Annotated in this window: 150 protein-coding genes and 6 pseudogenes (2 of these 156 cut by a window edge); 101 read left to right on the top strand and 55 right to left on the bottom strand. The window is 42.9% G+C overall.

Annotated features, from left to right (window positions below; translation table 11 throughout):
* The 6 genes from Bovatus_RS12960 to Bovatus_RS12935 all read right to left on the bottom strand — a co-directional run.
* Positions 1-678, bottom strand: partial view of an alpha-galactosidase gene (locus Bovatus_RS12960; RefSeq protein ID WP_004296227.1) — the beginning only. The gene continues 720 nt to the left of window position 1, outside the view; the window shows 678 of its 1,398 coding nt (coding positions 1-678); the start codon lies at positions 676-678; its stop codon lies off the left edge, out of view.
* Between the two features lies 1 nt (position 679).
* Positions 680-2,242: a BT_3987 domain-containing protein gene (locus tag Bovatus_RS12955; protein ID WP_004296226.1), complete on the bottom strand. Its 1,563-nt coding sequence runs from the start codon at positions 2,240-2,242 to the stop codon at positions 680-682.
* 18 nt (positions 2,243-2,260) lie between these two features.
* Positions 2,261-4,120, bottom strand: a complete 1,860-nt coding sequence (locus Bovatus_RS12950; protein WP_004296225.1) for a RagB/SusD family nutrient uptake outer membrane protein — start codon at positions 4,118-4,120, stop codon at positions 2,261-2,263.
* Between the two features lie 75 nt (positions 4,121-4,195).
* Positions 4,196-7,585: a TonB-dependent receptor gene (locus Bovatus_RS12945; RefSeq protein WP_004323272.1), complete on the bottom strand. Its 3,390-nt coding sequence runs from the start codon at positions 7,583-7,585 to the stop codon at positions 4,196-4,198.
* 149 nt (positions 7,586-7,734) lie between these two features.
* The gene (locus Bovatus_RS12940) at positions 7,735-8,817 is read right to left on the bottom strand and encodes a FecR family protein (protein WP_004296223.1); all 1,083 of its coding nucleotides are present in this window, start codon (positions 8,815-8,817) and stop codon (positions 7,735-7,737) included.
* Positions 8,818-8,937: 120 nt separating this feature from the next.
* Complete coding sequence (locus Bovatus_RS12935) at positions 8,938-9,510, bottom strand: RNA polymerase sigma factor (protein ID WP_004296222.1); 573 nt, start codon at positions 9,508-9,510, stop codon at positions 8,938-8,940.
* A gap of 2,044 nt (positions 9,511-11,554) precedes the next feature.
* On the opposite strand from Bovatus_RS12935, the gene Bovatus_RS12930 reads away from it, so the two are divergent.
* From Bovatus_RS12930 to Bovatus_RS12920, 3 genes are all read left to right on the top strand, one after another.
* Positions 11,555-12,190: a porin family protein gene (locus Bovatus_RS12930; RefSeq protein ID WP_004296220.1), complete on the top strand. Its 636-nt coding sequence runs from the start codon at positions 11,555-11,557 to the stop codon at positions 12,188-12,190.
* A 66-nt stretch (positions 12,191-12,256) separates the two neighbouring features.
* The gene (locus tag Bovatus_RS12925) at positions 12,257-14,203 is read left to right on the top strand and encodes a heavy metal translocating P-type ATPase (RefSeq protein WP_004311956.1); all 1,947 of its coding nucleotides are present in this window, start codon (positions 12,257-12,259) and stop codon (positions 14,201-14,203) included.
* Between the two features lie 7 nt (positions 14,204-14,210).
* Positions 14,211-14,633, top strand: coding sequence for a Fur family transcriptional regulator (locus Bovatus_RS12920; RefSeq protein WP_004296218.1), 423 nt, complete (start codon positions 14,211-14,213; stop codon positions 14,631-14,633).
* A gap of 289 nt (positions 14,634-14,922) precedes the next feature.
* On the opposite strand, the gene Bovatus_RS12915 is transcribed toward Bovatus_RS12920, so the two are convergent.
* Positions 14,923-15,924, bottom strand: coding sequence for a malate dehydrogenase (locus tag Bovatus_RS12915; RefSeq protein WP_004296217.1), 1,002 nt, complete (start codon positions 15,922-15,924; stop codon positions 14,923-14,925).
* Between the two features lie 185 nt (positions 15,925-16,109).
* On the opposite strand from Bovatus_RS12915, the gene Bovatus_RS12910 reads away from it, so the two are divergent.
* From Bovatus_RS12910 to Bovatus_RS12895, 4 genes are all read left to right on the top strand, one after another.
* Entirely contained in the window at positions 16,110-16,949 is an 840-nt protein-coding gene (locus Bovatus_RS12910; RefSeq protein WP_004296216.1) for a CvfB family protein, read from the top strand.
* Positions 16,950-17,065: 116 nt separating this feature from the next.
* Complete coding sequence (locus Bovatus_RS12905) at positions 17,066-17,737, top strand: DUF4476 domain-containing protein (RefSeq protein WP_004296215.1); 672 nt, start codon at positions 17,066-17,068, stop codon at positions 17,735-17,737.
* A 26-nt stretch (positions 17,738-17,763) separates the two neighbouring features.
* A complete protein-coding gene (locus tag Bovatus_RS12900; RefSeq protein WP_004306992.1) occupies positions 17,764-18,447 on the top strand; it encodes a DUF4476 domain-containing protein in 684 nt (227 codons plus the stop codon).
* A 14-nt stretch (positions 18,448-18,461) separates the two neighbouring features.
* Positions 18,462-19,808: a hypothetical protein gene (locus Bovatus_RS12895; RefSeq protein ID WP_004323269.1), complete on the top strand. Its 1,347-nt coding sequence runs from the start codon at positions 18,462-18,464 to the stop codon at positions 19,806-19,808.
* 30 nt (positions 19,809-19,838) lie between these two features.
* On the opposite strand, the gene Bovatus_RS12890 is transcribed toward Bovatus_RS12895, so the two are convergent.
* Positions 19,839-21,788 (bottom strand): transglycosylase domain-containing protein, encoded by a 1,950-nt coding sequence (locus Bovatus_RS12890; protein WP_004296211.1) that lies wholly within the window; start codon positions 21,786-21,788, stop codon positions 19,839-19,841.
* A gap of 360 nt (positions 21,789-22,148) precedes the next feature.
* Here Bovatus_RS12890 and Bovatus_RS12885 point away from each other — a divergent pair, with 360 nt between their 5' ends.
* Positions 22,149-22,664 (top strand): DUF3836 domain-containing protein, encoded by a 516-nt coding sequence (locus Bovatus_RS12885; protein ID WP_004296208.1) that lies wholly within the window; start codon positions 22,149-22,151, stop codon positions 22,662-22,664.
* A gap of 138 nt (positions 22,665-22,802) precedes the next feature.
* Here the strand turns inward: Bovatus_RS12885 and msrB are convergent, their stop codons facing one another.
* From msrB to Bovatus_RS12855, 6 genes are all read right to left on the bottom strand, one after another.
* On the bottom strand, positions 22,803-23,831 hold the full coding sequence (gene msrB, locus Bovatus_RS12880; RefSeq protein ID WP_004296207.1) for a peptide-methionine (R)-S-oxide reductase MsrB: 1,029 nt from the start codon (positions 23,829-23,831) through the stop codon (positions 22,803-22,805).
* Positions 23,832-23,916: 85 nt separating this feature from the next.
* Positions 23,917-25,254, bottom strand: a complete 1,338-nt coding sequence (locus tag Bovatus_RS12875) for a TolC family protein (RefSeq protein WP_004296206.1) — start codon at positions 25,252-25,254, stop codon at positions 23,917-23,919.
* Positions 25,255-25,263: 9 nt separating this feature from the next.
* Entirely contained in the window at positions 25,264-26,364 is a 1,101-nt protein-coding gene (locus tag Bovatus_RS12870; RefSeq protein ID WP_004296205.1) for an efflux RND transporter periplasmic adaptor subunit, read from the bottom strand.
* Between the two features lie 80 nt (positions 26,365-26,444).
* Complete coding sequence (locus Bovatus_RS12865) at positions 26,445-27,686, bottom strand: ABC transporter permease (RefSeq protein WP_004296204.1); 1,242 nt, start codon at positions 27,684-27,686, stop codon at positions 26,445-26,447.
* A gap of 4 nt (positions 27,687-27,690) precedes the next feature.
* Entirely contained in the window at positions 27,691-28,950 is a 1,260-nt protein-coding gene (locus Bovatus_RS12860) for an ABC transporter permease (RefSeq protein ID WP_004296203.1), read from the bottom strand.
* A 30-nt stretch (positions 28,951-28,980) separates the two neighbouring features.
* Positions 28,981-29,697: an ABC transporter ATP-binding protein gene (locus Bovatus_RS12855; RefSeq protein WP_004296202.1), complete on the bottom strand. Its 717-nt coding sequence runs from the start codon at positions 29,695-29,697 to the stop codon at positions 28,981-28,983.
* 179 nt (positions 29,698-29,876) lie between these two features.
* Here Bovatus_RS12855 and Bovatus_RS12850 point away from each other — a divergent pair, with 179 nt between their 5' ends.
* A complete protein-coding gene (locus Bovatus_RS12850; RefSeq protein WP_004307000.1) occupies positions 29,877-30,857 on the top strand; it encodes an ROK family protein in 981 nt (326 codons plus the stop codon).
* 229 nt (positions 30,858-31,086) lie between these two features.
* On the opposite strand, the gene rplS is transcribed toward Bovatus_RS12850, so the two are convergent.
* Positions 31,087-31,437 (bottom strand): 50S ribosomal protein L19, encoded by a 351-nt coding sequence (gene rplS, locus Bovatus_RS12845; RefSeq protein WP_004296199.1) that lies wholly within the window; start codon positions 31,435-31,437, stop codon positions 31,087-31,089.
* Positions 31,438-31,592: 155 nt separating this feature from the next.
* Between rplS and Bovatus_RS12840 the strand changes: the two genes are divergently transcribed.
* Genes Bovatus_RS12840 through Bovatus_RS12830 form a run of 3 tightly spaced genes read left to right on the top strand, consistent with a single transcriptional unit; the run spans position 31,593 to position 36,251 of the window.
* Entirely contained in the window at positions 31,593-32,378 is a 786-nt protein-coding gene (locus Bovatus_RS12840; protein ID WP_004296197.1) for a 5'-nucleotidase C-terminal domain-containing protein, read from the top strand.
* Between the two features lie 25 nt (positions 32,379-32,403).
* Complete coding sequence (locus Bovatus_RS12835) at positions 32,404-33,243, top strand: bifunctional metallophosphatase/5'-nucleotidase (protein ID WP_004296196.1); 840 nt, start codon at positions 32,404-32,406, stop codon at positions 33,241-33,243.
* Positions 33,240-36,251 carry a glycoside hydrolase family 3 N-terminal domain-containing protein gene (locus Bovatus_RS12830; RefSeq protein WP_004296195.1) on the top strand — a complete coding sequence of 1,004 codons (3,012 nt, stop codon included), beginning with the start codon at positions 33,240-33,242 and terminating at the stop codon, positions 36,249-36,251. The genes Bovatus_RS12835 and Bovatus_RS12830 overlap by 4 nt, the downstream gene beginning before the upstream one ends.
* Positions 36,252-36,338: 87 nt before the next feature.
* Here the strand turns inward: Bovatus_RS12830 and Bovatus_RS12825 are convergent, their stop codons facing one another.
* The 5 genes and pseudogenes from Bovatus_RS12825 to Bovatus_RS12810 all read right to left on the bottom strand — a co-directional run.
* Positions 36,339-36,965 (bottom strand): porin family protein, encoded by a 627-nt coding sequence (locus Bovatus_RS12825; RefSeq protein WP_004296194.1) that lies wholly within the window; start codon positions 36,963-36,965, stop codon positions 36,339-36,341.
* Positions 36,966-36,980: 15 nt separating this feature from the next.
* The gene (locus tag Bovatus_RS12820; RefSeq protein WP_004307006.1) at positions 36,981-37,616 is read right to left on the bottom strand and encodes a DUF4136 domain-containing protein; all 636 of its coding nucleotides are present in this window, start codon (positions 37,614-37,616) and stop codon (positions 36,981-36,983) included.
* A 223-nt stretch (positions 37,617-37,839) separates the two neighbouring features.
* Entirely contained in the window at positions 37,840-38,193 is a 354-nt protein-coding gene (locus tag Bovatus_RS12815; protein ID WP_004296191.1) for a MarR family winged helix-turn-helix transcriptional regulator, read from the bottom strand.
* 31 nt (positions 38,194-38,224) lie between these two features.
* Positions 38,225-38,953 (bottom strand): annotated as a pseudogene (locus tag Bovatus_RS25890) (DsrE/DsrF/DrsH-like family protein); the annotation flags it as partial.
* A 117-nt stretch (positions 38,954-39,070) separates the two neighbouring features.
* Positions 39,071-40,729, bottom strand: a pseudogene (locus Bovatus_RS12810) (FAD-dependent oxidoreductase); the annotation flags it as partial.
* A 129-nt stretch (positions 40,730-40,858) separates the two neighbouring features.
* On the opposite strand from Bovatus_RS12810, the gene Bovatus_RS12805 reads away from it, so the two are divergent.
* Positions 40,859-42,199: a sigma-54-dependent transcriptional regulator gene (locus Bovatus_RS12805; RefSeq protein ID WP_004296189.1), complete on the top strand. Its 1,341-nt coding sequence runs from the start codon at positions 40,859-40,861 to the stop codon at positions 42,197-42,199.
* Between the two features lie 92 nt (positions 42,200-42,291).
* Here Bovatus_RS12805 and proC read toward each other — a convergent pair whose 3' ends face one another.
* Together proC and Bovatus_RS12795 are read right to left on the bottom strand one after the other, a co-directional pair.
* Positions 42,292-43,107 carry a pyrroline-5-carboxylate reductase gene (proC, locus tag Bovatus_RS12800; protein WP_004296188.1) on the bottom strand — a complete coding sequence of 272 codons (816 nt, stop codon included), beginning with the start codon at positions 43,105-43,107 and terminating at the stop codon, positions 42,292-42,294.
* 53 nt (positions 43,108-43,160) lie between these two features.
* A complete protein-coding gene (locus tag Bovatus_RS12795) occupies positions 43,161-44,474 on the bottom strand; it encodes an amino acid kinase family protein (RefSeq protein ID WP_004296187.1) in 1,314 nt (437 codons plus the stop codon).
* Between the two features lie 439 nt (positions 44,475-44,913).
* Here Bovatus_RS12795 and Bovatus_RS12790 point away from each other — a divergent pair, with 439 nt between their 5' ends.
* Together Bovatus_RS12790 and Bovatus_RS12785 are read left to right on the top strand one after the other, a co-directional pair.
* Positions 44,914-46,206: an MATE family efflux transporter gene (locus Bovatus_RS12790; RefSeq protein WP_004296185.1), complete on the top strand. Its 1,293-nt coding sequence runs from the start codon at positions 44,914-44,916 to the stop codon at positions 46,204-46,206.
* Positions 46,207-46,248: 42 nt separating this feature from the next.
* Entirely contained in the window at positions 46,249-46,956 is a 708-nt protein-coding gene (locus Bovatus_RS12785; RefSeq protein WP_004296184.1) for a TIGR02757 family protein, read from the top strand.
* A 135-nt stretch (positions 46,957-47,091) separates the two neighbouring features.
* Here the strand turns inward: Bovatus_RS12785 and Bovatus_RS12780 are convergent, their stop codons facing one another.
* The 3 genes from Bovatus_RS12780 to Bovatus_RS12770 form a co-directional block, all read right to left on the bottom strand.
* Positions 47,092-48,378, bottom strand: coding sequence for a leucine-rich repeat protein (locus Bovatus_RS12780; protein WP_004296183.1), 1,287 nt, complete (start codon positions 48,376-48,378; stop codon positions 47,092-47,094).
* Positions 48,379-48,389: 11 nt separating this feature from the next.
* Entirely contained in the window at positions 48,390-48,794 is a 405-nt protein-coding gene (locus Bovatus_RS12775) for a hypothetical protein (RefSeq protein WP_004296182.1), read from the bottom strand.
* Between the two features lie 162 nt (positions 48,795-48,956).
* Entirely contained in the window at positions 48,957-50,612 is a 1,656-nt protein-coding gene (locus tag Bovatus_RS12770) for a tetratricopeptide repeat protein (RefSeq protein ID WP_004296181.1), read from the bottom strand.
* Between the two features lie 233 nt (positions 50,613-50,845).
* Here Bovatus_RS12770 and Bovatus_RS12765 point away from each other — a divergent pair, with 233 nt between their 5' ends.
* The 3 genes from Bovatus_RS12765 (at position 50,846) to Bovatus_RS12755 (ending at position 53,173) form a co-directional block, all read left to right on the top strand.
* Positions 50,846-51,199, top strand: a complete 354-nt coding sequence (locus Bovatus_RS12765) for a type II toxin-antitoxin system MqsR family toxin (protein ID WP_004296180.1) — start codon at positions 50,846-50,848, stop codon at positions 51,197-51,199.
* A 5-nt stretch (positions 51,200-51,204) separates the two neighbouring features.
* Positions 51,205-52,200: a type II toxin-antitoxin system antitoxin SocA domain-containing protein gene (locus Bovatus_RS12760; protein WP_004296179.1), complete on the top strand. Its 996-nt coding sequence runs from the start codon at positions 51,205-51,207 to the stop codon at positions 52,198-52,200.
* Positions 52,201-52,660: 460 nt separating this feature from the next.
* On the top strand, positions 52,661-53,173 hold the full coding sequence (locus tag Bovatus_RS12755; RefSeq protein WP_004296177.1) for a very short patch repair endonuclease: 513 nt from the start codon (positions 52,661-52,663) through the stop codon (positions 53,171-53,173).
* A 51-nt stretch (positions 53,174-53,224) separates the two neighbouring features.
* Here Bovatus_RS12755 and Bovatus_RS12750 read toward each other — a convergent pair whose 3' ends face one another.
* The 5 genes from Bovatus_RS12750 to Bovatus_RS12730 form a co-directional block, all read right to left on the bottom strand.
* Positions 53,225-53,947, bottom strand: coding sequence for a hypothetical protein (locus tag Bovatus_RS12750; RefSeq protein ID WP_004296176.1), 723 nt, complete (start codon positions 53,945-53,947; stop codon positions 53,225-53,227).
* On the bottom strand, positions 53,940-54,632 hold the full coding sequence (locus tag Bovatus_RS12745; RefSeq protein WP_004296175.1) for a hypothetical protein: 693 nt from the start codon (positions 54,630-54,632) through the stop codon (positions 53,940-53,942). The genes Bovatus_RS12750 and Bovatus_RS12745 overlap by 8 nt, the downstream gene beginning before the upstream one ends.
* Positions 54,633-57,206 carry a sensor histidine kinase gene (locus tag Bovatus_RS12740; protein ID WP_004296174.1) on the bottom strand — a complete coding sequence of 858 codons (2,574 nt, stop codon included), beginning with the start codon at positions 57,204-57,206 and terminating at the stop codon, positions 54,633-54,635.
* Positions 57,203-58,456 (bottom strand): DNA cytosine methyltransferase, encoded by a 1,254-nt coding sequence (locus tag Bovatus_RS12735; RefSeq protein ID WP_004296173.1) that lies wholly within the window; start codon positions 58,454-58,456, stop codon positions 57,203-57,205. Before Bovatus_RS12735 ends, Bovatus_RS12740 begins: the two co-directional genes overlap by 4 nt.
* Positions 58,457-58,772: 316 nt before the next feature.
* Positions 58,773-59,258, bottom strand: a complete 486-nt coding sequence (locus Bovatus_RS12730) for a hypothetical protein (protein ID WP_004296172.1) — start codon at positions 59,256-59,258, stop codon at positions 58,773-58,775.
* Between the two features lie 563 nt (positions 59,259-59,821).
* Here Bovatus_RS12730 and Bovatus_RS12725 point away from each other — a divergent pair.
* Positions 59,822-61,042: a site-specific integrase gene (locus tag Bovatus_RS12725; RefSeq protein WP_052587847.1), complete on the top strand. Its 1,221-nt coding sequence runs from the start codon at positions 59,822-59,824 to the stop codon at positions 61,040-61,042.
* A 187-nt stretch (positions 61,043-61,229) separates the two neighbouring features.
* On the opposite strand, the gene Bovatus_RS12720 is transcribed toward Bovatus_RS12725, so the two are convergent.
* Complete coding sequence (locus Bovatus_RS12720; protein ID WP_004296170.1) at positions 61,230-62,144, bottom strand: helix-turn-helix domain-containing protein; 915 nt, start codon at positions 62,142-62,144, stop codon at positions 61,230-61,232.
* Positions 62,145-62,411: 267 nt separating this feature from the next.
* Between Bovatus_RS12720 and Bovatus_RS12715 the strand changes: the two genes are divergently transcribed.
* The 11 genes from Bovatus_RS12715 (at position 62,412) to Bovatus_RS12665 (ending at position 77,651) form a co-directional block, all read left to right on the top strand.
* The gene (locus tag Bovatus_RS12715) at positions 62,412-62,981 is read left to right on the top strand and encodes a DUF3575 domain-containing protein (protein WP_004296168.1); all 570 of its coding nucleotides are present in this window, start codon (positions 62,412-62,414) and stop codon (positions 62,979-62,981) included.
* 4 nt (positions 62,982-62,985) lie between these two features.
* Complete coding sequence (locus tag Bovatus_RS12710) at positions 62,986-64,302, top strand: DUF3868 domain-containing protein (protein WP_004296167.1); 1,317 nt, start codon at positions 62,986-62,988, stop codon at positions 64,300-64,302.
* Positions 64,303-64,389: 87 nt separating this feature from the next.
* Positions 64,390-65,964, top strand: a complete 1,575-nt coding sequence (locus Bovatus_RS12705) for an Mfa1 family fimbria major subunit (RefSeq protein ID WP_004296166.1) — start codon at positions 64,390-64,392, stop codon at positions 65,962-65,964.
* A 297-nt stretch (positions 65,965-66,261) separates the two neighbouring features.
* Positions 66,262-67,236, top strand: coding sequence for a FimB/Mfa2 family fimbrial subunit (locus Bovatus_RS12700; RefSeq protein ID WP_052587832.1), 975 nt, complete (start codon positions 66,262-66,264; stop codon positions 67,234-67,236).
* 17 nt (positions 67,237-67,253) lie between these two features.
* On the top strand, positions 67,254-69,305 hold the full coding sequence (locus tag Bovatus_RS12695; RefSeq protein ID WP_004296162.1) for a fimbrial protein: 2,052 nt from the start codon (positions 67,254-67,256) through the stop codon (positions 69,303-69,305).
* Between the two features lie 13 nt (positions 69,306-69,318).
* Complete coding sequence (locus Bovatus_RS12690) at positions 69,319-71,874, top strand: hypothetical protein (RefSeq protein ID WP_052587846.1); 2,556 nt, start codon at positions 69,319-69,321, stop codon at positions 71,872-71,874.
* Positions 71,875-71,903: 29 nt separating this feature from the next.
* Entirely contained in the window at positions 71,904-74,774 is a 2,871-nt protein-coding gene (locus Bovatus_RS12685) for a hypothetical protein (protein ID WP_004296160.1), read from the top strand.
* A 31-nt stretch (positions 74,775-74,805) separates the two neighbouring features.
* Positions 74,806-75,072, top strand: a complete 267-nt coding sequence (locus tag Bovatus_RS12680; protein ID WP_004296158.1) for an HU family DNA-binding protein — start codon at positions 74,806-74,808, stop codon at positions 75,070-75,072.
* A 41-nt stretch (positions 75,073-75,113) separates the two neighbouring features.
* Entirely contained in the window at positions 75,114-76,283 is a 1,170-nt protein-coding gene (locus Bovatus_RS12675) for an OmpA family protein (RefSeq protein WP_004296157.1), read from the top strand.
* A gap of 159 nt (positions 76,284-76,442) precedes the next feature.
* The gene (locus Bovatus_RS12670) at positions 76,443-76,847 is read left to right on the top strand and encodes a hypothetical protein (protein ID WP_052587845.1); all 405 of its coding nucleotides are present in this window, start codon (positions 76,443-76,445) and stop codon (positions 76,845-76,847) included.
* Positions 76,848-76,991: 144 nt separating this feature from the next.
* Positions 76,992-77,651: an MIP family channel protein gene (locus tag Bovatus_RS12665; RefSeq protein WP_004296155.1), complete on the top strand. Its 660-nt coding sequence runs from the start codon at positions 76,992-76,994 to the stop codon at positions 77,649-77,651.
* Positions 77,652-77,953: 302 nt separating this feature from the next.
* On the opposite strand, the gene Bovatus_RS12660 is transcribed toward Bovatus_RS12665, so the two are convergent.
* Positions 77,954-78,823: a nucleotidyl transferase AbiEii/AbiGii toxin family protein gene (locus Bovatus_RS12660; protein WP_004296154.1), complete on the bottom strand. Its 870-nt coding sequence runs from the start codon at positions 78,821-78,823 to the stop codon at positions 77,954-77,956.
* The gene (locus Bovatus_RS12655) at positions 78,820-79,392 is read right to left on the bottom strand and encodes a type IV toxin-antitoxin system AbiEi family antitoxin domain-containing protein (protein WP_004327180.1); all 573 of its coding nucleotides are present in this window, start codon (positions 79,390-79,392) and stop codon (positions 78,820-78,822) included. The genes Bovatus_RS12660 and Bovatus_RS12655 overlap by 4 nt, the downstream gene beginning before the upstream one ends.
* Before the next feature lie 522 nt (positions 79,393-79,914).
* On the opposite strand from Bovatus_RS12655, the gene Bovatus_RS12650 reads away from it, so the two are divergent.
* The 4 genes from Bovatus_RS12650 to Bovatus_RS12635 all read left to right on the top strand — a co-directional run bounded on the left by Bovatus_RS12650 (position 79,915) and on the right by Bovatus_RS12635 (position 83,525).
* A complete protein-coding gene (locus Bovatus_RS12650; protein ID WP_004296149.1) occupies positions 79,915-80,433 on the top strand; it encodes an HU family DNA-binding protein in 519 nt (172 codons plus the stop codon).
* Positions 80,434-80,518: 85 nt separating this feature from the next.
* Positions 80,519-80,869 carry a hypothetical protein gene (locus Bovatus_RS12645; protein ID WP_004296148.1) on the top strand — a complete coding sequence of 117 codons (351 nt, stop codon included), beginning with the start codon at positions 80,519-80,521 and terminating at the stop codon, positions 80,867-80,869.
* A 30-nt stretch (positions 80,870-80,899) separates the two neighbouring features.
* Positions 80,900-81,820, top strand: coding sequence for an N-acetylmuramoyl-L-alanine amidase (locus Bovatus_RS12640; protein WP_004296147.1), 921 nt, complete (start codon positions 80,900-80,902; stop codon positions 81,818-81,820).
* Positions 81,821-81,968: 148 nt separating this feature from the next.
* Positions 81,969-83,525, top strand: coding sequence for an ATP-binding protein (locus Bovatus_RS12635; protein ID WP_052587844.1), 1,557 nt, complete (start codon positions 81,969-81,971; stop codon positions 83,523-83,525).
* Positions 83,526-83,626: 101 nt separating this feature from the next.
* On the opposite strand, the gene Bovatus_RS12630 is transcribed toward Bovatus_RS12635, so the two are convergent.
* Complete coding sequence (locus Bovatus_RS12630; protein ID WP_004296145.1) at positions 83,627-85,690, bottom strand: HelD family protein; 2,064 nt, start codon at positions 85,688-85,690, stop codon at positions 83,627-83,629.
* 138 nt (positions 85,691-85,828) lie between these two features.
* Between Bovatus_RS12630 and Bovatus_RS12625 the strand changes: the two genes are divergently transcribed.
* The gene (locus Bovatus_RS12625; RefSeq protein WP_004296144.1) at positions 85,829-86,413 is read left to right on the top strand and encodes a hypothetical protein; all 585 of its coding nucleotides are present in this window, start codon (positions 85,829-85,831) and stop codon (positions 86,411-86,413) included.
* A gap of 37 nt (positions 86,414-86,450) precedes the next feature.
* On the opposite strand, the gene Bovatus_RS12620 is transcribed toward Bovatus_RS12625, so the two are convergent.
* Positions 86,451-87,224, bottom strand: a complete 774-nt coding sequence (locus Bovatus_RS12620) for a LuxR C-terminal-related transcriptional regulator (protein ID WP_052587843.1) — start codon at positions 87,222-87,224, stop codon at positions 86,451-86,453.
* Between the two features lie 47 nt (positions 87,225-87,271).
* A complete protein-coding gene (gene ung, locus Bovatus_RS12615) occupies positions 87,272-87,934 on the bottom strand; it encodes a uracil-DNA glycosylase (protein ID WP_004296142.1) in 663 nt (220 codons plus the stop codon).
* Between the two features lie 314 nt (positions 87,935-88,248).
* On the opposite strand from ung, the gene Bovatus_RS12610 reads away from it, so the two are divergent.
* The 5 genes from Bovatus_RS12610 to Bovatus_RS12590 all read left to right on the top strand — a co-directional run bounded on the left by Bovatus_RS12610 (position 88,249) and on the right by Bovatus_RS12590 (position 92,005).
* Entirely contained in the window at positions 88,249-88,548 is a 300-nt protein-coding gene (locus tag Bovatus_RS12610; RefSeq protein WP_004296140.1) for an RNA recognition motif domain-containing protein, read from the top strand.
* 371 nt (positions 88,549-88,919) lie between these two features.
* A complete protein-coding gene (locus tag Bovatus_RS12605) occupies positions 88,920-89,993 on the top strand; it encodes an NAD(P)H-dependent flavin oxidoreductase (protein ID WP_004296139.1) in 1,074 nt (357 codons plus the stop codon).
* Between the two features lie 89 nt (positions 89,994-90,082).
* Complete coding sequence (locus tag Bovatus_RS12600; protein WP_004296138.1) at positions 90,083-91,207, top strand: DEAD/DEAH box helicase; 1,125 nt, start codon at positions 90,083-90,085, stop codon at positions 91,205-91,207.
* Between the two features lie 53 nt (positions 91,208-91,260).
* Positions 91,261-91,746 carry a cold shock domain-containing protein gene (locus tag Bovatus_RS12595; RefSeq protein WP_004307024.1) on the top strand — a complete coding sequence of 162 codons (486 nt, stop codon included), beginning with the start codon at positions 91,261-91,263 and terminating at the stop codon, positions 91,744-91,746.
* 52 nt (positions 91,747-91,798) lie between these two features.
* A complete protein-coding gene (locus tag Bovatus_RS12590; RefSeq protein ID WP_004307025.1) occupies positions 91,799-92,005 on the top strand; it encodes a hypothetical protein in 207 nt (68 codons plus the stop codon).
* A 339-nt stretch (positions 92,006-92,344) separates the two neighbouring features.
* Here Bovatus_RS12590 and Bovatus_RS12585 read toward each other — a convergent pair whose 3' ends face one another.
* Complete coding sequence (locus tag Bovatus_RS12585; protein WP_004296135.1) at positions 92,345-92,644, bottom strand: helix-turn-helix domain-containing protein; 300 nt, start codon at positions 92,642-92,644, stop codon at positions 92,345-92,347.
* 10 nt (positions 92,645-92,654) lie between these two features.
* Positions 92,655-92,942 (bottom strand): helix-turn-helix domain-containing protein, encoded by a 288-nt coding sequence (locus Bovatus_RS12580; RefSeq protein WP_052587831.1) that lies wholly within the window; start codon positions 92,940-92,942, stop codon positions 92,655-92,657.
* Positions 92,943-93,282: 340 nt separating this feature from the next.
* Between Bovatus_RS12580 and Bovatus_RS12575 the strand changes: the two genes are divergently transcribed.
* Positions 93,283-93,579 carry a helix-turn-helix domain-containing protein gene (locus Bovatus_RS12575; RefSeq protein WP_004296132.1) on the top strand — a complete coding sequence of 99 codons (297 nt, stop codon included), beginning with the start codon at positions 93,283-93,285 and terminating at the stop codon, positions 93,577-93,579.
* Positions 93,580-93,665: 86 nt separating this feature from the next.
* On the opposite strand, the gene Bovatus_RS12570 is transcribed toward Bovatus_RS12575, so the two are convergent.
* The 7 genes from Bovatus_RS12570 to Bovatus_RS24805 form a co-directional block, all read right to left on the bottom strand.
* Positions 93,666-94,463 carry a PRTRC system ThiF family protein gene (locus Bovatus_RS12570; RefSeq protein ID WP_004296131.1) on the bottom strand — a complete coding sequence of 266 codons (798 nt, stop codon included), beginning with the start codon at positions 94,461-94,463 and terminating at the stop codon, positions 93,666-93,668.
* A complete protein-coding gene (locus Bovatus_RS12565; RefSeq protein WP_004296130.1) occupies positions 94,460-95,161 on the bottom strand; it encodes a prokaryotic E2 ligase family D protein in 702 nt (233 codons plus the stop codon). The genes Bovatus_RS12570 and Bovatus_RS12565 overlap by 4 nt, the downstream gene beginning before the upstream one ends.
* Before the next feature lie 172 nt (positions 95,162-95,333).
* Positions 95,334-96,371, bottom strand: coding sequence for a hypothetical protein (locus Bovatus_RS12560; protein WP_004296128.1), 1,038 nt, complete (start codon positions 96,369-96,371; stop codon positions 95,334-95,336).
* Complete coding sequence (locus tag Bovatus_RS25680) at positions 96,293-96,475, bottom strand: hypothetical protein (protein ID WP_004296127.1); 183 nt, start codon at positions 96,473-96,475, stop codon at positions 96,293-96,295. The genes Bovatus_RS12560 and Bovatus_RS25680 overlap by 79 nt, the downstream gene beginning before the upstream one ends.
* 3 nt (positions 96,476-96,478) lie before the next feature.
* Positions 96,479-96,700, bottom strand: a complete 222-nt coding sequence (locus Bovatus_RS12555) for a PRTRC system protein C (protein ID WP_004296126.1) — start codon at positions 96,698-96,700, stop codon at positions 96,479-96,481.
* Positions 96,701-96,720: 20 nt separating this feature from the next.
* Positions 96,721-97,794: a PRTRC system protein E gene (locus Bovatus_RS12550; protein ID WP_004296125.1), complete on the bottom strand. Its 1,074-nt coding sequence runs from the start codon at positions 97,792-97,794 to the stop codon at positions 96,721-96,723.
* A gap of 18 nt (positions 97,795-97,812) precedes the next feature.
* Positions 97,813-98,022 (bottom strand): hypothetical protein, encoded by a 210-nt coding sequence (locus Bovatus_RS24805; RefSeq protein WP_004296124.1) that lies wholly within the window; start codon positions 98,020-98,022, stop codon positions 97,813-97,815.
* Between the two features lie 36 nt (positions 98,023-98,058).
* On the opposite strand from Bovatus_RS24805, the gene Bovatus_RS25510 reads away from it, so the two are divergent.
* Positions 98,059-98,280, top strand: coding sequence for a hypothetical protein (locus tag Bovatus_RS25510; RefSeq protein WP_004296122.1), 222 nt, complete (start codon positions 98,059-98,061; stop codon positions 98,278-98,280).
* Positions 98,281-98,541: 261 nt separating this feature from the next.
* Here Bovatus_RS25510 and Bovatus_RS12540 read toward each other — a convergent pair whose 3' ends face one another.
* The 3 genes from Bovatus_RS12540 to Bovatus_RS12530 all read right to left on the bottom strand — a co-directional run bounded on the left by Bovatus_RS12540 (position 98,542) and on the right by Bovatus_RS12530 (position 102,515).
* The gene (locus Bovatus_RS12540) at positions 98,542-100,302 is read right to left on the bottom strand and encodes a DNA topoisomerase (RefSeq protein ID WP_004296118.1); all 1,761 of its coding nucleotides are present in this window, start codon (positions 100,300-100,302) and stop codon (positions 98,542-98,544) included.
* A 96-nt stretch (positions 100,303-100,398) separates the two neighbouring features.
* Positions 100,399-100,674 (bottom strand): DUF4099 domain-containing protein, encoded by a 276-nt coding sequence (locus Bovatus_RS12535; protein ID WP_004296117.1) that lies wholly within the window; start codon positions 100,672-100,674, stop codon positions 100,399-100,401.
* Positions 100,675-100,721: 47 nt separating this feature from the next.
* Positions 100,722-102,515 carry a DUF3945 domain-containing protein gene (locus Bovatus_RS12530; protein ID WP_004296116.1) on the bottom strand — a complete coding sequence of 598 codons (1,794 nt, stop codon included), beginning with the start codon at positions 102,513-102,515 and terminating at the stop codon, positions 100,722-100,724.
* A 1,703-nt stretch (positions 102,516-104,218) separates the two neighbouring features.
* On the opposite strand from Bovatus_RS12530, the pseudogene Bovatus_RS12525 reads away from it, so the two are divergent.
* From Bovatus_RS12525 to Bovatus_RS12480, 10 genes and pseudogenes are all read left to right on the top strand, one after another.
* Positions 104,219-105,603 (top strand): annotated as a pseudogene (locus Bovatus_RS12525) (glycoside hydrolase family 43 protein).
* Positions 105,604-105,750: 147 nt separating this feature from the next.
* Positions 105,751-107,724, top strand: a complete 1,974-nt coding sequence (locus tag Bovatus_RS12520; protein WP_224440846.1) for an alpha-L-fucosidase — start codon at positions 105,751-105,753, stop codon at positions 107,722-107,724.
* A 93-nt stretch (positions 107,725-107,817) separates the two neighbouring features.
* Positions 107,818-108,522, top strand: a complete 705-nt coding sequence (locus Bovatus_RS12515) for a sugar-binding domain-containing protein (RefSeq protein ID WP_004296110.1) — start codon at positions 107,818-107,820, stop codon at positions 108,520-108,522.
* A gap of 19 nt (positions 108,523-108,541) precedes the next feature.
* Positions 108,542-108,955, top strand: coding sequence for a PDZ domain-containing protein (locus Bovatus_RS12510; protein ID WP_004296109.1), 414 nt, complete (start codon positions 108,542-108,544; stop codon positions 108,953-108,955).
* Positions 108,956-108,976: 21 nt separating this feature from the next.
* Complete coding sequence (locus Bovatus_RS12505) at positions 108,977-111,403, top strand: glycosyl hydrolase family 95 catalytic domain-containing protein (protein WP_052587827.1); 2,427 nt, start codon at positions 108,977-108,979, stop codon at positions 111,401-111,403.
* An 11-nt stretch (positions 111,404-111,414) separates the two neighbouring features.
* Positions 111,415-114,036 carry a glycoside hydrolase family 31 protein gene (locus tag Bovatus_RS12500; protein WP_080974056.1) on the top strand — a complete coding sequence of 874 codons (2,622 nt, stop codon included), beginning with the start codon at positions 111,415-111,417 and terminating at the stop codon, positions 114,034-114,036.
* Positions 114,037-114,093: 57 nt separating this feature from the next.
* On the top strand, positions 114,094-115,137 hold the full coding sequence (locus Bovatus_RS12495) for a glycoside hydrolase family 43 protein (RefSeq protein ID WP_224440847.1): 1,044 nt from the start codon (positions 114,094-114,096) through the stop codon (positions 115,135-115,137).
* A 6-nt stretch (positions 115,138-115,143) separates the two neighbouring features.
* Complete coding sequence (locus Bovatus_RS12490; RefSeq protein WP_004297690.1) at positions 115,144-116,901, top strand: glycoside hydrolase family 2; 1,758 nt, start codon at positions 115,144-115,146, stop codon at positions 116,899-116,901.
* Entirely contained in the window at positions 116,898-118,241 is a 1,344-nt protein-coding gene (locus Bovatus_RS25760; protein ID WP_004297691.1) for a beta-galactosidase small subunit family protein, read from the top strand. Before Bovatus_RS12490 ends, Bovatus_RS25760 begins: the two co-directional genes overlap by 4 nt.
* 33 nt (positions 118,242-118,274) lie before the next feature.
* A pseudogene (locus Bovatus_RS12480) lies at positions 118,275-119,819 on the top strand (glycoside hydrolase family protein); the annotation flags it as partial.
* Between the two features lie 378 nt (positions 119,820-120,197).
* Here Bovatus_RS12480 and Bovatus_RS12475 read toward each other — a convergent pair.
* The 4 genes and pseudogenes from Bovatus_RS12475 to Bovatus_RS12455 all read right to left on the bottom strand — a co-directional run bounded on the left by Bovatus_RS12475 (position 120,198) and on the right by Bovatus_RS12455 (position 124,827).
* Positions 120,198-121,628: a Gfo/Idh/MocA family oxidoreductase gene (locus tag Bovatus_RS12475; RefSeq protein ID WP_004297695.1), complete on the bottom strand. Its 1,431-nt coding sequence runs from the start codon at positions 121,626-121,628 to the stop codon at positions 120,198-120,200.
* 17 nt (positions 121,629-121,645) lie between these two features.
* Positions 121,646-122,473, bottom strand: a complete 828-nt coding sequence (locus Bovatus_RS12470; protein WP_004297696.1) for an FAD:protein FMN transferase — start codon at positions 122,471-122,473, stop codon at positions 121,646-121,648.
* A gap of 16 nt (positions 122,474-122,489) precedes the next feature.
* Positions 122,490-123,134: pseudogene (locus Bovatus_RS12465) on the bottom strand (3-keto-disaccharide hydrolase); the annotation flags it as partial.
* Positions 123,135-123,543: 409 nt separating this feature from the next.
* Positions 123,544-124,827 carry a Gfo/Idh/MocA family protein gene (locus Bovatus_RS12455; protein ID WP_004297699.1) on the bottom strand — a complete coding sequence of 428 codons (1,284 nt, stop codon included), beginning with the start codon at positions 124,825-124,827 and terminating at the stop codon, positions 123,544-123,546.
* A 291-nt stretch (positions 124,828-125,118) separates the two neighbouring features.
* Between Bovatus_RS12455 and Bovatus_RS12450 the strand changes: the two genes are divergently transcribed.
* The 13 genes from Bovatus_RS12450 (at position 125,119) to Bovatus_RS12390 (ending at position 150,612) form a co-directional block, all read left to right on the top strand.
* Positions 125,119-129,243 (top strand): hybrid sensor histidine kinase/response regulator transcription factor, encoded by a 4,125-nt coding sequence (locus Bovatus_RS12450; protein ID WP_224440848.1) that lies wholly within the window; start codon positions 125,119-125,121, stop codon positions 129,241-129,243.
* Between the two features lie 591 nt (positions 129,244-129,834).
* Positions 129,835-132,945, top strand: coding sequence for a SusC/RagA family TonB-linked outer membrane protein (locus Bovatus_RS12445; RefSeq protein WP_052587896.1), 3,111 nt, complete (start codon positions 129,835-129,837; stop codon positions 132,943-132,945).
* 18 nt (positions 132,946-132,963) lie between these two features.
* Positions 132,964-134,838 (top strand): RagB/SusD family nutrient uptake outer membrane protein, encoded by a 1,875-nt coding sequence (locus Bovatus_RS12440; protein ID WP_004297708.1) that lies wholly within the window; start codon positions 132,964-132,966, stop codon positions 134,836-134,838.
* Positions 134,839-134,864: 26 nt separating this feature from the next.
* Positions 134,865-137,684, top strand: coding sequence for a SusC/RagA family TonB-linked outer membrane protein (locus Bovatus_RS12435; protein ID WP_004297709.1), 2,820 nt, complete (start codon positions 134,865-134,867; stop codon positions 137,682-137,684).
* 24 nt (positions 137,685-137,708) lie between these two features.
* Positions 137,709-139,463, top strand: a complete 1,755-nt coding sequence (locus Bovatus_RS12430; protein ID WP_049942685.1) for a RagB/SusD family nutrient uptake outer membrane protein — start codon at positions 137,709-137,711, stop codon at positions 139,461-139,463.
* A 47-nt stretch (positions 139,464-139,510) separates the two neighbouring features.
* A complete protein-coding gene (locus Bovatus_RS12425; RefSeq protein ID WP_004297711.1) occupies positions 139,511-140,548 on the top strand; it encodes a DUF5627 domain-containing protein in 1,038 nt (345 codons plus the stop codon).
* A gap of 30 nt (positions 140,549-140,578) precedes the next feature.
* Positions 140,579-142,333, top strand: a complete 1,755-nt coding sequence (locus tag Bovatus_RS12420; RefSeq protein ID WP_004297712.1) for an endo-1,4-beta-xylanase — start codon at positions 140,579-140,581, stop codon at positions 142,331-142,333.
* Positions 142,334-142,363: 30 nt separating this feature from the next.
* Entirely contained in the window at positions 142,364-144,382 is a 2,019-nt protein-coding gene (locus Bovatus_RS12415; RefSeq protein ID WP_004297713.1) for a hypothetical protein, read from the top strand.
* 67 nt (positions 144,383-144,449) lie between these two features.
* Positions 144,450-147,005, top strand: a complete 2,556-nt coding sequence (locus Bovatus_RS12410) for a glycosyl hydrolase 115 family protein (protein ID WP_004297715.1) — start codon at positions 144,450-144,452, stop codon at positions 147,003-147,005.
* Positions 147,006-147,020: 15 nt separating this feature from the next.
* Entirely contained in the window at positions 147,021-149,381 is a 2,361-nt protein-coding gene (locus Bovatus_RS12405; protein WP_004297716.1) for a glycoside hydrolase family 2 TIM barrel-domain containing protein, read from the top strand.
* A 362-nt stretch (positions 149,382-149,743) separates the two neighbouring features.
* On the top strand, positions 149,744-149,944 hold the full coding sequence (locus Bovatus_RS25245; protein ID WP_004297719.1) for a hypothetical protein: 201 nt from the start codon (positions 149,744-149,746) through the stop codon (positions 149,942-149,944).
* 134 nt (positions 149,945-150,078) lie between these two features.
* Positions 150,079-150,261 (top strand): hypothetical protein, encoded by a 183-nt coding sequence (locus Bovatus_RS12395; protein WP_138274533.1) that lies wholly within the window; start codon positions 150,079-150,081, stop codon positions 150,259-150,261.
* A 9-nt stretch (positions 150,262-150,270) separates the two neighbouring features.
* Positions 150,271-150,612 (top strand): hypothetical protein, encoded by a 342-nt coding sequence (locus Bovatus_RS12390; RefSeq protein ID WP_004297722.1) that lies wholly within the window; start codon positions 150,271-150,273, stop codon positions 150,610-150,612.
* A gap of 127 nt (positions 150,613-150,739) precedes the next feature.
* Here the strand turns inward: Bovatus_RS12390 and Bovatus_RS12385 are convergent.
* A pseudogene (locus Bovatus_RS12385) lies at positions 150,740-151,903 on the bottom strand (IS4 family transposase).
* Positions 151,904-152,054: 151 nt separating this feature from the next.
* Here Bovatus_RS12385 and Bovatus_RS12380 point away from each other — a divergent pair.
* From Bovatus_RS12380 to Bovatus_RS12250, 28 genes are all read left to right on the top strand, one after another.
* Positions 152,055-154,040, top strand: a complete 1,986-nt coding sequence (locus Bovatus_RS12380) for a glycoside hydrolase family 97 protein (RefSeq protein WP_004297724.1) — start codon at positions 152,055-152,057, stop codon at positions 154,038-154,040.
* A gap of 16 nt (positions 154,041-154,056) precedes the next feature.
* On the top strand, positions 154,057-155,433 hold the full coding sequence (locus Bovatus_RS12375; RefSeq protein ID WP_004297725.1) for a glycoside hydrolase family 43 protein: 1,377 nt from the start codon (positions 154,057-154,059) through the stop codon (positions 155,431-155,433).
* A 48-nt stretch (positions 155,434-155,481) separates the two neighbouring features.
* Entirely contained in the window at positions 155,482-158,784 is a 3,303-nt protein-coding gene (locus Bovatus_RS12370; protein ID WP_004297727.1) for a glycosyl hydrolase family 95 catalytic domain-containing protein, read from the top strand.
* Between the two features lie 20 nt (positions 158,785-158,804).
* Positions 158,805-160,403, top strand: a complete 1,599-nt coding sequence (locus Bovatus_RS12365) for a glycoside hydrolase family 43 protein (RefSeq protein ID WP_004297728.1) — start codon at positions 158,805-158,807, stop codon at positions 160,401-160,403.
* Positions 160,404-160,546: 143 nt separating this feature from the next.
* Positions 160,547-163,075 (top strand): beta-glucosidase, encoded by a 2,529-nt coding sequence (locus tag Bovatus_RS12360; protein WP_004297730.1) that lies wholly within the window; start codon positions 160,547-160,549, stop codon positions 163,073-163,075.
* A 20-nt stretch (positions 163,076-163,095) separates the two neighbouring features.
* Positions 163,096-165,207: an alpha-glucuronidase gene (locus Bovatus_RS12355; protein ID WP_004297732.1), complete on the top strand. Its 2,112-nt coding sequence runs from the start codon at positions 163,096-163,098 to the stop codon at positions 165,205-165,207.
* A gap of 656 nt (positions 165,208-165,863) precedes the next feature.
* Positions 165,864-167,261, top strand: coding sequence for an IPT/TIG domain-containing protein (locus tag Bovatus_RS12350; protein ID WP_004297735.1), 1,398 nt, complete (start codon positions 165,864-165,866; stop codon positions 167,259-167,261).
* 27 nt (positions 167,262-167,288) lie between these two features.
* Positions 167,289-170,384 carry a SusC/RagA family TonB-linked outer membrane protein gene (locus tag Bovatus_RS12345; RefSeq protein WP_052587898.1) on the top strand — a complete coding sequence of 1,032 codons (3,096 nt, stop codon included), beginning with the start codon at positions 167,289-167,291 and terminating at the stop codon, positions 170,382-170,384.
* Positions 170,384-172,453 (top strand): RagB/SusD family nutrient uptake outer membrane protein, encoded by a 2,070-nt coding sequence (locus Bovatus_RS12340; protein WP_004297738.1) that lies wholly within the window; start codon positions 170,384-170,386, stop codon positions 172,451-172,453. The genes Bovatus_RS12345 and Bovatus_RS12340 overlap by 1 nt, the downstream gene beginning before the upstream one ends.
* Positions 172,454-172,531: 78 nt before the next feature.
* Complete coding sequence (locus tag Bovatus_RS12335) at positions 172,532-173,548, top strand: DUF4973 domain-containing protein (protein WP_004297739.1); 1,017 nt, start codon at positions 172,532-172,534, stop codon at positions 173,546-173,548.
* A gap of 95 nt (positions 173,549-173,643) precedes the next feature.
* Positions 173,644-175,707, top strand: coding sequence for an endo-1,4-beta-xylanase (locus Bovatus_RS12330; RefSeq protein ID WP_105096237.1), 2,064 nt, complete (start codon positions 173,644-173,646; stop codon positions 175,705-175,707).
* A gap of 33 nt (positions 175,708-175,740) precedes the next feature.
* Positions 175,741-177,774: a right-handed parallel beta-helix repeat-containing protein gene (locus Bovatus_RS12325; protein ID WP_004297606.1), complete on the top strand. Its 2,034-nt coding sequence runs from the start codon at positions 175,741-175,743 to the stop codon at positions 177,772-177,774.
* Positions 177,775-177,911: 137 nt separating this feature from the next.
* Complete coding sequence (locus Bovatus_RS12320; RefSeq protein WP_004297605.1) at positions 177,912-179,264, top strand: glycoside hydrolase family 27 protein; 1,353 nt, start codon at positions 177,912-177,914, stop codon at positions 179,262-179,264.
* A gap of 60 nt (positions 179,265-179,324) precedes the next feature.
* Positions 179,325-180,857 carry a family 43 glycosylhydrolase gene (locus tag Bovatus_RS12315; RefSeq protein WP_070275804.1) on the top strand — a complete coding sequence of 511 codons (1,533 nt, stop codon included), beginning with the start codon at positions 179,325-179,327 and terminating at the stop codon, positions 180,855-180,857.
* Positions 180,858-180,888: 31 nt separating this feature from the next.
* A complete protein-coding gene (locus Bovatus_RS12310; RefSeq protein WP_004297609.1) occupies positions 180,889-181,587 on the top strand; it encodes a glycosyl hydrolase 115 family protein in 699 nt (232 codons plus the stop codon).
* 137 nt (positions 181,588-181,724) lie between these two features.
* Positions 181,725-182,603 carry an MG2 domain-containing protein gene (locus Bovatus_RS25670; protein ID WP_004297611.1) on the top strand — a complete coding sequence of 293 codons (879 nt, stop codon included), beginning with the start codon at positions 181,725-181,727 and terminating at the stop codon, positions 182,601-182,603.
* Positions 182,558-184,132 carry a Plug domain-containing protein gene (locus Bovatus_RS12305; RefSeq protein ID WP_224440849.1) on the top strand — a complete coding sequence of 525 codons (1,575 nt, stop codon included), beginning with the start codon at positions 182,558-182,560 and terminating at the stop codon, positions 184,130-184,132. Before Bovatus_RS25670 ends, Bovatus_RS12305 begins: the two co-directional genes overlap by 46 nt.
* Before the next feature lie 84 nt (positions 184,133-184,216).
* Positions 184,217-186,187 carry a hypothetical protein gene (locus tag Bovatus_RS12300; RefSeq protein WP_105096238.1) on the top strand — a complete coding sequence of 657 codons (1,971 nt, stop codon included), beginning with the start codon at positions 184,217-184,219 and terminating at the stop codon, positions 186,185-186,187.
* Between the two features lie 21 nt (positions 186,188-186,208).
* Entirely contained in the window at positions 186,209-188,323 is a 2,115-nt protein-coding gene (locus Bovatus_RS12295) for an alpha-L-fucosidase (protein ID WP_004297616.1), read from the top strand.
* Positions 188,324-188,335: 12 nt separating this feature from the next.
* Positions 188,336-190,753, top strand: coding sequence for a glycoside hydrolase family 31 protein (locus Bovatus_RS12290; protein WP_059365514.1), 2,418 nt, complete (start codon positions 188,336-188,338; stop codon positions 190,751-190,753).
* A 27-nt stretch (positions 190,754-190,780) separates the two neighbouring features.
* Complete coding sequence (gene galB / locus Bovatus_RS12285) at positions 190,781-193,345, top strand: beta-galactosidase GalB (RefSeq protein ID WP_004297819.1); 2,565 nt, start codon at positions 190,781-190,783, stop codon at positions 193,343-193,345.
* A gap of 67 nt (positions 193,346-193,412) precedes the next feature.
* Positions 193,413-195,998, top strand: coding sequence for a glycoside hydrolase family 31 protein (locus Bovatus_RS12280; RefSeq protein WP_004297818.1), 2,586 nt, complete (start codon positions 193,413-193,415; stop codon positions 195,996-195,998).
* A complete protein-coding gene (locus Bovatus_RS12275; protein ID WP_004297817.1) occupies positions 195,995-198,400 on the top strand; it encodes a glycoside hydrolase family 127 protein in 2,406 nt (801 codons plus the stop codon). The genes Bovatus_RS12280 and Bovatus_RS12275 overlap by 4 nt, the downstream gene beginning before the upstream one ends.
* Positions 198,401-198,706: 306 nt before the next feature.
* Complete coding sequence (locus Bovatus_RS12270; RefSeq protein WP_052587909.1) at positions 198,707-199,099, top strand: helix-turn-helix domain-containing protein; 393 nt, start codon at positions 198,707-198,709, stop codon at positions 199,097-199,099.
* A 247-nt stretch (positions 199,100-199,346) separates the two neighbouring features.
* A complete protein-coding gene (locus Bovatus_RS12265) occupies positions 199,347-201,350 on the top strand; it encodes a glycoside hydrolase family 97 protein (RefSeq protein WP_004297814.1) in 2,004 nt (667 codons plus the stop codon).
* Positions 201,351-201,468: 118 nt separating this feature from the next.
* Entirely contained in the window at positions 201,469-204,351 is a 2,883-nt protein-coding gene (locus Bovatus_RS12260; protein ID WP_004297813.1) for a glycoside hydrolase family 2, read from the top strand.
* Between the two features lie 13 nt (positions 204,352-204,364).
* Positions 204,365-206,722 carry a glycoside hydrolase family 2 TIM barrel-domain containing protein gene (locus Bovatus_RS12255; protein ID WP_004297812.1) on the top strand — a complete coding sequence of 786 codons (2,358 nt, stop codon included), beginning with the start codon at positions 204,365-204,367 and terminating at the stop codon, positions 206,720-206,722.
* 39 nt (positions 206,723-206,761) lie between these two features.
* Positions 206,762-208,147, top strand: coding sequence for a glycoside hydrolase family 43 protein (locus tag Bovatus_RS12250; protein WP_004297811.1), 1,386 nt, complete (start codon positions 206,762-206,764; stop codon positions 208,145-208,147).
* Between the two features lie 63 nt (positions 208,148-208,210).
* Here the strand turns inward: Bovatus_RS12250 and Bovatus_RS12245 are convergent, their stop codons facing one another.
* Positions 208,211-212,212, bottom strand: coding sequence for a hybrid sensor histidine kinase/response regulator transcription factor (locus tag Bovatus_RS12245; protein ID WP_004297810.1), 4,002 nt, complete (start codon positions 212,210-212,212; stop codon positions 208,211-208,213).
* Between the two features lie 235 nt (positions 212,213-212,447).
* Between Bovatus_RS12245 and Bovatus_RS12240 the strand changes: the two genes are divergently transcribed.
* From Bovatus_RS12240 to Bovatus_RS12205, 8 genes are all read left to right on the top strand, one after another.
* On the top strand, positions 212,448-215,477 hold the full coding sequence (locus tag Bovatus_RS12240) for a glycosyl hydrolase 115 family protein (RefSeq protein WP_052587908.1): 3,030 nt from the start codon (positions 212,448-212,450) through the stop codon (positions 215,475-215,477).
* Between the two features lie 23 nt (positions 215,478-215,500).
* Positions 215,501-217,117, top strand: a complete 1,617-nt coding sequence (locus Bovatus_RS12235) for a hypothetical protein (protein WP_004297808.1) — start codon at positions 215,501-215,503, stop codon at positions 217,115-217,117.
* A 23-nt stretch (positions 217,118-217,140) separates the two neighbouring features.
* On the top strand, positions 217,141-220,680 hold the full coding sequence (locus Bovatus_RS24800) for a glycoside hydrolase family 97 catalytic domain-containing protein (protein ID WP_004297807.1): 3,540 nt from the start codon (positions 217,141-217,143) through the stop codon (positions 220,678-220,680).
* Between the two features lie 377 nt (positions 220,681-221,057).
* Positions 221,058-222,452, top strand: coding sequence for an MFS transporter (locus tag Bovatus_RS12225; protein ID WP_004297806.1), 1,395 nt, complete (start codon positions 221,058-221,060; stop codon positions 222,450-222,452).
* Between the two features lie 19 nt (positions 222,453-222,471).
* The gene (locus tag Bovatus_RS12220) at positions 222,472-223,590 is read left to right on the top strand and encodes an endo-1,4-beta-xylanase (RefSeq protein WP_004297805.1); all 1,119 of its coding nucleotides are present in this window, start codon (positions 222,472-222,474) and stop codon (positions 223,588-223,590) included.
* Between the two features lie 33 nt (positions 223,591-223,623).
* Positions 223,624-224,598, top strand: coding sequence for a glycoside hydrolase family 43 protein (locus Bovatus_RS12215; protein ID WP_004297804.1), 975 nt, complete (start codon positions 223,624-223,626; stop codon positions 224,596-224,598).
* A 414-nt stretch (positions 224,599-225,012) separates the two neighbouring features.
* Complete coding sequence (locus tag Bovatus_RS12210; protein WP_004297802.1) at positions 225,013-227,385, top strand: ATP-binding response regulator; 2,373 nt, start codon at positions 225,013-225,015, stop codon at positions 227,383-227,385.
* 4 nt (positions 227,386-227,389) lie between these two features.
* Positions 227,390-228,670 carry a sigma-54-dependent transcriptional regulator gene (locus tag Bovatus_RS12205; protein ID WP_004297801.1) on the top strand — a complete coding sequence of 427 codons (1,281 nt, stop codon included), beginning with the start codon at positions 227,390-227,392 and terminating at the stop codon, positions 228,668-228,670.
* A gap of 82 nt (positions 228,671-228,752) precedes the next feature.
* Here Bovatus_RS12205 and mobC read toward each other — a convergent pair whose 3' ends face one another.
* A protein-coding gene (mobC, locus tag Bovatus_RS12200; protein ID WP_004297800.1) for a conjugal transfer protein MobC crosses the window boundary here: on the bottom strand, positions 228,753-230,686 show its 3' portion. The gene runs 112 nt beyond the window's last position; only the last 1,934 of its 2,046 coding nucleotides appear in the window; the start codon falls outside the window, past its right edge — the gene reads right to left on this strand; its stop codon occupies positions 228,753-228,755.

Here is a 230,686-nt window from a genome sequence, read left to right as displayed (position 1 = left end):
AGGAACAGAGTAACTAAGCAACATTTCATCTCCGGCTTCTTCAGCCATCCATTTCAATGCCTTGATGTATCTATTGGTTCCGTAATCCCGTTCATAGTAACCAAGAAAGTCTATCTTCAGCAACTCTATTCCCTGATCTATCATTGTTCTGATACAGCCTTTCACCCACTGTTCCGCTCCTGGTTTGTCAGTATCTATCCAGTACAGGTGATCTTCAAACTTTGTAGTGCCTACCACGTCAGTTATCGGAATGGAAGTTCCTTTGATATTATTATTCTGCACATAGGCAGCTTTAGGTACCCATAATGGGTTGAAATAGAATCCGAATCTCATGCCTTTACTTTTGAGATAATCGCCCCAATACTTCAGTCCGTATGTCCACGAACTGTCATATTTGGTCAGATAACCATATTGATCTATAGAATTGAGGTTAAATAACCAACCGTCAGTAGCTGCCATATCATATCCATAAGGTAAAAACTCCTCGGCAAGCCAGTCGATATTCTTTTTCCAAACATCTTCAGGCATTGATGTTCCATACCGGAAATTGTATTGGTACATATTCCAAAACAATGGTCCGCTGCCTCGCTTTGTGAATTTGCTTTCTCTGGCAAAGATACCTGCTGGTATTGTAAACAATACCAGCAAAAGTGTTAAAAAATTAAATCTGTGTTTCATCTTATTGAATTATTTTTCCAATCATTGTAGAAAGTTGTTTTACTTGCAATTCGGCCATACCGACAACGATGTAATCCACACCATTGAGCCCATAGGGATCGTTGTATGCACTGGAAATTACAATTTTCAGGAATCGTCCCTTTTGTGGCGTTATCGTCTCACTGTCACCGAACCAGATGGTTTCATTCTGTCGTGGAGCGTTCTCTTTAGAAAAGAGAAGCGTCCAGTTATTTAGTGCCACAGCCGAGTAATCAGCAGATGTTCCTCCATCGGCAATCGTTTTGAATAAAAATAGAGGATCGTCCGAAACATAGAAATCTATCTTCTTAATGTTCGCGTTATCTCTTCGTTGAGTCAGTCCGATATCGCTTACTTCTATTGAATTCTTCATATCTATGACAATTGTGATAGGTGTTCTCATTCCATCAAAACAATGATAATCTGTGAAGCCATAGTGGTAGTCATCTTTATTATTGAATCCATTGACATCTTTTCCCCAATAACTCGAATGCCAGTGATTGTCGAAAATTCCATCTATGATGGCTCCGGCTCCGATATTATCCCCATCCGTTGATGAGGGATTCTCCATCTTCTGGTCGCTGTTGCATAGCAATATTTTCCATTCTCTGTTGTCGGGAATGACTTGTGGATCAGCAGGTACCACAACAGTCAGGTAATAAATCTCGTCCGATACCTCTATTTGTGGGGACGAGGGGGCTGCAAACTTCAACGGAAGAAGATAGTGCTTATCTTTTTGCAATGTTGAACTTGCTACTGTCAATGTCGTTGTAGCATCATCATTGCCATTTGCAAAAGAAAAATCATTCACATGGTAGGCTCCTGCGGGAAGCGCTTCATAATTGGTTGAATGAAAATCATTATATGCAGACACCAGTTGCGCGTTTTGTGAGAAATCGAGTCCGCAAGAGAAATTGGATATATTATCTGCAATTTCGGCTTTGAGTTTTACACTCATTGAACTATATGTCGCACTTTCAATCTGTATATCCTTTTTTCCCCATTCCACTTGCTGCCCGTTTATATCAAAAACATATAAGACCCGGTTCATTTCAACATTCACAATACCCTCTTCTGTACTTTCCAACTGGAGTGCCAAAACAAGTTTAGATCCAGGTGCCGATTTGATTAACTGATATATTTTAGCTACATCAAAATTCAGATAAAGATATTTCGACGTCTCGTTAGTTGCAAACGTTAGTTCGTGAACTCCGTCTTTAAATGAATATGCATCAGGCGTTATTGTCTTGTAACTTTGATTTTCGGGCTGGCTATAATTTTCATCGATTTCCTGTTGTGTCAATGCACGCACGTTAACCGTTGCAGTCAAAGACGGGTCACTTCCTGCCTTAATAACCAGAAGAGGCTCTTCGACCGTATTTTCAGAAGCCTGCCAACTAAATATATGCTTGCCCTCGTTCTTGAAATACAATATTTTGTGATATTCTTCAGGGAATAACTTATCATTCGAATATTCGTTGCTACATGAATATACAATCTGACATACACCAAGTATTAAAATTAATTTCAATAATATCGTTTTCATAATTCTGGTAATTCTAAATTAATATTCGGGCGATTGTACTAGTTGGGGATTGCTGTATATCTCCGAGTCATTGATCGGAAGAAGATACATTTTGTTGTTCCACATAAAAGGTTGGTCCACCTTTACTCTTTGGTTAAACTCACGGAACGATGGATCTTTTTTTGCGATGGCATTAAGACCTTCACGGACACCGGCTTTGAATACCTCCGGAGCAATTGTCCAACGCCGGGCATCAAAATAGCGGTGTCCTTCAAACCATAATTCAGCATAACGTTCACTGCGCACCCAATCCATTAAACTCATATCAGAGTTTATGTCAGATAATTCTAAATCGGGAATACCTGCACGATTACGAACAATGTTCAGGTTGTCCAAGACATCTTGTTTGCTGTTCAATGCAGCATGACATTCCGCCAGATTGAGGTATAATTCCGCCAAACGTATGACTGCCAGTGGAGTATGAGCATAATTATTGCCATTATCTTGAGAGCGCCATTGGAAGTTTGGTTGTATTCTCTTTTTGGAGAAATATCCGGTTGCATTATTATCTCTATTATATCTGTCAGGGTTGTACCCATGTTTTTGCGAGTTACGCGCTTCAAGTATCAGTGGTGAGCCATCGGCTATGAACGAACTATATTCACCTCCATCGTAACAAACCCATGCATAGAAACGCGGTTCACGATTGACATTCAGTTTTATGATATCCGGATTAGACAGACCTGCCGATTCAAACCAGTCCGATTTATCGGGAAAAGTATGATCGTATTGGGGCAATTTTCCATTCTTTGTATAAAATCTTTCAACAGAGTTCAAGAAAACAGCAATACCTCCCCATCCTCCTACAGGAGAGCCGTTGTAAGTGGTGACGCCATGAGGTATTTGTGAATAGATGCCATAGTTGTCACCGCTTCCGATGGCAAAGATTACTTCTTTATTGCCATCAGTCTCACGTGTCGTATTGAGGTAACGCATGAGCATTACCGACTCTTTAAACTGGTCATCAACCCCCTCTATATTAGGCAATGGAACTCCTTGGTTTATTCTGATACTGGTGGAAGTGGCAAGGTCGAACAGTTTGCGGTTACCTTGAGTCAGTGCCCAATCAAGAGCCTCGTTGCAAGCTGTCAGGGCGCGTTCCCATTTGTTTTCATCGTATGTTCTGCTGACTAACTCCTTTCCATATCCCGGAGTTTCAAAGTTAGTGTTCTTCCAGTTTGAATAAGGGAATGAGCCATTCCACAGGGGGGAGGCGGCATAAACCAACAATCGCGCTTTTAAGGCTTTGCAAGCTGTTGAAGTAGCACGTCCCAGTTCGCTGTTCTGTACTGTTGGCGGCAATTCGAAGGCAGCCCGGTCAAACCATTCAGCTATGGAGTCTACACATACATCGAAATGCGATCTGCCCGGAAAATCCTTTTTGTCAAGGTTTTGATTGTAATGTTCAGTCACTAATGGTATAGGTCCGTATGACTCTAGTAACATAAAATGATAGAGTGCCCGACAGAACAAAGCTTCGGCTTTCCAGCGTCTTTTATCGCTCTCGGTTACTCCCGTCGGATTGCTCTTGTCAAGCTGATCCATGAATAGATGGCATCGTCCTATTCCATCGTAACAACTATTCCACGGGGCGGTTTGACTGGAAGGAGAAAGCTGGTTCCATGCCGCTTTCTGTCCGTCGTCAGCCCATAGTAAGGGGCGGGCATATTCATCGGTCGAGTTGATGAATGAGTTTTCAACTGTGTAAAACCACTCGAAATAAGTATAACATGAATGAAGGAAACCCAATGTGGAAGCTCTGTCTTTCATTGCGTCGGGCAAGTCGGCTGTTTCATCCGGGACAACGTCCAGATATAGTTGCAAGAAGCCATGCAACATGCGGCAGTCACACTTAGTATGAATCGTGATATGATCTTAATGGTTTTCATATTTTATATTTTGGTTATATAGAACTTAGAATTTTAGCTGCACTCCAATATTGATAGTCCGTTGAAGAGGATACGCATTCCATGACAATTCCGGATCCCACTCTTTAAAAGGACTCCACACAGCCAGATTATCCCCATTGATATAAACACGGCAGTACGGAAAACTATATCCGAGTTCAAGGGTTTTAAAGCGGATAAAACGTCCGTTGTGCATCCAGTAGGTGCTGTTGACAGAGTTGTTTGCCACTTGACTGTCAGTAATACCTAATCGTGGAAATTTCGCATCCGGATTCGGATTAGCTTCGCTCCAGTAGTCGTTGGCGATAAACTGCATCACGTTTCGATCACCGGTTGAAGCATCACCGCGAAATGGCATAATGCCTGATACCATGATTGTCCGTTGGGCAGAACCATTGAAAAACATTCCGAAATCGAAAGATTTATATGTCATGTCTAGCCCAATTCCATACTGAATGCGCGGCACATTGCCATATTGCGAAATCATAACCTGATCTTTTGAATTTATTTTGCCATCACCGTTTACATCGCGATATTTGATATCACCTGGCATTACCGTACTTCCCAATTCATCCTGCGAAGGGCTCATTTCTATATCCGCCTGGTCTTTGAATAACCCTTCGGCAATGTATCCTATCGTGTTACTCAAGGGTTTACCAGTTTCCGACTGCCACACGTAAGGGTAATCCGGTTCATCTTTGTAGATGTATTTATTCTTATTATATGTCAAATTGAAACGCAGGTCCATATTTAAATCATTGGTGATTTTCTTTCGCCAATTGACAGCCAGCTCGATACCTCGATTGTCTACTTTACCAATGTTACTCCATGGCACAGCATTAGCGTATCCTAATAGTCTAGGAAAAGAACCTCGTTTGAGAAGGATGCGATCTCGTTTGTCATGAAAATAGTCGAAAACAATATTGAGCTGGTTGAATAGATTCATGTCTATACCGATATCGAACTTTTTCACTCTTTCCCAATGTGCATTTCTGACAGCATAATATGAAACGCTGGGTCCTTTGGCGACAACACTTCCATCAGGTCCGGTTCCATAACCCAAATCGTCGAGCTTTATATCATTTATATAGAGAAAGTGGGCAGCTCCCGCACTTTTTCCCGTATCATCGCTGCCTACCAGTCCATAAGATCCCCGGAGCTTGAGGAAAGATACAATTGAACGCAGTGGAGTCCAGAAATCCTCGTTACTGATAACCCAGCCTAAAGATATGGCGGGAAATAACTCGAACCGTTCTCCTTCTACCAGACGTTCCGTTCCGTTATAACCGCAATTTATTTCGGCCAGATATTTCTGGTTGTAATCGTAGGTGATACGGGCAGATAATCCTTGGTTGCGGTTGGGTAATACGCTGGATCTGTATTCACGCATCATATACATCAACATTCCCGATACGGCATGTCGGCCGAACTGCCTGCTGTAATTGATGCGTCCGTCCATATAAAAGGTATTGTCCTGGTAGCGCTCTATATCCGACTGGGATATATATTCAGATCCCGAAGTCAGTTGCTCCAATGCATAAAGGTCGGGCGAATCGACATTCCAACTGCCATCCTGTACGCGATAGTAATAGGGGGCAAGTGATTTGGTATAAGATGAGTTTGAATAGTTTTTCCAGTTAACCAGAATAGAGGCGGAAAGTCCCTTTGTCACAAAATCAAAGTTCTGATTAATACGAACAGAGGTGTTGATGGTATTATGATTGGATCCTCTGAAATTATTTATCATATATGCATAAGGGTTGTTATACATCGAATTTCCACTAAGCATTGCCCCTCCGAAACGTATATGCTTGTCACCTTCTTCTGCCGGAAAAGATGCCGGAAATGCCACCGGATTGGTATTGTAGGTAAGATAGAACAGGTCGGAAGTTGAAAAAGACGGTCCTTTGGCATATCCTATCTGGTCGTTCATGCGTAGCTCGACAGTGGTTGTCGGAGTCATCTTATAGGATATGTTACTTTGGAAAATGTACTCCCATCTGTTGATGTTCGTGTCAAAAGAGTAACGCTTGGGGGAGTTGAGCATACCGCTATCATGATTTGCTTGCAAACTCATGTAATAGGTAACCTTCGAACTACCTCCCTGTACATTAATGTTTGCCCGTTGGTTCATGGTAGAATTTTTGAAAAGCAGGTCATACCAATCCACGTTCGGATAAACATACGGATTGATTCCGCTCCTTGTATATTCTATGACGTCATCCGAATATTTGGGTGTTGCGCTTGGAGTACGAGTCACCAAGGCTTCATTGTACATATTCATAAACGTAGGGCCATCGACGAACTTCAGCGTGTTTGCCGGTCTTAGAAATGAATTTTCGAACGTGATATTTATCTGTGCCCGCGTGTTTTCCATACCGTCTTTCGTTTTGATAAGCAGCACTCCATTAGCACCGCGAGCGCCATAAATAGCAGTTGCCGATGCATCCTTCAAGATTGAAAAGCTGGCGATCGATTCGGTAGGGATATTATTAAGGTCGCCACTCGAAATTTCGATATCGTCCATCAGAATTAAAGGTGTTGCACGTCCCCCGAATGTTCCGATTCCCCTGATATAGAAATCGGATACGGAACCCGGTTCTCCACTGGTTGTCATCGATACCACACCTGCCAGCTTTCCTGTAAGATTATTGGTCAGTGAAGAACTCGGTGCACGCAATTCTACACCTTTTACAGTGGAAATAGCACCGGTTACGGATACTTTTTTCTGTGTGCCGGCTCCTACCACCACCACTTCATCCAGCACCTCGTTGTCCGATTGCATTTTCACTTTCAAAACTCCCAAATCGCCTACACTCAATACCTGCTGTTTGTATCCGATATAAGAAAATGTTAACTCTGTATTATTTGAAACCTCTATTGAAAACTTACCATCTAAATCTGTAATTGTTCCTGTTCCCGGGGAGTTTTTTACAGAAATACTGACCCCCACCAAAGGATCGCTGGAAGAAGCATCCGTAACGGTTCCTACCAATTTGCGCTTTTGTTGTTTCGAATCCTGCGGACGTTGCTCTGTAGGCAACTCTTCTCTTTTCAGAGAAATCTGCCGGTCTTTAATTTCATACAGGACATCTGTATTCTTAAATAACTGATCGAGAATAACGGTTATCGGTTGGTCCTTTACAGACAAACTGACTATACGTTTCGTATCAATCGCTTTGCTATAATAGAAAAAGATAAATTCACTGTTTTTTTCTATATAATCAAGTACTTCCTTAACTGTTTTGTTCCGCATTTCAATTGTTAAGTTTTTCTGTTGAGCATACGCTCCTATGTTCGCCGCATAAGAGTGTAAAGAAAGAAAACAAACACTAAAAAGAAATAATATGCGAGCCATTCTCACCCTTGTAAGAAATGTGCTACTGGTATTTTTCATATATTTACAACGTTTTTAAGAAATTAAACAATTAAATGTTGTTTGATTTTTCGGCTGGATGATACTGCAATTATCATTCAGCCTTCTTTTTAAGGACTTTTGTTTCTCATAATATTACGTATAAAGGTTTAACAATAAATGATCTATACTTATTTCTTCCTCACATATATTTTATCACCCACTTCTTTATATTCTATGGGTGCAGAATAAGATATAGTATGTAAGACGTCTTCAAGTTTATCTTTTAAATCCAGCTTTCCGGAAACCTGCATTCTCTCCACCTCCGTATCCAATACGAATTCTTTGCCATAGTATAGATTTAATTTTCTAAAGACCTTATCCAAAGAATCGTCTGTGTACATTAGGATATTCTTTATCCAACAGATATAAGGCTCAACATCTACATTTTGAGGAGTGTCCAGTTGGTCGCTATGAATGTTAACCAGCTGTCCCGGAGCGAGTTTGACCTGTTGCTGATTGTGGCTTTTTATATTCACACTTCCTTCCACCAACACCACGGAAGACGTTTTCTCCGATGAATATGCCGATATATTGAATGAAGTACCTAATACCTGTACTTGAAAATCTTTAGTTCTTACTATGAAGGGGGCTTTTTCATTGCGGCGTACATCGAGGAACACTTCTCCTTCAACATAAATTTCACGCTGGTCTCTTTCAAAATGAGTTGGATAAATCACCCGTGTTCCTGAATTCACCCATAGATGAGTTCCGTCTGGTAAAGTCAATTGAGTTCTTTTCCCTTTAGGGGTTATCAGCTGGTTGAATTCGGGCTTCTTCTTTTGTGGCTGAATCTGATTGACTGTATCAGAGTTGACCACCACTAAACCATTCTGCGAATAAATGATATTTGCATCGGTATCACTCACTTCTATATTCTTTTCTCCCGGTATCAACAATAGAATATCTTCTTGTAATGGGGCTGCCTGCATTTTCAATGCGAAATCGACTAATGCGCTGTCATCTGCATGGTAATAAGAGATGAACTGTTTACCCAGCCAAAACATACATAGCAGGATTGCGGCAACTGATGAATAAGTTGCCGCATAAAGTAATCGTTGATGCAACTTTTTCTTTTTGGTTGCATGGATTTGTTTTTCGATAAGTCTCCATGATTCATCCAGTTCGGTCGTTGAGACATTTCTCTCCTGTTTCCGAACATGTAGAATTACTTTGCGTATCACCTGATGTATATTTGCTTTCTTGCCTTCCATTTTTTGCTTTTATATTTAAAACGGGAGAAAAGAAAAAGTCTACTCACTTTTCTTTCATTATTTTGCAGAAAAAGATTTCTTCAGCAAATTGGGTGAACCGGACAAAGGAAATAGTAGCATTTAAGAAAGAAAAAAAGGAAGGAAAAAGAGATATTCTTTCAAGGTCATTTTAGAGCGAAGGCTCGTCAGTGTGCGGGATACTAAATTCATGGCAGATTGAGGATTAATCTCCAGGACAGCTGCAACTTCTCTATAGGATAAGCCTTTAATGTAACGAAGATAAATCGCCATCCGTTGATTCTCGGACAGTTGTTTATAAGCCTCTTGCAGATTTTTAATCATTTGTATATCCTCATCATTATCCTTAAATAAGACTTCCAGTGAGGTGTCTTCTATCGTTAAGTCGAAGGGAAGCGCATTGATATCTTCGGTGGATTTTAAAGATGAAAGTTTATCGAATATAAGGTTTTTCAAAGAAGTCAGCAGATAGGAACGCACATAATCGGTGGGAGACAAACGGGTGCTGCTGCAAAGTTTCACGAAAAGATCCTGAATGCAATCTTTAACAAATTCTTCATCTGAAACATATTTGAGTCCAAAATTCAATAGAAGCTCGTAATGTCTCTTATACAATACCTCTAATGGCTTTGTGTCACCTTTCAACATGATGTTCCATAAGGTGATGTCTTTCATATTATAATAAGATTCCCGTTGCACTGAAATATATTAGTTTGCGGCAAAAGTAACAAAAAAACTTCTCGAAACAAGGTTTATCCGGAGATTTTCCCGTAACCTAACTCTATGATAGTAAAAGAATTGTAAAAGGCTTTTATTGCAGTATGTTTTCTTTGTTACGGTCATGTTTGTTCTGTGAAAAATGATAAAACTTAATCTTTTCTTTTTTATCCTGTCATTAAATTACTTTTATACGTTGCAGATTTATATTGTATATGAAAGATTATTTTGATATATTGTCTTGGGTGGAATATACTCTATTAATATAAATATTTGAATGTTAGATGAATATATGTATGTTGTAAGCTATAGGATGCTTTTGTGTTATTCGGTTCTTCGTTAAATTTGATGGAAAGAGCTTTAGATCGCTGGGTAAATATATTAGTGAGAGGAATAAAACTGTAAGGAGAAGGTCTTTTTTCATTTTAGCTCTTTCAGTTTTTTCAGTTCTTCCTCTCTATTATAAAACCTCATAGTCAGTGAATTATATTAGTAACTGAGGTTACTGTAACCACGGTTACAAAGATGTTTATTCTGAAGGGAACAGCAAACTTTTTCTTTCTTTTTATAAATTCTTTGCTTTTCCCAATTAAAAACTTTATGATCGTTTCTATTGATTTGTACCTGTTTTATTGTCAAACTGTCAGAATAGTATTTAAGTATATGAATATCAATGCTATATCACCTGACAATAGATGCTGATAATAGGCTGATAATAAAATATATCTACTTTTACTGTCAGCCTTATTTTTATCTCTTATGATCCTTTTAATAACCTGATAAACAATAGCTTTATGAACATGTTTCGAAGTAATGCCGCATTTTTATAACAGCTTTCCAAAGTGATATCTTTTCATTAATATACCTATATAGTTCCGTTAACACGCCAGTATAGTTCCTCTAGGGTATCAGTATTGTTCCACTAAAGATACCAGTGCTTTAGTGGAACAATACCTGCTTGGTAAGTGAAAGATACCGGTTATGTAGCATTCATTTAACAGGGGCATACTCATTTTATAAAGCGTATGTGTTTTTTATGTCGATGGTATTGTTACTGTAGACAATGATAGTCTTCAGTAGTTTATAACATGGATCAAGCTGGGAATTAAGTTAGAGTATATCGACATATTGGAATGAATCCCATAACCTTGCCCCAAAGGGATCAAAGAACAGGCTGACAATAAAAGTTCTAATTTTTTTATTGTCAGGCTATTGCCATGGCTTATTGTCAGCATGTAAACCGATGATAATCATTATATTATTTGGGAAAAGCTTTGGTTGACAATAAGAATCATCAAATTTATATGTAGACCTAATATCTGTCTTTCCAATAGTACACATCTTCACAAAAATAGAGGGGAACTCCTGGATGAATCCATTTGTTCCCCTTGCAGGTGTAGCTAGCCTCTGTCTCTTATATTTTCAAAGGCAAGTAGTAACATCTAAATGTTACGTTTTCGACTCTGTAGTCGTTCGGGTGCCGCTCCACCCGAATTGACTTGCCTTTGTGATTATTACTAATTTGTCGTTTGTATCTATTGCAAATTTATAGGCACAAAAAAAGCGGAGAGCATTTGCCTATCCGCCAGAGAGGGAGTCGAAGCCCTAAACACACAAACAGGAAACACTCCCCGCATATTGCAAGGAGCATCTATCTGCTTCTCTGTGTGTTTGGAATTTTCGACTTTTCTCTGGCACAGAAATCAGCTAAACGCTTTTTTTCTTAAAACAAACAATACAGTCGCGCTACGACTGATTGTGCAAAGATAACAATTAATTAAGTTATACAGTCTTTCATTCTTTGTTTTTTCTCTGTACAGAGTGTTTTTGTTCTATATCTCGTAAAATCGTTTGAAATAGTCCGGTTCTCTTGCTATGACTATACCTCATAAGATTCATATCGTTTATTTTTTATATTTTTACTAAATCTCTCGGAGTTATGCGAATTATTGTTATTTTTGCCTCACATAATTTCTAAACAATAATTAAATTATTTATTCGTATGAAAAAGGTCTTGTTATTGTTCGCTTTAGTAGCGATAAGCGTAGTGAGTATCAATGCTCAAGACAACCTGAAATGGGGTGTGATGGCAGGTATGAATGTTAGCAAATACACCATTACAGGGTTTGACAGCAGGATAGGTTTTCACGCAGGAGTTAAAGCAGAGGTCGGATTGTCGCAGGATGCGAATGGCAGTGGCGCATATATGGATTTCGCTGCATTGCTGACATTGAAAGGCGCTAAGATTGACGGAGGATCAGTGGCGAGTCTGACATTCAATCCGTATTATTTGGAAGTACCGGTGCGTGTTGGGTATAAATATGCAGTCAATGATGACTTTGCGCTATTTGGAAGTGTAGGACCTTATGTTGCTGTTGGTTTGTTTGGAAAGATGAAAGCGAAGGTGGATGGTGATATTGCGGATATAGCGGGCTTGGACGGTAATTCAGCCTCCGAAGATATATTTGGAGATGATGGTCTGAAACGGTTCGACTTTGGTCTTGGGTTGAAAGCAGGCGTTGAGTTCAGCAAGAAATATCAGGTGGCCATTAGTTATGATTTTGGACTCGTTGAAGTGGCAAAAGATCTCGGAATGAAGAACAGAAACCTGATGATCTCGTTGGGATATATGTTCTGAAACCGATTTTGCAACTTTGTTGCATGAATCATTTGCTACCTTTGCATCAACTAAATGATGAATGTTATGGGACATTGTAGTTGTGGCGCTCATTCATGCGCAGCAGAAAAAAAGGTTGATGCAAAGGTTTCGGTATTCCATGAATATGGGAAAGTGATATTCTCTCTCCTGCTTCTGACAAGTGGAATAATTATGAATGCTCTCGATTTAGCATTCTTCCGTGAAGGATCTGTTGCCTTGATATGGTATATCGTGGCCTATCTTCCGGTAGGAATTCCAGTGATGAAAGAAGCCTGGGAAAGTATCAGGGAAAAAGACTATTTCAGTGAGTTCACTCTAATGATTATAGCTACTTTGGGAGCTTTCTATATTGGTGAATATCCGGAAGGAGTAGCCGTGATGTTATTCTATACAGTAGGAGAACTGTTTCAGGATAAAGCGGTAGATAAAGCCAAACGTAATATTGGAGCCTTATTGGATGTAAGACCCGAGAAAGCATTAGTGCTCCGGGAAGGCAATCTTGTTATTGAAAGCCCTAAAAAGATAAAAGTCGGTGAAATCATAGAAATAAAGGCAGGCGAACGGGTGCCATTGGATGGAACTATGCAGAATGAAGTGGCTGCCTTCAATACAGCCGCATTAACAGGTGAAAGCGTTCCTCGTAATATTCGGAAAGGTGAAGAAGTACTTGCCGGAATGATTGTAACCGATAAGGTTATCCGGCTCGAGGTAACGAGACCTTTTGATAAGAGTGCACTTGCCCGAATATTGGAACTTGTTCAGAATGCTTCCGAACGTAAGGCTCCGGCTGAATTGTTTATTCGTAAGTTTGCGCGCATTTATACACCTATTGTTATAGCGCTTGCAGTGTTAATTGTTTTGTGTCCATTTGTTTATTCACTTATTAATCCTCCATTTGTATTTGCATTTAATGATTGGCTATACAGAGCTTTGGTCTTTCTGGTGATTTCGTGTCCCTGTGCGTTGGTGGTTAGTATTCCGTTGGGCTACTTTGGGGGAATTGGAGCGGCATCCCGGTTGGGAATTTTATTCAAGGGTGGTAATTATCTGGATGCTATCACTAAGATCAATACAGTGGTATTCGATAAAACTGGAACCCTGACAAAAGGAACCTTTGAAGTACAGGCCTGTAAAAGTGCAGGCGAGGTTTCGGAAGAAGAATTAGTGAAACTGGTTGCTTCGGTAGAAAGTGATAGTACTCATCCGATTGCCAAGGCTGTTGTGAATTATGCGAAAGAACAAAACATTGAATGTGTAGCTGTTACCGGTACAAAAGAATTTGCCGGCTATGGTTTGGAAGCAACGATAGACGGGGCTATGGTTCTGGTCGGTAATTGCCGGTTACTGTCTAAGTTTGATATATCCTATCCAAAAGAACTGCTGGAAATAACGGATACCATCGTGGTCTGTGCTGTTGGAAACCGTTATGCAGGTTATCTGCTGCTGGCTGATGCCCTGAAAGAGGACGCAAAGGTAGCTATTGACAATTTAAAAGCTTTAAATATTGAAAACATCCAGATACTATCCGGTGATAAACAGAGTATTGTTACTAACTTTGCAGAAAAGCTCGGTATATCGAAAGCTTATGGTGACCTGTTGCCGGAAGGAAAAGTGAATCATCTGGAAGAGCTGCGGCAGGATGAGGCAAACCGGATCGCATTTGTCGGTGATGGAATGAACGATGCACCGGTGCTCGCTCTAAGTCATGTTGGCATTGCTATGGGAGGACTGGGTAGTGATGCGGCTATTGAAACAGCCGATGTCGTGATACAGACAGACCAGCCGTCGAAGGTAGCCGAAGCTATCAAAGTAGGAAAACTGACACGAAGAATTATTTGGCAGAATGTATCACTGGCATTTGGAGTGAAATTACTTGTATTGATTTTGGGAGCCGGTGGAATTGCTACTCTTTGGGAAGCTGTCTTTGCAGATGTGGGTGTTGCGCTACTTGCCATTATGAATGCTGTCAGAATACAGAAAATGATAAAATAGGAGAAAGATGGAAGAAGATATTTATTTGGATAAGTTGGATAGAAGAGGTATCAAGCCAACTGCCATAAGGCTTCTGGTGATAAAAGCGATGATGCAGGCAGAGCGTGCGGTGTCATTGCTCGATTTGGAAACACTGCTCGATACAGTCGATAAATCGACTATATCCCGTACCATCGCTCTCTTCTTGTCTCATCACCTCATACATAGCATAGACGATGGGAGCGGCTCGTTGAAGTATGCCGTTTGCGACAACTCCTGCAATTGTGTGGTACAGGATTTACATTCGCATTTTTATTGTGAGAAATGTCATCGTACATTCTGCCTGGAAGGTACACATATCCCGGTGATTGATTTGCCTAAAGGATTTACTTTGCATAGTATAAACTATGTACTAAAAGGAGTTTGTTCCGAATGTACTTCTCAAAAATGACAGATATTTTATAAACTTCGATGCGCAGTTTTATTCCATTCACTAATTTGGATAGGATAATCACTATATTTCGCACTTTGAGTACCTGTAACTTCAGTTTAGGTACTTTCCCCATTTTGTCTATTTTTTTAATTGACGAATTATCCCCAACTTTGCATAGTCATTTGAATTGGAGTCTTGAAAGATTTATAGACTAAGTGGGGGGTATATGTGATATGTAAGTAATTGGAATAAAAGCCGAAAAAGAGATGTATTTTCTCTTTTTCGGCTTTTTGCTAATATTGTTTGATTAGTCAATATTGGGATTCAATGCGTGCCAGTCTTTAATAGCTGGGATGATCCCCATTTCAATCACTTCATCACGAAGTTTGCATAAATGCTCGTAGCTTTTTTCCAATTCTTCCTGTTCGGCAGGAGTTCCGGCTACTTCTTTATAAGTGACGCCGTCTTTAGTTATTGAAGTTTCCATCGCCATCATGATATGGTCGAACTTACTGTTAGAAACATACGTTCCGGCAGGCCAGCGGAAAGGTTGTCCACCCATAGCAGCGGCAATCATTTCGATAGAAAGATAAGCCGGGCTTTGGAAAGAAGAACGACCGCGCAGGTCGATAATATGCTTACCACCCTGGATGACACGTACTTTCAGTGCTTCCCAATCTGCCAATGGAAGACGGGTAGTGCCGATGAAATCGGTCAAAGGCTCTCCTTTTATTTTGGTTGTAGATGCGAATACAGCCATTTGTTCGCCATGACCACCATACGTACGGCAATTCTGAATGTCGGAAGCCGGGATATGGAAGAATTTCACCAGTTCGTTTTGCAGACGGGTGCTGTCCAAGGCAGCCAGTGTAGAAACTTGAGAGGGTTTCAAACCTGAATACAACAAAGTAATCAATCCGGTGATGTCTGCAGGATTAAAGATCACAACGATATGTTTTACGTTCGGGCAATATTGATGAACATCTTTACCGAATTGAGCGGCAATTTCTGCATTTCCCTTCAGCAAATCTTCGCGGGTCATACCTGCTTTACGGGCAGCTCCACCGGAAGAGACAATGTAAGAAGCTCCTGTCAGCGCTTCTTTGATATCGGAAGTAAATGTAAGGTTGACACCTTCAAAACCGCAGTGATACAATTCTTCAGCTACTCCTTCCAGAGCCGGGGCAAATGGATCATACAGGCAAATATTCGGAGTGAGTCTCATCATCATGGCTGTTTGTGCCATATTGGAGCCGATCATTCCGGCAGCTCCTACAATCGTAAGTTTCTCGTTGGTTAGAAATTCCATAAGTTTATATGTTTAAAGGTGAATAATTTACTTTTTCTTTTTGTCGCTACAAAGTTAACATATTAGAAAGCAGATTGTTCATTGCAAATAGTTTTGCCCGATAACGAAAAGTTATGGCTGACTGTTTGAGAGATCTATTCAAAATAGATTATCTTTGTGTCTTATTACAATAAATAGATAAGAATATGAGCATCGAATTAGGAAAGTTCAATCAGCTTGAAGTCGTGAAAGAAGTAGATTTCGGCGTATATCTCGATGGTGGGGAAGAAGGTGAGATTTTGTTGCCTACCCGCTATGTGCCCGAAGACTGTAAGATAGGAGATTTTTTGAACGTGTTTCTTTATCTGGATATGGATGAAAGACTGATTGCTACGACGCTGACTCCGTTGGTGCAGGTAGGTCAGTTCGCCTGTCTGGAAGTCTCCTGGGTGAATCAATACGGAGCTTTCCTGAACTGGGGATTGATGAAAGACCTGTTCGTTCCGTTCAGTGAGCAGAAGATGAAAATGCAGGTTGGGCGGAAATATGTGGTCCATGCGCATTTGGATGAAGAGAGTTATCGTATTGTGGCTTCAGCAAAGGTGGAACGTTATCTGTCGAAAGAAAAGCCGGAATATACTCCGGAAGCAGAAGTGAATATCCTTATCTGGCAGAAGACGGATTTGGGCTTTAAAGCGATTATAGATAATAAGTATAGCGGTTTGCTGTATGAAAATGAAATATTCTGTCCGTTGGAAACAGGAATGGAGATGAAAGCTTTTGTGAAACAGGTGCGTGAAGATGGTAAGGTAGACCTGATTCTTCAGAAACCCGGTTTTGAAAAGATTGACGATTTTTCGAAAACGCTGCTCGACTATATCAAAGCGCATGGAGGACGGATCAACTTGAATGATAAAAGTCCTGCGGAAGATATTTATGACACGTTTGGTGTTAGCAAGAAAACCTTTAAGAAAGGAGTGGGCGACTTGTATAAGAAACGTCTGATTACCTTGCATGAGGATGGCATTGCTTTGGCGGATTCCTAAACAGAATAGGGATTTCCCTACATACGAATAGAGAGAATCATTGGGGTGGGGAGTTTCCTCACCCTATTTTTGTGCTATCAGATTAAAGATATAAATAATTAAAAACTAGATAAGCTATGCGTAAGATTATAATAAGTTTCTGTATCCTGTTCGCTGCCCTCTCCTTACAAGCGCAGTCTGTTAACGGAATCCGTATCGATGGCGGGAATACTCCGATTCTTGTTTACCTGGGAGGGAACCAGATATGTTTACCTACTACTACCTGCTTTATAGCCAATTTAAATCCCGGACATTATACTGTTGAAGTGTTTGCCACCCGCTTTACCCGTGCGGGAGAGCGAGTATGGAAAGGAGAAAAATTATATAAAGATCTCGTTTATTTTGATGGGAGAGGAGTGACAGAAATATGGGTAGACGGACGTGATAACATGCGCCCGGAAAGACCCGGCCGTCCCGAACAGGGAGAACATCGTCCGGGATATGGTTACAACAGGGTGATGAACGATCAGCTCTTCCAAACGTTTTATAAAGAGATGAAGAATGAGCCTTTTAAAGATGACCGTATGAAGTTGCTCAATGCTGCATTGGCTGGTTCTGATTTCACATCTGCCCAATGTCTCCAACTGACCAAACTATATACATTCGATGATGACCGGATGGAGATTATGAAGATCATGTATCCCCGGATTGTAGATAAGGAAGCTTTCTTTACGGTGATTAATACCCTGACATTTAGCTCCAGCAAGGAAAAGATGAAGGATTTTATCATAGGGTACGGTAAACGTTGATACTATTAACTAAAAACGATACGGTTATGAAAAAGATACATATTATGCTGTGTTTGGCGTTGGGAATATTGGTCAGTGGCTGTTTTACCAGCTATGTATCTACCAAACAGATGATGGGTATATATCAGGGAATGACTCAATCTCAGGTAGAGTCCGTTTTAGGAAAACCTGATTTCCGGCGTTTTGACGGTGATATGGAAGAATGGGAATTCCATCGTGATAACGGTACGCCTGTACTTACTTCGGAACCTGTGACGATAATCGTTCAGTTTGTAAATAGAGAGGTGGTTAGTATGGATACGTTCAAAGGTTATGGCAGACCTGCACCAATGCATTCCGTTGTAGTACCGCCTGCTGTGAACACTACCGTTGAAGTCTTTCCTAATCATGAACAGGTGGAAGAAGCTCGTTTGATGACTGATCCGGAGTTTGATGAATTTATCAATAAGCTTAAAATAACGGTTATGAATGAAGACCAGAAGAAGCTTGTCGATCGGATGTTGAGAACGTATGATGTCACTTCAAATCAATGTGTGAAAATAGTGAAGGAGATTTCGTATACTCCTGACCAGGTGGAGATGATGAAGAAGCTGTATCCTTATGTAAGGGATAAAAGAAATTTTAATAAGGTGATCGATATTTTATTTTCTAATGCATATAAAGATGAGATGCGTAAGTTTATTGAGGAATATCATCAGAATAATAAATGATAGGAGATTGAATTATGAAACGAATACTGTTTTTACTCTTTGCTGTCGGTCTGACTGCCAATATGACCGTAATGGCTGGAATGAGCACTAGCAAGGTACGTAAGGAGACGCGTTTTCTTACCGATAAGATGGCATATGAATTGAGCTTGAGTACACAGCAATATAATGATGCGTATGAAATTAATTACGACTTTATTTATTCTGTCCGTAATATCATGGATTACGTAGCACGTGGTTACGAATGGGCATTGGATGATTATTATGAAGCGTTGGATATCCGTAATGACGATCTTCGCTGGATATTGAGTGATGCACAGTATCGCCGGTTCCTCGGTGCCGAGTATTTCTATCGGCCAATCTATGTAACCGGAGGGAAATGGAGTTTCAGGGTTTATGTTAATTACCCGAATCGCAGTTTGTTTTATTTTGGTGTGCCTTACCATTACCGTACTTATTGTGGAGCACATTATCGTCCACACTTTCACCATGTGAGTTATTATCGGGGCAGATATACTAATTTCAACCATTATTCTGCACCGCATCGGGTGAGAGATCAGCGAGTATTCCACTCTTATCGTCGTTCGGATTTCGGTTCTGTCCGGTTCCGTCCGAATACTTCCACTCGTCCGCATAATGCACCGACACGTCCGGGTAATTCTTCCCGTCCGGGTTCATCGACAACGCGTCCTGGTACGTCTCGCCCAAGTACCTCTACTCGTCCTGATACTTCTACTCGTCCCGGAACGACAACAAGACCTGGTACGTCAACACGTCCCCGTCCGGAATCTGGAGGAGATCGGCCTTCGACTTCTGTCAGACCATCTACACCGTCCGGAAGTGGGAGACCTGGTAACAATGTTGCTCCTGATAAAAATGGGAATACGAATAGAGTAGAAAGTGATCGTAATTCTGGTCGTCGTCCGGAAACAGGTTCCGGTTCTTCAAGCTCTAATCGCAGACCAACAAGCGGAAGTTCAACTGGTTCCAGTTCCTCCAATCGTGAAAGTGGAAAAACAAGTAGCAGTTCGAGAGAAAGTTCAAGTAAACGAAACGATAGTGGTTCCTATAATAGAAATAACAGTTCCGAGAGAAATAATAGCTCTTCCGGTTCCAGTCGCGGTAGTTCCAGTCGTAGTAGCTCCAGTCGCAGTAGCGGTAGTACTACTAGTCGTAGCAGCAGTACCACTTCTAACCGGAGTAGCGGTAGCTCGAGCTCTACTCGAAGCGGCGGTAGCTCTACCCGGAGCAATGTTTCTAGTGGACAAACAGAAAGACGCTCTTCTTCCGGAAGTACGAGAAGCAATAGCACTCAAAGTTCTTCCCGTTCCTCTGAAAGAAACAGCAGCAGTTCAAGAAGATAACCTATTCCTTTATTATTTATATCAATCTCATTACTCCTCAGCGGAAGGAGAACTAGACTCCGGGTTTTCACCGGCTAGACTATTCCGGGCAGCGCCCGTAACTTGGATATCGGGGCGGATACTATCCGCCTCGATTTCACTTATTACTCCTTTCTGTGCAAGCCGCTTGGCTATCAACTTATAATAGCCTTCCATATTCTCCTTTAACTGTCCGCCTTCAGCAAAAGAGCTGCGGAAATGCTTGGGCTTCGGGATAATGGAAGCCAGGAAAATACTTTCTTCCGTGTTCAGTTGTGAAGGGCGTTTATTGAAATAATAAGCAGAAGCTTCCTGAATACCATAAACGAGCGGTCCCCATTCAACAATGTTCAGATATACTTCGTACATGCGTTCTTTAGAAGTTAATCTTTCATTTTCTATTAGCCATACAATCAATGCCTCTTCCAATTTACGTGCAAAGTTCTTATTACGGTTCAGGAATACATTCTTTACGAGTTGCATGGTGATCGTGCTTCCTCCACGTGCAAAGCGTTTCACTTGCAGGTCGTAAATCAATGCTTCCCGTAGGGCGTCGGGCAGGAAACCGCGATGGTAAAAGAATGCTCCGTCTTCACTTTGCATAACGGACATTCTTAGGATGGGTGAAATGCTATCCAATGGTGTAAAGTGTTTGCACGAGGGACCAATAGGAAAAGTCCGCACCGGTATTCCATTCTCATAAGCTGTATAAATGAACTCGCCGGACATTTTGGAGAGTGAAGTGGCTCCATAGCTTGTGATGCGGAAGTCTTTCTCTTTCAGTTCGGATTCCAGTTTGAGACTATCTAGTTGTGCAAAATCAATATCTAATAGAAAATGATAGGTCAACTCGCCACTTGTCTTGATGCCTTCCAGATTGCTGAATAATCCTTTGGGGAGAGAGCTGAACAGATCATCTGCCGGAAACCAGGATTTGTTGACCGCAGCAGTGAAATGCCAGTTTCCTTTCTCTTTCTCGGCTCGCAAATAAGGATGAAACTGGAGTTTGTTGAAATCAACAATGGTCGTGCTATCCAGCTCGAGTGAGTGCCCGCTTATGTTCATCTCGTAACAGAGTTGTCCACGATTGAGATGAATTACTTCAGGAGAGAGAGCTTTATGAAATACGTCAAGTCCGTTCACTCTCGCTTTTCCTTTGAGGAGCAGTTGATTGGATGCACGCTTATCTTTAGTCATATTATAAGATAGGGTGTCGAAAGTGACTTCTGCTCCAAAACGGCGGGTAATATAAGGTAGTGAGATTTTTCTTTTTTCCGGGGCAAAGAGAGATGCTTTTAATGTATAGTCTCTTCTGTTTAGTTCGCCGGTCGCTTCCCATAGTTGTTGAGGAAGTGTATCTTCTTTTATCTGAATGGTTGATTGGAAATGATTGTTCTCAATAATAAAAGAAGGAATGTTGACTGCAACGAAATTACTATCTTTACGTTCGGTTATATTGATTTGCCTGAGTTGCCCGTTTTCAGGCAGGAAACCGTAAATGAGGTTTAATATCCGGTCAATACGGTTGGCATAGTCACTTTCTATGACAGGTTGGAGTTCTGCTTCTTGTTGCCGTTTAAAGAACAGGAAATCGTAGTTAGCTATGCTATCATGCTTGATGAAGTTGATTGCAAGGCCATTCATAAGCACATTCCGTACTTCGATTTCTCCTTTTAGCAATTCCCAAAAACTTAGTTTTACATTGACGGATTGTAATGTCAGGAGGGTATCCCGTTGGTTGGGAACAATAGAAAGTCCTTGTAAAGCCACTTCATTGTAGCCTTTCATTCGTAACTCCTGATAATGAATTTGTAGACCGTATGTTTGTTCGGCACGTGTAGCTCGTTTGTCAACGATATGGCATAAAATGACATTGCGGAATGCAAAGAGACAAATAAGGCTGGTAAGCAAGATACTGGTAGCCGATAGAATGATAATTCTTTTTTTGCTGGACGTTTCCATCTTCTTTTTCTTGATATGATAATCGCTGCAAAGGTAGATAATAATTCGGGCAACAAGCGGAGTATTTTCCCATTTTTAGAGTTATATTCATCAGTAGAAAGAAGAAAATGCGAAAAAAATGGTTAGTTGTTCGCTTTTAAGCGTACAACTGTTCGTTTTCGTACACCGTTCTGTTTTATGATTTCCTTGATTATTAGTTAGTTATCGTTTTGGCACGCTCGTTGCATCTCTATAGTCGCAAGCGGACAACGAAGAAAAATGAAAAAAACTTCAGAAGGTTGCAACCGTTTGAGACGCTTGATCCGTCTAATAAACAGAAGAATAAAAACAGAATGTTGAACAAATAAAAAATATACAATTATGAAGACTACAGTATTATTCAGAATGATCGTTTTAGTTGCTATGGTATTTGCAGGAATCGCTAATGCAACAGTGAAGGCACAGGGTAATAACTTCATTACTAATGAAGAAAAAGTAGATGATCTCGTAGTATCGAAAGTGATTTACAGACTCGATGGTTCTCTCTATCGCCACATGAAATATGATTTTACTTATGACGATCAGAAGAGAATATCCTCCAAAGAAGCTTTCAAATGGGATGCTTCTATTGAAAAATGGATACCGTACTTCAAGATTGATTATACTTATTCATCTAATGAAATCACTTTGGTATACGCACGTTGGAATGACTCTCACAGAGCTTACGACGCATCTGTTGAAAAGAGTGTTTATGAACTGAATGACGCTAATATGCCGGTTGCTTATATGAACTACAAATGGAATGATAAATGGATTGAAGAATCCGGTTCCAGCTGGGCTATGAATGTGTCTGTTCCGGCAACTAATGAAGCAACTCTGCTGACTGCCAGCAGATAAAAATAAATCGGAGTTGTGAAACTCCTTCTCTCTCTTTTAATTTAACTACATTAAAAACGGTGGATTTCCTTATGGGATAATCCACCGTTCTGTTTATCTGATGAACAGTTATGATTAGCTTTTGTAACTCTTCAATATTTATTTAACGAGTGGTAGATATTCTCCATAACCTTCCTCTTTCATTTTATCTTTCGGGATAAAACGAAGTGAAGCGCTATTGATGCAATAACGTAATCCACCTTTCTCTTTCGGCCCATCTGTGAATACGTGTCCCAAATGAGCATCTCCGGTTTTACTGCGTACTTCCGTACGTATCATGCCGTGTGAAGTATCTTTCTTTTCTGCGATCAGATCTTTTTGAATTGGTTGGGAAAAGCTTGGCCACCCGCAACCTGAATCGAACTTGTCAGTAGAAACAAACAGAGGTTCTCCGGTAGTAATATCTACATAAATGCCGGGACGATGCTCATTCCAGTATTCATTGTGGAAAGCTGGTTCGGTGGCATTCTTTTGGGTTACGGCATATTGTTCCGCCGAGAGTTTCTTACGAAGGGTTGCATCATCCGCTTTTTGATACACTTTAGCTTTCGGCGCATTCGCTTTGCGTGCCATTTCGAATAAAGCAGGATTGATATGGCAGTATCCACCCGGATTTTTATCCAGATAGTCCTGGTGGTAAGTCTCTGCCGGATAGAAATTAGTCAATGGCTTTACTTCTAGGACAATAGGAGTTTTATATTGTGCGGATAATAATTGAATTGCCTGCTTGATGACAGGGAGATCTTCTTTATCTACATAATAAATTCCGGTTCTATACTGTGTTCCCCGGTCATTACCTTGCCGGTTGAGGCTGGTAGGATCTATTGTCTTGAAATATAGATCGAGCAGTAAATTCAAATCTACCGTTTTCGGATCATAAACCACCTTTACTGTTTCGGCAGCATTGGTTTTTCCGGAACAGACCTGTTCATAACTCGGATTGGCAACATTACTGTTGGCATATCCTACCTGAGTACTTTCTACTCCTCGAATTTGTTTCAGGAAATGTTCTGTTCCCCAGAAACATCCTCCCGCAAAATAGATTTCTGCTTGATTCTTCATTGGTTTAGCAACTCCTAAAAATGTATTACTAATCATTATAATCACTAGGACGATAAAATACTTCATATCCGTTAGTTCTTTCTATAATAACGAATGAACCAACGGATATGTTTTAAGGAACTACTATACTAAACTCAATTTTATTTCTTTTTTATTCAATGACCTGTCCTTTGTAGAAATCCAGAATTTTAGTCCGGAACAGGTAGTCATATTTTGCCTGCAACTTATCCGAAAGAGCTTTCGTCAGATTAAGTTTGGCTTCATTGTATTCCACAAAGGTAGCTTTGCCGTTATTGAATTTCTCACTCATCAGGCGGAAAGATTCTTCGTTGGCTTTTACTGCCACTTCACTGGAGTTGTATTTACTTTCTGCTGCCAGAGCATTGTACCAGGCTTGCTGAATTTCTTTATAGAGTATTTTTTTACTGTTATCCAACTTCAAGGATAAATCTATTTGTTGCAAACGAGCGGTGCGTACCCGGTTTCTTGTGGCAAAACGGTTGAAGATTGGCACGCTCAAATTAAATCCTATATATTTATTCAGATTGTTTTTCATCTGACTGCCGAAGCTGCTCTCTGATCTTCCGCTAACCGTATAATAATTACTTCCCAGACCGGCACTGAAAGAGAGTTGTGGATAAAACGCACTTTGGGCAATACGAATACTATTAAGACTACCTTGTAAACGATATTCTGCAGCCTTAATGCTTGGTTTGTAAGTAAGCGCCTGTGTATATATGTCATCCGGCGGAGTGAGAGATTCGAACTCTAATTCTTCCTTAGGGCTTTCGAGTACAAATCCTTCAGGCGTGGGTAATTCCAAGAGTTGGGTGAGATCCAGTAAGGACAGTTTGTACGTATTGTCTGATTGTACAGCAGTCATTTCATCCTGTGCAACACGGGCTTGTGCTTCGGCCACTTCAGAAGAGGATGCCTTACCCACTCCCTGAAGACCTTGAATACGTTTTAACTGGTCTTTGCTTAAATCGACCTGATTATGAGCAATCTTACTTAATTCTTGATTGAATAAAACCTGTAAATAAGCCGAAGTGACATTGATTGCAATATCCTCTCTGGCTTTATTCAAATCTTCTATAGCAGCTTTTAAATCCAGTTTGGCAAGTGAATATTGGTTGGACAATTGCAAACCGGTAAATATAGGTACGTTTGTTCCCAAGCTGAAACTGGTATTGGCGCTGTTGATGTCACTATACGAGTTGTCTATCGGAGAAGCGGTACGACCCCAACTCCAGTTTTGGCTGGCACTACCGCTCAGATTCGGAAGGCGTGCCCATTTAGTAGTGTTTACACTCACTTTGCCTGCTTCGACATTATTGGCCGATTGACGGATTTCTATATTATGTTCAATGGCATAGTCGATACATTGCCGCAGCGTCCACGCTTGCGAAGAGTTGTTCTGTGCCTGAATGGAGGTGATTCCGACTCCGGCAAGCAGAAGGGCTGATATGGTTTTACGAATTATTTTCATCGGATTCAATTATTTATCTTTTTTCTCTGCACCACGTATTTTGTCCTGAACGGTTACCCCTTTCTTGATTTCTATCTTGATTCCATCACTCATACCGGCAGTCACCTGTGTACGCTGGAACTTTTGTTCGGGCACTGAATCTGTCATGATGTACACAAATGTAGAGTCACCACTAAATTCAACAGTGCTTTCGGGCACTGCCAATACCTGATTGGCTTTTTGTAATACGATTTCCGCATTAGCCGAATATCCGGAACGAATCTGAACAGAATCCGGAATGGTAATCGCAGCCTTGATTTCAAACTGGTTGGCTCCATTGGTTTCCACCCCTTTCGGAGAGATATATTCCAGAATGGCATTGAAAGTCAGATTTTGTAAAGCTCCGATGGTCAGCTTGATTGGCATTTGTTCGTGGATACGTCCCACTTCTGTTTCATCAATATTACCGCGGAAAATCATATCGTTCATGTTGGCTACCGTAGCAATCGTGGTTCCATCATTGAACGTATTACTCATAATCACCGAATTACCAGCTTTTACAGGTACGTCCAGGATTAACCCGTCAATGGTAGAGCGAATCATCGTGCTACTGAAAGAGGCACTGTTTTTGGTAATTCCTTCTTTTACGATTTCCAGATTGTCTTTGGCCGTCTGTCTCTCTTCGCGAGCCTGTTTCAAAGCCACTTCACTTTTCTCGTATTCCTCCCGGCTAATTAACTGACCGTCATACAACTTCTTCACACGGGCGAAATCCGTTTCTGCCTGGGTTGCATTAATTTCTGCCAGGCGCACACGGCTTTCTGCAGAATTCAGTTGTCCGAGTTCAGGGATTACTTTTACTTTGGCAATAACTTCCCCTTTTCTTACAGCTTGTCCGGCTTCTTTATATACTTCGTCGATAATACCCGAAATTTGCGGTTTGATTAAAATTTCGTCTCTCGGTTCCACCTTTCCGGTAGCTACTGTAGTTTTTTGGAGGTCAGTCATTTCCGGTCTAACTGTTTCGTAAGTGATTACCTTAGGCTTGGATTTCTGATAAAGGAATACGAATGTTCCGACAAGAATGATAGCAATGACTACCAATAATGTGATTTTCAGATACTTTTTCATGATTTTATTTATAATTTTATTATTTACGATTGATGATTGAAACTAAACTCCTCACATATCCAGATAACTGTTCCACTTCCTTATTCATCCCGAATCGCCTCAATCGGTTTGATAGCCATGGCCCGGTAAGCAGGTGCCAGACCTGCCAACATTCCCAGTGCGATTAGAAGGGCACAAGTACCGATTGCCAGTCCGAAAGTAACTTGAAAACGGGTGTCCCCTCCGTCAGCGTTGGCTCCCATCTCTACAAGTTGCAACACCATGACGGCAAAGGATATTCCACACATTCCTGCAATGGTGGTAAGTACCATACTCTCTGATAGAATTTGTTGCAGAATATCTTTCGGTCGTGCACCGATCGCCCGGCGGATACCGATTTCAGTGGTACGTTCTTTAACGGTCACCATCATAATATTGGATACTCCGATGGCACCTGCCAGCAAAGTTCCCAATCCTACCATCCAAACAAGTATGTTGATACCGGTAAACAGGTTATCGACCATAGAGAACATAGCTTCGGCATTCAGGCACATAACAGCCTGTTTGTCATCCGGGGAGATATAATGTGCGGCTTTAATGACCTGTTCCATTTTGGGTTGTATTTCAGACACTTTGACTCCATGCTTCGCAGTGAAACAGATCACATCAATTCGTCCTCCCAGATTATATGTTTGCTGCATCGTAGTGAAAGGAAGAGTGACGGCCTCCGAAGCCCGTCCCTGTATATTCATGTCCCCTTCGGAAGAAGACATGCCAATCACTTGATAATAAATGCCATCTACTCTTACATATTTGCCACACGGGTCTTCTCCCGGTTTGAAAAGACTTTCATAAATTCGTTTTCCGATGACACATACTTTGCGTGCTTCCTTTATATCCACCTCATTGATGAACCTGCCGTATGCCATTTCCTGTGATTCAATGTGGAGATAATCCGGATACAATCCTTTCACGCTACAATCATATTTCTTATCTTCGTATACGGCTTTGGAACCCCAACGGGCTACGGACGGAGTAATGATCTCCACCTCTTTCACTTGGGAGCGAAGACGGTCAATGTCGGTAGATTCCAGATTCCACCATCTCCCTTTGCGGAAGCCTTTGTAAGCCTCGCCCGTTCTTTGCGAGACAAGGAAACCAGAATTGGTGGCAAATCCTTCAAAGTTCTTTTTCATCATGTCCTCCAATCCTTGCCCGCCGCCGATAAGGGCTACGAGCATAAAGATTCCCCAGAAAACACCGAATGCAGTCAGCAGGCTTCTCGTTTTATTTCTTGTAATGGTAATGAGGATTTCCTCACAGGTATCCATGTCTATTCTCATAGTCTTAATCTGCTCTAAGTGCTTCGATCGGTCGGATGCTAACTGCTTTTCGGGCAGGGAATAATCCGGCTAACGTACCAGCTATTATTAATGTGAGTGTAGCCTGTATGGCGATTCTTATATCTACTGTCGGATTCAGGAAAACGGTTTCCGTCCACATTCCGGTGTCCATGGTCTGATTGCCGAAAGCGCTGTTCATCCATTCGGTCACTCCGATACCGGCTACCATGCCGATATATCCGAATATGGTGGTGATGGTGACGCTCTCTACGATAATCAACCAGAGAATGGAAAGCGGTTTGGCTCCCAAAGCCTTACGAATACCAAACTCGCGGGTACGTTCTTTGACGGTAATCAGCATGATGTTGGAAACTCCAACGATTCCGCTAAGTAACGTAAAGATGCCGATTACCCAGATGGCGATACGCAGCATGCCCGAACCTTTCTGCTGTTGCAGATAGTTGGTAAACCGGTTCCATATCCAGATAGCACTGTGGTCCGTTGGGTCAAACCGATGGTTGGCTCCCAATACTTTGCGGTAATGGGCTTCAAAAGCCTCATTGGCCTCTACTGTTTCCAGATTTTTGGTAGTCATGACCAGGTTATTCAGTTTGTCTCCTTTATTATAAATCGTTTGCAGAGTGGTAAAAGGAATGTAGGCATCGCTGTCTCCGCTATCTCCTTTATCATTATAAAGACCTACTACCTGATAAACCACATTTCCGGCGTTGACAAACTGTCCGATTGGCTCGGTATGAGTCTTGTTAAAAAGGATTTCTGCTGTTTTCTTATGAAGCACAATAACTTTCCGGCGTTTCTTGATATCGATTTCATTGATAAAACGTCCTTCGAAAAGCTTCACGACTTCTACCTCTGTATGATTGGGATATACGCCGGAAAGGTTCAGGCTGACGTATTCTTGTCCGAAACTAAGATTAACGCCTCCCTGCCACACGGTTGCTCCGGCCTTGATGACATGATTCGGGAAATAATGACTGGTAGCATCCATGTCTTTATTGTCCAGTTGCACCCGTCTTCCTTCTTTCAGTCCGTCGTATGATTTACTGGTCCATCCCGGAAAAATCTTGATGGAGTTCATGGCACGTTCGGAAGCCGATTGCTCGAATGCGTGGATCAGTCCGTTGCCTGCACCTAGTAGGACGATAAGCATAAAGATTCCCCATGCCACGGCAAATCCTGTGAGAAAAGTTCTTAGCTTGTTGCGTTTGATGGTACTATATATTTCTTGCCAGATGTCAATCATGATAATGTTTGTATAGTGGTGGATTTTAGATTATTTCATGATACCGTCTTTTCCGAAAGGAGAAGCGTCATGGTCGATATTATCTTCAATACGTTCGATGATTCCATCTTTGATATGTATAATCTTGTCTGTCTGGTTGGCGACTCCACTTTCGTGGGTGACAACGACAATCGTCATTCCCAGTTTATGAAGATCTTTCAGAATCTGCATCACTTCCACAGAAGTTTTGCTATCTAAAGCTCCTGTTGGTTCATCTGCCAGAATGATTTGTGGTTGGGTGATTAAAGCTCGTGCAATGGCTACACGTTGTTTCTGACCGCCACTCATTTCGTTCGGCATGTGATGTGCCCAGTCTTTTAAACCCAGGCGGTCGAGATATTCCAAGGCAAGCGCATTTCGTTTTTTGCGACTTATTCCCTGGTAAAATAAAGGAAGTGCTACATTCTCTACGGCATCTTTAAAGGAAATCAGATTGAATGACTGGAAGATAAATCCGATCATACGGTTCCGGTATTCGGCAGCTTTGGTTTCGCTCAAGTTCTTGATAAGTACGTTGTTCAGGTAATAATCTCCGGTATCGTAGTTGTCGAGGATTCCCAATATGTTGAGTAAAGTTGATTTCCCAGACCCGGATGCTCCCATGATAGAAACAAATTCTCCCTGTTCAATGTTGAGATTGATACCTTTAAGTACATGGAGAGGCGCTCCGTTGTTGTAGGTCTTGTTGATATTCGTTAGTTGTATCACAATTTTCTTTATTTAGTTTCTGTTTTCTGATAATTTTCTACTATTAGACGTGCGAAAGATACGAAAAGTTGCAAACAGGTTGAACTTTTTTCAAAAAACATTTTGTAGACTCAATCTTCTTTACGTAATTTGTGTGCAGTAAACTTAATGATTAACTAACCCTTTTAAATAAAAGTATCATGAATTCAAACATGGAAAAACCCTACGTAGTAGGTATTGACATAGGCGGAACGAATACCGTCTTTGGAATTGTAGACGCACGCGGAACTATTATTGCCAGCAGTTCAATCAAAACATCTGGTTACCCTACAGTAGAAGAATACGCTGATGAAGTGTGTAAAAGTCTGCTTCCATTGATTATTGCTAATGGTGGTGTTGATAAAATCAGAGGTATTGGTATCGGTGCTCCGAATGGCAACTACTACACGGGAACGATTGAATTTGCTCCGAACCTGCCTTGGAAGGGAATTCTTCCGTTGGCTGCCATGTTTGAAGAAAGACTGGGTATCCCCACTGCTTTGACAAACGACGCAAACGCTGCTGCTATCGGTGAAATGACTTACGGTGCTGCCCGTGGTATGAAAGACTTTATCATGATTACACTGGGTACTGGTGTGGGTAGCGGTATCGTTATCAACGGTCAGATGGTGTATGGTCATGACGGTTTTGCAGGTGAATTGGGACACGTTATCGCCCGTCGCGATGGTCGTCTTTGCGGTTGTGGCCGTAAGGGATGTCTGGAAACTTACTGTTCGGCTACCGGTGTAGCTCGCACAGCTCGCGAATTCCTTGCTGCCCGTACGGATGCTAGCTTGCTTCGTAACATTCCTGCAGAAAACATCACTTCAAAAGATGTGTATGATGCAGCTGTACAAGGTGATAAACTGGCACAGGAAATCTTTAACTTTACAGGTAACATCTTGGGTGAAGCACTGGCAGATGCTATTGCATTCTCCAGCCCTGAAGCAATTGTATTGTTTGGTGGTTTGGCTAAGTCCGGTGACTATATCATGAAACCAATTCAGAAATCAATTGATGATAATATCCTGAATATCTATAAAGGCAAGACTAAACTGCTCGTTTCCGAATTGAAGGATTCTGATGCTGCTGTACTGGGCGCCAGTGCATTGGCTTGGGAACTGAAAGATTTGAAAGAATAACATTTCATTATTATAATAAAGGTAATGAAGCCTCGGGAGTTTATGACTTTCGGGGCTTTGTTTTATTTAGTCCTTTCTGACGTGTACGGCTTATTCAGACAAAGGGTTATTCTCACCGGAGTGAGAAAATATTCTCATAGGCATGAGAATGTTTGAGAAAATATACAATAAAAAAGGGAACCTCATAATGAAGTTCCCTTTTTTATTTCGAATCGAAAAGTTCGGCTTATTAGTTAGCTCTTTTTTCTTTGATTCTAGCTTTCTTACCAGTAAGAGCGCGCAGGTAGTACAATTTAGCGCGACGAACTTTACCTACCTTGTTCACTTCGATGCTATCGATAGCCGGTGATTCGATTGGGAAAATTCTTTCTACGCCTATAGTTCCTGACATTTTACGTACAGTAAAACGTTTCTTGTCTCCGTGACCGGCGATTTTGATAACAACACCACGGTACAACTGTACACGTTCTTTGTTACCCTCGATAATACGATATGCTACTGTTACAGTGTCTCCTGCTTTGAAGCTCGGGTGCTGTTTTCCGGTAGCAAATGCTTCTTCTGCAATTTTAATTAAATCCATTGTTGTTATTATTAAATTGTTTCATCGTTACAACGCAACATACCAAGTATCTCTTCTCTTGACAGCGATTGCGCGAAAGCGGTGCAAAGTAACGAATTATTTGCCAGATAGCCAAATGTTTTTGTATATTTGTAGCATATCTAAAAATAGCGAACATGAAACAGACTTATGCAAAGTATCTGATGGTGGCAGCGTTGGCAGGAGGCTTCCTGTTTACTTCCTGCCGGACCGCACGCGAGACTACGGCTCAGTACGAAATAACTAAAGTAGAGGGCAGCATGATAACGATTGATTCTGTTTGGGACACCCATCCCAACGCGAAAGCTGCCGAAATCTTAAAGCCTTATAAGGAAAAGGTGGATGCGATGATGTATGAAGTCATCGGCACCAGTGCGATGAAAATGGACAAAGGAGGTCCCGAAAGTTTACTTTCCAACCTTGTTGCAGGTGTTTTGCAGCAAGCGGCTGTTCAGGTGTTGGGGAAACCTGCTGATATGGGATTGGTAAATATGGGCGGCTTGCGTAATATCTTGCCCGAAGGAGATATCACGGTAGGCGATGTGTTTGAAATTCTTCCTTTTGAGAATTCTCTTTGCGTACTGACTATGAAAGGAACAGACTTGAGACGTCTTTTTGAAGCGATTGCATCTCTGCACGGAGAAGGAGTGAGCGGTATCCGCCTTGAAATCACCAAAAATGGAAAGTTGCTGAACGCCTTTGTCGGTGAAAAACCACTAAAGGATGACCAGCTTTACACGGTGGCCACTATCGACTATCTGGCAGATGGAAATGGACGGATGGATGCTTTCCTGCAGGCAGAAAAGAGAGTATGCCCCGAAGACGCAACCTTACGCGGACTATTTCTTGATTATGTACGCAAACAGACTGCCGAAGGCAAAGCGATTACCTCCAAACTGGATGGACGTATTAGCATAAAATAAAAAGGAGAATCTAAAAATATTGAATATGAAAAGAATTCAGATATTATTCCTGTTATGTCTTGCATTGAGCTTTACTTTCTCAATTTTTGCGCAGGATAAGGATACCAAAGAAGTGATTATTTTACAAACAAGCGATGTGCATAGTCGTATCGAACCTGTCAATCAGAAGGGGGACGAATACTATAATAAAGGTGGTTTTCTTCGCCGGGCTGTTTTTCTCGAACAGTTCCGCAAGGAGCATAAGAATGTGCTGCTTTTCGACTGCGGAGATATTTCTCAGGGAACACCTTATTATAATATGTTCCGCGGAGAAGTGGAAGTTAAACTAATGAATGAAATGGGTTACGATGCTATGACTATCGGTAACCATGAGTTTGATTTCGATGTGGATAATATGGAACGTATTTTCAAGATGGCTAATTTCCCGGTTGTTTGTGCCAACTATAATCTGGATGCTACGGTATTGAAAGATATAGTTAAACCCTACGTCGTTCTTGAGAAATATGGTTTGAGAATTGGTGTGTTTGGCCTTGGAACCCAACCCGAAGGGATGATTCAGGCTAATAAATGCGAAGGAGTCGTTTATGAAGATCCTGTCCGCGTATCCAACGAAATAGCTGCTTTGTTGAAAGACGAAGAAGGTTGTGATTTGGTAGTATGCCTGTCTCATCTGGGCATTCAAATGGATGAACATCTGGTTGCCGGAACACGCAATATCGACGTGATTCTGGGCGGGCACTCTCATACATTTATGAAAGGGCCCAAAATATACTTGAATATGGACGGAAAAGAGGTGCCTGTTATGCACACGGGAAAAAATGGTGTTCGTGTAGGCCGTCTCGATTTGACTTTAAAACATAAATGAAGATAATCCCCTCAATAGCAACGCTTTTATTCCTTATTGCGGCCGGCACGGTTTCAAGTCCGGCGCAGAATGCTACAACCGTTGAACCTCTGCTGGTGTATAAAGCCCTTCAGGACAAAGACTGCCGGCACTGGGTTGATTCGGTTATGGATAAGCTTTCCTTTAAAGAAAAGGTAGGGCAGTTGTTCATCTATACCATTGCCCCGGTAGATACCAAACGAAACCTGGAACTGTTGCGCGAAGTAATCGACACCTATAAAGTGGGCGGACTTCTCTTTTCCGGTGGGAAGATGCAAAATCAGGTTGAACTGACAAACCGGGCGCAACGGCAGGCAAAAGTCCCTTTGATGATTACCTTTGATGGAGAATGGGGGCTGGCCATGCGTTTGCGTGGTATGCCTGTTTTTCCACGGAATATGGTATTGGGATGTATCCGTGACAACAAGCTGCTCTATGAATACGGGCGTGAAGTTGCTCGTCAATGCCGACAGATTGGAGTACAGGTCAACTTTGCTCCGGTGGCGGACGTGAATATAAATCCTGAAAATCCCGTAATCAATACCCGTTCTTTTGGAGAAGATCCGATACAGGTGGCTGATAAGGTTATCGCTTATGCTTCCGGTTTGGAAAGCGGAGGGGTTTTATCTGTGTGCAAACATTTTCCCGGACATGGAGATACCGATGTTGATTCGCATAAGGCGCTTCCGGTACTTCCTTTCACTCGTGAGCGTCTGGACAGTGTGGAACTTTATCCTTTTAAAGAAGCCATCCGTGCCGGATTGGGCGGTATGATGGTAGGACATTTGCAAGTTCCGGTGATAGAACCGATTGGTGGACTTCCGTCTTCCTTGTCCCGCAATGTCGTATATGATTTGCTGACAGATGAGTTGGCGTTCAAAGGACTCATATTTACGGATGCGCTTGCCATGAAAGGAGTGGCGGGAAATGGAAATGTCAGTTTGCAGGCTTTGAAAGCTGGTAATGACATGGTATTGTCTCCCCGAAACTTGAAGGAAGAGATACCGGCCGTACTGGAAGCCATTGAAAAAGGAGAGTTGACCCGCGAAGATATTGAAAGCAAATGTCGTAAGGTCTTGACTTATAAATATGTGTTGGGACTGAAGAAAAAGTCGTATGTACAATTATCCGGTCTGGAACAACGGATTAACAGTCCGCAAACGCGTGATTTGGTTCGCCGGTTGAATTTAGCGGCAATAACAGTTCTGAACAACAAGAATCATATTCTCCCTTTGCATACAGACAAAGAGCAGACGATTGCATTGCTCGAGGTAGGAGATCCCGGAGAAACTGATGCGTTGGCGAAACAACTTTCCCGCTATACGTCTTTGGCTCGTTTTTCCCTTCGTGCCAATCAGACGGAAGAGGAAAATCAGCGGTTGCGTGATTCTTTGTCTACCTATAAACGGATTATTGTAGCCGTCAGTGAACAGCGGCTGGCTCCTTATCAGCCTTTCTTTGCTAAGTTTGTTCCCGAAAGCCCGGCCATTTATCTGTTTTTTACTCCCGGGAAGATGATGTTGCAGATTCAGCGCGCGGTGGCTCATGCTTCGGCGGTGGTGCTGGGACATAGCTATAGTAGTGACGTGCAGCGCCAGGTGGCAGATGTGCTATTTGCCAAGGCATCTGCAGACGGACAGTTGTCGGCAAGTCTGGGAGAACTGTTCCCAACGGGAGCAGGAGTGACTATTACCCCTAAAACGCCGTTGCATTTCGTTCCGGAAGAATACGGGCTTTCCTCTGCTCATCTAAAACGGATTGATTCCATTGCATTGGATGGTATTCGTCAGGGAGCCTATCCTGGTTGCCAGGTGGTGGTACTGAAAAACGGTCATATTATGTTCGACAAGGCTTTCGGTACTTATACGGGTAAAGGAAGTCCTCGTGTCGAATCTACGAATATCTACGATCTGGCTTCCCTTTCAAAAACGACGGGTACCTTGCTTGCCATTATGAAACTCTACGATAAGGGACGTTTTAATCTGACAGATAAAATTTCGGATCATTTGCCGTTCTTGCAACGTACTGATAAGAAAGATATAACGATTCAGGAAATTCTGTATCATCAGTCCGGTTTACCTTCCTGGATTCCTTTTTATCAGGAAGCCATCGATAAGGATAGCTATGACGGAAGATTGTTCAGCGCACGTAAAGATGTCCACCATCCGGTACAGATTGGTACGACTACGTGGGCGAATCCGAAATTCAAATTCAAGAGTGAATATATTTCTCCGGTCAAGACCGGTGATTATACTGTTCAGATCTGTGACAGTTTGTGGTTAAACCGTTCTTTCCGAAAGGTGATAGAAGAGAAAATTGCAGAAGCTCCGTTAAAGCAGAAGCGCTATGTATATAGTGATGTCGGATTTATACTCTTGGGAATGTTGGTGGAACAACTGGCCGGTATGCCTATGGAAGCCTATTTGCAACGTGAGTTTTATGAGCCGATGGGGTTGGAACATACAGGTTACCTGCCTTTACGCCGCTTTGCCAAATCGGAAATTGTTCCTTCTAATAAAGACCGTTTCTTGCGTAAAGAGACTTTGCTGGGATTTGTACATGATGAGGCTTCCGCTTTCTTTGGCGGATTGGCTGGAAATGCCGGACTTTTCTCTACTGCCCGTGATGTAGCCCGCGTTTATCAGATGTTGCTGAATGGTGGAGAAATAGATGGACAACGTTATCTTAGCAAAGAAACTTGCCAGCTGTTTACTACTGAAACCTCGAAGATCAGCCGGCGTGGCTTAGGCTTTGACAAGCCGGATGCAGACGATTCGAAGAAAGGAAATTGTGCGCCTGCCGCACCTGCCGAAGTGTATGGCCATACCGGATTTACCGGTACATGTGCCTGGGTGGACCCGGTCAATGAACTGGTTTATGTATTCCTTAGCAACCGGATTTATCCGGACGTAACGAACCGCAAATTGAACCAGCTGCACATTCGTGAGCGAATACAGGGAGCTATTTATGATGCGATGAAGAAAAAATAAAAAAAGAAAGGTAAAAGGTATCTATATTAAAAGCTACCTTTTACCTTTTTTATTATTAACGTAATATTCTGATAGTTGCAGTTCTTTTTAGAACGATACACCCAGGCGGAAACCGAAGTTGCTCAATCCATCTACACTGTAATGCAGTACATCAGCTTTGTTGGTACCATAGCTGTAGTACAAAGCAAAGTGCAAGCCCGGTCCGTAAACCCATGGGAATACATTGATACCTACTTCAGGAGAAGCATAGAATCCCCAACTGTTTTCTCTTGCTTCCAACATGCTGAAATTAGAGCGGATTTTAGCATATTCAGCACCTAATTTAGCACTGACATAAGGTTGGAAAGATCCACCGCGATTCCATTGGTAACGTGCAGCGGCACCGAAAGGCAATTGGAAAATGGTATGTTGCTGATCGGTAGTCACTTCACCGGCACCCATCTGGAAGGTTTCGCGACCTACATATTCGTGGTTGCTGTGATAGTTGAGGAAAAGTCCCAAGCCAATGTTAGGAGTCACGAAATAACCACCTTCAAAGTTCATACCCCAACCGCTTGCTTTATCTGCAAAGTGATTACTTAGCGGAGCATTGAACTGCCAGTCGATATTCGCATATCCATTGTCTGATAGCTGTGCCTTAGCCGGCATGGCGAAGGCGATGGCAATAGCCGCCAAGGCTACTACCTTGAAGTATATATTTTTTCTTGTTTTCATAACAGTTGTAGTTGATTATTTGTTAGTAAGATAAGGTGACTGTGTAAATGATTGGTTGACAGCTTCTACTGCAAGAGTACGGTTGATAGCTTTGGAACCAGTTTCAAATCCGGTCAGATAACTTGTCCATACAACAGGTAGTTTTTTACTGTCTCCCTGTTCGGCTTTCAAGTTCACCATTTCTGTCAGGAAGGAGTTGGTGCTATAACTATAAGTTACAGCGTACGGGTAGTACCATCCACCACCCCAGTTGCCACCCCAGTAGCCAGGTCCCCAGTATCCGGGATAACCCCACCACCATTCAGGTTGTGTGTAGCTGGTGAAATAATAAGTACTTGCGATGTAGCTCACTTGGATACCAAGATCTGCACTTTCTTGGTCTGCTGCTGCTTCGTAGCCTCTGGCTACCATATTGTCTGTATAAGCAGCCAGAATTTGTTCTGCGCCTTCACCTTCGAGATATTCCGGTTCTTTACTGTCACTAATCACCAGAATCTGGGGTGCCAGATAGAATGTAGGAACTTTGAAATCGGCTTTCTTGTCATAGTTAGTGTATACCAGATAATTGTCATCCAGCTTACCCATGTCCGGGTCTTTTTCACATGAAGCGAGTGCAAAGACCGCCAATAAAATAGGAATTAATTTCTTCATATCTTTTATAATGTTTAGGTTATATAAAAATCGCGCCCAGGTACCTTGGGCTTTTGATAGAAACAACAAGAAAGGTGGAAAAAGGTTCAGATGGAAATTTCTTTTGCCGGAAAATTAACATATATCTTTTGCCCTGTTTAAAGAAAAACGGTGAGCACTCTGCCCCATTATCAGGGAGTTTGCTCACCGTTCATTATTTACAGATAATTGTTTGAAAATCCGTTTATTTAAACAGGGGTTTAAGTAGATCGGGTATCTCTACCTTATCAAGTTCCAGTTCATTTACTCGTTGCTTGCCCGTATGGGTCAGGTGGAAGTACATCTGTCTCCGGTCTTCACTTCCGAGCGACCGGACGATCAGCCCTTTTTCCTCCAGTATTCGCAGCATTTTGGATGTGTGTGAGGGGCTTAGCTCGGTTTGCTTGGACAGATTGGTAGCCGTCACTTTCTCCGATGCCTCTTTGAGGGCACACAATATCATTGCTTCATTTAGCGTTATCTGGTACATTTTTTCAAATGCTGTTTCAAAGTTTCCCATTGCTTTGAATACATCACGCATTGCACATATTGTTTTCATACCTTATTTGAATATTTTATTAGTTCATTTTTTAAATAAATAGATTAACGTTTGCGTTATCCGCCCGTTCCATATACGTTGCTACGCCGCCAATGGTCACCTCATCCAGAAGTTCTTCTTGTTTTACTCCCATCACATCCATTGACATCTGGCAAGCGATAAATTCCACACCGTTTTCCAAAGCTTGCCGGCGCAAAGATTCCAGTGAATCAATCCCTTTCTTGTTCATGATATACCGCATCATTTTTCCGCCCATTCCGCCCATGCTCATCTTAGAAAGTTTCAGTTTCTTGGAGCTGGAAGGCAGCATCATACCAAACATTTTTCCGAAAATATCCTTTTCGGTTTCCGGTTTGTGCAACTTCTTGATAACGTTCAGTCCCCAGAAAGTAAAGAAGATGGTGACTTTTTGTCCTGTAGCCGCTGCGCCGTTTGCCAGTACAAAAGTAGCCAAGGCTTTATCCAAATCATCACTGAACATGATGAAGGTTTTTCCTTTGCCCTCACATGAAGTAACAATATTGCACGATTTTGGTTCTCCTTTTTCTATGACAACAATAGATTTTCCTCCGGAGGTATCTTTCGAAATCAATTGATTACCCGTCGAACTGCACCATGCGGCGGCGTCGCGCGGAAAACCCGGATCGGTAGAGGTGATTTCCACCCGTTCGCCTGAAACCAGTGTATCCATTGTTTTCTTCATTTTCAGAATCGGACCGGGACACTGTAACCCGCAGGCATCCACCCGGACTGTTTTGGCAGAGGTAGCGGAAGCATCAGCTGCAGCAGTGATGGGAGCTGTAGAAACGTTGGGTTGACTGGTTTGGGAAGCGGTTTCCTTTTGTATGGGTGATTCGTCTATTTCGTTTCCATTTTCTTCCCGTATGATGATGGGAGTAGTGGCAGCCCGATAAGTCTTTAATCCTCCCGAGAGATTACGTACCTTGTCAAATCCGTGTTGTGTCAGTATACGGTAAGCAAGATACCCCCGTAACCCGACTGCACAAAATGTATAAATCATTTTATCTTTCGGTAATTCTGCCAACCGGTCGCGAAGTTCATCCAACGGAATATTCACGGCACCCGGTAAGCTACCCAATGAAAATTCATCCGGGGTGCGGACATCCAATAGGAACTTATTTTCCATTTCAATGTCTCGCAATTCTCTCCAATACACAGGATTGTTTTTGCCTGTGATGATATCTTCAGCTACATATCCTGCCAGTGCTACCGGATCTTTGGCCGAAGAGAACGGAGGAGCATACGCTTGTTCAACTTTCATCAGATCGTAGATTGTTCCCTCGTGCTTGATGACAAGTGCGAGTTCGTCAATCCGTTTGTCCACCCCATCGTAACCAACGATTTGTCCGCCATACAATCTTCCTGTCTTTTTATCGAAAGTGATTTTAATGCTCATCGGCATGGCATCCGGATAGTAACCGGCATGGGAAGCGGGATGAATGGTAGACGACATATAGTCTATCTCTTCCTGACGCAGACGCTTGCCGGGTAAGCCGGTTGAAGCAACGGTCATGTCGAAAACCTTTGCGATTGAAGTACCGATAGAGCCTTCGTAAGGAATCTTTGCTCCGAGGACATTGTCCGCAACGATGCGTCCCTGACGGTTGGCGGGTCCGGCGAGATAGTTGAGCCAGGGTTTGCCCGTGATCGGGTGGCGGAACTCGATCGCGTCACCGATGGCATAAATAGACTCGTCAGAGGTTTGCAGGTAATCGTTTACAGCGATACCTCCTGCAGGACCGATAGTCAGTTCGGCAGCCCGTGCCAGATTGGTTTCCGGACGTACGCCGATAGATAGAATAACGATGTCGGCAGAGATTGACTGGCCATTCTTGAAAGTAACTTTCAATCCTCTTCCATCCCGGCTAAAAGAGGCGACAGCTTGCTCCAAATAGAGGTTTACTCCTTTATCCATCAGATGTTGATGAACAAGTGATGCCATCGAAAAATCAATAGGGGCCATCACTTGATTGCCCATTTCCACAATCGATACTTTCGCTCCCTGTGCATGTAAGTTTTCCGCCATTTCAAGGCCGATAAATCCGGCTCCTACGACAACGGCTTTTCGTGGGGCGTGGCTCTTGATATATTCTTTGATCCGATCTGTGTCGGTGACATTTCTTAGTGTGAAAATTCCACTTAGGTCGATTCCGGGAAGAGGGGGGCGTACCGGAGAGGCTCCGGTAGATATGACTAACTTATCATAGCTCTCTTCATAAGTATCTTCACTGCTTTGCCGGATGGTCACTGTCTTTCTTTTCCGGTCAATGAAAATCGCTTCGTTTTCTGTACGTACATCTACGCGAAAGCGTGTAGAAAAGGCTTCGGGCGTTTGCACGAACAATTTATCCCGTTCCTCTATCACTCCCCCTATATAATAGGGTAGGCCACAATTGGCGTATGATATGTACTTTCCTTTTTCTAAAAGGACAATTTCAGCTGTTTCATCTACTCGTCTGATTCGGGCAGCAGTGGTGGCTCCTCCTGCAACTCCCCCAATAATAATTATTTTCATCTGTTTATAGCGTAAATAGTTTCCTGTGGAAAGAACAAACTGTATGGAAGAAATGTTCATGGATTCAGATAAAAAAACTATATTTGCGCACCCTGTTTTTCATTCTTCTATTTAATGTAGATAAATTGTATGAATAAAATTCTTATTATTGACGATGAAGTCCAGATTCGCAGCCTTTTAGCTCGTATGCTGGAACTTGAGGGCTATGAAGTGTGTCAGGCAGGTGATTGCAAAGCTGCCCTCAAACAACTGGAAATTCAATCGCCCGACGTAGCTTTATGCGATGTTTTTCTTCCTGATGGAAACGGAGTAGATCTGGTGTTGAACATCAAGAAAATAGCTCCCAATGTAGAGGTGATTCTTCTTACTGCTCACGGCAATATTCCCGACGGGGTGCAGGCTATTAAAAACGGTGCATTTGATTATATAACGAAAGGAGATGATAATAACAAGATTATTCCTTTAATCAGCCGTGCCGTGGAGAAAGCAAAGATGAATGTCCGTTTGGAAAAACTGGAAAAGAAAGTCGGGCAGATGTACTCGTTCGATTCTATTCTGGGTGAGTCAAAGGTGTTGAAAGAGGCTGTATCTCTGGCGCAGAAAGTGTCTGTGACAGATGTTCCCGTATTACTGACGGGGGAAACAGGAACAGGAAAGGAAGTCTTTGCGCAAGCTATACATTATAGTAGTAAACGGAGCAAACAGAATTTTGTGGCGGTCAACTGTTCGTCTTTCAGTAAAGAACTGCTCGAAAGCGAGATGTTCGGACATAAGGCTGGCTCGTTTACCGGTGCGCTGAAGGATAAGAAAGGACTTTTTGAAGAAGCTAATAACGGAACGATCTTTCTGGATGAAATCGGAGAGATGGCTTTCGAACTGCAGGCAAAGTTACTGCGTATCCTTGAAACGGGAGAATATATAAAGATCGGTGATACCAAGCCGACAAGAGTCAATGTGCGTATCATTGCTGCTACCAACCGCAACCTGCAGGAGGAGATCAAAGCAGGACATTTCCGTGAAGACTTGTTTTATCGTCTTTCGGTTTTTCAGGTGCATCTTCCTTCGCTTCGTGAACGTACCGGTGATATCAGAATTCTTGCAACTGCTTTTGCCAAAAGTTTCTCCGAAAAACTTTCGTATGCCATCAATGAGATGACTCCCGCTTTTCTGGAAGCGCTGGAACAACAGCCGTGGAAAGGGAACATCCGTGAATTGAGAAATGTGATTGAGCGTAGCCTGATTGTGTGTGAAGGGGGGCGACTGGATATTTGTGATCTTCCTTTGGAAATCCAAAACACTCATTATGAATGTTCGGATGATAGTGTAGGCAGTTTTGAGTTGGCCGCAATGGAACGCAGACATATTGCACGTGTGTTGGAATATACAAAGGGGAATAAAACGGAAGCTGCCCGTTTGTTGAAAATCGGACTTACCACCCTGTACCGGAAGATAGAGGAATATAAAATCTAAGCATATATTTTCTTAAGTCCTTTTATGCTGTCTTTGGGATATATAGCATTTCAAAATAGGCAAAAAGGACTTGAGAAACCATACCATAAGGACTACCGGAAGATTTTTACATCTTCTTCCTCTTTATCAATCAAAGTTGTGGCACTGCTTTTGATGGCTTGAATAATAGAAGAAGTGAAGCCTTTGTGCTCCAGTTCGTTCAATCCTTTTATAGTGGTTCCACCCGGAGTGGTTACTTTCTCTATTTCCAGCAATGGATGAGTGTTATGATTCAGAATCAGTTCTGTCGCTCCTTCCATGCTATACGCTGCCATTTGCATGGCATCCTTGCCGGGAATTCCTAGCTCAATCCCTGCCTGCATAACCGCTTGCATATATTTTAAGGCGAAAGCTATTCCGCTGGAGGTTAATGCGGAAGTGGTATCTAGTTGTTTCTCTTGCAGGAACAGGCATTTTCCTCCTTCTTCAAATATCTGTTTTATTAATTGCTGATATTCTTTATCGGTTCCGCGGGAAGCTATCAAAGTGAGGCTGGAACGTTCTGTAATGGCCATATTGGGAACTGCCCGAAAGATAGGCATCTCGGCTTCTGTCAAATGAGCCAGGTGGGAGATACATACTCCGGACACGAGAGATACGAGGATTTGTGTACGTGAGAAACGTAGAGGAGACAATACTTCATCTACTTTCCAGGGATTGATGGCGAGGACGATTACTTCGGCTTCCGATATGGCTTGTTGGTTATCGGTCGTTATGTGTATTGCAGGGAAATGTTCTTGCAGTCTCTCCAGTTTATCAATGTTTGGATTGGAGACAATAATGTCTTTCTCATTGTAAAGATGTCCTTGCGCCAGACAAGTGACGATTGCACTCCCTATGTGTCCGGCTCCTATAATAGCTATTTTCATCTCTTTATTTTTTTTATTTGGCTTTCAGATGTCTCTTTTTATCCGGCTTTGAATCAGGCTGCGCACTGCCTCTCAAAAAATTGTCTGGATAGCGAACTAATCAGTCTGTTTTTATCTGTGGTATGTACAGATAGTGTGAAACAATGATCGCTTCCTCCATAAGAAATGAGAGATACGGGGATATCTTTGATAGTATCCATAATATGACTTTCTACTTGTGTGCGTTCCCAATGAAGGGAGCCGATGATATGTATTACAGACATATTTTCGTCCATAACCATTTCGGCATATTTATGTAGTTCCCTTTGAATGATTCGCAGGGTGTCCCGGCTGGCTGTCAGCATCATCGAGATGGATACATTGGATGAGGCCATTGAGATGACATTGATTTGATATTTGTTGATAACTTCCAATATCTTACCCATAAACAAATATCCGGGCAATACATTCAATGAGGTAAAACGCACAAAAGTAGCCGAATCCTGTGAGAGGATGGCCTTGACACTGTTGCCTGTGTCATGGGAAGATATATAGAGTCGTTCTGTTGACAGATCGTGTGTATCGGTTAGGCGGATAACTATATTGGAGCGTGCCGCAAGGGTGATACAATCTGCGTAGAGCAGGTGTACTCCGCTGTTAATCAGTTGTTCGGCTTCTATGTAAGTTAGTGAATGTTGTTCTCGCAGGCAATTCCGGTTTGCGTAGATATGATTGATAGGGGTGGATAACAGTATTTCGTCCGCTTTGAATAGGGTGGCAAGCACTGTTGCATAGTAATCATTGCGTTGTTCGCTCATGAAGTCTATTTCACCATACACATTTCTGCAAATGGAAAGTGGGGCGATAAAAATATCTACATTCCGGTTCTCGTCAATGTATTGTTGGATAGATTCTTGAATATATGGGATGTCCGGCTTTCTTTCCAGGTTGATCTGTATAAGTTTGCCGGTATCTAATGTTTGGGCACGAAGACCCTGTTGACGTAAGCAATAAGTGAATAAATCGCTGGATAATCCGTATATTTCCGCTTTTATCATTTTATCAATCAGTAAATCTGCTTTGTCTTCTACAAGTATATGTATTTTCTTTATACACTCCAGAATCCGGTTTTTAATTTCCTGATTTAAGTGCGAATCTGTAATGAGATGATTGGCAAGGGTACAGCAATATGCTTCGATGGCATTGACTGTGGTATGAGAAACTTCATCTTCTTCGTGAAACCAACTGATGGAAATAGCCTGTAACCACTCCTGTAATTGTGCCAATATAGGGACTACAGCTACATAAGGATGTTCTTTCTGAATACAATTGATTACTTGCTTCATTTCATCCTCATCTTTAATTTTCTCGAATTTACAAACTTTCATTGTTATCTGGTTATTTATTGGTTACTACTCTTTTCAAAATGATATGCCTTTTTTCAAAAGAGAAAGATATTTAAGAATCATTCCTTAGCTTTAGAATATGGTATATCTGTATAAATCAATCTGTTAATGTTGCAATCAATGTTTTTAATACATTTCTTTACTATAAGTAATCTGCTAATACCATACCACATTGGGATATGAAAATAAGATTTCTTATCTTTGTTGCGTAATTGATTGATAAACCAGCAATATTCATCCATTTATGAAACTCTGCATATAGCTACGCTCAACGAATAGCATCATTTCTAACAGGGCTATTCAGCTATCCGACAGGCAACTACTCGCCTGTCAAAGAGTTTTATATCCATTTTTATAAATTTACGGAACTGTGTGCTGCTATGATGTGGTATACCGTATCGTGTTATTTTTAAGTTGAGCAATGAATTATACATATAAGCAAATATGGCTCATCAACTTTCCTGTGATGATGAGCATTCTGATGGAACAATTAATCAATATTACCGACGCTATTTTCCTGGGGCATGTGGGAGAAGTCGAACTGGGAGCTTCTGCGCTTGCCGGAATCTATTATTTAGCTGTTTATATGCTGGGCTTCGGATTCAGCATCGGGCTGCAGGTGATGATTGCCCGGAGAAATGGGGAACAACATTATAAAGAGACGGGACGTACATTTTTTCAGGGAGTATATTTCCTGTCGGGGATGGCAGTCATTCTTTGCCTATTGCTCCATTTGGCTTCTCCCTTGATCCTGTGCCGGTTGATAACTTCGGATGAAATTTATCAGGCAGTGATTCATTATCTGGATTGGCGTAGCTTCGGTTTGTTATTCTCATTTCCTTTTTTAGCTTTCCGGTCTTTTCTGGTAGGGATAACAACGACCAAAGCATTGTCCGTGGCAGCTATCATGGCTATCTGTATCAATATTCCTTTTAACTATCTGCTGATATTCAAACTGAATCTGGGTATATCCGGGGCGGCGATGGCTTCTTCTTTGGCAGAGTTCGGAGCTTTTATCGTACTCCTATTATATATGTGGGTGAGGGTAGATAAAGTGAAATATGGGCTGAAGGTCGTTTATGATGGGAAAGTGTTAATAAAGTTGTTGAGGATATCTATATGGAGTATGCTTCACTCTTTTGTCAGCGTTGCTCCCTGGTTTCTGTTCTTCGTTGCTATCGAGCATCTGGGAAGGACAGAGCTTGCTATTTCCAATATTACTCGTAGTGTTTCTACCGTCTTTTTTGTGATTGTCAACTCTTTTGCATCCACTACTGGTTCATTAGTCAGCAATCTAATTGGGGCGGGGCAGGGGAAGGAACTTTTTCCCGTTTGCCATAAAGTTCTTAGGTTGGGTTATGCCGTGGGGGGTCCATTGATAGTTATGGCTCTTTGGGGTAACCAATGGGTTATCGGATTTTATACGAATAACGATAATCTGGTGAGACTAGCTTTCTATCCTTTTATAGTTATGCTGTTGAATTATGCTTTTGCACTGCCCGGATATGTTTATATCAATGCTGTTACCGGTACAGGAAAGACGAAGCTCGCCTTTATCTTCCAGTTAATCACCATTCTTGTATATTTAATTTATCTGTATCTGTTAAGTGAATGTTTTCATGCTTCTCTGACTGTGTATATGACGGCAGAATATCTCTTTGTTATTTTATTAGGGATACAATCCGTCATTTACTTAAAGAGGAAATCCAACTAGAATATGTATTTTTGTACTTTCAATACTTGATACTTTCTCGAAATGACTGAAGATATAAAGAATAAACTTTTAATGTGTGCGGAGATGTATCATCGCGCAGACTTTATACAAAGCGATCCGGTGCAGTTTCCCCATCGTTATACGCTGAAACAGGATATCGAAGTCAGCGGTTTGCTGACGGCGATTATGAGTTTTGGCAATCGCAAACAGATCTTGAAGAAAGCGGACGAATTGCACGGGCTAATGGGAGATTCGCCTTATCAGTATGTATTGTCCTGCCAGTGGGAGAAGGATTTTCCTTCAGGAGCAACCAATAGCTTTTATCGGATGTTGTCGTATGCTGATTTTTATGGATACTTTCGGCGATTATATATAGCTTATACACAGTTTGAAAGTCTGGAGGAAGCTTTGATGTTATATCCCGGAATACCAATGGAAAAGTTATGTGCATTTCTTGAAGTTTCTGCCAAAAGTCCTCAAAAGAAACTGAATATGTTTTTGCGTTGGATGATTCGTCGGGATTCGGAGGTCGATTTGGGGATTTGGGAAAGTTTTGATCGCAGAGATTTGATTGTTCCTTTAGATACACATGTATGCCGGGTAGCACATTATTTCAAGTTGACGGATACGGAAACTTTTTCTCTGAAAAATGCCCGTCAGATAACGACTGCATTGGCAGAGGTCTTTCCGGATGATCCTTGCCTGGGCGATTTTGCTCTGTTCGGCTTGGGGGTGAATGGGGAGATTTAAATAGATAAACTAATAGTACTGATTTTTCCGGCTATTATCGAAAATATAGTGTTTTCTTAAGTTATTTCGATTATAACCGGAAAAGTCGATATTAAACCAACTTTATTCGATTATAATCGAAAAACTGGAGAACTGTTAGAACGTTGTTATCTTGTTTGTGAAATCCCTCCAACCATTTGCGTTCTTATATTTTTCCACAGATTCGGCAGGAACACGAATGACGGTAATATCATCCGGAAATCCGTACCATACTTTTTCAAATACCTGCGGAGGTGTTGTCCCTTCTACCTTTACTTCTTTAATACCTGTATTATTGAAAGCCGAAAAATTAATCTGTGTGACGTTTGCCGGAATGGTTAATTGGGTCACTTTCCTATTACCACCCAGTAATCCCTGTCCCAATATCCGAATACTTTCAGGTATTTCGAAGCGAGCCAATTTCGGACATCCTTCAAGACAATAGGGGTGGATCATAGCTTCGGGGTCATCATTGAAAGTACTCCCGTAGGTGGTCACTTCCGCCAATTCCGGGCAGTAGTAAAAAGCCCTGCTTGCTATGTTTGTAACACCGTTGGGTAACTTCACTGTCGTAATACCACTTTCCCGGAATGCTTCCTGACCAATGGTGCTTACATTCTCCGGAATCTCGATGGTTTTCAATTGAGAGGTCTTGAGGAATGCCTGCGATCCGATTTCTTTTAGTGTCACGGGTAACAACACTTCTTCAATACCTGCATATACAAATGTACTGGCAGGAAGTTTAGTGATTTTAGTCTTGCTTAGATCTGCTTTTTTCAGGTTGTAGCAATAATAGAAGATGTCTTCTTTAAGCTGCTCCAAGGTTGATGGAAACACAATTTCCTGGACGGTTGAATTGAAGAAAGCCATATCTCCAATCGATTTTAGTCCTTCATTGAGTACTACCTTTGCTATTTGGCTATTCCTAAAGGCGTCTTTAGGAATTGATTTCACACTATTAGGGAGTATGATTTCATTGTATCCTTTCAATATTTCCGTCAATACTCCGTTTTCTACACGGACAGGAGAAATGTGCACGGAGAAGCTTTTCTGTTTTCCTTCTATTGTTATGGTTACTTCCTGTTTATCGACAGGGACAGATGATGAGAAACCACTGATCTGTTCCGAGGTAACCTTTACGGGGCGTTGTTTCCCGTCATCATACTTGCCTGTCACGTTAAGGCCGGTTAAGTCTATATTCTCTCCTAATGCATAAATTGTTTTTGCGGGCAATTGTTCTATGGAGAAATCTTCAAGTGAAGCCCCTATGGGTTCAACAGGATTTGCTGCCGAAGGTGAATCTTTCTTGTATTCGTCATTTTCGGTGCTGCAACTTAGTAATATTGCTCCCAGAACCATTTGCAGGCAAAGTGTTGTAATTATATAAAGTCTAGTTTGCTTCATGTGATAAAGGCTTAGTTAGGGAATTGGGTTAAACGTATTTCTACTTTTACGGCTTTTCCGGCTTCTACGGTTTTGCCGGAAGACCATATCTGATAGTTGTCAGGGCCGCCCCCTTCTTGTATCACGAATGTCAGGAACCGTTGCGACTGCGTTGCAAACCATTCCTCTCGTGGCAGTACAAAGGTGGCCATACCACTTTCATTTGTCTGTATGATTGCAGTTGGCAAAGTTAAATTATCTTTTTCAAAAACCTTATAGTCCTTTTCATTATACATTTTTACGGGAACGCCCGTTGCAATTTTTCCATTCTCATCATAAACGGATACCACTACTTTTGCTTCTTTCATTTCTTCGTTTCCTTTTTCGCATGCTACCATGAAAAGCATGGCGCTTAATAGAATAACAATATTCTTCATAATCTTTTCTTTTTTCTAATTTTTCGAATGCAAAAGTAATAAGATTGCATCAAATTCAGGTTGTGATGCAATCTCGCAAATCTAACAATTTGATTTAAAGTGTATTGATATTCAATGGATTATGAAAGATGTATTCTAAGATTTCTAACACAGGTCTAACACCTATCCGAAAAGTGCTAAAAACAACTCTTTATTGGCCGTTTCTGCCGATTTGATACGTGATTTGAGCCGTGACTTGCGAGCATATACATTAGCTACCGTATCTTTCATAAACAAACTGATTACTTGTGGCGAGAAACCTACAAAAATATAACAAAGCAGTCGTATGTCAGCTTCTTTCATTGACGGAAAATCATTCCGCAACTTCTCCATTGCATTATCATGGCAGGTATTTACGATAAGTTCCAGTTCTTGGAACATTGCATTGTTCTCTGCAAAATCGGTGATAATCTGTTTCACTTCGTGGAACATGGCCGCTTGTTGTGATGCGGTATTCTCACGTTCATAGTAAGTCTTTCCCAGTTTGTCAATGATGTCAAAACGTGAAGCTACCAAACCTTTTAAATGGCTTTCCGCATTGCGCTGTCCTTCCATGTGTTCTGTCAGGGTTTTGTATTGGGTGTTGGCTTCTTCCGCTAATAGCAGGTAGCGGTCGGTACGTTCGCGTTGCAGGCGCAGGCGTTGACGGATGATGTAGTATGCTACCCCTATTATTAGAAAAATAATACTTGCTACGGCAATTTCCCAGGTAGTACGGTTCTTCATCCGGTATTCGGCGAATTTGGAGCGTTCCTTGAAATAGTCACGTTCCACCATACCGGCGGAGAATTGCATATTCGAGCGTGTCAGCGAGTCAGTCAGATAGATATAATGATGTATCTTCTCGGTTGCTTTCTCGAAGTTTCTGGCCTGCGCTTCAATCCGATAAGCGGTGTATTGCAGGTCTGCCATGTCACGTATATCGGTGGAATGTGTTTCTGCAAGAGCCAGATAGTAGCGTGCGCTGTCTATACGGTTTTTCAGTAGATTCACATCTACTAATGTATGATATCCGTATAGTGTATCTTGCCGGGCAGAAAGTTCGATACGTTGCAGCAGGTCATGGGGAATTTGTTTCTTGCCTGACACCACATAGAGAGAAGCAAGATTGGTAAGGCTAGCTTTGGCTAACTTATCGTACTTGTGTTCATCGGCCAGATCGAGTGCGGCAGAATAGAGCCGCATGGCTTTCTCCATATCTTTCGAATTGAAAGTTGCGGCTGCCATATCGAGAGTTGCCTTTGTTTCTTCGCGAGTATTATCAGCCTGCCGGAAGTTATTGCGAGCTTCACGAAAATAATGATAAGCCCGGCTATAGTTCATCTGGTCATAATACACTTCACCGATCTGACTGTATAAAAGCCCTGCATAATAAGGCTCATTGGTATCCTTCAGTTTCTCTTCAACTTTCAGGTAAAGGCGTAACGCTCCCGGCTTGTCTCCTGCACGCAGTTTGACTTTTCCCCAATAATAGAGAGTCTTGCATTGGCGGCGTAAATCTTTGGGATGATGTTTGTAATACTCCCAAGCCCGGCGAATCAGCGAATCATTCGTTGCTTTGATATGATTTTTGTCTAAAGCCTCTGAATAAAGCAACGCATACCTGGCCTGTTCAGCCTGGCTGCCTTCCGATTTGAGTTGTTGTAATATTGTTAAGGCACTATCCGGCTTATTTTGTAACAGTGCTTCCGCCTCGTCAAGTCGGGAAATTTGTTCTCTGTTATAACATCCTGTAAAAAAGAGAATTGCTAATAGTTCGAGTATAATTCTGCATTTCATGCTGTGAATGTAGTGAAAATATTTCGAGTTTAGTATGGAATCGTCATATCTTTATAATTCTTATGATGTTTAATTTTGCAAAGGTAGGAAAATAGATTCGAGTTGAATTTTTCGGACTAATATTAATATATCTTGAATATATAGTCTTTTAATAGTTCTTTTTCAACTTTAAAGTTGAATATTTGTTGCATTATACTACATTATTCATATCTTTGCATAAAGATATTTTAGATATGGATATAGAAACAGTCGATAAATTCTTGAAAGAATTTAAAGATAAGGCTAGGGCTTTCGGGATTATCTTTCGTATAGATAGAAAGAAGAATATGCAAGCTTTGCTTGATTTGGAAATTTCGGCAATTATGCGTGAAAAGATAATAATGTCTTTGACAGTTGAGGACTATTATAAAGGTCCTACGGAAGATAAGTTGAATTATATGGGAGAACTTTGGGAGTTTGGCAAGTCCGTAGATAAAAAGGAGGTTTATATCAAAATAAGTAAAGGTACTGGAGCAAATTCTCCAATCTGTGTCTCCTTTCATTTGGCAGAGAGAAAAATAGAACATCCTTTCAAAAATAAAAAGTAGAAGTTATGAAAAGTCCGTTTACAGGTGGTGACGCTGCATTGTGTCATGAGAAGCAATCATTTGAATTTCGAAAAGACAATTTTGAGATAGTATATCATTTTTATAGATGTAAGGATACAAATGAAGAGTTTACTACAACTGAACTTGATCAACTGAATATGAATCAAGTTTATAATTTGTATCGTCAGAAATATGCGATACCATTTCCGGATGAAATAAAAAGAGTTCGGGAATTATATGGTATATCTGCACTTCGAATGTCTAAACTTTTAGGTTTTGGCGATAACCAATATAGAAAATACGAAGAAGGAGAGATGCCTAGTGTGTCTAATGGAAAAATGATTTCAGCTTTGAAAGAGCCTCATTTCTTTTTGGAAATTCTGAAACTTGCTCAAAATCAGTTTCCAAATGATGAGATACTTAAAATTGAAAAAAGGGTAAAGGAACTGTTATTAAATAATTCTTGTTTTGAGAATAAAATAAATGAATTTATATTTCACAACCATTTGTCTTTACGTTCAAGTATGAATGGGTATGCTTCTGTCATTCCCGAGAAGGTTAAGCAGATTATTGTCTTTTTTGCATCTGCATTACAAGGAGTTTTTGAAACAAAACTAAATAAATTATTATTTTATTCTGATTTTCTTTCCTATAAGAAATATGGTAAAGGTATTAGCGGGTTACAATACCAAGCTATAAGTTATGGGCCTGTTCCTGTGCGTTATAGTACTATATATGAGAACTTGGACGGATTAAAAAAGGAAATTATAAATTTGGGAAATGGTTATTCTGGAAGTATGATTACAACTGTTGAGCAATTTGAACAGTCTTTATTTACAGTTGAAGAATTAGAGGTTTTACAATGTGTATTAGCTCATTTTGAGAAGAGTAAGGCTAATGAAATTTCAGAAATGAGTCATGCTGAAGAAGCGTGGCGTCAAAATGAAAAACAGCATAGCTTGATTGATTATAGTTATGCGTTTGATTTGAGACAGTTGTAATGTATGCTTCATTTTGATAAATGGTTAGCTGTGTTCTGTTAAAATGCATCCGACCGTTTTTCTTTATTTTTTCCTACGGATATTAGGTTTGTAATATATACGAAGGAAAGAAAGGAATCTTCCAACAGGCTGTTGGAAAAAGAGCGAATATAAAAAAGTTACCCCAATTTAAAAAGTAAAGGTAGTAGAACAAATAAGCAGGACCTTTTTAGAAGGTTTCTTCTTTATTTTCTTCGAGGCTTATGAGAGGACTATAGTAAGGAATTGGGAGAGATTTTACTTTACAACTGAAAAACTAAAAAAAAATTAAAAATTCTAAGGTTGTCTCTGGAGCTTTTGCAAGTCTTTCCAAGAAAGATAGGAAATTTACAAAATAAGAGAAAATAATTATTTTGGCAAGATAGAGCTCTCCGAATGTTTACAAAATAGTTATATTTGTACTTGTAAACAAGGGGATATAATGGATATCTGGGATAAAAAGAAACGTTCCGACGTTATGGCAAAAATCAGAAGTAAGGATACGAAACCTGAATGGATCGTTCGTCGTTACTTATATTCTCGTGGCTACCGTTACCGTAAAAACGTAAAGGGGTTGCCGGGCACGCCTGATATTGTGTTGCGTAAATATGGTATTGTGATATTTATTCATGGATGTTTTTGGCATGGTCATGAAGTTGATGGGCATATTCCCCATTCTAATGTTGATTTTTGGAGGAAGAAAATAGAACGGAACAAGCAGCGTGATGAACATAATAAAGAAGCTTTAAAAAAAATGGGTTGGAAAGTCATGACCGTGTGGGAATGCCAACTGAAATCTGCGGTTCGAGAGAAAACGCTTTTGGAGGTGGAGTATTGGATTAATCATTCTTATTTGGAACGTTTTAAGCAGAAACCGTTTAGAATTTACGATGTTGAGGGAGCTAGTTTGCCTATTGTGGCTGAAGGATATATGAAATATGGAAAGCCCGAATAAAGATATTTCATAGTGTAAGAGTAAATGTCGAAATGTGAATAAGACACAGTGTTAAACTAATCTTTCATATCGGTTACCATAAACTTTGATATTCGTTTTGAATTTATATAATTCTTGTAAAAGAACTTTTTTATGTCTGTATTTAGAACTTGTAAAAAGAATAGATTGCATTTCTTTTGTCACTAGAATTTTCAATAATCTTATAAACTCGTCAATCGTGTATTCTTTTTTTATAGCAATGTATAGGCCGTTTTTTATCACTCTTGTGAGAATGCATTTATATGTTTCTATGGCTTTTAATGGAAAAGGTCTTCCTGCTATATAATCTGTTGGCATATCACCAAAACCTATAAAGGATTTTACTCCCTTCTGAATTGCGATCCGACTCAAACTTTTCGACTTGTTTTCATTAGAGTTACAAGAGAAACAGAATAATATTTTATTTTTAAAAAAGTCAATATTTTGTTCATGAATAAATTTCTCATTTTTATAAAAAAGTTCCTCGCTTAGTGCATCATTACTAATGAAATCTTCTGCCTTTTTGTTAAAAGAACCTAATAATTTGTCTCCTCGACCATGGCCCATAAATATGATAAACTTAGCTGCTGAACTTTGTGCTGAGTTTAAACATCTTTGATGGTCTTCATCTGAGAACTTTATTTTATAGCAATGCCAATCAGCTCCTAAATTTTTGCATAGAAACGTGTTTATCTTATTTAGAAATTTAGTGGAATCTTTTTTGTCAGTAGGATATATAGCAAATACTTTACACATAATCGGGTATTTCATTAAATGTGGATAAATAAGCGATAAATTGTTCCAATAGATCACGTTTGAGTTTTATACTGTCTGATGTGTTTTTAGATAATAGTATATCACCGATCTTGCAGCATGGAATTCCTTCATATGGTGGAAATTTATATATTAACTCGTTAGACATTAACCAATCACATAGTTCCCTTTCAAAATCAAAGTCCTTTTCTTTTTTTATGTGAGAGATTAAATTCTGTTGTAACTTTTCGTCGTTTTTTGCATATTCAATAGGAGTTTCGGATAAAAATTTTAAGGTTTTTTTCTGTTCTTCAAAGTCTTTGTTTTTTAGTAGAATATCTGATATCACATTTTCAATTTTTGCTGAATATAAAAGAATTTTCTTGTGATACGAAGGTACATTCTTTGCGAAAATTTTGACTACATCCAATCCGTTTAATTCATTCTCGATAAGATTATAATCGGAAGCAAATGCATCCAACTTTTTTAAAAAAGGAGTATTCTGTAGTTCCTCAATAAAGGATATTTTATCAAAAGAAGTGTTATAGCCTACTCGTTTTTGAAAATTAGCAGGATTGATTTCTTTATAGACAAGGTCTATGCCTTCATTCTTAAGTGTATTTTTTATAGCATCCAATGTCGCAGATTGAGATTGTTCGTCAACTATTATTAAGTGCTTTTGTTCCATCTATTTGAAAATAATTTTAAAATTCATACCTGTTTTGTTTACTGGAGAATCCACAATTATTGTAGCGTTCATTTTTCTTAATGACTCTTGAACTAAATATAATCCAAATCCAGTTCCATTATTTTTTCCAGTTTTTCTAAATTGAAATATCTCATTTGGGTTATTGCTGAATTCTTGCGATAATCCTTCACCATCATCATATATGTTTAATATCATATTATCATTTTGCAGATAACAGGAGAACCAAATATTTTTAGCTTTCCACGCTTCAGAATTATCTAAAAAGTTATCTATGATTAATGCTAAATCTAGTTTACTTCCAAAAACCATAAAATATTCAATTTTAGTTTTATAATGAACCTTTAGTTTAGTATCTATGGTTGAAAGATAACCCGAGATGAAAGACGGAAGATTGATCTTCTGAATATCAGCTTCTGAAAGATCGCTCTCTAGAATTAGGTCAGTAGCCTTTAATGATTTATTGGATAGTCGTAAAATTACGAATAAAGATTCTAATAGTTTATTCTTATATGTTTTCTCTATTGGCATCATATTTAAATTAGCCATTAGATTGTTTATTTCTTGTTTAATTTTACTATTGTTGTTTTTGACATGATGTATTAATGCATCTGTTTCAGGAGTTGATTGTTTTTTGTAGAATTCAACTTTAAGACGTTCAATCTGAACTTCTTTTTCTTTTTCAATTTTTATTTTATCTGCATATTCTTCAGCCTCTTTTCTTTTCTGGGCTTCTTTAAACTTTTCATCAATGGCAGATGAGAGATGCTGTTGTAAATTATAAACTTCACTCCTATGTTGTTCGTCTATTTCTCTCAATCTTTTCTGAAGCTCTAAAATCGTTGCAGTCTGTTTCTCTACTATACTTTTATAGTATTGTAATTCTGCGATAGCTTTTGTTGTAGCGTCAACAGTAGAATATTTAGAAAGCTCTTTTATTTGTCTTTGTAAATCTTCGTTTTCTAAGGCTTTTTTCTGTAGAATTCTATTCAATGCATCACCATCGATCTTTTTTGATTCAAAATCAGAAAGTAGTTGTTCAAATTCTCTTTCTGAATTGATTTTTTCTTCTTGAATTTTATTCAGAATGAGTTCTTCATTAACATATAATTCAATAACATCAGTTGCTTTTGCTGCAATTATTGAATGAATAGATGAGTATGTGCGTCGTTTTTTTGTAATTTCATCTTCTCTGTATTGCAGATCATTTTCTGAAATAGCTCCTGAAATAATTTTTTTTTCGATATCGCTAATATTTAGATCTTTAGGAATACTATCCCATGCTAATCCATCAACGACATATTTTTCAAGACGTTTCAATGTCTTATTAAAAAAACCATTAGTTAGTTTTTTGTAACACTCATTCTCTACAAGACCTTCTCTGCTTGATACTATTCTAAAATAATCGTCACGATCCAATACTTCAATGCGTCCCACAATATCGCGAGTGCCTAGAAATCTTGCATATCCCTGCTGTTTCCTAAATTCTAATCCTAACCAGTCATCGCCTTCTTCACCATATGGTGGTATTCTAAATCCATTTAAAAACAAGTATATTGAGCCGTAATTGACAGGCCTAATGCCTGTTTGTTTCGTAAAAAAGGCTTTAGAATAGGGATTGAGATAGAATATTATGCATTTTGCGTCTTTTATAAAATCAGAAAATTCATTTTTCTCTTTTATCCAAAAAATAGTTTCTCCTTTGTCTTTGAGTGTTGTTAGTGTTGTGGCTCCATTATCTTGAACTTCACACTCAATGCTTGTTGCCTTAAAATTTAATTTTTCAAATACTGAGTTTTCTATTCGTCCTATAAACTTAGCTTTTTCTTCTGCATTTTTATTTTCTTCCTCAAATTCAGGGGCATTAAGATATATTCCAAAGTCATTTTTTTCAAAAGCCTGATTGGGATTAATCAGACGTTCTAAATATGTTCTTAGATTAACCAATTTTTCTGTATTCCACTTTGGCTGTTCCCAGTAAACCCATTGACTTCTTAACTTAATAATTTCTAGCACCACTCCATGTTTAAAAGGTTTGATACCTCTCATCTCTAATTCTGTGGTAGAAAGTATTTCGTATTCAAGGACTACATCTTGAATCTCTTTCTTTTCATCATCTACTTCAAATTGACGCCAGTTTAATTGCAATAATATAAATTCTGATGATTCTTCTTTTTTGGTATATAGGTTTAGAAATTCTCCAAGCCTATCACAAGAAAACCGTCCTACTCCTTTTGCTCCAGCCATCATGCGATTATGCTGATAAGACTTTTTCTTTTTCTCGGAGTATGCAATGTTAAGCCATTTGTTTTTTATGTCATTTATGTCCATTCCAACACCATTATCCCGGATAATAAGTCGGGAGGTCCTAGAAGAATATTTTTCTATTGATAGATCATCATTATTTTTCAGATTTACAAAAGAAATATCTGTCCTTTTGGCGTTTGCATCGAAAGCGTTTTTAACTAATTCTAATATAGCGATATTATCATTGTTGATTAAATCTTTACCGATGATATTTTTTAATTGGACATTTGTTATAAAATGTAAATTCATAATCTGTTATTTATGATTTTATCTAAAATGCAACCAGCTTGTTCACCGAATAGTGGTGGAATAGCATTGCCGATCTGAGTATAGCGTGGAGTCTCTTTTGTTCGTAACTTTCCTCCTGTTGTATATTTCCCTTTAAAAATAAAGTCGTCAGGAAATGATTGAATACGTGCATATTCACGTACTGTCAAAATACGTGGTTCGCAATAGTGGATATAATCATCTGGCAAAGTAGTTATTGTTGGAGCCTTTTGATTTCCATCAAGTGGTATGATGGTGTGTTTATTAATATGAAAATGCCGTTTAATTTCATTGTCAATATTAGAACAACGACGTTTTTTCGTCAAGTCTAACAATAATTGAAATCGTTGTATGATGTTATTGTTGTGGTTAGCGAAGCGATGACTGTCAGGGTGAGGTCCTTTTATATTCACATTACTTCGCATGAACTTTTGGTATGCAGTAAGTGGTATAGAATTGTATTTTCCAAAACGAAAGTGTGTATATTCGTTGTCTATTACTATACCTTTACTCATTAATAAATCAGATATAGCTTCACTAAGTGTAGTTCCTGTTCTTAACCCTTTTGCTTTAAGGAAATCAAAACGGGCATTTTGTAATTGAGTGAAAAATAGTTCTGCTTTACATTTAGCACTAGCTCCAAAGAAACTTTCAGATAAACCTACTAAAATAAAACGAGTTCGCTTTTGTGGTACACCATAATCGCCAAAATTTACTAATTGTGAAGCTGTTCGATACCCCAACTTTTCCAATTCCTCTACTACTAAGTGAGAATAAGCAATTCCTTTCTCTTTATTCTTCTTAAACTCTTGGGTAAATCCTTTGACATTTTCAAAAAATAACATTTTGGGATGAACCAACTCTATGAACTTTATATAAGAGTGTACTAAATGATTCCTAACATCGTCTTCTTTACGTCTTCCTGCCATTGAAAATCCTTGACATGGTGGCCCCCCAGCAACCAAATCTATCTTATTTCGAAGATTTGAAAGTTGAAATGAATAGTTCTCCAATAAAGTGTCAATTTCCCAGTTTTTTATGGGCAACCATTTAGGCCATTGAAAATGTGGATCGGTTTTATTATCTATGAGGTTATATTTCAAAGTTTCAAATGCGTCAGTACATTTTTCAACAGCAAAGAGTCCTCTCCATCCTGCCTTATGCAGTCCTAAAGAAAGACCACCACATCCTGAAAATAAGTCTATCACTACTGGATGTATAGAGTTGCCCATATATTTACAATTTTATAATAAGATAAATAATATATATCTATGCAAAGTTAATAATTTTATTTCTAAAGATGAGTAGTTCCTGTTAAAAGAATTTATAAAATGACACTATTATAACTTTTTATTGTATTAGATTCTTGAAATAGTTATTATATCGCCTTATTACCCTATAGTATATATGAAAATAGACATTACTTGTTTAATGTAGTATTGCTTTATATCATGTGCTTTTGTCAACTGTTCAGTCGGTTCTAGCTGGACAGTTCCGTGATTAGTGTTTGGGGGTATGATGTGGCTTATTATATATGGTAAGTAATATTTATTCTTCTTTCATTTTCTTTCTCCACCTCTGAAACCCTCTCATCAAACTTTCCTCTTCCACCGACTCTGCCATATCATACTTTACCACAAACTCATGCATTGACTTTATATACATCACCCCATTTTTGAACTTATTCTCCAACAGGAATGAATAAAGCTCTGCTTTCATTTCCACCTCAATTTCCTTTTCGATAATAAAAATACTGTCTTGCCCGAAGTAATTGTAGATTTCCGGGTTCTTGCCCTGCCTTGGGCTAGGAAGAACAAAAGTGATATTTCCTGTCTCTTTCCAAGAAACGCCTTGCGGATGAGGAACGGATAATTGATGCAAGAAATGATAAATGGGAGTGAGGTGGGAGAGGTGGATGGGGATGGGGAGCCTTGAAGTTGGATTGTTGTGCGATTGAAGTTCTAAACTTTGTCCGTACCGGACATACATATACCTCGCCAGATATGGCTTGATGGCAAACGTGACTGTAACCATGGGATTTGAATTTTGAATTGTTGAAATTTGTTGTATACTGATTGCCGCTTCGTGCGGCAGATTCCGTCGTGTTTGTTGGAAAAAATCCCATGGGTTACGGGGACGGAATTCTAATTCAGTAAGAAGTTGAAATTCAAATGGTTACAAATGCCGGTTTTTCCTTTAAAACCAACGGGCCGTTCCTTTAAAAGGAACGACCCGTTGCACACCGAGGAATGACCTCTTCCTTTTAAAGGAACGGGCGGCTCCCTAAAATCCATAGTGCAAAGCTATGTCTAATATTCTGATTTTTCAAAAGGAATAATAGCGGTAATCTTTATATTATGTAATGAAATATCATAAATAGTATACATCTCTAATTTATGCGTATGTATATTGGAATTATGTAATAAAAATATACTGATTGCAAAAGCGTATATTTTAACTATATTTATCAGATAACTATTCTTAAAGTGGAAAAACTTTTTATCCCATTTCTTGTTTCTTGCGTAACAGGCGGAAAAATAGTTCTGATAAATAAGGTGAACTTCGTACTTTTACGTCTCAAACAAAAAAAGCAAGATATGATGACATCAGTGAAACTTATGCTGAACAAGAGCAGGATATTGAATAATGGCAGTTACCCTTTAGTATTCCAGGTGATACACAATCGGAGAAAAAAGTTACTGTATACAGGCTACCGGGTGAAAGAGGAGGTGTTTGACGTGTCGGAAGGGAAGATTAAGAATGGCGCAGGTTCTGCTTTTACGGCTACGGAGGTCGTGAAAATGAACCGCGGGCTGCGGAAGCTGCGGAATCGGATTGATACGCGGATAAGGCAGCTTGAGCGGACAAGGGAAGAATTTACGGTGGAGGATATTCTGGCTCAAAATGCTTTTGGAACACGGGAACCGCAGTTTTATTTATTGCGGTATATCAATGCGCAGATTGAGCGTAAACGGGAACTGAAGAAGGTGGGGATGGCTGCGGCCTACAAGAGCACCCGCTCGTCGTTGGCAAAATTTATAAGCCGCCCCGATGTGCGGATGTCGGAGGTCGATTCGGCGTTCGTCGGGAGATACGGGGATTTCCTGTATAGTAACGGCGCTTCCGGCAATACGGTAAGTTATTACCTGCGTAACTTGCGTTCCCTGTATAACCAGGCGGTAGCGGACGGCTATCATCCCCGCGGCGAATATCCGTTTGCGAAGGCGCAGACCCGCCCGGCGAAGACTGTGAAACGTGCTTTGTCGCGCACGGATATGCAGAATCTGGCGGACTTGAATCTGGAGAACGAACCTGAACTGGAGTTTGCCCGCGACTTGTACCTGTTCAGCTTTTATGCGCAGGGAATGGCTTTTGTCGATATTGTCCTTTTGAGGAAGGCCGATATTTGCAATGGTGTGCTGGCCTATTCCCGTCATAAGTCGAAGCAGCTGATTCGCATAGCGGTGACTCCGCAGATGCAGGGCCTGATGGATAAATACAAGACGGGGAATGAATATCTTTTTCCGATAATCAGCGGTGAATACGCTTCGGGATACAAACAATACCGCCTGGCGTTAGGGCGTATCAACCGCCATCTGAAGAAAATCGCTGTTGCGGCTGATATAAAAGTTCCGTTGACGACGTACACCGCCCGCCATACCTGGGCTACCCTTGCCCGTGACTATGGAGCTCCGATTTCTGTGATTAGTGCCGGACTGGGGCACACTTCGGAAGAAATGACACGTGTCTATTTGAAAGATTTCGATGTGTCCATGCTCAACCAGGTGAACAGCATAGTCACAAACTTGTCCAGGTGAAATGATAATTTGTAATATAATCCGTTGAAAATTAGCAGATATTGTATTTTTGTTTATCTTTGCAGCATTGTAATCTATTCCGTAATAGAGATTATATTAAAATCTCCTTGTTGTTTTGAACTGTTTCACGCTGCAAAGTAAGCTTATTTATTTATAATAGGAGTTATCATAAAGTACATATTTTTATTCATTTTGTACACGTGGTATGGTTATCTTCATAAACAGGGTAGTTTCCGCTCTGGCAGCGTTCCACCAACTGTTTGGCGGTGCATCCGAAATACAGTTTGCAGTGACGGTTGAAGTTGCTCTGCGAGTCAAATCCCAATTCTTCAACGGCGTCTTTTATACATACTCCCGGTTCGGTCATTTTTTCGAGTATCCTCCGGTTCTTTTGTTTCAGCATCCATTGTTTGGCAGTCATCCCGAACACCTCGTTGAATTTGGAAAAGAAGCGGCTTCTTCCCAGGTTCGACAGTGAGATGAGCTGTTCTATGTTATCCACTCTGGTATGGTTGCGCATGACAAAATCCTTGAAGTCCATTTCTTTCCCGATGATGGGATGAAGCAGGGCTGCAATCTCCCGCTTTTCATAAAATCCGCGCAGGAGAAAGAAAAACTCCCGCTGCATCAGGGTGTGCAGGTGGGCGCAATTCATCCCGTTCCTGATGCAGTGGGTCAGCACTTCGAGGAACGGTGTCAGCGGGTAGTGTATCCCAGTGGGTGCGAAGTCATATTCAATGTGGTCGCATATACCTGATAAAGACTGCAATATGAGCTTGTCACAACTGTTTTCGGGCATGTCGAAAAACATGGAGAGCAGGCTTGAACCGTTTTCTCCGGTTCCCTTCAGCCGGGAAGAACGGGGGATGAGTACCATCTCTCCGGCATGGAACGGCCTGTTGTGGAACTGGTTGCAAGTAATGGTGAAACCGCCCTTCAGGAAGAACAGAAGATAATTCTTGCTTGTATTGTCTTCCTCAAATTCAGTGTTTTTGTCGAACTCCAGATACTTGAATCCGGTTTCAATCGTTGTCATGTAGTTTTGGCATGACAGGTGTTCTTCGATGTACAGCAGTTCGCTTTTCATAAGTTTTGATTCCATGGCAATAACTGTTTTTATTGTTTGGCCTGTTAGTTATCCGTTTGTTTCACAATTGTTTCAGTATCCATGTTTTTAATGAATTATATATCAAAATATTATTTTCCGTTTTGTCTGCCATGATTCATTATTTCATGATACTGAAACGTTGTATGGTTGTTTTATGTAATGCAAATCATTGATAATTAAGTTTTTATTGTCTGTATTCTTTTTGAAATCTCTATTACGGAATAGAGATGCAAGAAAAGCAACAATAAATAATAAGATGACATGAAGAAATATCTATGTTTAATCGGTGTCTTGGGAGTACTCCTTTGCAATACGGCCAACTCTTACGCCCAAAAGGTTGCGGTAAAGACCAATTTGCTTTATGACGCTACTACTACAATGAACCTGGGGCTGGAAATAGGCCTGGGCAAGAAATGGTCTCTCGACTTATCCGGAAATTATAACCCCTGGAAGTTTGATGATGAAACGCGCCTGCGCCACTGGGGCGTGCAGCCGGAACTTCGCTACTGGCTATGTGAGAAATTCAACGGTCATTTTCTGGGTCTGCACGGACATTACGCCAAATACAATGTGGGCGGAATGTCATTTTTGAGTGATAACATGGAGCGCCACCGCTATCAGGGACATTTGTGGGGCGGCGGAATATCCTACGGTTACCAGTGGCTGCTCGGCAGCCGCTGGAGTCTGGAGGCTGTGCTTGGAGTCGGCTATGCGCGGCTGGACCACTCCAAATATCCCTGTGCCACATGCGGCACCGTTCAGAAAAGTGAGAAGAAAAACTACTTCGGCCCGACAAAGGCTGCCGTGAGTATCATATACATAATAAAATAGGCAAATGATGAAAAGAATCTGTATATACGTGGCCTTGGGAGTGCTGGGCGCATTTTCCGCCCATGCCCAGGAGATAAATATCGGACAGACCGTTGCCCGGAAAATAAGCGACGACAAAGTGGAAGTGTCATTCAGTATGGATTGCAGCACGCTGCGTCTTCCCTCGCGCCGGCAGATGGTAATCACTCCCTTGATAATCAGCCGGTCGGAAAGCGATACGCTCGCCCTGCCTTCAGTCTGCATTGCAGGCAGAAACCGTTATCGCATGAACAAGCGGAAAGAACGTCTGTACGGCAAGGAGCATGGCAAAGCACCGGCTGGGGGAGAGGGACAGGAAATGATTCGTTTTAACAGGAAACGGGATATGCTGCTGGAATATAACGAAACAGTCCCGGCACAGGAGTGGATGTCCGGGGCACGTGTCGAGATATTCCGTGAACTGCAGGGATGCGCAGGTTGCGGGGAAGCGCTGGGTAATGCCCCCGTTGCCGAACTTCCTCTATTCAAAGAGGAGGTGGAACGCCCGAATCTGCAAATAATGTTGGCACAGGCAGAGGAGAAACGCCGTTCCTTCACCCGCAGCGCATATCTTAATTTTAAGGTGAACCAGTCGGCATTGCTTGCCGATTATATGAACAACCCTGTCGAGCTGGCTAAAATCTATTCGTCCATTGATTCCATCCGTGAAGACAATAATTATCGCATTGCCCGGATTGAGATAGTGGGCTACTCGTCACCGGAAGGCAGTTATGCCGCCAACGCGCGCCTTTCCGAACAACGCGCGAAAGCGTTGGAACAAAACCTGAAACATGCCTATCAGCTGGACGACAGCATGATAGACTGCCGTTCGGTGCCGGAGAACTGGGAAGGGCTGGCTGCATGGCTGCGCGAATACCGTCCTTCCTATATGCAGAAAGTGCTCGACATTATCGGGCAGACTCCCGAACCGGACGCGCGCGACGCGAAGATAAAGGCTATCGACGGTGGAAAAATCTATAATGCCTTACTACAGGAGGTATATCCGAAGCTGCGCCTGGTGGAATATACAGTCAGCTATACGGTGGTCCCGTTCTCCGTGGAGCAGGGACGGGAAATCATCAAGACGCGCCCCGACAAGATGAACCATAACGAAATGTATCAGGTCGCAGTCAGCTACGGCAAAGGTTCGGACGAATACAACAGGATTATCCGGATGATTGCCGCCCGCTTTCCGGGTGACAGGATAGCTAACAACAACGCCGCTATCGTGGCTTGGGAAACGGGAGATTACGACGCTATGCGGGTGTACCTGAAACGTCTGGAAGAGATAAAGGCTGAATAATACAATTTGGATAATATAATCTGAAACATACAATCTGAAACATAAACTTAGTAATTAACATTTTAGTATTAATTAAATTTTAAAACAATGAAATTGGACAAATCTTTTTTAACGCTGTTTGTCGGACTGGCGATGGCAGCATGTAGTAATGATGAAGAGATGGCAACCGGCGGACAAAACCAGTTGCCGGTAGACGGTAGGGAGGCTTATATGTCCGTGTCTGTGGCAATGCCTAAAAGTACAGGAACACGTGCTCTGGGAGAACATCATGGGACAGCGGACGAGCAGAACGTAAAGGAAGTGCTTCTCGCGTTGTTTGACGCGTCGGACGTTTGTCTGGAAACAAAGACATTGGCTACAACCGACTATATCCTTAATGTAGGCGGTGCCAATAAGGCAGGATATGATGGAAAGGCATTCAAAGTACCTTCCGCTACCGCCAAAGTGCTGGCAGTAGTCAATCCGAGCGACAAGTTCAAGACAGCCTGTGTGGCTTCCGCTTCCTGGTCTGCCATCAACGGTGCTGTGGAGCAGACACTTGACGAAGTGACTGGAACGTCAAAGAACAACTTTATGATGATTAATGCCGGCGACAATGCGAACCCGACTAACGGGGCATTGGTGACAGCCAATGTGAAGGTGGTTGACGGAACGACTATCCCTGACGTTGCTACCGCGATATCCGAAGCCCAAGCTGACCGTTCAATGATTTATGTAGACCGTGTCGTTGCTAAAGTTTCTTTAGGAACAAATCCGGACGGCCTCAAGGTTCCCGCCGGAGTGACCTGTACATTCGGTGACTGGGCATTGAATATCACCAACAAGAGCATGTTCCCGTATTCTGAAATCGTAATGCCTGCCGGAGGTTCTACAGGTGCGGATTACAGAATAGACCCGAACTACGAACTTGCAGGATTCGATGTGTCGCAGTTCAACTACCTGAAAGTAGCTGACGACGGTACTTTGCCTGCTGACTTCTCGGCTATGGCAGACAGCAAATACTGTCTTGAGAACACAATGGCTGCCGACGCGCAAACCCAGGCACAGACTACGTCTGCCGTAGCAAGTGCGGTTTACACTCCTGGCTCATTTACTGTGGGCGAAAGCTGGTTCCGCCTTTTGGGTGTCACTTACAAGACATTGGCTGATTTGCAGGTAGTATATAACGCTGCAAAGGCAGCTGGTACAGCCGATGCGGCACAAACACAGGTAATCACTCTTTGTGACCAGTTCTATGCACGTATAGCCAAAGCCGCCACTGCACAAGGCAAGGCTGTCGGTGCTGATTTCGCCTCTATTACTATCACTGAACTGGACGACCTTAAGAGCGGTGGCGAATACTCCAAACCCGATGCGGCAGCCGGTGAAACCGTAGGTGTGGAATACTTCCAAAAAGGCGTATGCTACTATAACATCCTCATCCATCATGACGACGCTATCACCGCAACGATGGCGCATGGCAAATACGGTGTCGTACGCAACAACTGGTACACACTGACTATCAACAGCGTGAAGCAACCGGGTACTCCCTGGCTTCCTGACACCACAAATCCTACTGACCCGAAAGACCCGGGTGAGGACGATGATGACAAAGAAGCATATCTCTCTGTAGAAATTACGGTAAATCCATGGACTACCTGGAGCCAGGGAGTGGATTTGTAATGACTGATATATCGGGCTAAAATAACAATTAAAATTATAAGAAGGCGTTATGATACGGCGCAGGCTTGTCTTGTGGCGCCTTCTTTTTTCTTTCTTTTCGTTTTTATCCAGCCGGCGGAGGCTTATTTCCGTGAATCAAGACCTTGATTTTAAAAGAAACAGATAAAAAACTCGGTCTTGCCATACAGACAAGTTTTGCGGCTTGTCCACCAAAGCAGATTATTCCGAGAAAAGCGCGCGAAGCCGCTTTTCCACACTATATAGAGAAATTAGAAAAAATAAATAGAACCATAGATTATGAGAAAGATAATGAAAACAGAGGGTGCCGTCCGTCGGATGGGTTATGGAAGTTGCCTGTTGTTATTGCTTGTACTCTTTTCCTGCACATCCATTGATGAGACCCTGCCGGAATGCCGGCTGTATGTCCGTTTCCGGTATGACTATAACATGGAGTTTTCCGACGCTTTTGCATCGCAAGTGAATCGTGTCGACGTGTTTGTATTCGACAAGGATGGCACGTTTGTCATGAAGAAGAGCGAGCAGGGCGAAACTCTGGGTGGCGGCAGCTACCGTATGCCGTTGCCGCTTCCGGCCGGTGAATACCGGATAGCCGCCTGGGCGGGAATGAGCGATGACTTTGAAATGCCGGAACCGGTTGCCGGAAAAACGACACTGGAAGATTTGACGGTAAGAATGAAACGGGAAGAGTCATTGGTGCACAATAAAGCCCTGAACCCGCTTTGGTATGGCGGGGTACAGGCCGTCAGCTTTACCGGCAGACAGGAACAGACGGAAACGGTCTCCCTGATAAAGGATACCAATAAGTTCCGCTTCATCCTGCAAAAGTCCGGACCGGGGGAAGAACTGGATATCAATGACTGCCTGTTCGAAATCCGTGCGGACAACGGATATTACGACTGGAACAATGACCTGCTGGATGACGACATGATTAGTTACCGGCCGTATTATCTGGAAAAAGTGGAGGATGTGGGCATTGTGGTGGAAATGAACACCATGCGCCTGCTCGAACATAAAAAGGTGTATCTGACGCTTACGCGCAAGTCGGACGGCAAGGAACTGATGAAGATTGACCTGATACCCTACCTGCTTCTTACAAAAATGGAAGGGCACAATATCCCGGCGCAGGAGTACCTCGACCGTCAGAGCGAGTATGCGATTGTCTTTTTCTATAACCCGGAATTATTGAATTTCCTTTCCACCAAGATTGTGATTAACGGCTGGACTATCTGGCTGAAAGGTGAAGACCTCTGATAAATAAACAAAGATTGATGAATATGAGATATAAAGGTTATATATGGTGGGCATGGTTGCTGTTGGTCTTGTTTTCCTGTACGGAAAGCGAACAGGCAATTGAACCGGTGAATCCCGGGGAAGTGCGGATGAGCATGAATATCAGTACGCGTGCCACGAGTGACCCGGAAGTGCTGAACGCGAACGAAACCCGCATCAGCCGCCTTCGCATCTATGTCTTTGACGGCACGTCACTGGATAAGATGTATTACTGGCAAGGGCTAACCGCTACTGACGGTACTTATACTACTCCGGTTTTTACGGTGAAAGCCGCTACCGGGAAAACATTATATGCCATTGTAAACGAACCTGTTGATACGAATACCCGTGCTATATTGGAGTCTGTAGACCATCCCGACGACCTGGTGGACGTGCAGTATCAAATGGCGGATTACTTGACAACTAAGACCAATGTAAATGTAGTGGAATATACTAAAGATTACTGCCTGCCCATGTATGGAGAACTGGCAGGAGTGGATGCGGCGGAAGGGACGACACAGACAGTCAACATGCGTGTAGACCGTGCGGTGGCACGTGTGGATGTCTATATGCGTAAAGAAGCGGGAAACTGGGAGGAAGTTCAGATACCTGCGATGTTGGTTGTGACGGGAGTTTCCAAAACCGGGTTCATTTCTCCCGAGAAGACTGGTAATTATGCATCTTCCGTAATCAATATGCTGTTGAGAAAGACAGTCGGAGAAATTCCTGAAGAAACTTCCCCGAAAGACAAAGGCGTATTGGCTTACTCTTTTTATATTCCGGAAATGGAATGCAAAGACAGTAAATTGCAAATAGGTATCGACGAATACGATATGATAGAGTTAGGTGGAGACGCGAATAATTCAGGTGGAGCGCCTTTGGAAAAGCTGGAGCGTAATCATGTCTATCAATTACTGTGCCGGTTCATGCAAAAAACAGTCTCTTTGGATATAGACTTGACGGTGTGTCCGTGGATAGCGTTAGAACCCCAGGTGGAAGAAGTGAAGGATATACAAATAACGAACTGTTATGTTGTACCGCCCGGCGGAAGAGTACATATACCTACAGACGGGGTGTACAAGGCATGGGCACAAATGGATGAATTTGAACGTACGCCTATTCCCGAAGGTGAAGTTACGGCCGAAGTGCTTTGGCAGGACGGAATAGGAGTAATGACGGAGCGTAGTGTGAAAGTGATGAACGCGGAAAAGCGTGACAAGGCTTATATCGTTGTAGAGACAGGGAATAAGGCGGGAAATGCAGTAGTTGCAATGAAAGTGAATGGAGAAATTTATTGGAGTTGGCATATTTGGTGTACGGACTATAACCCGAACCTGAAAGAGGGACAACAGGAACTTAATGGGTTTGTCTGGATGGATAGGAATTTAGGAGCGACATACAATAAATATAATGAAGAGGGGGGGATTAAGTCCAAAGGCTTTTTGTACCAGTGGGGACGGAAAGACTTGTTTCCGCCTACAAAGGGTTGGGAGAAAACGGAATCTGATGAAGACTTGTACAATCTTGCTGGTGAAATTATAACTTTCTCAAAAGTTCCAGTGGAAGTCTTTAATAATATACCTAATTCAGTACATAACTCTATGAGTTTTTATACGAGTGAAGAAAGCTGGTATACGAATGCAAAGGGAACATATAGAAGAAATGATTTGAGCTTATGGAATAGCAAAGTAGGAAAGAAAACGATTTTTGACCCCTGCCCGGATGGTTGGAGGGTGCCTGTTGGTAAAGATGGGGAGTATGAATCTCCATGGGAACAGGCTAAAAAAAATGTTACGCCTTTGGTGCGTTATAAAGGATTTTCTCTCAAGGGTATTTATTATCCTGCAGCAGGTTATCGTGAACTATTAACAGGGAATATGCCAAATAATTCTTTCTTGGATAATGCATTATATTGGGCGGGGAATATTCCGTCTTTATATAGACAGCCTAGTATAATGCGTTATACATTAATAGATTCTACAGGTTATTCCTTTTCTATAAGTGTTGCGTGGGATGCTTATGGCGGTTCTGTACGATGTGTGAAAGAATAAAATGGAGGTTACTATGATAAATAAATTATTTGCATTTTTCTTTATAGCATACTTATTATCTTCATGTGTAGAAGATATAGAGAATTATGACCTTGGCAATGTGGACAACATGATACCCGACGGCAAGGAACTGATGGAACTCCGTTTGGTGATACCCGGGGATAAACAGTCGGTTGTCCGAAGCATTGAGAATGGAACGGCCGGTGAGAACAGTATTGAGCAGCTTTACATGGATGTAATGGACGGCGGAGGGAATCCGATAGAGTACCGGCCCCGTTCCACAGGGGACGGAACATTGAAGTTGACTCATTATGCTGATAGTTTCTACGTGGTTTCTACACTGTTTGATATAGGGACATTGAAGGAGGGTTACACCTTTCGTGTACGTGCCAATGCGGATGAGCCTCACGGGATAATCGGACAACCCGTTCCCCCTTTCTACATGTCGGGCACGGGAATGATTTATGGCGGCAGGCACTTCAGAGCTTCCGCACATTTGTTGCGGGGGGTGGCCAAACTGCGAACAACCGTTCGTAAAACTTCTTCTACTGTTCCGCAGGAATTGACTATAGGAGATGTAAAAGTACAGGTGCTTCATGTCGCGGATAGGATTCGTAAATATGCTCCGTTTCCTTCTCATGCCAATGAAGCTATTACCAATAATAAAGAAAATGGGCTGGAGTATCCATTACATTATTCGGATTATCCGGAAGTAAGTCTGACAGATATAGCATTACAAGAGCAAGGTGAACTTGACGGTGAGGCAGTCACTTTTTATTCTCATTACGTCTATGAAAATTATCTGGAACAGGAGTCCGATTACGACATAGATACCAACGTGACGTCATTGAAAGTAGTTATTCCGGTGACGGATGGAGTTACCAGTCGGGTGATAGAGCGCACGATACCTGTAAAAGCGGAAAATTCTTATCGGATAAAACGTAACCATATTTATTCGGTGGACGTACAAGTGCTAAGTATCAATGAAGTGAAAGTATTCACGGATATGCTCGATTGGGAAGATGTAGGAGTCATAGGGGATATTGTAGGCACTTACTTTGATATAGACAGGAGTGCAAGTAAGGGAATAACGCTTATTAAAGATATTGCCGACCCGGTGAAGCTGGTGAAAGTGGACTGTCATACTCCGGGACGCTTACGAATCAGGGCTTTGCAACCTAATAAGACGGATTTAATATCAACAACAGATTTACAGCTATATTGCGATGGAATAGCGGAAACGGATAAATTGGCGGATAACAGTGGCATTTATGACCTTACTGCCGCGCAAGTAATGAATTTCTATTGTACCACCGGCAGTGTTCCCGCCAACTTTGAAGGTGGTTTTATCGAAATCTCTTCCGATAATGTACATGTGGTATATATTCCTATCGGTTCATTGGATACTTTTATTCCATTGGACACGGAAGGGACTTCCAACAGTTATATAGCAGATAGAGGTGCGGCTTCTTATTCTTTCACAGCTACCATAATGGGAAACGGAGCGGACGGCATTATTGACGAAGGGAAGTTTGAAGACGCAAGTGGCAATATCTTGACAAAAGCTGGTGGTGCCAACATACATCCTTTATCGGCCAAATTGCTTTGGCAGGATACGGATGAACTAGTGGAACAAGTTGGTTTGTCTGATGGTAAGGTTCAAGTGAAAATGGGACGAAGCCGGGGAAATGCATTGATAGCTGTCTATGATAAGGCTAATCCTAATGCGGAGGATGCGAAAGTGTTGTGGAGTTGGCACCTTTGGTGTACGCCTGTGCCACAAATAATAGAATGTGCCACATCAATATACACGGGCAATAACTATAAAGTGATGGACCGTAATCTTGGTGCGACTACTTCAGAACCGAATTTGGGCACTACTCAAGGACTACATTATCAGTTTGGACGTAAAGACCCGTTTTCGGGTTCTTTATCTTATGATGGAGAAAGGACAATATTGTATGATGTGAGAAGTTCTACTTCTATTCTCAAAGCGGAAATTATAGATGAAGCTATACAAATTAGACAGGCTTTAAATTTTCCAGACATATATTTTCTAAGGCATAGTGACCAGGAAGATTGGTATGAAGGTGTCGGTGCTCATTATCTTTGGGGGAATCCTGAAGGAAGGGCGTCTGTACATCCGGTTAAAACTACTAAAACAATTTATGACCCTTGTCCTGCTGGTTATAAGATATTGCCTGGAGATGTATTTTTTGTCTTTGCACGTACAACTAAACCAAGTGAGTATTCGAATGAGATAATATGTAAGGTTGAGAACCTTAATTCTCTCTTTTATGTAAAAAAAATAGAGGATGGTGGCACTACTTTTTATGCTGATGGCGCAGGAGTAGATGAGACGAAATTGATTTATTTGCCACTGGCTTATTCTCCCCAATGGGCTGCCGGAAAGTTGCATTCTTCTGGTTACTATTGGACTTCGTCTCCTCGCGGGGATGACCTTTGGTATCAAGGATTTACCTTTTACAATCAGAGTGGTAGTACATATTGGTTGAATAATGGGCTGCCTTCTTGGAGATTGGCTTCGGTTCGCTGTGTAAAAGAGTAAATTAGACTAATATCTAAGATTTGAAAATAATGGAAAAGAAAGTAATACAATCCTTAGTATTTATGAATAGTGAACGAGTAATGTCTTTTCTCTTCGTATTTGCGTTAATATTAATTAGCTGCAATGATGATATGGGACTGATTAACATATCTTCCCCAAAAACACTTCAGCTATCTATCCCTGATGCGGAACTAGTGCAGGTACGTAGTGTGGCAAATGAGTCGGAATGTAAGATTAGCGGTATACAAGTGTTCGTATACAATGATTCTCACACCTCATCTCCTGTATATTATCAGGAGGGCACGACTGATTTATCTTTTTTGTTTGGAAATGGAACAGCGTCGCCAACCGTGACATTGAAAGAATACATTCCCGCTGACAAAGAACGAATTTATGTAGTTTGTAACCTGACTAATCGTTCTTCTGTATCAGGAACAGGTGATTTTCTTATAGATGAAACGGTAAGTGAGGAACAGTTAAGAAATTATACGAGTCAAGGCTTGATAAGTGGTATCTCTAATTTGAAAGATGGAGGACAGTCAATTCCTATGTACGGGTGGATGGAATGGAATGAAAAGGCTACCTCTAACGTGTGTCTATTAACCCGTTGTCTTGCAAAAATAACGGTTGATGCAGCAGCGGATTTGTTTTCCGGTAAACAGGTCTATTGGGAGTGGGAAAATTTGAATTATTCAGATTTTGTATTGGACAGCGAATATCGTGGCATTTATCAAGGAGCTATCAATGGCGCCGCTACTTCCGGAAAGTATGATTTACTTTCTGCGACAACACCTGTCGACGGGGCGATTGGATTGGTGACTACCTATTACCCTTTAGAGTACAAACATTCTGTTTATGCTTTAGGAAATGTGGTGGATGAAAAAAAGTTTTCCCAAGACCGTTCCATGTTGCTTCTTACTGTTCAGAATCCGGATGGCTCGAATAAGGAGTATTATCGTCTCGACTTTTGGGATAAAGAGACAGGAAAGTATCTGGATATAGTGCGAAACCACGCTTATCGTTTCAATATTACGAAGTTGAAAAGTAAAGGATATACTTCCGCACAGGAAGCAATCCAGAACCCGGGAAGTAATATTGAATATATGATAACAGTTTCTGACAAATGGACGCAAGGGTTCAACTCAAACGGGCAATACCTGGTTAATACGGATAGGAAAGAAATAAAGTTGTTGCAAGGCTCAATAACAGACCCGGTGATAATGTTGAAGATAGAGTTGCAGGCAGATGATGCAGGAAATGTCAATTTGGATAATGTGACAACCCGTAAAGTACGTTTATTGGGAAAGGATAAAGAGTTAGTGTCCCGTTTTTTCATTCAAACATTTTATAGCACGGATAATGAACATCTGATTCCAATAGATAATGGAATTGTCATGGACGCTATGCCTTCAGTGCCAAGTATGGGACTAAATATTACCGGAAACGAATGTGAATTACCGTTGGATAATAAATATTGGATATATGCTACTGTGGTTGACGGAGCTACCGTTATGCCGAGGGAAGGATTCCTGGAAATAACAATAGGCAACATAGTGAAATATATCCCTTTCAGTATCATTCCTCACACAGAAGCGTTTCCTGTAGATGAAGACGGTCCGGCAAACTGCTTTATCACTCCGGTGACTTATGGCGTTTATTCGTTTGACGCTACGGTGATAGGAAATGGGGTGGATGGTATAGTGGCGGAAACGAGAGGAAATCCAGACGGGAGGAGTGGCGTCTTTACAGAGGAGATAGAAAGATATCATTTTAAAAATGGAATGGGGGAAGATATATCTGTTTCTAAAAATGTAGGTATAACTCCTAAATCTGCAAAACTTATTTGGCAGGACCAAGAAAATCTTATTTCGCAAGTGTCATTTAATACCACTACTAATCGGGTTGAATTTTTGAGTAACGGTGCAGGAAATGGGATTATTGCAGTTTATGACAAATCAGACCCGAATGCGGAAGATGCAAATGTGCTTTGGAGTTGGCATATCTGGTGTACGGAGAAACCTGATATTATTGAATTGGGGTTACCGACCAATGGAGAAAAGTATAGCGGGAAGAATTATAAAATTATGGACAGGGATTTGGGAGCGACAACTAATATTCCCGATAAACTGACGACTTGTGGCTTAGGATATCAGTGGGGACGTAAAGACCCTTTTATTGGTATGGCTTCATTTTATACATATACATCTCTAGACAATCTCGAACCCAAAAATGCTCCAATGTATAACGTCCGTGGAACGAAGCAGGAATTGAAAGAGGAAATGTCAAATGAAAGTACAGGGACAATTGAATATGCAATAAAACACCCTAATGTGTTTATTAGAGCTAGCAGCGATTGGCTATATTATAAGGAGATGTTTGGTAATCAATATCTATGGGGAAATAATCCTTATTCGAGATATAAAATGGTTGATATAGAGACAATGAAGACTATTTATGACCCATGTCCTGCAGGTTATAAGATATCGCCGCCAGATGTATATGGAGCATTTCTAAAAGAGCCTATAATAATGTATAGTCTGACGGATGATGATTTTACACCAAATATTATTGGACATGTAGGAGAGATGAAGGCAAAGAGTTTTTATACTCCGTCATTTACTGAATATGGAGCCTATTTTTATTGTGGAGGAGAAAATAGTGCGCGAAAGGTCTATTTTATTTCTGCGGGTATTCGTTTGGCGGATGTTTACGAGGTTCAGCCTGGTTATATAGCTCATCTTAGTGGAACAATGACTTCGATTTTTGGCGATGGCATGAATACTGTAATGTCCTTTACTATCGCAACGCATGATATTTTTTATTGTTCCTTCGGAGGAGTGGATGGTTTATCTGAACTGCGTGCTTCCGCTGCACAAGTCCGCTGCGTCCGTGACGAATAAACATATATAATTCATTTTTAAATACAAACCTATGAACAAATCAGAACTAATCAAAGAAGTAGCCCTTAAAGGTCAGTTGAGCTTTAACGAAGCTACGAATGCAGTAGATGCAATCATGGAAACCATTGCGGAAACAATGCATAAAGGGGAGAGTGTCACTTTAGTCGGTTTTGGCAGTTTTGTCATCCAAGAGCGGAAAGCACGTAACGGGCATAATCCTGCCACAGGCGGCTCCATGGTAATTCCGTCAAAGCGACAAGTGAAATTCCGTCCCGGAAGTAAAATGAAATTAGAGTAAAGAAACAGGTTAAACTAAATGTTGAACATAAAAATTGAAACATGAAAAAGAAAATTATTACAGTTGCATTGGTATTATCATCAGTCTGTGCCATGGCACAGCAAAAGGAAAATCGTGACACGGATGGAAGTATTCTCCGTGGCCCGTATGAAACGAATAGTTTCTGGAGTAACTGGTATATCGGTGTAGGCGGTGGAATCAATATCTATGAAGGCGAATTTGATAACAAGACATCGGTGGGCAACCGTATTGCTCCTGCACTGGATGTTTCGTTGGGCAAGTGGATAACTCCTTCTTACGGAGTCCGCCTGCAATATTCGGGTCTGAAAGCCAAGGGGCTGACGGACGCAAGCGGAATGTATGCCAAAGGGGCGCATCGCGGTTATTACAAGGAAGAGTTTAATGTATCCAATCTCCATGCGGACTTTATGTGGAACTGGTCGAACGGTTTCCTCGGATTCAATGAGAAACGTGTGTGGAATGTGATTCCGTTTGTCGGTTTCGGCTGGGCACGTTCGTGGGGAAACAGTACGCATGATAATGAAATTGCCGCCAACATCGGTATTTTGAATACGTTCCGCCTGGGCAAGCGTCTGGACCTGACTCTGGAAGGACGGCAAATGCTGGTGAAAGAGTGTTTTGACGGAACGGTAGGCGGCAGCAAAGGTGAAGGAATGAGTGCTGTGACACTGGGACTAAGCGTAAAGTTGGGCAAGACCCGTTTCGACCGCGTCGAGAAAGTGGCTCCGGCAGATTATTCATCTTATAATGAACGTATCAACGCGCTTCGCGCCAAGAATCATGATTTGAGCACCGAGGCACGGCGTCTTGCCGCCGAACTGGAAGCTGCCAGAAATCGGAAACCGGAAGTGGTGAATGAATCGAAAGTGACTGCTTCGCCGGTAGCCCTGTTCTTCAATATCGGCAAAGCTACTTTGGATAAGAAGGAACTTACCAATCTTGAGTTTTATGTGAACAACGCCATCAAGGCGGACAAGAACAAGACTTTCACGCTGATTGGCTCGGCAGACAGCGCTACGGGCAGCAAGGAACTGAACCAACGTTTGAGTGAACAACGTATGGAGTATGTGTACAATTTATTAGTCGAAAAGTATAAAATTTCCCCTGAACGTCTCGTGAAGAAAGCGGAGGGCGATACGAACAACCGTTTCAGTGAACCTGAATTGAACCGTGCCGTAATCGTCGAATAATAGTTTTATTTCATTTCAAGGTATTTCAGGCAACATTGCGGGACTGTCTCGTTTTCTTCTATGTCGGGACTGAAAGTGCTTTGTCGTTACAAGGTGGGCTTGTCGGCCGGTAGTTGGACGGTCCTTTGCAATGTTGCTTTTTTGAATGAAGAGGAGGATATGATAATATATAATAGTCTGTTGGCGAAAACTTTCCTGAACAGGAAGAAGAGGCATTATTTTATGATTTTCGGATGTTGTTTCACCCGGTTCAAGTATCTGGAAGTGTGGGAGGATATGGAGCTTCGGATTCATGCGCGGCAGTATACGGAATGTTTCTTCTTGGCATTATTGCCTGCATTGGTGCTATCCGTCTGGCTTTCGTGGTGGTGGATGTTGCTTGCGTTCATGAGTTATCATCTGCTTTATTGGCTGGAGAGGTGGTTCGGACATCATTCTTCTTTTGACTGGGAAGCGTTGGAACATTGTGGCGATACGCTTTATTTGAGGAAACGGAAATCATACGCCTGGATGAAATGGTACGGGAAGAAGTCGTTGCCGCCTTCGGAATGGGAGGATGATTAGAAGGAGTTTGAATGATTAGAGAGAGTTTGAATGATTAGAGAGAGAGTGAATGATTGGAGAGAATTGAAAATCTTATAATTGAATATCTTTTAGTTGAAAGTTTTTTAGTTGAATATCTTGTAATTGAATAGAAAAAAGTAGATTATGAAAACGAAATTTATAGCTGAAATGGTGGGCACTATGGTGCTTGTCTTAATGGGATGCGGCGCTGCTGTATTGAATGGCGGCGCGACATCGGTAGCCGCTGTGTTGACGATTGCTTTCGCGTTCGGTTTGTCGGTGGTGGCAATGGCGTACACAATCGGCCCTGTTTCGGGCTGTCATATCAATCCGGCCATCACCATCGGCGTTTGGCTGAACGGCGGACTGTCGGTAATGGAAGCCGGTGTGTATATCGTAGCGCAAGTGACGGGCGGAATACTTGGCTCTGCATTGCTGTGGTTGATTACCGGCACAATGGGGATGGAAGGTACGGGAGCCAACGGTTTTGAAGAGCCGTATCTGCTGGCTGCATTTGTTGCCGAGGCGGTGTTTACGTTCATCTTCGTGCTGACTGTATTGGGCACTACCGACCGGGATAATAGCAGTCCTCATTTTGCCGGGCTGGCTATCGGATTGACTCTGGTACTGGTGCATATTGTATGTATTCCCGTTACGGGGACATCGGTTAATCCTGCCCGTAGCATTGGTCCCGCATTGTTTTCCGGAATGGAAGCTATCAGCCAGCTCTGGTTGTTTATTGTGGCTCCGATTGTCGGTGCTGTGGTAGCAGTGCCAGTCTGGAAAACAATAAAAGGAAATTAATTGTTTCATTTCATGGTTTTGTGAGAATAGAAAAAGATGTAGGTTTTGCCCATATAATATAAATAATAAATGAGTTTAATGGCCTATATCCTTAATGTCGCTGTGAAGCGCCTCATTTCCCCTGGAGAATCCATGCCCTAAACATTTTTCTTTTAGTAATAGTAGCATGGGAAAAATGGAATAATGGGTTCTCCTCTGCCTGTGAAGGTAGACTATTGTTTGTTTTGTTTGTGTGGTGCACCTTTTTCCCGGTGGGGGAGAAGGTGCACTCTTTTTGTATGATGTATTAATGGTCGGAAGTATTACATACGTCCATAGGCTTCCCAATATGGCATTAAAGCCTCTTGCAGCCAATGTGCCACCTCGGAGAATGAAAGGCTATTTTTGATAGTTGCCTTTTTTAGAAATGCTGACCATCGTAACTGCATCTGCGGATGGTTGGGAAAGTCTTTCCTGAAGAACATCGTATCTGCATTATAAAGAGTATGACGATTCTCGAAAGTGCGGTTGATAGCCTCCTGCAATATGGTATTGTCATATTTGAATGATGTGAGCAGGTGGTAGATGTCATAATAGTCTTTCATCCGGCTGCTTTGGTCAGCTAAGTCTATGATGGCGTGCATCTTCTCCGCAATCACGGTTTCAGTGGAATAGGCAAGAATGTTTGCTTCTGGCAGTTCCTCTAATAACAATGGGTAATCTAATGATACAGGATGTGGTGTTACCACATCTCCAAAACCAATGTCCATTGTCATCACTTGGGCAATGGTGTCCATTGTCGCCGGAATACTTAGACGGATACCGTGGTAGTCTTTGAACTCGGTGATGTTCTGTGCTGTAATCTTGTCGGCAGCAAACCTTACTCCGTCTTCCTCACACTCTACGGCGCATATTTCACGGAACGCCTCGGCGATGCGTTCGCCATCATTGCTGATATGCGTGCCAAGAAAATCAATATCCAATGTCGGACGTGCAGCAAAGCGTTCGTATGCATACATCAGTGCTCCACCTTTCAGGTAGAAGTTCTCACGGTAATGAGTCTGTGAGATACGGTACAATAGGCGTTCCTGAAAATATCTGGTCAGAATGGTCTGGTAGAACACATCCTTCTGCTTGGCTACATTGAGCAGCTTTGCCCGGATGGACTTTCCAGGATTTTTGATTTCACTCATAGTTTTATTGCAATATACTGTTCAAGGATTCGTCTTACTCTTAGTTTGTCGGCATAATCCATCAGCAGGGATAGATTTCTGTCTGGCTGGGAAATGTAGTTATTCACCACTTCGGAACAAACATCCATGCCTATCTTGTTGCGGTACTTCACCGCATCGCACACGCATCGCTCTTTATTATATATATGTATGTGGTAACCGCTTACAACCAGTTCCTCGACACCTATGTCAAACATCGTGTCTGTGATATGATGGAGCTCTATCTTGGGAAATGTTGGAAGCGTGATTTTGCGACCTCTTTTTACCGCCACATGGTATGCCTGAGGCAATGAGGTGGTGAGCCCATGCACATTCCATGCGGAGAAAAGGCATAGCACTCCGCCTGGAACGATGGCTTCCACATCTATCATCGTGTCCGCCAACTGCTCGGCTGTGGCATATACGCCCCGTTTGATGCGTACCGCGTCTCCGTCACGCACACTGTCCAGCAGCTTGTAATAGGCTGTCCGACCTTCTTCCTTTACCATACTAGAGGAGGTAAAACTGTTATTATATCTCTTGCTTTTCATGCCTGTACTCTTTATTTTAGGACAAATCTACTACATTTATTTGTGATTGTAGTGCGTTTGTACTGGGAAATGCTTATTTGCCATGAAATATTAACATATATCAGACAATCTTGCCCGAATCATCTCGTAACAATTTCAGTAATTCTTGGTTTTCATTGCTTTCGATATACTGGCATAATTGCAGTTTGCTCTCTTTCAATATGCGGTATCTGGCTATTGACAGCCTTGAGCGCCTAAAACTTTCCATGCTTTTTAGTATGGTATTTATTAGTTTGAATATATTTGTTTGTTTATTATTCTCCCCAGGCTATCGGTTTTGTCGCTTTTTCCTTGCTTTTTGTCGTTATCTTGTCGTTTATTTGGTTCCTCTATGTCGGTTGTATATGTCTGAAATGCTTTTTGGTACTTTTCTGATGAGGCTATTTGGTGTCGTTTCATCTCCGTGGAAGATGCTGCATCTTTGCATCGTTAACGTTAGCGAAGTGATAATTAAAACAGTATTTATTAAAAAAAGAAAGTAGTATGGCTATTAGATTTAGAAGGGTGTCTCGCCTGTGTGACCCTACAAATAAAGAAGCAGGAAAGAAAGTGTATCCGGTGATTTCTTATCAGTATGATACGAGTGCAACGTTGGATGAGTTTGCAAAGGAGATTGCGTCTGCTTCCGGTGTCAGCGAGGGTGAAACGATTAGTGTATTGAAGGATTTCCGTACGTTATTGAGAAAGACATTGCTGGGTGGTCGTTCGGTAAATATCGCCGGTCTGGGATATTTTTACCTTTCTGCCCAAAGCAAAGGGACGGAGAAGGCGGAAGATTTTACGATCGCTAATATTTCAGGGCTTCGTATCTGTTTTCGTGCTAACTCGGATATTCGTCTGTTTACCGGGACGACTACCCGTTCGGACGGATTGAAGTTCAAGGATTTGGATCATATTAATGATTTGGGTAGTGTTGGTGACGGTTCGGATGATGGAGGTGAAACTCCGGATCCGGATGGTGGTTCGGGTGGTAATGGTGAAGCACCGGATCCGGCAGCTTGATTCATAGATCGTTGAGAACTGTTTGGTTTGTATGGAATGGGGCTTTGGCCTCATTCTTTCTTTATAACTACGTAAAAATATAAATATGCAAATAACTACAATCCTTGCTTTTATTACCGCTATGGGTGGTTTGGAAGCTGTGAAATGGTTAGTGAGGTATATCACTTGTCGCAAGACGGATGCACGGAAAGAGGAAGCATCCGTGAACAGTATGGAAGAAGAAAATCGCCGTAAAAAGGTGGACTGGCTGGAAGAACGGCTGACTCAACGTGACGAGAAGATAGACGGGCTTTATATTGAACTTCGCAAGGAGCAGGAAGAGAAGATTGACTGGATACATAAATGTCATGAAGTGGAGTTGATACAGAAGGAGTCGGAAGTGAAGAAGTGTGAGATTAGAGGGTGTGTGAAGCGTATGCCACCTTCGGATTATTAACTGGTGCGTTTGAACTAATAATGAATTATCATGAGAAATATAGATTCTATCATAGTACATTGTTCGGCTACGAAAGCCGGACAGGATTTTACTGCCACAGATATTGACCGTTGGCACCGGGAACGTGGGTTCAACGGTATCGGGTATCACTATGTAATCTGTTTGGATGGGAAATTGGAAAAGGGGCGGGATGTCGCTTTGGCCGGTGCTCATTGTAAAGGTTGGAATGAACGAAGTATCGGGATATGTTATATCGGTGGATTGGATGAGAACGGGCGTCCGGCAGATACCCGGACGAATGCTCAAAAACGGGTGCTTTATCAGATTATTATGGATTTGCAGCGGGAATATAATATTCTCCAAGTGTTGGGACATCGGGATACTTCACCGGATTTGAATGGTGACGGAGTGATTGAACCTTATGAATATGTGAAGGCTTGTCCCTGTTTTGATGTGAAGGAGTTTTTGAGGAGTGGGAGGGAGTTACTGTTTGTATTGGTGGTGGCTTTGGTTGTGCCTGTATTGCTGTCGGGATGTAGGAGTAAGAAAGAGGTGATAAACAGGGAGAGTGAAGTTAGGGTTGATTCAAGTTTAAATAGTAGTTCCGGGAAAAGTCTTGTTAAAAATAAGGTTGCTTCAGAAAAGGATTCGGAGGTGGTGGGGGAGCATATCGAGCGGGTGTTGTTTGTGTTTCCTGTGGATACGCTTGGATTGAAGGTTGGGATGGCGGTAAAGACTGTGGTGGATAGGAAAAACGTTTATGAGAAACAACTTCTTCAAGAAGTGAATTCACAGTCTGTGAGTTTGTCGGATATGAGCGCTAAGACAGAGATTCATAAAACGGGAGTCGAGAAAACTACTAATAGGACAACCGGAGGTTGGTATTGGTATGGAATTATTTTGCTGGTTCTGGTTATTGTGTGTTGGATTTGCAAAGTGAAGAGGAAGTGAGATGTTGTTTGTCTGGTACAAAGTTAGTTTTGATGAAAAATGGAGTCATGATAGTGCTGTCTGTGAAACTGTGTACTTTTTTGTGGAGTTTGTATGTATATTCCCATGGAAATGCGTATCTTTGAATAATCAAAATAGAGGAAAAATCATGGACGGGATATTACGTAAACTTCCTATTGGAATACAGACTTTTGAGAAACTTCGTGAAGGAGATTATCTTTATGTGGATAAGACTGCTCTTGTATGGAGAATTGCTTCAACGGAGACTCCTTATTTTTTAAGTCGTCCTCGTCGTTTTGGCAAGAGTCTTCTTCTTTCTACTTTCGAAGCTTATTTTGAAGGTAAGAAGAACTTATTTGAAGGGTTGGCCATAGCCGATATGGAAAAGGAATGGAAGACATATCCGGTATTTCATTTGGATTTAAACGCGGAAAAATATGATTCTCCCCAGGCTTTAGTCGAAATTCTTAGCAGGCAGTTGACGCAATGGGAACTGAAATATGGCAAAGGGGAGGATGAGGAAACTCTCTCCGGACGTTTTGCGGGTGTAATTCGCCGAGCCTGTGAACAGTCTGGTCGTGGAGTCGTAGTCTTGGTGGATGAATATGATAAACCTTTGTTGCAGGCATTGGGTGATGACGCTTTGCTTGATGACTATCGTAAGACATTGAAGGCCTTCTATGGTGTACTGAAAAGTTCTGACCGTTATCTTCGTTTTGTTTTCCTTACCGGTGTGACTAAGTTTGCGCAAGTCAGTGTGTTCAGTGATTTGAATCAACTGAATGATATCAGTATGAAGCCGCAGTATGCCACGATTTGTGGTATTACGCGACAAGAATTGGAGGATACTTTTATTCCTGAACTGAATCGATTGGCAGAAACGAATGAACTGACTTATGAAGAAACATTGAACAAGATGACGGCTTTATATGACGGTTATCATTTTTGTGAGTTTGCGGAAGGAGTATTCAATCCATTCAGTGTGCTTAATGTTTTTGACGGGTATAAGTTTAGTAATTATTGGTTCCAAACCGGTACTCCTACTTTTTTAGTCGAACTGCTTAAAAAGAGTGAGTATGATTTGCGTACGTTGATTGATGGGGTAGAAGCCAATGCTTCTTCGTTTATGGAATACAGGGTAGATGCTAATAATCCGATTCCGTTGATTTATCAGAGTGGCTATTTGACTATAAAGGGGTATGACAAGCGTTTTGGAAACTACCTGCTGAAATTTCCCAATGATGAAGTACGATATGGATTTATGGATTTTTTGGTTCCTTATTACACATCAGTGGTAGATGATGAACGGGGCTTTTATCTAGGTAAATTTGTACGTGAATTGGAGAGTGGTGATGTTGACGCTTTTCTTACCCGCTTACAAGCTTTCTTCGCAGATTTCCCTTATGAACTGAACGAAAAGACCGAACGTCATTATCAAGTTGTATTTTACTTAGTATTCAAATTGATGGGACAATTTACCGGAGCAGAGGTTTGTAGTGCCCGCGGACGGGCGGATGCAGTGGTGAAAACTCCGAAGTATATTTATGTATTTGAATTTAAACTGAATGGTACTGCCGAACAGGCTTTGCAGCAGATTGATGAAAAAGGCTATCTGATACCTTATCAGGTAGACGGGCGTGAGTTGGTTAAAGTTGGAGTGGAGTTCAGTGCAGAAAAAAGGAATATAGACCGGTGGTTGTATTAGCTCGATAACCATGTTGTTAAAGGAGTTACGGAGCCGTTTGAGATTGTTCAAGCGGCTCTTGTTTTGCGGGTAGTTCTTTTAATTTTCGATGTTATATTCTATTACAGGAATCGACAACTGGGTGAAGAAACAGAATAAGTCAAAGTTAGCTTGTGCATAGCCCTTGTGGCTGCCACATAAAGCATACTTTTATCAATATTGGAATGATAGTTCTTATCATCTGTTTGCGGAATGATTACTTCGTCAAATTCCAGTCCTTTCGCCATATGGGCGGAAGTGATGATAATCCCTTTCACATAAGCAGAACTTTGATTTGACAAAAGTGAGATGTCGTTTGCATATATCTGGAGCTTTTGAACAAGTTCTTTTGCTTGGGATTCTGTTTTGCAGATAATCCCTAATGAGGTATAATGGGAGTTCCTGAAGGAGTTTACTAAATCCGCAATACCTTGGATCTCTTCTTCTGTATTTTGGAATGGAAGAATCTTGGGGTGTTCCCCATGTCTCATAATCGGTTCTAATTCATTGTTCGATTGAATTTTTTGTGCAAAACTGGTAATCTCAAAAGTAGAACGATAGCTTTTGCAAAGTTTCATTATTTCTCCTGTTGCAAATGCTTTCTGAATCATATCGGCAGTGGAAGAACCATAAGGATTGACGGATTGGGAAGTGTCTCCAAGAATTGTTTTTCGACACGGATAAAGTTTTTGAATCACTTTGTATTGTATGGGAGAATAGTCTTGCATTTCGTCTATCAGAAGGTGTTTGACGTAAGATTGGGCGTTATTCCCATTTAATGCGATATGCAGATAAGCCAAAGGGGCTAAGTCCGCATACTCTAGTATGCGGTTTTTGCGTGTCTTGAACATCTCCGGTTTTCCGATCCACTCAAAAAAGTCTTTATAGATTTGGAGATCGTTATTTCCCGCGAACATCTTTTTTATCTCTTTCTTTAGTTGGTTTTTTTCCGGAGTGCTAACTGTGAGATTATATTGTAGTTGCATCATTTCCAGAATGTAATCTGTCATAGTCTCAAATCGTTGACGTATGGGATAGCGGTGGAATCGTTTGAACTGTTCGTTAATAAATTCAGCAGGAATAGTGATGTATTTGGTGAGTTTTACATCTGTTGCTTTGAAATAGTTGTTTTCCATATAAAGGATGAATTTGTCAAGTAGTGATATAAACTCGAAGGAGGCTTTGTATTGAATCCGTTCGATAAAGTCGGGTGTCGGGTTTTCTAATAGTTCCGTCACCTGTTCGAAGAAATTCTGGTGTTTATATTTGTTGTCAATTACATCCGACAGAATTTGCTCCATGCTGGTTTCGGGAACGGTTTCTTCGCCAAGTTCCGGAAGTACATTAGAAATGTAATCGGCAAATACTTTATTGGGGGAGATGATTAATATGTCTTTGGAAGAAATCTGTCCTTTCTGTGCATAAAGCAGGTAGGCAATACGATGGAGGGCGATAGAGGTTTTTCCTGAACCGGCAACACCTTGTATAATAAGTACAGAAGCGTTTTCATTACGGATGATCTGATTCTGTTCCCTCTGAATTGTCGTGACGATATTTTTCATTTTATTGTCGGCATTGGAACATAGTTCTTTTTGCAGAATATCGTCATGAACAGTTACGGAACTTTCAATCATGTACTCCATTTTTCCTTTGCGAATACGATATTGGCGTTTGAGTGAGATCGTCCCGTTAATTTTGCCTGCCGGGGAGGAGTAGAACGCCTCGCCTAATTCATGATCGTAGAACATGCTTGAAATAGGAGCTCGCCAATCGTAAATCAGATTCTTTTTTTGATTGAGGTCATAGAAAGTATGTATTCCTATATAGATCGGACTAACTTGGCTTTTGTCTTTCTTTTCCTGAAAGTCGATTCGTCCGAAATAGGGGATATCCAGTATTTTGCTTAGTCGCCTGCGTTTGTCAATTACATTTTCACCTAATGCAAAATGATTTAAGATGCTTTCGCGCATGGAACGGATTTCGTGCGGATCGATATCTTTGTTCGACCATAGATAATCCTTGTACTCCTGCAGGGTGTCTATATGCTCTTTGACGGAAGTACTGGTAGTGTTAATCGTATCATGGATAGTGGTTATGACTTGCTGTAAATACTCTTTTTCCTGTTTCTCTGTTTGATTGAATATCATAATCTCTTTTTAGTTGTATGGTGAAGAATTGAATTTGCGGACAAAGTTAGCTCAACCCATTAAGGGATTAAATAGTTATTTATAGCTATATATGTATCCTTTTTCCTATTTTTGCATACTTACTTAATAAGGAAAAAGATGAATATTCTTGAATTGGCAAAACGTAACCAGCAGAAAGCTTGGGAGATTATAGAGGATACCCGTATTGTTCGGATATGGGAGGGGATTGGTGCCAAAGTGAATCTGGTAGGTTCGTTGCGTACAGGATTATTGATGAAACATCGGGATATTGATTTTCATATTTATACTTCTCCTTTGGATTTGTCTGCCAGCTTTCGGGCGATGGCTGAATTGGCGGAAAATACGTCCGTAAAGAAGATTGAATATACGAATTTATTACATACAGCAGAAGCGTGTATAGAGTGGCATGCATGGTATCAGGATATGGAAGGAGAACTCTGGCAAATGGATATGATTCATATCCAAGAAGGCTCTCGTTATGATGGCTATTTTGAAAGGGTGGCCGAACGCATTTCTGCGGTATTGACAGATGAAATGAGACTGGCTATCCTGAAATTAAAATACGAAACGCCTGATACGGAAAAGATTATGGGAGTGGAGTATTATCAAGCTGTGATTCAGGATGGGGTACGTAGTTATCCGGAATTTGAGGAATGGAGAAGATTGCACCCGGTGGTGGGTGTGGTGGAATGGATGCCCTAGACAGACTGGTAGCTTCAGGAAAAGGTGTATGGGTTAATTAACTTAGTAGTCCGGTTTCCTGTCCCAAGCGAATGGCTTCGATGGAATTTTGCACACCTAATTTGCGTAAGAGGTTCTGCCGGTGAATATTGACAGTGTGAATACTGATACATAGCTTGTCTGCAATCTCTTTACTTAACAACCCTTTTTGAATAAGCCGTAATATCTCTATTTCCCGATTAGTGAGGTTGAGCGAAGAAGGCATTATCAAAGAGGAAGGAGAGAAGAATTCCCCGTTTTTCAGATTTAGGACAGTGCAGTCTACTGTTTCGGAATGTTTTTGGTCGGGTGAAATATCCATATTGCCTATTACGAGCCATGCTTTGCCGTTACGGTCTTGTTCCAAAACTTGATGTCGGCTAGTGACACGTATATATTGCTGCTTGGCATTGAGTATACGGAAACTGTAAATGTTGGAATAGTCGTTTCGCTGTTCGAGGGGCAGACTGTAAATGAATTGGCTTAACGTGACTTGTAATGCTGCCAGTTGCGCACGGTCGTCCGGATGAATACGTGATTCTAAATAATCTCCCTGCTTTTCCAAAGTTTCTATCTTGTGACTGTCAAACCCCAGTAAATCAACAAAATTCGAGGAAGCATACGTGTAATTGCATTTGTAAACATCGACAACAAATGTGCAGTTGTGACAGATTTTTGAAAGTTGGTGAAGTATGGATTTATCCCGTTCCCACACAGCGTAATCAATATCAGTGGAGGACAAGCATTGCTTTGCCCACATTTCTTCCCGAGTAATATTGTTTGATTTATTCATAGCGAATGTTTTTGGGTACTGATAATCTGTTTTGAGAAATCGTTTATTTACCAATCAATTTCTTCTATTCCCTTACTATGCAAGAAAGCATTGGCTTTGCTGAAGTGCTTGCAACCGAAGAAACCATATTCGGCAGAGCGGGGAGAGGGATGAACAGTGGTTAGTACCAGATGTTTGTTGGTATCTATCAAAGATCGTTTCTCTTTCGCATAACTTCCCCAAAGCATAAATATCAAATTCTCCCGTTTTTCACTTAGTTTCCTGATAACTGCGTCTGTGAAGATTTCCCAGCCCATATTTCGGTGAGAACCGGTTTCGTGTGCACGTACAGTAAGAACTGAGTTTAGCGGGAATACACCTTGAGCTACCCAACGATCCAAATTACCGGAAGTTGGAATTGGCTTTCCCAAATCTTGGTGTATTTCTTTGAAGATGTTGCTTAGTGAACCAGGGATAGCTACTCCATCAGGTACAGAAAAACAGACTCCATAATATTGTCCGGGATTGGGATAAGGGTCCTGTCCAAGGATAACTACTTTTACTTTTTCGAAGGGACAGGAATTGAATATATGAAAAATCTGATGTCCAAGAGGGAGGACGTGTGCCCGTTTATATTCATCTTTGATGAATGTAACCAACTTTTCGAAGTATGGTTTGTCAAATTCTTCTTGTAATTGTTGTTTCCAACTTGGTTCTATTCTGACATTCATAAGGGGGACTTGATAAATTATGCAATGGCAAAAGTAGATATATTACAAGAGAATATCAAGAATGAGAGGCGAAATTGTGTATCTCGCCGATTTAGGATGAATTGTGTGCTAATAAATGATAATTATCGTCTTTCTTCCGAAAAAGAACGGGTATAAATGTATTATTCTGATTTATTGTGTTACCTTTGTACCAAGAGTTTGAGTTACGAATCATTATCGTATAGTTCTTCTTTATAATATTTTATTAGCAAGCAGTCCTTGTCTTTAATTATCCTCCTCACTCCAAATTAGTATTTATTTTAATAAAATTTTAAATGAACATTTACATTTCAGGTTTAAGCTATGGCACTAATGATGCTGACTTAACAAATTTATTTGCAGAGTTTGGAGAAGTTTCTTCAGCTAAAGTAATTTTTGACAGAGAAACTGGTAGATCCAGAGGATTTGCTTTCGTAGAAATGCCGAATGATACAGAAGGACAAAAAGCAATTGACGAACTGAATGGAGTTGAATACGACCAGAAAGTTATTTCAGTAAGCGTGGCACGTCCTCGTACTGAAAGACCGTCTAACGGTGGTGGTCGTGGTGGTTATAATAACTCTAGAAGATATTAATATCCGAATAAAAGCAGAAGATAATATCTTCTGCTTTTATTTAATAAGTTATTTCCGTTTCATGATTCAACGGAGGAATCTTCTGATTGACACAGGGGAAGACAAAAAATCATATTACATTTAAGTTCTGCTAATTCTGGCTCTTTTTCTGTGCAATATCAGGAATATCTACTCCTGCACTTTCCATTCTGAAAATAGATTTATTAGACTTTTTTGTAATACACAATACTCTTGAAGAAGTCAGGAGTAAAGGTTTAATAAATTACACCCAACAAGGCAAATAGTCAATGACAGGGCCAATCTTGAGCGCTTGAATAAAGTGTGCTCACACTGTTTATCTTGTTCAATTGCTCTAAAGCAAAATAAAACATATGAAATCATTCTTTATAGGAAATATTGAGATAAAAACACCTGTAATACAAGGTGGAATGGGAGTAGGTATCTCGCTCTCGGGTTTGGCTTCGGCAGTAGCAAACGAAGGAGGAGTAGGCGTTATATCATGCGCAGGTTTAGGTTTGTTATACCCCAAAGGGAAAGGTACTTATCCTGAAAAATGTATTAACGGGCTGAAAGAGGAAATCCGGAAAGCACGTGCGAAAACAAAAGGTATTATTGGCGTAAACGTCATGGTTGCTTTATCGAATTATGCGGATATGGTGCGCACCGCAATCGAGGAAAAGATTGATGTGGTATTTTCCGGTGCCGGGCTTCCACTCGACCTGCCTTCATATCTGACTCCGGAGAGTACAACCAAGCTAGTGCCTATTGTATCTTCTTCACGAGCAGCCAAAATCATCTGCGATAAATGGCAGAAGAACTATAATTATCTGCCCGATGCAATCGTGGTGGAGGGGCCTAAAGCCGGTGGACATTTAGGATTCAAAAAAGAACAATTACAGGATCAGCATTATGCTTTGGAAGCTTTGATTCCGGAAGTGGTAATGATTGCATCCAGCTATAAAGAACAGAAACAGATTCCGGTGATTGCCGCCGGCGGCATTTCGACAGGTGAAGATATTGCACATTTTATGGAACTGGGAGCTGCAGGGGTACAAATGGGAAGTATATTTGTTACCACCCAGGAATGTGACGCGTCCGAGACGTTCAAGGAAGTATATATTCACTCCAAGTCCGAAGATGTTCTTATTATTGAAAGTCCTGTGGGAATGCCAGGACGAGCTATTGACGGGGAATTTATTCACAATGTGAATAGTGGACTGGAGAGGCCTAAGAGTTGCTCATTCCATTGTATCAAAACATGTGATTATACAAAAAGCCCTTATTGCATTATTAAGGCTTTATATAATGCAGCCAAAGGAAATATGAAAAAAGGCTATGCTTTTGCCGGTAGCAATGCTTTTCTCGCTGAAAAAATCAGTAGTGTAAAAGAAGTAATGAGTACACTGGAGCGCGAGTTTTTCTTGGCAACCCATAAACTGGCTTAACCTACGGGATTTTCATTCCCATGATGGAGTTTGTCAGTCCCTTTACAATATAAATTAATAGCTGTTTTGATACAGCAAAAATAACAATTATGACATTTAAAGAATTAAATATAACCGAACCGATTTTAAAAGCTATTGAAGAAAAAGGATATGCAGTGCCCACTCCCATTCAGGGAGAGGCAATTCCGGCTGCATTAGCAAAAAGAGATATATTAGGCTGTGCGCAAACGGGAACAGGTAAAACTGCTTCGTTTGCTATTCCCATTATACAACATTTGCAAATGAATAAAGAGGCAGCCAAGTGCCGGGGGATTAAAGCGTTGATTTTGACGCCCACCCGTGAACTTGCCTTGCAAATAAGTGAATGCATTAATGATTATGCCAAATATACCCAAGTGCGGCATGGGGTTATTTTTGGCGGAGTAAATCAACGTCCTCAAGTTGACATGTTACACAAAGGAATTGATATCCTGGTTGCTACACCGGGACGTTTGCTTGACTTGATGAATCAGGGACATATCCATCTGGATAAGATACAATATTTTGTACTTGATGAAGCAGACCGTATGCTTGATATGGGATTTATTCATGATATCAAGCGGATATTACCAAAACTTCCGAAAGAAAAACAGACTTTATTCTTCTCCGCTACAATGCCTGATACAATTATTTCTTTAACGAATTCTTTGTTGAAGAATCCTGTACGAATCAGCATAACTCCGAAATCATCGACTGTGGATGCTATTGAACAGATGGTTTATTTCGTAGAGAAAAAGGAAAAGAGTCTTTTACTGGTTTCGATTTTGCAAAAATCAGAAGATCAGTCGGTGTTGGTATTTTCACGTACGAAGCATAATGCTGATAAGATCGTAAAGATACTGGGCAAGGCGGGAATTGGTAGCCAGGCGATTCATGGAAATAAAAGTCAGGCAGCGCGGCAGTTGGCTTTGGGCAATTTCAAGTCGGGCAAAACACGTGTGATGGTGGCTACTGATATTGCAGCCAGAGGTATCGATATTAACGAACTTCCTTTAGTTATCAACTATGATCTTCCTGATGTGCCGGAAACGTATGTGCATCGTATCGGACGTACCGGAAGAGCCGGGAATACAGGGACAGCACTGACATTCTGCTCGCAGGAAGAGCGTAAACTCGTTAATGATATTCAGAAACTGACGGGTAAGAAGCTGAATAAAGCCAGTTATACTATTTGAAATCAACAAATAACAATCTCTTTAAAATTAATATAAAACTAAATATAAATTCTATGGCAAAATCCATGACAGTTGGTAAACGTGAAAATGAAAAGAAAAGACTCGCTAAACGAGAAGAAAAACTGAAAAAGAAAGAAAGCAAGAAATTATCGGGCAGCTCAAATAGCTTTGAGGATATGATTGCCTATGTAGATGAGAACGGAATGATAACTTCGACTCCTCCGACAGAGGATATAAAGAAGGAAGAAATTAATCCGGATGAAATAATTATAGCAACTCCTAAAAAGGAAGAAGAGGAGCCGACGATTTTGAGAGGACGGGTTGAGTTTTTTAATGAGTCAAGAGGATTTGGCTTTATTAAAGACCTTTCAGGTGTTGAGAAATACTTTTTTCATGTGAACAATGTCATTGGCAATATTGCAGAAAATAATATCGTAACATTTGACCTTGAGCGTGGAGTGAAAGGCATGAATGCGATCAATATCTCTTTGGAAAACAAATCTACATCGGAAGATTTAGCTCAATCTAAACCTGTATAGGGAAGTGTATATTCTGCTTGTGTGTAAAATAAAAAACAAAATAATTAGAGATATGAAAAAAGGTAATATAATGCGTGATGTTATTTCATCCAGTCAGTTTACTGAAAATGTTATTAAAGAGTATAAAAAGGGTTTGGGAGATATGGTATTGGTAGCAATAACTCCGCGGACTACCATTGAACTTCCTGCGCATTTGACTCAAGCAGAAATAGATGCTCGTGTGGAGATTTATAAAAAACTGCATAGTTCTAAAGTATAGGCGGTTGCAAATTGCAATACGAGGAATAAAAAAATCCCTTGAACTTCAAAAGTTCAAGGGATTTTTTATTACCGAATCATTAGTGGTGCCACCAGGAATCGAACTTTTAAGTTTTTTATATCTAAAGTCCTGATTAACAGCACTAACTTTTATCTCGTTAAAATCAAAACCATTGAATTAGCCATATTCCTAATTTCAATTATTTCAATCTTTATCGCTGTCATTTTTTTGACGGTGCAAAGATATGGAAAAGGTTCGATTCCTCCAAATAGTATGGAAATAAATTTTCCGAAAACATCTGTTTTACTCCGTTCCTAATGATTTTTCCGTTACTCCTTGTCAGCTATTGAAGGCTTCCAGCCTGTTTTCATTCAATAGTTTTATAATATCGTTCTCTTTATAGAGAATTCTGCCGCCCAACCGGTAATAAGGGAAAAGTCCGGTTGTCCTGTGTTCTATCAGTGTCCGTCTTGTTATTTTCAACAGTTCCGCCAGTTCGGCTTCGGTAATGTACCTTTCTCCATTTAGAACGGGCCTGTATCTATCCTGTTCACTGTCCAGAAATCTTGTGAGGTATTCTATGTCTTGAAAGAAGCGGATGATTTCCGGGCTTTCTTTTGTCAGCAGGTCTTGTGCCATATCATTACAATTAATAGTTTCCTTTTTGCAATAGTTTCTCCATATACATGTTTATGTCTTTCTTCCGGTAATAGATCTTTCTGTCTATCTTGCTGTACGGTATTTTTCCCGTACTGCGCAGAGACAGTAATTTTCTCGGAGAGATGTCCATCATGATGCATGCTTCCTGATTGTCTATCCATCCCTCCAGACTGTCTTCCGGCCTCTTTCCCTTTTGGTCATGGATGTTCCGGATAATTGAACTCAATGCCTGTTTCATTTCTTCGAATGTCCTAGCTTCAATGCTGATAACTTCCATTTTTTTCATTTTTGTTTGGAACAAAGATACGCGTGTATGCTGCCTGCTGATGATTCTTTGTCCGCAGGTGTCAGCAGATGACATCAGGTTTCATGACCGGCAGTGGTGTAAAGTATGTAAACATTTTGTTGTTCAACTTTACAGTGTAAAACTTTACAGATATAAGAACTGTGAATGAAGTAGTGTTTGTATTGATTTGTGAATCAGTGGATTATTCCTCTGAGATTATCATTCCCGTTTTTCTGGCATATTATTTTCATAATACATTGATATACTCTTGTAGTGCGCACAGGAAGGGTATCCAGTTAATCACCTTTTAAAAAAAACAGGAGGATACACTATGATGTATATAGATAATGAGGTACTCGAAAAAATGATAATGACTATTGTAGAAGGTTTTGACCGTATAGAAAAGAAACTTGACCGTATGAACCGTTTGAAAGACTGTCTGGATGGTGACACCCTGCTTGACAACTGTGATCTGGCACAACTTCTGGGCGTGACACAGAGGACTATTGCCCGTTACCGTGAAAAGGGGCTTATCCGTTACTACCAGACCGACGAAAACGGAAAGAACTTTTATCGTAGTTCGGAGATCCGGGAGTTTCTGCAGCAGAAAGGAAAGAAAAAATCCTGAATATTGTTTTGTGTCCGGCTCTCATGCCGGACATGGGATAACGGCTTCCCTGTACAGAGCAAGGGAAGCCGTTTGCCTTATCTGCCCTATACCGGAACTGGATTCACCCTAAGGGTGTCCAGATTGACATAGGCTCCTCTGTACAGGGTTCTTCCTTCCTTGAACATCCTCCAGAGAATGCCACAGCCGACTTGTGCCAGCATGGAGTTGATGTACAGGTCCTGCTTCCCCAATGCTTCCGCCAGCGAGCAGCTCGGTCCCGAATCCTTCTCCTTTATAACTGAATAACTCACTTCTTCGGTTATGACATTCATCCTGGGTACCGGCAGAAATTCCTTTGATACCGGTTGCTTTATCTTATTGCGTACGGTACCGATAAAGACCTGTCCGGTGGTTTGCGCATTGCCGAAGTCCATCCAGTAGTATACCGTTTTTTCATTGTTTATGGTGATCTCCCTGTATTTTTTTAGAAATCTCCACAAGTCGAGCCGTGACCGTACATTGTCCGTGCAGGTAATGATAATGTTTGCCAGCTCCGGTTTGGCATCCCTGTTTTTCGATGTTCCTGCCGGAGGATAACGGCGGCTTTCCGCCATCCATGCCGTACCGAAAAAACGGTTGATACGTGTTACGGCTGCTATCGCCTTGTTCATGCCCAGTTCCGTTTCACTGAACAGCTGGCGTCCTATGTTGGCCTGCGTGACGGTGTCTGGATCGAACAGGGTGACATGCAGCCCCGGATGTCCTGATGCCTGCAACGCAGTGTCCATGCGTGCCAGGTTGGTGATCACTTGTGATCCCGTTCCTCCCGCGCCGATAATGAACACGGTGACGGGATGATAGGGTTTCAGCAGATAATTGTCTGTATAATGGATTTTTCTCATAAGAGGATGTCTTTAAGTTTTTTACCGGATGGTTTCAGCTCACTGTAGTCAAACGGGTTCTCCCGTGCCTTTTCCGTTACGGAAACCAGGTTGCTGCGTGTCGGGTTCCTGCTGCCTCCCAGATGCGAGAACTCGCTAAGCCAGAAACGTTTCTCCCAGTATTCCTGGAAGCCGGAAAAATCGGTGTCCAGCGGTTTTTCCAGTGCCGAGTTCCCCAGACAGACATCCGCTCCGGTTACATTGAAGAACGGTGCCAGGTAAAGCTCCGTCTGTTCCTGGGGAACTGTTCCCTTGAAGGCATGGACGTCCATGCTCTCCTGTTCCACCACATAAATAATCCCGGGAACATTGAAGGTTCCGTCAGTGATGTGCAGACAGGATTGAAAGTACATTTTTCTTTTTTGTGGCGGATTGTACCATATGTACTTTTCATGACCTTTTCTGGGATCACACAGGAGCATATTGGGAGGGATGCGTCCGTGTGGTGTCCCGTTCATGCCTTCCGTGTAGGATTCCGTCAGGGAGTTCATGAATTCATAGGTTACGGGAATTCCCGCTCCCATCCGTCCTCTTTCATTGATGGGCCGGAGTTCGAGATAATTCTGTGGGCGTGAAAAATCAGCCGTTTCACATTCATAAGCGATCAGTGCCGCTTTGGGATACATGATCTGCTGTATCTGTTTTGTCATTTCATTCATTTTGGACTGTTATTGGAGGTTTTATTTATATAATTCACAATTTTCTCCGGCTTGCTTGAAGCAAAAAGCCGGCTGTTCAGGCTGCACTTGCTTTCCTGCGAATCTTCCGGACCGGTAACGAACACCATCCTTTTAGTGGCAAGCATCATCAATCAGCTCCTTTCTTTTGGGGTTAAAAGTTATTTGCAACAAGGTTGAAGCTGCCGAGCCACTTGGAGAAGCGTTCCGGAAAATCGTTCATGGAGAAGGGGGTGTCCGTATCCGGTGTCAGCAATAACGTCGTGACCGGGGTGATTGCATAGGACTCATGATAGTCCGAATTGATGTAGGCCTCCATTTCCTCCGCCATGGCATCGGCTGTCGACCAGGTGAGCATGATCTGTATGTCCAGTCCTACCGGTTCGAAATCCGGTGATTCTTCATAGCTCCAGTCATAAGCGTATTGCATGATACTGGGGCTGCCGTCTGAAATGTATGCCAGGCCTTCCTTGATCAGTTTCAATAATGCCTTCTCGTTGTTTTTTTTCGTATGGTATTTTTGTATCTCCCCCTCCAGATCCTTGCAGAATTCTTTTTTCCCCATTCTTTCGAGCAAACGGTGGAATTTCCCCTTCTCATACATTTTTGCAAGGCGGGCTCTGGACCTAATTTCCCGGGCTGTCGCTTCCCCGTCATAATGCCCGTAGTCTTCCAGGTAAGTCCGTGCCATCTCATACTGGAAGGTCTCCTTTATGCTTTGTATGCTGTGGTGGCGGATGAGCCGGCGGATGAACTCCAGTGCTATCCCTCTGAGCTGTCCCGGTAGTTTCTCCGTGAAGTCCAGCGGTATCCAGAACAGTCTGGGTTCCGGCCACTTATGGAACCGGTACAGACAGAAGTGCAGCCTGCCGTTTCGTACTTCCAGATTGACGTGTTCGGGAAGTATGTTTTCCAGTGCCTTGTACAGGTTGATTATATTTATCCGGGGGGATGCCTTTTTCTTGCGGAAAGGCAGTCCGGAACCGATAATGCCGGTATAATTTAGGGCTGACCGGTACAGATAATCAAAACTTTCCCTTGTCGTAAGGTTGATTTTTTCCTCCCCGGCATTTTCCATGTAATAATCCGGTGCAATGGGGAGAATTCTCCCCATTAGAAAATCATTACTGTTCCTGCCGGCGGCAGTCTTCTTTTCTTCCTTCTGCCGGTTCCCCGGCTGATATCGGTACATCCGGCTTCGCTGATGATAAGATGCGCCAGGTTCTCCGTTTGTAATTCTGAAAGCTGTGTGCATGCCTCTTTCTCCTTTCTTTTATGATTTGTTTTCTTTGCCATAGCCTATCCTTTCGTCCCTATGGTGGTTTTGAAGTGGTACACGGCCCGGTCTTCCTCAAATTCCGGCCCGTGCAGGGTTGCCGTGGTCAGTTCCGGGTAATTCATGGAATAGAAGTCCGTAACCTCCGTCAGTGACATTCTGCTGTCCGGGTCTTCCAGTACCAGCGTTGAGTTTCCTTTCTTCAGTTTGAATACTCTTTTGATTCCTTTGATGTCAAGTGCCATATCTTTTTATATTTAGAGGTTTAATAACATATCAGTTCCGCCTGTACTTCGTCCTTCATGCGGCATTCATGTGGAAAGTCGATGTATTCCGCATAAGGGTCTTCCCTTAGGAGTTCCCTGTCACTCTCGTCATCCTTGTCGAAGGTGAGCGCTTCGTCAGGCTGTGGCTGTGAACGGTATTCCCTTCCCGTAGTTCCCTGAACCGTCTGTATGGCGGGTGCCTGTGGTTGCGGCATCGACGGTGCCTGTTGCCACTGTTGTGGCTGCCATTGCTGCCCTGCGGGTTGTCCGGGATACATTTGGGGATATTCCGTGGGCTGCTGCGGGATACCGTTTACCGGATTCTGGTAGTACCCGCCGTACATCGGTTGCGGCATTCCCGGCTGATAAGCCTGCTGTACGGGTTGCGGCTGTATTATCTGCGGTTGGGGCATCGGTTGTTGTGCCGGCTGCACGGGCGGTGTCTGCTGTCCGGGTGGTTGTACCGTGAATATCTGCATCTGCCCGTCCGGCTGTTTTCCGGCCGTTGCCCCGTTTACGGGCTGCTGTTGTGAAGCCGGCTTTGCCTGCGTATCCTCTTCAGGGAACAGGCTGCATTGTGCTGACTCCTTCTGCACTTCCAGTATTCTTGCCTCTATCTGTTTCTGCCTGTCCGCGTCCGCGAGTACCTTGGCCTGCCTGAAGCAGGTCGTCGCTTCCGAGTACCTTCCTGCCGTGTAGGCTTCTTCCGCACGTTTGAGGAGTTTCTCCATTTTTTCCTGTTTCTCACGTGTCTCTTTTGTCTCCTTGCTGCCCGCACTCCTGGCGGCCTTGCCTTGTGATGCCGCCTGCTGTGCCTGTTTCTCGAAGGTTTCAAGATTGACCAACACTTCCTGCACTCTCTGCAAGGGTGAGGTGACGGCCTGCAGGAATTGTCCGTCCAGTTCCATGGGGGTGCCGTTGAGTATGAGCGGCACGATGGCCTGTCCGGTTTCATCCTTGAGTGTTGTGCGCCTGGGCATTACCGCTACGGAGAGTTTTCCGTCCGTTCTCCTGATGTTGATGTTCAGGTCTGTGCCTGCCGACATCATCTGATAAATTGATTGGAAAAACATAATGGTTGTTTTTTATTGTTATACATAGGTTTCCTTGAGATATGCCTTCAGAATTTTGTCTCTGTCCGGTCGCTTCGTGATGTCAAGCAGCGGCTTGAGATAATACCCGATGTTTCTGGGCTCATCGACCGTATTGGGAAATCTTCTCTTTGCAGGCCTGATGCTGCGCGTTGTCGGCCACAGTGCAGGTGCCACCGGAGCTGACGGGGTGAATTTTCTTGTTTCCATTTCATTTGTAGTTTAAGGGTTTATAATAACATTCCGATGAGAATCAGAATGGCGAGAACTGTTGCCGGAAATGAGATAATCCTTGCCATGAACCGTATGATTCCTCCCGCTATTAGCAGGAACAGGATGGCGTGGAACGGTATTACGCCTTTGAGACATAGCAGGATTACTCCTGCCTTCATCACGAGTGTGACCGTTGACCTGCATATGCCTGCGATGAGTTGTAGTTTCATATTCTTTAATTTTATGAGTGGATAATGGTCCCCGGGAACTTGTTTTCCCGGTTTTATAGGCTCCGTTTTCTTGGATTTCCCTTTTGGATCAAGGCTTGGCAAAAGAAAATACCGGAGCGTAGCGAGGATGATTTTCTTTTAGCCGACCAGCCCGCAGGGCCGCCTTGAGACAAATAAGGGGAATCCGATACCTTTGCCGTTTAAAAACGGCAAAACAGTTTCTTGTATAAATAAAAAAATGCAGACCTGTTCAGCCTGCATTTTCCACTCCGTATATAATGACTTCCTATTTCTGATATTTCCGGAAGATTTCTTCCGTTACCTCGCCTGCCAGCTTCAACGCCCCTTCGAGGAATTCTTCCTGTGTAAGTTTTCCCTGTTCCATCCCTGCCAGTTGCGTTTCCCATCCCGATGTGAGTGCGGGATCCGCTATTTTCATTCCCCGTACCGTTTCATATATGTAAAGTCCCTTTCGGGTGGGAATGATATATCCTCCGGAGTATCGTACATATTTACGGTCAATCAGGGTTTGCAGTATGCCGGTACGGGTGGCGACGGTTCCCAGCCCGGCAGTGTCCATGTATTCGATCAGTCCGGCATCGGTATATGCGGACACGGGCAGGTCTTTCTTATGTATCAGGTTACAGCCCGTCACGGTGACCGTTTCTCCGTTCTTTAGTTCCGGAATGGGGATGGGGTGGTACTGCTGTCCGGCAATCTCATCCTCCCTTTCAAAGACCCCGAACCATCCCTTTTCGATGATACGGTAGGTATGGCATCTGAAGTTGCGGGCGGCGCATATGGCATCCACTGTGGTGTATTCCACTTTGCATGCGGGCATGAAGGCTTCCAGCATCCGCCCGATAATCATCAGGTAAAGCTGCATTTCCTCCCTTTCCAGTGCTTCGGGATACATATTGGTGATGATGATGGCATGGTGCTCCGCTACCCGCTCCTCGTCGACAACCCTGTCCGGCAGATCGAAAATATTGATTCCCATTGTCCTGACATACGGCCGGAATTCTTTCCGGTTGAGAATCTTTTCCATGGTGGAAGGCAGCCTGTCGTAAACATCCCTGGAAAGGAAACGGCTGGAAGTACGCGGATAGGAAATCAGTTTCTTCTCGTAAAGCCTCTGTACAATTTCCAATGATTTTCCGGCGGTCATCCCGTAATGCCGGCAGGCATCCTTCTGGAGTTCGGTCAGGTTATAGAGTGCGGGAGGCTCTATTTCTTTTACTTGTCTGCTGACGGCGGTAATACGTGCCTGTCCGGCAGCCTTGCAGTCACCGTAAAATCGTGTTGCCGCTTCACGGTCTGTAAGTTCTTCCGTGCAGCGCATCTTGAACAGGATATTGTCCTTGTATAAGCTGACAAAGACAGGAAAAGTATCTGTCGCGATATGGTTTTCACGCTCGCGGTAGCGGCTGCTGATGGCTGCCAGTACGGGTGTCTGTACCCGTCCGAGGGAATTGTTTCCCGTTCCGGTAGTCTGGCAGATGGCGTAGCTGGCATTCATTCCCAACAGCCAGTCCGCCTTGTTACGGCTGTCTGCGGCGAGGAACATCGGGTCAAACAGGCTGCCTGCTTTGAGATTCGCCATGCCCTCCAGTACGGCTTCATCCGTGAGTGAGGAAATCCATAAGCGGCGGTACGGCTTGTGACAGTCCAGATATTGGTACAGGTATCTGAATACCATTTCCCCTTCACGGGAGGCGTCGGTGGCCGCGATGATCGTATCGCAGGTGGCAAATACTTTCTCAATCACTTTCAGTTGAAGTACCGCATTGATGTCGGGTACCCACCCCGTATCGGTCTTGACATGCTTTACCATTAGTTTGAAGGGAGCGGGATTCAGAGGAAAGTCTTCCCGTTCCGGGCGTTCTATTCCATAATCTTTCGGCATGGCCAGTGACAGCATGTTTCCGAAAGTCCATGTCACCATGTATCCGTTTCCGGTCATATATCCGTTTTCCCTGGTCTGTGCGCCCAGAATTCTTGCTATCTCTTTTCCCACATTGGGCTTGTCCGTCAATATTGCAATCATGATCTTTTCTTTTTTTTGTTCCCCGTACCGTTATGGTAAAGACGGTACGGGGTAACGGTTTATACATCTTTGTTTTCTCTTGTTCCGGTCAGGGAATTATTCGCCGGTCGCTTCTTCCGCTTCGGGACTAAGGCCGTAAATCTCCATTACCGGCTTTCCGTCCGTTCCTGCCGTGAGCTTGAGGGTGGCGTCCATTGTTATATGGAGTATGGGAGTGCAGATTTTTAATGGCATGGCTTCTGTTGCTTCACCTTGCAGGAGCAGTTCCATGTTCCCGTTGCTTTCCAGTTCTTCTTTGTGTATCCCTGCTGTTTCCAGTTCTTTCCAGTCAAGGTCTTCCGCCTTGAATATCTGATTTGTGTTCTGCTTCATCTCTTTTTCGAATGAATGGTTAATGATTTATTTTTCTTAACTTCCTGTTATACGGCTTGTCTGCTGCCTTTTTTCTGTTCATGCTGTTGGTTTTGCATGTCGTCCGTTTGTGCGGTACGCCGGGTTGTATTGCGACGTATGTCCGGGTTCTCCTGAAAGTATTGCAGCTGTCCGGAATTTGCGTTCACTTTCAGATAGGAACTGAATGTCTTGTTGTTCGCGCTTTTCAGGTCCGATACGAGTATGGCTTTTCCGTCCTGCAGGTTGGCCCGCTCCTGTGCGGTGAACACATGCCCGTATACTTCTGCCGGAACAATCGGTGCCTGGCGTTCGCTGAATCCGTCCGGTGTGCGGGAGTATTGGGGCCTGCCAGTATTCATGTCCAGTTTGACGAAGGAGGAGAACTCCTCCCCCTTGCGGTTGATCATGTTTTCCAGGAATACGGGTTGTCCTTTGCGCAGGGCCTCCTTGTCTTCAGGAGTCAGTTGTACGTTGCAGATCTCTTTCGGGATATATATTTCTCCGTTTTCCGGATTGTGTCGTGTGTATTGCGGTCGTCCGGTTACTTTGTCCAAAGTGACAAAAGAGGAGAACAGGGCTCCGTCGGTACGTTTCATGTCTTCCACAAGAATGGTATGCCCTTCGCTGAGCATCTTGATCTGGCTTGGGGAAAGTTGTACGCCTCCCAGGCTCTGCTGGTTGAATCCCTGACTTTCCGGGTAGATAAATTCCAGTCCCCTGCGTTCCGCACTGTATTGCAGCGTCGCGTCGAACGGCTTTCCGTTCTTTGAGGTCATGCCGTCCACATATACCGGCTTCCCTTCCTTGAGCGCATTGATCTCGTCGGCTGTCAGTTTGATACCTTTTACCTCGTTTGGAATATACACATTCTCCTGCCGTACGGCCACCAGTTCATTGGTATTCTTGTCGATGGAGATGAGACAGGGCGTATAGGTTCCCCCGTTCAGATTCAGTTCCGCTACCCGTCCCATGTTTCCCGTCTCCCGGAGATGCTTCTTGTCCTCTTCTGTAAAAATGTGTCCGAAGTATGGTCTTTCCAGTTCCGGCTCCTTGCGGATACCGTGAATCCCCAGACCGATTTGTCCGTCCGGCATGGCTATGAACGAAAGACGCGCGTCCAGCTTGACTTTAGCACTTGTCAGGGTCAGGGTGAGCGGAACCAGCTTGTTTGTCTTGTATCCTTTCAGCATGGAATCCAACAGTCCCTGCTGTTCGAGTGAGGCTTTCGAGACACCGATCTTTTCCAGTGCCTCCCAGTTCACCATGTTTTCGTTGTAACGGTAGCGTGGAGCCTGCTGCTCCTGCGTCTGCGGTGTTTGTACCGGTTGCTGTGCTTTTTCCTGTGGGGTTTGCTTTTTTGCCATAGTCTCTTTTTCTTTTTCGTTCTTACTTTGTTCCCTGTTTTCTCTCGGACGGATTTCGTAGCGCTTGAGGAATTCCTTCACTGTATCCGTTTCTTTGCCTTGTGACAGCTCCTTGATTGCCTGCTTGTTCTGCTTGTAATCATGAATAGTCATGCGTATGAGCCGGAAATGTGTCGGTTCCTTGAGTTGGCTCCAGAAGTTCTTGATAAAGTTTTCGAGGATACTGGAGTTCTTTTCGAATTTTAGAAAAGAGTTTTCGTTCCTTTCATCGGCAGGGACTGTTTGCACTTTTCCTTTTTCGTCAATTCCGCTGACGGCTTGAACACCGGTTTGCGGATCATTTTTGTTGTGGATAAACATCAGTTCATTGATTTGTTCCACTGGAAGCGCATTGCTTTTGACTTTGGGCTTCCTTGCTCTTTTAGGTTTCTCTTCCATGTCTTTTTTCTGTGCCATAAATCATCACTTTGGAGTTAATAGATTGTTTTGACACTTCAAATGTAAAAGCTAAAATGGAATAATATATTGATTTACAAAATGGTGTCTTTAGATGTCATTAGGTGTCATCAGATGTCATCAATAAAAACAGGTTCGAAGCGATAGTGTATGAGAAATGGCATGAAAGAAGAGGAACGAATAAAAAGGAAATAGAGACTGTTGAAATGAGGTAAAAGAAGTAAATATATAACTCTAAATAATATCGAGAAAATTTATGCAGAACAGAGGGAGTTGAAGTCCCTGTCTTTATTGAGGACCATTCTTTTCTAGTTCACGTATTTATTATAGAAACTGCATTTTCTTGTAATATAAAAAAGATTTTGATATAAAAAGAGGGGATAGTGGAATGTGATCTATGCGTCACGTCGGTCGTAGTTAGTCCCTATAATCTTTTAATTAAATCAAAAATGTAGTCGGAGCGTTTTTTTCTAGGGAATTTTCTCTGACGAAGTCACAAAGAAAAATTCCTAGAAAAACATAAGCTGGAACGTGGAGACAAGACGTTTTTGATTTATTTTTATTATAGGGGCTGGCTGTTTGCATATTATGATTTTTAGTTTTTTGTAGATGAGGTTAACAATGTTTCAAATGGCTTTATAATCATATTTTTGAAATGAAGTTAAATTATTGATAGGAATTGTGATGTTCTTGTGGAGTAATTCTAGTCATTTGCTTGAATGAATGGTTAAATAAAAATAATCTTTGAAATCAAGTAAATAGCTACACTCTTTATAGATATATTATCTTCAAAAAAAATGATTGGGAAACTGTATAAAAAAGGAATAGATATTTTCCGATTTTTTTATAATTGGAAAATTTGCTACAGTCATGTTTTTATGATAATCTAGATAGATTTATTAGTCTTTGAGTATTTTGTAGAATGAATTGCCAGGAAAGAGTTTGCTCGTAGCGGAGTAAAAGTGAAAAATAGTATATAAATAACCATGATTGTTTGCTTATGCGATAGATTTTATTGATGTGTGGAGAAAATGAAAGATATTAAGGATTCTGATTAAAGAGGAGATTGGGAGACTAAACAAAGTAGGTTACCTAAGAACAACTTAACAAGTATTGATACATTTTCTTGAGAAAAAAGAACAATGTATTATTGAGAGGTCATTGGAAATACTAGGTAAGATAGATGGAATGTAGTCGTATGAATAAAAACTATATATGTGGGATGTAACAATGGTGATAGAAATGGAAACATAGAAAGGGAAGGAAATGTTAGGAAACTGTTATTTTTGCAGAATCGGGACAGAACATAGATTGAAAGATGAATTTAACGTAGTAAAATTATGCGAAAGTAATAGGAGGCTTTCAATATTATGCAGAATAAAATATGCTGTTGTGCTTTTTATGTTTGCGTCTTCGTTTCAATATATTGGTTGCACATGATTACGGGAAAACGCTGTTTGGTGTTAAAATAGTAATGAATGCTGTGAATATGGATAAGGAGGTCATTTTTTTAAGAGAGGTCTTGCTGTTATAGTTACTCTTAATTATGTAACCTTTAAATATACTTTGATAGGTAACTGAATTATGCTGGAATGAAGATTGGTTAAAAGCAGTAGAAGAATTCTGTTCATCAATACGATTTTTATCATTTTTTAATGATGAGTTTACTCCCAAGATATATTAAAGACAATAGATATATGATTGTGATTAAGTTAAAACTAGCTGGAAGAATACTGTTATTTTTCCTTTTTATTTCCGGTACATTAAATGCTCAACTTCCGATTATTCAGACGAAGTTTACTGCCGATCCGGCTCCATTAGTGTATAAAGACAAAGTATATCTCTATACTACTCATGATGAAGATGACGCCCCACAGGGCTATGCCGGTTTCCGTATGAAAGAGTGGTTGCTTTATACTAGTTCCGATATGGTAAACTGGACAGAGCATGGTGCTGTAGCGAATCTATATAATTTTAAATGGGCTGATCCGGCTATATCCGGATGGGGTGGATTTGAAAATGGGGCCTGGGCACCTCAATGCATTGAACGGGATGGTAAATTTTATTTATATTGTCCATTGCAAGGAAGAGGTATTGGGGTACTGGTTGCTGACAATCCTTATGGACCATTTGTTGATCCGATAGGAAAACCTCTGATTGGAGCGGAGTATGATAGTATTGACCCGAGTGTACTCATCGATGATGATGAGCAGGCATATTTGTATTGGGGAAATCCTAATCTTTGGTATGTAAGGCTAAATAAGGATATGATTTCTTACAGTGGTGAAATTATAAAAGATACATTGGTTAGGAAGGTGGAAGGATCAGATGATCCTTACCATTTTCAGGAAGGCCCTTGGGCGTATAAGCGAAATGGAAGGTATTATATGGCTTATGCGACAACTTGTTGTCCTGAAGGGATAGGATATGCAATGGGGAACAGTCCAACTGGTCCTTGGGAATTTAAGGGATATATAATGAAGCCGGATGGCAGGTCTTCCGGTAATCATCCCGGAATCATTGATTATAAAGGCAAATCGTATGTTTTTGGGTTTAGCTATCAATTAAATTATGCGATAACCGATCAACATCATGAACGTCGCTCAATTTGTGTGGCTGAGCTGGAATATAATCCGGATGGTACGATAAAAAGACTTCCATGGTGGGAAGAAGGAGTGGCTGTAAAGTCGGTCGGGGTACTTGATCCCTATGAGCGAGTTGAAGCTGAAACGATATCATGGAGTGAGGGCGTTAAAACAGATCGGGACAAGAAATTCGGGATATATGTAACTTCTATCCATAATGATGACTACATTCGGTTACAGGCTGTTGATTTTAAAGAAGGGGCTCGAACATTCGAGGTTAGTGCTGCTACGGCAACTTTTGGGGGAAAAATAGAAATAAGATTGAATGACCGACAAGGGACTTTATTAGGTGTGTGCAAAATAAGTAATACCGGTGGGTGGGAAACTTGGAAAACCTTTGGAACTGGTGTAAAAAAAATAGAGGGTGTTCATGACTTGTTTTTAATCTTTAAGGGGGGGGAAAGGACAAATTATATAATTTGGATTATTGGAAATTTGGGTAATGATGTATTAGGAAGATGTTATATATAAAAAATGCTATGACTAGAGGAATTGTCTTTGTTCTATTAGGTTTGATATGTTTATCACATTTATCTTGTCAGCTACTCTCTGTTCCTTCCTCTTGTGGGGCAATTCCCAATGAACAACAAATGAAATGGCAAGAAATGGAGTATTATGCTTTTATTCATTTTTCTATTAATACATATACAGATCAAGAATGGGGTGATGGAGGGAATAAGCCTGCGCTATTTAATCCTACAGACTTAGATTGTCGCCAATGGGCACGTATCTGTAAGCAGGCTGGTATGAAAGGTATTATTCTTACTGCCAAGCATCATGATGGCTTTTGTTTATGGCCCTCGGAATATACGGAATATTCAGTGAAAAATTCACCTTGGCGTAATGGTAAAGGTGATTTAGTGAAAGAATTGGCAGAAGCTTGTAAGGAATATGGTCTGAAGTTAGGAATTTATTTGTCGCCATGGGATCGTAATCATCCGGATTATGGACGTCCTGAATATGTTACTTATTTTAGAAACCAACTGAAAGAGCTACTGACGAATTATGGGGAAATATTTGAGGTGTGGTTTGATGGTGCAAACGGAGGCTGGGGGTACTATGGAGGAGCAAGGGAAGATCGCAAAATAGACCGTAAAACTTTCTATGATTGGGATAATACTATACAATTAATACGCCAATTGCAGCCGAATGCGATTATCTGGAATGAATGTGGTCCTGACATTCGTTGGTGTGGAAACGAACATGGTTCGATTGGGGAGACAAACTGGAGTTTGTTTGATGCTCATGAATATGCCCCGGGAACGGCGGATTCGAAAGTGTTGCGTGTAGGAAGAGAGAGTGACCCTGATTGGGTTCCAGGTGAGGTAAATGTGTCTGTCAGGCCAGGTTGGTTCTACCATGCTTATGAAGATGCAAAGGTGAAGACATTGCCGCAATTGCTTGAAATTTATTATAATTCTATTGGAAGGAATGGCACGTGGTTGTTGAATTTTCCAATTGACAGAAGGGGGATGATACATGAAAATGATGAAAAAGCTGTATTAGATTTGGCTTCAACTATTAAAGAAATATTTGCGAATAATTTGGCTGAAAATGCCAAGATTGAAGCCTCGCATGTCCGTGGAAATAGTAGGCGTTTTTCCGCATCACGAGTGGTTGATGGTAAAAAAAGTTCTTACTGGTCTACTGATGACAGTATTCGTACAGCTTCCCTAACGCTTGATTTTGGTGAACCTATATCGTTTAATCGTATTCTTTTGCAGGAGTATATCCGATTGGGGCAGCGTGTGAGGGCATTTACTATTGAAGCAAATATTAATGGTGAATGGAAAGAAATGGCCAGAGAAACGACTATTGGATACAAGCGTATTTTACGTTTACCTACAGTGAAAGCTACTCAGATACGTTTTACGGTTACTGATTCGAAAGCATGTCCGGTTATCTCGAATATTGCTGTCTATAATGCGCCACAGATACTTACGGAACCGAAGATAACACGTAATAAAACTGGAGAGATACTTATTTATCCGGCTGATAAAGAATCGCTTGTTTATTATACATTAGATGGTACGGAACCTACATTGAAATCGGCAAAATATGTGGGGCCTGTTTTTATGGAAGGTAAGGGAAGTGTACGAGCTATGTCGGTAGATCCTGTTTCTAGGAAGAAGAGTCAGATGAGTCGTGAGGAATTCGGTATTTCACGTAAAGATTGGAATATACTTGGTATAAATGATCCTAATGTGAATAATATTCTTGATGGTGAACAACATACTGCATGGCATCGTCGGGAGGGGGTGCCGTCAGACTTGATTATTGATTTGGGGCAAGAATATGATTTGACAGGATTTCGGTATCTGCCTGATCAAAGTTATATTTTCCCTTCAGGCATTATTTCTCAGTATGAATTTTCTGTTTCTACAGATAATAAGCATTGGAAATTGGTAAGTAGTGGAGAGTTTTCTAATATAAGAAATAATCCCTTGTGGCAAATTAAGCGGTTTAAGCAAGTAAAAGGACGTTATATTAAGTTTCGTGCTTTAAAAAATACTCATAATAATGATATTGTCGGTTATGCTGAAATAGATATCTTGACATTATAATAGCTATACTTATGAAGGACAACATATTATTAGTAGTGGCTGTATACGTATTATTTGTAATAAACTTGTAGTTATTTTTTTTACAATGATGCCATGAAGATTTTAATAGTAAAACGAGTAACTATTCTGTTTTTCTTGATTCTTATCTACCTGTCTTTTGAGGTAGCTGCATGCCGGGTGAGAGTGAGAGAAAGCTTCGATGAAGGCTGGCAGTTTCATAAAGGTGACATCGTTATAAAAAGAGCTGTAAAAGCAGGTAGGCATGGTGGACTGGCCGATGCGGATGTGAGAATGGTGGAAGGTGAAGAGATCATTATTGCCTATACCGATGGAAATAAGGTTGTCGATTACAAAGCGAGTGACTGGACAAGTGTTAATCTACCGCACGATTGGCTGGTAGAAGAACCTTTTGTTAATGACTCTACTTTGGGAAGCCAGTCTAGCTCGAACTGTTATCGGCCCGTAGGTATTGGTTTCTACCATAAAGAGTTTAATATACCTATTGAAGATGAAGGGAAGAGAATTAGTGTTGAATTCGACGGCATTTTCCGTAATAGCACAGTGTGGGGCAACGGACATATCATGGGAAATCATCCAAGAGGCTATCTATTCACACGGAATATAGTGATGGCTCTTTATCAGCCAATCAGCGTTACCCATTGGGGGGAGATGGTGGATTATAATATATTTACCGATCCCTCCACTTTGAAACAACTTCACCAAAATGAAACGAATAAGCATTCCGTGTACATACCTGTGATTTTTCTAAATCTGGAGAAAAGTAATTATAAGGTATGACGATAGCGATGTTTTCCGGATGGGACTCCTGAATCCTAAAATGGATGAATTAGGTGTTGTTTCTCCTCATTTAAGGCGACTGACTAAAGCGCCAAAAATGTCTTTGCCAGTCATAAAAGCAGGCAGTAACAACAATAATTTAGTTTACTGGTTTGGCTGGACCGTTAAAAGTTTGGAGATGCAGGGTGAGCGTTCGGTTACTGGAATGGATGCGGAGCGAGGAGTATATGTAGTCACGCTAGTGGCTTACGAAGGCCCGATGAAGGATTTTATTCAAGCCAATGATGTGGTACTTAAATTGGGAGAAACGGATGTGAATAATTTAGATGACTTACAGAAAGCAGCGAAACGTGTTCTTCCGGGGAAAACACAGGAAATGGTTGTTTTCAGAAATCAGAAAGAAAACAGAATCAATATATTAAGCAAGAAATAACTATAAAAACATAAATGTAAAATGAAGAAAAGTATCTGTTATTTATTACTGATCGTATGTGTTATTATGGGAAACCGTATATCTGCTCAGGAGCTTAAATTGTGGTATGACCGACCTGCTAAAGTGTGGGAAGAAGCTCTTCCTTTGGGTAATTCCAGGCTGGGAGCTATGGTTTATGGTATTCCGCAACGCGAAGAACTTCAATTGAATGAAGAAACCATTTGGGGAGGCAGCCCTTACCGCAATGATAATCCTAAAGCTGTGCAAGCATTGCCTGAAGCCCGGAAACTTATTTTTGCAGGAAAAAACACAGAGGCTGATAAACTCATTAACGAAACCTTCTTTACTCGTGCACATGGAATGCCCTTCCAAACTGCAGGTAGTATCATTCTGAATTTTCCCGGACATGAGAATTATCAGAACTTTTACCGCGAACTCGATCTTGGTCGTGCTGTTTCAACTACACGTTATACGGTGGACGGTGTGGAATACGCACGTGAAGCTTATGCTTCTTTTGCTGATGACGTGATTGTTATGCGTATAACGGCAAGCCGGAAAAGAGCAATAAATTTTGTCTTGGAATATAGCAGACCTGTTAATTTTAATGTATCGGTTAAAGGAAGCACGTTGATATTTCACAGTAAGGGAACCGATCATGAAGGTATACCCGGAGAAATAAACTATCAGATACATACCCGGGTAGTGACGAATGACGGTGAGGCAGAAGTTTTAAATAATAGGATTGTCGTAAAAAATGCAACCGTAGCTACACTTTATATTTCTATCGGCAGCAATTTTATCGATTATAAAACGTTGGGAGGTGACGAGTACGTAGCCAAAGTGACTCAAAAACTCGATTGTGCGATAAAGAACAATTATAAAGCTGCCTTGAAAAAACATATTGAAATATTCAGCCAGCAATTTAACCGGTTCAAACTTAATTTGGGAAACCGTTCTGACGGTGTGAAGAAAAATACGCTACAACGGATTGCTGATTTTCAAATTGATCAGGATCCTTCTTTGGTTACACTCTTGACCCAGTTTGGACGTTACTTGTTGATCTGTTCGTCCCAACCTGGTGGTCAACCTGCCAATTTGCAAGGAATCTGGTGTCATCAGATGAATCCTTCATGGGATAGTAAATACACTCTCAATATCAATGCTGAAATGAATTATTGGCCTGCTGAAGTGACTAATCTGAGCGAAACTCATCTTCCTTTCCTGCAAATGGTAAAGGATTTGTCGGAAAACGGACGACGGACTGCTGCTATGATGTATAATGCCGAAGGATGGACTGTTCATCATAATACAGATATCTGGCGGGTAACGGGGCCGATAGATTTTGCCCGGTCTGGCATGTGGCCCACTGGTGGAGCCTGGGTATGCCAACACCTTTGGGAGCACTACCTTTATACTGGTGATAAGAAATTTCTAGCCGATGTGTACCCGGCTATGAAGGGAGCTGCTGATTACTTTTTGAGCAGCATGGTTAAGCATCCTAAATATGACTGGATGGTTGTTTGCCCTTCTGTTTCACCTGAACAGGGAGGCGTTGTAGCCGGATGTACCATGGACAATCAACTGATTATCGAACTGCTCACAAAAACGGCTAAAGCCAATGAAATATTGGGTGAAAGTCCCGTTTACCGTCAAAAATTGTACGAGTTATTGGAGAAATTGCCTCCCATGCACATTGGTAAGCATACTCAGTTGCAGGAATGGCTTGAAGATATAGACGATCCGAAGAACAAGCATCGTCACGTTTCACATCTTTACGGATTGTATCCCGGCAATCAAATATCTCCTTACCGTACTCCCGAATTATTTGAGGCGGCACGCAACTCCCTAATCTACAGAGGGGATATGGCAACTGGTTGGTCAATAGGTTGGAAAGTAAATCTTTGGGCACGCTTGCTGGATGGCAATCATGCCTATAAAATCGTAAAAAATATGCTTACATTGGCGGGTGGGAGTTCACAAAGCGGTCGTACTTATCCCAACATGTTTACCGCGCACCCACCTTTCCAGATTGACGGAAACTTCGGACTTACCGCTGGCGTTGCTGAAATGCTGCTTCAAAGTCATGACGGGGCTGTTCATCTGTTGCCGGCCCTTCCCGAGGTATGGAATAAGGGAAGCGTATCGGGGATCAAGGCTCGTGGGGGCTTTGAGGTATCTATGCAATGGGATAAGGGCGAAGTGACGGAGGTAACTGTATTGTCTAGCTTAGGTGATAACCTGCGGATACGTTCATATGTACCCTTGACAGGCAAAGGCTTGAAAGAAGCCAAAGGGAAAAATGCCAATAGGTTTTTCGAAAGAGTAAATATAACTTCTCCTGTGATCTCGACGCAGGCTTCTTTCAAAGGAAGTGCTTTGAAAAAGGTGTATGAATATGATATTACTACAAAAGTCGGAGGAAAATATACTTTTAAAAGAGCAGAATAAAGATCATGTATATGGCAAAAAAAATAGAAGCAGTATTGATTGGCCTTATGATAGGTATAGTCGGTTTATCTGCAAGCACATGCTCGGATAAGTCAGAGACGAAAGGCATAATTATTCAAACAGAAGCTGGGACACTTCGGTTGATGCCGTTGAACGATCGTTCCATACGGGTCAGGTTTACACGTCCGGATTCAAAAGAGATGGAAGAACTGATTTATGTTGGAAGTACCAAGATTCCGAAATATAGAATCAAGGAAAGTCAGTCACAGGCAATTCTCTCTCTTGATAATATTTCGGCAATATATAATAAGGGGAATAATACATTGATTTTTAAAGACCGTAACGGGAAAATAGTTTTGGAAGAAAAAGTAGGAGGGCGCCGGATGGAGCAATCGACCATACAGGGAGAACCAACCTATCTTGTCGAGCAACAATTTATTTCTCCAGTTGATGAATATCTCTACGGAACCGGTCAGTTTCAGGATGGCTACCTGAATGTACGCGGGTTAACACGTCGATTGACACAAGTTAACACTCAGATAGCCATCCCTTTTATCCTCTCCAATAAGGGGTATGGCCTTCTTTGGAGTAATTACGGACTTACTGATTTTAATCCGGCAGATAAGAGCGTAAACTTGTCTCCGTCTAGTTCAGCAGGGGAAACGATAACTGTAGATGCTACTTCTACTACCGGAAATAAGCAGGAAGTGAGAAAGATAAGTGCATTCACAGCTGATATTGACATTACCGAGAGCGGCAATTATTCGATTCTTTTGGATGTGGGGCAAAAGATGGCGCGGAAACATTATGTGTCCATTAATGGCAAAAATGTGGTGAATGTAAATAATATCTGGCTTCCGCCTACCACCTCCTTTATCGTCAAACTGGAAAAGGGAAGACACCGGATAGAAGTGCAGGGTGATCGAAATGATAAACCTTCACTTTATTGGCGTAAAGTAACAAATGAAACCACATTTCGTTCACCTGTTGCACAAGCATTGGATTATACCGTATTTGTAGGAAATGCAGACGAAGTGATTGCGAGTTATAGGCAGTTAACAGGAGATGCGCCCATGATGCCTCTTTGGTCTATGGGATATATTCATTGTCGCGAACGCTATAACACACAAGCTGAACTATTGAAAAACGCAGCGAGTTTCCGCCAACGTAAACTACCGATCGATGTGATTGTTCAGGATTGGCAATACTGGGGGAAGTACGGCTGGAATGCCATGCGCTTTGATGAAGAACGATATCCGGATCCAGCGGAAATGGTTCGTAAACTGCACGAAATGAATATGCGTTTGATGGTTTCTGTATGGTCGAAAGTCGATGTTAATTCCGAATTGGGCAAGCAAATCATGTCAAAAGGCTATTATATTCCAGGTAGCGAATGGATTGATTTTTTCAACCCCGATGCTGCTGCTTTCTACTGGCAGAATTTCAGCAAGGGACTTTTGCAGCCCTATGGCATAGACGCTTGGTGGCAGGATGCAACTGAACCGGAAAACGATGATTTGTATAATCGCAGGATAAATAACGGTAAAGTGCCGGGTGAAGTCTATCGGAATGTCTACCCGATCTATGTCAATAAAACCGTTTATGAGGGTCTTCGGAAAGACGCACCTCATAAACGGGCTATGATTCTGACCCGTAGTGGCTTTTCGGGTATGCAACGGTATGCTGCTGCAACTTGGTCGGGAGATGTAGGAAACGACTGGGAAACTTTACGTCGTCAGATAGCGGGCGGGCTGAACCAAATGGCTTCAGGACTACCTTGGTGGACTTATGATGCCGGAGGTTTCTTTCGCCCGGGTGACCAATATACGGACAAAGTTTATCAAGAACGCTTTCTTCGCTGGTTACAGGCTTCTACTTTTTTTCCGCTGATGCGTGTACATGGTTATATGAGCCAAACAGAACCGTGGCACTATGGAAAAGAAGTAGAAGATATTACCGCAAAATATATCCATTTGCGATACAGTATGTTACCCTATATTTATTCGCACGCTGCTGAGGTGTCTTTTTCGGGTTCTACATTGATGCGTCCACTTGTAATGGATTTCCCGGACGACCGGCAGGCGCTGGAGCAGAAGCATCAGTTTATGTTCGGTAAGTCGTTACTTGTCGCTCCCGTTACCGAACCTTCCGTCAGCCGATGGAGCGTTTATTTGCCGGAAGATGTTGCCGGTTGGGTCGACTTTTGGAGTGGAAAGAAATATAGGGGAGGACAGACGACGGAGGTAGATATAGATTTAGCTAAAATACCTTTATTTGTTAAAGGCGGTTCCATATTCCCATTTAGCTTTGGTAAGCAATATGCGTCCGAATGCAAAGATACCCCCCTTGAGATTCGCATTTATCCTGGTGCTGATGCTACTTTCGTGCTGTATGAAGACGAAGGAGACAATTACAATTACGAACAGGGAAAGTTTAGTATGATTGAATTCGAATGGAATGAGAATAAAAAGACGTTGGTTATTGCTAACCGTAAAGGGGGATTCGAAGGTATGGAAAAGGTTAAAAGATTTAATCTGGTACTTGTTTCACCGGAGGAAGGAATCGGGGCAGGTGCTTCTTTGCAAGTGCGGGAGATCATTTACGAAGGTAAAAAACAAACTATAAAAATCTAATATAGCATGCATATAAAAACATTAATTGTCGCAGTTTCCTGCTTTATGCTTTTGTTTATGTGTTGTAAGCAAGAAGATAATACGAAGAAATTTGAACTGAAGGGTAATCCGATGATAGTGGATAAGTTTACGGCAGACCCTGCTCCGATGGTGTATGACGGTGTGTTGTATCTTTATGTCGGACACGATGAATATTATGAAGGTCAGAATTCAGCTTCGGGTGGAAAAGAGTTTAACATCACAGAGTGGCTCTGTTATTCTACGACGGATATGAAAACCTGGACAGACCATGGTTCTGTACTGAAACCGACTGACTTTAAGTGGGCTGTAGGAGAAGCTTGGGCTTCACAGGTTGTTGAGAAAGATGGAAAATTCTATTATTATACCACTGTACAGGCCGGAGAACCATACAACAGTAAAACGGTTGGAGTGGCTGTTGCTGATAATCCGCTAGGTCCTTTTACTGATGCCCGGGGAACACCGCTGATTACTGATGATATGACTCCCAACGGTCCGCGAGGCTGGTGGAACGATATTGACCCCACTGTTTTCTTTGATGAGGAGGGAACACCCTGGATGAGTTGGGGCAACGGTACATGCTTTTTAGTTAAATTAAAACCGAATATGATTGAGTTAGACGGTCCGATACAAATACTAGATTTACCTAATTTTATGGAAGGACCATGGCTTCATAAGCACAATGGACTTTATTATTTGACGTATGCTTCATCAGGTGATGAACGTGAAATGATGCACTATGCAACGGCTACCGATATGGAAGGAACATGGACTTACCGTGGAGCATTAACCGGAATGGCAGAAAATAGTTTTACTATTCATCCGGGTATTATCGAGTATAAAGGAAATTGGTATCTTTTCTATCACAATGCCAAGCTTACATTGAATGGAATCCCGGGCGCTATCGGACGCAGGTCTGTATGTGTGGACTATTTGTATTATAAACCTGATGGGACTATGGCTTACGTTGAACAGACAAAAGAAGGTATTACCGTTCAGCCCAAGTCTCCCCAAGAAGTAGCACTTATCACTAATCCATTTCCGGATGAATCGGTGGAAGTAAACAGAACCGTTATTGAATGAAAGAATATGAAGAGAAATATAGTCTCATTGTTTTTGTTCATTACTATATCGGCAAGTGGGCAAAATATGCCGGACTGGGAAAATCCGGCTGTTATCGGAATCAATAAGGAGGAATATCATGCAACGCTGACATTGCCTTCGGGGAAAAGTAAATGCGAGGAAATTGTTTCGTTGGATGGTATCTGGAAATTTAATTGGTCGCCCCAACCTGATATCCGTCCGGTAGATTTCTATAAAAATGACTTCAGTGTCGCAAATTGGGATGATATTGTTGTTCCTGGTAACTGGCAGATGCAGGGGTATGGTATGCCTATCTATTCTAACTGGACCTATCCGTTTAAGAAGGATCAACCCCGTGTGATGAGTGAACCACCGAAAGAATATTTCAGTTACAAAAATCGGAATCCGGTAGGCTCGTATGTGACTACTTTTCAAATTCCCCCAGGAGAAAGAGACAAGCGATATTACCTGCATTTTGCGGGTGTGGAATCGGCTATGTATGTGTGGGTTAACGGAGAGAAAGTTGGCTACAGTCAGAATTCTATGTCACCTGCTGAATTTGATGTCACATCGTATGTGAAGCCTGGTGAGAACCGTTTGGCGGTAGAGGTTTATCGGTGGTCGGACGGAAGTTACTTGGAAGATCAGGATATGTGGCGTCTGAGTGGCATTTTCCGCTCGGTCGATTTATGGATACGTCCGCAGATACATATAAAGGATTATACCTTGACTGCGGAACTTTCGGATAATTTTGCTTCGGCGAAAGTTGACATGAAAGTATGGCTTCGCAACCAATCAGCTAAAAAAGTGAAAAACTATGAGATAGAAGTCTTGTTGAAAGGAAGAGACAATAGAGGTAAAAAAGTAGAATATAAAATGGCAGCACCTGTGAAATCACTATCACCTCGGTCTGTAAATATATTCGATCTTTCCTGTGTGCTGGAGAATCCGAAATTGTGGTCGGCAGAAATTCCCAATCTGTATGACGTCAAGATCGTGCTGCGTAACAAGAAAGGAGTACAAGAGCAATTTAGTAATCATTTGGGGATTCGGAGAATGGAAGTTAGAGGCGAAGTGTTCTATTTCAACGGCAAGCCAATCAAGATGAAAGGAGTCAACCGCCATGAACACCATCCGCGGACAGGACGATTTGTGGATCGGGCAACTTTAGAAACCGATCTTCGGTTGATGAAACAGGCGAATATTAATATGATCCGTACCTCACACTATCCTGACGATCCGCTATTTTACGAACTATGTGACATCTACGGTTTTTATGTGATGGACGAAGCTAATCAGGAGAGCCATGATTATGGACTGCGAAACAAGGAGTTAGGAGATAATCCCGATTGGACGCTGGCACATATAGACAGAGCTGTCTCATTGGTGCAACGGGATAAGAACCACCCGTGTGTCCTTTTCTGGTCATTAGGTAACGAAGGAGGACATGGTATTAATTCGCTGGCTATGGCGGATACCGTTCGTGCCCTGGATTCCACACGAATTGTATTCAGCGATACGGATAGGGAGATCTCGGACATCTATGACGATGGCTATCTTCACCCTGACCGTTTAAGAGAATTGGCTAGGGAAGTAAACGATAAACCCTTTTTTATGCGTGAGTATGCCCATGCAATGGGCAATTCACTCGGCAATTTTAAAGAATACTGGGATGTGATAGAGACCGACAAAAGCATTTTGGGAGGTGCTATTTGGGAATGGGCTAACCATGGTATTGCGAAAAAAAAGATGGCTCACCTTTGAAATATGAAGCAAATCCTGCCTCTTTACAATTAGAACAGGACGAGTTTTGGGCGTACGGAGGCGATTTCGGTGATTATCCTAATTATGGAGAGTTTTGTATTGATGGATTAATCGGTGCGAACCGTGCTCCGCAGCCTCATTATTACGAGGTTCGGAAAGTTTACCAAAACATAGATTTCAAGCTAGAGGGTGCTTCAAATGTAAAGCTCGTCAACAAGCATGCCTTTCTGTCACTGAATGACTTTGAATATTTCTATGAATTTCTGAATGATGGAGAAATCGTCAAATCCGCCCATATTCCAGTCAATGCCAATGATGTATTGGAAATACCTTATAATATAGAAGCTGAAGGAGAGATATGCCTCAATGTATATGCGAAATTAAGTAAACCGACCATTTGGGCGAAATCCGGTTTTGTAGTTGCCTACGAGCAATTTATCCTGCAGCCAAAGAGGCAAGAGAGCATCAATATAAAAGGCGATACACCGCTTGTGAAAAATATGGCGGAAAGTATTGAGGTTATCGTCGGACATTCTGTTTTTGTGATTGATAAGTTAAATGGTGCCTTGACAAGCTGGAAAGTAAATGGAAAAGAAGTGTTGTATGCTCCTTTAGAACCTTATTTTTGGAAGCCGGCTAACGATAATCAGAAGCGCAATGAGTATAATCAGCGACTGGGTGCATGGAGAGAGGCCGGAAAGCAAAGGACAGTAAAAAGGGTGATAACTAAAATGGAAAACGGATTGGCTGTTGTAAGGGTTGAAATGGAACTTCCTGTAGGAGCTGCATACGTACTGACCTATCTTGTGAATGGAGAAGGAAAAATGCAGGTAGAAGCTGATTATAAGCCTACAAAAAATAATATTCCGTTAATACCGAAATTCGGGATGCGTATACAACTACCAGCTGATATGCAACAGGTCGAATGGTATGGCCGTGGTGAGTTTGAGAATTACCCTGACCGTAAAACCGGGGCATTGCTAGGACGTTATGCCCTATCTCTTTCCCGATTTATAACTGATTATCCCGTGCCGCAGGATAACGCTAATCGTTGTGATGTTCGTTGGTTTTCCCTGAAAGATGGAGTTGGAGACAGGGGGATAAAAGTTACAGGACTCCAACCTCTTTGCTTTCGGGCATGGCCTTATACCGAAAAAGATATTGAGAAAGCCAAGCATCCTCATGAGCTACCGCAAAGGGATTTCATTCAGGTTAATATTGATCTGAGCATTCACGGAGTAGGTGGAAACGATTCGTGGGGGGCACGTACGTTAGATAAATATACGATTGACGGTAACCACCCCTATACCTACGGTTTTATCATGGAATATGGCAGATAATGCTTATAATCGAAACCAATAAACAGGGATAATATGAAAAATAATATTTTTAAATTTTTAGTTTTCGGAATGGTATTATTTATGACTCCTGTTACCATTCTTTCACAAATCATAGAGCGTAAACGCCCTGTAGAGTGGAGTAAATTGATTGAAGGCGCTCGTTTTATGGATCGTTTTTTGCCTATGAAGGGCAACATTCTTTCGTCTGATACATGGGGGGGCAACCTCTGTCATCCCTCGATATGTTGATAATGGGATTGAGGATCGTGTGTGGTCATATTGGGGAGGAAACATTCAAAAGGCAGAAGATGGGCAATACCACCTTTTCGTTTGCGGTTGGCTGGAAAATTCATCAGCAGGACATATGGAGTGGCCTAAGTCATATGTATTTAATACGGTGAGTGACACTCCGACCGGACCATTCAAACTTCATAATATCATTGGAAGGGGGCATAATCCGGAAGTGTTTCGCTTGAAAGATGGAAGGTATGTGTTATATGTTATTGACGGACGGTACGTGACTGATGATGTGAACGGAGTATGGAAATATGGTAAGTTCGATTTTGATTCGCGTGATCGCAAAGTGATTGAGGGATTGTCTAATCTTTCTTTTGCTCAATGGGAAGACGGCTCGTTCGTAATGGTTTGCCGTGGAGGAGGCATTTGGATAAGTCGTGACGGATTGTCAACTTATCATCAGATTACGGACGAAAGTGTCTATCCTAATGTGGATGGGCGCTTTGAGGATCCGGTAATATGGAGAGATTCTGTCCAATATCATATGATTGTCAACGACTGGTATGGCAGGATTGCTTATTACCTTCGTTCCAAAGATGGTGTAAAATGGGTCATTGATCCCGGAGAGGCTTATATGCCTGGAATTGCAATTCACGAAGACGGTGTAGTGGAAGATTGGTTTAAATTTGAACGAATCAAGATTCTTCAGGATCAATATGGCCGTGCTGTTCAAGCAAATTTTGCCGTCATAGATACTTTAAAGCATCAGGACAAGCCCTATGACAACCATAGTTCGAAAAACATCAGTATTCCATTAAATCCCGGATTGATCTTGACTGTTATGAATACTGAACCGATACACCCCAAAACAAAAAGCATACAGGTGAGAATCAAGGCCGAAGAAGGTTTTAATCCCCATACGGATATAGATATTCGGTCATTACGGTTCGGTGCATCTGAAGAAGTGAATTACGGCAGGGGATGCAGCGTGCTGAAAACAGAAAAAGATGGAAATGACTTGATTGTCATTTTTGATGCGAAAGGTCATGGAGTTACGGAAGAAGAGTTTGTTTTAAAGTTGATAGGGCGTTCTGTTCAAGGCAAATTACTTTATGGATATGCCCGTCTCCCTCATGTGGACTATAACGCACCTATTCTTTCGGCGCGTGCACCTGTTTTCTTAACCGAAGGACGACTCAATGTAAGATTGAAATACAGAATTTTGGATTGTCAGTATCTGAACAGTCGGTATTGGAGATTGAAACTATTGATGGCAACAAGAGGATAAGAATCGCTTCAGGGAAGATTCCGGTGCTGCGACCTTATGAAAAAGTAGAACTGGTGCTTCCGGTTTCAAAAAAACGGGGGATTGGAAAGAAGAACAGTTGAAAGTGACTATATTATCAAATAAATAATCAATATATAATGGGAAGATTAAATAATAGCGAAATGAGTTTACGTCTTTTTATGAATAATTTTATTCGTCTGAGAGTATTTGGGATAAGTATATTAGATACAGGAAATAAATATATGCTAATTGAAATTTGTTTGGCACCATATAAATACGAAGTTTCTATGTAAACGCATGATTTTACAGATAACTTTAAAATGGGCTAACCCTTGTCTTCTAGAGTTAGCCCATTTGTTTACTGCAAATTTTAATCTCATAAATACTTGGTCTATCACTTTGCAGTTGATTCCTTATATTTAACTTTGGATTTATAGTTTGTAGAATTCTTCCCAACCTTTACGTGGAGGCTCGCCGGTTAATAGTTCATTTGCTAATTTATTGTTAGTAATAATTTTAAGTTCACGATCAAACTTTAATGGAACATTTAATCGTTGAGCTAATACTCCCAGACAGAATACTTGGCTTAATGGTCCGGACACTTCGAAGGGTGAACGTGTCTTTTCTTCTCCTTTGCAGGCACGGATGAAATTTTCAAAGTGATTGGACGGGCTGGCTGGAACCTCCGGATACTTGATATTTTTTTCTTTATCACCGATAATAGATAGCGTACTGCCGTGCGATCCGCCTTTGAAAGTAAATTCTTTGCTATAAATAATTTTGCCCGGATTGAGCTTACTTGCCTGCAATTTTTGATTCCCTACCAACGGAATGTCAGCATTATACTCGGATACTCCGTAGCCTTCCGGTAACTCCGGTTGGTTATCAATGCCGTCATACCAGGTTATGTCTAATGCGGGCATATTTTTACGCTTCGGAAATCGGAAACAGATAGTTGATGACATAGGAAAAAAGAAAGAATTGTGTCCGGATAGTTTGACCGGATTTACTTCGTAAGGTAGTCCTAACTCCAAGAATTCATGAGCAGTATCAATAATATGAGCGCCCCAGTCGCCTAAAGCTCCCATGCCATATTCATACCAACAGCGCCATTGCCCGTTAATGAAGTCGTGATTGTAAGAGCGTTGAGGGCGTGCTCCTTGCCAACAGTCCCAATCAAGGGTGGCAGGAACCGTCTCTGCACGAGGAAAATCTTTCATGTTCACATCCCATCCATGCCAACGACGTGCAGAATTCATATGCGCGGTGATTGCCGTCACGTCCTTTATGATGCCGGCTTCTTTCCATGCTTTGAACTGGAAATAATTGGCTTCTGAATGCCCTTGATTCCCCATTTGGGTAACCACACCGTATTTTTTTGCAGCCTGCATCATAAGTTCACATTCTATGAATGTACGTGCCAAAGGTTTTTCAACATATACATGTTTGCCAAGGCTCATTGCCAGCATTGTTATTGGGAAATGGGTATGGTCTGGTACTCCAATGCAGACGGCATCAATTTGATTGCTCATTTTATCGAACATTTTCCGGAAATCTTGAAAGCGGGGGACTTTGGGGAATCTGTTTAAGATACCCAATGTGTGTGCAGCACCTATTTCTGTATCACAAAGAGCCACAATATTTACCATTCCGGTATTATATAGATCGTTAATGATGCTTCCACCCCGGTTTCCAATACCACAGCAAGCTAAATTGATTTTCTCATTGGGGGATATCGCTTTCAATGCATTGAGGCTGTCATCTATATTTTTTCCGATTAGACAAGAAGGGAGCGCTGCTGCAGCTGAAAGTGTCATTACCTTTTTTATGAAATCTCGTCTGGAAAGTTCTTCTTTTTTCATTTTTTCTTTTGATATTATTATTTAACTATGAAATAAGGAAAAGAAAAGTTTGCCAATATCTTTAAACGCTCCTGCTCAGTTGCTACAAATAATGCTGTAGATAAAGCTTCACCTTCTTTTCCTGTCGAAGTGACAACAGAAACTTCTCGAATTCCTGTGATCCATTGATTAGTAATGGGATGTTTAATATGTTTTTGTTTTGCCCGTTTGTTACCTGAAGTTGTTAAAATCTCGTTTTTGAGTATAATGCTTTTATCAATAGTGGCGTTGAAATTTGGAGAACCCAGTTCAATTTTCCATCCTTGTCCTAGAGGCTGATTGCCTATAGCCAATATGGAACTGTTACCTAGATTAATCAGCGCATCGGATATATGGTTTGTTTCTAGTATTTTCCGTATGCAATCTAGCGCATATCCCTTTATATATCCACATAAATCGAGACTAATTCCTTTTCGTGTAAAATAAACGGTCTTTTGAATGTCGTCCATAATAAGCTTTCCCATCCTGTTTGTTAATTGGGGAACTGATTGGATAGTGATGTCAAAACATTGGCAGGTTTGAACATGTAGATCGCAGCAATCTGATAATATGGAATAAAGTTCATCACTTACGGAAACCGGCTTTATATGTGCGGTTTGATTGAGATTGAATAGCTCGCTTGTTTCATCGAATCTATTACTAACCTTTTCTATCCTTTGTATTTCCTTTTTTATCAATTGGGTAATAAGGATGCTTTCCTCTTTCGTCTTATTGCATATAATAAGATCAATACGGGTATGCATTGCTTCATACCATGAGTAGAGTACCCCTTTTTCTCCATGAAGTTGCTTGAAAATGTTTTGCATCTATTTGGCCTGTCGGTTAATCCAATTCTTTAATTTTTATATTTTTGAAATGAACCTCGTCACCATGGTCTTGAAGCAGGATATGCCCTTCTTTTCCTTCTCCGAAATTGGGCCAGTCTGCGTATTTGCTACCGGCTACTAAAGCTTTCCACATTTGGTTGTTACGTTCGTATTCTACGACTTTAATTCCGTTCAACCAATGTTCTACGTGATTACCTTTAACAATGATGCGGGCCGTGTTGAACTCATTTTTTTTGAATAATTTATTTGAGCCGGCAGGTATGAGATCATATAGTGAACCGACCGTGCGATTTCCTTTTCTTCCGGCTTTTGCGTCAGGATGCTTTTCATCATCCAGAATCTGGAACTCGCAACCAATGGCAGAACCTTTTCCTTTATTCAAGTCCGGGTCAACAAAATATTTAATTCCACTATTGGCTCCTTCCGTGATTTTGAAATCGGCTACTAATTCGAAGCTTTTGTAGGTTTTGATTGTAACAATGTCACCTCCGTTGCCTGATTCTTCTCCTTTACTTTTTTCGACTACTAAATCATTGCCGATAATTTTCCATCCCTTTGTCGGGAAAGTGGAGATTCTGGCACCTCTCCAGCCATTTGTTGTCTTTCCGTCCCACAATAATTTCCAACCTTCATTTTTCTCTTGGTTGGTTAATGTATTGTCTTGAGCTAAAGTTTTAATAGGAGTCATTGCAATTCCTATAAATGTTAAATAAAGAATAACGTTTTTCATGTGCAAATAATGTTTTGAAATGGATTAATATTATATTAATAAAACTATTTCGAGTCTGAAGTTTTATTGCATATCCTTGAATCTTTTTTTAAAGTTTCAAGGATATGTTTTGATCCGAATAAAAACAATCGTAGGATTGTCCATATAATATAGAGCGCGAAAGAACCTATTGTCACATAGCCTAAAGACATTATAACTTCTGTCCAGGAAGTATTGAATGTATATATTGAATATATATTAATCAAATTCATAATAATAAAGCAAGCTAAAAGAGTTTTTAGCTCTAACTGTTTTCTTTTGGATGTGATTATGGTATCTTTCATATCTGAGTATTTTTGTGGTTTAAATAATCAAGTTTGAATTCGTCAGGAAAAGTGATAATTCTCTCTTCTTCTATGGCTTGATATCCTAAAAGAGTTAGAGCACTCGCGTAATATCCTTCTTCTGCGATGTTTTGTGGCTGTTTTCCTATGATAACAGCTTCAATATATGCGTCGAGTAACAGTGAGGTTCCATCCGTGCGGGGGCGTTCACCTAATATATATTCTCCCTTATTATTTTTCATGGTTTCGGGTTCCCAGCTGGAACCGGCAAAAGGAATAGCATCAAATAATTGATTCTCTATTTGGTTTAATAACTGCAAGAAGCCGGGTGCAGGTGGCGTTTTTTCGAAATAAAATTTTCCTTTTTCAGGCTCTACCGTACCCAGATTTCCCAGAATTTGTTCTTCTAATCCATAAAATTGATTGGAAATGACAGAGTCGAAAGTTAGTTTTACTCCATTATCAAATATATATATACAACTGATATTATCGTCAACGTCACGTCCATCCTTCCAATGCGTGATCGCACCATGTCCCATCACTTTATTGGGGATGGCACGCATAGCCCAGCTACCTATTTGCAATTGATGGCAGCCTAGTTCTGTCATCAACCCGCATGAATATTCTTTATAAAGGCGCCAATTAATGAGGCGCTCTAATTCGGGGGAAGGCACATTTCTGCGCCAATCGCCGTTTCTATACCAAAAAGTATGTATTCCTTCTATATTTCCAAAGACACCTGTATGAATCATCTCCATGACTTTGATATAACGGGGATCGAATAAGCGTTGTTGCCCGGTGAAAAAAATTTTTCCGGTTGCCTTATGCTTCATGTACATTTGCCAGCAGTCTTTGACATTCATGGCTAACGCTTTTTCACAGAATACGTGTTTACCGGCATCCATCGCTGCAATGACCATTTCTTTGTGCAGAAATAGGGGGGTGGTAATGATGACAGCATCAATTTCATTACTATCTAATAGCGCTCTGTAGTCTTTGTAAACTTTAGCTTTAGGTGCAATCTTTAAGGCATTGTCAATAGACTTTTGATAAATATCACAAATTCCGACAATTTCGACTTTAGGATTTTTCTGTATAAATTTTAAAAGGAAACATCCCCGTGATCCGGGACCTATAATTCCTAACCGAACTTTGTAGTTTATTGTGTGGTCAACTTCAGCGAAAGTTGATAACCAGGGACTGGAGGCTAATAGTAATCCTCCTCCCATGATGCCGATGTTTTTTAAAAAGGTTCTTCTGTCTAAAAATGCATTTCCCATGATTGAATCATATAATAAAAGAGTGTCGTTATTTCTATTGCAAATATGGATGTATTTTATTATTTATAACTTGTTTTTTGATACGTGTCGTTTATGTATTGAAACGTTCATTTTTATTTTTGTTGTATAATCTATCAATTATTTTTTTTTCATATAAGCCTTTTAGGAATGATGCGTTTCTGGTAGCATAGTAGTGGATGTTTCAAATATTATAAAATATGTATCATATATGTATCATGAATTGAAATTAAAACTTTTACTTTGCTGCTGCATATCTTAATAGTATATAATATGAAAAATACACTTGTATCAATAATGTTGTTACTGATGTGTCATGTTTCACTTGTGGCACAATCTCCTCAATTGTTTACTTCTTCAGAGGGACTATCTTGTAGCCAGATTGAATCTTTAATGCAAGACAGTAAAGGATATATCTGGATTTCTACATCGTATGGATTGTCTCGTTTTGATGGAGTACAGTTTGATACATTTTATCATGATGATAATGATTCTTTGTCTCTAGCTGGGAATAAAGTAGTATCAGTGATAGAAGATAATCAAGGTAAAATATGGGTGGCCACTACTACTAATCTCCAATGGTATGATTCGGGGAATTTTGATTTTCGTAAAATCAAATTTGAATCTTTGGATGCCGTTCAAGCTTCTTCTTTAAGCATTAGTGGCATTGCTTTCGCTAAAGATGAGGATAAATTGTGGATTAGTACTTCGGGACGTGGAATTTATGCTTTGAATGTCAAAACGATGCAAGAAGAAGGGGCCATACATCAATATTTTAATGAATTACTGCCAACCAAATATTTGAGAGGGATTTATTTTGATTCATCCCAAAAGATGTGGGTGTTTTTAGAAAGGGGAGGGATTGTCCTTTTAGATGCACCGTCATTAAAAGTTATAAGGGATATATGGAGTGATGAGATGAAACCATTTTCTTCATCTATAGTAGTAACTTCGTATTGTGAGGATGAATTTTCTGGTAATCTGATCATTGGTACTTTGAATCATGGCATATTGATATATGACAAGCAGTATGGAAAAATACGTAGGGCGAAAGGGAAAAAAGCCTCTCGAACTTTGGCTCAATCTCTGACAGTAGGAAGGAATGTAATAGCGGACTCTTCTTTTATGCTGGTTGGAAGTGAGGGGGAAGGTGTATTGTTTTTTAACCCTTTAGAAGAAGAAATATATAGTCCGACATGGACATTGGGTGAAATTTCACCTTTTGGTCAGTTGAAGAGCAGTAAAATCCATGCATTATTGAACGATAAACAGGGAAATCTATGGCTTGGGCTTTATATGAGAGGACTTTTTATGATTCCTAAGTCTACTTATGGATTCCGTCCTGTTAACTTGTATGCTAATAATGACTCTGCAAATGGTGGTGTTTGTGTGACTTCTATACTACGCTCGCAAAATGGGGAATTATGGGTGGGATCAGATGGGGGAGGATTATACTTGATCTCTGGAAACAATAAAATTTTGAACTTCTCAAAACATAACAGCCAATTGACTAATAATTCAATTATGGCTATGGTTGAAGATAAAAGAGGGACCATCTGGATTGCTACTTATTTGGGTGGATTATATACTCTTGCTGCCGGACAAAAGCAGATAGTCCCATATTCGAAGTTACATGATATGAAGTTAAGTTGTTTAGCCTATGATAAATTGCAGGATATTCTTTATGTTGGCTCTTTGGGTAATGGAGTAAAAGCCATTTCTCTTTCAACAAATGAAATAATTTCTATTACGGAAGAAGATACTCCGTTTTGGACGTTTACTTTATATCTGAATGGTGTCGGAGATCTGTGGATGGGAACAGCTTATGGTCTTTATTATTATGACAATGCAATTAAAAAAATGCAGGAAATCAATATGCCCAAAAGGGAACTAAAGACTCAAATTAATGCTTGTTGCCAACGAGGGGATACTTTGTGGGTAGGAACTAATAGAGGATTAATCAGGTATGATGTAAAGAATGGGCAGGGAAAACGTTATACAAGAAGTGATGGACTTCCATGTGATGTCATAGAAACATTGCAGAAGACTCCTGCAGGAGATGTTTGGATAGGAACATTGAATGGGCTATCTTGTTTGACTCCTTCTACAGAATTATTTAAGAACTACTATTCTCAAGATGGATTGCAAAGTAATGAATTCCGTTTTGGTGCAACTTTTGTTGATAAAAATGGAGAATTGTATTTTGGAGGAAATAACGGATTCACGGTGTTTAATCCGAGAAGGGTAAATAGTTATGAATTGCCGGTTCTAGAACCTTTCTTTACGCGATTGACAGTTTTGAACGAAACTATTAAATTTAATTCAGAATCATCAATTTTGGATGCTCCTATTGATCAGGCGACTCGTATTATTTTAAATTATAGCGATGTTATATTTTCTTTGGATTTTTCAGTTGTAGAGTTTGCTTCTCCCAATAAAATTGTTTATGCATATAAGATGGAAGGTTATGAAGAGTCATGGCAATATATGCCTTCTGCTTATCGTTCGGCCATTTATCGTAAATTACCTCCGGGAGAATATGTGTTTAAGTTAAAGGCTTATATTGAGGGTAGTGATTTTGATAAGGCTGCAGTCAAATCAATAAAAATAAGAGTCTTACCACCTTGGTATCGCTCTTGGTGGGCGTATATCATTTACACATTTTTATTGGCTTTAGTTACTAAATATTTGCATTCGTATTGGTTGCGTAGACGGAAACGTCAGGCAGAACTGGTAGAACTGCAGATAAAAGAGGCCAAGTTACGCATGTTTACTAATCTGTCACATGAAATTCGTACTCCCCTAACTTTAGTGATGACGCCTCTTAATAAGTTTAGAGAGAAAGAGCAACGTCCTCAACAGAAAGAAATCTATAATTTGATGTATCGAAATTTGCAACGTATTTTACGTTTAGTAAATCAGATCATGGATATGAGAAAAATAGATAATGGACAATTAAGCTTGAAATTCAATGAAATAGACTTAATTATTTTTCTGCAAGATATAATGAAGTCTTTTGAAGGGCTAGCTACTCAAAAACATATAAGTTTTGCATTTCACTCTTCTTATAATGATTTAAAGACATGGATTGATGTGGCCAATTTTGATAAGGTTATATTTAACTTATTATCTAATGCTTTTAAGTTTACTCCTGAATATGGCTCTATTGATGTTTGTGTTGAGACTAAAAAGAAAGAAGAAAGAATAGGATTGCCTTCCATTATCAAAGAATATGTAGAAATTAAGATTTATAATACGGGCCAAACGATCAGCGAGGAAAATTTGGAACGTATTTTTCAGCGTTTTGTCCGTGTTGATGAGCATCATGAGCAGGAAGGGTCGGGAATTGGACTGCATTTGGCTAAAGTAATAACCGAATTGCATCATGGACTTATTAAAGCTTGTAATGTTGACGATAAGGGGGTTGCTTTTATTGTAGATATTCCATTAGGTAATGTTCATTTAAGTAAAAATGAAATGGAAGTTGTTGATACAGTGGAGGATTTATATTCGATACACCGTTCAAAGATAGAAAAGATAGACAATGTCTCTGAATTTATTAATATACAATTGAAAGATAACGAAGAGCGTTCGGTGGTTACTAATAAAAAAAATGTTGTTATTGTTGATAATAATAATGATTTGCTTCATTATCTTTCGATGGAACTTTCCAGAATTTATAATATAAGAATCTTTAGTAATGGAAAAGAGGCCTTACAAGATATCTTTGAAAACGTTCCGGACGCAATCATTACTGATTTAATTATGCCACAAATTGGTGGGATAGAGCTTTGTAAGAAGGTTAAATCTAATGTAAAAACCAGTTGTGTGCCAGTCATCGTTCTGACTTCATTGACTGATGAGGAAAGTATGGCTATGTGTATGAATAGTGGGGCCGATAGATTTCTGACAAAGCCTGTTTCACTGGAGGTTTTGAAGGGGAGTATTACACAGGCCATATCAACTCGTGAAATTATAAAGAATAGGCTGCAGATGGACGCAGAGTGTAAATATGAAGAGACAACTTTGGATTCTTATAATGATAAACTTGTTTTGCGTGTAGTGGATGCGATAAAAAAGAATATAGAGAATTCGGAATATACGGTGTATGAGTTGAGCAGAGATATTGGCCTTAGTAGAGTGCATTTGAACAGAAAGCTGAAAGAATGTATGAATATCTCTCCGGTCAATCTGATAAAATCAATTCGTTTGAAACAAGCTGCTTATTTATTAGCAAAGCATGAGGTGAATATATCTGAGGTTGCCTATAAGGTTGGATTTAAGTCACATTCTTATTTTACAAACTCTTTTCATGAATATTTTAAGATGACGCCTAAAGAATTTATGAGCGCATATTCAGATTCTTCTGATGAAGAATTAGCTCATATAATACAATGAAAGGGTGCTTATTTGTGATGCTAGTGCAACTTTGTGCTGTTTAAATATGATTTTCAGGTTTTGTTATTGCACCATATTCTAATATGGTGGGTATGCCTATTGATCTAATTATAAGTGATTATACTCTTTCTGTTGAAATGAAAATAATAGAAGGGGTTGCAATATTATCATTAAATGTATCAAAATTAATATAGAATAATACTTTTCTTAAATCATATGTATCTAAAAAAAGGTATAAAAATACTAGTATACGTAACTTTGCATTGCTATAAGGATATTATAGGATCAATGTGTTGGATTATTTATTAACCTTAAAAAGTGTACATTATGGAACATGTATTTATTTTCAATGATAGCTGAGGGGTAGTTGTTTTTCGTCGGAAAAATAAGAAAGATAAACCAATCAATTAGTCTTAATTTAATAATGATGAGAAATATAAAAAAGAAAGCTAAGATTACCCATTATTTGTTTTTATTGATATTCTTAATTGAAAAGATAATAACAAATGCACAAAGCATTATTATAGTGCATGAAATGGTATTTGGTCGGCAAGATGAGGTAATACTAGTTTAACAAATCTAATGAAGTACATGAGAAATAACAAATTCAAATTCAGAAAGATTCCATTCTTGCTTATGCTATTGCTGATATTCTCGGCAGTAGTTATGGCTCAAGGCAAGAGAACCATCACAGGTGTGGTTACGGATACGAACGGTGAGCCCATTGTCGGTGCAAATGTAGTGGTACAAAACAATCATTCAATAGGTGCAATTACAGATATCGATGGTAATTTCCGTCTTTCACTTCCTCAAGAAACCAAAGCTCTTGTAGTTTCGTTTATCGGTATGCGCGAAAAAGTAATACGGATAACAGACAAGGTAGATAAGATTAAAGTGATACTCGAAGACGATTCACAGGCTTTGGAAGAGGTTGTTGTGGTAGGTTATGGCCAGCAGAAAAAGAAGAGTCTGGTAGGGTCTATCACACAAACTAACTCGAAAACCCTGGAGCGTGCCGGTGGTGTGACCAGTCTTGGACAAGCTCTCACAGGTAACCTGCCAGGTGTTATCACCTATACCTCTACCGGTATGCCTGGCGCTGAAGACCCTAAAATTATTATCCGTGCGCAAAGTTCATGGAATAATAGCGATCCTTTGGTGCTTGTAGATGGCGTGGAGCGTCCCATGAACACTGTTGACATTTCGTCTGTTGAGTCTATTTCGGTGTTGAAAGATGCATCAGCTACAGCTGTGTATGGAGTGAAGGGTGCCAATGGGGTAATTCTTATTACTACGAAACGCGGTAAGGAGGGCAAGGCTAATATTCAGATAAAAGCGAATGCTACTATGAAGACGGTGTCAAAATTGCCTGAAAAGTATGATGCTTATGATACTTTTATTATCAAGAATCGTACGCTGGAACGTGAGTTGGGGCTTTCCCCTGAATTATGGGGTGACTATAAGCCTATGGGTATTATTGATAAATATCGTCATCCGGCTAATGCTACGGAATGGGATCGATATCCTAATGTAGATTGGGCTGATGTGCTCTTCAAGGATTATGCCATGAGCTACAAGGCAAGTGTGAATGTGTCGGGTGGTACAAAGTGGGTGAAATATTTCGCTGCCGTCGATTTTACTAGTGAGGGCGATATGTTCCGTGAGTTTGAGAATAATCGTGGTTATACTTCGGGCTATGGTTACAATCGTATCAATGCGCGTAGTAACCTTGATTTTTCGCTTACTAAAACCACTACACTTTCTGTAAACCTTTTTGGCTCGAATGGTGTGCGACAGCTTCCTTATGGTGCATCTGATAGTGATAATAGTTATTGGAAGTCAGCCTACCGCACCGCTCCTGATGCCATGCGTCCCATTTACAGTAATGGTGTGCTGGGTTACTATAAACCTTCTTCTTACGATGTGCCTAATTCGGTTGCCACCTTGGCTACTTCAGGTATCGAAAAGAAGACCAACACACAGATTAACACAGACTTCACCCTTAACCAGAGTCTCGATATGATAACCAAAGGATTGAGCGTAAGGGGAACTGTTTCTTTTGATAACACATTTGTTGAGGAAAAACGCGGTATTGAGGATACTGAAGGACCACAAAATATGTGGGTAGATCCCGTAAGCGGAGTTATTTATTATAAGAATGAGGTGGATGGAGGTACACAACTTGACTTCTCGGATGGTATCGACTGGGTAAATAAAGCTGGTAATGTAGATCCTAAGTCCACTTACCGTAAACTCTACTATCAGTTACAGCTTAACTATGGTCGTCAGTTTGGTAAACATGATGTAGGTGCGATGGCACTTTTTAGCCGTGAAAAATATGCCAAGGGTAATGAATTCTATCATTTCCGTGAAGACTGGGCTTTCCGTGCTACTTATAATTATGCTCAACGTTACTTTGCCGAGGTGAACGGTGCTTATAACGGTTCTGAGAAGTTTGGTCCCAACAATCGTTTTGCTTTTTTCCCTTCATTTTCGTTGGGTTGGATGATTAGTGAAGAGAAGTTTATGAAGGGACTCAAGTTTCTCGATATGTTGAAGCTGCGTGGATCGTGGGGACGCATTGGTGATGATAACGTAGGTGGACGTTGGCTTTATCAAGATTCTTGGGGCTATCAGAATAGTAACACATACCTGGGACTTATACCTACTGCTACTCCTTATTCATATTATCGTATCACATCATTAGGTAATGAGAATATCTCTTGGGAGACGGTGGAAAAACGTAATGTCGGTATTGATTATTCGTTCTTCAAAGGCCTGATAGCCGGTTCTGTGGATATCTTTAGTGATAAACGTAAGGATATATTAGTGAGTGGAGGTAGTCGTTCTATTCCCTCTTTCTTTGGTGCTACAGCTCCTACTGCTAATTTAGGAAGTACCAAAAGTCATGGATATGAGTTGGAACTCCGCCTTAACTATATGTTTGCCAATAAGATGCGCTTGTGGGCTAACACCAACTATACACATGCTGTGAATGAGGTAATCTTCCGCGATGATCCAGTGTTGCGTGACGCTCACCGTAAAGCCGCCGGTCATGCTATTGGGCAGACCAACAGCTACATTAACAATGGTATCTACACTACTTGGGACGAGATTTTGGGCAGTACTGAGCGCGAATCCTACAATGGTAATAAATTGCCTGGTGAGTACAACATCATTGACTTTAATGCTGATGGTATTATAAATGATGATGACCAGGCTCCCTATCAGTATAGTGGCGTTCCGCAGAACACTTATAGTGCTACCGTGGGTTTCGAATGGAAAGGTTTCAGCGCATCAGTACAGTTCTATGGCGTTAGTAATGTGACACGTGAGGTTACTTTTCCCACTTTCCACACTCAAAGCAATGTGGCTTACGTAGAAGACAATGTGTGGAGTAAAGAGAATGGTGGTGCGGTGCCCATGCCCCGTTGGAGCAATCCTATCAAGGAGAATGGCACACGTTACCTTTATGACGGCTCATACGTGCGTTTGAAGAATGCAGAGGTTGCCTATCTCTTTAAAGGAAAGAAGATACAGAAGTGTGGCATAAAGTCGCTTCGCCTCTATTTGAACGGTGATAACCTGCTTCTTTGGACTGATATGCCCGATGATCGTGAGTCGAACTTTAGCGGTGGTAGTAGCATGGGGGCTTATCCCACCGTACGCCGTTTTAATCTGGGTATAGATATCACTTTATAATCTAAACGAAAATAAGATATGAATAAATACATACGAAATATTACTTTTGTATCGGCCTTGTCGCTTTGGGCAATGAGCACTACATCGTGCACTGATTATTTGGATAAGGCACCGGCCAGTGACATTAATCCCACTGATGCTTACACTAATTTCCGTAGTTTTCAGGGGTTCACCGAGGAACTATACAACTGTGTGCCCGTCATCACCGGTAATACCAGCCACAACAGTTGGAACTGGGGAGAAGACGTATATTGGATTCCAAATGACACTCGTCCGTTTGCTTATCGCATTGACCAAGGTGACTATTGGGCATGGAATTCGTGCGAATATGGCTGGCTGAAAGACGGAGGTAAACCCGAGACTGGTACTCGTGGTGATAAAGGTCGTTTGTGGGGGCTCTCATGGTATGGTATTCGCAAAGCCAACATCGGTATTGCCAACCTCGACAAACTCACCGATGCTACCCAAGAAGAGAAAAACCTTATCGAAGGTCAACTCTACTTTTTTCGTGGATGGTTTCATTTTATGCTAATGCAGTTCTGGGGTGGTTTGCCTTACATAGACGAGGTGATAGCATCGGATGCAGAGTTCCGTATGGGACGTTTGAACTATCAGCAAACGGCTGATAAAGCTGCAGCTGATTTCCGACATGCAGCTTCATTGTTACCTGTGGATTGGGATAAGACTACTGCGGGAAAACTGACCTTGGGAAACAACAATCAGCGTATTAATAAAATTATGGCTTTGGGGTATTTAGGTAAGAACTTACTTTATGCTGGTAGTCCTTTGATGAATCAAGAGTCTACCGGAAATGCTACTTATAATAAGGAGTATTGCCGTCAGGCTGCCGAAGCATTTGCCGAAGCGCTGAAGTTATGCGATGAGACAGGGCGTTATGAGCTGGCTTCGTTCGATGAGTACGAAAGTCTTTTCTATACACACAAACAAAACAACAAAATCAACGGCTTGAAAGAGGCCATCTTTCAGGAAAATTTAGTAGGGGTATCAAGCCGTTTCCGTTGGAATCAAATCATGGACTATCGTCCTAAATGTTTGATTACATCGGGTATAAAGGTTTATCCTACAGCCAACTATGTGGATTACTTCGGTATGAAGAACGGTTTGCCGCTTGATGATATTGATTCTGGTTTTGATAAGACTTATCCCTGGAAGGATCGTGATCCGCGTTTCTATAAGGATATTGTGGTAGATGGCACTAAGTGTGCACTCAATACTAAAGGCAATTTAGCAGAAGATGTACAATATGCCAGTCTTTATACCGGTGGCACTTATCGTACCTATAAAGATCCCGAGGGTATTCGCTCCGGTTATATGATGACAAAGTTTTGTCCCCTGTTGATCAATGATTGGGATGGCTATCTGAGTGGTAATATTATGGTATTAAGTTTGATGCGATTGGCCGATGTTTATCTGATGTATGCCGAAGCTGTGGCTATGGCTAATGATGATATCTATGCTAAAGTAGCGGGATATGATCTTACGGCTCTTGAAGCGGTGAATAAAATTCGTCAACGTGCGGGTGTGGATCCCATTGCTGATAAATATCTGGTAAATGTTGATCTATTTATGGGTGAACTGCAACGCGAACGTGCTGTAGAACTTGCGTTTGAGGGACATCGCTTCAATGACCTGCGTCGTTGGATGCTCTTCTTGCAATACCCATATAATGTGAAACTGGCAGTAGAGTTCGATCGCGACATGAGCGTGAGCGATGAAGATCGCTATGCTGATCCTATTAATAATGGTAAAGTCCAAAATTGGCGCTATTCAACATTGATTGAACGGAAGTTGTCGCAAAAACACTACTGGTTGCCTTTTAAGAGAGATGATGTGAACATATATCCCGAGTTCAAGCAAAACCCTGGATGGTAAAATCCATTTAAAAGTTAATAACTGTCATGAAATATATTAATAGAAATAAAAACTACCTCTTGGTAACGGTCGTACTCATTGTACAAACGGTGCTTACCACACTGAGTGCGCAGATAAAAGGCGACTCACTGGTAAATGTGGCCTTTAATAAGGCAGAAAGCAGAGACCTGCAGGGTGGTATTGCGAGTTATAATGTACAGGAATTGTTAGAGAAAAATTACTTCACCGGTAGTCTTGACGGGCTACAGAGTCAGTTGGCTGGTATGAAGGGGACTTCTATTTGGGGACAAAATGGACTACTGTTGATTGACGGTGTTCCCCGTAGTCAATATGATGTGCAACCCACCGAAATCGAGAATATCACTGTACTCAAAGGAGCCAATGCTGTGGCACTCTATGGTAGCCGTGCTGCAAAAGGTGTTATCCTGATTACTACAAAACGTGGTAAAGAGGGAGCATTACGTATCGATGTACGTGCTAATACGGGCCTTCATATCCCCAAGGCTTATCCTACTTATCTCAATGCTGCCGAATACATGACACTCTATAACGAGGCATGTCTCAACGATGGTAAGAAAATACAATATGATGCTTCTACCATTTACAACACTGCAGTCGGGGCTAATCCCTATCGTTATCCTGATATGAGTTTTTATACTGATGAATATCTAAAAAAGGTGTACAACAAAAGCGATGTGACAGCAGAAATACATGGAGGCAATGAGCGTGCGCGCTATTATTCGAACATTTCGTTTACTCACAATAACAGCCTGATGAAGCTGGGAGAGCAAAAGAAAGATAAATCTATTGATTTTCGTGTACGTACCAATGTAGATATGAATCTGACGAAATGGCTCAAGGCATCGACTAGTGCGGCAGTAAAGATTCAAAACGGTTACGATGGTCGTGGTGATTTTTGGGGGCAGGCAGCTACACTTCGCCCTAACTGGTTCTCACCTTATCTGCCCGTGGATATGATTGACCCCAATAACAGTATTTTGCAAGAAATGGTGAACGCTAATCGTCATCTTATCGATGGTAAATATATGCTGGGCGGAACCTCCACTGATCTTACCAATACCTTTGCTGATGCGCAAGTGGCAGGTTATATTAAAGATCGAAATCGTTCATTTCTCTTCGATGTTACAGCCGAAGCTGATTTAGGTATGTTGGTGAAGGGGCTTTCATTTAAGACGGCTTTCAGCATTGATTATACCGACTTTTATTCTGAGGCCTACAAATTGAATTATGCTGTTTATCAGCCTACATGGAGTAACATGAATGGTAAGGATATGATTATCGGTCTTACAAAGTATGGGGTTGATGATCAATCCACCAATGAATTTGTGGGTAGTTCATCTTACACCCAAACCATGATGTTTAATGCTCAGTTCGATTATCACCGAACGTTTGCTAACCACCACAATGTACAAGCGGCTTTCTTAGGATGGGGATTTCAGCAGCAAAATTCAGCAGATGGAGATCATGACGGCAGTGATTATCACCGTTTGAGCAATGTGAATCTTGGTATACAAGCCGCTTACAACTATAAGCACCGTTACTATTTCGATTTTTCGGGTGCTGTGGTTCATTCGGCAAAACTTCCCGAGGGTAATCGTAATGCCTTTTCACCTACTGTTACGCTGGGCTGGCGCTTGAGCGATGAGAAATTCTTTAAGGAGAATATAGAGTTTATGAACAATCTTAAGTTCTCGGCTTCTTATGGTGTACTCAATCAAGATATTGACATCAGTGATTACTATATGTACAAGGGCTACTTTAGAACTGATGCCGGTTGGTATCCTTGGAACGATGGCACTGCTGGAGGTAATGCGGCGGCTTCTGCCCGTGGAGACAATATGGATTTGGGGTTCATTCAGCGAAAAGAGCTTCGTGTAGGTTTGGAGGCTGCGTTGTTCAACAATGCAATTGTGCTTGACGCCAACTATTTCCATCAAGACACTGAAGGCAAATTGTCACAAGGTAAGAACACAATTTACCCCTCATTCTTTGCTAGCAACAACTTCAATCAACTCTCTTACACTAACTATGAGAATGACCGTCGTCAAGGCGTCGATCTTAGTCTGCAACTCAATAAGAAAATCGGGCAGGTGGAAGCACAGCTCGGTTTGCTAGGTACTATTGCCTGGAGCGAAGCTCTTCGTCGTGACGAAGTATATGAAGACAGTTATCAATATCGCACAGGTCGGGCATTGGATGCTTCATTTGCTTATGTGTGTGAAGGCTTTTTCAAAGACCAAGCTGATATTGACAGCCATGCCCGTCAGACTTTCGGTGATGTGAAGCCTGGAGACTTGAAGTATAAGGATATTAATGGTGATAAACAAATTGATTCGAAGGATCAGATAGATTTGGGGAATACTGGAAATCCTTTCTATTTTGGTTTGAACCTTACTTTACGGTGGAAAGATTTCATTTTCTATCTTGAGGGTACAGGTAACACAGGAGGTATCGGCTACAAGAATAATTCTTATTATTGGGTGAAGGGGAGTAGTAAATATAGCGAAGTTGTGCGTGGCAGGTGGACTCCCGAGACTGCGTCTACAGCTACTTATCCACGCCTCACCACTACCGACAATAGTAATAACTTTCGTAACTCTACCTTCTGGATGTATAAGACTAATCGTTTTGACCTTACTAAGGTTCAGCTCACCTATAACCTGCCCAAATATTTGTTCAATGGTAAGCTGGTAAAAGGATTGAGTGTATATGTTAGCGGTTCTAACTTGCTTACCATTGCCAAAGAACGTAAGCATCTGGAGATGAATATAGGTAGTGCTCCGCAGACCCGTTTTGTGAACCTTGGTTTTAAAACAGCCTTCTAACTATTAATGAATAATATCATGACAATGAAAAAGATAAATATACTTTTGGCATCTGCCGTCCTCTACCTCTGCTGTGGCTGCGAGGACCTTTTCACCCCAGCTCCCGAAAACTATAAGGACGCTGAGCAGATGAACAGCGATGCACAATATGCACAGCGTATACTAATGAATGCTTATCGTATCATCCCTAAATATTATAACGATACCGACTATGCTACTGATGATGCAGTGACTAATTCGAAGAGTAATGGTTACATGAAAATGGCCACCGGTTCATGGACATCGAGTAATAATCCTGTAAATCTCTGGACCGACGGATTTGCTGCCATACAGAATGTGAACCTCTTCCTTGAGAAAGTGGATGAAGTGCATTGGACCGATGATGAAGAGTCGCGTAAACTTTTTGCTTGTCGTCTCAAAGGCGAGGCTTATGGACTGCGTGCACTGCACACCTATTTCTTACTGCGCAATCATGCTGGCTTTAGTAATGATGGTGAACTTCTGGGCATACCTCTTTATGACAGCTATTTGGGCAGTGATGCCAATTTTAATCAGCCTCGTGCTTCTTTCTATGATTGTGTAAAACATATCTATGATGACCTCGACAAGGCAGAGCAGATGCTTCCCATGGAATACAATGATATCAGCAATGAAAGCGAGATACCCGAGCGTTTCCAGCCCTACACTAGCCGCAAGGAGACTTACAATCGTGTGATGGGACACTATGGCCGTCAACTCTTCAATGCACTTATCGCTAAAGGTCTGCGTGCACGTGTAGCCCTATTTGCTGCCAGTCCTGCTTTTGTAGATGCCAGTAACGGAGCCACTTGGGCTGAAGCAGCTGATGCGGCAGCCGAGGTGATTGATTATGCCGGAGGAGTAGGAGGTATTGATGCTAAGGGTTTCTATTGGTTTGGCAACACTGACGAACTTGATAAGTTAGGCGAAGGCTTAAACCCGGCTGAGATTATTTGGCGCGAAGGTTTGAGTACCAACAATACAGAAGAAAGTAATCACTTTCCCCCATCGCTTTTTGGTAAGGGTTATATGAATCCCAGCCAGAATCTAATTGATGCTTTCCCTATGGCCGAAGGTGGTTATCCTATTAATGATGATCGGGGAAGTTTTGATGAGAGCAAACCTTATGAAGGACGTGATGCCCGTTTTGCACAATACATTATTTATAATGGAAGTAAAGCCGGTGTGACCGATAAACCTGTGATGACAGGTTCGCAGAGTGGCACTGACGATGGTATCAATGTAAAGGAAACCTCGACTCGCACCGGCTACTATATGAAGAAACGTACTCGTCAAGATGCCAGTAACAACCCCTCGGGAGTAGTGAAGAAGATTCACTATAATCCTCGTATGCGCTATACCGAAATCTATTTGGCCTATGCAGAGGCTGCCAATGAGGCTTATGGACCCACTAACACTGGTGGACATTCTTATTCTGCCTATGATGTAATGAAAGCTTTGCGTAGCCGTGCCGGAATCAAGAACGATGCTTATCTTGAAGAGTGTAAGGGGAACCAGGAAAAGATGCAGCAGCTTATTCGCAACGAGCGCCGCCTCGAACTCTGCTTCGAGGGATTCCGCTTTTGGGATCTACGTCGTTGGAAAGCACCTCTCAACGAAACCGTTCGTGGTTATGACTCCTCTACCGGAGAGGAATTTGATGTGGAAGAACGTCTCTATAAAGATTATATGTACTATGGTCCCATACCGTATAGCGAAACTTTGAAGTACAGCAATCTTAAACAAAATAAAGGATGGTAAGATTATCAGTAATAGAATTATTTCCAAAATAACAAAAGCAAATTAATATGAAATTCAATCATTATATATTCGGTATTGTACTCGTAGCTGGTTCATTGGCTGCGTGCGACAATCAAGACATTGAGTTCGATGATTACAAATTCCAGGCGGTGTACTTCGGTAGCCAATACCCTGTGCGCACTTTGCAATTAGGGGATGATGAGTTCATGGATCTTACGCTCGATAATCAGCACAAATTCAAGATTATGGCTACCATGGGCGGCACGTATAATAACAATCGTAATCGTGTCATTGACTTTGTGGTGGATGAAAGTCTTTGCGCCAACCTTTTTTATGCCGATAATGATACTCCTGTGTTACCTATGCCTAAGGAGTATTATCAGTTGGCTTCTGATCAGATTGTACTTCCGGCGGGTTCTGAACTCGACGGTGTAGAGGTGAAGCTTACGGATGCATACTTTGCTGATGAAAAAGCACTTGGACGTAATTATGTTATCCCCTTGCGCATGACCGGTGTGCAGGGAGCCGATTCCATTTTGAGTGGTTTAGCTGGTGTGGATAATCCTGACCTCTGTGTGGCCAGCGATTGGATCAAGGCTCCCCGCAACTATGTTCTCTATTGTGTGCGTTACGTCAATCCTTGGCATGCGGTATATGTGCGGCGTGGTAAAGATAAAATCACTGATGCCACAGGTACTACTACCGAAACTATTCGCCATCAGGAATATGTAGAGAAAGACGAAGTGGTGAATGTCATCACAGCAGCCTACAAGAAGGTGCGTTTGCCGCTTACTATTAAGAAAGATGATGGTACAGATGTAAACTATGAACTCACACTCACCTTCGATGACAATAATCAGTGTAGTGTAAGTGCCGGAGCCGATAACCTCGAAGTGAGCGGTAGCGGTAAGTTTGTAATGGATGGTGAGAAGCAGAGCATCGGTGGCTTGGATCGCAATGCTCTCTACCTTGATTATCAAGTGAAGTTTAAGGAACTCAATCGTACCTATATTACTACTGATACGCTTGTGGTGCGCGATCGTGGTGTAAAGCCAGAATACTTTAGTGTGAAGCGGGTGAAATAATCTGTTTGTTGAAAAAAATACTAAAATGTTATGAGAAATTACAATATAAAAAGTCTGCTGATAGTGGCATTTCCACTACTTTGGGCAGCTTGTGCTGACCTCGAAGATTATAGCTCTGCTTATGATGTAGAGAAGCCTGGTGATGTATCGAAAACTGATTACCTCAATAGCTTTGGTTTACTTACTGATCACATCGATGTTACTGCCAACCCCAACTTTGTGTTAGCGTTGGCTACCGATTACGCTACGCTCTCGGATAATGCTAATTTAAGCAGCATACTTAGTTCCAATTTCCAGGGAGTGAGCATTAACACTGGTTTTGCCCATGCCGAGTGTATGGATGAGAACAATGCTTTAGACTATACTGTTGCTACGAATATTGTGAACTATGCCATGAATAATGGGACATTAGTGCATGCCGGTTCACTTTGTCAACACACGAAACAGAATTATCAATATCTTAATGCACTAATTGCTGATGTGATTATTCCTGGTAATGAGAGGAGTGGGAAAGTACTTGTTCATGATTTTGAGGATTTAGAGATCGGTACAAGTTTTAAAATGACTGGTGGCGGTGAAGCCATCGTGGCAAATGATCCTGATGGTCAGAGTGGTAAAGTACTACATATAGGAACTACGTCCACGGGTTCTAAAGCTGCGTATTCTATTCCTGTGTTTAACGTTACTTTACCTGAAGGTGTTACCCTTGGTGATTGCATAGCATTCGTTATGGACTTTAAGACGACTAGTACAAATGGCCTTTTTGGCAACGGTATGCGAATGAGAATTAATGACGGACCAGATATTAAATATGGCAATGCGTCTTCGTTTGGTTGTAGTAGTGGTAAATGGAATCGTGGTGGTGTGGCACTCGATTTTGCTACTGCCAATCTTAGTGAAGAGCAGAAGAAACTCACTACATTTACTATTGCTGCCGGAACACATTCCGGTGAGGCTATTGCTGATGTCGATAATATCTATATTACTTGGAAGCAGGTAGAGGAGGGAGAAACCATTATAAAAACTCCTGCCGAGAAAAAAGAAATTCTTTTAAAGCAGCTTAAAGCCTACATTGCAGGTATGATGGAAGTTGCTGCAACTAAGATTACCCGTTGGGACATCGCCTCTTGCCCTATGAGTGACATTGACGGATGTATGCTCCGTTCAGCCTCTAATGAGGCTAATGCTGCGTCATCCTTCTATTGGCCAGACTATTTAGGTGAAAACTATGTACAAGATATAGTTGCTATAGTTCGTGCGGCTTATGCCGAATATGCTGAAGAAGGTTCTGGTAAACTTCAACTCTTTGTCGATGAGTATGGACTTGAACAGCCCGGAAGTCGCAAATTAGAACGTCTGCTTCAGATGATGACTAAGTGGGAAGCCGATGGCATTACTAAGATTGATGGTATTGGCACCCAGATGCACCTTGAATATTCACTTGATGCCAATCAGCAGAAGCGTAATGAAGAGGCAGTGGCTGCTACCCTCACCAAATTGGCTGCTACTGGCAAACTTATCCGTATCAGCGACCTCAATATCACTGTAGTGCAAGCGAATGGTATTGAAGTCAGCGAAAGTAAAGTGAACTTCGAGCAGCAGATTGCTTTATCGCGTTACTACAACTATGTATTGAATAAATACTTTGAACTGATTCCCGCTGTTCAACGTGCGGGTATCACCCTGCACGCTGTGGTAGGTACACTTGGCTTGTGGGATAAAGACTTCAACCGGCAGGTTATCTATGGAGGTGTATACAATGGATTGGCCGGAAAGACAAATTAATTTCAGTAATAATACCAAGAAAAAGATCGTATGAAAAAAAAATATATACTTTGTTTGATGATCTCGCTCGTGACATTGCTCTATACTTCGTGCTCTGATGACGAGGTGGTGCGAATGAGCGACAAGAAAGTTGCTTTCATGCAAGAAGAGATTGCAGTGACTCGCGCTGGAGGAGATGTAATAGCCCTCATGGAGTGGAATCAAACCGCTTGGACACTAGAAGCTGCCAGTGAAGGTGACATTGTGAAAAGATTCTCCGTGAGTAATGGAGGTGAAGTCGGTAAGAATGGTTTCGAACAGATAGTGATTACCTGTAATGAAAACACTACGGGCACCGAACGCGAGCAAATCGTTTACCTCACCGCCACCAATGGTCGTGATCGTACTCAGCTTACCTTAATACAAGCAGCCGTAGATAAGAGTTATCAGCATTGTTATTATGTAAGGGCCGATGTTGAGACTGAAGGCGACGGCTCTAAAGAGGCTCCTTTCAAGACCATTAGCATGGCAGCTTCGAAAGTGCAGGCCGGGGATACTGTATTGGTGATGGGGGGCATTTATGTAGAAGAGAATGTTATTCCTGCCAACTCAGGTACCGAGAAGGCTATGATTGTATTCAAACCTGCTTCAAAAGCTGATGAAGTAATTATTAAGCATCCGGGTATAGAATTTACTAAAGATGGTACTCCGGTGTTTAATCTCAATCAGCGTAGCTATATTTGGGTTGAAGGTTTCACTTTCAAAAGTTATTATTATGCTGGATTCACATTTGAAATGAAAGAAGCCAACCATTGTGTGGTATTCGATAATCATTTTGAAGATATTGGGAATGATCAGATTGTGAACAATGGTATCTCATTGATTCGTCTTTATAACGCTTCCGATAATGTGATTTGCAACAACTTTTTCAAAGATATCTATGGTGATGGTGTAAGTATGGGACGTATCTCGAAAAATAACTTGATTTGCGATAACACCTTTGATACCTTCAAAGGTAAAGCACGCGGATGGGCTGGCGAAGGTTCCTCATATACCACCAACATCACTTTAGGTGATGAAATGGAGTATGCTGACAATCTGATTGCTTTCAACACATCTACCAAAGGTAAGCCTTTTGTTTGGTTTGACCGTAATGGTAGTGACAACATTGTTTTGCGTAATGTGGGACACGACAGCGATGCCTTTGTGTTCAACGAATCACGTTGCGTACGCAATCTTATTCAAGAGAATATCTGTTATAACATTAAGAATGTGGGTTACGAAACTGCTCGTTATGAGACTGGCTATACTGAAGATGCTCGCTGGGTGAACAACGTAGCCTACAAATGTAATTCAGGTTTCTATATATCTAAGGCATGGCGTAATGATTTTCGTAATAATATTTCTGTTCAGTGCAATTCTTATAGCATGGAGTTTACCGATATTGCTCAAGAGTGTGGTCCTCATAAATTTGAGAACAACATGTTTTGGGTGACTAAAAACAATGGTGATAATTGTGTTAAATTGGGTAATGCTAAGCGTACGGCACAGTATTTCTTCGATAGAGTAGGTGAAGCGCATGGCCTTTATGAAGATCCGCTCTTTACCAATCCTGATAATGGTGACTTCACTTTGCAAGAGGGAAGCCCAGCTAAAGGCAGTGGAACCTTGAATTGCGACCGTGGTGCATTTGCTGTTTATCCGCCCACTACTGTAGGGCGCTGTGAGCAACTCTCTCTGTCCGAAGACATAATGGTAAGTTTCTATACACCCGTATCGCAAGCCAATACTGCCGGACAACACTTTATTACTTTGCAATTGAGCTATGCCGCTCCTCATGCCATGAGTGTGAATTTGAAAGCAGTGGCAGGTGATGCCCGTCCTAATACTGATTACGATCTTGAGCAGACCGTGAATTTTGAGCCTGGTGAGAGAAGTAAGAGTGTAATCGTTAATATCAAGAAGAGTGATGCTCCTTACGACCAACTTCTTTGCCTGCGCCTTACTGATGCCAACGGTGTACAGGTTGGTGCACGCAGCTTACATGCCATCCGTATTGTGCGACCGTGACACGAGATAAGTGAAACTATTTAAATTATATTTTTTGAAATAAACTTCTTAAACTTCTCATCTATATATGATACGCAAATATATCATAGGGGTCGTAGCTTTGTTGGCAACTTTGGTGTTGCCAGCATTGGCTATTGACCATAAAGGGATAACGAGCGACCAGCTCGATAAAAATAGCTTCACATTGATGCAAAATGGTAAACCAACCCCTATTTTGATGGATGTTACCGATGAGCGTGGTATCAGCATCGCTGTAGAGAACTTAGCTGAGGACTTTCGTCGTGTGGGAGGCACTAGGGCGGAAGTGCTTGCTACTCCCCGTGTCAGTCGTTTTGTCTTGATAGGTAGTCTGCAGAGTCGTTATATTCGCCAACTCATAAAAGATCAGAAGCTTGATGTTTCTATATTAAAGGGGAAAAGTGAGCAGTATCTTATTACTACTGTCAATCGGCCTTTCGCTAATGTTGATGAAGTTTTGGTTGTAGTAGGTAGTGATCGTCGGGGTGCCATATATGGTACTTATGAACTTAGTGAGCAAATTGGAGTTTCACCTTGGTATTGGTGGGCCGATGTCCCCGTGGTACGTCAACAAAATCTTGCCATTGAACGTGGTAATTATACAGCTGGTGAACCTGCAGTGAAATATCGTGGTCTTTTTCTTAATGATGAGGCTCCTTGCCTTACCAACTGGGTAAAGCATGCTTTTGGTACTAATTACGGTGGCCATGAGTTTTATAGTAAGGTATGTGAACTTATTCTTCGTTTGCGTGGTAATTTTCTTTGGCCTGCTATGTGGTGTTGGACCTTTTATGATGATGATCCTTTGAATAGTAAGGTGGCCGATGAGATGGGGGTAGTGGTGAGTACCTCTCATCATGAACCTATGGCTCGTAACCATCAGGAGTGGAGCCGCCATCGTAAAGAGTATGGTGAATGGAACTATGCCACCAATCAGAAGGTGATCGATAAATTCTTTGCCGAAGGTATCCGGCGTATGAAAGGTACTGAAGATGTGGTCACTATTGGTATGCGTGGTGATGGTGACGGTCCCATGAGTGAGGATGCGGACATTAAATTATTAGAACGTATCATCAAAAATCAACGCAGTATTATTGCTGATGAAACAGGACGCCCAGCTAAAGAGACTCCCCAAGTATGGGCACTTTATAAAGAGGTGCAAGATTATTATGATAAAGGGCTTCGTGTGCCTGATGATGTAATCATGCTTCTTGCTGATGATAATTGGGGTAATGTGCGGCGTTTGCCTAATGCCGAGGAGCGTAAACATCCGGGCGGATGGGGGATGTATTACCATGTAGATTACGTGGGCACGCCTCGTAACTCGAAGTGGCTTAATGTTACCCCTATTCAAAATATGTGGGAACAACTTAGTCTCACTTATGAGTATGGTGTAGATAAACTTTGGGTACTCAATGTGGGTGATCTTAAACCCATGGAATATCCCATTAGTCTCTTTATGGATATGGCTTGGAATCCAATGCATTATACGGCGGAATCACTTCTTAAGCATCCGCATGCTTTCTGTACTCAGCTTTTTGGCGAAGTTCAAGCCGATGAGGCTGCTCGTATTCTCAACCTTTACTCTAAATATAACGGCCGGGTAACGGGCGAAATGCTTGATGCTATAACTTACAACCTTGAGACCGGAGAATGGAAGCAAGTGCGTGATGAGTATATTTGTCTTGAAGCAGAAGCCTTGCGACAATACAATACATTAGCATCCGAATATAAAGATGCATACAAGCAGATCATTCTTTTTCCTGTGCAAGCCATGGCTAATCTTTATGATATGTATTATTCACAAGCGATGAACCATAAACTTTATAAAGTGGGAAATCCCGAATGTAATTATTGGGCTGATCGTGTGGAACAGACATTTAAGCGGGATGCAGATTTGGCTTATGATTACAATAATGTGATGAGTGGTGGCAAATGGAAACATATGATGAGCCAAAAACACATCGGATATAAAACGTGGAACGATAACTTTCCTGCGGATACTTTGCCTGAAATCTATCGTATTATGGAAGATAAGACCGAGCAAGAAGGGGGATATATCTTTTGTGAACGAGATGGGGTAGTGTCTATTGAGGCTGAGCACTTTTTTGTCAAGCAAGAAACAGAGGATGCTAAGTGGACTATTATTCCTTACATGGGGCGTACATTGAGTGGCATCACTCTAATGCCACGTTTGTCCAAAACTGATGGTACATCGCTTACCTATAGGATGAAGTTGCCCACTGATGTGAAACAAGTTAAGGTACATGTGATAGTAAAGAGTACCTTAGCATTTTCCCGCCCTGAAGGGCATCGCTATATGGTAGCAATGGATGGTGGTGAAGCCAAAGAAATTAATTTTAATCATAATCTTAATGAGAAAAAAGAAAACATCTACAGCGTCTTCTATCCCACTGTAGGGCGGCGAGTGGTAGAAAAGAAAGTAACGTTCAATTTGATGTCTCAAGTTGATGGGATACATACATTAACTGTTAAGCCGCTTGATCCCGGCATTGTATTTGAAAAAATTGTTGTAGATTGTGGTGGCTATCAGCCTTCATATTTGTTTATGAATGAATCACCGTTGAAGAGACAAATCAAATAAAATATTAATAATAAAATGAAAAAACAAATAACATTACTATTTGCTTTGTTGTTTAGCTTTGCAGCTAATCTCTTAGCTCAAAAAGAGACAAGGCAGCAGCTAAACTTTGATTTCGATTGGACATTTTCGCTTACGGATAGTGAACGGTATATAACAAAACCTTTTGTCAAGGGTGAATGTGTTGAGGTGCAACTTCCTCATGATTGGAATATCCGCCAAGAGTTTGACAAGAAATGGGGCGGCGCTGTTGCTTATTTGCCTGAAGGTATTGGCTGGTATCAGAAAAGTTTTAGTTTGCCTGCCAGTAGTAGAGGTAAGCAGGTGCGCATCGTATTCGATGGTATTTTTATGCAGAGCGATGTTTACATTAACGGTCACCATTTGGGGCATCGTCCTTATGGCTTTTGTAGCATTGTCTATGACCTAACACCTTACCTTAAGCCGCAAGGTGAAGAAAATTTCATGGCTGTGCGTGTCAATACCACAGGAGGTCGCCCACGTTGGTATGCTGGTGCAGGTATTTATCGACATGTTTGGCTTGAAGTAACTAATGGCGTACATGTAGAAACTTATGGAACTTATGTTACCACCCCTAAAGTGAGTGCAGCTGAAGCTGAGGTGTCAGTTGTAACTACCTTAAAGAATAGTACCACTAAGGAACAGACTGTCAGTCTGCTACAACAGGTGAGAGATTCGAAAGGTCAATGTATAGCTAAATGTAAAAGTGAAAAGCTAAATCTTGCCGCAGGTGGTAAAACAGATGTGAAACAGGATATAAATATTTTTCAGCCTCAACTTTGGAGCCCTAATAGCCCTGTACTTTATGTCTTAGAAACTATTGTCAAGGTTGGAGGACGTACGGTGGATGTTTACAACACTACTTTTGGTGTTCGTACTGTTAAGTTTGATCCCAACCGTGGCTTTTTATTAAATGGCGAGCAAGTAAAATTGCAAGGAATGTGTCTGCATCACGATGCTGGAGCTATGGGGGTAGCTGTACCTTTTCGCTCTTATGAACGTCGTTTGGAAATTCTAAAGGAATATGGCGTGAATGCTTTACGTATGTCGCATAACCAACCTTCAACAGAATTTCTGGACCTTTGTGATCGTATGGGGTTTTTAGTAATTGATGAGGCCTTTGATAAATGGAAGAGTGGCAATAGTTATTATACTCGCTATTTTGATGAGTGGTGGCAACGTGACTTAGGTAATATGTTGCTGCGTGATCGTAATCACCCTAGTGTTATTCTTTGGAGCATTGGAAATGAATTAATTGAGGCATGGAGCAAAAGTGACGAAGGTGTGGAACGTGCTGCTATGCTGCAAGATTTTGTACATAAGATGGAGCCAACTCGTCAAGTGATGCTTGCCGCACAAAATAATCATCAAGATAAGTTCTCCGGTGTGACTGATGTGATTGGTTATAATTATCTTGAGGCTCGTGCTATAAGTGATCACAAGAAGTACCCTGAACGTTGCTTCCTTATTTCCGAAGAATTACCTTATTACAGTGGTGCTGAAGGTAATTTACGGAGCTATACTCCTATTAATCCTTGGAGTGTAATTGCAGCTCATGATTTCATTGCCGGTGGCTTTATATGGCCTGGAGTAGATTATTTAGGTGAAGCTGGATGGCCAAGTAAAGGATGGCCTAATGGGCTTTTCGATATATGTATGTTCGAAAAACCGCGTGCAGCCTATCATCGTGCCATGTGGAATCCTGAACCGATGGTTCGTATTGCGGTGAAGGATCCATTCGCTGATATTGATCATGGACGCGACCTGTGGCAGTGGCCCTCGATAGTGGATCATTGGAATTTTGATGGTAAGTTCAACGGACTTGTAATCGAAGTGCTTACAACCACCAATTGTGAGGAGGTGGAACTTTATCGCAATGATAAACTGATGGGACGTGAGCGTGCTGCAAACTATACCAACAACACTATTGTATGGAACATACCTTATACTCCTGGCACACTTTTAGCTAAGGGCTACAACCAAGGGAAGGAAGTGGCTAAGTGGGAAATTAAGACAGCCGGTGTCCCTGCATCGCTCAAGGCCGAGGCCGACCGTATGGAAATCGCGGCTGACGGACAGGACTTGAGTCATATTTCACTGACGCTTGTAGATAAAAATGGCGTGAAAGTGCAGACCGACAACCGACGCATAAGTGTGAAGGTGAGCGGTGAAGGACGCCTGAAGGCACTTGATACGGGCGATTTGCGTGTGGATTCTTTCTGCCGTGATAATGTACTTACTTATTTTGGCCAGGCTTTGCTCACCGTGCAGTCCACCCGTAAAGCAGGTAACATACGTGCCGACATACAAGTGGAAGGTATTGATAAGCCTTTCTCTGTGATGATTACTACAAAATAAAAGTGAGGAATGGCGAGCGACAGATTACATAATGATCAAACGGGGATGTCTCTGTATATAGAATGCAGAACATCTCCATTTTTTTATTTATGTTATGCTCTTGAGTAATCTATTTACATACAGCAAGGTCCATTTTCTTCTGTAGATTATCCTCCTTACTACGCTCAAGCGGTTCTTGAATAGTGTTCTCTTCGTTGCTTTCCCGTTTCATATAAACGGGTGGATACACGCCGAAGAATTCACGGAAAGCTTTCGAGAAATAATTGGGGCGGCAAAGCCTACCTGATTTACTTCGGCTATAGAGTGCTTCTTCTCGCTTAAAAGCTTGGCTGCAGTGGTTCAGATAACATTGTCCTCGTAATGTGAGATATGACGCAGCTTTGCTCGTTTTCAATGAATCACGTTGCAAACGCAATCAGTTTCAGGAGAACTTAGGATATAATATTGATGGTGTAGGTTATGAAACTGCTCAATATGATGATACTGGTGCTACTTCCGTTTTTCATTGGACTTACAATGTTGCATATTATTGTAAGCATATTTTTTATAAAATCATGGCGTAACGAAGCTTGCAATAATATTATATTGGATAAAAGAATATACAGATGATAATGGCTTGTTTATTGAAACTGCTTATAATAATACTACTCATGTGTTTCTGGACGATCTGTGGTATACTGGAGGGTATAAAAAGAGTATGAATTTTGAAGAGGTTTTGGTTACTGTCGGCGAATTCTGCAAAGCATTAGGTGATGAAAATTATCTTTCAATTGACCCCATGTTCACTGACCCTGAGAATGGTGATCTCACTTTAAAAGAAAGTGGTCCCGCTAAAGATGCTGGGACTATGGGCTTAGACTTAGGCATTTCCCCTGTGTAGCCTTTCTTAATGGTGGGTTGGAATGAAAATCAAACTCTGTTTGATAATGTGTTGGCGGGGGATGTTCCAGTATCATCTACCGAGGTAGGTACGCATGCGATAGTAGTTGAACTGAATCGTACTACTCGACAGGAGATGGTTGTAACTGTTAAGTGTGTGGCTGGCAATGCTAAAGAAGACTCTGATATTAATGTGAAGAAGACTATTACATTAGCTCCTGATGAAAAGAAGAAATTGTTTAATGTAACGGTTAAACTTTCTGAAATGATTTTTGACCAACTAGTCGCTTTTAAGATTGTGAGTGTAACGAGTGGTGAAATAGGCCTCGTAACTTACATGTCATTCGCATAGTAAGATAAAACTCGTTTTACATAAGAGGTATGCCTGCAGTTAATATGTTATTGGTATACTTCTTGTTATTAATATTCATATAATGATATAAAATGAATCACTAGTGTCCTATTAAAACTGGGACAAATTAAAAATTAAATAAACTTGGTCCATTTGGTCCTAATCGTTCTTTGTCATTTTGAAATTTAGTTTTATCAAAGAGGTCTCTCAGATGAGTTTTATCAGTCAATGAGATGCTCAATATTTGTAGCACTTCGTATGTAGTTCTATCCAGTTTCATATCGTGTTGAATGATTGCCACCAAACAGTAAGTGCATATTGCTGCATATATCTGTATTCGAATAGCGTTCTCTGTAGTACCCCAAAATCTTTTGATTTTAAGATGCTGCTTGAGCTATTTGAAAAACAACTCTATCTGCCAGCGATTTTTATAAAGTTCAGCAACTTGAAGTGCAGATATATGCATCGCATTGGTTATGAATATGAACTCCCTTTTTTGTTCTTCATCCCAATATTTAACCAGTCTAATTGGCTCTGGATAATATTGTTTAGGATAGAATCCAGTCAGAAGTACACTTGCGTCTGAAAACACATTCTTAGGCAGCCTACATTTCCATTTGATGGATTTGTGCTGGCGATTCTTTTTTGCTCTGACAACGAAGTAGGCTTCAATCTGATGAATCTTATACAGCATCTTGAAGTTGTTATAACCGCGGTCAAAGATGTAATAAGAGCCTGGTTCATAAGGGACTTCAATCATCGCTTTAGAATCGTGTATGGATGCTTCTGTGATATGAAAGAATGCAGGGATTTGCGTTTCTGCATCATATAATGTATGCACTTTGACACCCCCTTTCTTCTTGCGGAATTTAGCCCACCAAAAGACTGAAAGACCCAAGTCGACAGTTGTCGAATCGAAGGCATAAACGTTACTGCCAAGTTTGAAAATATGGTTGATACGCTTTTGTCGTGCTTCACTAACCAGGCAGTAAGCGTATTCTTCAAAGATATGATAGTCTCTATCTTGATTTGCTCGTGCCAGCGATGACTTTGATACGTTTTTACCCATTCCTAAATGATAACATCTGGAATGATGGGCTTCAAGCGCAACTGTTAAATCTCGCAGACTTTCACGATTAGAAAGTTGACCAAACATCAAAGCAAGTTGTTGATTCCAGCAAGTGAAGTGGTTCACATATTTGTCGCCATCATACTTGCGTACAATGTAGTTAAACTTATTCCTATCTAAGAATGACACTAGTTGAGTGAAAACGTATTTATCTTTATGTATTTGCAAATCTCCTTTTAGAGAGGCAAAGGTGCAAATCGAAATCCGTTTAATCGAAAAAACTCTGTAACTAACTAAATTTCAAATATTTCAAAGAACTATTTTAGATTTTAATGGGACAGCAATGATAATAACTTATAATTCATAACTCATAATGAAACATTTCTTAATCGGTATTTTATTCTGTCTGCCCGCTCTCCTCTGGGCGCAGCCGCAGCAAATTATCAGCCCGGACGGGCAACTGGTTGTCAACATTGACTTGAATGGTGGAGGAACACCTATATATAATGTATACTACAAAGGGCAGTGTTTCCTCAAGGATTCTCCCTTGGGCTTGCGTACCAATCTGGGAGACTTCACCCGCAACATCAGCTTTTGGAAAGCTGGGGAAGCGGAGGCAGTAGCAAGGGACTACACACTGCGCAACATCAAGAAATCGGTAGTCGCCTATCGTGCCAACCGTCGCGATTTTGCCTTCTACCAGCAACGGAAGAACCGAGAGGGTAAGGAGGGCAAAGTGCATGTGATGGACATCAACTTCGAGGTGAGTAACAACAACATCGCTTTCTGCTACCGCATATACCCACAGGGCAAAACGGTGGTAGGGGTTGTGGAAGGCGAGGCGACCGCTTTCGCCATACCCGGTGGCACCACGACTTTCCTTTGCCCGCAGGCGAAACCAATGGGCGGCTTTGCCCGCACTTCCCCTAGCTATGAAACGAGCTATACGCTTGACGAACCGATGGGGAAGAACGGATGGGGCGAAGGATACACTTTCCCCTGTCTCTTCAAGCAGGGTAGCAAGGGCTGGATGCTGCTTTCCGAAACTGGTACGGACGGGAACTATGTGGGTTGCCGGTTGATGGGCAACGGACAAGGCATCTACTCCATCGGCTTCCCCCAGCAAGGGGAACAGAACGGTACAGGCACGGCAACCGCTGCCATGCGCCTGCCCACTTGCACGCCTTGGCGCACCATCACCGTGGGTGAATCGCTGGCACCGATTGTAGAAACAACCATCCCGTTCGATGTTGTGGAGCCCAAGCCGTTGCCGTCATGGAACGGGTACGACAAATATCTATATGGACGGGGCACGTGGAGTTGGATTATCGGAATGGACTCCAGCTGTAATTTTGACGAACAGAAACGGTATATCGACTTTGCAGCCGACATGGGGTATGAGTCGGTGCTGATTGATGCCTGGTGGGACAAACGGATTGGCCGCGAAAAAATGGCTGAACTTGCCGCCTACGGCAAGAAGCAGGGCGTAGGCATTTATCTGTGGTACAACTCCAACGGTGTATGGAACGATGCTCCCCAGTCGCCCTTCATGCATACTGGTGAAGGAAGCCGCCTTGCCGAGATGGCATGGATGAAGCGTATCGGCATCCGCGGTATCAAGGTGGACTTTTTCGGCGGCGACAAGCAGGACATGATGAGGCTTTATGAAGGCATCCTCACCGATGCCGCTTCTATGGGATTGCTGGTCATCTTCCATGGATGTACGCTTCCCAGAGGCTGGGAGCGTATGTACCCCAGTTATGTGGCGAGCGAGGCGGTGCTGGCGAGCGAGAACCTCCACTTCGGGCAGGGTGCCTGTGATGCGGAGGCTTTCAACGCTTGCATCCATCCCTTTGTGCGCAACACGGTGGGCAGCATGGACTTTGGCGGCAGTACGCTCAACAAGCGATGGAGTGCTGGTAACGACCGCGGTAACTACCGCCGTACGAGTGATGTCTTTGCTCTTGCCACGGCGGTACTCTTCCAGAGTGCCGTGCAGCACTTTGCCTTGGCACCCAATAACCTGACGGATGCGCCTGCTTGGGCAATCGACTTCATGAAGCAAGTGCCTACCACTTGGGATGACGTAAAGTTCATCGATGGTTATCCCGGCAAGTACGTCATCCTGGCACGTCGCCATGCAGACCAATGGTTTGTGGTAGGAATCAATGCCCAAAAGGAAACTTTGAAGCTGAATCTCCGGTTGCCTATGTTTGAAGCTGGCAGCAAGGTGCGGCTCTATAGCGATGACACCTTACTAAACGGTTCGCTGAAAGAACTTAAAGTCAACAAAAAGCAAGAGATGAAGATTGAAATCCCTTGCAATGGCGGGCTGGTGATTAGCAGTTTGAATAATTGATAACTTATAACTCCTTATGAAACATACAATGAAAGCTGCCTTGTTGATGGGCATCTGCACCGCTTGCGGAAACCCAACCCAGACTTCGGACAACTATGCTTATCAAGCAAAGGCGGAAATTAATATGCCGATTATCCAGACCAGCTATACCGCCGACCCGGCCCCGGTGGTAGTCAACGATACTGTTTATCTTTTCACTTCACACGATAAGGACAATGCCCAAGGCTTCCTGATGAAGAACTGGCTGCTTTATATTTCGACCGACATGGTGAACTGGCAGGACCGTGGAGTCGTGGCCTCGCTCCGTGACTTTGAATGGTACCAAGGCAACAACGGGGCATGGGCCATCCAAGTGGTTCACCGTAACGGCAAATGGTATATGTATTGTCCCATTCATGGTCATGGCATCGGTGTGCTGGTGGCAGATTCGCCCATGGGACCCTACAAAGACCCCATCGGCAAGCCGTTGGTGTGGCAGCGCGAACATTGGGACGACATCGACCCCACGGTGTATGTGGACAACGACGGACAGGCTTATATGTATTGGGGCAATCCCAACCTTTATATGGTGAAACTCAACGAAGACATGGTCTCTTATTCGGGCGACATCGTGAAGATGCCGCCTATCGAGGACTACCAGGAGGGCCCGTGGTTCTATCGCCGTGGCGATTACTACTACTTGGCGTTTGCTTCCACCTGTTGTCCCGAAGGGATAGGCTATGCCATGAGCAAGAACCCGACCGGGCCGTGGGAGTACAAAGGTCACATCATGGGTCATACGGAACGCACTCGGGGTAACCATCCCGGCATCATCGACTACAAAGGCCGTTCTTATTGCTTCGGTCAGAATTATGACCTCTACCGGCTGGAAACCGACCTGCACGCCGAACGACGCTCCATTTCTCTTGCCGAGATAACCTACAATGCCGATGGCACCATTCAGGAACTTCCCTACTTTCACGAATGTACCCTACGTCCGGTGGCGAACTTCAATCCCTATTGTCGTGTGGAAGCGGAAACCATGGCTTGGGGCTTCGGTCTGAAAACAGGTAACAACAACCCTTGCAGCCGGCACAACAGCCTCTTTGTGCGCAACATCGATGACGGTGAATACATCCGTCTGCGCAGTGTCGATTTTGTCGAAGGTGCTTCAACGTTCAAAGCATCGGCATCTTGCCACCTCTATGGCGGCGAGATTGAGATTCGCCTCGATAACGAAGAAGGACAGTTGATTGGCAGGCTCAGCATTGACAATACGAAGACCGCTTACCAGACGTTTGAAACAAAGGTGGAAAAGGTGAGTGGCGTACACGACCTCTACCTCGTTTTCCGTGGTTGCAAACAACAGAAGAAGAACCTCTTCCTGCTGGATTGGTGGGAGTTCGAGAAATGACTATCGACCTCTAACTTTCGTAAATAAATAGGATAAACATCAGACAACATGAAACATTTTATTCCTTTTCTCTTTTCGTTCTTAGTGTTCACCGGTATGGTGAACGCACAGGACAAAGACTTCCACATCTATCTGGCTTTCGGGCAGAGCAATATGGAAGGCAGTGCCAAGGTGGAGGAAATCGACCAGCATGGAGTCAATCCCCGCTTTATGGTGATGAACGCGGTTGACAATGCCGAAAAAGGCTGGAAGATGGGCGAGTGGCGCACGGCGACTCCTCCGCTCTGCCGCCCCTATACGGGCTTGACCCCTTGCGATTACTTTGGTCGCATGATGGTGGACAACCTGCCCAAGCAGGTGCGTGTGGGTGTCATCAATGTCGCCATCGGTGGCTGCCGCATCGAGATATTCGACAAGGCAAACTGTAAGGGACATATCGCTTCGCAACCCGATTGGTTGAAGAAGATGGCTACCGAATACGACAACGACCCCTATGGACGACTTATTGCCTTGGCACGCAAGGCGCAGAAAGAGGGTGTCATCAAAGGCGTCCTGATGCTCCAAGGCGAGTCGAATTCGGGTGATCCCCGTTGGCTCGGACAGGTGAAAGAAGTCTATGGTCATATACTTGCCGACCTCGGTCTGAAGGCCGTGGATGTCCCTTTGATTGTCGGTGAAGTGGTCAACCGCACCGAACGCGGCATTTGTGCTTCCCACAATCTTCTCATCAACCGTCTGCCCGAAGTGATTCCGACGGCTCATGTGGTGAAGTCGGATTATTGTCCGGCGGCAAAAGACTTTCTTCACTACACTGCACAAGGCTACCGCATGATGGGTTCGCGCTTTGCCGAAACAGCGTTGAAGCTGCAAGGTGTCAAGCCTTTGGTCAACAAGTACGACGTCACTCGTCTGAAACTTTGGTACAACCGTCCCGCGCAACATTGGGAGGAGGCTTTGCCTATCGGCAATTCACGCCTTGGCGCCATGGTCTATGGCGGTGCCGGACGTGAAGAATTGCAGATTAACGAAGAAACCTTCTGGGCAGGCGGACCCCATCACAACAACAGCCCGAAAGCCAAAACTGTGCTTGACGAGGCACGTCGTCTCATCTTCGAGGATAAGACTATGGAGGCGCAGAAACTGATCAATCCGAATTTCTTTTCGGGACCTCACGGCATGAGCTACCTCAACATGGGCAGCTTGCTCATTTTACAGCCGGGCCACGAGAAGGCTACCAACTATTATCGTGAACTTGACATCGAAGATGCCACTGCCACCACCTGTTACGAGGTGGACGGCGTGACTTATACCCGTACCGCCTTCTCGTCAATGACCGACCAGGTCATTATTGTCCGTCTCGAAGCCAACCGCAAGGGGGCTTTGCTGTTCAGTTTGGGTTACGACACCCCGAAAGAGGCTGATGGGTCTGCTCTCCTCCATCCCGTAGTCAAGGTGAGGGGCAATAAGCTGACCATGCAATGCATCGGCATGGAGCAGGAAGGCGTTGCTTCGGCCATCAAAGGCGAATGGCAGGTGCAGGTGGTTCACGATGGCAAACAGGTGAATCAGCCCGACCGCCTTGGTGTGCAAGGAGCCACTACTGCCACCGTTTACCTCTCGGCAGCCACCAACTTTGTCAACTACAAGGATGTGAGCGGAAATGCTTCCCGCCGCGCCGCCGCTTATTTGAAAACCGCTTTAAAGCAGCCTTATCCCAAGGCACTCGAAGCACATTCAAAAGCCTATCAGACCCAGTTCAATCGTGTGAAGCTCGATTTGCCTGCTACCATCGCTTCATTGGCTCCCACTAATCAGCGCGTGGCCGACTTCAACCGTGTCGATGATCGCAACCTGATGGCCTTGCTCTACCAGTACGGACGCTACCTGCTCATCTGCTCCTCGCAGCCAGGTGGTCAGCCTGCTAATCTGCAAGGTATCTGGTGCCGTAGCCTTCACGCACCTTGGGACAGCAAGTACACCATCAACATCAATACCGAAATGAACTATTGGCCGGCTGAGGTAACCAACCTCTCCGAATGCCATGAACCTCTCTTCTCCATGCTCGAAGACCTCAGTGTCACCGGGCACGAGACGGCCCGCACTCTTTATGGTGCCAAGGGTTGGGTGGCTCACCACAACACCGACCTTTGGCGTATTGCCGGTCCAGTCGATGGCGCAACCTGGGGGATGTGGCCCAACGGCGGCGCATGGCTTTGCCAACATCTCTGGCAGCACTACCTCTATACGGGCGACCAAGCGTTCTTGCGTAAGTACTATCCGGTGATGAAAGGCGCGGCCGACTTCATGATGAGCCACTTGGTGAAACACCCCAAGTATGGTTGGCTGGTTACTGTGCCGAGCGTCAGCCCCGAGCATGGATACACAGCCTCTACCCTGACTGCCGGTTGCACCATGGACAACCAGATTGCTTTCGACATCCTTAACAACACACGTCTGGCTGCTACCATTCTTGGAGAACCGACCGCTTACCAAGACTCCCTGCAAGCCACTTGTACCCAACTGCCGCCGATGCAGATTGGCAAATACAACCAGATACAGGAATGGATGGTCGATGCCGATGACCCCAAGAACGAGCATCGCCACATTTCCCATCTCTACGGGCTTTATCCTTCCAACCAGATTTCTCCGCATTTGCAGCCCACACTTTTTGCTGCCGCCAAGAACACGCTGCTCCAGCGTGGCGATCAGGCCACAGGCTGGAGTATAGGTTGGAAGATTAATTTCTGGGCGCGTATGCTTGATGGTAACCACGCTTATCGCATCATACGGAATATGCTCCGGCTTCTTCCAGGCGATGGAAAGCAGAAGGAACATCCCGATGGCCGTACGTATCCGAACCTGTTCGATGCGCATCCGCCTTTCCAGATAGACGGAAACTTCGGTTATACAGCCGGAGTGTCGGAAATGTTGCTTCAGAGCCACGATGGAGCCGTGCATCTGCTGCCTGCTTTGCCCAAGGAGTGGCGGGAAGGAAGAATCAGCGGATTGGTGGCACGAGGTGGTTTTGTCGTGGATATGGAATGGAGTGGGGCACAATTGTTTCGCGCCGAGATTTGCTCACGCATAGGCGGTGTGCTTCGCATACGTAGCTGTGTGCCTCTGAAGGGCGAGGGACTGAAACCTGCAGAAGGCGCTTGTCCCAATATGCTTTATGCGCCTGCCGAAGTGCCTGCTCCTTTGAAATCGAATAAACTGAGAGCACTCCAGCTTCCCGTATTATATAAGGTATATGAATACGATGTGACAACCGAAGCAGGCGGACACTACCTATTTGAGAGGGACTATGCTCCTGAACTGGCACTACAGATGCATGACAACCTGAAATATTAACTTTAAAGACATACAGATCCATGAACTTCAAGAAAACAATATTATTATTAGGTCTGATGTCCGTTTCTTTAGGAACAGTGGCGCAGCAACGGGAAATTTTTAGCAATCCGGTGATTAATGCCGATGTGCCCGACCCTTCGATGATTCGTGTGGGCGACTATTATTACTTGGTTAGTACTACTATGCATCTGATGCCCGGTTGCCCGGTGATGCGTTCCAAGGATTTGGTGCATTGGGAAACCATTAGTTATGTGTTTCAGAAGTTGACCGACTTGCCTCGTTATGACCTGAAAGAGGGAACTGTGTATGGGCGTGGTCAGTGGGCTTCGAGCATCCGCTATCATAAGGGACAGTTCTATGTATGGTTCTCACCTAATGACGAACCACATCGTGGCTACATTTATACAACCAAGGATCCGGCGGGAGAGTGGAAGCTGGTTTCGCGTCCGCCCCACCATCATGATGCTTCCTTGTTTTTTGACGATGACGGGAAAGTTTATCTGTTTTACGGAACCGGGCAGTTGCGTCAGCTTAAGAGCGACCTCAGTGATGTGGCACCGGGAGGTATAGATATGAAGATATTTGAACGTGATGCCGATGAACAGGGATTGCTCGAAGGAAGCCAGGCTTTTAAATATAACGGAAAGTATTATCTGATGATGATTTCTATGGATTGGGGCATACCGGGGCGGCTTCGTCGTGAAGTGTGCTACCGTGCCGACCGGATAACCGGGCCTTACGAAAAGAAGGTGATTCTTGAAACGGAATTCCAAGGCTATGGTGGTGTAGGGCAGGGTTGCATCGTGGATTCTCCGCAAGGCGACTGGTATGGCTTCATCTTTCAAGACCGGGGCGGCATAGGACGTGTGCCCACGCTGATGCCTTGCCGTTGGGAGGATGGCTGGCCTATGCTGGGCGATGCCGACGGTCGTGTGCCTGAGAAAATGACTCTGACCACTTATCCCGATGCTTGCAAAGGAGGAATCATGGGAAGTGATGATTTTTCCGCCTCCAATTTGTCGCTCTATTGGCAGTGGAACCATAATCCGATGGATGATTGTTGGTCGTTGACCGAACGTCCGGGATTCATGCGACTGAAAACGGGGAGGGTAGTGGAAAACCTGTTTTTGGCGCCCAATACTCTGACTCAGCGTATGAGCGGTCCCCGGTGTAGTGGAGTGGTGGCGATGGATGTATCGAAAATGGCGGATGGCGATGTGGCGGGATTCAGCGCTTTCAACGGATTGTCGGGTGTGCTTGCTGTGGAGAAGAAAGCGGGAAAGAAGTCATTGGTGATGTCGTTTCAGTCGGTCAGCCTAGCAGATAAGGACAAACGGGTGACGGAAGTGAAGACGGAAGAGAAAGAACGTGTGGAATGCTTGAACGATGTGGTCTATCTGCGTATCGACGGTGACTTCACGAAAGGAAAGGATGAAGCGACTTTCTACTATAGCTACGACAACAAAACGTGGAAGCGGATAGGCTGCCCTTGCAAAATGAAGTTTGATCATACCAAAATGTTTATGGGCAGCAAATTCGCTATCTTCAATTATGCCACAAAGTCGTTGGGAGGCTATGTGGATGTAGATTCTTTTTGGAGGGATTGTTTTCTCAAGTGATGTATTATAATTCCATTTTTTTGTATCCTATGTTTACGGCGGTGTGTTTTCTGTAGTGTTGGTTGTTTGATGCTTCACTGCTATTCTGCCGGCTAAGCGCTACTTTTGTCATTGAAAGAAACATCAATAACAAAAGTAATATTATGAGAAATTTCTTCAAAAAAATGGTTGTACTGTCTGTAGGGTGTCTCACACTACCTTTGTGGGCGCAACCACATCGGGAGGGTGTGCAACAGAAACTACAAAGTTTATCGGTCGAACAAAAAATTGATTTGCTTTGTGCCAGATACCCCGGAGTTCCGCAAGAGGGATTGGCTAAGTATGATTGGTGGAGCGAGTGTTTACATGGAGTAGCTCGTGCCGGTAAGGCCACGGTGTTTCCCAAGCCTATCGGCATGGGCTCTACATGGGATGCGGAGTTGATTCATCGCATTGGCATAGCAATAGGTGATGAGGCGCGCGCCAAGCATCATCAAGACGTGCGTGAACATGGCTATAGCGATCGCCATTATGGACTTACCTTCTTTTCTCCTACTCTTAACATTGCGCGCGATCCGCGTTGGGGGCGTACTACTGAATGTTTCAGTGAAGACCCGCTGCTTACATCGGATATGGGTGTCTCATTTATTAAAGGTATGCAGGGTGATGATCCCTACTATTTAAAAACCGTAGCTACAGCTAAACACTTTGTGGCCAACAATGAGGAGAATCGCCGGTTGGGTGGTTCGGCTATCGTTGATGAAGTGTCATTGCGCGAGTATTATTTCCCAGCATTCAGGGATGCGGTGGTGCGCGGATATGTTAAATCTATCATGGGAGCCTATAATGCCTTGAACGGTATACCTTGCTGTGCCAACTCCATGCTGCTTACTGATGTATTGCGTAAGGAGTGGGGCTTTGAAGGGGTGGTTATCTCTGACGGTTCGGCTATTGACAAACTTTATACACATCATAAATATGTACCTAATCTGGAAGAGGGAGCCGCCTTGGCATTGAGGGCTGGTTGCGATATGTCGTTGAGAGATGAATATCGTCCCGGACTGAAGAAAGCCTATCATAAAGGACTCATTACGGAACACGACTTAAATGTAGCAGTTGCACGCGTGCTCGACTTGCGCGCTCGACTCGGATTGGATAAAGGTACTGACCAAGGCAATCCTTATAAAAATACGCCATACAGCGTGGTAGAATGTGAGCGTCACCAGCAACTCGCACTCGAAGCGGCGGAGAAATCTATGATTCTGCTGAAGAATGAAGGGGTATTGCCGCTGAAACCGGATGCGTCCAAGCGAAAATTGAATATTGCTTTGATAGGTGATGCCTTTAAGTCTGTTTACTATGGTGATTACAGCGGTATGCCTGAATATAATCGTACATTGCTTGAAGCTTTCACACACGATGCGGGCAGGCTGGCCAATCTTACTTGGATGGGGGAGCGATCTCAAGAAGTGTTGATTCCATCCCACCTGTTGACACAAACGGCTGACCAAGCTTACGATGGTATTTTAGGTTTTACGGCTCGCTATTATGAAGGTACTAAGGTGGGGAAAGAGGCGGCATTGACACGCCAGGATCTTACGCTCGACTTTAAGCTTGCTGAGGATGCCGCTTTGAAACAAAAGGAAGTGCGTGCTGCTAGCTGGACATCTACGCTCAAGGCACCACAATCTGGAAGATACATGTTTTATTTGGAGGCTTCGGGGCGTGGTAAATTGTTCATCAATGGCAAACAGATGTTGAGTAAATATAACGGGCATCGGTTCAAGACTTCGTGTGAGGTTGTCTTGAAAGAGGGTGAGGAATATAAACTGAAAGTGGATTGTGAGGAGCTGAACACCCAAATGCCCATTCGTCTGACGTGGACGCCTCCTTTCAAAGGTACGGATGACACGCCTGCCAAACTTGCCAAACGTTCGGATGTGGCTATTCTTTTTGTGCGCGATGATAATTCTTCCGAAGGTCGCGACCGTAAGAATTTGAACTTGAGCGATGCGCATATCGAATTGATAAAAGAGGTGTGTGCTGCCAATCCTAAAACAATCCTTCTCTTAGGAGGCGGTTCTACTTTAGCGCTGAAAGATATTATTGAGGGGCCCGCTGCTTTACTCAATGTATGGATAGCTGGTCAGGGTGAAGCCCAAGCCATTAGCAATATCCTCTTGGGCAAGACCAATCCCAGCGGTAAGACTGCCGTAACCTTTTGTGCCGACGAGTCGGAACTGCCGGCGCTCGATGATTATGACATCACCCATGGACGCAGTTATCAATATTTCAAAGGCAAAGAACTTTTTCCCTTTGGATTCGGCTTGAGCTACACAAACTATCAATATGGTAAGCCAAAGATGAAACATCGTAAACTACAGCAAGGCGACAAGGTAGAAGTGTCTGCCGAAATCAGAAATACTGGTAAATATGCAGGCGAAGAGGTGGTACAATGTTATTTATCATCGCCAACTTGGCAGAAACAGGGACTCAAGCAAAAACTCGTAGGTTATCAGCGTGTGTCATTGAAACCGGGACAAGCAAAAACTGTAAAATTCTGTATTCAGGAAGAACAGTTGAAACGCTGGAATAAGGATAAAGATGAATGGGGCTTGAACGGAAACCAATATAATTTGTCGGTAGTTCCCTGTTCGAATCAGCAAAATGCCGTGTCGTTTACCTATCGTTAAACAATTAAGTAAGTCTAAGTATGGTTAAAAAGAAATTTTTAGTTTTATGTCTCTTCTGCCTCATGGACTTCCCCCTCTTGCAAGCAGAAGATGGTAGTAAATTATGGTTGCGGACTCCATCCGCCAATCAGTGCGAGCCATTGGAGATGGATGTAGTATGTAAAGGGGTTGATAAAAATCATCCCACCATGAAGATTGCGATGCGCGAGTTACAAGAGGGCGGATGGAGTCAACGTATAGAGTACAAACTGGTAAAAAGAAAAAGTTCAAAGGCGAAGCCCCCAGCTGTTGATGAGGAGTACTCAATCTATACAGATGCCGATGGAAAAGCGTTGTTGACTTCAGCTTCCACACAGGGCTTGCTATATGCCACTTACGATTTGTTGCGCCATAAGGCTTGTGGTGAACCTGTTGAATGTATAAATAAGGTGGAAAAGCCCACTTATGCCTTGCGTGTACTTAACCATTGGGACAATTTGAATGGAACTATTGAGCGTGGATATGCAGGAAATTCTCTGTGGAAATGGGAGGAGATGCCTCAAACTATTTCGCCTCGGTATGAGCAATATGCACGGGCATGCGCCTCGGTAGGTATCAACGCCTCGGTGCTGAATAACGTAAACGCTTCGCCCGAAATGCTGGCTACTGCCTATCTTCAGAAGGTGAAAATTCTGGCCGACATCTTTCGCCCTTATGGGGTGAAGGTTTATCTTTGTGTAAATTTTGCCTCGCCCAAAGAGTTAGGTAAACTACCTACAGCCGACCCTATGGATGAGAAGGTGATAGCCTGGTGGCAGGATAAGGCGAAAGAAATCTACCAATTAGTGCCCGATTTTGGAGGCTTTTTGGTGAAAGCCAATAGTGAAGGAAAGCCTGGTCCCTGCGATTATGGTCGTACCCATGTGGATGGAGCCAATATGTTGGCCGATGCGCTGCGTCCCTATGGTGGCATTGTGATGTGGCGCTCCTTTGTTTATAAAGCTGCCAGTGAAGACAGGGCTATGCAGGCTTTATTGGAATTTGAATCGTTGGATGGCCGGTTTCGCGATAATGTGATTCTGCAAATCAAGAATGGACCTGTCGATTTTCAGCCTCGCGAACCATTCAATCCACTTTTTGGTCGTATGCCTCATACACAACAGATGGTGGAATTTCAAATCACGCAAGAGTATTTAGGTGCTTCTAATCATCTGTTTTATCAAGCCCCTTTGTGGAAAGAATGTTTGGATGCAAATACTTATTGTAGACAATCGGATAGTTCTGTTAAACCTACCGTGGCAGGCATTACAGCCCAAAGGCTGCATGGCTTATCGGCCATTGCCGGTGTAGCGAATATCGGTGATGACATCAATTGGTGTGGACACCATTTTGCACAGGCTAACTGGTATGCGTTTGGCCGATTGGCTTGGAACGAACAACTCACTTCGGAAGAAATAGCCAAGGAATGGTTAAAGCAAACCTTTACGGACAATACTGATTTTGTGAAATCGGCCTCTCAGCTTATGCTTGATACGCGCGAAGCATTGGTCAATTATATGATGCCTATCGGCTTGCATCATATTTTTGCCGAAGTGCACCATTATGGTCCGGCTCCTTGGTATACCGAGAAGGGAATGCGAGCCGATTGGTCACCTCTTTACTATCATAGATCCGACTCTCTTGGCATTGGTTTTGACCGAACAGTAGCTACTGGTAGTGGGGGTACCGCACAATATGCTTCACCCTTGTTTGATATGTGGGAGAACCGTGCCACTTGTCCTGACGAGTATCTGCTTTGGTTTCATCGGGTAGGATGGAATGAAAAGTTACATAGCGGCCGCACACTGTGGCACGAGTTATGTCATCGTTATCAAACGGGACTGGAACAGGCACGAGGATTTCAAAAACGATGGGATGCTCTGCAACCCTATGTGGATAAAGAACGGTTTGAGCATGTGCAGCATAAGTTGAAAATACAAACGCACGATGCCCAATGGTGGAAGGATGCCTGTTTGCTTTACTTTCAAACATTTCATCATTTGCCTTTCCCCAGCGATTATGAACGTCCTGTTTACGACCTTGAACAGCTAATGAATTTTCACATAGGATTGAGCTTGCATGGTTGCCCTACTCGTCAGCAACTAAGGTTGTAATATACGATTCTGTATCCGTTGGCGGAATTAAATTATAGATACAGATTAAGTAGGAAAGATAGAAAAGCTAAATCGTCCCACCATGGAGAAAAATGCAGGTTTATATCTTAATGCATATAAAATAGAGACTCATTGGTAGGCTTAAACAATTGAGTTTTCTCCTTTTGGAACCGGTTTGATTCGTTTTATTGGCGGGTATGTTTGATGTTTACCGATTTATGTATCCTGCTTGTATCTGGATGTTCGATATGTATGGAAGCATGTTTTGTTTTGCGACATAGTTGGTCGAATTTATCATACTTTTGTATTGTCACCCAAATGAAATAACTGATTTGTTTAAACCCTGAATGAAAATAAGGATAATACAATCATCACAAGGAATAGATATAATTTTAAGAAGGAATGGATATATTTTTTTAAGGTTGTTTCAAAATAGGTATAATTTTTAAAGCAGTTTTAATAGGTGTTTCCTTTTATAATAAAGGAAATGGGGTTGTTTAAGGATAAAAAATAAAGTCTTTTTGTTAAACTTTAAATAATAATTATTATGTCCGGATGAATAACACATTATATCGAGCGTATTCAAGTTAAGTCGGCTCGATTGTCTAATTATTGATTGTTACTTAAATTAATAACTATTTTAAAATTCACAGTGTATGATACAGGTTACAAGACGACATGTATTTTCTAAAGCGTTGCTGCAGAAGACATTATTTGTGGCGGGCTTAGTCCTTTTTTCTTCTTGTTACAAGGGCAGTACCTTGGATGTAAATCAGGATTCGGGTACTCCGTTCAATCCTAAAGAGGAGATTGTAGTAGAGAAGTTTCTGCCTACCGAGGGGCGTAAAGGGACTCGTGTAGTGGTATATGGCCGAAATTTCGGTAACGACGTGAGTAAAGTAAAAGTTACGATTGGCGGCTATCCCGCCAAAGTTATCAATGTAAAGGGCGAATCGTTGCTTTGCATTTGTCCATCGAAAGCTTATGAAGGAGATGTAAAAGTCTCTGTTGTTGGTGATGACGAGGCTGAGCTGAAGAGCGGTGTGTGTGAAGCCAAGTTTGATTACCAATATAATTATGTGGTAACCACCTTCTTGGGCAAACTTTATGAGAACAATACCAAATGGGATGTGCTGGCCGGTCCGTTTGACGATTGTGGTGCATTTGACAACATTTGGCGCATGATGTTCGATCCTAACAGCAATTATGATGACCTCTATTGGGTTGGTCAGAGAGATGCTTTCCGTCATGTGGATTTCGTGAATCAATATGTAGATATCAAAACTACCAATATTGGGCAATGCGCAGATGTGAACTTTACGCTTAATGGCGATATGGTAGTGGTGGACGATCAAAGTTCGGATACAAATACCGGTATTTATCTGTTTACCCGTGCCAGTGGGTTTACCGAACGTTTGTCTCTTTGTAATGCTCGTGGAGCAAAGACGTGTGCCGTTCATCCCCAAAATGGAAAAATCTATTATACACGTTATCACCATGCTATGATATCATCTTACGATCCGGCTACAGGCACGTTGACTGAAGAGGAGGTAATGATGGATACTAAAGGCTCAAACTTCCACATCGTTTGGCATCCCACAGGTGACTGGGCTTACATCATCTACAATGGCAAACATTGCATCTATCGTGTGGATTATAATAGAGAAACCGGAAAATTGGCTGTTCCCTATATTGTATGCGGACAACATAGTAGCCCAGGATGGGTTGACGGAATGGGCACAGGTGCACGGTTGTGGGGGCCAAACCAAGGTATTTTCGTGAAGAATGAAGCTTATGCCGGCGAAGAGGATGAATACGACTTCTACTTCTGCGATCGTGATAGCCATACTGTTCGTGTTCTCACACCCGAAGGTCGTGTGACAACCTACGCTGGTCGCGGTAATAGCCGTGAATGGGGTTATGTGGATGGAGAACTTCGCTCTCAAGCACTCTTCAATCATCCCACCAGTATCGCTTACGACATGAAACGTAAGTGTTTTTATATCGGTGACTGCGACAACCATCGCGTACGCAAAATTGCGCCGGAAGAATAATTAATAATCGTAACATAACCATAAGATATGAAAAGAATACTACTATTTATATGTGCCTTGTTGACTTCTTGTCTGAGCATGATGGCGCAGGGTAGCCTTACAGTTACGGGTAAAGTGATAGATGGAACGAACAACGAGCCTCTGATAGGTGTGAACGTAAGCATCAAAAATGAGCCCGGCTTGGGTACCATTACAGATATCAACGGAAAATATATTATTAAAAATGTAAAACCTTACAGTATTTTGGTGTTTACCTACGTTGGTTTCGCAACAGAAGAAATTCAGGTAAAGGACAAGTCTAAAATTGACTTAGTAATGAAGGAAGATGTCAATAATATCATTGATGAGGTGGTGATTACAGGTACTGGTCTGAAGAAGAAAGTAAACTTGACAGGTGCTATCACCAATGTCAATGTAGAATCGTTGAAGTCCAATCCCGGAGGCTCTATCTCGACGTCACTGGCGGGTGTTGTGCCCGGTGTACAGGCTATTACTACAAGCGGTAAACCTGGCAGTACGTCGGAATTCTGGATTCGTAGTATCTCGACATTTGGCGCCAATGCATCGGCTTTGGTACTGGTGGATGGATTCGAACGCAACCTTGACGAGATTAACGTAGAGGATATCGAGTCGTTCTCGGTGCTGAAAGATGCTTCCGAAACAGCTATCTACGGTAGTCGTGGCGCCAATGGTGTGGTGCTCATCACTACGCGTCGCGGTAAGAGCGGTAAAATTAACATCAATGTGAAGGGGGAAACATTCTATAACCAACCCACCAAGTTGCCCGACTTTGTCGATGGTTACCAATATGCAAGTATGGCCAATGAGGCGCGTATTACACGTAATCAGGATCCCCTTTACTCTCCCGAGGAGTTGGAAATGTTTCGTCTGCAACTCGACCCCGACCTGTATCCTTCGGTCGATTGGCTTGATGTGATGATGCGCAACGGATCGTGGAGCGGACGCGGATCGATCAGTATGACCGGTGGTGGTAATACGGCTCGCTACTATGTGGGTGGTAGCTTCTTGAGTCAGCAGGGTCTGTACAAGACCGATGCTGTGATGAAAGATTACGACACCAATGCCAACTACAATAAATGGAACTACCGTGTGAATGTAGATATTGATGTCACCAAAACAACGCTGCTGAAGTTGGGCGTAGCCGGTGCACTCGATACTCAAAAAGATCCCGGTACAGGTACGTGGAATATCTGGAATGCCCTTATGGGGTACAATCCCATTCTGGTACCTGTCATGTATTCCAACGGATATGTACCTACGTACAAGGATGAAGGTGGTGGCGGTTTCAACCCTTGGGTGCAAGCTACGCAGACAGGTTATCGCGAAAGTTGGAACAACAATATGGAGTGTACGCTTGAACTGCAGCAGAAACTCGACTTCCTGACCAAGGGCTTGAGCTTTAAGTTTCGTTTCGGTTATGACACCTACAATTCCAACTGGAAGAACTTCATCAAGTGGCCCAATCAATATCGAGCTACACCGCACTACCGTGACGAGAATGGTGAATTGCTGTTTACTCGTATAGTAGAGGAGAAGAAGATGGAACAGACTTCTGGTTCGAATGGCAGTCGTAAGGAGTTCCTTGAATGGCAATTCGACTATTCACGAGTGTTTTTTTCAAACAATTATGTGAATGCAGTGCTGAAGTATAACCAGCAAGCCGAGATCAAGACACAAAACGTAGGTTCAGACATTCAGAATGGTATAGACCGTCGTAACCAAGGTTTTGCCGGACGATTCGACTACAACTGGAAGCACCGTTACTATGTAAACTTCAACTTTGGTATTACCGGTTCGGAGAACTTCCATAAAGATAATCGTTGGGGCTTTTTCCCCGCCGCGTCTGCCGCATGGAACATTTCGGAGGAACCCTTTATGAAGCGCCTCTTCCCTTGGTTAGACCTCTTTAAGGTACGATACTCTTGGGGGAAGGTAGGCAACGACAATATCGGTCAGCGTTTCCCCTACCTCTATACACTGAATACAATGGGTGGATTCAATTCCGGAGACTTCGGATATAGCCGTGGCTGGGAAGGAAGAAAATACGACCAATTGGCATCTACTGATGTGAGTTGGGAAGTATCGACCAAGCAGGATGTAGGTATCGACTTCGCTATCTTCAATGACATGTTCACAGGTACAATCGACTACTTTAAGGAGCACCGTACAGGTATCTATATGAGCCGCAACTATTTGCCATACTATGTCGGTTTGCAGAGCAATCCTTCGGCCAATGTCGGTGAGGTGAAAGCGCACGGTATGGATGGTAACATTGCGTTTAATAAGGAGTTTGGTGATGTAAGCGTGACGCTGCGCGCCAATATGACGGTCAGCAAGAATGAAATCGTAGAACGTGATGAAATGTCGGATGTATATGAGTATCGTTTGCAAAAAGGACATCGCGTAAATCAGGCCAAGGGACTAATCGCTTTGGGACTGTTCAAGGATTATGAAGAAATCCGTAACTGGCCCAACCAAGGAGATGTAATGCCCGGCGATATCAAGTATAAGGATGTGAATGGTGATGGTAATATCAACTCGGAAGATGAAGTGGCTATCGGTGCTACCACCAAGCCAAACTTGACCTATGGATTCGGTGTTACGGCCAAGTGGAAAGGTTTCGATGTAAACGTGCATTTCCAAGGCGTAGGTAAATCATCTTATTTCATTAATGGCTCAAGTGTGTGGATGTTTACTAATGTAAACGGTGATGATAATACGGCCTGGGGGAATATCCTGTCGGCTATGGCTTCGGGTAACCGTTGGATTTCGCACGAGATTTCTGGTACAATGGATACGGAAGATCCCAATGCTGATTATCCCCGCTTGTCGTATGGCGGTAATAGTAACAACTATCGCAATTCGACATTCTGGTTGCGCGATGGTTCTTACCTCCGCTTGAAGACATTGGATGTAGGTTATTCATTACCCTCTAATGTGGTAAGAAAAATCCATTGTAACAGTGTGCGTTTCTTCTTTATCGGAACTAATCTCTTGACCTGGTCGAAATTCGACTTGTGGGATCCTGAAATGGGATCGAGCGATGGTAAGAACTATCCGCTCAACAGATCTTATTCTTTAGGTGTTTCAATTAATTTGTAATGATTATGACAACAAATAAATACTTCAAAATAACAACGATGGCACTTATCCTATCGGGAGGTGCCGCACTGACGGGTTGCGCCGACTATTTGGATACGGATTACCTCTTCAAGGAGCGAATGACCATCGAGGATATCTTCTCCAATCGCGACTATACCAACGAATGGCTTGCCGGAGCTTACAATTTCTATGGTGATAAACATTTGCAGGAAATATGTAGTCAGGAGGGTGGAAGTCCCTTTAACTTTTCGGACGATATGGCCTACGGTGATAATTGGGGAAGCAACCGTTATGGTAGCTGGCGCAACGGGTCGTACGGTGAAAGCGGCTTGAACGACAACAGTAAGCAGGTATGGCAATTGTGCTATAAAGGCATCAATCAGGCGCAAGTATTTCTACAGTACATTGATGGGAATATGCAGTTTAACGATGTGGAACGTGCCGACCTCCGTGGTCAAGCATACTTTCTTGTTGCTTATTACTATTGGCATTTGCTTCGTATGTTTGGTCCCATTCCGTTGCTTAAAGAGCCGGTGGATTACTTACAAAGTTATGATGAAATCTCGCACTCGCGTAACACCTATGACGAGTGTGTGGAGTATATCAACGAGTGCTTATTGAAATCTGCCCGCGATCTTCCTCTTCGGCGTTCGCTTCAGGATCTTGCTCGTCCCACGCGTGGTGCTGCTTTGGGATTGCGTGCACGAGTGTTACTTTATGCAGCCAGTCCGTTGATGAATGGCGAGGCTCCCGAAGCTTATGCCGCACAGCTTATTGATTATGATGGTAAGCGTCTGCTTCCCACAGAGAAAGACGAATCGAAATGGGCAAAAGCGGCAGCTGCGGCCAAAGATGTGATGAACCTGCAAGTGTATAGTCTGCATGTCGCATCTCGCCGTTCGACGGCCGATGCTGTCAATCCATTGGCTTTCCCAGCAACTATTGAACCGGTTTATGATGAGAAGTTCTCCAATTTGGCATGGCCCGACGGCTGGATGAATATCGATCCCATGGAGTCGTATCGGCAGATATTCAATGGTGAGTTGGCGGCCAATCAGAATAAGGAACTTATTTTCTCACACTTGCAGAATTGCAGTGGTGATAATAATCTACGGAGGCTTACTTTTAACCAAATGCCAGCTGAAGCCAAAGGTCGAAATACCAATTGTATGACAATCAAGCAACTTGATGCTTACTATATGGCTGACGCTACCAATGCTCCGGGTAAAGACAAAGAGTTAGGACGGAATACCGATGATACGGAGCGCCTTACCGGATATATGTCGTCGGAGGTTCGCAAGAACTATAAATATTGTGACATTCCCGATGACGTGTCTTTGCAATTCGCCAATCGCGAGCCTCGTTTCTATGCATCAGTAGCTTACAGTGGTTCTATCTGGCATATGCTTGATTACGATGAAACACTTGATGAAGAACCGGATGTGCAGGTGTTCTATTACCGCGGTAAGCTGAGCGGTGGACTTGCAACAGGCATTGGGATTAAGAAGTATGTTGGTCCGTATGACATCGTGGGTGCTCACAGTGACGTAGGTCGTATCAGAAATAAATATACTCCGGACATGCGTTATGCCGAAATCCTCTTAATTTATGCCGAAGCATTGAACGAGCTTTCTGTCTCCTATGACGTGAAATCGTGGGATGGCAGTACGACCTACAGTATTAGCCGTACACCCGATGAATTGAAGAAGGGTATTCAACCTATCCGTATCCGTGCTGGTTTACACGACTATACCGATGCTGTTTATTCAGAACCGGCTTTGTTCCGCGATAAGTTGAAACGTGAGCGTCAGATCGAACTCTTTGCTGAGGGACATCGTTACTTCGACTTACGCCGATGGCTGGATGCCGAGGTGGAGGAATCCACCATTGTATATGGTTATAACACACAATGTACGGAAAAGATGCGCGACTTGTTCTATGTGCCTGTCGCAATTCAGAGCTTCCCATGTGCGTTCTCACAGAAGATGTGGTTTTGGCCTATCCATCATGATGAGTTACGACGTAACAAGCGCCTTACCCAAAATCCGGGTTGGACTTATCCGCAATAATCCGGGATGAGATATTAAATATAGTGTGGCTTCGTCCCGCTTGATGTATATAATTATTTTTAACGATAATATCATAGTATGAGAACGATATATAAATTATTACTTGTAGTACTGATTGGAGGTGGCACTTTGTCTTCATGCAATGACGAATGGACCGATGAGCAATTCAAACAATTGATATCTTTTAAGACTCAACCGGGCGGATGGGGCGTTACGGATGTGCATGTGCGATATGCTAATTCCGCAAAATATACGTACAATTTGCCCGTACTGGTGAGTGGATCGACCGATAATACCGACGATCGTTTAGTTTCGTTTAGCCTGCGCGACGATACACTTGATATCCTCAATTTCGAGAAATTCGGTAATCGCCCCGAACTTTACTTTAGGGAATTGCCTCAAAAGTATTATTCTTTCCCGAAGGAATTAACCATTCCGGCAGGTCAGAGCCATGCTTTACTTCCGATTGAATTTTCGTTGGACGGCCTCGATGATTCGCAAAAATGGGCGTTGCCCCTAAAGGTATGCGAGGATGCTAACGGCACTTACGCTGTAAACCCGCGCAAGTACTATCGTACGGCGGTGCTTCGTCCGATTCTCTTTAATGAGTTTTCAGGACGTTTTTCCGGATCGAGCCTTTTGGGCACGATGGCAGGTGAATCGGATATTAAGTTCAGTTCGACCGAAATTAAGCTTAATGTAGTGACTGACTCTATCGTCTTCTTCTACGCAGGTCAGCGTACCGAGGATTACGAGGATAGAATCAACTACAAAGTGTTCCTGCAATTCACAGGAGATAAGGTGGATTCTAAAAAAGATCTTTATAAAATGAAAATATGGGCTGAGAATGAGAAGTTGAAGTTCAATTCTTATTCTACCCCTACTTATAAAGTGTCATCGGAGATGGACGCTACTAAAACCTATCTGAAGCATACATATATTGTAATATCAGATATTGACTTTGATTTTGTAGACTACACAAGTGTACCCAATTATGAAATAGAATATAATATGAAGGGAGGCTTGTCAGTGTCGCGCGACTTGGATACGCGAAAACCTGATGAAGATCAAGGAAGTGACTCCAAATGGTGGTAAATAGTAGCAAATAACAACTTAACCGCTACACCGGGGTGGCTATGGACAATGGCAAACCTCGGGTAGTGGTATATTTTTAAACTTAAAAGCTGATTATGAACAATACAAAATCGCTTATAGCTATGTTTCTCTTGTCATTTATGGTGCTTTCCTGTACTGATGACGACAAGGATGTGATGGACGAATCGGGCGGATCTCAGAGTTTGTTTTTTGCCGAAGAGGGCTTGATGGTTTCTACGACAGGTGGTGATGTGGTTGCTACTGTCAATTGGAGCAATACAACGTGGCGAATAGAATATGACGAGCAAGAGAATGCAGTCGTATCAAGTTTGTCGCAAAGTGCTGGAGGTAGCTTATCGGGTAGTGGACAAACTGCTGTGACGATACGATGTTTGGACAATCCCACAGGTAAAAATCGCTCACAATCAATCTATCTGGTGGCAGAGGCTAATAAAGAACGTATACCTCTATTACTTACTCAGCCGGGTGACTATCTGAACTCGTTAGCTCCCTTGAAAAGCTATGTGAATCGCACTACCGACCCTGACTTTAAGCTGGGTACTGGTGTAAATGCCGCAAATTTCTTAAAGCAAGACATCGTGTACACGTTGACTCGCTCTAATTTTGATGAAATGACAGCCGGCAATGCCATGAAGTATGGCTCGGTAGTTCAGTCGGACGGCACAATGGACTTTACGAGGGTGAAGAACTTTGTACAATTGGCCGAGCGGTCGAATATGTCGGTCTATGGACATGTGCTTTGCTGGCATGCGCAAACACGCAAGGACTATCTCTATAGCTTGATAGAACCTGAATTTATTCCCGGAGAGCATAAATCGGGTAAGTATATCATCGACTTTGAAAGCGACAATGTGGGTGTATCTTACCCGATGACCGGTAATAGTAGTGCAATTGTAGAGGCCGATCCTGATAATGAATCGGGCAGTGTGTTGCATGTAGGTAACGATGAAGTAGCTGCTCAACGCTCTTATCCAAAGTTTGAGGTAACGTTGCCTGAAGGTACGAAACTGGGAGATTACCTCACTTTATCAGTTGATTTCCGAGGGAATTGGAATAAGGGTCAAACAGGTTCCGGTATGAGATTCGGTATTAACGAGAACTCTCCATCGAAGAAATTTAATACCCCAGCCGGTTTTGGTTGTCCCGATGGAAAATGGGGCAGAGGATTAATCAAAATCAATATGTCCGATTTGAATTTGACTGAAGAACAAAAGGAATTGACCGAATTTACACTTCTTTTAGGCTCTGAAACCGGAACGGGCAATTATTACATCGACAACATCACAATGGATTGGAGTATCACTACCGGTGATCAAACTATAGTGAAGGACCCACAAGAGAAAGTGCGGATTCTGAGCGATGCGCTGGAACGTTGGATGGCAGGTATGATCGATGCCTGTGGCGGTTACGTGAAAACATGGGAACTACTGAACGAACCCATGCAGGATTGGCCTGATCCGACCCAACTGAAGACTGGCATGAAAGATGGAGTGGATGTGAATAAGGATAATACCCAAAACTCCAATTTTTATTGGCAAGACTTCCTCGGTAAAGATTATGCAGTGAAAGCTCTTGAATTTGCTCGTAAGCATGGCGGTGAAGATATCAAACTATTTGTTAATGAATATGGACTGGAGGGTATAGGTAGCAAGAAATTGCAAGGATTCTTGGATTATGTGAAATATATCGATGATACCTATGCGCAAAAGTTCCCCAATAGCCGTGGTGTGGATGGTATTGCTACGCAAATGCATGTAAGTTACTATCTAGATGCGGCCAAGCAGGTAGAGTTTGAGGCTTCGATAGAAAATATGTTCACGAAACTTGCAGCGACTGGTAAACTCGTCAAGATATCCGAATTGGATATGGGCTTAGTGGCTGAAGATGGAACTGATATTATGACTGCCGATGTTACAGAAGAGCAACATCGCAAGATGGCCGATTTCTATACGTTTATTATTAAGAAGTATTTCGAAATAATTCCTCAGCCACAACGTTATGGAATTACACAATGGTGTCAGACGGATGCGCCTGTAACATCAGGATGGCGTGGCGGACAGCCTGTTGGTATTTGGGATCTGGATTATAATCGCAAATTGATATATGAAGGATATGTCAATGGGTTGAAACAGAATTAAGAGATGCAGAGTTTTATTTTAGAATAATAATGTATGAAATATTTTTATCTATTAGGATTGATTGCGGTATTATCATTCGCCGCTTGTTCGGATAATAATGAGGAACTCAACGAGATTGTATTGGGTCATCAGAGTGCTGTATTTGTTGGTGAAAGTGTGGATGTACCATCTACAGGTGGATCGGTGAATGTAACCATTGATTGGAATAATACGGAATGGGAGATAGAATATGAATCGAACGACAATTCTTTTATTTCAAGTCTATCTGCCAATGTCGGCGGCAAAGCTATAGGCGAAGGTCAGACGATAGTCACGATTCAATGTGCTGCCAACACAACCGGTGAAAAACGTAGTCAAAGCATTAATCTGATATCTAAAGCTACAGGCAATCAGGTATCCCTCACCTTGAATCAGCTTGCCGATGGCATAGACGTGAAACTATATCGACGTCTTTATGTGTCACCTTCTGATTCGCAGGAAAAGCCTGACGGATCGTTGGAAAAACCGTTTAAAAAAATATCGGATGCTGCACTCAAAGTGGAAGCCGGTGACACGGTATTGATTGCCGGAGGGACTTATTTTGAGGAAAATATTACTCCCATTACTTCTGGTACTGCCGAAGCAATGATTGTGTTTAAACCTCTTTCGGACAATGATAAGGTGACCATCAAACATCCCGGCAAGCAGTTTACTACTGATGGAACGCCGGTGTTTAACCTCTATCAGCGCAGCTATATATGGGTTGAAGGATTCACATTTAAGAGTTATTATTATTCTGGATGGACTTTTGAAATGAAGGAAGCTAATCATTGTGTGGTTATCAATAATCATTTCGAAGACATAGGTAATGATAAGATTGTGAATACCGGCATCTCATTGATTCGTCTATACAATTCATCCGATAATGTGATTTGCAATAACTATTTTAAGGCTACATATGGCGATGGTGTTGGTATGGGACGTGAGTCCAACAACAACCTGTTGGCAAACAATACTTTTATTGAATTCAAAGGGAAGGCTCGTGGATGGGCAGGTGAAGGCTCATCGTTCACTACTAATATCACACTAGGTGACGAGATGGAATTTGACTCGAACAATCTGATTGCTTTTAATTATTCTACGAAAGGTCGTTCGTTGTTTTGGGCCGACCGTAATGGTAGTGATAATATCATTCTTCGTAATCTTGGTTATGACGCAGGGACGTTTATCTTTGACGAGTCACGCTGCAAACGTAATATCATTCAAGAAAATATAGGTTATAAAATTAATGGTCCTGCTTTCGAAACAGCTAGATATGAGACGGGGTATACCGAGGATGAACGTTTGATCAATAACATTGCATATAAAGCTAGTATAGGCTTTTTCATGTCGAAGTCATGGCGTGCTGTCGTTCGTAACAACATAGCATACCTCTGTAAGGATTATAGCTTTTCGTTTGATGAAACAGCTGCCGCATGTGGTCCGCATATCTTTGAATACAACCTTTGGGGGACTACACAGAATAACGGTAATAATTGCTTGAATTATCTGAACCAAAAGAAACCTGCAAGCTATCTTGTAGAGCAACAGGGTGGTATTAATGGACCTACGGGTGACCCTATGTTTGCCAACCCAGACAATGGCGATTTTACGTTGAAGAGTGGTAGTCCGGCTATCGGGGCCGGTAAGCTTGGCCAGGATTTAGGGGCATTCGCAGTATATCCTCCTACAAGCTATGGATGGAATGAAGAGTGGAAACTGTCGAAGGGCGTATGCGTGAGCTTCTCAAAACCTGTTACCGATTGTGTGGCATTAGGCCAGCATATCGTTTTTGTCAAACTAAGTTCTCCTTCCTCAAAGGCTATTTCTGTAAAGGTTAAGGCCGTAGCAGGTGATGCTCGTCCCTGCATTGATTACACAATGGTCGATGAAATATCTTTTGCTCCGGGTGAAGTGAGTAAAGCAATACTTGTTAATGTTGTGGATAATGGCTTTGATGATAATCAATTGCTATGTCTACAGATAACACAGGTGAATGGCGCACAGATCGGTCCCCGTAATATTCATGCTATTCGCATTGAACGTTAGTAATTTTAAATTCAAGTTTCGCAAGTTCTTGTGTAATCTTCTTGGCTCAATGAATTAATGATGTTACAAAGGGCTTACGGAACTTGAATTATATTATATGACTTGGTTTTTTTTAGAAACTCTAAAAAGAGAATAGAATGAAAAAAATATTCGTTTTATTGATGGTCTTCTGCATGCAGATGGCCTATCAAAGTGCACAAGCGCAATCTAATCAAAAATATTGGAAATATGCTCCCCGACCAGTGCTGGGCTGGAACTCGTGGGACATTTTCGGTACTACCGTCACCGAGCAGCAAGCCAAGGAACAGGCTGACGCCATGGCTCGGTACTTGCTGCCCAGTGGCTATAAGTATTTTACAGTTGATATCCAGTGGTATGAACCCAATTCAAAGGGACATTCATATAAAAAAGGTGCCAAGCTCACTATGGATGAATATGGACGCCTCACACCCGGGTTAAAGAAATTCCCCTCGGCAGCGGGTGGCAAGGGCTTCAAGCCGCTGGCCGATTATGTACACAGTAAAGGCCTGAAGTTCGGTATCCACATCATGCGCGGTATTCCCAAACAAGCTGTAGAACAGAACACTCCTGTATTGGGAACTAACGTCAAGGCACAGGACATTGCCATTACTAAGTCTATCTGCCATTGGAACCCTGATATGTATGGAGTGGATGCTACCAAACCTGAAGGACAGGCCTACTATCAGTCTATCATCCAGATGTACGCCGATTGGGGAGTGGACTTCATTAAGGTGGATGATATTTCTCGTCCGTACAGTGAGATTCAGCAGGCTGAGATAGAAGCCATTCGCAAGGCCATCGACAAAACAGGTCGTGAGATTGTGTTGAGCCTTTCTCCCGGCGCTACGCCTGTGAAAATGGGTAGTCATGTGATGAACCATGCAAATCAATGGCGCATTACTGACGACTTCTGGGACAAATGGGACCATCTCTATGCCATGTTTGAGCGCCTTGATGTGTGGACTCCTTATCGTGGCGAGGGGCATTTTCCTGATGCGGACATGTTGCCCATTGGCTATGTGAGCTTTGGTCGTACCACCCGCTTCACTCCTAATGAACAATACACCTTGATGAGCCTTTGGACTATCGGTCGTTCTCCATTGATTTTTGGTGGTGATATGACTCGTCTTGATGACTTCACTAAGGAGTTGCTTACTAACCCCGAGATGCTAAAGGTCAACCAGCAGAGCACCAACAACCGCCAATTCTCTCGTGAGAATAACCTCATTGTGTGGGTGGCTGACATTCCGGGTAGTAAGGACAAGTATGTAGCTTTCTTCAATGCGCAAGGCAAGGAATCGAGTGACGCTATCGTATCTGAAATAAGCATCGACCTCACCCAACTGGGCTTTAAGAAGAAGGTGAAAGTGCGCGACCTTTGGCAACACAAAGATCTTGGCAAGTTCAAGGGTAGCTTTAGCCAAAAAATCAAACGACATGGCGCAGGGCTGTACCGTATTATCTATTAAGCAACTTGTGTATTATATCTATATAGCCCTTTTCGTCTTTCTAATCTAAACATAATAGTTATGCATTATCAATTGAATATGATTTGGTACCTCTTGTGTTATTTTTTTGTTTGTTCTTCTGTAGAGGCACAGCCTACTACTTCTATTGGTCAAACAAATGATAAGCTGATACCCATTCTTCGGGGCGATTACGCAGATCCTTCGATTATGCGGGATGGTAATGATTACTATATGACGCATTCTTCGTTTGATTATCTACCCGGCTTGACTGTACTTCATTCTACAGATTTGCTTCACTGGACTCCAGTCAGCTATGCGTTGAAAGAGCGTTTGGGTTCTGTTTGGGCTCCGGATATTACAAAGTGTGGTGATAAATATTATATATATTTTACTGTAGCTGGTCAGCCGAGTGGGGGTAATTATGTAGTCTGGGCTAATTCACCCTTTGGACCTTGGAGTAATCCTATTAATCTCCATGTGAAACACATCGATCCTGGTCATGCGGTTGATAAAGAAGGTAAGCGCTGGCTATTCCTAAGCGGTGGGCATCGAGTTAAGTTAAGAGATGATGGCTTAGCTATAGATGGACCCGTTGAAAAGGTATACGAAGGTTGGACTTTTCCTGAGGATTGGGTGGTGACTGGCTTTGGATTAGAAGCTCCTAAGGTAAGGCGCATTGGTGACTATTACTATTTGATGTGTGCACAGGGAGGTACCATGGGACCGCCTACAGCTCATATGTCCGTGTTGGCTCGATCTAAATCCATCAATGGTCCATGGGAAAATTCACCTTATAACCCAGTAGTACATACTTGGAACTATGAGGAGAAGTGGTGGAACAAGGGGCATGGTTCACTCATAGATACTCCGCAAGGTGAATGGTATATAGTTTATCATGCTTATGAAAAAGACTATGTCAATCTAGGACGTCAAACTTTAATAGAACCTTTAGAAATGACTTCAGATGGATGGCTGAGGCTGAAAAAAGGAAAATGTTCCATTGGTAAAGCGATGAAGCAACTGGAGCGTATGCCACTCAAGGATTATAGTATGTATCAGCATCTATCAGAGTTTAGGGTTGGAAAAGAATGGCGTTTTTACCAAGATTATGATGCTAGTCGCTATTCGAATTATGGTGAATCTGTTACTATCAAGGGCAAAGGAGATAGTCCTTATCATTCTTCGCCTTTGCTTTTTGTGGCTGGTTGTCACTCTTATGAATTAGAGGTAGAGATAGAATTAAGTGGGAAAGCCATTGCAGGATTGGTCGTTTGGTACAATAACCAATATATGGTAGGCTCTGGTATTAGTCAAACTAAGCGCTATTCTTATCGTCGTACAGTTGCTACAGGTCGCGGCTTACATCCTGCTACCCGACGCGTATGGCTTCGGCTAAAAAATGACCGGAACTCCATCTCAGGCAGTTATAGCCTTGATGGCAAGACTTGGAAGCGAGATGCTTGGGGAATGGAAGTTTCTGGTTTTGATAACAATACGCTGGGTGGCTTTATGAGTGTCTTACCAGGCATTTTTGTTTGTGGTGAAGGTGAAGCTACCTTTAGGCATTTTAAATTTATGCCTATTAATAATTAATCTATCTTCCTAAAAATAAAATCAATAAATCATGAACAGAAAACAGTTATTACTATTGTGTGCTCTTTGGATGTCAATTGCTTTTCCTGTCTTAGCTATCGACCACCCAGGTATCACTACAAATACGCTGCGTAGCGGAGCCTTTACGCTGTTGCAAGATGCTAAACCTACGCCCATTCTCATGGATGCGGCCGATCAGAAAGGTATCAACATTGCCGTGACTAATCTGGCTGAGGATTTCCGTCGTGTTAGCGGTACTCAAGCTGAAGTGCTTTCTACACCTCGCACGAATCGTTTTATCTTGGTAGGTAGCTTAGAGAGTAAGTATATTCAGCAACTTGTTAAGAACGACAAGCTCGATGTCAAGATGCTACAGGGTAAAAATGAACAGTATCTCATTACCTGTGTCAAGCAGCCCTTTGAAGATGTTGAAGAAGCTTTGGTTATAGTGGGGAGTGACCGTCGTGGCACCATTTATGGAACCTATGAATTGTCGGAACAGATTGGTGTATCACCTTGGTATTGGTGGGCCGATGTACCTGTGGTGAAACAGCAGAATCTCGCCATCGAGCGTGGCAACTATACCGCTGGCGAACCTGCCGTGAAATACCGTGGTCTCTTCTTTAACGATGAGGCTCCTTGCCTCACCAACTGGGTGAAGCAAGCCTTTGGCACCAACTACGGTGGCCATGAGTTCTATGCCAAATGCTTTGAGCTCATCCGTGTTTGAAAAGATTGTAGTGGATTACGGTGGTTACAAGCCTGCCTACCTCTTTGGCGATGAGTCACCTTATAGTCGTTCTGTTACCGACTATTAAATGAAAGCCGTGACATATTGTTTTTATAAGCATTAAATTACTGATAACTATGAACAGAATAGGGCTTCCACTTTTTACGCTTCTCTTCATGCTCTGTATACCACTTGGCGCGCAACAGGTTTTACGGGATGCTATATTCTACTATCTTGGACAAGAGATGGTTGGTTTTCCGCAAGAGAAAATGAGCATTCATACTGACCGCCCTTCTTACTTGGCAGGTGAGCGTATTTGGTTTAGAACCCATCTGGTAGATGCGCTACAGATGAAGCAAGCTAATGCGAGTCGTTATGTGTATGTAGAGTTGATTGACCCTGCCGCACAACTCGTGAAGCGTATCAAGTTGAGGCCCGATTCTTTGGGTTATTTCCATGGTTATTTTGATGTTCAAGAAGAACTGCCTGAAGGGTATTATACCCTTCGGGCTTACACGCAATTTATGCGTAATGTAGGAACGGATTATTTCGCTCATAAACAGGTGCTTATCTCTACGCCGGCTACGCAAGATCTTACTCCTCATGTCCGGCTGATAGAACAAGGTAGCAGTGTGGCTACTGTCATTCATTTTAGTTCTGTAGGATATGCAGATACGTTAGTTCCACAGGAAGCTACTATCTTTCCGAAAGGTACGCTTGAGGAGGATGGCATTCGCTTAAAGTTTCGTGACGGTGTGGCAAAATTTGCTTTCCGTAAGTGGGAGGTGAATGAACAACGTACTTTTCTGCTTCAAACGGTATATAATAACAAGGTAGCCAGTCGCTTCCTGTCTCTTCCTACAGATACCACTCGTTTTGCTGTCAGCTTTTTCCCCGAAGGAGGTTCTGCTATCGTGGGTTGTAATACGCTGTCGGACTGGCTGCTCGTTGGACTGGCGATTTTTTGCGGTTGTCTTTATTACAGCCTGCTGCTGAATCTAGGCAACGTCCGTTGACTCTGGTAGCGCAGCTCAGAGGGCTGGTTTTATATGCAAACCCTTGGGATTATAACCAGCCAAAAATTACATTCGAGCGTAGTTTCTTTCCTGCCGGTATCACGCATTTGATGCTGATTGATGATAAAAAGAACATAGTCAGTGAACGACTGGTCTTTAATATGCGTGCTGATGTGAAGGCTGACCTCACTGCTGCAACAGACAAGCCTGCTTATGAGCCTCGACAAAAAGTGAATTTAGCACTTACGTTGAAAGATGCGTTAGGACATCCGTTGAAAGGTAACTTTTCTTTGTCCGTGGTGGATGGCCATGATGTGAAGCCTGACTCAACGCAGAACATCCTTTCCGATTTGTTGCTGACTTCTGATTTACGTGGTTATATCGAGCAACCTCTTTCTTATTTTCAAGGGAATAAATTACAGTCACATCAGTTGGATTTACTCATGATGACTCAAGGTTGGAGAAGATATAATATCCCTGAAGTGGTGAAAGGAAATGTTACGGAAAAACTATCCTATCCGCTTGAAACCAGCGATGTGGTGAAGGGTAGGGTAGAAGGCTTTCTCAAAGGACTGAAAGATGCTAATCTGACACTCTTGGCCATCCGAGATTCATTGTTGGGTACTCATGTAGCAATCCCGGATAAGGATGGTTATTTCAGTTTCGACCAAATGGAATATCCGGAACGTACCAAATACATCATTCAAGCACTTAAATCCAAACGAGGAAGTGCAGGTGTTTTCTTGACACTTGATTCTGTCATTTCTCCTGCACAACCGCAATTGAAACTATTACAGCCACGTACACCTCTGCTTGCCGAGCGTAATTATGTGATGAAAATGGATCAAAAATATACGTTGGAGAATGGAATGCGTGTGTATAACTTGGGTGAAATATTGGTCACGGCCCGTCGTAAAAGTAATACAGCTGGTGACTCTCCCTATTATTCGGCCAATGTGTCCAGAGTCATTTCACGGAAAGACATAGAAAAAGGAAACTTCAGTTCTGTGCTTGATATGGTTCGTCTGTTGCCGGGTGTGGCGGTGATAGGTTCGGAAGTAACCTATCGCGGACAGCCTACATTGGTAATATTGGATAATATGCCTGAGGAGAATTTTGATTATGAACGGTTGATACCTGATGATGTGGGTGACTTGTTTTTTGCTCCCCCTACCACGGTGGGACCTGTCTTTGGCGGTCGGGGTGCCAATGGAGCCATTGTTATCAATACCCGTAGAGGTTTTGTAGAAAAAAATACGGTGAATAATAATATGGCTATAGTGCGCCCCATCGGCTATCAGCAGTCTGTAGAGTTTTACTCTCCGGTCTATGATACTCCCGAAAAACTCAAATCAACCAAGCCCGATTTGCGCTCTACTATCTATTGGAATCCGGCTGTAACAACAGACGAACATGGCGAGGCGCATATATCTTTCTATACGGCTGATTCTTCTTCACGGTATCGTCTGGCGGTGGAAGGTGTTAGTGCTATAGGAGCGATTATCTGTAGTGAACAAGATTTATTTTGAACAATCTATAATTTATTATTAAATCCAATGAGAAGAATAAATGCGATATTTGTAGTATTGATTACATGGTTCTTGACAGTTCCCATGTGTGTAGTGGCTCAGAATGCAAATCCTTATCTGCCCCTGTGGGAGCATTTGCCTGATGGAGAGCCTCATGTCTTTGAAGATCCCGATCAACCCGGTAAATATCGGGTATATATCATAGGGTCTCATGATGTAAGATTTACGGGTTATTGTGGTGCTGATATCCATGCGTGGTCTGCTGCCGTGGATGATTTGACGAATTGGCGTGATGAAGGTCCTATTTTTACGTATAAAGTTGATGGTAAATGGGATGTGATGTTTGCCCCTGACCTTGTGGAAGTGAAACGCAAGGATGGAATTAAGGAATATTACCTGTATCCACATAGTTGTGGTCGTGGGCGTGTGGCGATGGTGGCCAAAGGAAGTCGTCCTGATGGTCCTTTTACGCCCATTAACCTGACGGCTGACGGAACACGTACTACTGAAGGTAGCGTGATTGGATTTGACCCATCGGTGTATGTGGAGTATGTGACTGATCCCAAGGATCCTGATTATGAGGTTGGATTCAGGGCTTACGCCTATTGGGGCTTTCAAAAATCATCGGTAGCTGAGCTTGACCAAAACACCATGTGTACAGTTCGTCCTGGTACGGAGGTAGTGAAATCATTGATTCCTGCCAGTACCCGTTATGGCGAGTTGCGTAGAGAATCTGACAAGGAATCTCCTTATATTTATCAGGGGGAAGACTTGGGGCGATTCAATTTCTTCGAGGCTTCCTCTATCCGTAAGGTGGGCAATAAGTATTTGATGATATACAGTGGTTATTCAGGTCCTGATTATGGCTTGGGTAGTACCAACTCATCGCTCCGCTATGCTTATGGTGATACTCCGCTGGGACCATGGAGGGCTGGTGGCGTGCTGGTGGATTCTCGCGCACCGGTATTGAACAAAGAGGGTAATGCTCTGCAGACAACCAATGCCGGGCACAATACGCATGGCAGCATTGAACAGATTAATGGGCAATGGTATGTGTTTTATCATCGTCCTCCTCGTGGTTTTGGTAACGCGCGTCAGAGTATGGTGGCTCCCATCAACATAGAATGTGATAAGCGTTCGGTGGCTGATGGTGGAAAAGTGGTGATTACGGCTTTTGATCCATATGCTAAAAATAAGGAGTGGAGTGCAATGGCCAGCAATGGTGATTCCTATCGAGGAGCCGAGGTGACCTCTGAGGGCTTTAATATCTTTGGTCTGGACCCTTACCAATTTTATTCAGCCGGATATGCTTGCTATTTGAGTAATGGGCAAACCATGCAAGACTCTTGGGATATTTGGGATAACCATGCTCCTTGTACCAACGTGAAACATGGTGATGTCATTGGTTATAAGTATTTTGGATTTGGTGGGCTCAAAAAAGATAAATTGGGACTCAAGGCTTTTGCGGGTACTCGCAAAGGAAATCAGACTAAGCTCAGTATCTTCTTGGCTCCTTTGGTGAAGGATGGCTTCAAGGTGAGTGTGTGGATAGATGGTCCTTGGGACAACGCTGCATGGAAAGGACGCAAACTGGGTGAGATAGAGGTGCCTGCCGGTTCTGCCTCTTCTATACAAGAGTTTACATTGGATGTCTCTTCTTATGTGGATGGTTTGAAGGGCAAGCATGCTATCTATTTGGTGGCTGAAGGGAAACCTCATACAGCACTTTATGATTTCATCGGTCTAGGGTTTGGCAGTAAATATCAGAAACTGATTCGCCACATCGCTCCTGAAGTACAAATCTATGTGGATGGTAAAGCGGCTGAAATGCCGAAGTATCCAGTGCGTTCAACGGCTGAAAATGGTATTACTGGGTATAATCATTATTTGGTGCAAGTTGATGCAACGGACACTTCTCGAAATCCGGTAATTACAGCGAAAGCTACATCACCCGAGGTGAGCATAAAGATAACTCAGCCCTCTGCTTCTAAGGATGGCATGGTAGAATGCTGCTATAAGGGTGTGGTGAAGTACTTCGCAGTGAGAAGTAAATAGTTATCAAAAACTATAAAAAGAATGATACGCAGGAAAGTTTTCTTATTGACCGCCATCGCTATGATGGCTATAGCGAGCGGAAGTGTGTATGCCCAGAGCGGATTGGAAGCTGTAGGCCCTGTTCCCAACACCATGCAATTGGAGTGGCAGCGGATGGAGCAGTATGCCTTCATCCATTTCTCGATAAACACTTATACCGACCAGGAGTGGGGTGACGGAAGTAACGATCCGAAACTCTTTAACCCCACGGAGTTAGATTGCCGACAGTGGGCGCGGGTATGCAAGGAGTCGGGGCTGAAGGGGGTGATACTTACGGCGAAACATCACGACGGATTCTGCCTGTGGCCGTCGAAGTATACCGAATACTCGGTGAAGAACTCGCCATGGCGCGAGGGACGGGGCGATTTGGTAAGGGAACTGTCGGATGCTTGTCGGGAGTTCGGATTGAAGTTCGGAGTGTATCTCTCGCCGTGGGATCGAAACCGAGCCGATTATGGACGCCCCTCTTACGTGGAATACTTCCGCAACCAGTTGACGGAGCTATTGACCAATTATGGCGACGTGTTTGAAGTATGGTTCGACGGGGCCAACGGTGGATGGGGATATTACGGTGGAGCGAGGGAGAATCGCGTGATAGACCGTGCGACATATTACGATTGGCCGGGAACAATAGAGCTGATACGCAAGCTACAACCGAATGCGATAATATGGAACGAGGCAGGACCTGACATCCGCTGGTGCGGTAATGAGGGAGGTTCTATAGGTGAAACCAACTGGAGCCGATTTGACGCTCATGAGTTTGTGCCGGGTACAGCAGATACGGATGTGCTGCGTTTTGGACGAGAGATGGGAACGGACTGGGTACCGGGCGAGGTGAACGTGTCGATACGTCCTGGATGGTTTTACCATACGTATGAGGACTCAAAAGTAAAGTCACTGTCGCAACTGCTCAACATATACTATAATTCCGTGGGGCGCAACGCTACATGGCTACTCAACTTTCCAATAGACCGCCGCGGACTCATTCATGAGAACGATGTCAAAGCAATGAAGGAACTGAAGGTAACGCTCGACCAGACCTTTGCAGATAATCTTGCACGAAAGACAAAGGCGACAGCCGACAGCGAGCTTAGTTCAAAATACAGCGCGGCAAAAGCCATCGATGGCAAGGCCGACACTTATTGGACGGCAGCAGACGGTAAGAAACCCGTCGCCATCACTCTGAAGTTCAAGAGACCGACAACTGTAAACAGACTGCTCATTCAGGAGTATATACAGCTGGGACAGAGAGTGAAATCATTCAAGGTAGAAGCTCTTGTCAGCAATGCAGCCGTTGACGGACATTTGCCTAAGCAAGAGTGGAAGGAATTGGCTCGCGAGACGACCATCGGATATAAGCGAATACTGAGATTTGGCACGGTGAAGGCGGATGCGCTGCGCATCAGCATAGATGACAGCGATGGCACGCCACTTTTATCTAATGTAGAGTTATACAATGCTCCGCAGATTCTCCATGCTCCGGCAGTGACGAGAGGTAAGGATGGCGAGGTGGTGATCATTCCATCAGACCATGAGTCGGCGGTATTCTACACGCTTGATGGAACGGTACCCACACGTTCGTCGCGGCGATACACTGGTCCTGTACCGACAGAGGGTAGGGTAAGCGTAAAAGCGATTTCCGTCGATGAAACAACTGGCAGGGAGAGTGCCATAAGTGCGGAGTCATTTGATATCTCACACAAGAAGTGGGCAGTAATCTCTGCCGACCGTAATGCAGTATGGGCTATTGACGGTAATCACGGCAGCAACTGGCATCAGCGCGGAGCGATGCCTGCTGACTTGACGATTGACCTCGGCGAGAAAGTGGAGATGCGCGGCTTCCGCTATCTGCCCGACCAAAGCGCCCTTTTCGCCTCAGGCTTCATCACATTTTATGAATTTTACGTATCTGACAACGGCAGTAACTGGCGGAAAGTGACTGAAGGCGAATTCTCTAACATCCGCAATAACCCCGCAGCGTGGCATACCGTGGAGTTCGCCCCGGTGAAAGCCCGTTATGTGAGGCTGAGAGCCAAGGCGAACAGTAGTAATGACAATGTGGCGGGATATTCGGAATTTGATATCATAACGAATTAATGAAAAATAAATATGAGAAAATTTTGTTTTTTACTCTGTTTGCTGGCAGGGACAAGTGAAGCGGCCACTTATACAGTGAAAGTGGGGCAAGGACAAGTCAAGGTGGAATGGTATGCCGACGGTGTGGTGCGAGTGGTGAAGACACCTACTACGGCGGAGTTTGTAAGGAAAAGCCTCGCAGTGACTGCCGCTCCGAAGGACATTAAAGTCAAGGTAAAGGAGACGCAGGACACACTGTTCCTCTCGGACAGCCGCATACAGATTGCAGTGGCAAAACACAGTGGTGAGATTGTTTATCGCATGGCGAAGCGTGCAGAGATTGTTAGGGAAGCATCGGAAGCAGTGTTCACTTCGGTAGATGACGCTGGGCGTAAGTCGTGGAAAGTGAAGCAGGGATTCAGGTTAGAGAAAGACGAGGCTATATATGGTCTCGGCATATTGCAAAACGGAAAGATGTCACAGCGGGGAGTAAACAGACAGTTGCGACCGGGAAATACAGAGGACGGTGTGCTGTTCTTCCAGTCGGAAAAAGGATACGGAATATATTGGGATAATTATTCGCCTACAAATATTTCTGATAAAGGCACTGAAGTTGCTTTCTCGTCGGAAGTGGGCGATGCCGTAGACTATTATTTTATATATGGAGGTAATGCCGATGGAGTGGTGTCGGGCGTTCGTGAACTTACGGGCGATGTACCAATGCTGCCACTGTGGTCGTATGGATTTATGCAGAGCCGTGAGAGATATAAAAGTCAGCAGGAATTGCTTGATGTGCTTCATCGTTATCGTAAGGATGGAGTACCGATAGACTGTATGATTCAGGACTGGCAGTATTGGGGAAACAACTATCTGTGGAACGCTATGGAGTTTATGAGCGAGTCGTTTCCAAATCCTAAGGCGATGATTGACGAGGTCCATGCACAGAATGCTAAATGTATGATTTCTATTTGGTCGTCGTTTGGACCGATGACGAAGCCTTACCGCCAGCTTGATGAGAAAGGACTGTTGTTTGACATAAAGACATGGCCGCAGTCGGGCATCAGTCATCAGTGGCCTCCACGTCAGGATTATCCGAGTGGTGTAAGGGTGTATAACTGCTATTCTTCGGAAGCTCGTGATATATATTGGGAGAATCTGAAGCGCATCTACGATCTTGGAATGGACGGCTGGTGGATGGACAGTACAGAACCTGACCACTTCAATTGGCAACCAGCGGATTTCGACCGACAGACAGGTATGGGCAGCTATCGCAGTGTGTTGTGCGCCTTTCCGCTGATGACCGTTGGCGGTGTGTACGACCATCAGCGTGCTGAGAGCGACAGTTCACGTGTGTTTATACTTACTCGTTCATGCACCTTTGGTCAGCAGCGTTATGGTGCTAATGTGTGGAGCGGCGATGTAGTGTCTACATGGGATATGCTTAGAAAGCAGGTTCCCGCAGGGTTGAATTTTTCACTTACCGGCAATCCTAATTTTAATTCTGACCTCGGTGGATTTTTCGCCGGTTCATACAACCGTTCGTGGAAAGGTAAGCCTGCCTACGAGAATCCCGCCTATCATGAGCTTTATGCCCGTTGGACACAGCAGGGAGTGTTTACTCCAATGATGCGCAGTCATGGTGCAGACGTACCTCGCGAGTTGTATTATTATGGTAAGGCAGGCGAACCTGTTTATGATGCCCTCCTAGGAGCGATAAAGTTGCGTTATCGTCTCTTGCCTTATGTTTATAGCACGTCATGGAGCGTGAGTAAGCGGCGTGATACGTTTATGCGTGCCTTGGTGATGGACTTCCCTACTGACACAAAGGCTAAGAGTCTCAACGATGAGTATATGTTCGGTCGCGCCATCCTTGCCACTCCTATACTCAATGCGCAGTACACGCCGGAGGTTGTTCGCCACGATGCCGATGCTAATGCGGGATGGGACAAAAATACGGGGAGGACCCAAATGAATGCAATGGAAAATGTGGATTTCAGCCATCCCTCGGAGCATACAGTCTATCTGCCCGCCGGCAGCCGATGGTATTATTTCCATAACGACAAGGTATACGATGGAGGTCAGGACGTGAAACTTGAGATTCCGTTCAGCGAGATTCCTTTCTTCATCCGTGGTGGTTCGATATTGCCGATAGGCCCTGATGTACAGTATAGTGGCGAGAAGGTGTGGGATAATCTTGAGATACGTGTTTATCCCGGAGCTAATGCCGAGTTTACGCTATATGAAGATCGTGGTGACGGCTATGACTATGAACAGGGCAAATACAGCGAGATTCCCATGACATGGAACAACCGCACACGCACGCTCACGATACACAACCGCCGAGGTTCATTCCGTGGCATGACTGCTAAGAAAACATTCAGGGTGACGTTGCCGGATAGTAAACAAAAGACGGTAGATTACAATGGCAAGAAAATCGCTATAAAGCTATAACAAGTGAAGTTAACGATATAAGAAAATATGAGAAGATTTTTTTATTTCAAATTGCTATTTATGGCAATTATGCTGCTGGTTGGCACTGATGCGGTCGCAACGAACAAGACACTGACACGCAACGGACAACCGGCTTGCGAGAGTTTTAATGACAACTGGCGTTTCTGCCGCTATGGCCTACAGCCTGATGGAGGGCGAATTGATGAACCTAAGGGACTGGAAAAGCCGGCTTTTGATGACAGTCGATGGAGGAAATTGGAGTTGCCACACGATTGGGCTATCGAAGGACCGTTCCGTATAGAACTGGCGGGAGAGATGGGAAAACTGCCTTACAAGGCCATCGGATGGTATAGGAAGAATTTCACTTTAGACAAGAGCGATGCAGGACGGAGGATATATATTGACTTTGATGGTGCGATGTGTTATACCGAGGTATGGGTGAATGGGACGTTCGTGGGCGAATGGCCGTATGGATACAATTCATTCCGTTTCGACCTTACGCCATACGTGAAGTTCGGCGAAGACAATCTTATAGCCGTGAAATTGAACACAGAGAAGTTTGACTCTCGCTGGTATTCGGGAGCGGGAATCTACCGCAACGTATGGTTGACGAAGACCGAACAGGTGCATGTCGGGCATTGGGGGACATTCGTGACTACTCCTGAGGTGAGCACCGTTGCGGCGAAGGTGAATGTAGAGACAACAATAGAAAACCATACATCGGTGGTGAAGACTGTCAGTGTGGAAACAAGCATATATGTTTTGGATGCTGATGACCGTCTGCGTGGCAGGGCGGCACGATTGGAGAATAAAGAAGTGGCGGTGAGAGCTAACGGCAGCATGAAAGTGAACATCGGAGGCGAGATAAAGAGTCCCAAGTTATGGGAAGTGGACTCGCCCAACCGCTATGCGGCTGTCACACGATTATATACAGACGGAAAGCTGATTGACGAATACCGCACCGCCTTTGGCGTGCGTACCATTGAGTTTACGGCTCGCGACGGGTTTAAACTCAACGGAAAGGTGACGGTGATAAAGGGCACGTGCAACCACCACGACCTTGGGGCTCTGGGCGCAGCGTTTAATCTGAGTGCGCTGAAACGACAGTTCCGCATACTGCGCGAGATGGGGGACAACGCTCTACGATGCTCGCATAATCCGCCGGCTCCGGAGTTTTTGCATTTGGCAGACAAGATGGGATTTCTCGTGATGGACGAAGCCTTCGACGCATGGGCGGCAGGCAAGCGTAAAAGTGATTACGCCCGTATGTATGAGCAGTGGCATGAAAAGGATTTGAAGGCGATGATACATCGAGACCGCAACCATCCATGTGTCGTGCTGTGGTCGATAGGCAACGAGGTGATAGAGCAGCGCGGGGTGGAGATAACGAAACACCTTGCCGACATCGCCCGCCGCGAAGATTCGACCCGTCCGCTGACTGCGGGATATAACGACCCTGACGGAGCGCGTGACGTGGGAGCACCGCTGTCGCTCGACGTGATGGGAATAAACTATTTCTACGGCGGGCAGGAGCGATTTGAGAAAGACCCACGATACAAGGATATGCCGACACTGTGCGCAGAGACTTCGTCACAGGTAAGCACTCGTGGTTTTTACACTTTTAATTACGATCGCGATGCATTGCAGAACTATCAGATTTCGTCTTACGACTACCGTCACAAGGGACAGCTGAACACGGGATGGATGTGTCCGCCCGACGCTATGTTCCGCATGTTTGAGGAGAAGCCTCACCTGATGGGTGAGTTTGTGTGGACGGGATTTGACTATTTGGGTGAGCCTACGCCGTATAATTCTGACGAGACGGTATTGACCAACTATCGCCATGACAAGGCGAAGCAGGCTGAGGTGGCTAAGGAACTGGAGGAACTGAGAAAAAAGACTCCGCCATCACGCAGCAGTTACTTCGGCATTGTGGACTTGGCGGGATTTCCGAAAGACCGATATTATCTCTATCAGTCGCACTGGCGGCCTGACTATCCGATGGCTCACATCCTGCCTCACTGGACTTGGCCAGAGAGAGTGGGGCAAAAAGTTCCGGTGCATGTATATACATCGGGGGATGAGGCGGAGCTGTTCCTAAACGGCAAGAGCCTCGGACGCAAGAAGAAGGTGGCGCGACAAGATTATCGACTGGTGTGGCATGACGTGGCGTACGAGCCGGGCGAGATAAAGGTGGTTGCATATAAGGACGGCAAGGAGTGGGCGACGGCTGTGCAGCGCACAGCATTGGAAGCTGCCACTCTGCAACTCTCTGCTGATCGCAACAAGATAACATGTGATGGCAAGGATCTCGCTTTCATCACGCTGAAGGTCTGCGATGCGCAGGGTACACTTGTGCCACGAAGCGATGCGACGGTGAAGTTCTCTGTGGAGGGACCTGCTGAAATCATCGCCACCGACAATGGTGACGCCACGTCGTTTGAGTCGTTTCAGTCACCGCAGCGCAAGGCGTTTAACGGAATGGCGCTCGCAATAGTACGGACAAAGAAAGGCGAGACGGGAACAATCCGAGTGAAAGCCGAAAGTAACGGATTGCAGGCTGGCGAGGTGATAATAAAATCGAGGAAGTAAGCGGGGGCATAAAGACGATATTCCGCAATCAAAAAGAATACGAAATAACAGTTTATTATTAAGCACTATGAAAATAAAGAATATATTTCTGCTATGTCTTCTCGGCTCGGCAATGCCGGTTGATGCTGCCGCCAATAAGGTGGAGATAAAACGTGAGGGCGGAAATATCGTAATGCTTCCGATGAACGACAACGCAATCAGAATACAAGTGGCCGGCTCGGTTGGTGTGCAGCCCGATGAACTGATATATGTGAACAAAGTGGAAAACGTGAAATATTCTGTCTGTGAACGTGGTGGCACGACTACGTTGAAAGTTAAGAATATGACGGCCGTATATGACGCTGCCACCGATGCCATTGCATTCACCGATGCGAAGGGGAAGGTGTTGCTCAAAGAAATCTCCCACGGACGAACAATGAGAGAATCGGAGGTGCAAGGAGAAGCAACCACCGCTGTCGCTCAGCGATTCTTCTCGCCTGCAGACGAATATCTTTTCGGTACGGGACAGTTTCAGGATGGATATGTCAATGTGCGCGGTCTTTCTCGTCGGCTCACTCAGGTGAATACCCAGATTTCCATCCCGTTCGTTTTGTCGAACAAAGGCTACGCTCTGCTGTGGAACAACTACGGTCTCACGGAGTTCAATCCCGCCTCTCAGTCTAAGGTTCTGAATCCTGTGGAATGCATGGGCAAGACAATCACCGTCGATGTCACCTCCACCAAAGGCAACAAGAAAGAGACGCGCAACATCAACGCTTTTGAGGCGGAGATAGAGGTGGCGGAAACAGGAGAATATTCCATACTGATGGATGTTGGCCAGAGGATGGCACGCAAACATAAGGTAATTATAGACGGCAAGACTATGGTGGATATCAACAATCTGTGGCTGCCGCCCACAACATCTTTCATGACCCGACTCACGAAGGGTCGTCACAAGGTGGTGGTCGAGGGTGAGAAGCGCGACAAGCCTACTGTATACTGGAGAAAGAACATCAATGAAACGGAATTGCGATCGCCAGTATCCACCGGCATCGACTACACGGTGTTCGCAGGCAGTCCCGATGAGGTGATAGCCAGTTACCGACAGCTCTCGGGCAATGCTCCGATGATGCCGTTATGGGCGATGGGCTACATCCACTGCCGCGAGCGATACAAGACGCAGCAGGAGTTGCTGGAGAATGCCAAGGAATTTCGTAAGCGCGACATCCCTATCGACATGATTGTACAGGACTGGCAATACTGGGGAAAATACGGTTGGAACGCCATGCGATTTGATGAAGAGAATTATCCCGATCCGGCACAAATGGTGAGGGAGTTGCACAATGAGAATATCCGATTGATGATTTCCGTTTGGGCGAAAGTGGACGAGGAATCGGCTGTCGGAGCGAAAGCAAAAGAGCTGGGATATCTGTTGCCAGGAATAGACTGGGTGGACTTCTTCAATTCCAAGGCTGCCGACTACTACTGGGCGAATTTCAGTAACGGACTGCTCAAACCATACGGTATCGATGCATGGTGGCAGGACGCCACTGAACCAGAGAACGATGACCTGCAGGGACGGCGGATAAACAACCAGCAGTGGCCGGGTGAGGTGTACCGTAATGCGTTCCCGATGTTTGTCAACCGCACTGTGTTCACCGGACTGAGAAAGGATGCTCCCGAGAAGCGAGTGATGATACTCACTCGTAGCGGATTTCCCGGACTACAGCGTTATGCCGCTGCTACATGGTCGGGCGACGTTGGTCACGATTGGGAGACTCTGCGCCGACAAATAGCGGGCGGACTAGGACAGATGGCAGCCGGACTGCCTTGGTGGACTTTTGATGCGGGAGGATTTTTCCGTCCGTGGAACCAATACGAAAGCCCGGAGTATCACGAGATGTTTCTGCGCTGGCTTCAGGTGGGAGCATTTCTGCCGCTGATGCGAGTGCACGGATATATGAGCGACACCGAGCCATGGCGTTACGGCGAGCTGGTGGAGAGGGTAGCTCGAAAATACATCACCCTTCGTTATTCGCTCATGCCTTACATTTATAGCAATGCCGCTCGCGTCACCAACGAAGGTTACACCATTATGCGACCGTTGGTGATGGACTTCCCCGATGATGAGCATGCGCTGCAACAGAAGTACGAATATATGTTTGGCTCGTCGTTGCTTGTTTCTCCAATAGTTGAGCCAAACGTCAATAGCTGGACGACTTATCTCCCTAAGTCCTCCGACTGGTATGACTTCCGCACCGGCAAGCGTTACTCCGGCGGCACATCTGTGACAACCACTGAGAGCATTGAGACGATGCCCGTCTTCGTCCGATCCGGCTCCATTATCCTTATGGCTCAAGGCAAGCGTTATGCCGCCGACAAGTCAGCCGCTCCGCTTACCATTCGCATCTATCCTGGCAGAGACTGCACCTTCTCATTCTACGAAGATGATGGAGAAACCTACAACTGCGAGCGCGGCGAACGCTCCCTCATCCAGTTCACGTGGAGTGAGTCCAAGCAGCAGCTCACCATCGCCAAGCGTGAAGGACAGTATAAGGGAATGCCCGAAAACCGGACGTTCATAGTGATGTTCCCCGACGGACAGCAGAAGGCAGTGAAGTATTTTGGGAAAAAAACAATAATGAGAAAAAACAATAACATTATAATAATATGATTAACAAGAAACTGATAACAACCGTTCTCTGCCTTTGTCCGGCTTTCGTCAGCATGACCCATGCTCAGGACAAACTCTATCCCGAACTCTTTCCGCTGAGTGATGTGCAACTGCTTGACGGACCATTTAAACATGCCCAAGATCTCAACCGCAGCGTACTACTGGAATATGACGTTGACAGACTATTGGCTCCGTTCCTCATCGAGGCCGGATTGAAACCTAAAGCTGAAAAATTCCCCAACTGGCCGGGGCTGGATGGCCATGTGGCTGGTCACTATCTCTCCGCCATGGCGATGAACTACAGAGCCGGAGATGGCGAGGAGTTCAAGCGGAGGATGGAATATATGCTCAGCGAACTGTACAAATGCCAGCAAGCCAATGGTGACGGATACATTGGCGGTATTCCCAATGGTAAGGCGGGATGGAAGGAGATAAAGAAAGGAAATGTTGGCATAATATGGAAATATTGGGCTCCTTGGTACAATCTCCACAAACTCTATGCCGGACTACGCGATGCATGGCTCTATGCCGATAGTGAATTGGCAAAGAAGATGTTCTTGGATTACTGTGACTGGGGAATCGGTGTAATTAGCGGTCTCAACGATGAACAGATGGAGCAGATGCTTAACAATGAGTTTGGCGGTATGAACGAAGTGTTTGCCGATGCATATCAAATCTCGGGCGACACGAAATATCTCGATGCGGCGAAGCGATTTTCTCATAAATGGCTGTTTGAGAGCATGCGTGACGGAAAAGATAATCTCGACAATAAGCACGCCAACACCCAGGTGCCGAAAGCTGTCGGCTATCAGCGTGTAGCAGAACTGAGTGTCCAAGCGAAGCGCAGCGGCGATGCGGTAGACTACACTCGTGCGGCCTATTTCTTTTGGCAGACGGTCACAGCCAACCGATCACTCGCTTTCGGCGGCAACAGCCGTCGCGAACATTTCCCTGACGATGCTGATTATCTGAGTTATGTAGATGACCGCGAGGGACCGGAGTCATGCAACACCTACAATATGCTTCGGCTCACTGAAGGATTATTCAGAAAGGATCCTAAAGCAGCTTATGCCGATTTTTATGAACGCGCCTTGTTCAACCACATTCTTTCCACCCAGCATCCTGTTCACGGCGGATATGTCTATTTCACTCCCGCTCGTCCCGCCCACTACCGTGTTTACTCCGCTCCTAACGAGGCGATGTGGTGTTGCGTGGGTACCGGTATGGAAAACCATGGTAAGTATGGCGAGTTTATTTACGCCCACACTGGAGATTCGCTCTATGTCAACCTCTTCATCTCCTCGCGACTCGAATGGAAGAAGCGGAGGATCAGTCTAACACAGACTACTTCGTTTCCTAATGAAGGCAAAACGTGTCTCACCATCACAGCGAAGAAAAGCACGAAATTTCCATTGTTCGTACGTAAGCCGGGCTGGGTGGGCGATGGTAAGGTAATTATCACCGTCAACGGGAAAAGTATTGAGACAACAACCGCTGCCAACAGCTATTATACGATTAACAGAAAGTGGAAGAACGGCGATGTTGTGGAGGTGCAGATGCCGATGAATATACGTATTGAAGAATTGAAGCATCATCCCGAATACATAGCCATTATGCGTGGACCAATACTCCTGGGAGCTAACGTTGGGAAAGAAAACCTCAACGGTCTTGTTGCCAGCGACCACCGTTGGGGGCACATAGCTCACGGTCCGTTAGTATCTCTGTTCGACACACCGATGATTATCGGTGACAGAGAGAAAATTCTTCAGAAACTAAGTCAGATGAAACCCGTGGCAGGCAAGCCATGTACATTCACTGTGCCGGGTCTTTTTGAGGATAAGTATGCCGAGCTTGAGCTTCAGCCTTTCGCCTCTCTCCACGACTGCCGATATATGATATATTGGTTATCAATGTCCGACAGCCAATACCGCAGCTATCAAGCGGAGAAGAAGGATGCAGAAAAGAAGCGATTGCAACTAGACGCAAGAACGGTGGATATGGTGACCTGTGGTGAGCAACAGCCGGAGATTGACCACAATGTGAAGAGCAACCGATCTGGTACAGGCAATACTCATGGAGCCGCATGGCGCAAAGCCAATAACGATGGATATTTTACCTATGAGTTATCTACCAACGGCAAGGCCACCCTTTCGCTCTGTGTCACTTACTGGGGAAATGAAAACGGTAACTGTCGGTTCTCCATCCTTATTAACGATCAGCTCCTCACCAACGAAAATCTGCAAAACAAATGGAACTCTGACAAGTTTATGACTGTAGAGTACCCCATACCTACTCAGATGCTCAAAGGCAAACAGCAAGTGAGTGTCACATTCAAGTCGCAGAAGGGTACTACTGCCGGACCTATTTACAGCCTGCGCCTGCTAAACCAACAATGGGAATAAAGTATTAGATACAGAGATAGCGCCAGTAAACGGTGTGAAAGACATCTATTTTGTATGTCGCGGCAAAGCTCTGAAAGACATCATGTTTTTTGACTATTGGACATTCTCGGAATAAAGATGACACTAATGATAGGATTTCATATTTTTGCACACACTGAATATAAATATAAGTATAGAACCTATGAATTAAAGTATTTATTAAAATCTATAAGTAGATGTTGAAAATTAGTTTAAATCGAATATTTTTCATGGCTTTGCGTAACCTCATAAATACATATAGCTATCGCAAAGATCAAAGTTTTCCAATTGACAGAGGCGCAACGTCTGGAATTGGAAAAAGGTTTCCGTGCTGGCAAGAGCCATACATACCGTATGCCTTGCCGCGCAATTCTTTTGAAATCACAGGATCTGAAATCAGAGGATGTCGGCTCGCAAACGGAAATGACACTTGTATCTGTAAATGCTTGGGTGAAACGCTTCGAGTCAGAAGGAATTGCAGGTTTGGAAACACGTCCAGGACGTGGGCGAAAGCCAATAATGGACTGCTTGGACAAAGAAGCGGTTCGCAAAGCCATCGAGCAGAGCAGGCAGAGCGTGAAGAAAGCCAAGGAATCCTGGCAGCAGGCCTCCGGAAAGGAAGCGAGCGAGAGTACGTTCCGAGCTTTTTTATCCGCATTGGCACGAGATATAGACGTATAAGAAAACGTTCCAAGGGAAAGCCCTCGCCGCAGCTCTATGCGTACAAGATCGCACATCTCAACATAGTCGAGACGCTGTGGCGCATACTCAAAGGTAAATGGCTCAGACAGGCGGACTATGTATCCACGGACTCCCTGTTCTATGCTACAAACAGAGCATTGGCGGCAGTCGGGGATGAACTCATTATCAATTTTACCCATGCGGCTTAGTATAATTTAATTTTTACAACTTACTTATTATTCTTGATATGAAGCGAATAAACTTATCTTTTCTTATGTTCGTGATAGCGGTAACTGTTATGGCCGACGACACTGTCGTTTCACCCGACGGCAGATTGAACGTATGTGTAAACAACAAAAATGGTATGCCGGTATATTCTGTGAGTTACGACGGAAAGTTTGTGCTGACAGAGTCCCGTTTAGGTCTTGTTGCCAATTATGCCGATTTCTCGAAAAACTTGAAATTGAAAGATGTACAGCGTGAGGATAATGTAGTGAAAGACTACTATATGATTAACACCAAGCAGAATAAATTTCATTACGTATCAAATAAGATGGATCTTATTTTTGAGAACAAGGATGGACATTGCATGACTGTCGCTTTCTGTGTGGCCAACAATAGCGTGGCTTTCCGCTACGAGCTTCAAAAGCCCAACAATGAGAAAGGTATTCCGCTGAGTGCCGTCATTCTTAAAGAAACGACGTCTTTCCGACTGGCAGAAGCTGCCACAAGTTTCCTCTGCCAGCAGAGCCTACCAATGGTTGGTTTTGCTAGAACAAAACCATCTTACGAGGAAACCTACGAAGCAGATGTTCCTGTGGCACAGCGCAAATCAAACAGTAAGCAAGGATTCACATTCCCTTGCCTGTTTCGCATCCCGGATGGAGATATCAACTATTGGGCGTTGGTGAGCGAAACTGGAGTGACAAGCAATTATTGCGGCTCACGATTGAGTGATTACAATCAAGAAACGGGATATAGCCTGCTGTTCCCACAAGAAGGCGAGAACAATGGAATAGGAAGCGTAACACCGGCGGTACCTGTTCCGTCAGCAACACCATGGCGTACCATTACGGTGGGAAATTCTCTGAAGCCGATTGTTGAGACAACGGTTCAATTTGATGTCCTTGACCCACTTTATGAAACAAAGTATGATTATAAACCAGGACGATATACTTGGAGCTGGATTCTTTGGGGAGACAGTTCGATGAACTGGGACGATCAGGTGAAATTTGTCGACCTTGCATCAGTGATGGGATATGAGTATATTCTCGTTGACGCTTTATGGGATTCACGCATTGGCTATGAGGGCATTGAACGTCTGGCAAAATATGCGAAAGGCAAGAATGTGGAGCTACTGCTTTGGTATAACAGCAATGGAGCGGTGAACGACGCTCCACAAGGTCCACACGGTGTGATGAATAACTGCATAGCCCGCAAGCGTGATATGAAATGGATGCAGAAGATTGGCGTGAAAGGTATTAAGGTTGATTTCTTTGGCGGTGACAAGCAGCAGACGATGCAGCTTTATGAAGAGATACTGAGCGATGCCAATGAATACGGCTTGCAGGTTATATTCCATGGCTGCACTCTTCCAAGAGGTTGGGAAAGACTTTATCCCAATTTTGTGGCAAGTGAGGCGGCTCTTGCCTCAGAGAACATGAATTTCACCAATAGGTTTTCACGTTCAGAAGGTTTTGATATGACGCTGCATCCTTTTTGCCGAAATGCTGTTGCCAGCTTCGACTGGGGAGGAGTGTTTATGAATAAGCGTTTCAGCAAGAACAATAAGAGTCGGCATCCGAGATACACGTCGGATATCTTTGAATTGGCTACAGCAATCACCAACCAGACTAACGTAAACTGTGTCGCTATAATGCCAAATAACCTTGAAGATATGCCACAGCATGTTCTGGATTTTGCGCGCAATATCCCTACCACTTGGCAGGAGACGCAATTCATTGACGGATATCCCACAAAGTATTGTATCATAGCCCGCAAGCATGATGGACATTGGTATATAGGGGGACTGAATGGCACAGACCATCCCATGACCTTGACCGTAAATCTCCCGATGCTTGCCGGAAAGATAGTAAAGTATTATGTTGACAAGCCGCGCCGTATCATAAAGCAAGAAGACAAAGAGAATGTTGACAGTTATGCCTCCGAATTGACAAGTCTGAAAATAGACAAGAGTGGCAATGCGAAAGTTACCTTGCAACCGTTGGGTGGTATAATTATTGTCGAATAAAATTAGAAAGTTTTCTACATTATTTATCAGAGACAATGGATGTTCTCGGAATAAAGACGACACTAATGATGGAATTTCATATTTTTGTACACGCTGAATATAAAAATAGCATAGAACCATGAAAATTAAAGAATTTATTAAAATCTATAACATGAAACAGCTTAAACTATATGTTTGCTGTGGTTTGTTGGCTTTTAGTCTGATGTGCAAGGCACAAACAACTACGGGAGGCGACAACATTGACCTGTCTGGTCAGTGGAGATTGGCCTTAGACTATAACAATCAAGGATTGCAGAATGAATGGTATAAATACTATTCGCAATGGGATAGTATGTCGCTTCCAGGTACTACTGATGAGGCCAAAAAGGGGCGACCGGAGTCGAAGCGTAAGTATGCCTACCGTGGATATGCTTGGTATGAAAAAGAGGTGACTATTCCAGAAAATTGGAGAGGGAAACGTGTGATGTTCTCAATTGAGCGCGCTAAGGGGTCAATGGTCTGGTTTGATGGACAATACATCGGCTGTGACTCCACTTATATCTGTGAACAGAAATTTTTGCTGTCCAATGAGGCGGTTCCAGGTAAACATAAACTGACTGTGCGTATTTATAATGGAAATGATAAGAAATTATTGCCGCCTGTATCCATAGGCCATCAGTCCAACGATGGTACTGCCACCAACTGGAATGGTATGCTCGGTAAGATTCAACTCTGTGCTTATGAGGATATTTGGGTAGATCAAGTACAACTTTATCCCGATATTGACACGAAGACAGTGAAGGTGAAATGTGTCTTTGATGGTGTGACTGACAGACAGTGGGAAGGTACAGTTCGTTTATGCGCCAACCTCTGGAATGCAGGTAGTCAGAAACATACGATTCCAGAGAAAACTTTTCACGTTAAAGGGGTGTCGAACACTGATACGGTGCGTGAATTTATTTATCCCATGGGACAAGATGTGCACTTGTGGAGCGAATGGAATCCGGCACTCTATAAATTGACGATGAGTAGTGAGCTTAAGAGCGGTGAGGATGTGATGGCTGATCATCGTCAACTAAACTTCGGCATGCGTAAATTTGCCACAAATGGTAAACAGTTTACCATTAATGGGACTCCAACCTTTCTGCGTGGAAAACACGATGGACAAGTCTTTCCTCACCAAGGTTATGCTCCTATGAATGTAGATGAATGGGTTAAGATTCTACGATTACTTAAAGATTGGGGAATCAACCACATCCGTTGCCACACTTGGTGCCCACCGGAAGCTTGCTTCACTGCTTGCGACATTGTAGGTATCTATATGCTCCCTGAACTTCCTCATTGGGGCAGCGTAGGTCGTAAGGCGAAAGTCGTTCAGGGAGATGTGGAGCAGAAACTGGAAGTTTATGACAACACTACTACTTATTTAATAGGAGAGGGCAGAAGACTGCTTGATCAGTTTGGTAACCACGCCTCGTTCGTTATGTTCGAAATTGGCAATGAACTAGGTGGCGATCGGCAAGAGTTGCAAAAAATCATCACGGGTTTTCGTGCTCATGACCCTCGTAAACTTTATGCAGCAGGTAGTAACAATTTCCTGACCAGACCCCAACAGCAAGAGGGGGATGATTACTGGTCTAGCACACTCACAGGTGGAAGATATGGAGCGGGCGTATACACGGACTGTGAAGGCTATGAGGTCCGTGCTTCTTTCCCACAATCTAAGTTTGGTCATATGAACAACTATCTTCGGGGTACAGACTATGATTTCTCTGCTGGAAATTCACACTCTACAATTCCTGTGATTGGTCATGAAACGGGGCAATATCAGATGTATCCAGATACATCAGAGATTCATCTTTATACGGGGGTAACCACCTTGAATAACTTTATAGAGTATCAAAAGCGTTTGGATAAAGCGGGTTTGGGTGATTTGAGCCATAAATATTTTAAAGCTTCGGGCGCTTTGGCTGCTCTCTGCTATCGTGAGGAAATTGAGTCAGCTCTTCGAACCAAAGACTATGGTGGTTTTCAATTACTCGATTTACAGGACTTCCCGGGCCAAGGTTGTGCTTTGGTGGGTGTACTGAATGCCTATTTCAAACCCAAGGGCGTGATTTCTCAAAAGGAATGGCATCAGTTCTGTTCCGAAGTAGTACCTCTTTTGCGTTATCCTGAATTTACGCTTACGAACAACGACACATTTGAGGGACGTGTGCAAGTAGCTAACTATAGTGCAAAATCTTTGTCTAAGCCTGTGAATTGGTCTATTAAGGATGGACAAGGAAACCTGATTGATAAAGGTTCATTTGGGTTGAAAGATATTCCTCAAGGTAATGTCTTTGACATCGCTACCCTTCGTTATTCCTTGGATGGAATTAATCACGCACAGAAGTTGAATATCACGATTAGTATTGAGGGTACTGAGTATGAGAATACTTATTCTATTTGGGTTTATCCGGCTGATGCAAAAATTAATGAAGGTAAAGTACAGGTCTTCACTTCGTTCAACCCAAAAGCACAAGAAGCTTTGAAGAAAGGTAAGAAGGTTTTGATTTTGCCTACTCCTGAGGTGCTTCCTACCAGTGTAGATGGGGCTTTTCAGAGTGATTTCTGGAACTATAATATGTTCAAGAAATATGGGAATGTGGGTACCATGGGAATCTTGACTGATGATGAACATCCTGTATTTGCAGACTTCCCTACAGAATATCACAGCAATTGGCAGTGGTTCCGTCTGTTGCGTTACGGTCGTCCTATCGACATGGCTTCATTGCCTCGTGAGTATCGCCCTATGGTGCAAGTTATCGACAACTTTGTGCTCAACCGTAAGCTCGGTGTACTTTTTGAAGCTCAAGTGGGTAAAGGTAAACTGATGGTCTGTAGTATGGCACTTCAAGATAATATGAAGTATCCTGAAGGTAAGCAGATGTATAGGAGTATCCTGAATTATATGAACTCTAAACAGTTTAATCCTAAACAGATATTGTCTGTAGAACAAATCAAATCAATCATTCACTAACAATTGTAATATAATGAAGAAAAATTTCGTATTGATTACGTTGTTGCTGAGTTTGGCACTTCACTTAGCAGCCAGACCAGCTACACGACAAAAAATTGACTTTAATTTCGATTGGAACTTTTCACTGACTGATAGTCAGAAATATATTCTTACCCCTTTTGATAAAAGTCATTCAGAGTCTGTACAATTACCTCATGATTGGAATGTGAAGCAGGACTTCGATTCCAAATGGGGTGGAGCCACTGCCTATCTCCCAGAAGGCATTGGCTGGTATCAAAAAGAGTTTATACTTCCTGCTAGTACCAGTGGACGGCAAGTGAGCATCGTGTTTGATGGTATCTTCATGCAGAGCGATGTTTATATCAATGGTCATCATTTAGGTCATCGCCCATATGGTTTCTGTAGCATAGTTTACGACCTTACTCCTTATCTGAAAGCACCTGGCGAACTTAACTTCATGGCTGTTCGTGTCAATACTACAGGTGGACGTCCGCGTTGGTATGCGGGCGCTGGAATCTATCGTCATGCTTGGTTGGATGTGACTGAGGATGTGCATGTTGATACTTATGGTACCTACATCACAACCCCTCAGGTGAGCGCTGAGGCAGCGCAAGTGGCTGTGGTAACTACTGTGAAGAATAGCAGCCCTAAAAAACAGTACGTTACCCTTTTGCAAAAAGTCAAAGATGCTACAGGTAAGGTCTTGGCTAAAAGTAGATCTCAAAGAGTGGTGGTAGAAGCAGGTAAAGCTTTTGATGTGAAACAACTCCTTGATTTGGTTCAACCTAAACTTTGGACTCCGGAGTCGCCGACATTATACACGCTAGAAACTTCGGTTAAGGCTGGTGGAAGCACTACTGATGTCTATACTAGCACTTTCGGCATACGTGCCATCGCATTCGATCCCAACCGTGGCTTTTTGCTCAATGGGAAGCAAGTCAAACTGAAAGGTATGTGTTTGCATCATGATGCCGGTGCCATGGGTGTAGCTGTCCCTTTACGTTCATATGAACGTCGATTGGAAATATTGAAAGAGTATGGTGTCAACGCTCTGCGTATGAGTCATAACCAACCTTCTACTGAGTTTTTAGACCTCTGTGATCGCATGGGCTTTTTGGTCATAGATGAGGCTTTTGACAAATGGAAGAGCGGTGATAATTACTATACTCGTCATTTCGATGAATGGTGGCAGAAGGATTTGGGCAACATGATATTACGTGACCGTAACCATCCCTGCATTATTCTTTGGAGCATAGGTAATGAGGTGGGGGAAGCCTGGAGAGAGGGTGAAGAGTATGTGAAGCGTGCTGCCATGCTGCAAGATTTCGTGCATCGGCTAGAACCTAGTAGGAAGGTTACCCTTGCTGCCCAAAATAATCACAAGGAAGCATTTGCAGGGGTGACTGATGTCATAGGATATAACTATCTTGAAGCACGGGCTATCAGCGATCACAAGAAATTTCCTAATCGTTGCTTCCTTATTTCGGAGGAGCTTCCTTACTATCGCGGTGCCGAGGGCAATTTGCGAAGCTATACGCCGCTCAATCCATGGAGTCTGATTGCCGAAAACGACTTCTTTGCCGGTGGCTTTATCTGGCCTGGCGTGGACTATTTGGGTGAAGCAGGTTGGCCTAGTAAGGGCTGGCCTAACGGCTTGTTCGATGTATGTATGTACGAAAAACCTCGTGCGGCCTACCATCGTGCTATGTGGAACAAAACACCGATGGTGCGCATTGCGGTGAAGGATCCTTTTGCCGACATCGATCATGGTCGCGATCTGTGGCAGTGGCCGGCTATTGTTGATCACTGGAACTATCCCAATAAATTCAATGGTCTTGTGATTGAGGTACTTACCACCACCAACTGTGAGGAGGTAGAACTGTATCGCAACGGCAAGTTGATGGGGCGTGAGCGTACGGCTGATTATACCAACAATACCATTGTATGGAACATCCCCTACACGCCCGGAAAGCTCGAAGCGAAGGGCTTTAACAAAGGCAAGGAGGTAGCTTATTGGAAGATTGAAACCGCAGGTAAGCTTGCTACTTTAAAGTTGAAGGCGGATCGTCAGACCATTAAAGCGGATGGTCAAGATTTGAGTCATATAGATCTGACATTAATAGATGATAAAGGAGTGAAAGTGCAGACTGATAATCGAATGATTACTGTGAAGGTGAGTGGTGAGGGACGTTTGGTTGCTTTGGATAGCGGTGATCTGCGTTTAAATAAATTTTATACCAACCAGATAAAATCTTACTTTGGACATGCTCTGCTTACTGTGCAATCTACACGTAAACCTGGTGTAATCCATGCGGAAATTCAAGTAGAGGGTATTGACAAACCATTTGAGGTGGTGATTAGAACTCGCTAATAAATAGAAAAACATATCGCATTAATAGATCTAACAAATATGAAAAATCAACTTTTAAAAAGTGTTTTGACGTTAAGCGCTTTTATGGTTACTATGTCGGTGAGTGCTCAACGGCCGATTATTCAGACCAAATTTACGGCTGACCCTGCACCAATGGTACATAATGATACTGTTTTTCTATATACTACGCATGATGAGGATTACGCACCTGAGGGTTATGCAGGCTTCCGTATGAAGGAATGGCTGCTTTACACCAGCACTGACATGGTGAATTGGACTGATCATGGTAAAGTAGCCAACTTGCATAATTTCACTTGGGCGGCCAAGGAAATTTCCGGTTGGGGTGGCTTTGATAATGGAGCATGGGCTCCACAATGTATTGAGCGAAATGGAAAGTTTTATTTATATTGTCCTCTTCAAGGTCGTGGCATAGGTGTGTTAGTGGGGGATTCTCCTTATGGTCCTTTTAAGGATCCTATTGGGAAGCCGCTTATTAGTGGAAAATATGATAGCATTGATCCTACAGTCTTTATTGATGATGACGGGCAAGCTTATTTGTATTGGGGAAATCCAAATATGTGGTATGCTAAACTTAATGAGGATATGATTAGCTTGAAGGGAGAAATTACGAAAGATACGAATCTCACTAAAGAAAATAGAGGTAATGTGCACTTTCAAGAAGGCCCTTGGATTTATAAAAGAGGTAAACAGTATTATATGGCTTATGCTTCTACTTGCTGTCCTGAGGGGATTGGCTATGCTATGGGTGATACGCCTACTGGACCATGGGTGTTTAAAGGTTATCTCATGAAACCCGATGGCCGCTCTTCGGGCAATCATCCAGGAATTATTGATTATCATGGTAAAACTTATCTCTTTGGATTTAATTATCAATTAAACTATGCCATAACCAATAAGCATCATGAACGTCGTTCGGTTTGTGTGGCCGAAATAGCTTTTAATGCTGATGGTACAATTAATGAGGAACCTTGGTGGATGGAAAACCAAAATCCTTCACCTATCAGAACATTCAATCCATTAAGAAGGGTGGAAGCTGAGACTATGGCTTGGTCGGAAGGCATTAAGACATGTTCTCATGATGATGGAATCTCTATTGTTGCTACTAAAAACGGGGCTTTCATCCAAGTAGCTAATGTGAACTTTGGTAGTAAGGGGGCTTCGGCTTTCAGAGCTTTGGTTGGCGGAGAAAAATCAAAGAATATTTCATTAGAGATTCGATTGGATGATCTTAATGGTAAGTTAGTGAGAAAAATACAGATTCCTCAAAAAACTAAAAGCGGAAAGTATCGTACTATCAAGGCTAATATACCACGCGTCACGGGTGTTCATGATTTATATTTTGTGTTTAATAATATAAAGGGTGAAGATAATTATGCTTACATAGATTATTGGGAGTTTAAATAATTCAATTCTTCTCGTTGCGCCCTCTGCCGTGAAATACTGGCAGGGGGCGCTTGTTTTTTATAATCAATCTGTTTCTGTAGGATTGTTTTCTTTCATATAGGCAGTGGGATACATACCATAGAGCTCTTTGAATGACTTGGAGAAGTAGTTGGGGTCTGAGAAACCGGTGAGGTCGCTCACTTCTGCGATGGAGTGCTTCTTTTCGGCCAGTAAACGTGCGGCAGCCTGCAAACGGATGTTGCGGATAAAGCGACTGGAGGTTTGGTTGGTGAGCTCTTTCAACTTACGATTGAGGTGCACAGTGCTGATGCCTATTTCATCGGCAATCTGCTTCACGGAAATCTCGGTGTTACTCAAATTGTCGTTTACTACTTTTATGATGCGTTCCATTAACTTCTCATCTGGACTTTGTAGGGTAGGGCTTTCGACTTTGTTTCCTATTTCTTGTGTACCGCTAAAACTGTTTTTTAAAGCCAATCTGTTCTGTATGAGGCTCAATATTGTACTACGCAGTATATTGAGGCTAAAAGGTTTGGTTATGTAGGCATCTGCTCCCACTGCAAGTCCTGTGATATTATCTGTTTCACGGGTTTTGGCCGTGAGTAGTATAATGGGAATATGATTGAATTGCAAATGCTGTTTGATATGCTTGCAAAGGCTTATGCCATCCATTTCGGGCATCATGATGTCACTTACTACTAGATTGAATGACTGCTTGTGGAGCAGTTCGATAGCTTCTTTGCCATTGCCGCATGAGGTGAGGTGGAAATCTTCAGCCAATTCACGACAAAGGTATTCATTAATCTCTTCGTCATCTTCCACAATTAATACGTGGTATTTGGTTTTGCTTTTTATGCGTACTACTTCTTTTGCTTCGTTGCTGTAGCTGGTTTCTGATGTAGAGGCGAGACGTTCGTTCGTTTGGTCGCTTATGACTTCGCTTTCAACGTTTTCAGGCCTCTTTTCTGTGATCATATCTTCTTCGGCCAAATGTGATGATTCTAAGGGAAGTGTGATAGTGAAGTGGCATCCCGGTTGGTGCTCTCCATTGTTGTCGGCTTGAATAGTACCATGATGCAACTCGACTAATGAGCGAGTAAGGTTTAGACCGATACCCGTACCGATGGCTGCTCCATTGCTATCTTGTTTGGATTGGAAGAATCGGTCGAAAATCTTTTCTTTGTCTGCTTCAATCAGTCCTTTACCCGTGTCGCGAACCACGATTTGGGCCGATTGAGTGGTTTGTGTCAACTCAATAACGACCTCACCACCTTCGGGTGTGAATTTAAATGCATTGGATAATAAATTGAAGATAATCTTATCGAAATTGGATGGGTCAATCCATAGCTTTAATTGCTCGATATCAGAATGGACAAAACGTAATTTGATGTTCTTTCGCGTAGATAGTTGAATGAAGTTCTCACAAACATCTTCGATAAAGGATACCATTTCGGTCTGCTTAAATAGCAAGTGCATTTGTCCTTTCTCAATCTTACGTACATCTAATAGCTGATTCACCAGGTTGAGTATACGATGTGCATTCCTGTACATCAGACTATAGTTCCGTTTGCGCAATGAAGTATCTTCATCATTCTCTATGAGCTTTTGCAATGGGCTGATTATGAGCGACATGGGCGTTCGTATTTCATGGCTGATGTTGATGAGAAATTGCAATTTGGCTTCCTTCTCTTTTTCTTCTTGGATATAACGCTTGATTTCAAGCTTGGATTGATAACGTTTGTATCCCAACCAAAGTATGATGCCAACTACGATGAATCCGATAAGTATATAAATTGTCCAAGCCCACCAAGAACGCCACCAAGGGGGAAGTACTATGATGTTGAAATTCAGTTCATTGGACTCCACATCGTAATATTGGGCGCGGATACGCAAATGATAGCGTTGGGCGGGTAGATTGTTGAAAGAAATCTTGTAGGCTCCTTTCATCATACTGATCCAGCGGTTACCGTTCAAACTATACTGATAAGTGATGTGCTTGCGTGGAATGGCAAAGTCGAGGGCTGTGAGTTCGAAAGTGAAGTTATTCTCCTTGTGCTTGATGCGATAGTCATGACTGGATATAGGCTGGTTGTAGATATAGAAGTTGCTAAGTGCAATGTTAAAATCCTTGCGGCTGTGCATGATATTGTCGGGATTGAAGTAGGTGATACCATTGATCCCTCCAAACCAAAGCTGTTTTTGTTGGTCAATGAGCGAAGAGTTGCGGCAGAACTCATTGCCTTGCAGACCGTCTGCTGCATAATAGTAGTCTGCCTTGAGGGTGAGTGTGTTAAGGCAGATGAGTCCTTGATTGGTTCCCATCCATAGTTGGTTGTTATTGTCTTCGCGAATGGAGTATATGATCATCCCATTGGGGGCATCGTTGATCGTGATGGTGTCAAGTTTTGTTTGACCTTGGGCACGACGGAACAGACCATCATTGGTTCCCATCCAAAGGTCGCCTTTGTGGTCGGTAGTCATAGCATTGACGATGCTTTGGAGGAAAATGACTGTGATCTTTTGGGTTAGTGCATGTACGGCATAGGCACCATTGTAAGTGCCGATGTAGAGGGTGTCGGTGGCGGAAGCATAATGTAAACAGTTAATCCAGACATTGGTTTGTTGGCTCACTAATGAATCGTGCTGTAGGTCGCCGGTTTTTAAATTGTAACAGAATAGGCCTTTGCCGAGGGTGCCTATCCATAGTTTTTGATGGCGGTCTTCTGCAAAGTCATACACGTCTAGATAGTGTAGGTCTGGATATTGCGTTGATCGCAGGGGGTGGCATTGGCTGGTACGTGGGTCTATCCATCCCATGCCTTGTCCTAAGCTGCCATACCAAATTTGGTTGGTAGAGGAACGATAGAGCGAAGGAATGATGTTGGGTACATTGCTGTTATTACCTGGTACAAGGTGATTTACGGTGCGCCGTTTGTTGTTGAGCTGGTAAATGCCATCATTATCTGTACCTATCCAATAGTTTCCTTGTTCATCTTGGGCTAAGGCAGAGATAGCATTGTTTCCTATGAGATTCTTTTCGTAAGATTTGGAGCCTATGTAGTTGAACTTCTGTTCTTGTCTGGGTACCATCAGTACTCCTTTTTGGTAGATGCCTAACCATAGTGAACCATTCTTATCGCGAAATATGGCATGAATCTTCAGTTTCTCGGGGTTGAGAAAGGGGTATTCTAAAGAGATGCTGCTAATCTTCTGTGTACGGGTGTTGTAGCATTTCAATCCGAAACCATCGGTTCCGATGTAGATTTCTTCGTCATTGTTGGGGTATATAGTATGGATGGGGTGAGTGAAGTTTGGCGTGAGGCAAATGACTTGCTGGGCTTTGGTGTTGAAGGTATATAGTCCATGTTGTTGTGTTCCGAAGAATGCTGTGCCTTGACTGTTACAACAGAGGTTGGTGGAAACGATAGAACTGTTGTTTTCACAGAAATAGGTTTGAACATTATTTTTGTTTGCAGGATTGAAGTGATTGATGCCTTTGTATCGTTGAGTGAACCAGATGGTACCATCGCAGGCTGATCTCATACGTCCGATGCCTTTAATGTTTTCCAAGTTTTGATAGATGGTTTCGTATAGCTGGTCTCCTTCTATATGAAGTTGTACGATTTGATAACCTGAAGCTAATAGTTTTCCATCAGGCAATTCGACAATGGCTGTCACATTTTGGTCGAATGGCTTTCCTGTTTCTTTATTAATCGTTGTGGGGGTGAAGTTGTCGGTTTGGGGCAGGTACATCTGTACGCCTGCATGGGTGCCTACGAACAAGTGGCCTTGGCTATCGACAAATAGGGTGTTCACAAAATTATTACTTAATGAGTGGGCATCTCCTCGATGGTGGAAATAGCTGGTCATTTTGTTGCCATCGAATTTGTTCAATCCATTTTCGGTGGCAATCCAAATCATGCCTTCGTGGTCTTGGCAGATCTGGGTAATCAGACTGCTGGACAGTTCAGATTCGGTTGTATATAATCGAGCTAATTGTGCATAGAGGGTATTGTTGCAGAATCCTAAAAATAATACTATGAACAACAGAATATTTTTTTTCATAAGGAATATTAGTTTTTCGTTAGGTTAATGCTGCAAAAATAAATATTAATGTTGATTCATGCAAGCCTTCTAAGGGTAAATGTCTGCTGTATCTATTCTCCATCCCCTTTTCTGTATTCTATTTTGAGTGTGATGTAATATAAGTACGGATAAATGAATCTTCTGTCGAAGAAGTTTTGTGAGGAATACTCTATTTTTGCTGAAAAAGAAATCATCATTGAAAAAAGAAAAAACCATGAATGGAACAATGAAAATTATTTTTAGTTTATGTTTTTGTGTGTTGGCTTCGCTCCAAGTGATTCGAGCTGGCAATGGGTATGATTTGTTACCCCAATATATAGTATTTAATTCGTCTGCATCTTCTTTGCCATTGGTGAAAAACGGAGTAGCTTCACCTATTTATATAGATGAACAAGATTGGAGGGGCGTACAACATGCAGCATCGGATTTAATCGCAGATGTAAAACGGGTCTCGTCGGCTCAAGCGGAACTCATCCATTCAGTCGATGTGAGTGGGTTGCTCAATCAATCAAACGGACTTACAGGAACTCGCAAGGGTATCATTGTGGGTACCATCGGCAAGAGTCGCATCATTGACCAACTCATTGCCCAAAAGAAGCTGGATGTAAAAGACATCAAAGGCACATGGGAATCGTTTGTGACCACTACGATTGATGGCAATCTTGTAATTGCAGGTAGCGATAAGCGCGGTACCATCTATGGTATTTATGATCTTTGCGAGAAGATGGGCGTATCTCCCTGGTATTGGTGGGCAGATGTGCCGGTAACACAACAAAAAGAAATATATGTGACTGAAGGTCGTTATGTGATGCCTTCTCCGAAAGTGAAATACCGTGGCATCTTTATCAATGATGAACATCCCTCATTTGCCAGCTGGGGACGCGAGAAGTTTGGCGGTCTCAATTCCAAGCTTTACGTACATATGTTTGAACTGCTGCTTAGACTGAAGGCAAATTATCTTTGGCCAGCCATGTGGGCTAATGCTTTCAATGAGGATGATCCCATGAACCCTGTGTTAGCAGATGAATATGGTATCGTGATGGGGACATCGCACCACGAGCCCATGATGCGCGCACACAAAGAATATACCAAGCGTCGCAAAGAAGTAGGTCCATGGGACTATGCCAATAACCGGGAACGCATCGATCAATTCTTTCGCGAAGGTCTGGAACGAAACAAAAAATTTGAAAACATTGTCACCATTGGCATGCGTGGCGATGGTGATTCGCCCATGGGTAAAGGTGATGATGTGGAGAATGTGAGAGTGTTGGAAGAGGTCATCAAAGGGCAACGTGCCATTATCGAGGAGGTATATCAGACCAATCCGGCTGAGGTTCCTCAATTGTGGGCTATCTTCACAGAAGTACAGCGTTACTACGACGCAGGCTTCACAGTGCCCGAAGATGTAACTCTTCTGTTCTGTGATAACAATTGGGGGCAGATTCGTCGGACGGGTCCGAAGGAGGAACTCAAACGTCCCGGTGGCATGGGGTTATACTATCACATTGATATGAATGGGGGACCCGCCAACGATCGATGGGTCAACACCACTACAGTGCCCAAACTGCGCGAACAGCTCAACTTGGCTTATCAATCAGGCATTGACCGTATTTGGATTATTAACGTGGGCGATCTCAAGCCTAAGGAATATCCCATTGATTTCATCATGCGCTATGCTTGGAATCCTGATGCGATAAAAGTGGGAGACGAGGCTTCTTATACGTTGGCTTGGGCAGAAAGTATCTTTGGTAAAAACTATGCAGCTGAGATTGCGGATATTGTAGCAACTTATTCCAACTATCACCTCACACGCAAGGCAGAAGTGCAAAATCCGCTGATATTTAGCCATGTAAACTTCAATGAGAGTGATCGTCAGTTGGCGCAATGGCACCGATTGGTGCGCAGAGCGGAGGTTTTGGAGTATAAACTCCCTGAAGAAGTGCGCGATGCCTATTATCAATTGGTTCTCTATCCGGCTAAAGCTGCGGCAGGTGTGGCAGAAATGTATATTGCAGCAGGTAAAAACAACTTGTATGCCAAACAGCAACGTCTGCAAGCTAATTATTGGTATGAACGTGCTTGTGTGCTTTTTGAACAAGATAGGAAGATGAGTGATTATTATAACCACTGTGTAGCCGACGGAAAATGGAAGTATATGATGAGTGATAACCACATAGGTTACATCAGCTGGCCTATGCCCAAGAAGAATGAACTGCCTCCATTCCAGGTAGTGAAGCCTGCTTCACGGTCAAGTATGGGTGTAGCTTTGGAGGGAAGTGAACAAGCTTATCCCGCTGCCAATGTAGCTACGGCTTCCTTGCCTTTGTTCCAACCCATTGCAGGTAGTGACAGCTATTATATTGATGTCTTTAATCGTGGCAAAGGCGTTTTGGAGGGCAAGGTAGAGGCTGTGCCTTCTGAGTCGTGGATTAAAGTGAATACAGAGAAGTCTGTGGAGGGAATAGACGAAATACGACTGCGGGTGACGATAGACTGGAAGCAACTGCCTGCTGGTCGTCATCAGGGTTGTGTCAATATTCGTCATTCTTCTGCTGTGGTGGATGTGATGGTTGATGCACTCAATTTCCAAATACCTGATCATAGTCAGAAGTTATATGGCGGTAGTGGCGAGTTTTCTATGATGGCTGTTGGTTATAGCCGCATCCATGCTGGCAAGTATGCCCAATGGGTGGAAGCTCCAGGACTTGGTCGTGAACAGAGTTGCATGCTCATCAATAATGTGCTGGCTCCAAGTGCCACATTGAAGAAAGGTTGTTTGCAGAAGATAGATCAACTTCCTTCTATGGAGTATGACTTCTTCCTGCCTGAACCAACCGACTTTAAACTAGCCTTGGGTATTCTGCCCACACAAGACATTAATCCCGCTCGTGGTTTGCGAATGGCTGTATCTATTGATGGTGGTGAACCGGTGATTATAGACATGCGTAAGAACATGAATAATATTTTCAAGGAATATACCCCTGAGAGTTTAAGTCGTTCCAAAAACCTCAAACCACTACCCGAAGTGGACCGTAAGTTTGTACTAGCCGGATATGGCAAGCCACGTCGTTCTGACATTCTCGATGGTTTACGTTGGGTGGATCAGCAAATGGATAGATTGGAGGCTGGAGTTCACACCCTCAAGATCATTATGATAGACCCCGAGTTAGTGCTCGAAAAAATTGTGGTTAATCCCGATAATGCTCACTATAGCTATATGGGGAAACCCAGTGTAGAATTATAAACTTTACCTCAAAAACATATCTTATGAAGAAAATATTTATAACGCTTGGTTTGGTCTGCGCAACCTTTCTGAATGGTTGGGCGCAGCTCAATCCACTTGACTTGGAATTTCATCGTTTGGCTTCGCGCCGTTTTATCTTCTCTAATAATATTCCGCTGTCAGAGTTTGTTCCTGCAGAAATCGTGGCTTTCGAATCTATGCATCCTGCTTTTCTTCCTTCTACCAAGGGTATGGATGAAGCTGAATGTGATAAAAATTTCAAGCCTGTTATCAATAAGGGACAGTTGGTGCTCTCTAATCAGTGTGGACAAACACCTGTTTCTTTCTATGTAGGTTCGGTCAATCCGTTTGCTACTTATGAGGTCGACATCAATCAACTAACGTTGAAGGGAGACAAAGGTGTTAAGGCTGACAGTGTGGAAGTGGGTTTTGAGTTGGCTCGTTTGGGTTTGCAAGATCGTGTACAGCTTGTGGCTCATCGTTCTACTCAAAAGGAGGGTGTGTATTTGCGCATCTATGAAGATGGCAAGTTGGTTCGTCAGGAATGCTATACGGATGATTTGCCAGATGGTCCCTTCAAACTTCGCGCCCAACTCTATGGACATTCGTGGGGCGCTTTTATTGAAGAAAATGGACATACGGATTATATCGGTTATGTATCTGTGAAGAATAACTTCAGTAAGACGATTGATTTTCGTCGTAAGACGGATGCTGCACAAGCTACTTTTAACGTTATCTCCAATTTAAAAGGGTGTTCGGCAGTTGGTGGTGCTCGTTCTTATCTTTCATCTGGTATCGGTCAGGCAGATATCCGTTTGATTTCAAATGAAGACCTTAGCCCTTATATGGACGATAACCGCTTGTGGTTCACTTTTTCATGTCGTGGTATAGATATTTTCCAGTCTGCACAAGGGGTATTGAGTGTGGATCCTTCGGTATTTGATGTTCGTTTTGAAGGTATGATTATGTACGATCATGGTGATGGCTTGCTGCGAAATGACTATGCGTCGCACTTGTTCTATAATCGTCAAACGCAAGAATGGTGTGCCTATGCCTGCGATTTTGGTGGCACCTATAATCGCGATGGACGTTCAGGTACAGGATTAGTGATAGGCACTTCTAAACGTGATCCGCGTCGTGGATTCTCGGTGATGAAAGCCCGCAAGGTGGAGCCTACACATGTGAAACATCACAATGAGGATCCTTGTATCTTCTATGATACCGATGTGAAGAAATGGCGTTTACTCACTAGTGTGTTTAAAAATGGTATTGTATCAGGTACTTTTGAAAGCGATTCTTGGAATGGCATATTTACCCCCGTTGCAGATCCTATTAAGATGAACTCTACAGGTACCTCTATGCAACGCATAGATGGCAAAGTTTATGTTTTCATGGGTGGATTGGGCGAATTGCGTTGCCATTCCTATCCAGACCTTAAGTTGAAAGGTGAATTGAATTTGGATTTACAACCCCATTGGCCGAAACCCGCGCAACGTGTATGGGCCAGTTTGGTTCCTTTGCCAGAGGGATATCCCTATAAATATGTATTGCTGACCATGGACCGTCCAAATTTCCCCGGTACCCCGAAGCCCAACTGGAGTTACGGAGCACTTTACTTCTATGGTGCAAACCCTAAATAATTGAAATAATTATATTTTATAAGATGGGAAATAAAAAACTTATACAGGCTTTAGCGCTGGCTACATTTTTAGGCATTACAACTACGGTCTTAGCACAAATAACAGAACGTCCCCGTCCTGTATCTTGGGAACAGTTGGTGCCAGGTGCCCGATTTATGGATAGATTTCTGCCTATGCAAGGCAGTAGGTTAGTAGCTGATAGTTGGGGGGCTAAAGGGGTCAAGTTAAGATTGGCAGATAATGGAATAGAAAGTCGTATTTGGTCATTTTGGGGTGGAAACATCGTGAAGGCAGACGATGGGAAATACCATCTGATGGTTTGTGGATGGCTTGAAAGCTCACCTGCCGGTCATATGGAATGGTCAAGGTCTTATGTGTTCAATACCGTTAGCGATACTCCGTATGGACCTTTTGAGCTGCGCAATATGATAGGTCGTGGACACAACCCCGAAGTTTATCGTTTGCTTGACGGACGCTATGTACTCTATGTAATCGATGGATGCTATGTGACCGACAACTTGAACGGAAAATGGCAAAAGTCAAAACTCACTTTCGATTCGCGCGACCGCAACATAGTAGAAGGACTATCCAACCTATCGTTTGCGCGTAGGTCAGATGGCTCTTTTCTGATGGTGTGCCGTGGTGGTGGTATTTGGGTGAGTCGAGATGGCTTTCATTTCAGTCAGGTAAGCAATGAATCCGTCTACCCCAAGGTAGATGGTCGCTTTGAAGACCCTGTCGTTTGGAAAGATAGTGTGCAGTATAATTTGATTGTAAATGATTGGTATGGTCGCATAGCTTACTACCTTCGTTCGGCTAATGGTATAGATTGGACAACGGATGCAGGAGAAGCGTATATGCCGGGCATTGCCCGCCATGCAGATGGAAAAAAAGAAGATTGGTTTAAATATGAACGGCCTAAGGTCTTGCAAGATGAATATGGACGTGCTGTACAGGCCAATTTTGCAGTAATTGATACGCTCAAGTTTGCTGATGATGCCTGCGATAACCATAGCTCTAAAAATATAACCATCCCTCTCAATCCCGGTCTTCTGCTCCATGTTGAAGGAAATAAAAAAATCGACCGTATGTCTCGTGACATTCGTGTCAAGGTATCATCCGAAAAACATTTCGCTCCTTACAGCGATTTAGATATTGCTTCGCTCCGTCTGGGAGCTCCAACAGAAGTGGACTATGGACGAGGATGTCTGGTCAAGAAACACGAACGGGTGGGGAATGATTTGATACTTACCTTTGATGGAAAAGGAAATGGACTTACTTCCAACGATTTTGTTCTCAAACTTATAGGAAAGAAGAAAGACGGAAGCATTGCGTATGGCTATGCGCGATTGCCTCAGGCATCGGTTCACTCCCCTTTACTATCTGCTCGTGCTCCTCGTTTGACTGCCGATGGGAACTGCCGGATTACAGTTGAAAATTTTGGTCTTGAAACGGCAGAACCCAGCACCGTTTGCGTGGAATATACCGATGGAAAAGGACGTGGAAAAATGTTGGGTTCTGCTGAAGTGTCCGCTTTGAAACCCTATGAATCAACAGAAGTGTACTTCAAGCCTGCTGTCTCCCTAACGTTAGGAAAGATGCAAGAGTTAGGAAAAGTATCGGTTATTTTGAAGCAAAATCGCAAGGCTATAGGGCGTGCATTTATCACCCCTATCCATGCTCCCCAGATGCTCCAAGAAGCTACTACGTTGACTTCACCGAATGGAAAATTAACGGCTTCGCTTTCCATCCCCACTATTTCAACAGGAAAGTGGGGAATAGCTTCGTTAGCTGTATCTTTCGCACATCAAGGACAAACACCTACTCAGTTGATGTCTGCCATTTCTTTGGGCTTAAAGACTAATCAAAGAGATTTCTCGCGACGCGTCTGGTTGATAGCGGTCTCAGATGAAAGGAAGATAACCGATGACTATGTGATGATTACTGGAAAACGAAGCCACTGTGTCAACCATGGAGTAGAACGAACCTACACCTTTGAAAACGACAAGAAGCAACTGTTGCAGTTCACTCTGCGTGTATATAACGACGGAGTAGCTTTCCGTTATCAATTGCCACAACACATAGATGCTACCAAAGGAAAAACTGAAATTCTGTTGTCCGAACATACTACCTACAATATTCCTCAAGGAACTAAACGCTGGATGCAGACTTACGATCCTACAAGTTATGAACGGTTCTATCCCTTGATAACCGACGGATCACTTCCCAACGAATCAAAAAAGTTCGATTGGGGGTATCCGTCTTTGATTGAAGCAGCCCAGGAACAGTTTGTGCTCATTACGGAAGCTGGGTTACGTCGCGACCATGCTGCCAGCTATTTGAACAATAAGGTTAAGCCCCATCAATATCAGGTGACATATGGTGACAAGTCATTGCCAATAAAAGCAGGTTACACCTCGCCTTGGCGTGTGCTGATTACAGGAACGATGGCTGATATAGTGGAGTCCACTTTGGTTACAGATGTATCTGACCCCTCCGAAATGACATCAACCGATTGGATAAACCCCGCACCTGCCTCATGGATCTACTGGGCTTATAATCACGGTTCCAAAGATTACAAAATTGTAAAAGAATATGCAGATCTTGCCGTGGATATGAAATGGCCCTATCTGCTTATTGATTGGGAATGGGATGTCATGGGTAATGGCGGTAATATTGACGATGCCTTGCGTTATTGCCATGAACATAAGGTGAGCCCTTTACTATGGTACAATTCATCTACCAATTGGATAGGGAAAGGCGCTCCAGGTCCGCTATACAAACTGAATACGCCCGATGCTCGTAGAAAAGAAATGACTTGGCTGAAGGAAAAAGGGGTGGCTGGAATTAAGGTAGACTTTTTCAAAGGAGATGATGTCAAGAGTGTAAACTATTATCTCGACTTGCTTGAAGAAGCGGCTCGCCAACGCTTGCTCATTACCTTCCATGGTGCAACTGTACCGCGCGGATGGCAACGCACTTATCCCCATCTGATGACAGTAGAAGCTGTGTATGGAGCAGAATGGTATAACAATGCCAAGAGATTAGGACCCCGTGCAGCAGCTCACAATTGTACCTTGGTCTTTACGCGCAATGTAATAGGGCCCATGGACTATACTCCAGGTACGTTTAGTGATAGCCAACACCCACATTTCACTACGCATGGCCATGAGTTGGCATTGCCTATCCTTTTTGAATCTGCTTTGCAGCATATGCCCGATCGACCATCTGTCTATCGTTCATTGCCAAAAGAAGTTAAGCAGTTGCTAAGCCAACTCCCTACCGCTTGGGACGAAACTCGTCTCTTGAATGGTTATCCAGACCATCATGTCGTGATGGCTCGTCGTAAAGGAAATGCTTGGTATGTGGCTGGGATAAATGGTACAGAATCTGCTCAAGAGTTAAAGATGAACTTGAAGCAGTTGGGGCTTGAAGGTCGTACAGCCACGCTGATGGCCGACGGGCAGACTCCACACAGCTTCCGTATTGAAACATTAAAGGTCACTGCATCCATACAAGTATCTACATTACCCCGAGGAGGTTTTGTTTTGCTTATCGATTGAGGCATGATTTTCCTTACCGGGGATTCCCGATGTGAAGAACTTGACATATCTGAGGTAGGATACAACGATAAACTTACTATAATCGTGTAGAGAAACACGGTGTGGAATCCGGGATATTTACAATTATGGTAGATTCTTTGCTTCAAAATATTTGTGGCTAGTGAAATTTTAACAATTATGGATATGCCATTCAAGTAGTGGTTAACATATATGAAAGTTAAGATAACAGATTTATTCAAAAAATGGTAGAAAGGATTTTTATAATAGAAAGTTCTGTAGAAACAGTGAATTGATATCGTTTTTGGGTAGATGAGAAACTGACAATTATAGAATTATTGTTGAGTAAAATTTAACAAAATCTAATTTTTTATGTTATAATGGATAAAATAAAGGATTTTCATAAACTCTCCTGGCTTCAGCGAATAGGTTTCGGCTCAGGTGACTTGGCACAAAATCTGATTTATCAGACAGTATGCATGTATCTGCTATTGTTTTATACCAACGTCTACGGCCTTAAGCCCGAAACGGTAGCTGTAATGTTTCTCATTGTCCGAATAGTGGACGTAATTTGGGATCCGCTGGTCGGTACTTTTGTTGATAAACATAATCCACGCCTGGGTAAATATCGTGCTTATTTGGTGCTTGCAGGTATTCCTCTTACCGGATTTGCCATTCTTTGCTTCTGGAATGGATTTTCGGGTAGTCTGGTTTATGCCTATATTACTTATGTGGGGTTGTCGATGCTCTATACTTTAATAAATGTGCCTTATGGAGCCTTAAATGCCTCACTGACCCGTGATACGAACGAGATCACGACACTGACCAGTGTGCGTATGTTTTTGGCTAACACCGGAGGATTGGCTGTGGCTTACGGTATTCCTAAACTGGTGGCCTGTTTATCACCTGACGGACTGACGAATACAGCAGCTAGTGCCGATGCATGGTTTGCCACAATGACTATTTACGGTATTGTAGGATTGTTGCTGCTGGTTTTCTGTTTCACACAATGTAAAGAGCGGGTGGTAATGGATGCGAAAGAAACGGAGAATGTGCAGGTGTCCGATCTTTGGACAGAGTTTCGTCGTAATCGCCCGCTACGTATTCTGGCCTTTTTCTTTATCACGGCTTTCGCTATGATGGCTGTGGGAAATTCGGCAGGATCCTATTATATGTTATATAATGTACACGGAACGAGCGACCAGATGGCCAATTTCATGGCTCTTGGTTCCATTCCGGCCTTTATATTCATGCCTTTGGTACCGTGGATCAAACGCAGGATAGGAAAACGTGCTATGTTTTCTGTGTTTTTGTCGGTGGCTATTATTGGAATGGCGTTACTCTACGTCATTTCGATGATACCATCATTGAAAAATCAGATATGGCTGGTTTATGTGGCTCAGTTTGTCAAATCTACAGGTGTCATCGTAGCTACAGGTTATATGTGGGCATTGGTTCCTGAAGTCATTTCGTATGGTGAATATACCACGGGTAAACGCATTTCGGGCATTGTGAACGCATTGACGGGTATTTTCTATAAGGCGGGTATGGCCCTTGGCGGTGTAGTACCCGGTTTGGTGTTGGCTTATGTAGGTTTCGACCAGAAGAATACCGTCAGCCAGTCCGCTTTTGCCGAACAGGGTATTTTATGGTTGGTAGCCGTAATTCCCGCTTTGCTGCTTTTGCTGGCCATGTTCATCATTTCGAAATATGAACTGGACGATATGACTGTTGAACGTATCAATAAAGAAATAGAGACAAGAACGAAAATTTAAAAATAGAATAGTAACTGATATGAAACAAAAAATGATTTTGGTACTGCTGATGATCACTATGCTGACTTCTTGCAGTACGGCAGGAGGAAATGACCATCAGGAAACTACACTGAGGTCTCTCTTCGGTGACCGCTTTCTGATTGGAACAGCCCTGAATACCGCCCAGATTATTGGGAGGGATACAGCCGCTTTACAGATTGTCCGTACCCACTTCAATTCGGTGGTAGCGGAGAACTGTATGAAATGTGAAGTGATTCACCCCGAAGAGAATCGATATGATTTTACTCAGGCTGACAAATTTGTGGAATTTGGTGAAAAGAACGGAATGGCTGTTATCGGGCATTGCCTCATTTGGCACTCACAGCTTGCACCCTGGTTTTGTGTGGACGATGCGGGCAATAATGTCACTCCCGAAATATTGAAGCAGCGTATGAAAGCCCATATTACGACAATTGTAAGCCGTTATAAAGGACGGATTAAAGGGTGGGATGTCGTGAATGAGGCTATTGTGGAAGACGGTTCTTACCGCAAGAGTAAGTTTTATGAGATATTGGGTAAGGAATTTATCCCGTTGGCATTCCGTTATGCGCATGAGGCTGATCCGGATGCCGAACTCTATTATAATGATTATAATATGCATGTAGCGGGTCGCAGAAATACAGTGGTAGAACTGGTACATTCCTTGAAAACAAAAGGACTGCGTATTGATGCCATAGGTATGCAGGGGCATATCGGCATGGATTATCCTGATATAAAAGAGTTTGAAGAAAGTATGCAGGTTTTTGCCGAAGCCGGTGTGAAGGTGATGGTTACGGAATGGGACATGAGCGCTCTGCCTACTATCAGCATGACGGCCAATGTATCGGATACGGCTGCATATCGAAAAGAATTGAATCCCTATCCAGTGGGATTACCCGATTCGGTATCTCAGGCATGGAATTTTCGTATGAAAATGTTCCTTGACCTTTTTGTGAAACATTCGAATTTCGTATCCAGAGTGACAGTATGGGGAGTAACAGACGAAGACTCATGGAAAAACAACTTTCCGGTATGTGGTCGACATGATTATCCGCTTCTTTTTGATCGTAACTATGAACCGAAACCGTTTGTGAAAGAACTGCTCTTTGATAAAAAATAAAATGATCTGTTTAATCTGCAATATAGACTAAATATGAAAAAAGAAATGAGATACCTGGTTCCGGGTGATTATATGGCAGATCCGGCCGTACATGTCTTTAATGGTAGGGTTTACATCTATCCCAGCCACGATTGGGAAAGCGGCGTAGAGGAGAACGATAATGGCGATCACTTTAATATGAAAGATTACCATGTCTTCTCTACTGACAACATAATGCATGGAGAAGTCACTGACCACGGCATTGTCCTGCAGGTAGAGGATATTCCCTGGGCAGGCCGCCAGTTATGGGATTGTGATGTGGCTGAGAAGGATGGAAAGTATTACATGTATTTTCCACTGAAGGATAAAAACGACATTTTTCATATTGGTGTGGCAGTTAGTGACAAACCGGAAGGTCCGTTTATTCCGCAATCTGATCCTATCAGAGGGAGTTACAGTATTGATCCCGCCATATTGGATGACGGTGATGGAAATTACTATATGTATTTTGGTGGCCTTTGGGGCGGGCAACTACAACGTTATCATAATAACAAGGCTGTGGAGAGTGCCGCGTTTCCGGCTGACAACGAACCAGCCATTCCCGCACGGGTGGCCAGGCTAAGCCGAGACATGCTGGAATTTGCAGAGAAGCCCCGTCCGGTTGTGATTCTGGATGAAGAAGGTCGTCCATTAACCCAGGGGGATAATGGACGTCGTTTCTTTGAGGCGTCCTGGATGCACAAATATAAGGGGAAATATTATTTTTCCTATTCTACGGGAGATACACATCGTTTGTGCTATGCTGTGGGTGACAATCCCTACGGGCCGTTCACTTACAGAGGTGTGATCCTTACGCCAGTGGTAGGCTGGACCACTCATCATGCCATTATTGAATATCAGAACAAATGGTATTTATTTCATCATGATTGTGTGCCTTCGGGTGGGAAAACCTGGCTTCGTAGTCTGAAAGTAACGGAACTGGAATATGATATGGACGGTAATATAATTACAATAGATGGAGGAGCGTAGGGCTGGAACACTTCCGTTTTGATCCGGCAAGTTCCTTGTTGATTGTAGGGTTATTTGTCAGGATAACTAGACTACAGCTTGGTTGTCCGCCGATAATTGTGTTTTGTAAAAAGGAACAATATAAATTTTGATGTTGGTGAACAAGCTAACGTGACCATGGTCATTCCACTGTCATGTGATATTTTTATTGTGTCCTGTAAACAAACGAAAGTTTAGGATATTATATGAAAAAAACAGGCTGTAGTGACAACTTTTGTGTATGCTATTATAGATTATTAGAAGCAGAATGATTATAATGGTATAATTGATGGGCGGGTAATGAGCGCCTGATATGTTCAGCGGTATTATCTGCCTTTCCTTTTCCTGAGTCGGTAGAACAGGAGAAGGAAAGGAGAAAGAAAAACAAAACGAATCATGTGGCTGAGATTTAAAATATTTGTAGGATATATCACTCTGATTGCCCTGCTCACTTTTACCATTTATTTTTTCCGCAAAGAACAGACAAAGCGTATTATGCTTCAACAGGATGAACAGGAACTTCTTCATTTCTGGCATCTGACCGGCGAAGCCTACGCCGGTCTGTTGGATCTTGCTACTTATGGAGAGACGGTCAGTGTGTGGGACGAGAACGATCGGAGTACTTACCAGAAAAGGAGAGATGAAGTATGCGGCACATTACAGTCCTTGAAGCAATATGTTCATACATCTGAACAACGGGTGCGTATAGATTCGCTGTGCCTGCTTTTGGAGAGAAAGGGGCAGTTGCTTGACACGGTTATGCATACGTTCAGTCGTTTTCGTTCGGTTGGTGAAATCATAAACCGGAAAATTCCGATGATTGCATCCCGTGCCCGCGATGACAGAACGCTTGTTGGAGTAAAAGAGGAAATTCCGAAGAAAAGTTTCTGGTCCTTCCTCAAACGCAAGAAGAGAAAATCCGTTTATTTGGAACAGAAAGAAAAACGGGAACGGCTGCATCCAGCGGAAATGGACCGGCAGATTTCAACTGCCGGTATGCTGTATTCTCTGAACAGGGAACTGACCGGCAGGCAGGAGACTGAGCGTGAAAGGTTGTTGGCACAAATGGAGCGTCTGTACAATAATAATATGGCATTAAACTGCAGATTGTACGGTATCATTAGGGATTTTGAATCGGAAACGGACCGGCGCCTTGAAGAACGTTACATGCAGTTCCTTTGGGCACGAGACCGGTCCTTTTATACGGTTTCCACCCTTGCCGTCTTTATTTCATTGCTGACTATTCTCCTTTATATTATCATACATAGGGAGTTGAATCGACGGAACCGATACCGGCGTCAGTTGGAAGCTTCCAACAGGGAAAACACGGAACTTCTCCAATCCAGGAAGTGTATGATGCTGACTATCGCCCATGACCTGCGTTCTCCCCTTGCCACCATCAGAGCAACGGCAGAACTGTTGCCCGATGAAAAGGAAAGGGCCGGACAGGCGGAATACGCTGAAAATATCCGGCATGCATCGGACTATATGCTTTCTCTGGTTGACACGCTGATGAATTTCTATCTGCTTGATACAGGGCAGGCACGAGAGAATATCTCCGTCTTTTGTCTGGAAACCCTGTTCAGGGAGATTGCAAACAATTACATGCCGCTCGTCCAAAAGAAAGGATTGCAACTGTTTCCCCGGTATTCCGGTCTGAACGTTGTTGTCAGTTGCGACAAGGGACATTTGCAGCAGATTGTGAACAACCTGCTTTCCAACGCCCTGAAATTTACCGGGAAAGGATATGTCCGGCTGGAAGCGACATTCAGTAGCGGAGAACTGTGTATCAAAGTGCAGGATACGGGAGCGGGGATGAATGATGAGGAGCAGAAACGGATATTCGATGCGTTCGAAAGGCTTGACAATGCCCGCGGCATTTCAGGTTTCGGGCTTGGCCTTGCTATCGTTTCCCGGCTTGTTTCACAGCTGGGCGGTTCCATCGGGGTGGAGAGTCACCCGGGGAAAGGCAGCTGTTTTACCGTATCTCTGCCCCTTTACCCTGCCGACAGTAGTTCCTTGAAGGAGGAGTTACAATTTCCGTCTGATTATCAAACGGAAGGACTGCGTATTCTCCTTCTTGACGATGACCCGAGACAACTTTCCGTAACACGGGAGATGTTCAGGCGAAACCGGGTTGAATGTGACTGTTATACCGATTTCCGGCAGGTGGTTGCAAAATTGCGGGATGAGGATTATGACGCGTTGTTGACGGATATCCGCATGCCTGACATGGACGGTTTCGGGTTGCTGGAGTTGTTGCGTTCATCCAATATGGAAAGGGCTGGAACAATTCCGGTCATAGCCGTGACTGCCGATATGGATCCGGAAGAAGAGTACCTTTCCCGGGGATTTTCCGGATGTGTCCGTAAGCCTTTCCTGATGAATGACCTGTTGGAAACCGTTTCCCGAATTGTCGGAAAGACAAGACGGACGGTATGGCAACCGGATTTCTCTCTGATTCTTTCGGAAGAAGACAATAAGGATGAGATGCTCGGTGTCTTTATCTCGGAAAGCCGCAAGGACCTTGACAGGTTACATGGGGCGTTGGAAAAGGATGACCGCCAGACAGTCCGTGAGATCTTGCACAAGAACCTTCCCTTGTGGACAAGTGTCCGCCTTGATTATCCGATAGAGGAACTGCAAACAGTTGTGCTGTCCGATCCGGAACTCTGGACGGAAGAACAGATAAGGTGTATCTATAAGATAGGGGAAGCAGCAGGGAAACTAACTACCTGTGCTGAAAATATAAAGAAGAATATAAAATAAGTAAATGAAAAATATACTGATTATAGAGGATGATGTTGTCTTCAGCCGCAGTATCAGTAACTGGTTGAAGAAAAAGGGTATGACAACCGGGCATGTGGCTACACTCTCGGCAGCCCGTAAGGAACTTCAGGCTAAAGAGTTCGACCTTGTCCTGGCAGACCTACGCCTGCCGGACGGCAGCAGTATGGAGTTGCTGAAGTGGATGAAAGGAAAACATTATTCCATCCCGTTCCTTATCATGACCAGTTACGGTCAGGTGGAGAATGCAGTGGAAGCCATGCAGCTTGGGGCTTCCAATTACCTTTGCAAGCCGGTACAACCGGACCGGCTTTGGGAAGTCATAGAAAAAGAGCTCAGCCGTTCGCAGCATGGCAGCACAGAATTCTACTGCGGTGAAAGTGAAAAGGCCCGTGAAATGTACCGGCTGATAGGCCCTGTGGCCCGTTCCGACATGTCCGTCTTGCTTCGCGGAGCATCGGGTACGGGTAAGGAACATATTGCTGCTGAGATTCATGAGCGGAGCCTGCGCAGACACAAGCCTTTTGTTGCCGTGGATTGCGGTGCTGTTTCCGATGATCTTGCCAGATCCGAGTTCTTCGGACACTGTAAGGGGGCGTTTACGGGTGCGGACAGTGACAAGGCGGGACTTTTTCAGGCTGCCGAAGGTGGTACGTTGTTCCTTGATGAAATCGGTAACCTTGCTCCCGTGAATCAGACGAAACTGCTTCGTGTTCTGCAGGAGAAGCGTTATTTGCCGGTCGGGACAGTCAGGGAACGTCCCTTTGACGTCCGCCTTATCGCCGCCACCAATGCGGATCTGGAGAAAGCTATAGCGGAAGGGAGTTTTCGGGAGGATTTGTACCACCGGCTGAACGAGTTCACTATCCGGGTTCCCCTGCTCTCCGAATGCGGGGAGGATATCCTTCCGTTGGCTGAATTCTTTCTGAAGCAGTTTTCCGCGAGATACGGGAAATCGGTTCAGGGCTTCGACCGGGAAGCGGCTGCCGTGTTACGACAATACGGCTGGCCAGGGAATATTCGTGAGCTGAAGAATACCGTCCGGCGTGCCGTCGTGTTTGCCGGGGAGGGGCGGATATCCGCGCAGGAACTGAATCTGGATCAGGACGTGAAATTGGGAAATATGATTATCCGTCCGGAAAAGGAGGAGCAGCAGATACTTCGGATACTTGGGCAGACCGGCAACAACCGCACCCTTGCCGCCCGTATACTCGGCATCAGCCGGACTGCCCTGTATTACAAGCTGAAGAAATACGGGATTGTGTGAATAAGGGAACATGATATACAGGACAGGCCTCGTTTTCTGGGGTCTGTTTCATCTTTCAAAATCATGGAGGGGGAATGCGCATTTATTCCTGTTCCCCGTTTTTCTTCTTTTGGTCATCTTTATTCTCCAGTCCCAGTCGTTTGCAGAGTTCCGGGTCTTTTTTAATGCGTTCCATTTCCATGTTGATGATTGCCTGCGCATCCGCCTTGATCCTGTCATAGTTCCGCCCTATCTGCTGCATCATGATGTCGTTTCCCTCCCTGTCCCTGAATTCATTAATGACAGGGATCGGCTTATATGCCTTCTCCTCCGCGCTGACCTTTGCATGGTCGACGATGATCTCCGCATGAAAGATTTTCTGGTCTATCTTCTCCCCGAAATTATCCGATACGGCACCGACAAAGGTCCCCTGCGAGAGGTTTGCTATCTTGGAAGCAGGAATAAGAGAGTCGAGTTGCGTGTTGATAGAGGTGGACACATCCTGACGGTTGATGGATACGGACTGCCGCTTCTGGAGTACTTTCCCGAACCGCTCTGAAAGTGTCCTGGCGGTTTCCCCGACCACCTGGCCACTAAAAATATTGCCCACAGTGTTTTGCACCACTTTGGATTCTTTTTCACCATAATCGCGGTTTAATTGGCTGAAATCCTGAAAGCCCAGACAGACTGCTACCTTGTTGCTTCGTGCCGTGGCAATCAGATTGTCCAGTCCCCTGAAATATATAGTCGGTAATTCGTCAATGATTACCGTGCTTTTCAGTTGTCCTTTTTTATTAATCAGCTTTACAATGCGGGAGTTGTACAATCCCAGGGCTGCCGAATAAATATTCTGCCGGTCGGGATTATTGCCTACGCACAGCAGTTTCGGCTCATTCGGGTTGTTAATATCTAAGGAAAAATCATTACCTGTCATTGCCCAGTAAAGCTGTGGAGAAATCATTCTGGTGAGCGGGATTTTTGCACTGGCAATCTGTCCCTGGAGCTGGTCCTGCGCTCCGGATTTCCAGGCGTCCATAAAGGGTGAAAGGTAGTTCTCCAGCTCCGGATAAGAGGTTAATATAGTAAATAAATCTGAATACGGTTTGTTCAGCAGTTCCACTGCATGAGGGAATGTGCAATAGATGCCATTTTTGTAAATCTTTAAATACCAGATAATTGCCGCCAGAAGAATGATGGGTGATTCCACAAAAAAATCTCCCTGTTTTTCAATCCACGTTTTGTTCAAATTCAGCATGATTGTGTAGCTTGCTTCATATGCATCCGAGATGTCCGTCATGAACTCCGGATTGATAGGATTACATCTATGTGATTTACGCGGGTTATCGAAATTAATGACATAGAATTTGGGCTTTACCTTATATTTATCCATATTGTTTAACAATGTGTTATACGCGATTACGGACAGGTCATCGAATTTGTAATCATAGATATAGCAACTATATCCCTTTGAAATCATCTGGCGTATGTAGTTATTTACCACTGCGTATGATTTTCCCGAACCGGGCGTCCCCAAAACTATGGTTGCGCGGAAGGGATTTACCACATTAATCCATCCGTCATTGAGCCTCCCCTGATACTGAAACTTTGTCGGCAAGTTGACTGAGTATTCATTTTCCATCAACCGGGTTTCCTGTTGGAAAGACTCGTTTTCGAGATTGAATACATCTTCCATCAGGTTGTGTCTGTATAAACGGCTCATCCATAATCCTGCCATCAGCAGGCAAAGATAACCGGAAACCAATGTGAAGACATAAAGTGTGGTGACAGCCGTATGGGGCAGGCTCAAATCCAATATCCACCAGTTGAGAAAGAAAAGGATGCATCCTGCGAAGAGTGCTGCATAGATTTTATGCCGGGTGATCTTCTCGCCCTTGACGCCTTTTGTCCCCAGACACGAGACAGCCAGCAGCAGGGTAACTGCCAGTTTGCTCCATAAGACGCAATTGAAAATACCGGTTGTATTGTTGAAGTTCATAATTATCTTGTCTATCACTTCCAGATTTAAATTCCAACTGG

It is taken from the genome of Bacteroides ovatus (assembly GCF_001314995.1).
In the GTDB taxonomy this organism is placed as follows: Bacteria; Bacteroidota; Bacteroidia; order Bacteroidales; family Bacteroidaceae; genus Bacteroides; species Bacteroides ovatus.
Note: the sequence above shows the minus strand (reverse complement) of the source record. Positions and strands in the feature narration are given on the sequence as shown.

Excerpts from the sequence above, each read along its gene's own strand:
- Bovatus_RS12955 (WP_004296226.1), bottom strand. The coding sequence starts at position 2,242 with ATGAAAACGATATTATTGAAATTAATTTTAATACTTGGTGTATGTCAG.
- Bovatus_RS12950 (WP_004296225.1), bottom strand. The coding sequence starts at position 4,120 with ATGTTGCATGGCTTCTTGCAACTATATCTGGACGTTGTCCCGGATGAA.
- Bovatus_RS12945 (WP_004323272.1), bottom strand. The coding sequence starts at position 7,585 with ATGAAAAATACCAGTAGCACATTTCTTACAAGGGTGAGAATGGCTCGC.
- Bovatus_RS12940 (WP_004296223.1), bottom strand. The coding sequence starts at position 8,817 with ATGGAAGGCAAGAAAGCAAATATACATCAGGTGATACGCAAAGTAATT.
- Bovatus_RS12935 (WP_004296222.1), bottom strand. The coding sequence starts at position 9,510 with ATGAAAGACATCACCTTATGGAACATCATGTTGAAAGGTGACACAAAG.
- Bovatus_RS12930 (WP_004296220.1), top strand. The coding sequence starts at position 11,555 with ATGAAAAAGGTCTTGTTATTGTTCGCTTTAGTAGCGATAAGCGTAGTG.
- Bovatus_RS12925 (WP_004311956.1), top strand. The coding sequence starts at position 12,257 with ATGGGACATTGTAGTTGTGGCGCTCATTCATGCGCAGCAGAAAAAAAG.
- Bovatus_RS12920 (WP_004296218.1), top strand. The coding sequence starts at position 14,211 with ATGGAAGAAGATATTTATTTGGATAAGTTGGATAGAAGAGGTATCAAG.
- Bovatus_RS12915 (WP_004296217.1), bottom strand. The coding sequence starts at position 15,924 with ATGGAATTTCTAACCAACGAGAAACTTACGATTGTAGGAGCTGCCGGA.
- Bovatus_RS12910 (WP_004296216.1), top strand. The coding sequence starts at position 16,110 with ATGAGCATCGAATTAGGAAAGTTCAATCAGCTTGAAGTCGTGAAAGAA.
- Bovatus_RS12905 (WP_004296215.1), top strand. The coding sequence starts at position 17,066 with ATGCGTAAGATTATAATAAGTTTCTGTATCCTGTTCGCTGCCCTCTCC.
- Bovatus_RS12900 (WP_004306992.1), top strand. The coding sequence starts at position 17,764 with ATGAAAAAGATACATATTATGCTGTGTTTGGCGTTGGGAATATTGGTC.
- Bovatus_RS12895 (WP_004323269.1), top strand. The coding sequence starts at position 18,462 with ATGAAACGAATACTGTTTTTACTCTTTGCTGTCGGTCTGACTGCCAAT.
- Bovatus_RS12890 (WP_004296211.1), bottom strand. The coding sequence starts at position 21,788 with ATGGAAACGTCCAGCAAAAAAAGAATTATCATTCTATCGGCTACCAGT.
- Bovatus_RS12885 (WP_004296208.1), top strand. The coding sequence starts at position 22,149 with ATGAAGACTACAGTATTATTCAGAATGATCGTTTTAGTTGCTATGGTA.
- msrB (WP_004296207.1), bottom strand. The coding sequence starts at position 23,831 with ATGAAGTATTTTATCGTCCTAGTGATTATAATGATTAGTAATACATTT.
- Bovatus_RS12875 (WP_004296206.1), bottom strand. The coding sequence starts at position 25,254 with ATGAAAATAATTCGTAAAACCATATCAGCCCTTCTGCTTGCCGGAGTC.
- Bovatus_RS12870 (WP_004296205.1), bottom strand. The coding sequence starts at position 26,364 with ATGAAAAAGTATCTGAAAATCACATTATTGGTAGTCATTGCTATCATT.
- Bovatus_RS12865 (WP_004296204.1), bottom strand. The coding sequence starts at position 27,686 with ATGAGAATAGACATGGATACCTGTGAGGAAATCCTCATTACCATTACA.
- Bovatus_RS12860 (WP_004296203.1), bottom strand. The coding sequence starts at position 28,950 with ATGATTGACATCTGGCAAGAAATATATAGTACCATCAAACGCAACAAG.
- Bovatus_RS12850 (WP_004307000.1), top strand. The coding sequence starts at position 29,877 with ATGAATTCAAACATGGAAAAACCCTACGTAGTAGGTATTGACATAGGC.
- rplS (WP_004296199.1), bottom strand. The coding sequence starts at position 31,437 with ATGGATTTAATTAAAATTGCAGAAGAAGCATTTGCTACCGGAAAACAG.
- Bovatus_RS12840 (WP_004296197.1), top strand. The coding sequence starts at position 31,593 with ATGAAACAGACTTATGCAAAGTATCTGATGGTGGCAGCGTTGGCAGGA.
- Bovatus_RS12835 (WP_004296196.1), top strand. The coding sequence starts at position 32,404 with ATGAAAAGAATTCAGATATTATTCCTGTTATGTCTTGCATTGAGCTTT.
- Bovatus_RS12830 (WP_004296195.1), top strand. The coding sequence starts at position 33,240 with ATGAAGATAATCCCCTCAATAGCAACGCTTTTATTCCTTATTGCGGCC.
- Bovatus_RS12825 (WP_004296194.1), bottom strand. The coding sequence starts at position 36,965 with ATGAAAACAAGAAAAAATATATACTTCAAGGTAGTAGCCTTGGCGGCT.
- Bovatus_RS12820 (WP_004307006.1), bottom strand. The coding sequence starts at position 37,616 with ATGAAGAAATTAATTCCTATTTTATTGGCGGTCTTTGCACTCGCTTCA.
- Bovatus_RS12815 (WP_004296191.1), bottom strand. The coding sequence starts at position 38,193 with ATGAAAACAATATGTGCAATGCGTGATGTATTCAAAGCAATGGGAAAC.
- Bovatus_RS12805 (WP_004296189.1), top strand. The coding sequence starts at position 40,859 with ATGAATAAAATTCTTATTATTGACGATGAAGTCCAGATTCGCAGCCTT.
- proC (WP_004296188.1), bottom strand. The coding sequence starts at position 43,107 with ATGAAAATAGCTATTATAGGAGCCGGACACATAGGGAGTGCAATCGTC.
- Bovatus_RS12795 (WP_004296187.1), bottom strand. The coding sequence starts at position 44,474 with ATGAAAGTTTGTAAATTCGAGAAAATTAAAGATGAGGATGAAATGAAG.
- Bovatus_RS12790 (WP_004296185.1), top strand. The coding sequence starts at position 44,914 with ATGAATTATACATATAAGCAAATATGGCTCATCAACTTTCCTGTGATG.
- Bovatus_RS12785 (WP_004296184.1), top strand. The coding sequence starts at position 46,249 with ATGACTGAAGATATAAAGAATAAACTTTTAATGTGTGCGGAGATGTAT.
- Bovatus_RS12780 (WP_004296183.1), bottom strand. The coding sequence starts at position 48,378 with ATGAAGCAAACTAGACTTTATATAATTACAACACTTTGCCTGCAAATG.
- Bovatus_RS12775 (WP_004296182.1), bottom strand. The coding sequence starts at position 48,794 with ATGAAGAATATTGTTATTCTATTAAGCGCCATGCTTTTCATGGTAGCA.
- Bovatus_RS12770 (WP_004296181.1), bottom strand. The coding sequence starts at position 50,612 with ATGAAATGCAGAATTATACTCGAACTATTAGCAATTCTCTTTTTTACA.
- Bovatus_RS12765 (WP_004296180.1), top strand. The coding sequence starts at position 50,846 with ATGGATATAGAAACAGTCGATAAATTCTTGAAAGAATTTAAAGATAAG.
- Bovatus_RS12760 (WP_004296179.1), top strand. The coding sequence starts at position 51,205 with ATGAAAAGTCCGTTTACAGGTGGTGACGCTGCATTGTGTCATGAGAAG.
- Bovatus_RS12755 (WP_004296177.1), top strand. The coding sequence starts at position 52,661 with ATGGATATCTGGGATAAAAAGAAACGTTCCGACGTTATGGCAAAAATC.
- Bovatus_RS12750 (WP_004296176.1), bottom strand. The coding sequence starts at position 53,947 with ATGTGTAAAGTATTTGCTATATATCCTACTGACAAAAAAGATTCCACT.
- Bovatus_RS12745 (WP_004296175.1), bottom strand. The coding sequence starts at position 54,632 with ATGGAACAAAAGCACTTAATAATAGTTGACGAACAATCTCAATCTGCG.
- Bovatus_RS12740 (WP_004296174.1), bottom strand. The coding sequence starts at position 57,206 with ATGAATTTACATTTTATAACAAATGTCCAATTAAAAAATATCATCGGT.
- Bovatus_RS12735 (WP_004296173.1), bottom strand. The coding sequence starts at position 58,456 with ATGGGCAACTCTATACATCCAGTAGTGATAGACTTATTTTCAGGATGT.
- Bovatus_RS12730 (WP_004296172.1), bottom strand. The coding sequence starts at position 59,258 with ATGGTTACAGTCACGTTTGCCATCAAGCCATATCTGGCGAGGTATATG.
- Bovatus_RS12725 (WP_052587847.1), top strand. The coding sequence starts at position 59,822 with ATGATGACATCAGTGAAACTTATGCTGAACAAGAGCAGGATATTGAAT.
- Bovatus_RS12720 (WP_004296170.1), bottom strand. The coding sequence starts at position 62,144 with ATGGAATCAAAACTTATGAAAAGCGAACTGCTGTACATCGAAGAACAC.
- Bovatus_RS12715 (WP_004296168.1), top strand. The coding sequence starts at position 62,412 with ATGAAGAAATATCTATGTTTAATCGGTGTCTTGGGAGTACTCCTTTGC.
- Bovatus_RS12710 (WP_004296167.1), top strand. The coding sequence starts at position 62,986 with ATGATGAAAAGAATCTGTATATACGTGGCCTTGGGAGTGCTGGGCGCA.
- Bovatus_RS12705 (WP_004296166.1), top strand. The coding sequence starts at position 64,390 with ATGAAATTGGACAAATCTTTTTTAACGCTGTTTGTCGGACTGGCGATG.
- Bovatus_RS12700 (WP_052587832.1), top strand. The coding sequence starts at position 66,262 with ATGAGAAAGATAATGAAAACAGAGGGTGCCGTCCGTCGGATGGGTTAT.
- Bovatus_RS12695 (WP_004296162.1), top strand. The coding sequence starts at position 67,254 with ATGAATATGAGATATAAAGGTTATATATGGTGGGCATGGTTGCTGTTG.
- Bovatus_RS12690 (WP_052587846.1), top strand. The coding sequence starts at position 69,319 with ATGATAAATAAATTATTTGCATTTTTCTTTATAGCATACTTATTATCT.
- Bovatus_RS12685 (WP_004296160.1), top strand. The coding sequence starts at position 71,904 with ATGGAAAAGAAAGTAATACAATCCTTAGTATTTATGAATAGTGAACGA.
- Bovatus_RS12680 (WP_004296158.1), top strand. The coding sequence starts at position 74,806 with ATGAACAAATCAGAACTAATCAAAGAAGTAGCCCTTAAAGGTCAGTTG.
- Bovatus_RS12675 (WP_004296157.1), top strand. The coding sequence starts at position 75,114 with ATGAAAAAGAAAATTATTACAGTTGCATTGGTATTATCATCAGTCTGT.
- Bovatus_RS12670 (WP_052587845.1), top strand. The coding sequence starts at position 76,443 with ATGATAATATATAATAGTCTGTTGGCGAAAACTTTCCTGAACAGGAAG.
- Bovatus_RS12665 (WP_004296155.1), top strand. The coding sequence starts at position 76,992 with ATGAAAACGAAATTTATAGCTGAAATGGTGGGCACTATGGTGCTTGTC.
- Bovatus_RS12660 (WP_004296154.1), bottom strand. The coding sequence starts at position 78,823 with ATGAGTGAAATCAAAAATCCTGGAAAGTCCATCCGGGCAAAGCTGCTC.
- Bovatus_RS12655 (WP_004327180.1), bottom strand. The coding sequence starts at position 79,392 with ATGAAAAGCAAGAGATATAATAACAGTTTTACCTCCTCTAGTATGGTA.
- Bovatus_RS12650 (WP_004296149.1), top strand. The coding sequence starts at position 79,915 with ATGGCTATTAGATTTAGAAGGGTGTCTCGCCTGTGTGACCCTACAAAT.
- Bovatus_RS12645 (WP_004296148.1), top strand. The coding sequence starts at position 80,519 with ATGCAAATAACTACAATCCTTGCTTTTATTACCGCTATGGGTGGTTTG.
- Bovatus_RS12640 (WP_004296147.1), top strand. The coding sequence starts at position 80,900 with ATGAGAAATATAGATTCTATCATAGTACATTGTTCGGCTACGAAAGCC.
- Bovatus_RS12635 (WP_052587844.1), top strand. The coding sequence starts at position 81,969 with ATGGACGGGATATTACGTAAACTTCCTATTGGAATACAGACTTTTGAG.
- Bovatus_RS12630 (WP_004296145.1), bottom strand. The coding sequence starts at position 85,690 with ATGATATTCAATCAAACAGAGAAACAGGAAAAAGAGTATTTACAGCAA.
- Bovatus_RS12625 (WP_004296144.1), top strand. The coding sequence starts at position 85,829 with ATGAATATTCTTGAATTGGCAAAACGTAACCAGCAGAAAGCTTGGGAG.
- Bovatus_RS12620 (WP_052587843.1), bottom strand. The coding sequence starts at position 87,224 with ATGAATAAATCAAACAATATTACTCGGGAAGAAATGTGGGCAAAGCAA.
- ung (WP_004296142.1), bottom strand. The coding sequence starts at position 87,934 with ATGAATGTCAGAATAGAACCAAGTTGGAAACAACAATTACAAGAAGAA.
- Bovatus_RS12610 (WP_004296140.1), top strand. The coding sequence starts at position 88,249 with ATGAACATTTACATTTCAGGTTTAAGCTATGGCACTAATGATGCTGAC.
- Bovatus_RS12605 (WP_004296139.1), top strand. The coding sequence starts at position 88,920 with ATGAAATCATTCTTTATAGGAAATATTGAGATAAAAACACCTGTAATA.
- Bovatus_RS12600 (WP_004296138.1), top strand. The coding sequence starts at position 90,083 with ATGACATTTAAAGAATTAAATATAACCGAACCGATTTTAAAAGCTATT.
- Bovatus_RS12595 (WP_004307024.1), top strand. The coding sequence starts at position 91,261 with ATGGCAAAATCCATGACAGTTGGTAAACGTGAAAATGAAAAGAAAAGA.
- Bovatus_RS12590 (WP_004307025.1), top strand. The coding sequence starts at position 91,799 with ATGAAAAAAGGTAATATAATGCGTGATGTTATTTCATCCAGTCAGTTT.
- Bovatus_RS12585 (WP_004296135.1), bottom strand. The coding sequence starts at position 92,644 with ATGGCACAAGACCTGCTGACAAAAGAAAGCCCGGAAATCATCCGCTTC.
- Bovatus_RS12580 (WP_052587831.1), bottom strand. The coding sequence starts at position 92,942 with ATGGAAGTTATCAGCATTGAAGCTAGGACATTCGAAGAAATGAAACAG.
- Bovatus_RS12575 (WP_004296132.1), top strand. The coding sequence starts at position 93,283 with ATGATGTATATAGATAATGAGGTACTCGAAAAAATGATAATGACTATT.
- Bovatus_RS12570 (WP_004296131.1), bottom strand. The coding sequence starts at position 94,463 with ATGAGAAAAATCCATTATACAGACAATTATCTGCTGAAACCCTATCAT.
- Bovatus_RS12565 (WP_004296130.1), bottom strand. The coding sequence starts at position 95,161 with ATGAATGAAATGACAAAACAGATACAGCAGATCATGTATCCCAAAGCG.
- Bovatus_RS12560 (WP_004296128.1), bottom strand. The coding sequence starts at position 96,371 with ATGTACCGATATCAGCCGGGGAACCGGCAGAAGGAAGAAAAGAAGACT.
- Bovatus_RS25680 (WP_004296127.1), bottom strand. The coding sequence starts at position 96,475 with ATGGCAAAGAAAACAAATCATAAAAGAAAGGAGAAAGAGGCATGCACA.
- Bovatus_RS12555 (WP_004296126.1), bottom strand. The coding sequence starts at position 96,700 with ATGGCACTTGACATCAAAGGAATCAAAAGAGTATTCAAACTGAAGAAA.
- Bovatus_RS12550 (WP_004296125.1), bottom strand. The coding sequence starts at position 97,794 with ATGTTTTTCCAATCAATTTATCAGATGATGTCGGCAGGCACAGACCTG.
- Bovatus_RS24805 (WP_004296124.1), bottom strand. The coding sequence starts at position 98,022 with ATGGAAACAAGAAAATTCACCCCGTCAGCTCCGGTGGCACCTGCACTG.
- Bovatus_RS25510 (WP_004296122.1), top strand. The coding sequence starts at position 98,059 with ATGAGAATCAGAATGGCGAGAACTGTTGCCGGAAATGAGATAATCCTT.
- Bovatus_RS12540 (WP_004296118.1), bottom strand. The coding sequence starts at position 100,302 with ATGATTGCAATATTGACGGACAAGCCCAATGTGGGAAAAGAGATAGCA.
- Bovatus_RS12535 (WP_004296117.1), bottom strand. The coding sequence starts at position 100,674 with ATGAAGCAGAACACAAATCAGATATTCAAGGCGGAAGACCTTGACTGG.
- Bovatus_RS12530 (WP_004296116.1), bottom strand. The coding sequence starts at position 102,515 with ATGGCACAGAAAAAAGACATGGAAGAGAAACCTAAAAGAGCAAGGAAG.
- Bovatus_RS12520 (WP_224440846.1), top strand. The coding sequence starts at position 105,751 with ATGAAATGGCAAGAAATGGAGTATTATGCTTTTATTCATTTTTCTATT.
- Bovatus_RS12515 (WP_004296110.1), top strand. The coding sequence starts at position 107,818 with ATGAAGATTTTAATAGTAAAACGAGTAACTATTCTGTTTTTCTTGATT.
- Bovatus_RS12510 (WP_004296109.1), top strand. The coding sequence starts at position 108,542 with ATGGGACTCCTGAATCCTAAAATGGATGAATTAGGTGTTGTTTCTCCT.
- Bovatus_RS12505 (WP_052587827.1), top strand. The coding sequence starts at position 108,977 with ATGAAGAAAAGTATCTGTTATTTATTACTGATCGTATGTGTTATTATG.
- Bovatus_RS12500 (WP_080974056.1), top strand. The coding sequence starts at position 111,415 with ATGGCAAAAAAAATAGAAGCAGTATTGATTGGCCTTATGATAGGTATA.
- Bovatus_RS12495 (WP_224440847.1), top strand. The coding sequence starts at position 114,094 with ATGTGTTGTAAGCAAGAAGATAATACGAAGAAATTTGAACTGAAGGGT.
- Bovatus_RS12490 (WP_004297690.1), top strand. The coding sequence starts at position 115,144 with ATGAAGAGAAATATAGTCTCATTGTTTTTGTTCATTACTATATCGGCA.
- Bovatus_RS12475 (WP_004297695.1), bottom strand. The coding sequence starts at position 121,628 with ATGAAAAAAGAAGAACTTTCCAGACGAGATTTCATAAAAAAGGTAATG.
- Bovatus_RS12470 (WP_004297696.1), bottom strand. The coding sequence starts at position 122,473 with ATGCAAAACATTTTCAAGCAACTTCATGGAGAAAAAGGGGTACTCTAC.
- Bovatus_RS12455 (WP_004297699.1), bottom strand. The coding sequence starts at position 124,827 with ATGGGAAATGCATTTTTAGACAGAAGAACCTTTTTAAAAAACATCGGC.
- Bovatus_RS12450 (WP_224440848.1), top strand. The coding sequence starts at position 125,119 with ATGAAAAATACACTTGTATCAATAATGTTGTTACTGATGTGTCATGTT.
- Bovatus_RS12445 (WP_052587896.1), top strand. The coding sequence starts at position 129,835 with ATGAGAAATAACAAATTCAAATTCAGAAAGATTCCATTCTTGCTTATG.
- Bovatus_RS12440 (WP_004297708.1), top strand. The coding sequence starts at position 132,964 with ATGAATAAATACATACGAAATATTACTTTTGTATCGGCCTTGTCGCTT.
- Bovatus_RS12435 (WP_004297709.1), top strand. The coding sequence starts at position 134,865 with ATGAAATATATTAATAGAAATAAAAACTACCTCTTGGTAACGGTCGTA.
- Bovatus_RS12430 (WP_049942685.1), top strand. The coding sequence starts at position 137,709 with ATGAAAAAGATAAATATACTTTTGGCATCTGCCGTCCTCTACCTCTGC.
- Bovatus_RS12425 (WP_004297711.1), top strand. The coding sequence starts at position 139,511 with ATGAAATTCAATCATTATATATTCGGTATTGTACTCGTAGCTGGTTCA.
- Bovatus_RS12420 (WP_004297712.1), top strand. The coding sequence starts at position 140,579 with ATGAGAAATTACAATATAAAAAGTCTGCTGATAGTGGCATTTCCACTA.
- Bovatus_RS12415 (WP_004297713.1), top strand. The coding sequence starts at position 142,364 with ATGAAAAAAAAATATATACTTTGTTTGATGATCTCGCTCGTGACATTG.
- Bovatus_RS12410 (WP_004297715.1), top strand. The coding sequence starts at position 144,450 with ATGATACGCAAATATATCATAGGGGTCGTAGCTTTGTTGGCAACTTTG.
- Bovatus_RS12405 (WP_004297716.1), top strand. The coding sequence starts at position 147,021 with ATGAAAAAACAAATAACATTACTATTTGCTTTGTTGTTTAGCTTTGCA.
- Bovatus_RS12395 (WP_138274533.1), top strand. The coding sequence starts at position 150,079 with ATGAATTTTGAAGAGGTTTTGGTTACTGTCGGCGAATTCTGCAAAGCA.
- Bovatus_RS12390 (WP_004297722.1), top strand. The coding sequence starts at position 150,271 with ATGGTGGGTTGGAATGAAAATCAAACTCTGTTTGATAATGTGTTGGCG.
- Bovatus_RS12380 (WP_004297724.1), top strand. The coding sequence starts at position 152,055 with ATGAAACATTTCTTAATCGGTATTTTATTCTGTCTGCCCGCTCTCCTC.
- Bovatus_RS12375 (WP_004297725.1), top strand. The coding sequence starts at position 154,057 with ATGAAACATACAATGAAAGCTGCCTTGTTGATGGGCATCTGCACCGCT.
- Bovatus_RS12370 (WP_004297727.1), top strand. The coding sequence starts at position 155,482 with ATGAAACATTTTATTCCTTTTCTCTTTTCGTTCTTAGTGTTCACCGGT.
- Bovatus_RS12365 (WP_004297728.1), top strand. The coding sequence starts at position 158,805 with ATGAACTTCAAGAAAACAATATTATTATTAGGTCTGATGTCCGTTTCT.
- Bovatus_RS12360 (WP_004297730.1), top strand. The coding sequence starts at position 160,547 with ATGAGAAATTTCTTCAAAAAAATGGTTGTACTGTCTGTAGGGTGTCTC.
- Bovatus_RS12355 (WP_004297732.1), top strand. The coding sequence starts at position 163,096 with ATGGTTAAAAAGAAATTTTTAGTTTTATGTCTCTTCTGCCTCATGGAC.
- Bovatus_RS12350 (WP_004297735.1), top strand. The coding sequence starts at position 165,864 with ATGATACAGGTTACAAGACGACATGTATTTTCTAAAGCGTTGCTGCAG.
- Bovatus_RS12345 (WP_052587898.1), top strand. The coding sequence starts at position 167,289 with ATGAAAAGAATACTACTATTTATATGTGCCTTGTTGACTTCTTGTCTG.
- Bovatus_RS12340 (WP_004297738.1), top strand. The coding sequence starts at position 170,384 with ATGATTATGACAACAAATAAATACTTCAAAATAACAACGATGGCACTT.
- Bovatus_RS12335 (WP_004297739.1), top strand. The coding sequence starts at position 172,532 with ATGAGAACGATATATAAATTATTACTTGTAGTACTGATTGGAGGTGGC.
- Bovatus_RS12330 (WP_105096237.1), top strand. The coding sequence starts at position 173,644 with ATGAACAATACAAAATCGCTTATAGCTATGTTTCTCTTGTCATTTATG.
- Bovatus_RS12325 (WP_004297606.1), top strand. The coding sequence starts at position 175,741 with ATGAAATATTTTTATCTATTAGGATTGATTGCGGTATTATCATTCGCC.
- Bovatus_RS12320 (WP_004297605.1), top strand. The coding sequence starts at position 177,912 with ATGAAAAAAATATTCGTTTTATTGATGGTCTTCTGCATGCAGATGGCC.
- Bovatus_RS12315 (WP_070275804.1), top strand. The coding sequence starts at position 179,325 with ATGCATTATCAATTGAATATGATTTGGTACCTCTTGTGTTATTTTTTT.
- Bovatus_RS12310 (WP_004297609.1), top strand. The coding sequence starts at position 180,889 with ATGAACAGAAAACAGTTATTACTATTGTGTGCTCTTTGGATGTCAATT.
- Bovatus_RS25670 (WP_004297611.1), top strand. The coding sequence starts at position 181,725 with ATGAACAGAATAGGGCTTCCACTTTTTACGCTTCTCTTCATGCTCTGT.
- Bovatus_RS12300 (WP_105096238.1), top strand. The coding sequence starts at position 184,217 with ATGTGTGTAGTGGCTCAGAATGCAAATCCTTATCTGCCCCTGTGGGAG.
- Bovatus_RS12295 (WP_004297616.1), top strand. The coding sequence starts at position 186,209 with ATGATACGCAGGAAAGTTTTCTTATTGACCGCCATCGCTATGATGGCT.
- Bovatus_RS12290 (WP_059365514.1), top strand. The coding sequence starts at position 188,336 with ATGAGAAAATTTTGTTTTTTACTCTGTTTGCTGGCAGGGACAAGTGAA.
- galB (WP_004297819.1), top strand. The coding sequence starts at position 190,781 with ATGAGAAGATTTTTTTATTTCAAATTGCTATTTATGGCAATTATGCTG.
- Bovatus_RS12280 (WP_004297818.1), top strand. The coding sequence starts at position 193,413 with ATGAAAATAAAGAATATATTTCTGCTATGTCTTCTCGGCTCGGCAATG.
- Bovatus_RS12275 (WP_004297817.1), top strand. The coding sequence starts at position 195,995 with ATGATTAACAAGAAACTGATAACAACCGTTCTCTGCCTTTGTCCGGCT.
- Bovatus_RS12265 (WP_004297814.1), top strand. The coding sequence starts at position 199,347 with ATGAAGCGAATAAACTTATCTTTTCTTATGTTCGTGATAGCGGTAACT.
- Bovatus_RS12260 (WP_004297813.1), top strand. The coding sequence starts at position 201,469 with ATGAAAATTAAAGAATTTATTAAAATCTATAACATGAAACAGCTTAAA.
- Bovatus_RS12255 (WP_004297812.1), top strand. The coding sequence starts at position 204,365 with ATGAAGAAAAATTTCGTATTGATTACGTTGTTGCTGAGTTTGGCACTT.
- Bovatus_RS12250 (WP_004297811.1), top strand. The coding sequence starts at position 206,762 with ATGAAAAATCAACTTTTAAAAAGTGTTTTGACGTTAAGCGCTTTTATG.
- Bovatus_RS12245 (WP_004297810.1), bottom strand. The coding sequence starts at position 212,212 with ATGAAAAAAAATATTCTGTTGTTCATAGTATTATTTTTAGGATTCTGC.
- Bovatus_RS12240 (WP_052587908.1), top strand. The coding sequence starts at position 212,448 with ATGAATGGAACAATGAAAATTATTTTTAGTTTATGTTTTTGTGTGTTG.
- Bovatus_RS12235 (WP_004297808.1), top strand. The coding sequence starts at position 215,501 with ATGAAGAAAATATTTATAACGCTTGGTTTGGTCTGCGCAACCTTTCTG.
- Bovatus_RS24800 (WP_004297807.1), top strand. The coding sequence starts at position 217,141 with ATGGGAAATAAAAAACTTATACAGGCTTTAGCGCTGGCTACATTTTTA.
- Bovatus_RS12225 (WP_004297806.1), top strand. The coding sequence starts at position 221,058 with ATGGATAAAATAAAGGATTTTCATAAACTCTCCTGGCTTCAGCGAATA.
- Bovatus_RS12220 (WP_004297805.1), top strand. The coding sequence starts at position 222,472 with ATGAAACAAAAAATGATTTTGGTACTGCTGATGATCACTATGCTGACT.
- Bovatus_RS12215 (WP_004297804.1), top strand. The coding sequence starts at position 223,624 with ATGAAAAAAGAAATGAGATACCTGGTTCCGGGTGATTATATGGCAGAT.
- Bovatus_RS12210 (WP_004297802.1), top strand. The coding sequence starts at position 225,013 with ATGTGGCTGAGATTTAAAATATTTGTAGGATATATCACTCTGATTGCC.
- Bovatus_RS12205 (WP_004297801.1), top strand. The coding sequence starts at position 227,390 with ATGAAAAATATACTGATTATAGAGGATGATGTTGTCTTCAGCCGCAGT.